Source organism: Labrenzia sp. VG12 (assembly GCF_002237595.1).
In the GTDB taxonomy this organism is placed as follows: Bacteria; Pseudomonadota; Alphaproteobacteria; order Rhizobiales; family Stappiaceae; genus Roseibium.
In genome coordinates this window covers 574,749-805,434 of the sequence record NZ_CP022529.1, presented here as the reverse complement: position 1 = coordinate 805,434, position 230,686 = coordinate 574,749, and the positions used below count along the sequence as shown (strand labels likewise).

General features: G+C 59.6%; 199 protein-coding genes, 1 tRNA gene, 4 pseudogenes and 1 riboswitch (2 of these 205 only partly in view). Of the genes and pseudogenes, 106 read left to right on the top strand and 98 right to left on the bottom strand.

The window, feature by feature from the left end; genetic code table 11:
• Positions 1–308, bottom strand: the 5' end (the start) of a protein-coding gene (locus CHH27_RS03680; RefSeq protein WP_094070378.1) for a M23 family metallopeptidase. The gene continues 712 nt to the left of window position 1, outside the view; 308 of the gene's 1,020 nt are visible here — the first part of the coding sequence; the start codon lies at positions 306–308; its stop codon lies off the left edge, out of view.
• Positions 309–461: 153 nt separating this feature from the next.
• On the opposite strand from CHH27_RS03680, the pseudogene CHH27_RS28625 reads away from it, so the two are divergent.
• The 3 genes and pseudogenes from CHH27_RS28625 to CHH27_RS03670 form a co-directional block, all read left to right on the top strand.
• Positions 462–809: pseudogene (locus CHH27_RS28625) on the top strand (FKBP-type peptidyl-prolyl cis-trans isomerase); the annotation flags it as partial.
• Positions 789–1,190 carry a rhodanese-like domain-containing protein gene (locus CHH27_RS28620; protein ID WP_371681848.1) on the top strand — a complete coding sequence of 134 codons (402 nt, stop codon included), beginning with the start codon at positions 789–791 and terminating at the stop codon, positions 1,188–1,190. The pseudogene CHH27_RS28625 and the gene CHH27_RS28620, both read left to right, overlap by 21 nt.
• A 111-nt stretch (positions 1,191–1,301) precedes the next feature.
• Complete coding sequence (locus CHH27_RS03670) at positions 1,302–2,492, top strand: cytochrome P450 (RefSeq protein ID WP_094070376.1); 1,191 nt, start codon at positions 1,302–1,304, stop codon at positions 2,490–2,492.
• An 18-nt stretch (positions 2,493–2,510) separates the two neighbouring features.
• Here the strand turns inward: CHH27_RS03670 and sthA are convergent, their stop codons facing one another.
• Positions 2,511–3,911, bottom strand: a complete 1,401-nt coding sequence (sthA, locus tag CHH27_RS03665) for a Si-specific NAD(P)(+) transhydrogenase (RefSeq protein ID WP_094074499.1) — start codon at positions 3,909–3,911, stop codon at positions 2,511–2,513.
• Between the two features lie 224 nt (positions 3,912–4,135).
• On the opposite strand from sthA, the gene CHH27_RS03660 reads away from it, so the two are divergent.
• The 4 genes from CHH27_RS03660 to CHH27_RS03645 all read left to right on the top strand — a co-directional run bounded on the left by CHH27_RS03660 (position 4,136) and on the right by CHH27_RS03645 (position 9,116).
• Entirely contained in the window at positions 4,136–4,927 is a 792-nt protein-coding gene (locus CHH27_RS03660; RefSeq protein WP_157738668.1) for a transporter substrate-binding domain-containing protein, read from the top strand.
• 259 nt (positions 4,928–5,186) lie between these two features.
• A complete protein-coding gene (locus tag CHH27_RS03655) occupies positions 5,187–7,373 on the top strand; it encodes an anthranilate synthase component I (RefSeq protein WP_094074498.1) in 2,187 nt (728 codons plus the stop codon).
• A 66-nt stretch (positions 7,374–7,439) separates the two neighbouring features.
• Complete coding sequence (locus CHH27_RS03650; RefSeq protein ID WP_094070374.1) at positions 7,440–7,964, top strand: TerB family tellurite resistance protein; 525 nt, start codon at positions 7,440–7,442, stop codon at positions 7,962–7,964.
• A gap of 210 nt (positions 7,965–8,174) precedes the next feature.
• The gene (locus tag CHH27_RS03645) at positions 8,175–9,116 is read left to right on the top strand and encodes a hypothetical protein (RefSeq protein ID WP_208988520.1); all 942 of its coding nucleotides are present in this window, start codon (positions 8,175–8,177) and stop codon (positions 9,114–9,116) included.
• Between the two features lie 32 nt (positions 9,117–9,148).
• On the opposite strand, the gene CHH27_RS03640 is transcribed toward CHH27_RS03645, so the two are convergent.
• The 3 genes from CHH27_RS03640 to CHH27_RS03630 all read right to left on the bottom strand — a co-directional run bounded on the left by CHH27_RS03640 (position 9,149) and on the right by CHH27_RS03630 (position 16,991).
• A complete protein-coding gene (locus tag CHH27_RS03640) occupies positions 9,149–10,240 on the bottom strand; it encodes a metal-dependent hydrolase (protein ID WP_094070373.1) in 1,092 nt (363 codons plus the stop codon).
• A gap of 131 nt (positions 10,241–10,371) precedes the next feature.
• Entirely contained in the window at positions 10,372–12,216 is a 1,845-nt protein-coding gene (ilvD, locus tag CHH27_RS03635) for a dihydroxy-acid dehydratase (RefSeq protein ID WP_094070372.1), read from the bottom strand.
• A 434-nt stretch (positions 12,217–12,650) separates the two neighbouring features.
• Positions 12,651–16,991, bottom strand: a complete 4,341-nt coding sequence (locus CHH27_RS03630) for a PA14 domain-containing protein (RefSeq protein WP_094070371.1) — start codon at positions 16,989–16,991, stop codon at positions 12,651–12,653.
• A 209-nt stretch (positions 16,992–17,200) separates the two neighbouring features.
• On the opposite strand from CHH27_RS03630, the gene CHH27_RS03625 reads away from it, so the two are divergent.
• Positions 17,201–18,895, top strand: a complete 1,695-nt coding sequence (locus CHH27_RS03625) for a type I secretion system permease/ATPase (protein ID WP_157738667.1) — start codon at positions 17,201–17,203, stop codon at positions 18,893–18,895.
• Complete coding sequence (locus CHH27_RS03620) at positions 18,895–20,301, top strand: HlyD family type I secretion periplasmic adaptor subunit (RefSeq protein ID WP_094070369.1); 1,407 nt, start codon at positions 18,895–18,897, stop codon at positions 20,299–20,301. Before CHH27_RS03625 ends, CHH27_RS03620 begins: the two co-directional genes overlap by 1 nt.
• Before the next feature lie 137 nt (positions 20,302–20,438).
• Here CHH27_RS03620 and CHH27_RS27525 read toward each other — a convergent pair whose 3' ends face one another.
• Positions 20,439–21,353 (bottom strand): hypothetical protein, encoded by a 915-nt coding sequence (locus CHH27_RS27525; protein WP_157738666.1) that lies wholly within the window; start codon positions 21,351–21,353, stop codon positions 20,439–20,441.
• Between the two features lie 544 nt (positions 21,354–21,897).
• Here CHH27_RS27525 and CHH27_RS03615 point away from each other — a divergent pair.
• The gene (locus tag CHH27_RS03615) at positions 21,898–23,247 is read left to right on the top strand and encodes a sugar porter family MFS transporter (protein ID WP_157738665.1); all 1,350 of its coding nucleotides are present in this window, start codon (positions 21,898–21,900) and stop codon (positions 23,245–23,247) included.
• Between the two features lie 9 nt (positions 23,248–23,256).
• Here CHH27_RS03615 and CHH27_RS03610 read toward each other — a convergent pair whose 3' ends face one another.
• A complete protein-coding gene (locus CHH27_RS03610) occupies positions 23,257–24,201 on the bottom strand; it encodes an AraC family transcriptional regulator (protein WP_198338343.1) in 945 nt (314 codons plus the stop codon).
• Positions 24,202–24,346: 145 nt separating this feature from the next.
• Here CHH27_RS03610 and CHH27_RS03605 point away from each other — a divergent pair, with 145 nt between their 5' ends.
• A complete protein-coding gene (locus CHH27_RS03605) occupies positions 24,347–24,751 on the top strand; it encodes a DUF4345 domain-containing protein (protein ID WP_094070366.1) in 405 nt (134 codons plus the stop codon).
• A 92-nt stretch (positions 24,752–24,843) separates the two neighbouring features.
• On the opposite strand, the pseudogene CHH27_RS03600 reads toward CHH27_RS03605, so the two are convergent.
• The 3 genes and pseudogenes from CHH27_RS03600 to CHH27_RS03590 form a co-directional block, all read right to left on the bottom strand.
• Positions 24,844–25,949, bottom strand: a pseudogene (locus CHH27_RS03600) (alkene reductase).
• Between the two features lie 111 nt (positions 25,950–26,060).
• A complete protein-coding gene (locus CHH27_RS03595) occupies positions 26,061–26,660 on the bottom strand; it encodes a TetR/AcrR family transcriptional regulator (protein WP_094070365.1) in 600 nt (199 codons plus the stop codon).
• Positions 26,661–26,763: 103 nt separating this feature from the next.
• Positions 26,764–27,951, bottom strand: coding sequence for an ABC transporter substrate-binding protein (locus CHH27_RS03590; protein ID WP_094070364.1), 1,188 nt, complete (start codon positions 27,949–27,951; stop codon positions 26,764–26,766).
• Between the two features lie 398 nt (positions 27,952–28,349).
• Here CHH27_RS03590 and CHH27_RS03585 point away from each other — a divergent pair, with 398 nt between their 5' ends.
• The 4 genes from CHH27_RS03585 (at position 28,350) to CHH27_RS03570 (ending at position 32,100) form a co-directional block, all read left to right on the top strand.
• Positions 28,350–29,405 carry an SH3 domain-containing protein gene (locus tag CHH27_RS03585; RefSeq protein ID WP_157738664.1) on the top strand — a complete coding sequence of 352 codons (1,056 nt, stop codon included), beginning with the start codon at positions 28,350–28,352 and terminating at the stop codon, positions 29,403–29,405.
• Positions 29,406–29,543: 138 nt separating this feature from the next.
• The gene (locus tag CHH27_RS03580; protein WP_094070362.1) at positions 29,544–30,023 is read left to right on the top strand and encodes a hypothetical protein; all 480 of its coding nucleotides are present in this window, start codon (positions 29,544–29,546) and stop codon (positions 30,021–30,023) included.
• A 174-nt stretch (positions 30,024–30,197) separates the two neighbouring features.
• The gene (locus CHH27_RS03575; RefSeq protein ID WP_094074496.1) at positions 30,198–31,391 is read left to right on the top strand and encodes a lytic murein transglycosylase; all 1,194 of its coding nucleotides are present in this window, start codon (positions 30,198–30,200) and stop codon (positions 31,389–31,391) included.
• Positions 31,392–31,407: 16 nt separating this feature from the next.
• Complete coding sequence (locus CHH27_RS03570; RefSeq protein WP_094070361.1) at positions 31,408–32,100, top strand: CPBP family intramembrane glutamic endopeptidase; 693 nt, start codon at positions 31,408–31,410, stop codon at positions 32,098–32,100.
• Positions 32,101–32,117: 17 nt separating this feature from the next.
• Here CHH27_RS03570 and CHH27_RS03565 read toward each other — a convergent pair whose 3' ends face one another.
• From CHH27_RS03565 to CHH27_RS03555, 3 genes are all read right to left on the bottom strand, one after another.
• Positions 32,118–33,065: a formylglycine-generating enzyme family protein gene (locus tag CHH27_RS03565; protein WP_247646187.1), complete on the bottom strand. Its 948-nt coding sequence runs from the start codon at positions 33,063–33,065 to the stop codon at positions 32,118–32,120.
• Between the two features lie 96 nt (positions 33,066–33,161).
• Positions 33,162–33,710, bottom strand: a complete 549-nt coding sequence (locus CHH27_RS03560) for a cupin domain-containing protein (protein WP_094070359.1) — start codon at positions 33,708–33,710, stop codon at positions 33,162–33,164.
• A 43-nt stretch (positions 33,711–33,753) separates the two neighbouring features.
• The gene (locus tag CHH27_RS03555; protein ID WP_094070358.1) at positions 33,754–34,458 is read right to left on the bottom strand and encodes a metal-dependent hydrolase; all 705 of its coding nucleotides are present in this window, start codon (positions 34,456–34,458) and stop codon (positions 33,754–33,756) included.
• Positions 34,459–34,694: 236 nt separating this feature from the next.
• Between CHH27_RS03555 and CHH27_RS03550 the strand changes: the two genes are divergently transcribed.
• The 16 genes from CHH27_RS03550 (at position 34,695) to rpmG (ending at position 52,687) form a co-directional block, all read left to right on the top strand.
• Complete coding sequence (locus tag CHH27_RS03550; RefSeq protein WP_094070357.1) at positions 34,695–37,097, top strand: EAL domain-containing protein; 2,403 nt, start codon at positions 34,695–34,697, stop codon at positions 37,095–37,097.
• Positions 37,098–37,164: 67 nt separating this feature from the next.
• Positions 37,165–37,647 (top strand): Holliday junction resolvase RuvX, encoded by a 483-nt coding sequence (gene ruvX, locus CHH27_RS03545; RefSeq protein WP_094070356.1) that lies wholly within the window; start codon positions 37,165–37,167, stop codon positions 37,645–37,647.
• Between the two features lie 109 nt (positions 37,648–37,756).
• Positions 37,757–38,584, top strand: a complete 828-nt coding sequence (locus tag CHH27_RS03540; protein ID WP_094070355.1) for an NADAR family protein — start codon at positions 37,757–37,759, stop codon at positions 38,582–38,584.
• A 106-nt stretch (positions 38,585–38,690) separates the two neighbouring features.
• Positions 38,691–39,617, top strand: coding sequence for an AEC family transporter (locus tag CHH27_RS03535; RefSeq protein WP_094074495.1), 927 nt, complete (start codon positions 38,691–38,693; stop codon positions 39,615–39,617).
• Positions 39,618–39,842: 225 nt separating this feature from the next.
• Positions 39,843–40,103, top strand: a complete 261-nt coding sequence (locus CHH27_RS03530) for a hypothetical protein (protein WP_094070354.1) — start codon at positions 39,843–39,845, stop codon at positions 40,101–40,103.
• Positions 40,104–40,297: 194 nt separating this feature from the next.
• On the top strand, positions 40,298–41,254 hold the full coding sequence (locus CHH27_RS03525; RefSeq protein WP_094074494.1) for an aspartate carbamoyltransferase catalytic subunit: 957 nt from the start codon (positions 40,298–40,300) through the stop codon (positions 41,252–41,254).
• Positions 41,255–41,274: 20 nt separating this feature from the next.
• On the top strand, positions 41,275–42,576 hold the full coding sequence (locus CHH27_RS03520) for a dihydroorotase (RefSeq protein WP_094070353.1): 1,302 nt from the start codon (positions 41,275–41,277) through the stop codon (positions 42,574–42,576).
• Between the two features lie 105 nt (positions 42,577–42,681).
• Complete coding sequence (locus tag CHH27_RS03515; protein WP_157738663.1) at positions 42,682–43,461, top strand: DUF3108 domain-containing protein; 780 nt, start codon at positions 42,682–42,684, stop codon at positions 43,459–43,461.
• A 129-nt stretch (positions 43,462–43,590) separates the two neighbouring features.
• A complete protein-coding gene (gene plsY, locus CHH27_RS03510) occupies positions 43,591–44,256 on the top strand; it encodes a glycerol-3-phosphate 1-O-acyltransferase PlsY (RefSeq protein WP_094074493.1) in 666 nt (221 codons plus the stop codon).
• Positions 44,253–45,404, top strand: coding sequence for a DNA-processing protein DprA (dprA, locus tag CHH27_RS03505; protein WP_094070351.1), 1,152 nt, complete (start codon positions 44,253–44,255; stop codon positions 45,402–45,404). Before plsY ends, dprA begins: the two co-directional genes overlap by 4 nt.
• 188 nt (positions 45,405–45,592) lie before the next feature.
• Positions 45,593–48,307, top strand: a complete 2,715-nt coding sequence (gene topA / locus CHH27_RS03500) for a type I DNA topoisomerase (RefSeq protein WP_094070350.1) — start codon at positions 45,593–45,595, stop codon at positions 48,305–48,307.
• Between the two features lie 62 nt (positions 48,308–48,369).
• Positions 48,370–50,622: a ribonuclease R gene (gene rnr / locus CHH27_RS03495; protein WP_198338439.1), complete on the top strand. Its 2,253-nt coding sequence runs from the start codon at positions 48,370–48,372 to the stop codon at positions 50,620–50,622.
• A complete protein-coding gene (locus tag CHH27_RS03490) occupies positions 50,619–51,092 on the top strand; it encodes a DUF983 domain-containing protein (protein ID WP_371681817.1) in 474 nt (157 codons plus the stop codon). Before rnr ends, CHH27_RS03490 begins: the two co-directional genes overlap by 4 nt.
• Positions 51,089–51,835: an NUDIX hydrolase gene (locus tag CHH27_RS03485; RefSeq protein WP_094070348.1), complete on the top strand. Its 747-nt coding sequence runs from the start codon at positions 51,089–51,091 to the stop codon at positions 51,833–51,835. Before CHH27_RS03490 ends, CHH27_RS03485 begins: the two co-directional genes overlap by 4 nt.
• Positions 51,836–51,895: 60 nt before the next feature.
• The gene (locus CHH27_RS03480) at positions 51,896–52,297 is read left to right on the top strand and encodes a RidA family protein (RefSeq protein ID WP_094070347.1); all 402 of its coding nucleotides are present in this window, start codon (positions 51,896–51,898) and stop codon (positions 52,295–52,297) included.
• 222 nt (positions 52,298–52,519) lie between these two features.
• A complete protein-coding gene (rpmG, locus tag CHH27_RS03475) occupies positions 52,520–52,687 on the top strand; it encodes a 50S ribosomal protein L33 (RefSeq protein ID WP_094070346.1) in 168 nt (55 codons plus the stop codon).
• Between the two features lie 557 nt (positions 52,688–53,244).
• Here rpmG and CHH27_RS03470 read toward each other — a convergent pair.
• Positions 53,245–53,616 carry a response regulator gene (locus tag CHH27_RS03470; protein ID WP_094070345.1) on the bottom strand — a complete coding sequence of 124 codons (372 nt, stop codon included), beginning with the start codon at positions 53,614–53,616 and terminating at the stop codon, positions 53,245–53,247.
• Between the two features lie 135 nt (positions 53,617–53,751).
• On the opposite strand from CHH27_RS03470, the gene CHH27_RS03465 reads away from it, so the two are divergent.
• From CHH27_RS03465 to CHH27_RS03455, 3 genes are read left to right on the top strand one after another with little or no spacing between them, the layout of a single operon-like run.
• Positions 53,752–54,051 carry a DUF3572 domain-containing protein gene (locus CHH27_RS03465; RefSeq protein WP_094070344.1) on the top strand — a complete coding sequence of 100 codons (300 nt, stop codon included), beginning with the start codon at positions 53,752–53,754 and terminating at the stop codon, positions 54,049–54,051.
• Positions 54,044–54,709, top strand: coding sequence for an HAD family hydrolase (locus CHH27_RS03460; protein ID WP_094070343.1), 666 nt, complete (start codon positions 54,044–54,046; stop codon positions 54,707–54,709). The genes CHH27_RS03465 and CHH27_RS03460 overlap by 8 nt, the downstream gene beginning before the upstream one ends.
• A gap of 32 nt (positions 54,710–54,741) precedes the next feature.
• Positions 54,742–56,055 carry a DNA polymerase IV gene (locus CHH27_RS03455; protein WP_094070342.1) on the top strand — a complete coding sequence of 438 codons (1,314 nt, stop codon included), beginning with the start codon at positions 54,742–54,744 and terminating at the stop codon, positions 56,053–56,055.
• Between the two features lie 21 nt (positions 56,056–56,076).
• On the opposite strand, the gene CHH27_RS03450 is transcribed toward CHH27_RS03455, so the two are convergent.
• On the bottom strand, positions 56,077–56,892 hold the full coding sequence (locus CHH27_RS03450) for a cell envelope integrity EipB family protein (protein ID WP_208988507.1): 816 nt from the start codon (positions 56,890–56,892) through the stop codon (positions 56,077–56,079).
• Between the two features lie 337 nt (positions 56,893–57,229).
• Between CHH27_RS03450 and CHH27_RS03445 the strand changes: the two genes are divergently transcribed.
• From CHH27_RS03445 to CHH27_RS03435, 3 genes are all read left to right on the top strand, one after another.
• Positions 57,230–57,694: a RidA family protein gene (locus tag CHH27_RS03445; protein ID WP_094070341.1), complete on the top strand. Its 465-nt coding sequence runs from the start codon at positions 57,230–57,232 to the stop codon at positions 57,692–57,694.
• 57 nt (positions 57,695–57,751) lie between these two features.
• Positions 57,752–58,522: a glycerophosphodiester phosphodiesterase family protein gene (locus tag CHH27_RS03440; protein WP_094070340.1), complete on the top strand. Its 771-nt coding sequence runs from the start codon at positions 57,752–57,754 to the stop codon at positions 58,520–58,522.
• Positions 58,523–58,617: 95 nt separating this feature from the next.
• Entirely contained in the window at positions 58,618–59,934 is a 1,317-nt protein-coding gene (locus CHH27_RS03435) for a GNAT family N-acetyltransferase (protein WP_094070339.1), read from the top strand.
• 26 nt (positions 59,935–59,960) lie between these two features.
• Here the strand turns inward: CHH27_RS03435 and CHH27_RS03430 are convergent, their stop codons facing one another.
• On the bottom strand, positions 59,961–60,812 hold the full coding sequence (locus CHH27_RS03430; RefSeq protein WP_198338341.1) for a GNAT family N-acetyltransferase: 852 nt from the start codon (positions 60,810–60,812) through the stop codon (positions 59,961–59,963).
• 252 nt (positions 60,813–61,064) lie between these two features.
• Between CHH27_RS03430 and CHH27_RS03425 the strand changes: the two genes are divergently transcribed.
• Positions 61,065–61,775, top strand: coding sequence for an ABC transporter substrate-binding protein (locus CHH27_RS03425; RefSeq protein WP_094070337.1), 711 nt, complete (start codon positions 61,065–61,067; stop codon positions 61,773–61,775).
• Between the two features lie 82 nt (positions 61,776–61,857).
• Here CHH27_RS03425 and CHH27_RS03420 read toward each other — a convergent pair whose 3' ends face one another.
• Both CHH27_RS03420 and CHH27_RS03415 read right to left on the bottom strand, forming a co-directional pair.
• A complete protein-coding gene (locus CHH27_RS03420) occupies positions 61,858–62,178 on the bottom strand; it encodes an antibiotic biosynthesis monooxygenase (RefSeq protein WP_094070336.1) in 321 nt (106 codons plus the stop codon).
• Positions 62,179–62,267: 89 nt separating this feature from the next.
• Positions 62,268–63,209 (bottom strand): LysR substrate-binding domain-containing protein, encoded by a 942-nt coding sequence (locus CHH27_RS03415; protein ID WP_094070335.1) that lies wholly within the window; start codon positions 63,207–63,209, stop codon positions 62,268–62,270.
• A gap of 125 nt (positions 63,210–63,334) precedes the next feature.
• Here CHH27_RS03415 and CHH27_RS03410 point away from each other — a divergent pair, with 125 nt between their 5' ends.
• Together CHH27_RS03410 and CHH27_RS03405 are read left to right on the top strand one after the other, a co-directional pair.
• The gene (locus tag CHH27_RS03410) at positions 63,335–63,520 is read left to right on the top strand and encodes a YdcH family protein (RefSeq protein WP_094070334.1); all 186 of its coding nucleotides are present in this window, start codon (positions 63,335–63,337) and stop codon (positions 63,518–63,520) included.
• Between the two features lie 35 nt (positions 63,521–63,555).
• Complete coding sequence (locus CHH27_RS03405; RefSeq protein ID WP_198338340.1) at positions 63,556–63,753, top strand: hypothetical protein; 198 nt, start codon at positions 63,556–63,558, stop codon at positions 63,751–63,753.
• A 350-nt stretch (positions 63,754–64,103) separates the two neighbouring features.
• Here the strand turns inward: CHH27_RS03405 and CHH27_RS03400 are convergent, their stop codons facing one another.
• The 4 genes from CHH27_RS03400 to CHH27_RS03385 form a co-directional block, all read right to left on the bottom strand.
• Complete coding sequence (locus CHH27_RS03400) at positions 64,104–67,211, bottom strand: efflux RND transporter permease subunit (RefSeq protein ID WP_094070332.1); 3,108 nt, start codon at positions 67,209–67,211, stop codon at positions 64,104–64,106.
• Between the two features lie 32 nt (positions 67,212–67,243).
• Positions 67,244–68,341 (bottom strand): efflux RND transporter periplasmic adaptor subunit, encoded by a 1,098-nt coding sequence (locus CHH27_RS03395; RefSeq protein ID WP_208988497.1) that lies wholly within the window; start codon positions 68,339–68,341, stop codon positions 67,244–67,246.
• A 2-nt stretch (positions 68,342–68,343) separates the two neighbouring features.
• Positions 68,344–68,913, bottom strand: a complete 570-nt coding sequence (locus tag CHH27_RS03390) for a TetR/AcrR family transcriptional regulator (protein WP_094070331.1) — start codon at positions 68,911–68,913, stop codon at positions 68,344–68,346.
• 150 nt (positions 68,914–69,063) lie between these two features.
• Complete coding sequence (locus CHH27_RS03385; RefSeq protein ID WP_198338339.1) at positions 69,064–70,788, bottom strand: EAL domain-containing protein; 1,725 nt, start codon at positions 70,786–70,788, stop codon at positions 69,064–69,066.
• A 77-nt stretch (positions 70,789–70,865) separates the two neighbouring features.
• Between CHH27_RS03385 and CHH27_RS03380 the strand changes: the two genes are divergently transcribed.
• Together CHH27_RS03380 and CHH27_RS03375 are read left to right on the top strand one after the other, a co-directional pair.
• Entirely contained in the window at positions 70,866–71,765 is a 900-nt protein-coding gene (locus CHH27_RS03380; protein WP_094070330.1) for a sugar kinase, read from the top strand.
• A 176-nt stretch (positions 71,766–71,941) separates the two neighbouring features.
• On the top strand, positions 71,942–73,114 hold the full coding sequence (locus CHH27_RS03375) for a hypothetical protein (RefSeq protein WP_094070329.1): 1,173 nt from the start codon (positions 71,942–71,944) through the stop codon (positions 73,112–73,114).
• Positions 73,115–73,713: 599 nt separating this feature from the next.
• Here the strand turns inward: CHH27_RS03375 and CHH27_RS03370 are convergent.
• On the bottom strand, positions 73,714–75,501 hold the full coding sequence (locus CHH27_RS03370; protein WP_094070328.1) for an ABC transporter ATP-binding protein: 1,788 nt from the start codon (positions 75,499–75,501) through the stop codon (positions 73,714–73,716).
• 119 nt (positions 75,502–75,620) lie between these two features.
• Positions 75,621–77,402: an aspartate--tRNA ligase gene (gene aspS, locus CHH27_RS03365; protein ID WP_094070327.1), complete on the bottom strand. Its 1,782-nt coding sequence runs from the start codon at positions 77,400–77,402 to the stop codon at positions 75,621–75,623.
• Between the two features lie 633 nt (positions 77,403–78,035).
• On the opposite strand from aspS, the gene CHH27_RS03355 reads away from it, so the two are divergent.
• Positions 78,036–78,329, top strand: coding sequence for a hypothetical protein (locus tag CHH27_RS03355; RefSeq protein ID WP_094070325.1), 294 nt, complete (start codon positions 78,036–78,038; stop codon positions 78,327–78,329).
• Here CHH27_RS03355 and CHH27_RS03350 read toward each other — a convergent pair.
• Positions 78,326–78,952, bottom strand: coding sequence for a ParA family protein (locus tag CHH27_RS03350; protein ID WP_094074488.1), 627 nt, complete (start codon positions 78,950–78,952; stop codon positions 78,326–78,328). The two genes, CHH27_RS03355 and CHH27_RS03350, sit on opposite strands and share 4 nt — an antisense overlap.
• A gap of 143 nt (positions 78,953–79,095) precedes the next feature.
• Here CHH27_RS03350 and rnd point away from each other — a divergent pair, with 143 nt between their 5' ends.
• A complete protein-coding gene (gene rnd, locus CHH27_RS03345) occupies positions 79,096–80,280 on the top strand; it encodes a ribonuclease D (protein ID WP_094070324.1) in 1,185 nt (394 codons plus the stop codon).
• Between the two features lie 192 nt (positions 80,281–80,472).
• Here rnd and CHH27_RS03340 read toward each other — a convergent pair whose 3' ends face one another.
• The 4 genes from CHH27_RS03340 to CHH27_RS03325 form a co-directional block, all read right to left on the bottom strand.
• Complete coding sequence (locus CHH27_RS03340; RefSeq protein WP_094070323.1) at positions 80,473–81,993, bottom strand: Ppx/GppA phosphatase family protein; 1,521 nt, start codon at positions 81,991–81,993, stop codon at positions 80,473–80,475.
• Between the two features lies 1 nt (position 81,994).
• Positions 81,995–84,217, bottom strand: a complete 2,223-nt coding sequence (locus CHH27_RS03335; RefSeq protein ID WP_208988495.1) for an RNA degradosome polyphosphate kinase — start codon at positions 84,215–84,217, stop codon at positions 81,995–81,997.
• Between the two features lie 131 nt (positions 84,218–84,348).
• Positions 84,349–85,029, bottom strand: coding sequence for a DnaA ATPase domain-containing protein (locus CHH27_RS03330; protein ID WP_094070322.1), 681 nt, complete (start codon positions 85,027–85,029; stop codon positions 84,349–84,351).
• Between the two features lie 4 nt (positions 85,030–85,033).
• Complete coding sequence (locus CHH27_RS03325) at positions 85,034–86,131, bottom strand: AI-2E family transporter (RefSeq protein WP_094070321.1); 1,098 nt, start codon at positions 86,129–86,131, stop codon at positions 85,034–85,036.
• 173 nt (positions 86,132–86,304) lie between these two features.
• Between CHH27_RS03325 and purM the strand changes: the two genes are divergently transcribed.
• The 3 genes from purM to CHH27_RS03310 all read left to right on the top strand — a co-directional run bounded on the left by purM (position 86,305) and on the right by CHH27_RS03310 (position 89,742).
• Positions 86,305–87,381: a phosphoribosylformylglycinamidine cyclo-ligase gene (gene purM / locus CHH27_RS03320; protein WP_094070320.1), complete on the top strand. Its 1,077-nt coding sequence runs from the start codon at positions 86,305–86,307 to the stop codon at positions 87,379–87,381.
• On the top strand, positions 87,378–88,025 hold the full coding sequence (gene purN / locus CHH27_RS03315) for a phosphoribosylglycinamide formyltransferase (protein WP_094070319.1): 648 nt from the start codon (positions 87,378–87,380) through the stop codon (positions 88,023–88,025). The genes purM and purN overlap by 4 nt, the downstream gene beginning before the upstream one ends.
• A gap of 88 nt (positions 88,026–88,113) precedes the next feature.
• Positions 88,114–89,742, top strand: a complete 1,629-nt coding sequence (locus tag CHH27_RS03310) for a Na/Pi cotransporter family protein (protein WP_094070318.1) — start codon at positions 88,114–88,116, stop codon at positions 89,740–89,742.
• Between the two features lie 11 nt (positions 89,743–89,753).
• Here the strand turns inward: CHH27_RS03310 and CHH27_RS03305 are convergent, their stop codons facing one another.
• Positions 89,754–90,656, bottom strand: a complete 903-nt coding sequence (locus tag CHH27_RS03305; protein WP_094074486.1) for an amidohydrolase family protein — start codon at positions 90,654–90,656, stop codon at positions 89,754–89,756.
• A gap of 239 nt (positions 90,657–90,895) precedes the next feature.
• On the opposite strand from CHH27_RS03305, the gene CHH27_RS03300 reads away from it, so the two are divergent.
• Positions 90,896–91,873, top strand: coding sequence for a DUF808 domain-containing protein (locus tag CHH27_RS03300; RefSeq protein ID WP_094070317.1), 978 nt, complete (start codon positions 90,896–90,898; stop codon positions 91,871–91,873).
• Between the two features lie 16 nt (positions 91,874–91,889).
• On the opposite strand, the gene CHH27_RS03295 is transcribed toward CHH27_RS03300, so the two are convergent.
• The 5 genes and pseudogenes from CHH27_RS03295 to CHH27_RS03280 form a co-directional block, all read right to left on the bottom strand.
• Positions 91,890–92,450 (bottom strand): hypothetical protein, encoded by a 561-nt coding sequence (locus tag CHH27_RS03295; RefSeq protein ID WP_157738662.1) that lies wholly within the window; start codon positions 92,448–92,450, stop codon positions 91,890–91,892.
• A gap of 563 nt (positions 92,451–93,013) precedes the next feature.
• Positions 93,014–93,421 carry a transposase gene (locus CHH27_RS28270; RefSeq protein ID WP_247646186.1) on the bottom strand — a complete coding sequence of 136 codons (408 nt, stop codon included), beginning with the start codon at positions 93,419–93,421 and terminating at the stop codon, positions 93,014–93,016.
• 226 nt (positions 93,422–93,647) lie between these two features.
• The gene (locus CHH27_RS28265) at positions 93,648–93,761 is read right to left on the bottom strand and encodes a hypothetical protein (RefSeq protein WP_247646232.1); all 114 of its coding nucleotides are present in this window, start codon (positions 93,759–93,761) and stop codon (positions 93,648–93,650) included.
• 82 nt (positions 93,762–93,843) lie between these two features.
• A pseudogene (locus CHH27_RS03285) lies at positions 93,844–94,970 on the bottom strand (IS3 family transposase).
• Positions 94,971–95,099: 129 nt separating this feature from the next.
• Positions 95,100–95,822, bottom strand: coding sequence for a GntR family transcriptional regulator (locus CHH27_RS03280; protein WP_247646185.1), 723 nt, complete (start codon positions 95,820–95,822; stop codon positions 95,100–95,102).
• 266 nt (positions 95,823–96,088) lie between these two features.
• On the opposite strand from CHH27_RS03280, the gene CHH27_RS03275 reads away from it, so the two are divergent.
• The 5 genes from CHH27_RS03275 (at position 96,089) to CHH27_RS03255 (ending at position 101,609) form a co-directional block, all read left to right on the top strand.
• On the top strand, positions 96,089–97,081 hold the full coding sequence (locus tag CHH27_RS03275; protein WP_094070314.1) for an ABC transporter ATP-binding protein: 993 nt from the start codon (positions 96,089–96,091) through the stop codon (positions 97,079–97,081).
• A gap of 65 nt (positions 97,082–97,146) precedes the next feature.
• A complete protein-coding gene (locus CHH27_RS03270; RefSeq protein WP_094070313.1) occupies positions 97,147–98,439 on the top strand; it encodes a PotD/PotF family extracellular solute-binding protein in 1,293 nt (430 codons plus the stop codon).
• Positions 98,440–98,813: 374 nt separating this feature from the next.
• A complete protein-coding gene (locus CHH27_RS03265; RefSeq protein ID WP_208988494.1) occupies positions 98,814–99,758 on the top strand; it encodes an ABC transporter permease in 945 nt (314 codons plus the stop codon).
• 340 nt (positions 99,759–100,098) lie between these two features.
• Positions 100,099–100,938 carry an ABC transporter permease gene (locus tag CHH27_RS03260; RefSeq protein WP_094070312.1) on the top strand — a complete coding sequence of 280 codons (840 nt, stop codon included), beginning with the start codon at positions 100,099–100,101 and terminating at the stop codon, positions 100,936–100,938.
• An 8-nt stretch (positions 100,939–100,946) separates the two neighbouring features.
• Entirely contained in the window at positions 100,947–101,609 is a 663-nt protein-coding gene (locus tag CHH27_RS03255) for an aspartate/glutamate racemase family protein (protein WP_094070311.1), read from the top strand.
• A 49-nt stretch (positions 101,610–101,658) separates the two neighbouring features.
• Here CHH27_RS03255 and hdcA read toward each other — a convergent pair whose 3' ends face one another.
• Both hdcA and CHH27_RS03245 read right to left on the bottom strand, forming a co-directional pair.
• On the bottom strand, positions 101,659–102,534 hold the full coding sequence (gene hdcA, locus CHH27_RS03250; protein WP_094070310.1) for a histidine decarboxylase, pyruvoyl type: 876 nt from the start codon (positions 102,532–102,534) through the stop codon (positions 101,659–101,661).
• A gap of 164 nt (positions 102,535–102,698) precedes the next feature.
• Entirely contained in the window at positions 102,699–103,376 is a 678-nt protein-coding gene (locus CHH27_RS03245; RefSeq protein WP_094070309.1) for a GNAT family N-acetyltransferase, read from the bottom strand.
• A 301-nt stretch (positions 103,377–103,677) separates the two neighbouring features.
• Between CHH27_RS03245 and CHH27_RS03240 the strand changes: the two genes are divergently transcribed.
• Complete coding sequence (locus tag CHH27_RS03240; protein ID WP_094070308.1) at positions 103,678–105,072, top strand: PLP-dependent aminotransferase family protein; 1,395 nt, start codon at positions 103,678–103,680, stop codon at positions 105,070–105,072.
• Between the two features lie 157 nt (positions 105,073–105,229).
• Positions 105,230–105,640: a DUF983 domain-containing protein gene (locus tag CHH27_RS03235; RefSeq protein ID WP_094070307.1), complete on the top strand. Its 411-nt coding sequence runs from the start codon at positions 105,230–105,232 to the stop codon at positions 105,638–105,640.
• 205 nt (positions 105,641–105,845) lie between these two features.
• Here the strand turns inward: CHH27_RS03235 and CHH27_RS03230 are convergent, their stop codons facing one another.
• The 3 genes from CHH27_RS03230 to ndk form a co-directional block, all read right to left on the bottom strand.
• Complete coding sequence (locus CHH27_RS03230; protein WP_094070306.1) at positions 105,846–107,942, bottom strand: molybdopterin-dependent oxidoreductase; 2,097 nt, start codon at positions 107,940–107,942, stop codon at positions 105,846–105,848.
• Between the two features lie 160 nt (positions 107,943–108,102).
• Complete coding sequence (locus tag CHH27_RS03225) at positions 108,103–109,230, bottom strand: YHYH protein (RefSeq protein WP_094070305.1); 1,128 nt, start codon at positions 109,228–109,230, stop codon at positions 108,103–108,105.
• 173 nt (positions 109,231–109,403) lie between these two features.
• On the bottom strand, positions 109,404–109,826 hold the full coding sequence (ndk, locus tag CHH27_RS03220; protein WP_094070304.1) for a nucleoside-diphosphate kinase: 423 nt from the start codon (positions 109,824–109,826) through the stop codon (positions 109,404–109,406).
• A 250-nt stretch (positions 109,827–110,076) separates the two neighbouring features.
• Between ndk and CHH27_RS03215 the strand changes: the two genes are divergently transcribed.
• A complete protein-coding gene (locus CHH27_RS03215) occupies positions 110,077–110,961 on the top strand; it encodes a DUF4344 domain-containing metallopeptidase (protein ID WP_094070303.1) in 885 nt (294 codons plus the stop codon).
• Here CHH27_RS03215 and CHH27_RS03210 read toward each other — a convergent pair.
• Complete coding sequence (locus tag CHH27_RS03210; protein WP_094070302.1) at positions 110,946–111,968, bottom strand: helix-turn-helix transcriptional regulator; 1,023 nt, start codon at positions 111,966–111,968, stop codon at positions 110,946–110,948. The genes CHH27_RS03215 and CHH27_RS03210 overlap by 16 nt on opposite strands.
• Positions 111,969–112,187: 219 nt before the next feature.
• Between CHH27_RS03210 and CHH27_RS03205 the strand changes: the two genes are divergently transcribed.
• The 3 genes from CHH27_RS03205 to CHH27_RS03195 all read left to right on the top strand — a co-directional run bounded on the left by CHH27_RS03205 (position 112,188) and on the right by CHH27_RS03195 (position 115,888).
• Complete coding sequence (locus CHH27_RS03205) at positions 112,188–113,180, top strand: alpha/beta fold hydrolase (protein WP_208988492.1); 993 nt, start codon at positions 112,188–112,190, stop codon at positions 113,178–113,180.
• Positions 113,181–113,303: 123 nt separating this feature from the next.
• Positions 113,304–115,190, top strand: a complete 1,887-nt coding sequence (locus tag CHH27_RS03200; protein WP_094070300.1) for an ABC-F family ATP-binding cassette domain-containing protein — start codon at positions 113,304–113,306, stop codon at positions 115,188–115,190.
• Positions 115,190–115,888, top strand: coding sequence for an HAD family hydrolase (locus CHH27_RS03195; protein ID WP_094070299.1), 699 nt, complete (start codon positions 115,190–115,192; stop codon positions 115,886–115,888). Before CHH27_RS03200 ends, CHH27_RS03195 begins: the two co-directional genes overlap by 1 nt.
• A 72-nt stretch (positions 115,889–115,960) precedes the next feature.
• On the opposite strand, the gene CHH27_RS03190 is transcribed toward CHH27_RS03195, so the two are convergent.
• Both CHH27_RS03190 and CHH27_RS03185 read right to left on the bottom strand, forming a co-directional pair.
• Positions 115,961–117,151, bottom strand: coding sequence for a glycoside hydrolase family 5 protein (locus tag CHH27_RS03190; RefSeq protein ID WP_094070298.1), 1,191 nt, complete (start codon positions 117,149–117,151; stop codon positions 115,961–115,963).
• 126 nt (positions 117,152–117,277) lie between these two features.
• Entirely contained in the window at positions 117,278–117,622 is a 345-nt protein-coding gene (locus CHH27_RS03185) for a hypothetical protein (RefSeq protein WP_094070297.1), read from the bottom strand.
• Positions 117,623–118,023: 401 nt separating this feature from the next.
• On the opposite strand from CHH27_RS03185, the gene CHH27_RS03180 reads away from it, so the two are divergent.
• Positions 118,024–119,124, top strand: coding sequence for a hypothetical protein (locus CHH27_RS03180; protein WP_157738661.1), 1,101 nt, complete (start codon positions 118,024–118,026; stop codon positions 119,122–119,124).
• Positions 119,125–119,146: 22 nt separating this feature from the next.
• Here CHH27_RS03180 and CHH27_RS03175 read toward each other — a convergent pair whose 3' ends face one another.
• From CHH27_RS03175 to CHH27_RS03165, 3 genes and pseudogenes are all read right to left on the bottom strand, one after another.
• Positions 119,147–119,539, bottom strand: coding sequence for a rhodanese-like domain-containing protein (locus tag CHH27_RS03175; protein WP_094074484.1), 393 nt, complete (start codon positions 119,537–119,539; stop codon positions 119,147–119,149).
• 28 nt (positions 119,540–119,567) lie between these two features.
• Positions 119,568–120,020: a DNA polymerase III subunit chi gene (locus CHH27_RS03170; RefSeq protein ID WP_094070295.1), complete on the bottom strand. Its 453-nt coding sequence runs from the start codon at positions 120,018–120,020 to the stop codon at positions 119,568–119,570.
• 509 nt (positions 120,021–120,529) lie between these two features.
• A pseudogene (locus tag CHH27_RS03165) lies at positions 120,530–122,028 on the bottom strand (leucyl aminopeptidase).
• 234 nt (positions 122,029–122,262) lie between these two features.
• On the opposite strand from CHH27_RS03165, the gene lptF reads away from it, so the two are divergent.
• The 6 genes from lptF (at position 122,263) to rsmA (ending at position 129,887) form a co-directional block, all read left to right on the top strand.
• Positions 122,263–123,450 carry an LPS export ABC transporter permease LptF gene (lptF, locus tag CHH27_RS03160; protein WP_094070294.1) on the top strand — a complete coding sequence of 396 codons (1,188 nt, stop codon included), beginning with the start codon at positions 122,263–122,265 and terminating at the stop codon, positions 123,448–123,450.
• The gene (lptG, locus tag CHH27_RS03155) at positions 123,447–124,541 is read left to right on the top strand and encodes an LPS export ABC transporter permease LptG (protein WP_094070293.1); all 1,095 of its coding nucleotides are present in this window, start codon (positions 123,447–123,449) and stop codon (positions 124,539–124,541) included. The genes lptF and lptG overlap by 4 nt, the downstream gene beginning before the upstream one ends.
• A 4-nt stretch (positions 124,542–124,545) precedes the next feature.
• On the top strand, positions 124,546–126,921 hold the full coding sequence (locus tag CHH27_RS03150) for an LPS-assembly protein LptD (protein WP_094070292.1): 2,376 nt from the start codon (positions 124,546–124,548) through the stop codon (positions 126,919–126,921).
• Between the two features lie 147 nt (positions 126,922–127,068).
• The gene (locus CHH27_RS03145; RefSeq protein ID WP_094070291.1) at positions 127,069–127,989 is read left to right on the top strand and encodes a peptidylprolyl isomerase; all 921 of its coding nucleotides are present in this window, start codon (positions 127,069–127,071) and stop codon (positions 127,987–127,989) included.
• 6 nt (positions 127,990–127,995) lie between these two features.
• Complete coding sequence (gene pdxA / locus CHH27_RS03140) at positions 127,996–129,015, top strand: 4-hydroxythreonine-4-phosphate dehydrogenase PdxA (RefSeq protein WP_094070290.1); 1,020 nt, start codon at positions 127,996–127,998, stop codon at positions 129,013–129,015.
• A gap of 11 nt (positions 129,016–129,026) precedes the next feature.
• Positions 129,027–129,887 (top strand): 16S rRNA (adenine(1518)-N(6)/adenine(1519)-N(6))-dimethyltransferase RsmA, encoded by an 861-nt coding sequence (gene rsmA, locus CHH27_RS03135; protein ID WP_094070289.1) that lies wholly within the window; start codon positions 129,027–129,029, stop codon positions 129,885–129,887.
• Here rsmA and CHH27_RS03130 read toward each other — a convergent pair.
• Entirely contained in the window at positions 129,856–130,074 is a 219-nt protein-coding gene (locus CHH27_RS03130; protein WP_157738659.1) for a hypothetical protein, read from the bottom strand. The two genes, rsmA and CHH27_RS03130, sit on opposite strands and share 32 nt — an antisense overlap.
• 83 nt (positions 130,075–130,157) lie before the next feature.
• Between CHH27_RS03130 and CHH27_RS03125 the strand changes: the two genes are divergently transcribed.
• Together CHH27_RS03125 and CHH27_RS03120 are read left to right on the top strand one after the other, a co-directional pair.
• A complete protein-coding gene (locus tag CHH27_RS03125) occupies positions 130,158–131,060 on the top strand; it encodes a LysR family transcriptional regulator (RefSeq protein ID WP_094070287.1) in 903 nt (300 codons plus the stop codon).
• A 401-nt stretch (positions 131,061–131,461) separates the two neighbouring features.
• Complete coding sequence (locus CHH27_RS03120; protein ID WP_157738658.1) at positions 131,462–132,316, top strand: hypothetical protein; 855 nt, start codon at positions 131,462–131,464, stop codon at positions 132,314–132,316.
• Positions 132,317–132,539: 223 nt separating this feature from the next.
• Here the strand turns inward: CHH27_RS03120 and gmk are convergent, their stop codons facing one another.
• The 7 genes from gmk to fabD form a co-directional block, all read right to left on the bottom strand.
• Complete coding sequence (gmk, locus tag CHH27_RS03115; RefSeq protein WP_094070285.1) at positions 132,540–133,247, bottom strand: guanylate kinase; 708 nt, start codon at positions 133,245–133,247, stop codon at positions 132,540–132,542.
• Between the two features lie 5 nt (positions 133,248–133,252).
• Positions 133,253–134,146 (bottom strand): YicC/YloC family endoribonuclease, encoded by an 894-nt coding sequence (locus CHH27_RS03110; protein ID WP_094070284.1) that lies wholly within the window; start codon positions 134,144–134,146, stop codon positions 133,253–133,255.
• Positions 134,147–134,188: 42 nt separating this feature from the next.
• Entirely contained in the window at positions 134,189–135,319 is a 1,131-nt protein-coding gene (gene mltG, locus CHH27_RS03105) for an endolytic transglycosylase MltG (RefSeq protein WP_094070283.1), read from the bottom strand.
• 122 nt (positions 135,320–135,441) lie between these two features.
• Entirely contained in the window at positions 135,442–136,707 is a 1,266-nt protein-coding gene (gene fabF, locus CHH27_RS03100; protein ID WP_094070282.1) for a beta-ketoacyl-ACP synthase II, read from the bottom strand.
• Between the two features lie 89 nt (positions 136,708–136,796).
• Complete coding sequence (locus CHH27_RS03095; protein WP_008194310.1) at positions 136,797–137,030, bottom strand: acyl carrier protein; 234 nt, start codon at positions 137,028–137,030, stop codon at positions 136,797–136,799.
• A 240-nt stretch (positions 137,031–137,270) separates the two neighbouring features.
• Positions 137,271–138,008 (bottom strand): 3-oxoacyl-[acyl-carrier-protein] reductase, encoded by a 738-nt coding sequence (fabG, locus tag CHH27_RS03090; protein ID WP_094070281.1) that lies wholly within the window; start codon positions 138,006–138,008, stop codon positions 137,271–137,273.
• Positions 138,009–138,073: 65 nt separating this feature from the next.
• Positions 138,074–139,018: an ACP S-malonyltransferase gene (gene fabD / locus CHH27_RS03085; protein WP_094070280.1), complete on the bottom strand. Its 945-nt coding sequence runs from the start codon at positions 139,016–139,018 to the stop codon at positions 138,074–138,076.
• 537 nt (positions 139,019–139,555) lie between these two features.
• Between fabD and rpsF the strand changes: the two genes are divergently transcribed.
• The 11 genes from rpsF to CHH27_RS03030 all read left to right on the top strand — a co-directional run bounded on the left by rpsF (position 139,556) and on the right by CHH27_RS03030 (position 149,523).
• Entirely contained in the window at positions 139,556–139,966 is a 411-nt protein-coding gene (rpsF, locus tag CHH27_RS03080) for a 30S ribosomal protein S6 (protein WP_094070279.1), read from the top strand.
• A 6-nt stretch (positions 139,967–139,972) separates the two neighbouring features.
• Complete coding sequence (gene rpsR, locus CHH27_RS03075) at positions 139,973–140,221, top strand: 30S ribosomal protein S18 (RefSeq protein ID WP_094070278.1); 249 nt, start codon at positions 139,973–139,975, stop codon at positions 140,219–140,221.
• A gap of 110 nt (positions 140,222–140,331) precedes the next feature.
• Entirely contained in the window at positions 140,332–140,922 is a 591-nt protein-coding gene (gene rplI, locus CHH27_RS03070; RefSeq protein WP_094070277.1) for a 50S ribosomal protein L9, read from the top strand.
• 366 nt (positions 140,923–141,288) lie between these two features.
• A complete protein-coding gene (locus CHH27_RS03065) occupies positions 141,289–142,773 on the top strand; it encodes a replicative DNA helicase (protein ID WP_094070276.1) in 1,485 nt (494 codons plus the stop codon).
• Positions 142,774–142,917: 144 nt separating this feature from the next.
• On the top strand, positions 142,918–143,238 hold the full coding sequence (locus tag CHH27_RS28615; RefSeq protein WP_094070275.1) for a PilZ domain-containing protein: 321 nt from the start codon (positions 142,918–142,920) through the stop codon (positions 143,236–143,238).
• Positions 143,239–143,384: 146 nt separating this feature from the next.
• The gene (alr, locus tag CHH27_RS03055) at positions 143,385–144,527 is read left to right on the top strand and encodes an alanine racemase (protein WP_208988483.1); all 1,143 of its coding nucleotides are present in this window, start codon (positions 143,385–143,387) and stop codon (positions 144,525–144,527) included.
• Between the two features lie 25 nt (positions 144,528–144,552).
• Positions 144,553–145,947, top strand: a complete 1,395-nt coding sequence (radA, locus tag CHH27_RS03050; protein ID WP_094070273.1) for a DNA repair protein RadA — start codon at positions 144,553–144,555, stop codon at positions 145,945–145,947.
• Between the two features lie 87 nt (positions 145,948–146,034).
• Positions 146,035–146,646 carry a CvpA family protein gene (locus CHH27_RS03045; RefSeq protein WP_094070272.1) on the top strand — a complete coding sequence of 204 codons (612 nt, stop codon included), beginning with the start codon at positions 146,035–146,037 and terminating at the stop codon, positions 146,644–146,646.
• A gap of 167 nt (positions 146,647–146,813) precedes the next feature.
• On the top strand, positions 146,814–148,286 hold the full coding sequence (gene purF / locus CHH27_RS03040; RefSeq protein WP_094070271.1) for an amidophosphoribosyltransferase: 1,473 nt from the start codon (positions 146,814–146,816) through the stop codon (positions 148,284–148,286).
• Between the two features lie 69 nt (positions 148,287–148,355).
• Positions 148,356–149,087, top strand: coding sequence for an SDR family NAD(P)-dependent oxidoreductase (locus CHH27_RS03035; protein WP_094074483.1), 732 nt, complete (start codon positions 148,356–148,358; stop codon positions 149,085–149,087).
• Positions 149,088–149,151: 64 nt separating this feature from the next.
• Positions 149,152–149,523, top strand: coding sequence for a VOC family protein (locus CHH27_RS03030; protein ID WP_094070270.1), 372 nt, complete (start codon positions 149,152–149,154; stop codon positions 149,521–149,523).
• Positions 149,524–149,547: 24 nt separating this feature from the next.
• Here CHH27_RS03030 and CHH27_RS03025 read toward each other — a convergent pair whose 3' ends face one another.
• The 9 genes from CHH27_RS03025 to CHH27_RS02985 form a co-directional block, all read right to left on the bottom strand.
• On the bottom strand, positions 149,548–150,345 hold the full coding sequence (locus tag CHH27_RS03025; RefSeq protein ID WP_094070269.1) for an inositol monophosphatase family protein: 798 nt from the start codon (positions 150,343–150,345) through the stop codon (positions 149,548–149,550).
• Positions 150,346–150,435: 90 nt separating this feature from the next.
• Positions 150,436–151,863 carry a ribosome biogenesis GTPase Der gene (gene der / locus CHH27_RS03020; RefSeq protein WP_094070268.1) on the bottom strand — a complete coding sequence of 476 codons (1,428 nt, stop codon included), beginning with the start codon at positions 151,861–151,863 and terminating at the stop codon, positions 150,436–150,438.
• 46 nt (positions 151,864–151,909) lie between these two features.
• Positions 151,910–153,262 (bottom strand): PQQ-binding-like beta-propeller repeat protein, encoded by a 1,353-nt coding sequence (locus CHH27_RS03015; RefSeq protein ID WP_094070267.1) that lies wholly within the window; start codon positions 153,260–153,262, stop codon positions 151,910–151,912.
• Positions 153,259–153,954: a tetratricopeptide repeat protein gene (locus tag CHH27_RS03010; RefSeq protein ID WP_094070266.1), complete on the bottom strand. Its 696-nt coding sequence runs from the start codon at positions 153,952–153,954 to the stop codon at positions 153,259–153,261. Before CHH27_RS03010 ends, CHH27_RS03015 begins: the two co-directional genes overlap by 4 nt.
• Before the next feature lie 199 nt (positions 153,955–154,153).
• Positions 154,154–154,735, bottom strand: coding sequence for an NnrU family protein (locus CHH27_RS03005; protein WP_094070265.1), 582 nt, complete (start codon positions 154,733–154,735; stop codon positions 154,154–154,156).
• Between the two features lie 96 nt (positions 154,736–154,831).
• Positions 154,832–155,965 carry a Gfo/Idh/MocA family protein gene (locus CHH27_RS03000; RefSeq protein WP_094070264.1) on the bottom strand — a complete coding sequence of 378 codons (1,134 nt, stop codon included), beginning with the start codon at positions 155,963–155,965 and terminating at the stop codon, positions 154,832–154,834.
• A 61-nt stretch (positions 155,966–156,026) separates the two neighbouring features.
• Positions 156,027–156,434, bottom strand: coding sequence for a Fur family transcriptional regulator (locus CHH27_RS02995; protein ID WP_094070263.1), 408 nt, complete (start codon positions 156,432–156,434; stop codon positions 156,027–156,029).
• Entirely contained in the window at positions 156,431–157,258 is an 828-nt protein-coding gene (locus CHH27_RS02990) for a metal ABC transporter permease (protein ID WP_094070262.1), read from the bottom strand. Before CHH27_RS02990 ends, CHH27_RS02995 begins: the two co-directional genes overlap by 4 nt.
• A complete protein-coding gene (locus CHH27_RS02985) occupies positions 157,248–158,099 on the bottom strand; it encodes a metal ABC transporter ATP-binding protein (protein ID WP_094070261.1) in 852 nt (283 codons plus the stop codon). Before CHH27_RS02985 ends, CHH27_RS02990 begins: the two co-directional genes overlap by 11 nt.
• Positions 158,100–158,253: 154 nt before the next feature.
• Here CHH27_RS02985 and CHH27_RS02980 point away from each other — a divergent pair, with 154 nt between their 5' ends.
• Both CHH27_RS02980 and pcaF read left to right on the top strand, forming a co-directional pair.
• Complete coding sequence (locus tag CHH27_RS02980) at positions 158,254–159,657, top strand: mannose-1-phosphate guanylyltransferase/mannose-6-phosphate isomerase (protein ID WP_094070260.1); 1,404 nt, start codon at positions 158,254–158,256, stop codon at positions 159,655–159,657.
• A gap of 115 nt (positions 159,658–159,772) precedes the next feature.
• Positions 159,773–160,978: a 3-oxoadipyl-CoA thiolase gene (pcaF, locus tag CHH27_RS02975; RefSeq protein ID WP_094070259.1), complete on the top strand. Its 1,206-nt coding sequence runs from the start codon at positions 159,773–159,775 to the stop codon at positions 160,976–160,978.
• Between the two features lie 81 nt (positions 160,979–161,059).
• Here the strand turns inward: pcaF and CHH27_RS02970 are convergent, their stop codons facing one another.
• Positions 161,060–161,479, bottom strand: a complete 420-nt coding sequence (locus tag CHH27_RS02970) for a hypothetical protein (RefSeq protein WP_094070258.1) — start codon at positions 161,477–161,479, stop codon at positions 161,060–161,062.
• A 308-nt stretch (positions 161,480–161,787) separates the two neighbouring features.
• Here CHH27_RS02970 and CHH27_RS27520 point away from each other — a divergent pair, with 308 nt between their 5' ends.
• Positions 161,788–161,937: a hypothetical protein gene (locus CHH27_RS27520; protein WP_157738656.1), complete on the top strand. Its 150-nt coding sequence runs from the start codon at positions 161,788–161,790 to the stop codon at positions 161,935–161,937.
• Positions 161,938–161,977: 40 nt separating this feature from the next.
• Here CHH27_RS27520 and CHH27_RS02965 read toward each other — a convergent pair whose 3' ends face one another.
• A complete protein-coding gene (locus CHH27_RS02965) occupies positions 161,978–162,346 on the bottom strand; it encodes a hypothetical protein (RefSeq protein WP_208988481.1) in 369 nt (122 codons plus the stop codon).
• Between the two features lie 297 nt (positions 162,347–162,643).
• On the opposite strand from CHH27_RS02965, the gene CHH27_RS02960 reads away from it, so the two are divergent.
• The 4 genes from CHH27_RS02960 (at position 162,644) to CHH27_RS02945 (ending at position 169,602) form a co-directional block, all read left to right on the top strand.
• Positions 162,644–163,192 carry a helix-turn-helix transcriptional regulator gene (locus tag CHH27_RS02960; RefSeq protein ID WP_094070256.1) on the top strand — a complete coding sequence of 183 codons (549 nt, stop codon included), beginning with the start codon at positions 162,644–162,646 and terminating at the stop codon, positions 163,190–163,192.
• Positions 163,193–163,224: 32 nt separating this feature from the next.
• Complete coding sequence (locus CHH27_RS02955) at positions 163,225–164,328, top strand: efflux RND transporter periplasmic adaptor subunit (RefSeq protein ID WP_094070255.1); 1,104 nt, start codon at positions 163,225–163,227, stop codon at positions 164,326–164,328.
• Positions 164,325–168,287, top strand: a complete 3,963-nt coding sequence (locus CHH27_RS02950; RefSeq protein ID WP_094070254.1) for an efflux RND transporter permease subunit — start codon at positions 164,325–164,327, stop codon at positions 168,285–168,287. The genes CHH27_RS02955 and CHH27_RS02950 overlap by 4 nt, the downstream gene beginning before the upstream one ends.
• Before the next feature lie 364 nt (positions 168,288–168,651).
• Positions 168,652–169,602 carry a bifunctional helix-turn-helix transcriptional regulator/GNAT family N-acetyltransferase gene (locus tag CHH27_RS02945; RefSeq protein WP_094070253.1) on the top strand — a complete coding sequence of 317 codons (951 nt, stop codon included), beginning with the start codon at positions 168,652–168,654 and terminating at the stop codon, positions 169,600–169,602.
• Between the two features lie 9 nt (positions 169,603–169,611).
• Here the strand turns inward: CHH27_RS02945 and CHH27_RS02940 are convergent, their stop codons facing one another.
• The 5 genes from CHH27_RS02940 to CHH27_RS02920 form a co-directional block, all read right to left on the bottom strand.
• Positions 169,612–170,130, bottom strand: a complete 519-nt coding sequence (locus CHH27_RS02940) for a GNAT family N-acetyltransferase (RefSeq protein ID WP_094070252.1) — start codon at positions 170,128–170,130, stop codon at positions 169,612–169,614.
• A 133-nt stretch (positions 170,131–170,263) separates the two neighbouring features.
• The gene (locus CHH27_RS02935) at positions 170,264–171,013 is read right to left on the bottom strand and encodes an SDR family oxidoreductase (RefSeq protein ID WP_094070251.1); all 750 of its coding nucleotides are present in this window, start codon (positions 171,011–171,013) and stop codon (positions 170,264–170,266) included.
• A gap of 91 nt (positions 171,014–171,104) precedes the next feature.
• A complete protein-coding gene (locus CHH27_RS02930; protein WP_094074482.1) occupies positions 171,105–171,890 on the bottom strand; it encodes a phosphatidylcholine/phosphatidylserine synthase in 786 nt (261 codons plus the stop codon).
• Positions 171,891–171,984: 94 nt separating this feature from the next.
• Positions 171,985–172,707 (bottom strand): phosphatidylserine decarboxylase, encoded by a 723-nt coding sequence (locus CHH27_RS02925; protein ID WP_256386436.1) that lies wholly within the window; start codon positions 172,705–172,707, stop codon positions 171,985–171,987.
• Between the two features lie 128 nt (positions 172,708–172,835).
• Entirely contained in the window at positions 172,836–173,786 is a 951-nt protein-coding gene (locus tag CHH27_RS02920) for a LysR family transcriptional regulator (protein WP_094070249.1), read from the bottom strand.
• 97 nt (positions 173,787–173,883) lie between these two features.
• Between CHH27_RS02920 and CHH27_RS02915 the strand changes: the two genes are divergently transcribed.
• Entirely contained in the window at positions 173,884–174,075 is a 192-nt protein-coding gene (locus CHH27_RS02915; RefSeq protein ID WP_094070248.1) for a hypothetical protein, read from the top strand.
• A gap of 127 nt (positions 174,076–174,202) precedes the next feature.
• Positions 174,203–174,349: riboswitch (FMN riboswitch) on the top strand.
• Positions 174,350–174,396: 47 nt separating this feature from the next.
• Complete coding sequence (locus CHH27_RS02910) at positions 174,397–174,855, top strand: 6,7-dimethyl-8-ribityllumazine synthase (RefSeq protein WP_256386449.1); 459 nt, start codon at positions 174,397–174,399, stop codon at positions 174,853–174,855.
• A 137-nt stretch (positions 174,856–174,992) separates the two neighbouring features.
• Here the strand turns inward: CHH27_RS02910 and CHH27_RS02905 are convergent, their stop codons facing one another.
• The 3 genes from CHH27_RS02905 to CHH27_RS02895 all read right to left on the bottom strand — a co-directional run bounded on the left by CHH27_RS02905 (position 174,993) and on the right by CHH27_RS02895 (position 179,282).
• The gene (locus CHH27_RS02905; RefSeq protein ID WP_094074481.1) at positions 174,993–176,840 is read right to left on the bottom strand and encodes an ABC transporter ATP-binding protein/permease; all 1,848 of its coding nucleotides are present in this window, start codon (positions 176,838–176,840) and stop codon (positions 174,993–174,995) included.
• Positions 176,841–177,023: 183 nt separating this feature from the next.
• A complete protein-coding gene (locus CHH27_RS02900) occupies positions 177,024–177,383 on the bottom strand; it encodes a helix-turn-helix transcriptional regulator (RefSeq protein ID WP_094070246.1) in 360 nt (119 codons plus the stop codon).
• A 135-nt stretch (positions 177,384–177,518) separates the two neighbouring features.
• Positions 177,519–179,282 carry a LysM peptidoglycan-binding domain-containing protein gene (locus tag CHH27_RS02895; RefSeq protein ID WP_094070245.1) on the bottom strand — a complete coding sequence of 588 codons (1,764 nt, stop codon included), beginning with the start codon at positions 179,280–179,282 and terminating at the stop codon, positions 177,519–177,521.
• Between the two features lie 234 nt (positions 179,283–179,516).
• Between CHH27_RS02895 and CHH27_RS02890 the strand changes: the two genes are divergently transcribed.
• Complete coding sequence (locus CHH27_RS02890; protein ID WP_247646182.1) at positions 179,517–180,152, top strand: TIGR00730 family Rossman fold protein; 636 nt, start codon at positions 179,517–179,519, stop codon at positions 180,150–180,152.
• 126 nt (positions 180,153–180,278) lie between these two features.
• On the top strand, positions 180,279–181,532 hold the full coding sequence (locus CHH27_RS02885) for a diguanylate cyclase (RefSeq protein ID WP_094070243.1): 1,254 nt from the start codon (positions 180,279–180,281) through the stop codon (positions 181,530–181,532).
• Here CHH27_RS02885 and rarD read toward each other — a convergent pair.
• The 5 genes from rarD to cysS form a co-directional block, all read right to left on the bottom strand.
• Positions 181,511–182,446, bottom strand: coding sequence for an EamA family transporter RarD (rarD, locus tag CHH27_RS02880; protein ID WP_094070242.1), 936 nt, complete (start codon positions 182,444–182,446; stop codon positions 181,511–181,513). The genes CHH27_RS02885 and rarD overlap by 22 nt on opposite strands.
• A 39-nt stretch (positions 182,447–182,485) precedes the next feature.
• The gene (gene cimA, locus CHH27_RS02875; protein ID WP_094070241.1) at positions 182,486–184,081 is read right to left on the bottom strand and encodes a citramalate synthase; all 1,596 of its coding nucleotides are present in this window, start codon (positions 184,079–184,081) and stop codon (positions 182,486–182,488) included.
• Between the two features lie 35 nt (positions 184,082–184,116).
• A complete protein-coding gene (locus tag CHH27_RS02870; protein ID WP_094070240.1) occupies positions 184,117–184,623 on the bottom strand; it encodes a GFA family protein in 507 nt (168 codons plus the stop codon).
• Positions 184,623–184,991 (bottom strand): endonuclease domain-containing protein, encoded by a 369-nt coding sequence (locus CHH27_RS02865; RefSeq protein ID WP_094070239.1) that lies wholly within the window; start codon positions 184,989–184,991, stop codon positions 184,623–184,625. Before CHH27_RS02865 ends, CHH27_RS02870 begins: the two co-directional genes overlap by 1 nt.
• Before the next feature lie 295 nt (positions 184,992–185,286).
• Positions 185,287–186,702, bottom strand: coding sequence for a cysteine--tRNA ligase (cysS, locus tag CHH27_RS02860; protein ID WP_094070238.1), 1,416 nt, complete (start codon positions 186,700–186,702; stop codon positions 185,287–185,289).
• 278 nt (positions 186,703–186,980) lie between these two features.
• Between cysS and CHH27_RS02855 the strand changes: the two genes are divergently transcribed.
• The 3 genes from CHH27_RS02855 to CHH27_RS02845 all read left to right on the top strand — a co-directional run bounded on the left by CHH27_RS02855 (position 186,981) and on the right by CHH27_RS02845 (position 189,382).
• Positions 186,981–188,648, top strand: a complete 1,668-nt coding sequence (locus CHH27_RS02855; protein ID WP_094070237.1) for a murein L,D-transpeptidase — start codon at positions 186,981–186,983, stop codon at positions 188,646–188,648.
• Positions 188,649–188,785: 137 nt separating this feature from the next.
• Positions 188,786–188,974 (top strand): sugar transporter, encoded by a 189-nt coding sequence (locus CHH27_RS02850; RefSeq protein WP_094070236.1) that lies wholly within the window; start codon positions 188,786–188,788, stop codon positions 188,972–188,974.
• A 66-nt stretch (positions 188,975–189,040) separates the two neighbouring features.
• Positions 189,041–189,382, top strand: coding sequence for a metalloregulator ArsR/SmtB family transcription factor (locus CHH27_RS02845; protein ID WP_094070235.1), 342 nt, complete (start codon positions 189,041–189,043; stop codon positions 189,380–189,382).
• 24 nt (positions 189,383–189,406) lie between these two features.
• On the opposite strand, the gene CHH27_RS02840 is transcribed toward CHH27_RS02845, so the two are convergent.
• Entirely contained in the window at positions 189,407–189,922 is a 516-nt protein-coding gene (locus tag CHH27_RS02840) for a CreA family protein (RefSeq protein WP_094074480.1), read from the bottom strand.
• A gap of 126 nt (positions 189,923–190,048) precedes the next feature.
• Positions 190,049–191,290 carry an MBL fold metallo-hydrolase gene (locus CHH27_RS02835; protein ID WP_094070234.1) on the bottom strand — a complete coding sequence of 414 codons (1,242 nt, stop codon included), beginning with the start codon at positions 191,288–191,290 and terminating at the stop codon, positions 190,049–190,051.
• A gap of 379 nt (positions 191,291–191,669) precedes the next feature.
• Between CHH27_RS02835 and CHH27_RS02830 the strand changes: the two genes are divergently transcribed.
• Entirely contained in the window at positions 191,670–192,170 is a 501-nt protein-coding gene (locus tag CHH27_RS02830) for a MarR family winged helix-turn-helix transcriptional regulator (protein ID WP_094070233.1), read from the top strand.
• A 125-nt stretch (positions 192,171–192,295) separates the two neighbouring features.
• Entirely contained in the window at positions 192,296–193,645 is a 1,350-nt protein-coding gene (locus CHH27_RS02825) for a DUF2865 domain-containing protein (RefSeq protein ID WP_094070232.1), read from the top strand.
• Here the strand turns inward: CHH27_RS02825 and gltX are convergent.
• The 6 genes from gltX to CHH27_RS02795 form a co-directional block, all read right to left on the bottom strand.
• Positions 193,608–194,969 (bottom strand): glutamate--tRNA ligase, encoded by a 1,362-nt coding sequence (gene gltX / locus CHH27_RS02820; RefSeq protein WP_094070231.1) that lies wholly within the window; start codon positions 194,967–194,969, stop codon positions 193,608–193,610. The genes CHH27_RS02825 and gltX overlap by 38 nt on opposite strands.
• Positions 194,970–195,024: 55 nt before the next feature.
• A complete protein-coding gene (locus CHH27_RS02815) occupies positions 195,025–196,248 on the bottom strand; it encodes an MFS transporter (protein WP_371681814.1) in 1,224 nt (407 codons plus the stop codon).
• A 169-nt stretch (positions 196,249–196,417) separates the two neighbouring features.
• Positions 196,418–198,085 (bottom strand): NAD+ synthase, encoded by a 1,668-nt coding sequence (locus tag CHH27_RS02810; protein WP_094074478.1) that lies wholly within the window; start codon positions 198,083–198,085, stop codon positions 196,418–196,420.
• Positions 198,086–198,179: 94 nt separating this feature from the next.
• Positions 198,180–198,725, bottom strand: a complete 546-nt coding sequence (locus tag CHH27_RS02805) for a response regulator (protein ID WP_208988479.1) — start codon at positions 198,723–198,725, stop codon at positions 198,180–198,182.
• Positions 198,726–198,888: 163 nt separating this feature from the next.
• Positions 198,889–200,271, bottom strand: a complete 1,383-nt coding sequence (locus CHH27_RS02800) for a class II 3-deoxy-7-phosphoheptulonate synthase (RefSeq protein ID WP_094070230.1) — start codon at positions 200,269–200,271, stop codon at positions 198,889–198,891.
• 266 nt (positions 200,272–200,537) lie between these two features.
• Positions 200,538–201,995, bottom strand: a complete 1,458-nt coding sequence (locus CHH27_RS02795; RefSeq protein WP_247646181.1) for a M10 family metallopeptidase C-terminal domain-containing protein — start codon at positions 201,993–201,995, stop codon at positions 200,538–200,540.
• A gap of 186 nt (positions 201,996–202,181) precedes the next feature.
• On the opposite strand from CHH27_RS02795, the gene CHH27_RS02790 reads away from it, so the two are divergent.
• The gene (locus CHH27_RS02790; protein WP_094070228.1) at positions 202,182–202,913 is read left to right on the top strand and encodes a VIT1/CCC1 transporter family protein; all 732 of its coding nucleotides are present in this window, start codon (positions 202,182–202,184) and stop codon (positions 202,911–202,913) included.
• Between the two features lie 10 nt (positions 202,914–202,923).
• Here the strand turns inward: CHH27_RS02790 and CHH27_RS02785 are convergent, their stop codons facing one another.
• A complete protein-coding gene (locus CHH27_RS02785; RefSeq protein ID WP_094070227.1) occupies positions 202,924–203,520 on the bottom strand; it encodes a gamma-glutamylcyclotransferase family protein in 597 nt (198 codons plus the stop codon).
• A gap of 34 nt (positions 203,521–203,554) precedes the next feature.
• Here CHH27_RS02785 and CHH27_RS02780 point away from each other — a divergent pair, with 34 nt between their 5' ends.
• The 3 genes from CHH27_RS02780 to CHH27_RS02770 all read left to right on the top strand — a co-directional run bounded on the left by CHH27_RS02780 (position 203,555) and on the right by CHH27_RS02770 (position 208,096).
• Positions 203,555–204,748 carry an aminotransferase class V-fold PLP-dependent enzyme gene (locus CHH27_RS02780; protein WP_094070226.1) on the top strand — a complete coding sequence of 398 codons (1,194 nt, stop codon included), beginning with the start codon at positions 203,555–203,557 and terminating at the stop codon, positions 204,746–204,748.
• 92 nt (positions 204,749–204,840) lie between these two features.
• Entirely contained in the window at positions 204,841–206,382 is a 1,542-nt protein-coding gene (locus CHH27_RS02775; protein ID WP_157738655.1) for a diguanylate cyclase domain-containing protein, read from the top strand.
• A gap of 235 nt (positions 206,383–206,617) precedes the next feature.
• Complete coding sequence (locus tag CHH27_RS02770) at positions 206,618–208,096, top strand: diguanylate cyclase domain-containing protein (RefSeq protein ID WP_208988477.1); 1,479 nt, start codon at positions 206,618–206,620, stop codon at positions 208,094–208,096.
• 59 nt (positions 208,097–208,155) lie between these two features.
• Here CHH27_RS02770 and gor read toward each other — a convergent pair whose 3' ends face one another.
• The 3 genes from gor to rpiA form a co-directional block, all read right to left on the bottom strand.
• Complete coding sequence (gor, locus tag CHH27_RS02765) at positions 208,156–209,532, bottom strand: glutathione-disulfide reductase (RefSeq protein ID WP_094070224.1); 1,377 nt, start codon at positions 209,530–209,532, stop codon at positions 208,156–208,158.
• 257 nt (positions 209,533–209,789) lie between these two features.
• On the bottom strand, positions 209,790–210,305 hold the full coding sequence (locus tag CHH27_RS02760) for a DUF2059 domain-containing protein (protein ID WP_208988460.1): 516 nt from the start codon (positions 210,303–210,305) through the stop codon (positions 209,790–209,792).
• Between the two features lie 52 nt (positions 210,306–210,357).
• Positions 210,358–211,050: a ribose-5-phosphate isomerase RpiA gene (gene rpiA / locus CHH27_RS02755; protein ID WP_094070223.1), complete on the bottom strand. Its 693-nt coding sequence runs from the start codon at positions 211,048–211,050 to the stop codon at positions 210,358–210,360.
• A gap of 321 nt (positions 211,051–211,371) precedes the next feature.
• On the opposite strand from rpiA, the gene CHH27_RS02750 reads away from it, so the two are divergent.
• Both CHH27_RS02750 and gph read left to right on the top strand, forming a co-directional pair.
• On the top strand, positions 211,372–213,042 hold the full coding sequence (locus CHH27_RS02750) for a methyl-accepting chemotaxis protein (RefSeq protein WP_208988458.1): 1,671 nt from the start codon (positions 211,372–211,374) through the stop codon (positions 213,040–213,042).
• Between the two features lie 82 nt (positions 213,043–213,124).
• Positions 213,125–213,802 carry a phosphoglycolate phosphatase gene (gene gph, locus CHH27_RS02745; protein ID WP_094070221.1) on the top strand — a complete coding sequence of 226 codons (678 nt, stop codon included), beginning with the start codon at positions 213,125–213,127 and terminating at the stop codon, positions 213,800–213,802.
• Here the strand turns inward: gph and CHH27_RS02740 are convergent.
• Positions 213,789–215,750, bottom strand: a complete 1,962-nt coding sequence (locus tag CHH27_RS02740) for a DUF4139 domain-containing protein (protein ID WP_094070220.1) — start codon at positions 215,748–215,750, stop codon at positions 213,789–213,791. The genes gph and CHH27_RS02740 overlap by 14 nt on opposite strands.
• Before the next feature lie 141 nt (positions 215,751–215,891).
• On the opposite strand from CHH27_RS02740, the gene CHH27_RS02735 reads away from it, so the two are divergent.
• The 3 genes from CHH27_RS02735 (at position 215,892) to CHH27_RS02725 (ending at position 219,407) form a co-directional block, all read left to right on the top strand.
• Positions 215,892–215,966 (top strand) — tRNA-Val (locus tag CHH27_RS02735).
• 496 nt (positions 215,967–216,462) lie between these two features.
• Complete coding sequence (locus CHH27_RS02730; RefSeq protein ID WP_094070219.1) at positions 216,463–218,823, top strand: hypothetical protein; 2,361 nt, start codon at positions 216,463–216,465, stop codon at positions 218,821–218,823.
• The gene (locus CHH27_RS02725; RefSeq protein ID WP_157738654.1) at positions 218,757–219,407 is read left to right on the top strand and encodes a hypothetical protein; all 651 of its coding nucleotides are present in this window, start codon (positions 218,757–218,759) and stop codon (positions 219,405–219,407) included. Before CHH27_RS02730 ends, CHH27_RS02725 begins: the two co-directional genes overlap by 67 nt.
• A 61-nt stretch (positions 219,408–219,468) precedes the next feature.
• Here CHH27_RS02725 and CHH27_RS02720 read toward each other — a convergent pair whose 3' ends face one another.
• On the bottom strand, positions 219,469–220,254 hold the full coding sequence (locus tag CHH27_RS02720) for an ATP-grasp domain-containing protein (RefSeq protein WP_094070217.1): 786 nt from the start codon (positions 220,252–220,254) through the stop codon (positions 219,469–219,471).
• Between the two features lie 668 nt (positions 220,255–220,922).
• On the opposite strand from CHH27_RS02720, the gene CHH27_RS02715 reads away from it, so the two are divergent.
• Together CHH27_RS02715 and CHH27_RS02710 are read left to right on the top strand one after the other, a co-directional pair.
• The gene (locus CHH27_RS02715) at positions 220,923–222,776 is read left to right on the top strand and encodes a tetratricopeptide repeat protein (protein ID WP_094070216.1); all 1,854 of its coding nucleotides are present in this window, start codon (positions 220,923–220,925) and stop codon (positions 222,774–222,776) included.
• Between the two features lie 63 nt (positions 222,777–222,839).
• Positions 222,840–224,696 (top strand): tetratricopeptide repeat protein, encoded by a 1,857-nt coding sequence (locus tag CHH27_RS02710; protein ID WP_094070215.1) that lies wholly within the window; start codon positions 222,840–222,842, stop codon positions 224,694–224,696.
• Between the two features lie 28 nt (positions 224,697–224,724).
• Here the strand turns inward: CHH27_RS02710 and CHH27_RS02705 are convergent, their stop codons facing one another.
• From CHH27_RS02705 to CHH27_RS02680, 6 genes are all read right to left on the bottom strand, one after another.
• Entirely contained in the window at positions 224,725–225,606 is an 882-nt protein-coding gene (locus CHH27_RS02705) for a bifunctional 2-polyprenyl-6-hydroxyphenol methylase/3-demethylubiquinol 3-O-methyltransferase UbiG (protein WP_094070214.1), read from the bottom strand.
• A gap of 34 nt (positions 225,607–225,640) precedes the next feature.
• Positions 225,641–226,333 carry a cytidylyltransferase domain-containing protein gene (locus tag CHH27_RS02700; protein ID WP_094070213.1) on the bottom strand — a complete coding sequence of 231 codons (693 nt, stop codon included), beginning with the start codon at positions 226,331–226,333 and terminating at the stop codon, positions 225,641–225,643.
• A 71-nt stretch (positions 226,334–226,404) separates the two neighbouring features.
• Complete coding sequence (locus CHH27_RS02695; protein ID WP_094070212.1) at positions 226,405–227,436, bottom strand: GDP-mannose 4,6-dehydratase; 1,032 nt, start codon at positions 227,434–227,436, stop codon at positions 226,405–226,407.
• Positions 227,429–229,252, bottom strand: a complete 1,824-nt coding sequence (locus CHH27_RS02690; protein WP_094070211.1) for an N-acetylneuraminate synthase family protein — start codon at positions 229,250–229,252, stop codon at positions 227,429–227,431. Before CHH27_RS02690 ends, CHH27_RS02695 begins: the two co-directional genes overlap by 8 nt.
• 260 nt (positions 229,253–229,512) lie before the next feature.
• Complete coding sequence (locus CHH27_RS02685) at positions 229,513–230,325, bottom strand: ferredoxin--NADP reductase (protein ID WP_094070210.1); 813 nt, start codon at positions 230,323–230,325, stop codon at positions 229,513–229,515.
• 303 nt (positions 230,326–230,628) lie between these two features.
• Positions 230,629–230,686 carry the 3' portion of a hypothetical protein gene (locus CHH27_RS02680; RefSeq protein WP_157738653.1) on the bottom strand. 263 nt of this gene lie beyond the right edge of the window, so the window shows 58 of its 321 coding nt (coding positions 264–321); its start codon lies beyond the right edge, outside the window; its stop codon occupies positions 230,629–230,631.

Below are 230,686 nucleotides of genomic sequence, written 5' to 3'. Positions count from 1 at the left end.
CGCACCAGCCTGTCGGCCATGTCATTGCGCAGGGCGCGAACCGTGCCCGGTGCCGCCGCCAGCACGTCTGCGGCTACCCGGGTGTTCAGGACCCTGAAATCGGTGCCTTTGTGACCATTGTAACTCGCCTGGCCGCAATCTGCGGCAAGCACCGCTTGACCGGGATCGATATCGACATAGTTCTGAACGAAACAATCGACGCCGAGGCTGCACTGCAAGGGCACTGACAATTGCAGATCCTGCGCGACCACTTGTTCCGACCACAGCAGCAAAGTTGCAACCGCAAAGATCCTATTGGGCACACGCATCACAGGAAGCCTTTTCCTCAAAGTCTGGAGCCATCAAGTAGCATTGAGTTGCAATCTGTGCAGCAATCATCAACCTAGGCGCAGTTTGATCGAAACACACTCAGGTGGAGAAATATGTTGAAGTCATGGCTGGCGGGACTGGCGGTCACCGCAATGCTGGCATTGCCGGCAGCGGCACAGGAAACCCTGCAAATACGCGACATTGAAAAAGGCACCGGCGAGGAAGCCAATGTCGGCGAAACCGTCGTGGTCCACTACACCGGCTGGCTGATGGACGGGACAAAGTTCGATTCCAGTCTCGATCGCGGCACGCCGTTTTCCTTCACGCTCGGCGAACGCCGGGTAATCCCGGGTTGGGAAAAAGGTGTTGAAGGCATGCAGGTCGGCGGCAAGCGCGAGCTGATCATTCCGCCCGACATGGCCTATGGCGCAAGAGGTGCCGGAGATGTCATTCCGCCCGACGCGACACTCAAATTCGAGATCGAACTCCTCGACGTCAAGGCAAAGAAGTTCTCGGACCTCGGCAATGATGCGCTGAAAGCGAAGCTGTCCGCCGGCACGACACTGATTGATATTCGTCGACCAGAGGAATGGAAACAGACGGGCGTCATTGCCGGCAGTCACTTGCTGACGTTCTTCGACCGGAGCGGTAATCCAAATCCGCAGTTTGGGGCCGAATTGCAGAAGTTGATCTCCGGACCCAACGACGAGGTTGTCTTCATCTGCCAGACAGGACAGCGAAGCAAACTCCTGTCTGAATATCTTTCCGGGCAGGCCGGTTTCACCAATGTTTCCAATGTTCAAGGTGGCATCGCACACTGGATCCGTGAAGGCCATCAGATCGCCGCGGCAGAGATTCCCGAAGGGTGCTGGCTCTGCTGAGCCACCAGCCCATCGAACTCACCTGTTGTCAAATCGCACCAACTCCCGCAAGTTTCCCTTTACGTAATGATCGCCAAAACAAACGGCGACTGCACCTAAAGGGAGAGCCTGATGAACGCCCCGCAGATCCTGCCCCGGGAAGAGAGCTGGACCGATCACGACTATGTCCGGCACGCCTCTGCGCAGGGCGCCGTGGTCCGGGACCGGCACGGTATTTTCATCACCTTTTCCCTGAAGCACATGCAGCAGCTGGTTGCCCCGGCCCTGACGCGCCAGATGGAAACGGAAACCATGGCGATCCAGGGCATCACGAGCGGCCCGGTCTTCGAGCTCTTCCAGAACTCCATGCTGTTTTCCAATGCCCCGGCCCATGGCAGGCGCCGGGGCCCGCTTGCCAGAAGTTTCGCCGTGCCGCTTGTCCGGCAGCTCCGGCCGAAGTTGCAACAGCTTGCCAGAGCCCTGATCGAAGACCAATTGAACAACGGAGAGATCGATTTCCGCGACCGGATTGGCGGGCAACTCGCGGCGCGAACGGTCGCCATGGTGCTGGGTGTCCCTCGCGCCGACCTGCCCATGGTCACCCGACTGGTTTACTCCGCTATCCGGGCGTTGTCCGTCAGATCCCCCCAGGTACTCGCCGAAGCGGCGGACGACCTGACTGCGCTGAACAGCTATGTTGCCGACCTGCTTGAAGATCACAAATCTGCCGGTTCCCATGACTTTTTGGGCGACTACCTGAAGCGTGCCGGCCTCACCGGGCTCGACGGCATCGAAACGCGCATGCAGATCGTGACACTGGTCCTGGCCGGGTCAGACACGACACGCGGCGCCCTGACCTCGACCCTGTCGCAGCTGATGCAGAACCGGGACCAGTGGGAGCTGCTCTGCGCCGATACCGACCGACACATCCAGGGCGCCATTTCCGAAGGGCTACGCTATGACCCCGTGATCGGGGCCCTCATCCGGGTCGCCGCCAAGGACCTGGTGTTTGAGGGCGTCGCCATTCCGGAAGGCAGCCTGATCGGCCCGCTGGTGGTCGCGGCCCTGAGGGATCCGGCTGTTTATGAGGCCCCGGACAGGTTCGACATCTCCCGGACGGACCACCCGCGCTGGCATCCCGTCTTTGGTGCCGGGGAACACAGGTGTCTTGGCGAGGCTCTGGCCCGCGCGGAATTGGAAGAAGCACTGACAGCACTTTGTCAGCTTGCTCCGAAGACGGTGCTCACCGGACCGCCACCGCAACTGCGCGGACTTGGTGCAACGCGCTCCGTCAGCGAAATGCCGTGCCGGCTGGTGGCCTAGGCGGTCCCGGCAAATCTGCTAGCGCTCCAGCGGCGGCATGCGGTTCCAGGCATCGAGTGCAGCGATCTTGTAGGCTTCTGCAAGCGTCGGATAGTTGAAGGTGTTCTCGACGAAGTATTCCAGGGTTCCGCGCAGGTTGAGCACCGCCTGACCGATATGGATCAGCTCGGTCGCCCCTTCGCCGACAATATGGCAGCCGAGCAGACGCCTGGTCTTCAAAGAGAAGATCATCTTCAGCATTCCGGTGTCGAGTCCCATGATGTGTCCGCGGGACGTCTCACGGAAACGGGCCACGCCGCATTCATAAGGGATCCCCCGTTCGCGGATCTCTTCTTCGGTCATGCCGACGGTTGAGATTTCCGGGACGGCATAAATGCCATATGGGAAATATTCCGGTGGGTCATAGGCCTTTTCACCAAGTGCATGACACGCTGCAATCCTGCCCTGTTCCATGGAGGTCGAAGCCAGGCTCGGGAAACCGATGACGTCACCGGCGGCATAGATGTGCGGGACGCTTGTGGCGAACGTCATCGGATCGACCTTGAGCCGGCCGCGATGATCGGTTTCCAGGCCGCAGGCATCAAGTGCGAGCGCCGGTGTTGCGCCCATGCGTCCGGCCGCAAACAGAACCACGTTGGAGCGCACACAGCGCCCGCCTTCCAGCGTGATTTCACATTCCCCCGGGCCGTGTTTTTCGATTTTCTCCACCTTGGCACCGAAGCGCATTGCGATGCCGCGATCGCGCAGCTGATGGGTGAAATCCGCGACCAGCTCCGTATCGAGAAAATCCAGCATGGTTTGGCGCGGTTCCACCAGGGTGACATGGACATCGAGCGCAGAAAATATCGAGGCATATTCGACACCGATCACACCGGCACCGATGACCGCGATGGAACGTGGCAACTCGTTCAGCTCCAGGATTTCGTCGCTGTCAAGCACATATTCCCCGTCGAAGGGCACATAGTCGGGCCGGAAAGGTTTGGTGCCGACTGCAATCACGAAATTGTCCGACGAGAACGTGTGGATCTCGCCCGCCTCGCCTTCCACCTCGATGCGATGCGGATCGATGAACTTGGCCTCGCCGCGAATGGTATCGACCTTGTTGCGGGCAAACTGATGCTCCAGCACCTCTACTTCGTGGTCGAGCGTGATGTGCAGACGCGCTCTGAGATCCGCGGCGGTGATGTCATCCTTGACCCGGTAGGAGCGGCCGTAAAAGCCGCGTTCGCGCCAGCCCGTCAGGTTCAGCACCGTTTCCCGCAAGGTCTTGGACGGGATTGTACCGGTGTGGACGGATACGCCACCGACACGGCGGCCACGTTCGACAACCAACACCTTGCGGTCGAATTTTGCCGCCTGGATCGCCGCTCGCCGGCCTGCCGGCCCGCTGCCGATCACGATCAGTTCGTAATGTTCCATCCGCCCCTCACTGCCACCTGTCCGCAGGACCATGCCCCAACCAACCGCGCTTCAAGCTCTGAAATGCGTCCTTTGGTGTTGCTGCTGCGCAAAGACGGCATCTTGCTCAATGGGTCAAGCATTTCACCACAAAAGGCGTGGATGGACCGCCCAAAGGCGCATGGTTTTCCGCAAATGACGCGCTAGACTGGCGCGCAAAGAAACAACAAACAGAAAGTGTGCTCGTGAACCAACGCCTTGGAGCATTGTTCGCGCTCGGCATGAGCCTGATGACGGCCGGAGCTGCAACCGCCCAGACGCTGACCTTTGCCGCCGACGAATGGTGCCCGGTCAATTGCGCACCAGGATCGGAAAAGCCCGGCTACATGGTCGAAATCGCCGAAGCGATCCTGGAACCGCTCGGCTATCAGGTCGACTATCAGCAGATCACCTGGGCCCGCGCGCTGCTGATGACCCGGAAGGGCCAATATGACGGTGTTTATGCCGGCACGCCTGAGGAAGCGACTGGCTTTGTCTTCCCGAGCGAACCGCAGGGGCGCTATACAATCGGGCTTTTTGTGCGCAAGGACGATCCGTGGCGCTACGATGAGGCGAGTTCCCTCAAGGGCAAGGAAGTCGGCCTGATCATCAACTATGCCTATGGGGACGACATCGAATTGCAGATGGAGCGGTTTGCCGAACGGCGCTATGCGGGCGGTGCAAAGGCTCTTGAGCAGAACATCAGGACGCTTCTTGCCGGCCATCTGGACATGATTGTCGAAGACGTGAACTCCTTCGCTTACAAGGCAACGGAATTGGGGATAGGCGATCAGTTCCGGCTCGAAAAAACCTTTACTGAAGACAATCTCTATCTCGCCCTGTCGCCTGCAAAGGCCCATTCACACGACATCGCCAGGGCGCTTGGCGACGGTATGAAACGACTTCGCAAGTCCGGAGAACTTCAGTCAATCATGGAAAATTACGGCCTGCAGGATTGGGTACAGGTTCATGCAAGCGAAGAGACCGTGATTGACTGACGCTCACCGTCGGTATCGCAGTTGCCAAAAACAAACCCATTGCCAACCTCATCCCCTTCCGTTAAGGCTCTTGTCCATGAAGATGATCTTGAAAGCAGCATGGTGGTGGCGCGGCGCGAAATAGGCGGCCAGCGATCAGTCATGCTCTGAACGGATCAAAGATTTTACCAAAGGCCGCCGCGGGATACCGCTGGCGGCCTTGGTGCATTATAAGGCCGCCAGAAGCTCCAAGGCAGCCACCAGAACGGGACACAACACCATGCCGGCCCTGGCAGACCAGACCTTTGAAACACCGAGCGGGATCACGATCCTGCGGACCTCACGCCCCTCCGATTACGAAGCGGGCACGTCCGAATGGATCGACCGTCTCGACGCCGAGCTCGGCGCGGTGCTGTCGTCTTCCTATGAATATCCGGGCCGCTATACCCGTTGGGACATGGCGCTCGTCAACCCGCCGCTGGTGCTGGAAGCCGCTGACCGCCGGGTGGAGATCCGCGCACTCAACGACCGCGGCAAGGTCATCCTGCCCGCGGTGGCCCAGACGCTGAAATCTCATCCCGATGTGGCCAGCTTCGAGGCCGATGACAGCCGCATTGACCTGACGGTGAAAGTGCCTGACAGGCTGTTCAACGAAGAGGAGCGCTCGCGCCAGCCGTCGACTTTCTCCATCGTCCGCGCGATGAAGGAGATGTTCGCCTGCGACGACGATCAGCTCGGCCTCTATGGTGCCTTCGGCTATGACGTTGCCTTCCAGTTCGAACCGATTGACCTGAAGCTCGACCGTCCCGGCGACCAGCGTGACGTGGTGCTGTTTCTGCCCGACGAAATACTGATCGTCGATCACCACGGCAAGCGCGCCTACGTGCTGGAATACGATTTTGTCGTCGGCGGCCGCACCACGAAGGGACTGGAGCGGACCGGCGAGAAACACCAGTACACGCCGGCAAACCGTGACCCGGGGCGTGGCGATCACGAACCCGGCGAATATGCCAAGCTGGTGCACAAGGCCAAGGACTATTTCCGCCGTGGCGACCTGTTCGAAACCGTGCCTGGCCAGACCTTCTACGAGCCTTGTGCCAATCCGCCGTCTGCCGTCTCCCGGCGCCTCGCCCAGATCAACCCCTCCCCCTATTCGTTCTTTTTCAATCTCGGCAATGCCGAATATCTCGTCGGCGCCTCGCCGGAAATGTATGTCCGGGTGACCGGCGGCCGCCGGGTCGAGACCTGCCCGATCTCCGGCACGATCCGGCGCGGCAAAAACGCAATCGAAGACGAAGCCCAGATCCGCAAGCTTCTGAACTCCGCCAAGGACGAGGCGGAACTGACCATGTGTTCCGACGTCGACCGCAACGACAAGAGCCGCGTCTGCGTGCCCGGCTCGGTCAAGGTGATCGGCCGCCGTCAGATCGAGATGTATTCGCGGCTGATCCATACTGTGGACCATATCGAGGGCATCCTGCGTGAAGACATGGATGCGCTTGACGCGTTCCTGTCGCACACCTGGGCCGTGACCGTCACCGGCGCTCCGAAACGCTGGGCGATGCAATTCATCGAGGACCACGAAAAGTCGCCACGGGCCTGGTATGGCGGCGCGATCGGCGCCGTGTTGTTCAACGGCGACATGAACACCGGCCTGACGCTTCGAACTGTCCGCATCAAGGATGGCCTGGCGCAGATCCGGGCCGGCGCGACCCTGCTCTATGACAGTGTGCCGGAAGACGAGGAAGCCGAGACGGAGCTGAAGGCGGAAGCGATGCGCGCGGCCGTCCGCGAAGCCGGTCTGGCGACAAGGACAACGGAACAGGCTGAGGTCAAAAAGCCCGGTGAAGGCCTGAAGATCCTGCTGGTCGATCACGAAGACAGTTTCGTGCACACCTTGGCGAACTATTTCCGTCAGACCGGGGCCGACGTCGTCACCTACCGCACACCCGTTGCGGATCATGTCTTCCATGACGTCAATCCGGACCTTGTCGTCCTGTCGCCCGGACCGGGCAATCCGAAGGATTTCGATTGTGCGGCCACCATTGGCAGAGCCCGCTCCAGGGCGCTGCCCATCTTTGGTGTCTGCCTCGGATTGCAGGCACTCGGGGAGTATTTCGGCGCGGAACTCGGACAGCTGGATGTGCCGATGCATGGCAAGCCGTCACCGGTTTCCGTCTCCGGCAATTCGGTGTTGTTCGAAGGTCTGAACGCTCCGGTCATCGTCGGCCGTTACCACTCGCTCTACGCCAAGCGGGACAGCCTGCCTGCCGATCTCCGCGTGACCGCGGAAACGGAAGACGGGGTCGTGATGGGCTTTGAACACCAGAAGGAGCCGATCGCTGCGGTTCAGTTCCACCCCGAATCGATCATGTCGCTGGATCAGGACGCCGGTCACAAGATCATCGAGAACGTTGTTAGCCGGCTGGTCTCCGCCAAGGAACGCCAGCCTGCCGAAGCCTTGTGATTTTTGTCACGGTTAAATCTGAGAAATAGGGTATAGCTCCTCTCAGTTTTCTGAAGGAGCTTTCCCTTGCATATTTTGCTTGCCGTCATTGCCATTGCCGGCGCCGCCGCTTTCTGGATCTATCGCATTCGCGTCGCTGCCGACAGCACACGTGTCGTCCTGGAAGCCGCACAGGACGTCAAGGCCGCCGCTCGCCGTTTCGGCTTTCGAACCCGCGCCAACCAGCACCCGAGTGAAGGTGTGGACGACCCGCGCGTGACGGGAGCTGCGCTTCTCGTGCTCGTCGCCGAGACCGATGGCGGGATTTCCAAGGCCGAACAGGATGCCATCCTGGATCAGCTGACGACTGTCTTCGGAATGTCCTTCCGGGAGGCGGAAGAACTGTTTCTCTTCGCAAAGTGGCTCGCCAACCAGAGCTCCAACCCGGACGACATGATCCGCAGGCTGATCAAACGCACGGTGGCTCTTGGCGGTCGCGACACGCTGCCCGACATGATCGGCATGGTCACTGCTGTCGGCAAAGCCGATACGGGCACCCTGACGGACGACACCCAGCAGATTATCGAACGGTTGAAACAGTTGAGCGCCTGACCCTGATTTGACGTTACGGCAAGTATATGGAACTGGCTCCGTAGAGCCGGCGGGTTTCTGCCGCAGATGTGCTTGTGATTTCAATTCTTTCAAAAGAAAGTTGATTAACAGACTGCAACAGAGTTCTATGGAAATACGCAGTCGGATTTAGCCGGTTTTCACCGGCGACCAGTATTGTTGTTGAATCCTGCTGATCGAATCTGGGGAGACATGATGGCCGAATGCGCCTTCTGGAAGCTGTCACGAGCGCTTCGTTCGTGGGCGACTGCCATTGGTGTTGCCGTCAAGCTGGCAGCCACAGCACTTGTGCTCATGCCGGTTCCGGCCGCTTCTCAGGAAAGCGGCTCCATGCAGAACCATGTGCTGGCCATCGGAACCTGTCCGCCCTGGCACGTGCCGTCGGTTGAAGTTTGCATGAACAGTCTGAAAAAGGTGCTGTCCGCCCTGTCGCCGCGTCTCGACGCCGGTCCCGAGCACCAGCATCTGCTAGTCAACGAGGGAGCAAGCGCCTCCGCCCTGAAACTCAAGGCGACCGAGCTGTCCAACCAGCTCAACGAAGATGACCGGTTGATCATCTACGCAAACGTGCCGCTGGGCCTCGCCGAGACGGCAAACCCCGACGACGCAAAAGGCTACGTTCTGGAACTTTGGGCTGCCGAGGAACCTGAAGGAACATTGAAAGCCGTCAGCGACGGCACCTGGATGTCTGCCTCTGCCTTTGCGGCCCTGCTGCATACGATCCCGGCTGGTGAGGTCATCCTGATCCTGGACACAAACAACCCGCATGCGGTCGATATCGGGCTTCTGGCGACGCATAATGTCGACCACAAGGATCGCCCGGAAGCCCTGGTGATTTCATCCGGACCCGGACAGGCTGCCAACTATTCGGCGGACCGGACCATTTCACTCTTTGCCAAACACCTGTCGCATGCACTTGAAGAGACGGACGGGTCGCTGCTGGACGTCATGACGGTCGCCGCCGGCGGCACACGGCAGTCCGCCATTCCGATCTGCGCCGACCTCATGGGCACGCTTGCCCAGGAAGACACTCAGGCCCCAGATTGTGCTCAGGTCCCCGAGATTCACGATCCCGACGCGCTCATGAGCCGAACAATGCTGCTGCCGCTGTCTGAGTCAGATCTTCAGAATTGAGCTCTGCACTCCGCAGTGCCCGGGAGGCAAAATCAGCCCGAGACGCCCGCGCTGGCCCGGCATCCGTCCAGCGAGGCGAGTTTAACGTCGCTCTCCGAACGGCTTTCCGCGACACGTTCTGCCGGAAGCCCCTGAAGGCGGGTCAACAACCAGTCGAAATCTCCCTCCTCCACGCGCACTGAATCCACGAAACGCTCGGGATCGACGGGCTCAATGCCGTTTTCGCCCAACTCGCCGATCACAAAACGGAACGCGTAGCCGGGCGTCAGGCCCATGCGCAGATCGGACAGGACAAGCTTGCCGTCGATCAGGTCCGAGCGGAAATAGCCGCGGCTGAACCAGTCCAGTTTTTGATAGGCTTCGCTTCGCTCCAGACACGCGGAAAGATCCGGGTTCCGGGGATGCTCATAGATCTCGGCAGGCTGGTCTCCATCGAAGAGCGACACGTAGAGGTTCCGGTACCGGTCCTGGTCGAGACCGATCACCTTCCAGAGGGTGATATTGAATGGCGCGGCAATCGCATAGACCTGCTCCGGCTGTCCGCCATTGCCCGCAAACATGTCCCGCGCCTTCCATTCGACATACTGCTGGATCGCGATGGAGAGCAGCATGTAGCTGCTCGTGACGATCAAGGCGCCCTTTGTCCAGCGCCCCAGGCGTTCCGACCATGTGCCCCGGCAAAGCGCCCAGATGACCACCCCAAGAAGTGGCAGTGTGTAGATGGGATCGATGATGAATACGGAGCCCACGCCGACGGGATCGGGATAGATTGGCCAGAAGATGCGTGTGCCATAGACCGTCATGGCGTCGATCATGGCGTGGGTGACAAAAACAAGATAGACGGCCAGGTAGGTCAGGACACGCTCATCCCGCAACGCCTTGAAAAGGCGAACAAGTCCCTCACCGATCACGGGTGCGGCCAGGGCATGCACAAAGATCGAATGGCTCCAGCCCCGGTGATAGACGAAGCTGTCGATCGGATCGTCAAACGGCAGAAAAACATCCAGATCCGGCAAGGTGCCAAGCGCACCACCGACAAGAGCAGCCTTGCGCGGGCCGATTTTCTTGCCAAGAAGTGCGGTGGAAACAGCGGCGCCAAGAACAAATTGCGTGAGTGAGTCCATGAAGGGTCCGGTCAAAGGCCAAGAGAAAGATTAGCCGGATATGTGCGGTAGCTTCCCCGGTCTGACAATGCCTGCAACAAAAAAAGGCGGGTTGGACACCCGCCTTTCTGGCTGAAACGACCTTTCAGGCCTTAATCGACTTCGCGCACCGCTCCCTTGGCAGCACTGGTGGTCAGCTTGGCATAAGCACGCAGCGCCTTGGAGACCTTGCGCTTGCGTTGCTCAAGCGGCTTCCAGGCCACCTCGCCTTTGGCCTCCATCGCCGCACGGCGTGTCGCAAGCTCCTCGTCGGTCAGGTCGACCTTGAGCACGCGGTTCGGAATGTCGATAACGATCGTATCGCCTTCCTCGACCAGACCGATGGCGCCACCTTCGGCAGCTTCCGGGGACATGTGCCCGATGGAAAGGCCTGATGTGCCGCCGGAGAAACGTCCGTCGGTGATCAAGGCGCAATCCTTGCCGAGGCCTTTCGATTTCAGATAGCTGGTCGGATAGAGCATTTCCTGCATGCCCGGTCCGCCGCGCGGTCCTTCATAGCGGATCAGCACGACATCGCCGGCTTTCACCTTGTTGGTCAGGATCGCCGAAACGGCACTGTCCTGACTTTCAAAGATCCGCGCCGGTCCGGAGAATTTCAGGATGCTGTCGTCGACACCGGCGGTCTTTACCACGCAGCCGTCTTCCGCGATGTTGCCGTAAAGAACAGCCAGCCCGCCGTCCTTGCTGTAGGCATGGTCGAGATCGCGAATGACGCCGGACTTGCGGTCGACGTCGAGCTCGTCCCAACGGCGTTCCTGGCTGAAAGCCACCTGGGTGGGAACACCGCCGGGCGCCGCCCGGAAAAAGTCATGCACGCTTTCCGAATTCGTCTGGGTGACGTCCCAGCGCGCCAAGGCGTCCTTCATGGTCGCGGCATGAACGGTTGGCACGTCGGAATGAAGCAGACCGGCCCGGTCAAGTTCCCCCAGAATGCCCATGATGCCCCCTGCGCGGTGCACATCCTCCATGTGGATGTTTTCGACCGCGGGCGCGACCTTGCACAGGACCGGGACTTTCCGGGACAGGCGGTCGATATCGTCCATGGTGAAGCCGATTTCGCCCTCATAAGACGCGGCCAGCAGATGCAGGATGGTGTTGGTGGAGCCGCCCATGGAAATATCCAGGCTCATGGCATTTTCAAAGGCCTTGAAGCTGGCAATGTTGCGCGGCAGCACACTCTCGTCATCCTGCTCGTAATAGCGCCGAGCCAGGTCGACAATCAGATGGCCGGCCTCGACAAAGAGCCGGCGGCGGTCCGCGTGGGTCGCAAGTGTCGAACCGTTGCCCGGCAAGGACAGGCCAAGGGCTTCGGTCAGGCAGTTCATGGAATTGGCGGTGAACATGCCGGAACAGGAGCCGCAGGTCGGGCAGGCATTCTGTTCCATCGCCAGCACGTCGGCATCGGACATGCTGTCATCGGCGGCAGCGACCATGGCATCCACCAGGTCGATCGCTTTTTCGACACCGTTTTCAAGGACGACCTTGCCGGCTTCCATCGGGCCACCGGAAACGAACACGACCGGAATGTTCAGCCGCATGGCGGCGTTGAGCATGCCGGGCGTGATCTTGTCGCAATTGGAAATGCAGACGATCGCGTCGGCGCAATGGCCGTTGACCATGTATTCCACCGCATCGGAAATGACCTCGCGCGACGGCAGCGAATAGAGCATGCCGTCATGGCCCATGGCGATGCCGTCATCAACGGCGATTGTGTTGAATTCCTTGGCGACACCACCAGCTTTTTCGACTTCGCGGGCAACCAGCTGGCCAAGATCCTTCAGATGGACGTGACCCGGTACAAACTGCGTGAAGGAGTTGGCAATCGCGATGATCGGCTTGCCGAAGTCGTCATCCTTCATGCCGGTTGCGCGCCACAGGCCACGGGCACCGGCCATATTGCGGCCATGGGTGGAGGTTCTGGAACGATACGGAGGCATTGTTTCTCTCTCTGGATGCGCCCCTGCCCTCCCCGATGGTTCGCACGCGACCGAGCGGACAGGTATCAGCGCCCTGGTTACCTTGATGCGGGTTTGGCAGTTTTTTCCGGAGAGCGAAAGGCCGGATCGTGAAAAAAGAGTACGCTGCGGTACGGCTCCCCCGAGGACAGCCCACGCAGGTCCGAAGCGCCCCTCACGGCACCGAACCGTGTGCCCGCAAACCGGACTTTCTGGCCCAGAAGGCACGGTTTCCGGAAACCGGAGCATTGCGAGGATTCCGGTCGAGAACAAGGAAATCGCCCACTCCAGCAACTGAAGTGCTGACGTGCTTTCCACATGGCGTCTGGAGTGATTTCATTCGCTCAAAAGGACACGGGACGCTGCAAACCGGCGCGGCTTTGCAGCGTCCCATCTGTTGCGCGAACGAGAGGGCCTTAAGCGACCAGGTCGGCGTCCGCAGGCTGGCCGTTGAAGACAATCTCGTCATTGTCGTAGGTGACGTCGAAATTGTCGGCGCTCCAGTCAACAACGACATCATCGCCCAGTCTAGCCGCTGCAAAGCCGGCTTCCTGGGCCTGACCGGTGGCCGGCACAACCCTGTCGGTTGGCAACAAGGCTATGTTGTCCAGATAAGCGCCATCGAAATTGTTCTGGGACGCAATCTCGCGGAACGCCAGCCTGTCGTCGCCGCCGGTGCCCACGACTTCGAAATTGAAACTCTCACCGCTCGAGGGAGAAACGAGCGCGACGACCTCATCGTTCCAAAGCACCTCGAAATCGGACGTCCCGGCAACGGCCCTGACGACATCGAAATTCAGATCATAAACACGGCCTTCCGAAGTCCGGACATCCTGATAGATCATGTCGGAAACCCCACGGGCATCCAGGTCCAGCGCCTGGGTTCCATCATAGGTGACCTGTTCAAGGTAGTTTTCGCTCGCATTCTGCCATCCAGGCACTTCGCCATTGGCGTAACCTTGCCAGTAGGTGCCGGACGTCATCGGAAGCGCTTCGAGATCACCGTTGACGATCAGGTCGGTTTCGACCCCGGTGCCGGTGACCTCGAAGGTCTGACGGGCAAAGCCCGGTCCGGACCAGTCCAATTCCATCGTCGCTAGGCCACCTTTCTCGAAGTAAAGCGCCTGGAAATCATGCGTCCCGGCGTCCAGGTAAAGGTCCACGGAGACCTCTCTGGCCGCATGCAGCCCGTCATTGTCGATAACGGTCAGTCTGTCGATCGACAGGTTCGAGCCGTCATCGGAGTTGAGATAGAAGGTGTAAACACCTGCCTCGGCAACCACGAACTCACCGGTGTAGCGTGCAGCGAAATAGTCCGACCTGCCGCCTTCATAAAAGGCGCCGTCCGTGGCTTCCTCGATGCTTTTCATCGTTTCCGTGTGAACCGGAGAGGCCCCTGAGAAATCGATGTCGGAGAGCCGGTTGGCATCAGCATCGAAGTATTCTGCCCTGATCTGCCCCAGGACGGGCGGCAGCGGCGTCACCATCGCCGGCCCCGTGGCATCGAAGGTTTGACGGGAAAAGCCCGGTCCGGACCAATCCAGCTCCATCGTCGCATGGCCGGCCTTCTCGAAATAAAGCGCCTGAAGCTCATGTGTCCCGGCCTCCAGATAGAGGTCAACGGAGACCTCCCTCGCCGCATGCAAGCCGTCGTTCTTTATGACGACCATGCCGTCGATGGACAGATTGGAGCCGTCGTCGGAGTTCAGATAGAAGGTAAAAACGCCCGCCTCGGCAACCTCGAAACCACCGGTATACCGTGCGGCAAAATAGTCGGACCTGCCACCTTCATAGAAGGCGCCGTCGGTGGATTCATCGATGCTTGTCATCGTTTCCGTATGGACGGCAGCCGACGCCGAGAAATCGATGTCGAAAAGCCTGTTGGCATCAGCATCGAAGTATTCTGCCGTGATCTGCCCCAGGACGGGCGGCAGCGGCGTCACCATTGCCGGCCCCGTGGCATCGAAGGTTTGACGGGAAAAGCCCGGCCCGGACCAATCCAGCTCCATGGTTGCGTGGCCGGCCTTCTCGAAATAGAGCGCCTGAAGCTCATGTGTCCCGGCCTCCAGATAGAGGTCAACGGAGACCTCCCTCGCCGCATGCAAGCCGTCGTTCTTTATGACGACCATGCCGTCGATGGACAGATTGGAGCCGTCGTCGGAGTTCAGATAGAAGGTATAAACACCCGCCTCGGCAACCTCGAAACCACCGGAATACCGTGCGGCAAAATAGTCGGACCTGCCGCCTTCATAGAAGGCGCCATCGGTGGATTCATCGATGCTTGTCATCGTTTCCGTATGGACGGCAGCCGACGCCGAAAAATCGATGTCGAAAAGCCTGTTGGCGTCCGCATTGAAGTATTCGGCCGTGATCTGACCCGTGGTGGGTGGATTCGGGTTCGGCGTGACCGAAGTCGGTCCCGTCACATCGAAGATTTGACGGGAGAAACCGGGTCCGGACCAGTCGAGTTCCATTGTCGCAAGGCCGGCCTTTTCGAAATAGAGCGCCTGGAAATCGTGTGTGCCGGCGTCCAGATAGAGGTCCACGGAGACCTCCCTGGCTGCGTGCAGCCCGTCATTGTCGATTACGGTCAGACCGTCGATCGAGAGGTTGGAGCCGTCGTCGGAGTTGAGATAAAAAGTGTAGACCCCTGCCTCGACGACCTTGAAGCTGCCGGTATACCGCGCTGCAAAATAGTCGGACCTGCCGCCTTCATAGAAGGCGCCGTCGGTCGTTTCCTCGATGCTTGTCATCGTTTCGGTATGAATCGGCGACGCCCCTGCAAAATCGATGTCTGACAGCCTGTTGGCGTCAACATTAAAGTATTCGGCCGTAATCTGTTCCTTGACCTCACCGCCGTCCGGGTCAACGACAAGCGCAACGTTGTCGAGCAGCCCTCCAACGGTGTCGGTGTCGGCTTGTCTCGCCCGGAAGCCAACGGTGTTTTCGCCTGCAAGACCCACGACGGAAAAATCGTACTGCCTTGAAACATCATCCTGCGGCGTGATGGTCGCGATCACTTCGCCGTTCCACAACACTTCCAGTTCGGAAGATGCAACATGTCCGGGGCGACCGCTGTAGTCGAACGACAGCTGGTAGGATTTGCCAGCTTCGAGGGTCACGGACTGTGAGATCACGCCGAGCGAGTCATCGACTTCGATGAAGGTGTTTCCGTCCGTAGCGGCGACGCCATTGTGTCCGTCGCGCCAGAGTTCGACCCCTTGCTTGGTGAATTCCCAGCCATGGACATAGGTGCGCGTTTCCCAGGTCTCGACAACTCCGGCAACCTCGAAGCTTCCATTGTCGAGCAGATTGTCCGGATTGAGATTGCCACCGGTATCGAACACCGGATTGACATTGATCATCGGCGCGACCGAAGGCACGCCTTCGTTGTTCCAGGCAAACAACATCCAGGCACCAGCCAACACACCATCGGCCAGCTCGGGCATGGTGACCTGTAGCGTGTTGCCTTCTCCCATGGTGAACTCGAGTTCGACCATACGGGTCCCCATGTTGAGCGCATGAGTGGCCGCACCGTTCTGCACCAGGGTAAGACGCTGAATATCCGAAGCGGTATCAACCGTGACGGAGAATGTTTCCCCCGGGTCCACGTCTTCCGGGGCATCGGTGACCAGCGGCCTGTCCGCCAGATTGCCGTTGTCGTCATAAAGGTAGGGAGGACGGTACACCTGGCCGTCGAGATAATTGTTCTCAGCCATTCCGGCCGAGCCCCCACCGAGCGACAAAAGGGTGCCGTCGTTCAGAAGGACCGATGCGGAATGGTAGAGGCGTGGATTGTCCTCATCGACCGTATAGGTCAGTGAATTGTCGTCCGGGTTCCAGATGACAGCCGTATGATCCGCGCCCGCTTCCGTGTTGCCATTGCTGGTCCCGCCGTTGATCAGCACGGTCCCGTCCGCAAGGGTGGTCATGTTGGACCAGTTGCGTTCCTGGGACAGTGTCCCGACGCGGGTGAAACTCGGCTGATCCCCGTTGATGTCCATTGACCAGAGGCCGGTCTGGGCATCCTGGACAAGCACCTTGCCAGCTTCGTACATCACCGCTGGTGCATCCCAGGCAATGCTGAACGGCACGGAGCCGATTTGAGTCAGGGACCCGTTTCCGTCCACGTTGAGCTTCATGACCTCAACTTCGGAATCGGTCCCGCGTCCGGTGGCCATGTAAACGATGTCGCCTTCGTCATTGACGAACGCTCGCGGATACGAGGAGCTTCTTCCGATTTCGCCGTCAACGGCACCCGTCAGCGTCGTCCATCCTTCTCCATAGGTATAGATTTCCGGTGTGGAAACGCCTCTGCCGTTTATGTCCGAGCCGCCCAACATGACCATTCTGCCGTCCGGAAGGCTGACCATGGTCGGATACCAGCGTTGAAAGGCCATGTCGCCGTCAGGAGCCGGATAGAGTTCTCCGGTGTCCATGTCCAAAATATTGACATCGGCCACACCCTTGTTGACCGATCCCAGCGGTCTCGCGTCACCACCGGCAATCAGGATCTTGTTCGTGCCGGGAATGATCATCGCCGCTGAGCAGAAGATGTCCGTCGGCGTGGTGTTTTCCAGCGTCTGATGCTGCCCGGTCTTGGGATCGTAGATATCGTAGATGAATTGCCCGCCCTGCATGCCTCGGTCATCTGTCCCGAAGGTCAGCACACGACCGTCGTCCATCACGATCGCATGCAGACCGATGAGCGGCCATTGCTGCAGGTCGGTCCATTCACCATTGATATTGGCATCCATAAAACGGTCTCCCACGACGGTCCCAAATCGAAACACCTCTCTCAAGGTTCTGTGTCGTTTTGGGATGCATGTATTTTGAGTTGCTTCTGCCGAGCAGTGTTAGCAACTGGCGTGCCAGTTCTGCCCTCCGACAACTTTAGGGAAGCTCGGTGCTATACGGTTTTTTATGAAATCATCCGGATAATCCCCAATGAATGAGGGATGATTTCATGCAGCTCACCCACCTCAACAGGTCGCTGATCATTTTTTCCGTACTGTCCAATTTCCTGATGCTTGCAGCTCCGCTGCACATGATGCAGGTCTACAACCGTGTCCTGGTCTCCGGCAGCCAAAGCACGCTGTTTTACATTACCCTAATTGCAATCGCTGCCTTTGCGTTGTTCGGGGCGTGTGAAACGATCCGTTCCCGAATTGCACAACGCCAGTCCGCCAGATATGTCGTGGAACGGGCCGAGACGCTTTTTTCTGCGTGTTCCGACACGCCAGACAAGACCAGAACCAACGAAATACTCAGGCACTTCAATACGACCAAACAGTTTCTGGCGAGCAAGTCCCATATCGGACTTTACGACCTGCCGTTTGCGCCCCTGTTTCTGCTGCTGCTGTTCGCCGTTCATTATCAGATCGGGTTGCTCACCCTGGTTGGCGCCGGAATTCTCGTGGCACTGGCCCTTACCAACAAGTCCCTCAGCGAGGAGGAGCAGAGCAGATCCTCCGAAGCAAACTCGAACGCGATCAGCTTTGCCTCAACGATCTTGTCCAGAGGCGAAGACATCAAGTCCATGGGGCTGATGCCCACACTTGTCGAGCGCTGGGGCGGCATGACCCAGAAGGCACTGAACGCGCAGGAGAACGCGACACGGACGACCGCACGCATTCACGGCATCAGCCGAGCAACCCGCCAGATCCTGCAGATCCTCATTATGGCCTGGGGCGCTTTCCTCGTGCTGGGAGGCGACTTGTCCGGTGGCCTGATCTTTGCCGCCTCGATGATTTCCGGCCGCGCCTTGCAGCCCATCGAACAGGTGATTGGCGGATGGGAAAGCATTGTTCGCGCCGGCAAGGCCTCACGGGAAGTGGAAGACTTTCTCGAACACCACGGCCAGCCCGTGCTGCCGATACAGCAACCGGAGCCAACCGGGCGGCTGAGCGTTGAAAACGTCTCGGTATATGCTGGCGAGGCCAAGCTTCTCGATGACTTGTCCTTCACCCTGCAATCCGGTGAATTTCTTGGCGTGGTGGGCCCATCCGGCGCCGGCAAATCGACCCTTGCGCGTGTTCTGGCCGGAGCCATCCATCCGACCGAAGGCCGCGTCATGCTGGATGGATGCGACAGACGCAACTGGCCGGAGAACCAGTGGGGGCAATATGTGGGGTATGTGGGTCAGGATCTGCAGCTGTTCCCGGTCACCATAGCTGAAAACATCGCCAGGATGGCAATCGAACCCGATGAAACCCGCGTCGTCGAAGCCGCTCAGGCGACCGGCGTTCATGAGCTCATCAACAGTTTTCCGGACGGCTACATGAGCCAGATTTCCGGCTCCGGCATTCGACTGTCCGGCGGACAGGTTCAGCGGATCGCCCTGGCACGTGCAATCTACACGAAACCTGCCCTGCTTATCCTGGATGAAGCCAACGCCCATCTCGACCTGGCCGGAGAGGAGCGCCTGGTTTCAATTCTGCAGACCCTCAAGACCCAGGGTGTCACCATTGTCTCGATCAGCCAGCGGGGACATCTGAACCAGCTCGCCGACAAGGTCATCTCCCTGAAAGAGGGACGCTGCACCGCCATGCACCTCAATCGCCCGACCGACCTTCAGTCGCAGGCGTCACGAGGAGATAGGCGGGACGCAAAAGCAGCCACCCTGCCGGCACAATCGCTTGCCAAGGCCGCAGGTACGTAATGCAGCTCACATTCCCGGCTGAGACCCTGCTTTTCAAAGACAGAAACACCGGCCATCGCGACACGGCGGGCGGTGGCACCTGGCAAAAGCGCGTCAGGACCGACGAGACAGATATCGTAAGGTATGGATACCGTCTGGTTGGCGGTACGCTCTGCGTGTTTCTTGTCTGGAGCGTCGTTTTCCCGATCAGCTCGGCGGTTGTCGCCCCCGGGACACTTGTTTCCAATGGCCGCAACCAGGTCCTTCAACACCCTGCGGGCGGGGTCGTTGAGGAAATCACCGCCTCCAACGGCTCGTTCCTCAAGAAGGGCGATGTCATCTTGCGCATCGACACCACGCCAGCAAAGTCAGAACTCGCAAAACATGAATCCCGGCAGGCCCTGCTGGTCGCTCAAAAGCTGCGCTACACCAAGATGCGCGACGTCGACACCAGTTCGACCAAAATGGGAGGGTTGGCTCTGCGCGGCGTCAGCACGCCATTGCAAGAAGACGGGGCCCAGGTTCGTGTCGACAATGGTCCGGAAATTCTGACGGAACAGATGGCAGCGTTCGATGCCGAATACCGTCAGCTCGAAAGTGAAATTTCGGCGCTGAAAAACCGCGAAGCTGGGTTGAGGGACGAACTTCTCAGTCTGCAGAACCAGAAATCGGTCAAGTCGCAGAAAGTCAGTCTGCTCGAGGAGGAAATCGAGCGGACTGCCCCTCTTGTCAAGCAGGGATACATTTCGCGCACGCGGCACAACGACAGGAAAGCTTCCCTCTTTGAGGAAAAAAGCCGAGTTCTGGAAGTGGAAGCGCGCGTATCCACGCTGAAGGCCCAAATCGCAGAAACCAGGGATCGACTGAACACGCTCATATCCGAACGGCGTGCCGAAAACGCCGAAGAACTGTCCTCTGTCCTGGCCGAACTTGCGGCTGTCAACGAACAGATCAATGTCGCGAAGGCGGCGCTGAACCAGACAACCATTCGTTCTCCCGTCGACGGCACCCTGGTGGATCTTGCGACAAATACCGTCGGAGGCGTCATCGAACCCGGCGAGCCGATCGGCGAAGTCGTTCCTTCCGAAGGCGGGATCATTGTCGAGGCCCGGGTGAACCCGACGAATATTGGCGATATCAAACCGGGGCAGACGACGAAAATCGTCATCTCTGCGCTGCAACATGTTCACCCCGATCCGCTCGCCGGAGTGGTGACCTATGTCGCGGCGGATTCACGGACGGACGAGCTGACCGGTCAACCTTATGTCGAAGTGCATATCGAACTCGATTCCGATGAGGAAACCCCCATTCCAATTCGGCCGGGCATGTTGTCGGAAGTCTATGTCAACACGGGCAGCCGCAGTCTGTTTGCCTATCTCGTGCAGCCACTGACCGAAAGCTTTTCATCCGCCTTCCGGGAAAGATAGGCGGTCCTTTCTGTCGCTATCTTGGCAGCTTCTGGAGCGGCATGGCCACATGCCGATCCGATGATCAGCTGAAAGGCAAACAGTCAGGGGAATAAAATCTCAGGACAAACTGGACGATCGCGATCCTTGTGCAAAGACTAAGATGAAATCATCTCATTGATGAATTTCAATCTGGCTTGTGTACGAGGCATAGGCAAGTCAATGCACGTTGCATCAGAATCTGTATCGCCGCAGTCGGAGTTTGGCTTTTTTCTTTCGCTATTCTCATGCCATCGCAAATATGCGGATTGAGAAAACCAAATCAATTTATCTGATAGATTCAAGTTACCAAACTTACCTGCGTGGGCGATCCATGTGTCTTTGTATTCCCCCATCTGCGAATCCTTGATCTGCTGTTCAAAACCGACAGGTATACCTTTGATTGAATAATCTTCTCCATGCGCCCCAAGAGAAACACAGCCACGTTCAGGAAGTAAAGGTAGCCAATATACGATCACCGGCTGGATAGTGTAACCTTTTAAATATTCGCGAAGATGCGAATTTGTTGGAAGCGTTAGAACTTTAGCCAAGCTTGGATTTATGTTGTCTGCGTGATTTTTTTCCTTGGGCCGGTGTTCCCACACGTTCTTGGCCACCTTTTTAATTGAGTTTTCTTTCAAATTAAAACTACGTCCTCCCAAGCTGTGAATCGACCATGATTTGACCTCTAGAAGATAGGCAACTTTTTCGAGGGGACAGCGAACAATCCCGTCAAGAGAGTGAGATTTTTTAATACTGCTTGTGTTGTCTGAGGGATTCGATAGCGTCACTTTGGTAGGGATTGAACATGTTCCGAATTCTCCAGCGGAGTACTCCTCGGCACCAACAAAAATATACTCACCCCCCCTACAGCAGAAGTACTCTAATTCTTTATAGTAATACTTCCCCAGGAAATTGACAAACAAATCTATCCCCAACTCCTCTCCAAATAGATTTTTTATTGAATTTGAGTGTTTTTTTACTTTGTAATTTTCATCATAAAACTTCAGTAGTTCTCGAATTACAAATTTCACAATCAGTACCCGTTTTTCTATTTGATTCTATTTTAAGAATTTCCCCATTGGATGTGATAATTTCAGATCGTTTTCAAGCATTAACTGTGCCGGACGGCTTGGGACCCAATCGATCTTTCGACAATTTATATCGCGTATTTTTCATGGCGCTGACACTCGATTACTTTGGGTTATTTTTCTCTTTTGCTGACCGATCATTGTCAGAGCGGCGCTTCTTCTAGTTGAGTTTCATCCCATCGTTTCATCGACATGGTAATTGTTTTGCCGACGACCAGGTCAGATGCATCTGAAACGCTTGCATAGTTCTCGAACCACCTGAACTTATGCTCGGCTAATGAAGTCCCAACCGTGAACAAAGCTAGCTTTTGACCGCAGACCTACGGGAGAGCAGGTCACCGACGATTGTTGCCAAACGCCGCCTGCACCTGTGTCTCTGGCAATCAGACCTTGCCTTGGGGCGCTGCAGGCGCGATGGTCTTGCAACCGCCCGCTTCAACAGGACCGGTTTGCAAGACAGGGTTCAGGCGTTTCTGGGAGGATTGCCTTGCTTATTCTTTTGGCCGTTTTGGCGGCAATGTTCGGATTTCTGTTTGGTACGGATCAAGGGGTCATTTCCGGCGCCCTGCCCTTCCTGAAGAAGGATTTCGTATTTTCCGTTCAAAGCGAAGGCTTCATGACCGGGGCGGTGCCGTTCGGGGCAATCTTTGGCGCCATCGCCGCGCTGCTCTATGTCGACCGTTTCGGCCGGCGCCCGATGCTGATCTTCAGTTCGCTGCTGTTCGCAGCCGGTTCGCTGGCCGCGGCGCTTGCCTTCAGCGTCTGGTCGCTGACTGCCGCGAGGCTGATCATCGGCATGGCCATTGGCGTCTCGTCGCTGGTGGCGCCGATGTATCTGGCTGAAATCGCTCCGGCGCGGGTGCGCGGCGCCGTTGTCTCGGCGTTTCAGCTGATGATCACGGTCGGTATTCTCGCGGCCTTCCTCATCGACTGGGCGTTTTCGTTCTCCGGTGCCTGGCGCATGATGCTGGGCTTCAGCCTCGTGCCCGCCTGCCTGTGTCTTGCAGGCATCCTGAAAGCGCCGGAAAGCCCGCGCTGGCTGGTGCTGGCCGGTCGAAAAGACGAAGCAGGCAAGGTGCTGACATCCGTCCAGCCGGAGCTGGCGCAGGAGGACATCGGCAAGATCGTTCAGGAGATCGAGGACAGCCGGCCCTCGGATCCGAAAAGCGAAAGCTGGAGCAACTTCAAGGACCCGCGTCTGCGCGGTCTTCTGATCTTCTCGGTCGCTGCCTTTTTCCTGCAGCAGTTCAGCGGCATCAACGTGATCCTGTCCTATGCCCCGCAGATCCTGGAACGTGCGGGGCTCAGCGGCCTGGCCAACGAACTGATCGCGACAGCCGGTATCGGCGCGCTGAACGTGGCCGTCACCGTTCTGTCCATGATCGTTGTCGACCGGCTCGGCCGCCGCCCCCTGTTCATCTTCGGCTTCGCGGGCGCCTTTGTCAGCCTGGCGCTCATCGCCATCCTGTTCGAGGTGAACGATCCGAGCCTTGCCTTCGTCACCCTGGCCGGACTGTTCGCCTTTGTCTTTTTCTTTGCCATCAGCCTTGGCCCGCTGCCCTGGCTCTATATGGCCGAACTCTTTCCACTCGCCCTGCGCGGCAAGGGCATGGCGGTTGCGTCCCTGGCCAACTGGGTCTGCAATTTTCTGGTCGTTTTTCTGTTTCCGGCGCTTGCCGCCGGACTGGGAGAAGGCATGACCTTTGGCCTGTTTGCCCTTTGCTGCGCCTTTGGTCTCTGGTTTTCCTGGTCGTTTGCGCCCGAGACACGCGGCATTGCGCTTGAAGAAATCGATCAGACCATTGCCGATGAAGCCCCTGCCCGGACACCGGCCTGAGCTTCTCTGTCAGGCCTTTCTCGCAGCGCCCGGTGTGCAGCCCAGAACTCTCTTGAAGGCTCTTGAGAAGGCAGCTTCTGAGTCATAGCCCATGTCCGCCGCGATTTCGGCCAGACTGCGATCGCTCTCCTTCAGCGCCCGATGCGCAAGTTGCATGCGCCAGCGTGTTGCGTATTGAAGAACGGCTTCTCCGGTCATCTGCCTGAAACGCGCCGCAAAGGCGGAGCGCGACATGCCAGCCTGCTGCGCCAGCGTCTCGATCGTCCAGGATTCTTGCGGCGCCCGATGAAAGGCCTGCAAGGCCCGTCCGATCTTCCTGTCCCGCAAGGCGGCCAGCCAGCCTGTTTCGGGAACGTCGCCATTTTCCAGCCAGGAACGAATTGCCTGAACGACAAGAATGTCGGTCAAGCGGGTCAGGACCGTCTCCCCGCCCGGTTTCGGATGGCGCGCTTCCTCGGCAAGATAATTCAGCGTGCTCTGGACCCAGGATCCGGAGGCCGCTTCGAATCCATCAAGGAAAATCGCTTCCGGCAGAAGTCCGGTCAGATGACCGGCCGCGGCATGATCCACGCGCAGCACACCGCAGGTCATGCGCGTGACGTCACCGCCCCCGCCGAACACCATGGTCTCGAACTGCGGCGTGTGGCGTGTCGCAGGGATATCGAACAAGGGCGTCAGAGTACTCTCTTCGTAGCTCTTCAGGTCGACCGGTTGTCCATGTGTCAGCAGCACCATCTGTCCGGGCCGCAGGCAGAATTGCGCCCCGCTTTTCAGCTGCAAGAGGCAGGACCCTTCCGTGACAGCCACGAGCACAAGCTGGTCGCCCAGATCCGGCACCGCAATGCCCCAGGGCGCGGTGAGCTCCGGCACGCAATAAAAGGTTCCTGTCAGGCGAAGGAGATGCAGAACGTCCGCCAGCGGGTCCGGCTCCAATGACGGCTCCATTTCGGGCATTGCTGTTTGTTGGTTCGAGCGCGACACAGATTGCTCCAGCCAGCGAACTTTGGACGATCTGCAAGTATTTCCGCACTTCGCATCATGGATCATCCTGACGCCCGAGGCAATATTCCGGTCACCCCAAACTTCACGGAGAAACCAGATGTCCAGAGCTGCCCCGAAAGTTGCCCTTGCCCTGTCCGCGCTTACCTTTGTTTCGATCGGCGGGCTGATCGTTTTTGCCCCGTCCTTCCTCTTCGGCCTGAACCAGGTTCAGCTCGACCCGTCCGCAGCCCTGATGAGCGAGATCCGCGCGCCGGGCGCGCTTATTCTGCTGGCAGCCGGGATTGCCATTGCCGGCCTCCTTCGCGAGCCGCTGGAACGTCCCGCCCTGCTTGTCTCGGCCGGCCTGCTTCTCGCCTACGGGGTGGGCCGCCTGATCAGCCTGCCGCTTGACGGTTTGCCACCGGTTTCCCTGGTCATTGCCATGGCGGTGGAATTTGGCCTTGGCAGCTGGTGCGCGTTGCTGGCCGCCTCTGCAAGGCCGGTTTCCCTTCACGCCACCTGACAAAAAGAAAGCCGGTGCGGGCTTTCGCCACGCACCGGCTGTCCTTCAAGCTGCCCAGGAGGGGGGTGGATGTCAGGCAGCCTGAAACAGGATCATTCAGCGGCCACCGAGGCTTCCGACAAGGTCGGATAGTCCGTGTAGCCTTTCTCGCCGCCGCCATAGAGCGTTTCCGGATCCAGCGCATTGAGCGGTGCGTCCTGAACAAGGCGTGTGACCAGGTCCGGATTGGAAATGAACGGACGTCCGAAGGCCACCAAATCGATGGCACCGCTCTCAACGGCCTCGATGGCGGATACCCGATCGTAGCCATTGTTGCCCATGCGTGCGCCGTCGAAAAGAGCATACAAAGCCGCCAGGTCACCGCCTTTGGGGATGTCGCGCGGCCCGCCCGTCTGACCTTCAACCAGATGGAGATAGGCCAGGCCGTAGCTGTTGATCAGCTTGATGGCATGCGAGAAAGTCGCCTGCGGATTGCTGTCGGCAATGTCGTTGGCGTTGGAGAACGGGCTGAGGCGAATACCGACCCGGTCACCGCCCCACACTCCGACAACAGCGTCCAGAACCTCTTTCAGGAAACGCGCACGATTTTCCACCGGGCCGCCATAGGCGTCATCCCGCTTGTTGGAGCCGTCCCTGAGAAACTGGTCGATCAGGTAGCCGTTTGCAGCGTGGATTTCGACACCGTCAAATCCTGCGCGCCTGGCGTTTTCAGCTGCCTTTCGATAATCCTCGACGATGCCGGGAATTTCGTCGATGTCGAGTGCCCTCGGTGCCGGCGTGTCGACAAATTGCTCTCCGTCAAAGGTTTTCGACTGGGCCGCGATTGCAGATGGCGCGACCGGATCGGCATTGCCGGGCTGCAGCACCGGGTGCGAAATGCGGCCGACATGCCACAGCTGGATGACGATCTTGCCCCCTTGGCGTGAACGGCATCGGTGACCTTCTTCCAGCCTTCGACCTGAGCGTCCGAATGGATCCCCGGCGTCCAGGCATAGCCCTTGCCCTGCGGGGAAACCTGGGAGGCCTCGGTGATGATGAGCCCGGCATCCGCGCGCTGCTCGTAATAGGTCGCGGTGAGATCCACCGGAGCATCGTCCTCGGCCCGCGCCCGGTTCCGGGTCAGGGGCGCCATGACGATCCGGTTCTTGAGCTCAAGAGCACCGGCCTTGGTGGGGGAGAAGAGTTTGAGATCCGACATGGTCGTCTTCCTTCTTGTTGGGGTGTGCACGCAGCACTTTTTGGAATGATCAGTCCATAATTAGGCATGCGCCGGATTATGGAGGGGTAGAGGTCATGGCTGTTGTTCTCCCTAGTCCGGGAGAACAGATCTGGCTTGCTGGAGGGTTCTTTCAATCCGTTCTGCCGGAATGCCGGCCTTGCGAAGCGCAAGTGTTCCGATGGCCAGCGAGGAAAAGGCACTTGCCCTGTCCCTGGCAGATTCCGGATTTTCTGGGTTCAAGGCGGCTGCAAACATGTCTTCTATGGCTTCCAGGTGACGGCGACCGATATCGGCGACCTGATCATCATGGGGAGCAAGTTCGGTGATGCAGTTGATCAGCAAACAGCCTCTGGACCCGCCTTCCGGGTTGGCAAGAGCCTGCAACATGGCGTCGACAATATCGCCTTCAGCGGTCTCTGCAACCTCTTTCAGGGACCGGAGCCCGCGTCTGGAATAGTGATCGACGGCGCGCAGAAACAGCGTCTGCTTGCTGCCGAAGGCGGCGTAGAAACTGGACCGGCTGAGCCCCATGGCCTTGGTCAGGTCATCAAGGGAGGTCGCTTCAAAGCCCTTCTGCCAGAAGACCTGCATCGCGGCGTCCAGCGCGGCGGCTTCATCGAAGCTGCGCGGTCGACCCGGTCCGGCAGGGCGCTTTTCGGCGCCGGCAAATTGACTGTCTGTCTCGCTCATGTTCCCTGATATGGACTCTGTGGTCCAGAATACAAGAGCCGCGACACGGTTTTTGGACTGACCGTTTCAAAAAGCTGGAAAGCCGGTGTACCCGCAAGCAGTATTACATCCGGCAGGACCCGGAATAGGCATCGCCGACATCGTCGAAAACGCGCGCAATTGCTTCCATTTCGTAGAGGCGGCTGGTGCGGCGCACGCCTTCGACGAGATAGAAATCCTGGATCGGGAACTGGTTCGAATTGAAGCGGAAATCACCGCGCACACTTTCAAACGGCGCTGCACTGATGGCCGACAGCATTGCTTCCTGTTCCTTGATGCCACCGGTCAGCTCAAGAGCAAAGTGGATCAGCTTGGCAGCGTCGTAGCCCTGGGCGGCATAGACAGACGGTGCATATTTGAAGGTCCGGCCAAATTCGCGCACGAAACGCTTGTTGGCCGGATTGTCGAGATTGGGCGCCCAGTGAGCTGCCGAGAACAGCCCTTCGGCCATCTCCGAGGTATGGGGCAGCGTCAGTGCATTGACCGTGTTGGCCGAAAGGAAGGGAACGATGCCCTTGAGGCCGGACGTGTGGAACTGTTTGACCAGCTCAACCCCCATGCCTCCGGGCATGAAGACATAAACCGCATCGGGCTCGATCTCGTCGACCTGGGTGAATTCTTCGGAAAAGTCTGTCTGGCCGAGTTTCGGAAACAGTTCACGCGCAATCTGCCCCTTGAAATGCCGACGGAACGCAGCGACCGCATCGCGCGCCGCTTCGTAATCGGGTGCGATCGTCACGACCTGCTGATAGCCTTTCAGGCTGGCATAGCGGCCCATGGTTTCATGCACCTGGTCGTCCTGAAACGCGGTTGAAAAGAAATACCGGCTGCAGTTCCTGCCGGCGATCGGGGCCGGTCCGGAATGGGTGCCGATGAAGAGCGTCCTGGACCGCACGATCGGATCATGGACGGCAAGCATGACTTTGGAGAAATTCACGCCAACGATGATATCGACGCCATTTTGCTCGATCAGCTTTGTCGCCTGTTCCAGTGCGAGGTTGGGATCCAGCTTGTCATCGACTTCAAGAACATTGGTCGGCAGCCCGCCCAGCGCCCCATTGGACTGCTGTACCGCCAGCATGAAACCATCACGCATATGTTTGCCATAAATGGCCGCCGGACCGGAGAACGTTCCCATCAGCCCGATCTTCAGCTCCTGCACCTCCTGCGCCACGGCGGCTTGACATGTCACGGTAAGCCCTATTGCCAGTGCGGCCGCTTGAGTGACGAAATGCGAAAGCCAGCGTTTCATGATCCGTTGCCTGTTTGCTTTTGAGTTGGGCGCGCCAAGGCCAATCCCCTGCCCCCGCGCCCTTCAATAAGGAGGTGCTGCTTTTCACCAGTGTGGCCAAGACTGGTTAGGCTTTTGCAAACAGAGCGCGCTTTTGCCCTCAAAAACACACCCCTGTCACAATTGACGAAAAATACCTCAGAGACGCCGCAATCCGGCCCGTGTGGCGACGCATTAACAAAGGTTAATGCCACGCTGTCCCCAAAGGCAAACGCACCCCGCGTGCCTGACCCCGCAAAACTCAGGAGGGCCAAATGTATTTTGTATCCGTGCCAGCCGCCGCTTGCGACGACCAGCCAGGCAGTCCCCCGGACAATGCATCCAAAAACACTTCAAAAACCGATCTCCGACTTGTCGAAATGCCAGCTCCCTTCGCCGCCGGTCCGGTAGAAACCACCGAGGCCGACCCGAGCACACTGGCTGCCCGCATTTTGCAATTGCACGCCACATCCGAGACGTTTGAAAGAAGGAACCGCCGACCACCGAAACTTGTTGGCGACAGTGAAGAGACGGCCTTCGACATCCCAGGTGTCCTCAAGCGAGACGACACGTCTTCGGAAAACGTCAAGCTTGCACCGTCCTCAGTACCGCAGCCCGATACCTTTGAGGCGCGCGTTTCGGCCCGTTCCGGACCGAGCTTCAAGGCCTTGCTTGCCAGCACGGTTCTGGCGGTTGCGGCCGTTGGATCGGCGGTTTTCCTTCTGATGCCCACCTCGCCTGCCCCTGTTTCGGACAGCCGCAACGTCGAGACGCAAGTGATTACCGCCGAACCGACCATTGAAAGTCTCATCGAGGCCGACCGCTCTGCAATTGCTGCTGACAAGCCAGCCCAATCGAATGCGCCGAGCCAGGCCGAGATAACGCGCGCCAAGAACCGGATCCGGGATGCCTTTGCTGCAAGCGGCACGATCTCCGACACGACAGCAACACTTGCCAGTTCGCAACAGCGCAATCAGGTCGCGGACATTGGCAAGGAACAGTCGCGGCTCAGGACGGCCGGGCCCGACCAGCAGGGCACTGTCTCGCCTCACGTGCCAGCTTCCCTTCCCCGTCTTGCCAGTACCGATGCAAGCACCATCGTTCTTCCGGCATATGCTGTGGCTGCACAAGACGACGTTCCGGCGATCGCCGAACCGCCCGAGTTTGAAACCGGCACGCCTACTGCCGCCGAGACGGTGACAGAGCCCGCGACTTCGCCGCTGCCTGACAACCAGAACCAAGACTATCCCAATACCGGCACGATCCAGGCCGCCGTCAATCTGCGTCAGAGCGACGACAAGGACGGCACCATCCTGACCACGATCCCGGCTGGCACGGAGGTCAGATATGACAGTTGCGGCACCTGGTGGTGCGGCGTGTCCTATGAGGGCCAGACGGGATTTGTCGGGCAGAAGTTTCTGGAAAGGACGCAATAGCTCGCAACAATTTGGTGCAGCGGGGTAGCGCCTTGTTAAGCGCGCCCCGCTATCCTGTTGAAAGGAAACGTGGCTGCCGGCATTTGCCGCAGCCCGTCCCTCAGTCTTGCTGTTCAGACTTCCGGCAGGAGAGCGCTCATGATTGGCCGTCGCACCACCCGTATTCTCGCAGTCGCCCTTGCAACGCTGTGGCCCGCAGGCTCGACCGCCTGGGCGGACGGAACGGATTGCGTCATATACGCCACCGACTATGCCAACGCTCATATGGGCAGTGGAGACCCGGTCGGGGATGCTGTTTCCGGCGGCATGGCGGGGGCCGTTGTCGGCGGTGCGTGGCGCGGGCCGTCAGGTGCGGTTCGCGGCGCCCGGGCCGGAGCGGCGCTTGGCGTGCTGGACAATCTTGGCTCCATGCCCGGCGGCTGGCAGGCGCTCTATGACATGGCCTACCAGATGTGCCAGCAACAGACGTCCGGCGTTAATGCAGCCCCTTATTACGGCTCCCCCGGCCTGTCGGCTCCCGGCACCAATTGCAGATCCTCGGCCAGCGTCAATGCACCGTTCAAACGTTCACCCGATGGCGGCATCATGGCCGGCTCCGGCATGGGCAGTTGCCAATAACCTTTCAAGTCACTGTCAGGCAGTGTTCGCAGACTGCTTAACCGCCGTGGACGAGCCGTCTTTCATGCATGTCAGCGGTTGACCTTGCTGGCGAAGCACAGTCAACTATGGCCGATTTTTCGAAGGCTCAGGCTTGCCCCCCAGGCCGTGGCTCCTCAACCGCAGGACTATTTCATGATCCGCCGTGCTCGCTTCACCCGCTCCATTGCCACCGCCTTTGCCGGCATCCTGATGACCGCCGCGCCTGTGCTGGCCCAGCAATGCGGCGGGGATTTTCGTCAGTTTCTGGCGGGGGTGAAGCAGGAAGCGATTTCCAAGGGCCTGTCGGCGCAGGCGGCAGACCGGACGCTGGCCGGCGCGCAGATCGACCGCAAGGTGCTGTCGCGTGACCGGGCGCAAGGCGTCTTCAAGATGACGTTCCTGGATTTCTCCAAACGGGTGATCTCCGGCTACCGCATGAAAAACGGCGCAGCCAACATGAAGAAATACGCCAGCGTCTTTCAGCGCGAGGAAGCTGAATTCGGTGTTCCGGCTCCGGTCATCACCGCCTTCTGGGCTCTGGAGACCGATTTTGGTGCTGTCCAGGGCGACTTCAACACCGTCAACGCGCTTGCCACGCTCGCCCATGACTGCCGTCGCCCGGAACTGTTCCGGCCACAGCTGATTGCCGCCATCGAGATGGTCCAGCACGGCGATCTCGATCCGCAGCGCACCACGGGCGCCTGGGCAGGCGAAATCGGCATGGTCCAGATGCTGCCCGAGGACATCATCAAGTTCGGCAAGGATGGCAATGGCGACGGCCATGTGAAGCTCAAGGAAAGCGCGGAAGATGCGATCATGACGGCGGGCGCCTTCATTCAGCATCTTGGGTGGCAGCGTGGCCAACCCTGGCTGCAGGAAGTCACCGTGCCGCAGAACCTCAACTGGGCCGAAACGGGACTGGGCAAGACCAAGAGCGGCAGCCAGTGGGCAGCGCTCGGCGTGACGTCGCGCTGGGGGCAGATCTCCTCCAACTTGCCGGCGTCGCTGCTGCTGCCGCAAGGTCGCAAGGGTCCGGCCTTCCTCGCCTATCCGAACTACAACATCTACCTGGAATGGAACCAATCCTTCATCTACACGACAACGGCCGCCTATTTTGCGACGCGTCTGGCGGGGGCCCCGCGCTACAATGCCGGTAACCCGGATCCGGGCCTGAACGACGCCCAGATGAAGCAGCTACAGACCAGACTGCGCGATATGGGCTATGACGTCGGCAAGATCGACGGCATTCTGGGCGCTGGAACGCGTGCAGCCGTTCAGGAGGTGCAGCAGCGCCTTGGCATGCCGGCCGATGCCTGGCCGACGCCGGCCTTGCTGAACCGGCTCTGATGGCGGAACCGGACGCGTGGCGCTCCGGTTTTCCCCGCGCAGCACGGCCGACCGTTGGCTGCTCGCGGCCGAACTTTCCGTTCTGATCGTCGGGCCCGTCCTTTTGATGGGCCTGTCGATCCAGTTGCTGCGCTTTTCGACCGTCTTTCTGGTCGCGGGCTATTGTTTCTGGCGCCTCAGCGCCAACGGTGTTCGCGCGCGGTATCTCCGTTTCAACTGGCCGGGATGCCGGGCGGCCCTGCCCAGTATCCTGCTGCGCTGGCTTGTTGGGTCAGCTGTAATTGCCGCGATTGTCCTGGAGCTTAACCCGGAGCGGCTTTTTTGCATTCCCCGCGCCGCCCCGCTTCTCATGGCCACAATCGTCGCCTTCTACGGACTTGTTTCCGTGCTGCCTCAGGAAATTGCCTTTCGTGGCTATGCGGCCTGGAGGTTCGACGCCTATGGGGCAGGTTTCCTGCCTGCCCTGCTGATTTCGTCGCTGGTCTTCGGCTGGGTTCACATTCTGTTTGGCGCCTGGCTGTCGGTGGTCCTGACCGCCGTCGCCGGCCTGTCCTTTTACAGGACCTACAGAAAATACGAGTCGCTTGCTGCAGTCTGGCTGGAGCACAGCCTGCTTGGCATCTCCATCTTTGCCCTCGGGCTCGACCAGTTGTTTTATCTCGGGCCGACAACACCCGCCATCGCCGCAATCTGCGGCGCACCGGGCTGACAGCTCGTGGCCTCGACCTAGTCGATATCCTTCACGATCCGGAAGCCGATATGGTTGGAGCCGATGCTGCGCTCGGCCCGCTGCCGCGCGGACGGCCGGTAGCGCAGGCAATAGGACGGCGCACAGAGCCAGGACCCGCCCTTGACCACATTCATCGGACCAACGGCGTCATGTGCAAACTGCGCCGCGAGCTCGACCGGCGGGCCTTTTGGATCTGTCAGAGCCTTGCCGGGATGACCCGGAACCCACCAGTCGGATACATGCTCCCAGACATTGCCTGCCATATCATAAAGGCCATACCCATTGGCTGCAAAGGACCCGACCGGGGCGGTGCCATGATGACCATCCTCGGCGGTATCGACGGCAGGAAACACACCTTGCCAGGTGTTGGCTTTCCAGCCTTCGGCGGGATCGTGGTCGATGTCTCCCCACGTGTAATTCGCCTTTTCCAAGCCGCCGAGGGCCGCATATTCCCACTCGGCCTCGGTCGGCAAGCGACCACCCGCCCATTTTGCATAGGCAGCTGCGTCTTCCGGAGATACCTGCACCACCGGATGGTCTTCCAGACCGTCGATCGAACTGCCGGGCCCTTCCGGGTGACGCCAGTCGGCCCCTGGAACATAGCGCCACCAATGGCGAAAATCGTTCAGGTCCACCTGCTCCTTCGGCTGCGCGAAGACCATGGAGCCGGCTTTCAGAAGGTCATCGGAAAAACCTGGATACTTCTTCGGGTCCAGGTCCTTCTCCGCGGTGGTGACGTAGCCGGTTGCCTCGATAAAAGCGGCAAACTCGGCGTTTGTGACCTCGGTTGTCTTGATCAGGAAAGAGCTGACGGTGACCTTGTGCCGGTACCGTTCCTCCTTGTAGTGGCTCTCCGAACCCATGGTGAAAGTGCCACCTTCCACACGGGTAAAATCCCCGTTGGCGCTTGCCACAGAGACGCCCGGAAGCAAGGCGGCTGTCACCAAAACACATCTGAGCCAGTTCAAGCCATCAAACTCCCTGGACATCCAAAACAAACATCTTTGACTGCCGCGTCCGGAAACCACGGCGCCACCAGATCACTCCACCTTGGCCTTGTTCGCACCTGGAGCCTCTTCTTCTACCACGGCCGCTTCCCCGTCCCCCAGGAGAAACACGGCCAGGATCTTTGCCGGCCCGTCGCCGGTGTTTGCCCCGCGGTGGGTGACATTCATGGCTTCCAGGATGCCGTCGCCCTTGCGATAGACCTTCTTGCCGATTTCCTCGTAGGTCACGGTGATTTCACCTTCCAGAACATAGGCGAACAGCGGCGCATGGTGCTGGTGCCACGCCGTGACCTCGCCTGGCTCCATGGTGATCTCGATGGCACGGACGGACGGATTATCCTGCGGAAAGGCAACCTTCTCGCCGGCAATCGTCGTGTCGCCGGCAAACACCTCGCGGGTCTTTTGGTAAGCGGTCGCCGCCGCGGCTTCCGCCTGTTCTGCCGCTTTTGATCCCGGCTTGGCATTGGGCTGCGAAGGCGCCGGCTTGCCATCCGGCGTGATGGACTTGTCGGCCGCCAGTGCCGGGGCGCCCGCGATCACGGCGGTCAGGCAGAAAACTGCGGTCAATCTGGTCAGAGACATGCTTTGGTTCCGTCGTTCCAATTCGGTTTATTTTTATCCCGGCTCAGACCTGAAAGCTGCCACCTGGAGCAAGCCGCTCAACCTTGCCGGCGTCTTCTCCCAGAGCGTTGATAAAGGAATCAGCCGTCTGGTCTATGATCGGGAAAGAGCCATAGTGGCACGGCACGATTGTGTCGAAGTTAAAGAATTTCCGGCAGGCCAACGCCGCGACCTTGCCGCCCATAGTAAAGCGGTCGCCAACCGGCACGATCCCGATCATCGGACGATGGATCTCGTTGATCAGGGCCATGTCGGAAAAAATGTCGGTGTCGCCCATGTGATAAAGCACTTTCTGTCCCGGCACCTCGATGATCACGCCATGCGGATTGCCAAGGTAGATTGCTTCTCCCTCACCCTGCTTGGACGACGAATGCACTGCGTTGGTGAGCGCGAGTTTGAACGGACCGGTATCGACCATACCGCCGGTGTTCATGGGATTGATGTTTTCAACGCCCTGCCGCGTCGCCCACATGCAGATCTCGAAATTCGAGATCAGCTGTGCACCGGTCTTTTTCAGGATTTCGACGGAATCGCCAATGTGATCGTCATGACCATGTGTCAACACCACATGGGTCACTCCGTCGGCAACTTCTTCCGCGGACAGCTCCTCCGGAAATGATGGATTTCCCGTCAGGAACGGATCGATCAGGATCGATGCATCATCGATCTCGATTTTGAAGGCCGAGTGGCCGTACCATGTCAGTTTCATGTGATTGTATCACCCCTGTCGGTATTCACAGACCCTACCAATCGGCTCTCGGCGCGCGCCATTGCAAGCTTTACCGATGTTAAGTTACAGCCGTTTTTGCTACGGTTGCATTCAGAAAATACTGAACCAAAAAGATAATCGATCAAGTTTTTTTGAAACAACGAACAGAAGACCAATCGATCCTATGGGCAGGTCGACACTTCTGTATCCGAGTTGGCTGGGCATGGGATACCAAAATGAAGATCCGCAGTTATCTGGTCTTCTGTTTTCTCGTTGCGGCTCTATTGCCGACATTGATCTTCAGCGTCTGGTCGTACCGGGACGCCGTCTCGCGTGAAATCGCGGAAGTCGAAGACAGGCACCTGTTGCTGGCCCGCAAGGCCGCCGCCACACTTCACCGATATCATCAGGATCTCGTGTCCGCCTTTGAAACCGCAAGCACGAAGCTCCAACGCGGTCAAAGTCCGCAAGACATTTCCGGCCAGCTCTACCGGCTGAACATGTGCTGCATTCATCTGACGGACAAGACCACGGGACGCATCAAACACAGTCTTGACCCATCCGACATCGGCAAAGCCATTCCCGCGGTTTCCTTTGCCAAGATCAAATCGATTGCCCAACCAGACGAAGCGGCATTTTCAGGCATCTCGGTTCTTCCCGATGGCAACAACGGGTTCTTCATCGTGCAGGAACTTGAACGGTATTATGCCTTCGGTCTGGTGTCGCCCGAGTTCTTCATTGATCTCGGCAAGAGCATCGTCTTTGGCGAAAAGGGACATGCCGCAATCGTCGACCGTTTCGGAACAGTCATTGCGCATCCTCGCCCCGACTGGATTGCGGACCGCAAGATCATCGCCAAAGTCTCCCCGGTTGCGCGCATGATGCGAGGTGAAACCGGTATAGAGACCTTTTATTCGCCGGCCGCGGAGGAAGACATGATAGCCGGCTTTACAACGGTGGCAGGCCCCGGCTGGGGCGTCATGGTTCCACAGCCGGTCGCTGAGATCTACGACAAGGTTGCCCAGAACCAGTCTTCGTTGTTTCTGATCGTCGCCTCGGCGCTGTTGGCCACCGTCCTGCTTGGCCTGCTCCTGGCGCGGTCACTGTCGCACCCGCTTGAAGAACTGGCCCGGTCCATGCGCGCCAGTGCCAGGAACCGCAAGTTGTCGAGGGTGGACCCGGAAAACGGGATGATCCGCTTCAAGGAAATCGTCGACTTCTGCAACAGTTACAACCGGATGGTCACACGCATGACCCAGGCCGGCGAACAGATCGAAAAACTTGCCTTCAGCGACCATGTAACGGGGCTGCCCAACCGCGATCATCTGCAGGCGGTGGCAGAACCGATCCTGGCGGCTGTAACCTCTCCCGAGGATGGCGGGATCGTGGTGCTGGTTGACCTGGACAATTTCAAGGAAATCAACGATCTGCACGGTCATCATGCCGGTGATCTTCATTTGATGGCCTGCGCCAGGGTATTGTGCGAAGTCGCGGAGAAGCTCTACAAAAGCCCGAGTTTCACACGCACAGCCGGCTTTGCCCCGCCCCTGGTCGCGCGGATTGGTGGCGACGAATTCATCATGCTTGTTCAAGGACTGGTTTCGGAAGCTGACATTCAATCTTTCCTTGCCGATGTCCAACTGGCCGTCTCCGAACCGAGCCCGGAACTCAGCATCACGCCCAGTGCCAGTATCGGCTGTGCCCGCTTTCCCCTCGATGGCAATGACCTGGAAGACCTGACCAAGCGCGCGGACATTGCCATGTATCATGCCAAACGGGCCGGCAAGAACCGGGTTCAGCTCTATACGCCAGACATCGGAACACAATCGGCTGCCGAAACCCGACGTGATCTCAACGAAGCCATCAAGAAAGGCCAGCTCTTTCTGGAGTATCAGCCAAAGATCTGCACAAGGCGGCGCGTTGTTATCAGCGTGGAAGCACTGGTGCGCTGGAACCATCCCGAGCTCGGCTGTCTTTTGCCGGACCACTGGATTCCGCTCCTGAACGGGTCTCATGCGATGACCCGGCTTGGCGAATGGGTCATTCGACAGGCCATGACCGATCATGCAATCCTGGCCAATGGTGGGCACGATCTCTGGGTTGCAGTCAATGTCGGCTCAAACCACTTCATGTCCTCCGGATTCGTGGAATCGCTCGAGACCATTCGTGCCGAGAAACAGTTCGACAGCACCCAGCTGGAAATCGAAGTCACCGAGGATGCGCTGTTCACATCCGAACACCGCGCCTTCTCGACCTTTGCGAGCCTGAAGGACCTTGGCTACAAGGTCTCGATTGACGACTTTGGGTCCGGCTACTCCAACATCACCCGGCTCGCGAGTCTGCCCGTGGATTTCCTCAAGATTGACCATTCCCTGATCGCAGGTGCCAGCAGGGAACCAAGGATCCGCACGATCCTGGCTTCCACGATCGACATGGCCGGGAAACTCGACTGTTTCACGGTTGCTGAAGGCATCGAAACCCAGAACCAGGCAGATTTTGCAACTCATCTGGGGGCCGATTGTCTTCAAGGCGAGTTCTTCACCAAAAGCCTGCCTGTCGATGAGCTGATCGACTGGTTGGACTTGCAAAAGGGTCCGGCTGGACATCTCTATCTGCGACCGGAATCAAGAGCGGTCTAGAGAACACGCGAACGGTCGGAGACGGTTCGCGCTGGATCATCCGCATCGAGCCTGATAAAGGCAGCGCATGGCAAACGATCCCGGACTCCTCATCGAAGATTTCATGGCCACTGTGCCGCAAAACACCCGTCTGATCGGTCTAGACCTGGGTACAAAGACCATCGGTCTGGCCCTGTCTGATCTCGGACGCGGCATTGCTTCGCCCATGGAGACCATCCGACGCAAGAAATTCACGCTGGATGCGGAGCGGCTTCTGCAGATCTGCGCCGAACAGGGCGTGGGCGGAATCGTTCTCGGCCTGCCACTCAACATGGACGGCAGTGAAGGTCCACGCGCGCAGGCAACCCGCGCCTTTGCCCGCAATCTTTCCCAGAAGACCGACCTGCCAATCACCTATTGGGACGAACGCCTGTCGACCGCTGCCGTAACGCGCACCCTGCTGGAAGCCGATTCCAGCCGCGCCAAGCGGGCCGAAGCCGTCGACAAGATGGCCGCCGCCTTCATTTTGCAAGGTTTTCTGGACAGGCTCGGCTTCATGGACCGTGACTGAGACGGCAATCCGCAGGCCGTCTTAACAACGACAATTGCAAGCGGTATAGGTCAGGCTTTCCCTTGCGCGAGACATTGAAGCGCGAGCCCCTTTTTCAATGAGACGAGACATGCCTGATTTCATCCAGCTGCATTATGACAAGAAGAACCAGACCTTTCCGCTTTTCCTGAAGACAGAGACCATTGCGGTCATCAAGGGAACAGCCCAGGGCGCCGAGATCCTGCTTGATCTGGAAGACGACACCGTCAGCTATTCGGTTCTGGAGAGCGCCGACGAAATTGCCCGCAAGTTGGGTCTGACGGACGGCGAAGCGAACATTGAGAGCAAGCAAGATGTAGCTGCCACTGCGGATCTGCCGCTTGATCTGGCGTCCCTGCAGGAAAGATGCCGCGCTGGTGAAACATTCTCCTTTCACCCCTTTTTCGGTCACACGGTAACCGCCGGGAAAAAGCCCGGGAAGCAGGTGTTCAGCCAGTTCTACGAAGCCGAGTTCACCGTCAACGGCACCACATACCGCTGGGCCGAGCAGTTCATGATGGCCGGAAAGGCGCGGCTCTTTGATGACACGGACATTCTTGAGCAAATCCTGAAAGCCGAGACGCCGAAGGACTGCAAGGCCCTGGGGCGCAAGGTCAGTCCGTTTTCAGAAGAAGAATGGGCCAAACTTAGATTTGACCTTGTCACCTGCGGCAACGTCGCAAAATTCGGTCAGACTGAGGAGTTGCGCGCAATCCTCGAAGCAACAGGGGATGACGTGCTTGTTGAAGCCGCGCCGAGGGACAGGGTCTGGGGAATTGGCATGGGCGCCTCCAATCCTGACGTGAACGACCCGACCAAGTGGCGGGGCGCGAACCTCCTCGGCTTTGCGCTGATGCGCACGCGTGCCATATTGCGTGGGGACCTGTCAGCGCCGGATATCGGGGCTCTTGGGGGGTAATCCCCCCTTTCCGTCCACCGGTTTCCGTCGTAAAAGGCGGCATTCCTTCCCGGACGCCTGAGCTGCCTGCAGACGTTTGGTTTCCATCAAACGCGAAAGCCCGTTCATGCTGACGACCTTGTCCGCCCTCGTACCGGTGATCCTCGTCATCGCCTCCGGTTATCTGATCGCCCGCACCGGCCTGATCACCGGTGAACAATGGCGGGGTGTGGAACAGCTGGCCTTTTACGCATTGTTCCCGGCCGTTCTGTTTCGCACGATCGCCTTGGCGGATTTCTCCAGTTTTCCGACACTCAACATGGGGGGCGGTCTGCTGGCTTCCATTTCGGTGATGGCGCTCGTCCTTTTGGCGGCCAGAACCTCAATCGAGAAGATTTGGGGCATCGGCCCGACCCGTTACACCTCGATCTTTCAAGGCACCTTGCGCTGGAACGCCATGATCGCTCTGGCGATCGCCGACAATGTTGCCGGCGACACGGGACTGGCAATGCTAGCCGTTGCCATGGTGTTCCTGATCCCGGTTCTGAACATCGCCAGTATCCTCGTGCTGTCGCGCTATGCCAGCGGCACCGCGCCGAGCAGCGCCAAGATCGCGCGGGATCTCTACACCAACCCCTTCATCCTTTCGATCGCCGCGGGTGTTGTCTGGAATGTTAGCGGTCTCGCCCTGCCCTCGATGATCGACGATACGCTGGAGATCTTTTCCAGGGCAGCTCTGCCCATCGGCATCATCTGCGTCGGAGCGGGACTGGATCTGAGTTCACTGCGCCGCCCGGGCCCGGCCCTGACCATGGGGACCTTCCTGCGGCCAGTCTTCATGCCGCTGCTGGCCTTCGGCTTCGGCAGCCTTTTTGGTGTCACCGGCACTGCCCTCGCGGTGATGATCATCGCAAGCGCAGTGCCCTGTGCCAGCAATTCCTATCTGCTGGCCCGGCAGATGGGCGGCGACGCCAAACTGATGGCCGAAATCATCACCCTGCAGACCCTGGCGGCCACGGTAACGATTCCACTCGCGCTCTTGATTTTCACCTGAGATCGTACGTTCACCTGCCTTTGGCAGGAGCTGGTTACCCGGCTTAGCAGCCCAAGCCCCGTGCCGAGACCCGCACGAAGGCGCCGAACGCCTGTCCTGCTTCCCGTTCTTGGCAGATAGTGTCAGCAATTTCAGAGGCATAGGCGATTGTCAGTTGTCGAAGGACCGTTCTCGGCGAAACAATGACGCCGTTTTCAGTCACTGAATTTCTGACAAGGACCAAATATGAAAAAGACACTGCTTGCCTTTGCACTGATGCTCGGTTTCACCGTTCCAGCGCTGGCCGATGCCTGCACCATCGAGAGCGTCCAGCAGAAGGCACTCGACGTTGCGACGGAACTGCAGACCTTCGCCCAGAAGGACCCGACCCGTTTCCAGGAGATCACCCAGGAGATGCAGACGGAGGCTGCCAAGCTGCAGACCACCGGCAATGTCCAGGACCTTTGCGACTATTACGACAAGGTGCTGGCGGAGATTCGCACCTGATCTTCTCCGGGAAGGGTTGCGGGACCTTCCTGTGCGGCGCCTCTCGGGGCGCCGCTTTCGTTTGACAGAGCGTTGAAGCACCTCCGTCATTTTTTGTCCAGTTGCTCAAATATTTAGCCGAGATGTGGACTGCGGGCATGACGCCATTTCGCGTCTTGTGAAACGATCCGATTCCCCCTATAGGAATGGTCTCGATGACCGCGACAGACCCCCATCGAGACAGCCCCTATCCCCATCGTCATTTGCTGGGCATTGAGGGCCTTCACCCCCACGAAATTCTGGGCCTTTTGGACCGGGCCGAAGAGGCCGTCGAAGTTTCGCGCCAGGTGCACAAGCGCAAGCATGTGCTGGCCGGCCGGACCCAGATCAATCTCTTTTTCGAAAATTCCACCCGCACCCAAAGCTCCTTCGAGCTGGCCGGAAAGCGGCTCGGGGCGGATGTCATGAACATGGCCGTGTCCCAGTCCTCCGTCAAAAAGGGCGAGACCCTGATCGACACGGCGGCTACACTGAATGCGATGCACCCCGACCTCCTCGTGGTGCGCCATCACGCTGCCGGCGCCGTGCATCTTCTGGCGCGGAAAGTTAGCTGTTCGGTGGTCAATGCCGGCGACGGACCGCATGAACACCCGACCCAGGCCCTGCTCGATGCGCTGACCATCCGGCGCCACAAGGGCAAGATCGCCCGCCTGACAGTCGCGATCTGCGGCGACATTGCACATTCTCGCGTTGCCCGCTCGAACATCATCCTGCTCAATGCGCTTGGTGCACGTGTCCGGGTCATTGCGCCGTCAACGCTGCTGCCCTCGGGCATTGGCCAGATGGGGGCCGAGGTCTTCAACAACATGCGCGAGGGGCTGAAGGGCGCCGACATTGTCATGATGCTCCGGCTTCAACGCGAACGCATGAACGGAGCCTTCGTCCCCTCGGTGCGCGAGTATTACCGCTATTTCGGCCTTGACGCGGAGAAGCTGTCCTACGCCAAGGACGACGCCCTGGTCATGCACCCGGGTCCCATGAACCGCGGTGTCGAGATCGACGCATCGATTGCGGATGGCGCTCAGAGCCTGATCCGCGAACAGGTGGAAATGGGCGTTGCCGTCCGCATGGCGGTTCTCGAAGCGCTTGCTGCAAACCTGCCGAACAACTGACCGACCAGAGGATAGAAAACGTGGCACTCGACACACCCAAACCTCTGGTCCTTTCCAACGCCAGAGTGATCGATCCGGCACGTGGCCTGGATGCGCCCGGATCGGTGATCATTGCCGATGGCACCATCCTTGCGGCGGGACCTGAAGCGGCCAATCAGGGCGCCCCCTACGGCGCGGAAATCGTCGACTGCAAGGGGGCTATCGCCTGCCCTGGCCTGATCGATTTCTGTGTCTCCGTCGGTGAACCCGGCGCCGAGCATCGCGAGACGCTTGCCAGCGCATCCGATGCTGCGGCCTCCGGCGGCATCACCACGATCTGCACCATGCCGGACACCGATCCGGTGATCGACGATCCTGCCCTTGTGGATTTCATCCTTCGGCGCGCCCGCGACACGGCAAGCGTCAACGTCCTGCCGCTTGCGGCCCTGACCAAGGGGCTGCAGGGCAACGAGATGAGCGAGATCGGCCTTCTGAAGGAAGCCGGTGCCGTTGCCTTCACCAATGGCCACAGGTCGGTCAAGAACGCCCAGGTGATGCGGCGCATGATGACCTATGCGCGGGATTTCGATGCGCTGATCATCCACCACACGGAAGACCCGGATCTTGCCGGCGGCGTCATGAATGCCGGCCTGAACGCCAGCTGGAAGGGCCTGTCGGGCGTGCCGCGGGAAGCTGAAATCATCATGCTGGAGCGGGATCTCCGCCTGGTCGCCATGTCGAAAGGCAAATACCACGCGAACCTGATCTCGACGTCAGACAGCGCTGATGTGGTGCGCGCCGGCAAGGCAAAAGGTCTCGACATCACCGCCGGGGTCTCGATCAACCACCTGACCCACAACGAGAACGACATCGGGGCCTATCGCACCTTCTTCAAGATGTCGCCGCCGCTGCGCGATGAGGACGACCGTCAGGCGATGATCGCCGCTGTCGCCGACGGCACGATCGACATCATCTGTTCCAACCATGACCCGCAGGACGTGGAAACCAAGCGTCATCCCTGGGCGGAGGCCGAGGACGGTGCGATCGGACTGGAAACACTGCTGGCGGCCGCGCTTCGGCTGTATCATTCCGAGCAGGTCGACCTTGTCACGCTCCTGGCCACGATGACCTGCCGTCCGGCGGACCGGCTGGGGCTTGAAACCGGCCGGCTTGCCAAGGGGGCTCCGGCGGATGTCACCGTTTTTGACCCTGACCGGCCCTGGGTCCTGGAAAAGAGCGCCATCCGTTCCCGGTCGAAGAATTCACCCTTTGAAGATGCACGGTTCTCCGGCCGGGTGCTGCGCACCGTTGTGGCCGGCAGGTCCGTTTATTCGCATAGTTGAAGCCGGGTCCCGCCGGATCATTCGCAAGGTTTTTTGAACCCCGACCTGCTTGGCGCCACAATTGTCGCCAAGCTGTCGGGTGTTTGAACAATGCGGATGAACCAGATGCGTTCGATTTTCATTTTGCCCTTGATGGTGTCCCTGCTGGGGAACCCGGCGGCGGCCGCCGACCTTTACATGAAATACAAACTCTATGCGCTGAGCCTGCCGATCGGCTCCGGTGTCCTTAATCTGGATGCTGACGAAGATGGTTATTCTCTCAGCGCCAACGGACAGACGGCGGCTTTCGGCAAGCTGGTGTCAGATGGCAAGGGAGCTGTCAAATCCAGCGGCAAGGTCAAGAACCTGTCGCTGGCCCCCGCCCGTTATGCGCTTGACCTCAAGAGCGAGGACGAGACCGGCACGGTTGCCCTGAACATGAAAGCCGGCAAGGTGGACAAGGTTGCGGTCAACCCGCCCCAGGACCGGATGAAGGAGCGGATCAAGGTCACCTCCGCGCATCTCAAGGACGTCCTCGACCCCTTGAGCGCCGCTCTGCTGCCGGCCCCCAAGGGGCTTGCAAAGGAAAGCTGCAACAGGACGCTGCGCATCTATGACGGCAAGGAGCGTTACGACGTCCATATGCGATACAAGTCCCGCCGCTCCGCACGGACCGCTGACGGCCGGTTCAAGGGAGACGTGCTGGTGTGCGGTGTTCGCTATGAGCCTGTCGCGGGACATCGGCCCAACCGAAAAACCATTCAGCAGCTGGCCGCCAACAAGTCGATGGAAGTCTGGCTGGCGCCCGTCGGCGACAAACCCTTTCTCGTGCCCCTGAGAGCCAGCATCTCCCTGCCCTTCGGATCGCTTGTCGTCGAGGCGGAGAAATACAAGCTGTCCAGGTGAAGCTGACGGGTCTTTCGCCTGCCGGCATTTTTAAAGAGATGGAAAACACCTGTTGCCTCTCTTGATCCATGCGCCCATGCCGGTACATTGCCATGACAATTCTTACAAATGTCACCGGAGTGCCTGAGGTTGCCTGATCCGATCAGCTGGGAATTCGCCTGGCCCTACTATCTTGCGGCCATAGTCTTCGGCTACCTGCTGGGCTCTATCCCGTTTGGCCTGATCTTTACCCGCATGGCCGGGCTCGGAGATATTCGCAAGATCGGATCCGGCAATATCGGCACCACCAATGTGTTGCGGACAGGCAAAAAGTCCGTTGCGCTGGCGACCTTGCTGGGAGATGGCCTCAAGGGCACGGTCGCAGTCCTGATCGTCGGCTACGCCTATGGTCAGGACATGGCAATCGTTGCAGGTCTCGGCGCCTTTCTCGGGCACCTCTTCCCTATCTGGCTGAAGTTCAAGGGTGGCAAGGGAGTCGCCACCTATCTCGGTATTCTGCTCGGGCTTTATTGGCCGGTGTTCCTGATCGCCGCCGCGATCTGGATCGTGATGGCTGCCGTCTTCCGCTATTCCTCCCTCTCCGCACTGACGATGACCCTGCTGACACCTATTCTGCTCTGGTTCGCGTTCCACCAGTTCCAGATGGCTGAAATGTTTGCGCTCCTCACGCTGCTGGCCTGGGTCAAGCATCACGAGAACATCGGCCGGTTGTTGCGGGGCCAGGAAAGCAAGATCGGCGCGAAGTCCAAACCGGCTCCGGAGGCAGCAAGCCCTCCGGGTGACGGGAGCGCTTGAGCGGCCCGGCCAACGATAAAACAAGCTGCCTCTCGGAGGCAGAACGGATCGATTGGCTTCGGCTAATACGGTCGGAAAACATTGGCCCCAGAACCTTCGTCGACCTTTTGTCCCATTGCGGAAGCGCACGGGAAGCGCTGGACCGCTTGCCGGAACTCTCCCGGCGTGGCGGCCGGAAAAGCTACCGGATCTGCCCTCCAGAAGCCGCCAAAGCTGAACTGGAAGCACACAGGCGCTTCGGTGCCCGACTTGTTGCCTTGGATGAGCCGGATTATCCGCAACACCTCAGACACATCGATGCGCCTCCACCGCTTTTGTCGGTGCTGGGTGGCGCGGCGCTTTCCAGAGAGCGCATGATAGGCATCGTCGGAGCGCGCAATGCTTCTCTTTCAGGACGCAAACTGGCCTCCCTTTTCGCAAGAGGACTGGGCGGGGAAGGATTTGCCGTTGCTTCGGGACTGGCACGCGGGATCGATGCAGCCGCCCATGAGGCTGCGATCCAGACCGGCACAATTGCCGTTTTTGCCGGCGGCATTGATGTCCTTTATCCGCCTGAGCACGACCGCTTGCTGAAAAACCTTGTTGATGCGGGCGGCGCGGCCATCAGTGAAATGCCTTTCGGCCTGAAACCCCGTGGCCGAGACTTCCCGCGGCGCAACCGCCTGATCTCCGGTGTTTCTCTCGGCGTGGTCGTGATCGAAGCTGCCAAGGCCTCCGGCTCCCTGCACACGGCCCGTTACGCCCTGGAGCAGAACAGGGAGATCTTCGCCGTCCCCGGATCTCCGCTCGATCCGCGCTCGGAAGGCGCCAATGGCCTGATCCGGCAAGGCGCCCTGCTGGTCACCTCGGCAGCAGATGTGCTGGAGGCCCTGTCGGACCGTCTTGAACCGGAGTTGCCAATATTCCGGCAGGATCCGTCCAGATTGATCAGAAAAGAGGCTTCAACGAACGCGAAAACCTTGTCGGATCCGGATCAGGAATGCCGCGACCAGATCCTGCAAGCCCTCGGACCAACCCCCGTCGATCTTGACGAACTGATCCGCTTCAGCGATGGCGATGCGCGCTCCGTCCACATCGTTTTGCTGGAACTGGAGCTTGCCGGACGGATTGAGCGGCATGCCGGCAACAAAATCTCCGCTCTTTATTGAAGGACAGTTTTAACTTGTTTCTCAGTGGATAACCGGTATCTGGAGCGGACCGCTTGACCCGGATGCCGCAAAGGTCCATTTGACAGGCGGCGCCTGATCCGTGATCGTCTGCGCCATCTGATCATCGCCAAGATCACCTTCTCCACCGGGCGGGGGCTCCGTTTCCGGCAAAAATTATTTGGGTAAGAATGAACGTCGTCATTGTGGAATCGCCGGCAAAAGCCAAGACGATCAACAAATATCTCGGCTCCGACTATACGGTCCTGGCCTCTTACGGGCACGTGCGCGATCTGCCGCCCAAGGACGGATCGGTCAAACCCGACGACGATTTCGCGATGAGCTGGCAGGTGGACAGCAAGTCCCAGAAGCGGCTGACAGAAATCGCCAATGCGGTGAAGGAAGCCGACCGTCTCATTCTCGCGACTGACCCCGACCGCGAAGGGGAAGCCATTTCCTGGCACGTATTGGAAGTCCTGCAGAAAAAACGCGTCCTGAAGGACAAGCAGGTTGAGCGGGTCGTGTTCAACGCGATCACCAAGAAGGCGATCCTGGAGGCGATGGACAATCCCCGTCAGCTGGATGCGCCCTTGGTTGATGCCTATCTGGCGCGCCGCGCCCTGGATTACCTCGTGGGCTTCACGCTCTCGCCCGTGCTCTGGCGCAAACTGCCGGGTGCCCGGTCCGCAGGCCGCGTGCAATCCGTGGCGCTGCGTCTGATCTGCGACCGGGAAATGGAGATCGAGACCTTCACGCCTCAGGAATACTGGTCGATCTTTGCCAACATGAAAACGCCGGCCGGGGACATGTTCCAGGCCGGCCTGACCGGTTTCGACGGCCAGAAGATCGGCCGCCTCGACATCAAGGACGAAGCCCAGGCCACAACCATCAAGACCATGCTGGAAAGCGCCAGCTTCAAGGTCGACAGTGTTGCTTCCAAGCCTGCCAGGCGCAATCCGGCGGCGCCGTTCACCACATCGACCTTGCAGCAGGAAGCCTCCCGCAAGCTCGGCTTTGCCGCGTCGCGCACCATGCAGGTCGCGCAGAAGCTCTATGAGGGCATCGCCATCGGCGGAGAAACCTCCGGCCTCATCACCTATATGCGTACCGATGGTGTCCAGATCGCAGGTGAAGCCGTTGCGGCCGCGCGTTCCGTCATTGCACAGGACTTCGGTGACAACTACGTTCCGGAAAAGCCGCGCGCCTATTCGTCAAAGGCGAAAAACGCCCAGGAGGCGCACGAAGCCATCCGGCCGACCGATCTGTCCCGTCGCCCGAAGGACGTTGCCCGCTTCCTTGATCCCGACCAGGCGAAACTCTATGAGCTGATCTGGAAGCGGACCATGGCCTCGCAGATGGAATCTGCGGTTCTGGAACGCACGACGATCGAAATCCTCGCTGACGGGTCCGGCAAACGCGCCAATCTGCGTGCGACCGGCTCGGTCGTTCGGTTCGACGGTTTCCTGGCGCTCTACCAGGAAGGCCGCGACGACGAGGAAGATGAAAGTTCCAAGCGCTTGCCTGCGGTGGATCAGGGCGCGGCTTTGACCGCGGCATCCGTTGACGGCAAGTCGGACCCGATCGAATCCAGCCAGCATTTCACCACGCCGCCGCCGCGCTACACCGAGGCCAGCCTGGTGAAGAAAATGGAAGAGCTCGGCATCGGCCGGCCCTCCACCTATGCCTCCACGCTGCAGACCCTGCGCGACCGCGACTATGTCGAACTCGACAAGAAACAGCTCGTTCCGCTGGACAAGGGCCGCATCGTCATCGCCTTCCTGGAAAGTTTCTTCCAGCGCTATGTCGAATTCGACTTTACCGCCAGTCTGGAAGAACAGCTCGACAAGATTTCCGCCGGCGAATTGTCCTGGCTGGACGTGCTGCGCGATTTCTGGACCGGCTTTTCCGGCGCGGTCGACGAAATCAAGGACCTGCGGGTCGCGGAAGTCATCGACGCACTCAACGAGCTGCTGGGTCCGCATATTTTCCCACCGAAGGAAGATGGCTCCGACGCCCGCAAATGCCCGTCCTGCGACAGCGGCCAGCTGTCCCTGAAAGTCAGCCGCTGGGGCGCCTTCATCGGCTGTTCCAACTATCCGGAATGCGGATATACCCGCCAACTCGGCAAGCCGAGCGGCGAAGATGGCGGTGTGGACGACGGCCCGAAGGTGCTCGGTCAGGATCCGGAAACCGGTCTGGATGTCTCATTGCGCACGGGCCGGTTCGGCCCCTATGTGCAGCTCGGCGAAGAAGCCAAGCCGAAACGGTCTTCTCTTCCCAAGGGCTGGTCGGCTGCCGACATGGATCTGGACAAGGCCCTGCAGCTTCTTTCGCTGCCGCGCGAAGTCGGACCGCACCCGGAAGACGGCAAGATGATCACGGCCGGCATCGGCCGCTACGGACCGTTTGTCCTGCATGAAGGCACCTATGCCAACCTGTCCTCCCCGGACGAGGTTTTCTCCGTCGGCATCAACCGCGCGGTTGATGCGTTGGCCGAAAAGCGGGCCAAGGGGGGCGGTCGGCGCGGCGCGGCCGCAACACCGCTGAAGGAGCTCGGCGAACATCCGGATGAAGGCGGGCCAGTCAATGTCTATGACGGCCGCTACGGTCCTTATGTCAAACACGGCAAGATCAATGCGACCTTGCCAAAGGACAGCGACCCGAAGGCGGTCACGCTGGAACAAGCGCTGGAGCTGATCGCTGCCAAGGCGGCCAAGGGTGGCACCAAGAAGAAAGCCGCGGCCAAGAAACCTGCAGCAAAGAAGACAGCAGCCAAGAAATCGGCCAACGGTGAAGACAAGCCGGCCACAAAAAAGACGGCAGCCAAGAAGACGACCGCCAAGAAGACCGCCAAGGCCAAGGTGGATACGTCGTCCGAAGAGGTGCCCTGGGATGATGCCACTTGAGCGCAAAACGGATAAAGCCGCGCAAACACAGCAATCGTAAACACGCCAAGGTTCCAGGTGAGATGCCCTCGCGAGAGGATATTCTCGCCTTTGTCGCCGACAATCCGGGCCGCGCCGGCAAGCGCGAGATTGCCCGTCATTTCGGGATAATCGGCGGCGCGCGCATTCACCTGAAGAAGATGCTCAAGGACCTTGCCGATGACGGCCTGATCGAAAAGCGCAACAAGCGCATGATCCGGCCCGGCGACCTGCCACCGGTTTTTGTCGCTCATCTGGCGGCCCGTGACCGCGATGGCGAATTGCTGGGCACGCCCGTTGACTGGGACGACGAGGCCGGCGACCCGCCCAAGATCCTTGTTCTGACCGGCAAGACCAAGGCCACCCAGCCCGGTCTCGGCGACCGGGCGCTGATCCGGCTGACGGAGGCTGAAACCGGGCCGGAGGCTGACCATGTGGCCCGCGTCATTCGAGTCCTGGAAAAGCGTCAGGGCGCCATTCTCGGCATCTTGAGAAAACGGGACGGCAACCGCCCGCCCTATCTCGAGCCGATCGACAGGAAGCAGCGCGAACTGGATGTCGACCCGGCCGAGATGAAGGAAGCGGACGACGGGGACCTGGTAAGTGTCCAGGTCAGCCGTTCCGGCCGGTATGGCCATCCGCGCGCGTCGATTGTCGAGCGTTTCGGCTCGATGAACTCCGAGAAGGCCGTTTCCGAAATCGCGCTTCAGTCGCATGGCATCCCGCATGTTTTCCCGGCAGCCGTCGAGGCACAGGCCGAAGCGGCAAAACCGGTGGAGAAGCTCGGCAAGCGTGAGGACTGGCGCCAGGTACCGCTGATCACCATCGACCCGCCGGACGCCAAGGACCATGACGACGCCGTCTATGCGGAACCGGATGAAGACCCGCAGAACGAAGGCGGGCACATTGTCTATGTCGCCATTGCCGACGTCGCACATTACGTGACACCGGGCTCACCGATGGACCGCGAGGCCAACCTGCGCGGCAATTCGGTCTATTTCCCGGACCGGGTGATCCCGATGCTGCCGGAGCGGATCTCCAACCAGCTGTGTTCGCTCAGGGAAAAGGAAGACAAGCCCGCGCTTGCTGTGCGCATGATCTTCGACAAGACCGGCCGCAAGACCGGTCACACGTTTCATCGCGTGCTGATGCGCTCGGCCGCAAAACTCTCCTACCTGCAGGCACAAAAGGCAATCGACGGCGTCACCGACGAGAAGACCGAAACGATCCTCGACGGCATCCTGAAGCCGCTCTGGGCTGCCTATGCGGTGCTCCAGAAAGGGCGTGATGCCCGCGAACCGCTGGAACTCGACCTGCCGGAGCGCAAGATCAAGCTGAAGGCAGACGGTACTGTCGATCACGTCTATGTGCCGGAGCGGCTGGACGCGCACAAGCTGATCGAAGAATTCATGATCCAGGCGAATGTTGCGGCAGCGCAAACGCTGGAGCAGAAGAAAACACCCCTGCTCTACCGGATCCATGACGCCTCCACGCCGGAAAAACTGGAAAGCCTGAAAGACTTCCTGTCGACGCTGAACATGAAACTGCCCTCCTCGGGCGGTCTCAGACCGTCCGCCTTTAACGGCATTCTGGCCAAGGTCAAGGACAGCCCACAGGCCCATCTCGTCAATGAAGTCGTGCTGCGGAGCCAGGCGCAGGCGGAATATGCCCCGCAGAATATCGGCCATTTCGGCCTCAACCTGCGGCGCTATGCCCATTTCACCTCTCCGATCCGCCGTTATGCAGACCTGATCGTGCACCGGGGTCTGATCTCGGCGCTCGGATTGGGCAATGACGGCCTGCCGGATGGCATCGAAAGCAAGCTGGAAGCCATCGGCGCGGAAATCTCGGGTGCTGAGCGCCGCGCGATGCTGGCCGAACGCGATACGATCGACCGGCTGATTGCGCTGTGGATGAGCGACCAGATCGGCGCAACCTTCCAGGGGCGCATCGCCGGCGTGGTCAAGTCCGGTCTGTTCGTGCGCCTGGAAGAGACCGGGGCAGACGGCTTCGTGCCGGCGTCCACCATCGGCCTCGACTACTATCGCTATGACGAAGGGTCGCATGCCCTGATAGGTGACAAATCCGGCGAGACCCACCAACTTGGCGATCAAGTGGAGGTCCGGCTTGTGGAAGCGGCCCCCTTTGCAGGCGCGTTGACCTTTGAACTGCTCAGCCACGGGCGGATTGCCGGCAAACGCATTCGCAAGGGCGCCCCGAAGGCCCGTCGCGGTCCGCCGAAAGGCAAACGCAACACCTCCTCCTCGAAGAACAAGGGTCGAAGGAGGACTTCGTGACGGTCCGTTACGATATGCACGAAACGATGCAGGCTCCCGAACCGCCTGCGGAAAAGCCGAAGCGCAAGATCATTCCCGCCATGCTGCGCGGTGCCCGGAACCGCTGCATGAACTGCGGCGAGGGCCAGGTCTTCGACGGCTTCCTGACAACCCGCCATGCCTGTGCAAAATGCGGTGAAGAGTTTCACCATCACCGCGCCGATGACGCGCCGCCCTATTTCACCATCACCATTGTCGGCCATATCGTGATCCCCGGCCTTTTGATCGTCGAGGTCCTGTGGCGCCCGGAACTCTGGATCCACATGTCGATCTGGATACCGCTGACCTTGATCCTGTCGTTGGGTCTGATGCGGCCGATCAAGGGAGCCCTGGTGGGTTTGCAATGGGCGCTCTACATGCACGGCTTCGATCCGGATGCGGAAGACGACCTGCCGCCACCGGCTCCGACACCGTCTGAAAGGACCACATGACCGGCACCTTTGAGAAGCAACTGGCGAAAGACGAGAAAGCGGGAGACTATCCCTATATTCGCCCGAAGGATGCAGCGACGCTGCTCATTCTCGACCGGGATGACAAGGGAACGGTCCGCCTCTTGATGGGCCGGCGCCATATGCGCCACACATTCATGCCCGGCAAATTCGTGTTTCCAGGTGGCCGGGTGGACCCGGGCGACTCCCGTATCGCCAATGTGCTGCCTTATCATCCGGATGTGGAATCCAGGCTGTTCAAGGATCTGAAAAACGCCAAGTCGGCGGCGCGGGTCCGCGCGCTCGCCCTGGCAGCCATTCGTGAAACCTATGAGGAGGCGGGCCTCTTCATCGGGCGCAAGACCGAGGCCGCTCCCCTTCGTCTTGGAGCCGGGTTTGAAGCCTTTGCCGAGCGGCACGTCCAGCCCGACCTAGGCGGCCTGCGCATGATCGCCAGAGCGATCACCCCGCCGCAGCGCCCGAGGCGGTTCGATACCCGTTTTCTCGCCGTCTGGGCGGATGCAATTGCAGACAGGTTGCCCGAAGGCCATGGCCCCTCCGGCGAACTGGAAGACTGTGCCTGGCTCACATTTGAAGAGGCGCGGGCAAAGGAACTGCCCATGATCACCACAAAGATCCTGGGAGACCTGGAAGAGCGTCTGGCGGCCGATCCGGAGCTGACACCGGCACCGTCTGTTCCCTATTACTTCTTCCGTAAGGGCGGCTTTGTCAGAGAAACGCTCTGATACCTCCACGAACGCCGGCCCCAGGCGCCCTGCCCGCTGTTTTCCTGAAAAGGGTCACACATGGAAAAGACTGCCATCGTCCCGGACGAGCTAGAGAGCTTCTACAGCGACTGGAAGATGTCGCCGGGACTGGCCTGCGGCGACTTTCTGTTCCTGACCGGTTTCACAGGTGCGGATGCCGACGGCACCCTGTCCACCGATCCGGAAAAACAGATGCGCAACGCCTTCCGCAAGATCGGTCTGGTTCTGGAAGAAGCGGGACTGGATTACAGTGCGCTTGTTGAAATGACCACCTACCACGTCGGGCTACGGGATCATCTTGCCCTGTTCAAGTCCGTCCGTGCTGACTATGTGCGCGAGCCCTACCCGGCCTGGACAGCCATTGAAGTCGCCGGATTCGTCCGCGAAGGCACCGTCATCGAAATCAAGGCGGTTGCCTGCCGCAGGCCCAGTTCCAGCTGAACTTGTGAGCCGGTGTTTCGCATAGCCTGGTGTTGCAGATCACCCAGGAGCGCAGCCGCTGAACGTGCAGGACTTTTTAACTGGCGAGTACCAGCAATCGCTTGACTTTCGCGCCACGATGAGTAGTTTGCGCGCTGATTTCAGACATTGGGGCAGATTCCTCGCCAGCCCATCTGGCCACAAGAACTCTTTGCCCGACAACAAAGAACAGGAACCACGGCCATGGCCAAGGCGACAACAATCAAAATCAAGCTGCTCTCCACGGCGGATACCGGTTTCTTCTATGTCACCAAGAAGAACTCCCGCACGATGACCGAAAAAATGGTCAAAAAGAAATACGACCCGATTGCCAAGAAGCACGTCGAGTTCAAGGAAGCCAAGATCAAGTAATCTTGCTTGCTGAAAGTTGCATCAAAAACCCGCCGGCGACGGCGGGTTTTTTGTTGACCGAACGGCAACGCTCATTACCCGGCAAACACAATCCCGCACGCTTTCCAGCGCCGGACATGCCGTCTCGAGCGGTTGATTTCTAAGCACAATTACGGCGGAGGAATTAGTGGTCGGCGGGAACACGGCATTCGAGGAGGCCACTCATCGGCCGGTTCCCAGCCGACCTGCCCCACGGACCCAGGAGATGCGGCGGACCTGAGCACTCCGAGGGGAAACTACTTTGCCAACTTAACGTTAGGTCAATTATGACCTCGTCAATGAGGCGATCAGGAAAATTCCTAACCTGTGATCACACTACCCTATTGTAACCCGAATGCAATAATTTCCATAAAATATACACAGAAACAATGCGATTTTAGTAAATCCGTAACCTTAATGTGAAGCTCGCACCAAGGTCCGCCAAGTGATTCTGCGCAACACAAGCGACTTCAGCCCTGCTTAGAGCTCGAAAACTTGTACAAATCTTGGTCTGAAAACTGAGCTGAGCGGTGCGACGCTCACGCCTCGCCGAGATAGGACCGAACCGTCTCGAGAAACTTCGCCACCGAAATAGGTTTGGAAATATAGGCTTCGCAGCCACCCTGGCGAATGCGTTCCTCATCGCCCTTCATGGCAAAGGCGGTGACCGCGATAACCGGAATGGACGAGATATCCTCGTCTTCCTTGATCCACTTAGTCACTTCCAGCCCGGACACTTCAGGCAATTGAATGTCCATCAGGATCAGGTCGGGATGGTGTTCACGCGCAAGACGCAGGGCCTCGATACCGGTCCGGGTTTGCAAGGTGTTGTAGCCGTGCGCTTCGAGCAGATCATGAAACAGTTTCATGTTCAGCTCGTTGTCTTCTACGATCAACACCGATTTTGCCATAAGTCCGGCCCTTCACCCGGCGGCTTGCCGGTCCCATTTATCTTTTTGCAGAGCTGAGCCTGCAGTAGAACCCTTCCCCGGTCCACATTAGGTTTCTTCTAACCCGGAATCGTTTCAGAAAGGCAAAAAAACACAATGAAAAATATGCAAGGCAAGTCATTGTCCGTTGAAGAAGCTCAGGGAATTGCCACAGAAGCGCTGCTTCAACTCAGCCGGGAACCCGAGCAAATCGGCCGATTTCTTGCCTTTTCAGGAATTGGACCGGAGATGATTCGCGATGCGGCCGGAGAACCCGGATTTCTTGCAGGAGTTCTTGAGTTCTACATGGCCGACGAAGCGCTTCTGCTTACTTTCTGCGAAAATGCCGGAATTCGACCGACAATGATTGCCGCTGCACGTTTTGCCCTGGCCGGAGGAGAGCCCGATTATGCCTGAACCGACCCCGGTGCTGCCGGAGGTCCTGGCACAGATTCACGCTCTGCCCACCTCCTCCCGCCCCCTCATCATTTGCGATGTCGATGAAGTCATTCTTCACATGATTGCGCATCTGGAGGACTATCTGAACGCGCGCAACCTGCGATTTCTCAATCACCAGTACCGTCTTACGGGGAATATCGGCCCTCACGACACCGATACCCCTTTGCCCGCAGACGATGTAAAACGTCACCTGCACACATTCTTCGACGAAGTCAGCCATCAACAGGAGATTGTTCCGGGAGCTGAAACGGCGCTGAAGGAACTCTCCACCGACTGGGACATTGTGCTCCTGACCAATCTGCCGGGAGGGCACAACAAACCGGCTCGGGAAAAACTGCTGTCCGGTCTCGGCGTGCCATTTCCGGTGGTGACCAACTCCGGCCCAAAGGGCGGTGCGGTTGCAGCACTGTCCGCGCAGCGTGCTCAGCCGGTCGTCTTCATTGACGACAGCCCGACCAATCACAGCTCCGTCAACGCATCCCTGCCCTCGTCGGTGCAGGTCCAGTTCATCGCCGATGCAAGGTTCCGGGCCAACATGCGCCAGGAAGATCACATCGACCTGCTCACCGGAGATTGGCAGGAGACGGCGAACTTCATTGGCGATATCCTGCGCTGACGAACAGCGCTGGACCAAGAAGAGCCGGACCGGTGACACAGCTCCCTATATCCAATCTCAGCCTTTGCCGGGATTGCGGCGCCCGATCGCAAGATAAGGGCGCCCGTTGCCTGACCTGTGGCAGCCCCCGGCTTGTTCGCCATGCCGAGCTGGACCAGCTGTCCATCGCCCACATCGATTGCGACGCCTTTTATGCAGCCGTCGAGAAACGCGACAATCCGGAGCTGCAGGATCTGCCCGTCATTATCGGCGGCGGCCAGAGGGGTGTCGTCTCCACCTGCTGCTATATCGCCCGGATCTACGGAGTGCGGTCCGCCATGCCGATGTTCAAGGCCATGGAAGCCTGCCCGCAGGCCGTGGTCATCAAGCCGAACATGGAAAAATACGCCAGGATCGGAAAAGACATTCGCGAGCGTATGCGGGCTCTCACACCACTGGTGGAACCGATCTCGATCGACGAGGCTTTCCTGGACCTCACCGGCACCGAGCGGCTGCACAAGGCGGTGCCGGCTGAGATCCTGGCAAGGTTTATCCGCGACCTTGAAACCGAGATCGGCATTTCTGCATCTGTCGGCCTCGCCCCCAACAAGTTTCTGGCAAAACTCGCGTCCGATCTTGAAAAACCACGCGGTTTCTCCGTCATCGGAGCAACCGAAGCCGAAACGGTGCTGGCGGGCATGCCGGTCGGTCGGATCTGGGGTGTTGGCAAGGTCTTCCAGAAGAAGCTTGAAAGGGACGGCATCCGAACCATCGGCCAGTTGCAGGAGATGGACGCCGCCGATCTGGCCCGCCGCTATGGATCGATCGGTCTGCGACTGGCTCGGCTTTCTCATGGCGACGACAGCCGGGACGTCACACCGCAGCGCGGCGCCAAGAGCGTGTCTTCCGAAACCACCTTCCGGACGGATATCTCGAGCTTCGAGACGCTGCGCCCGATCCTGAGAAACCTGTCGGAGAAAGTTTCTGCGCGATTGAAAAAGTCGGAGCTCTCGGGACGCGGTGTCACGCTGAAGCTGAAAACGGCTGACTTCAAGACCATCACGCGTGCGCGCCACCTGCAGGATCCGACCCAGCTTGCCGACCGCATATTCGCAGCGGGCGAGGATCTGCTCGCAGCAGAAACGGATGGCAGGCGGTTCAGGCTGATAGGCATCGGCGTCAGCGATCTGGAAACGGCCGAGCAGGCAGACCCGCAGGATCTTGTCGATCGCGATGCCGAACGGCGCAAGAATGCGGAGCTGGCGGTAGACCGGCTCCGCGACAAGTTCGGAAAGTCGGCTGTGGAACTCGGCCTGACTCACGCCGCCCGTTCCGAAGGACAAGCCAAAAAGACCGGCGGAAACTGACCACCACCAGTCTTTCGGCGATCAGTCTTGCGGGCAGTCGCCTTCTTCGTAGAGTTCAAGCGACGCCATCTTTCCGTGAATGGTGAAGTCGCCATAGTCGAGTTTCAGATGGCTGCTGATACCGTTTTCATAGAGGCGGAAAGCCAATTGGTAGACAGGCATCAACTCGCCTGACGCGTCATCCTTGCTCGGGTCGAAATAGGCGACGGTGACAGGCCAGTAGGTTTCGCCATCCAGCGACGCGGCCACTGCGTCCGCATTTCCCTGCAGGTCGTTGACGGCTCTGGTGCCAATGACCGTGGTTGTGGCATAGACTTTTTCGCCAGTCTCCGCGCCGTCATAGATGTCAGCCGCCAGGAAGTGCACATTCTCGTCTGCCGCTTTCAATATGGCGAGAAGATGCTCGGTCGGAAACAACACGTCGCCGCCGATTTCCAGCGACTTTTCCGCCGGCTGTTTCAACTCAACCGTCCTGGCATCTGCGCCTGCATGCGCCGTCCCGCGGGTTTCCTCAACCAGCTTCTGATCAACAAAGGTCTTGGACAGGAACTGATAACTTGCGGCCGCCGGCTCCTCGAACGACGTCGTCTGCAGATCCGTGATCTGGGAGCCGCCGTTGGTGTCCTGGAACTCCGTCACGAAGCGGAAATTGACGCTGTATCCCTCGCAGGCATTGCCGGAGAAATCATAGACCATGCGCCCGCTCAGCCCTGCGATTCCGGCCTGTTCTTCGGTGTCGCCGAGCTTCATGTCATAGACGGCCCTGTGCGGCGCCAGCTTCTGCCCTGCAGACGCCCCTGCGCCTGCTGCCAGGACCGGCGTCCCCTGTCCAATCACCAAAGCTGCGGCACAGAACAAAGCACCTACAGAGAGCGGCAGTGATTTCGGAGCGACTTGCATCAAATTTCCTCTTAACTCGTCCTGAGACGGCCTGTTTGACCAGTCCTCGAGGCCCATTATGCGGCAAAAGACGTGTTTCGCCACATGGAATAGTACCGCCACCGTTTCTTTCCCCCCGTTCATCTGCGCGCCTGGGTTCAACTGCAGCGCTTTCCGCCCTCAAACACAACAGGACCGCCAGCCAGGACGCGCTCCAAAATGTCGTTTTTGGCCTTGTCACCTCTGCCGAATTGGGCCAAGACACGCCAGGATTTTTGGAACCAGGAGACGGCCGATGAGCACGATTGAAGCCCGCTTGAACGATCTGGGGGTCACCCTGCCGGAAGCTGCCGCACCGGCGGCAAACTATGTGCCCTTCGTGAAGACCGGCAATCAGCTCTTCATTTCCGGACAGCTGCCGATGGCAGACGGCAAGATCCAGGTCACCGGCAAGCTCGGCGATACGCTCAGCATCGAAGATGGCAAAACAGCCGCACGGCTGTGTGCCATCAATCTGCTTGCCCAGGCAAAGGCCGCAACCGGCGACCTGGAAAAAGTCGTTCGTCTGGTGAAGATCGTCGGGTTCGTGAATTCCACTGCCGACTTCGGTGACCAGCCGCAGGTCATCAACGGCGCGTCCGACTTCCTTGTTGAAGCCATGGGCGACAAGGGACGTCACGCTCGCTCTGCCGTCAGCGCAGCCTCCCTGCCATTCGGCGTTGCGGTCGAGATCGAAGCCATCTTCGAGATCGAAGCCTGATATTTTGCCCGGTGCCCCGGACGGGGCGCCTCCTGCCCGTTCCTGCAGACCGTTGTCATGACCCCGGATCTAGAAGCCATTTTCGCACGTCCGATTGCTCATCGTGGCTATCACAATGCCGATGATGGCATTATCGAAAACACCCCCTCCGCCATCCAGAAATCTGTCGAGCATGATTTCGCCATCGAGGTCGATGTTCAGGAAACAGCCGATGGCCAGGCACTGGTGTTTCACGACTATACGCTGGATCGCCTGGCAGAAGGCAGTGGACGCGTGATCGAACAGCAGTCGGCTGATCTTCTGAAAATCCACATGAAAACCGGGACGGATCGGTTGTGGCTGCTTCAGGACCTGTTCGAACTGGTTGACGGCAAGGTTCCGCTGGTCATCGAAATCAAGTCCCTGCTGCGCCGCGATGCCCAGGGCGACTTTGTCCGGCACATTGCCGATCAGGTCGCCGCCTATAAGGGATCGGCCTGCATCAAGTCCTTTGACCCGGACATGTTGTCGATTGCCAGGGGTCATCAGCCCAATGTGTTGCGCGGCATCGTTGCCGACGGCGCCGAGCCGGGTCCGGATTATGTCCGCTATGGCCGGGTCGACCGGTTCATTCTACGCCATATCCTGCATGCTCCGCGTACACGTCCGCATTTCGTTTCCTATGGTGTCAAGGACCTGCCCAAGGCCGGGCCGAGCCTGTTGCGGTCGATGTTCAAGCTGCCCCTGATGTGCTGGACCGTTCGGACAAGAGATCAGCGCGAGCGCGCGGCCCGCTATGCGGACCAGATCGTGTTCGAAGGGTTCGATCCGGACAAATCCGCCACATGACGGCAGACATCCGGGCGATGTCCCGGCGCCCTTGCGCCGCAACATGAATGCGCTACATCTAGGGCATGAGTTTACTGGTCGGTTTCTTCTAAGGCATGACAACCCACGGGCCCGAACACGGCACGTCGACGGACGCATCGCGCGCTCAGGATGCCGTCACGCTGCGCATCCTGTCGTCTCTGAAAGACATTTCCGCCGCCGATTGGGATCGCGTGGCGAACCCGGGCTGGAAACTGTCCGGCGCAGGCATCCTGGAAAAACAGGCGCCCGGTCTGTCCGAAGACGATCTCTCCAGCTTAATCCCCTCCGACGATGAAGCCGTTTCTGAAGAAACCGACTTCAACCCTTTCTTGTCACACGCTTTTCTTGAGGCATTGGAGACGTCTGGCTGCGCCACCAGCGAGACCGGCTGGTTGCCGCGACACATGGTTCTGCAGGAATCGTCCGGCGCGATCATTGGTGCTGTTCCCGCCTATCTGAAGAGCCACTCCCAGGGTGAATATGTGTTCGACCACGGTTGGGCGGATGCATTCTACCGGGCGGGCGGCGACTACTATCCGAAACTGCAGATCTCGGTTCCTTTCACGCCAGCCACCGGGCGTCGGTTTCTGACGGCAGCCGGCATCAACCGGGAGGCCGGGCTGCAGGCGCTTGCCGCCGGGCTTGTCCAGGTCTGCCAGCGGTCCGGCGCCTCCTCTGTTCATGCGACTTTTCTCACCAGGCCGGAATGGAACAGCCTCGGTGAACTGGGCTATCTCCGGCGAACAGATCAGCAGTTTCACTGGGAAAATCAGGGATATGACAGTTTCGAGGACTTTCTGGCGGACCTTGCATCTCGCAAGCGCAAGGCCATCCGGAAAGAACGCCGCGAAGCGCTGAAGGCGGAAGGACTAGAGGTCGAGTGGGTCACCGGAAAAGACCTGACCGAGGCACACTGGGATGCGTTCTACAGTTTCTACATGGACACCGGCTCCCGCAAATGGGGCCGTCCTTATCTGAACCGGACCTTCTTTTCACTGATCAATGAGCGTCTGGCGAAGCGCACCTTGCTGGTCCTGGCCAAGCGGGACGGACGCTATATCGCCGGTGCGCTCAACTTTATCGGCTCAGAAACCCTGTTCGGACGCCATTGGGGCTGCACGGAACACCACCCTTTCCTGCATTTTGAACTTTGTTACTACCAGGCCATCGATTTCGCGATTGCCCGCGGTCTCAAGCGTGTTGAAGCAGGCGCCCAGGGCGCCCACAAGCTGGCCCGAGGCTACCTTCCAACGACGACCTATTCGGCGCACTGGATCGCCCATGAAGGCCTGCATGATGCCGTCGCCGACTTCCTGGAGCACGAGCGCCGCGCCGTTGAGCGGGAGAACGAAGCTCTTGCCGAACATGCGCCCTTCCGCAAGGCGGAATAGCTGCACCGACGGAAAGTACGATTCAGTCAGGAGAAACGAAGCTGCATCTCGTATTGCTGCAAAAGTTCCTGAGCGCCGACATGTTCCAGAAATCCGTTCTGCGTCGCCGCACTTTCATCGACGTTGACGAATGTCAGAGCGTCTTCACCTGCTGCCTGCCATAGCGCCCGCAGGATTGCCCTGCCCAGCCCCTTTCTGCGGACGGAGTGATGGACAGCAATCTGAGCCACCGCACCGTCCGGATAGACCGCCCCCCAACCGAGCAGTTCGCCCTCCACCTCGATACCGAGCAGATGATGATCGGGACTGAGCGCCTGAAGGGCACACCGGCCATTTTGCGGCGTCGGCTCGGTGTCGAAAAACCCGTCGGTCTCAGTTGGAATTCGGGACAGATCCAGTGGATGCGGCACATAATCAAGGCTTTGCGAAGCCGGTTCCGACGACAGCTTCAAGACCCGCAAAGTCCGGTGACGATAGAACCCCATGGCCTCATAGGAGCTGATTGCGGCCTCGTTGGTGGTGATAACCTCCAGCTGCAGACCTTTTGAGCCGGAAAGCCGCTGCTGCGCGGTCACAGCATCCAGAAGCTGTCGCGACAGTCCCTTGCGCCGGTGATCCGGCAGCGTGCCAACGGAAAGCGTATAGGCCAGCGACCCGTATTCCGCCCGGGGCTTTCCGGAAAACCAGAATGCGGCAATGTCGTCCCCCTGACGAGCCACAAAAGAGTGCTCAGCTGAAAAACCACGCTGGCGCTGGAACGTCCTGAACGCTGTTTCAGACAATTTGAGCGGGATCACATAATCTGAAAACGCGGCATTCATTGCAGCGCATAACTGCGCCGGCGCAAGGTCGCAGCAATCGGAAATACGATAATTCATGGCAATTTTCCCGAGCATTCCCTGTTTCATCTTAAAAAATGTACCGTAATTATCGCAATATTCAACAAGCTCCACCGAGGCACGAGAAAGAAAAACATTCAACCTACCGTACTCTTTGTTAAATACTCACTAATCGATTTAACTTCTTTTCTTTTTCATTACTTCCTCAAAGTAACCTTTTCGTCACTTCCCGGCGTTACCAACAAGATCATAACAATCAGATTTGCCTCCACCTTTCAGGAAGGAACCCCCATGAAACATGTTCTTGGCATCGCAGCCCTGTCTGCCTTCGTACTGGCTGCACCGGTCCAGGCCGCCGACGTCAACCTGACCACAGAAGAGTACAAGCCTTTCAACTACATGGATGGCGACAAGATTGTCGGCTTCGGCGCTGAACAGGTGTTCGAAATCATGAACCGGGCCGGCCTTTCCTATGAAGTGGAAATGGCACAATGGTCCCGCGCGATCGGCCTGGCTGAGAAAGAAGCTGACTACTGCGTTTTCACCGCGTCGCACACGGAAGAACGCGATCCGAAATTTGTCTGGGTCGAGCCGCTGAACGTCGACCGGACGCTCCTGATCAAGAAGGCCGGCTCTGATGTCAATCCGGGCAGCATCGACGACGCCAAGGCCTTCACCGTCGGCACCCAGTCTCAGGACTATACGGAGTCCCTCCTGAAACAGCAGGGTTTCCCGAAAATCGACGCCGCCAAGAACATGGAAACAACCCTGAAGAAACTCGACGCCGGCCGTGTCGACATGGTTGCCGTTTCCGAGGCCTTCTACAACAGCCTGAAGAAGGACGGAAAAGACGTCGACCTCGCAGTGGTTCTTTCCGAAACGGTCCTGTCGATGGCCTGTAACCCGGGCACCAATGCAGACAACGTCAAGAAGATGCAGGATGCGCTGAAGTCCATGATCGACGACGGCACCCAGGCAAAGATCCTGGCGAAATACGAATAAGTCGCCAAACGCGACAAGATGAAACGGCCGCCCCTCGGGCGGCCGTTTTTGTATTCACTTCGTGATCCTGCCGCGAGAGCGGCTAGTTGAAGCTCTCCGCCACATCATACATGACAGGTTCGAAGCTCTTGCAAAGCGCACTGATACGCCGGTTGCGCTCGCGCATCTCCGGTGTCCTGAGCATTGCGAGGAAGTCTTCTCGCCGCCGCCACTGCGAATAATTGGCGATCCGTGTCTGGGCGTCATTGACATGAAGCCCCGCGCCGATGAAACCGGGCTGGTGCTGAATGAAACTTTCATAGGCGTCCTTCAGCTCATCCAGCAGATCAAAGCAGGTCCCCGGTGTCATTTCAAAGGTCGTGATAACGGTCTGACAATCGCGGTCACTTGAAATCTCAGGCATGACTCTCCTCCTCGGTCGGTCAGAAGAGGCTGGCACGTTTTGGAATTGCCGACAACATGGGGAGGATTACGTGGGGCGAAGGATTTGTGTCAGTAGACCTCGCCTTCCAGCGAAACCCCCTCAACGGCCATCTCGCCAACGGCCTGCTGCGCCAATGACAGCAGTTTTTCATAGTGCCCCGTCCTCGAGCTGCCGCTACGCCAGACAAAATACATCAGCCGGCGCATCGGCAGGCCGTCGACCTTCTTGAGCAACAGATCCGGTTCCTTACCGAATTCAGAAGCAATATAGGCCGCCGGGAACAGGGCCAGACCCATGCCGATCGACGCCATCTGGCGCATGGCATCGAGGCTCGTGCCCTCGTAATCCTGCCGGAATTCCGCCCCTGCAGCGCGGGCAAGCGCCTGAACGTCGTCATGCAGGCGAAAGCCCTGGCTGAGGGCAAGCAGCTTTTCCCCTTTCAGCATGTCGATCGGAATGACGTCGAGGCCCGCCAGCGGGTGGGATTTCGGTACCGCCAGGGCAACACTCTCATGGCAGAGAATTTTTGCACTCCACACCTCCGACGGCGTGATATCCGGCGTCAGGATGCAATCCAGGCTGCCGGACGCGAGCGCCTCCTCCAGAAGATTGGGCCTGTCCTCGCGGATATAGAGCTCCAGATCCGGGAAGGTTTGTTTCAGAATCGGCAGTAGGAACGGCATGAAATATGGCCCGAATGTGGGCGACACACCGAGGCGGATCAAGCCGCCCAGATTGTCCTGGCCCGCCTGGGCCGCCGTCACGATTTCGTCGAGGTTTTCAAGGGCCTGACGCGCCAGGGGCAGCAGCCGCTCACCCGCTGCGGTGAGGGAGATGCCCCCGGCCCCGCGTTCCAGCAGCGCGACCCCGAGATGATCCTCCAACAGCTTGAATTGAGAAGACAAAGTCGGTTGCGACACGTGGCATGAAGCGGCCGCGCGGCCAAAGTGGAGCGTCTCGGCAAGTGCCACGAAATAATCCAGTTGTCGTGGCGACGGACGGAACCGCATGCCGACCTCCCTTGCGATAGATTTTCTCTATCACAATAATACAAACAATGTATTTCCTCTATGCCGGTTTTGTTCCCATATCCAGTGTGTCCACAGAGTGAGCCAACCGGAAGAGGAGGAAAGCCATGTACAACCGACTGAAATCCTTGCGCAGCCAGCACAACACCCTGGATTCGCTGATCCGCCGAGAAGAGGGGCACCCCTATCCGGACGCTCAGCACATCCGCTCCTTGAAGAAATTCAAATTGCGCCTGCGTGACGAGATCACTCGCATCGAGACAAGTCTGAACGCCAACCGTCTGGCCTACTGACGGCGCCCCCTTACGAAACGGAGCTTGAAATGCCGATGTTCTGGCCCTTTTTTTCTGTCATGTCCGCCGTACCGCCCCAGCTTCAAAGACGCACCCGGTTGCAGGACCTGGATGCCCGCATGACGTCGTTCCTGTCTGAAAAGCAGGTCTCGAGCACCGCTTGCCCCAAGGTGCTCGACAACGTCAAGGCCGCCAGGTCCAAAGTCCAGCGCGAGATGGCCACAGCACGCTAGGTCTGCAAGTCAATCGCATGATTGACCAGGCAAATGACCAGTGCCCATTGCCCCATCCCGGACAACCGCCGTCCGGATCCTGATGGCCGTCCATAGCTGGACTGCCCGCCCGCACAGGCCTCGCGGGCGGGCTTTTCTTTTTGAATTGCGCCCAGGCCTCAAAGAGGCCGGCAAGGGACCCTTACGCTACGCGAGGACGTTGAAAAACTGAATCCAAAAGGTTTGCCAAGGCCTTGAGAAACGATTCCTTTCCCTGTCTGGCCAACTGTTGAAGCCGTCGCCCGGCTCCTGATCGGCAATCTAAAAAAGGCGGCTCATGGCCGCCTTTTCCGGAAGTCGTGATTTACCTCTTATTCGGCAGGAGCCGTGCTTCCCACTTGCAACCCAGGCTCGGTGCCCGCCTTCTGTCTTTTCGGCGGCCTCACCCGGAAGAACAGGGCATAGAGGACCGGTGCCGCGATCAGGGTGAGCACCGTTGCAAAGGCCAGGCCGCCCATGATGGTCACCGCCATGCCGCGGAAGAAGGCATCCGACAGGAGCGGCGCCATGCCAAGGATGGTGGTGATCGCTGCAAGCATCACCGGGCGCATACGCGAGACACTGGCCTCGACAATCGCGGCATATTTCTCCCTGCCCTCGCGGATCAGAAGGTCGATTTCCTCCAGGAGAACTATCGCGTTCTTGATCAGCATGCCGGACAGCGACAGAAAACCGAGCAGCGACATGAAACCGAAGGGCGTGTCGGTGGCAAGCAGGGCAATGGCAACACCATTGATCGACATCGGCACCATCAGCCAGATGATCAGGGGCTGACGGACCGATCCGAACAGCAAGATCGAGATGATCAGCATCACCAGGAAGCCGAGCGGCAGCTGGGCCCCAAGCGACGCCTGCGCGTCATTTGTGCTCTCGTATTCCCCACCCCACTCCAGCGCGTAACCCGGAGGCAGACGGATGGCTTCGATCTGGGGTCGGACCCTTGCAAGCGCCGCGGAGGCGGTTTCGCCCGCCGTGGTTTCAGCCTTCACGGTCAGCGTGCGCACGCGGTCGCGACGATGGATCAGCGTATCCTGCGGTTCCATCACGAATTCGCGCACCACCTGGTCGATGGGCACGTAGCGGCGCTGATTGCTGCTCCACAAGAGCGAGTCGGAAACGCTTTCATTGACCGACAGGCCTTCAAGCCCTGCCCTGCGGGCGACGATCGGGATGCCTTCATCGACGTCCCGATAGGAACCCACCCGAACGCCTTCTGTTGCAAACTGCAGGGCAACAGAAAGTTCCTCGCGGGTTACGCCGGAGATGCGGGCACGGTCCTCATCGAAGATCGGGCGCACCACAAGCTCGCGCTGGCGCCAGTTGGTGTTGACGTCGGCCAGCCGGTTCTCCGGCAGGGCGAAGATCGCCTGGGCCTCGTTGCCCAGCCGTTTCAGGACATCCTCATCGGGACCCGAGAATCGCGCTTCGATCTTGGCGCCGCCACCCGGCCCGAAGACCAGGCGCTTCGTGATCACCTGGGCAGATGGAAAGCGGTCGGCAAACGCCCGGCGCAAATCCAGCGCAAGCATATCGATGTCGTCCCGGCTACTTGTGCGAACGATCATGTGGCCGTAGGCCGGGTTGGCGTCTTCCGGCGAATAGGTCAGCATGAAGCGGGTGGCGCCGCCACCGGCAAAACTGGTGACCGTCTCGACCCGCTCATCTTCGAGAATGAGCGCTTCCATCTCCTTCAGGTCGGCTTCCGTGGCCCGGATATCCGTGCCCTGGGGTGACCAGTAGTGGATGTAGAAAATCGGCGTGTTGCTGTCCGGAAAAAAGGCCTGCTTGACGTTGCCGAAGGCCATCACGCAGGCAACGGTGATGCCGATCAGCGCGGCAACGGTCAGAAGACGGACATGCAGCGTGCCGACCAGGAAGCCTCTGTAGATCTTGTAGAGAATCCCCTTGTAGGGATCGTGATCCTCCAGGTTGCCGGTCGCCGTCTTGAAGAAATACTTGCCGAACAGCGGCGTCACCGTGATGGCAAACACCCAGGACAGAAGCAGCGAAATCCCGATCACGGCAAACAGCGAAAACAGGAACTCGCCGGTCGCGTCCGGCGACAGCCCGATGCCTGAAAACGCCATGATGCCGATGACGGTCGCACCGAGCAGCGGCCACATGGTCTGCTTGACCACCTTGCTGGCCGCCTCGATCGCCCGCATGCCGCGCTGCATGTTGATCATCATGCCTTCGGCCACGACGATCGCGTTGTCGACGAGCATGCCCATGGCAATGATCAGCGCCCCGAGCGAAATCCGCTCCATCTCGATGGCGAAGATGCGCATGAACAGAACCGTCGCCATGACCGTCAGAAGAAGCACCGTTCCGACGACCAGCGCGGCCCGCCAACCCATGAACAGCGCCAGCACGCCGATGACGATCACCACGGAGGCCGCCAGGTTGAAAATGAAGCCGTTGACGCTTTCATCGACGACAATGTTCTGCTCGTAGATCGGGTGGATCTGCATGCCGACCGGCAGCTGCGCTTCGATCTCGGCCAGCTTTTCGATCACTCTGGCGCCAACCTCGACGATGTTCGTACCGTCCACCTGCGACACACCGATGGTGACAGCCTCGTGGCCGTCATGCCGGATGAGCCGGTTGGGCCGCTGAGGCTCGCCCAGTTCCACTGTTGCCACATCCGACAAGCGGATCATCGCGGTCGACCCCGGACGGCCGATCACCAGGTCCTGGATGCCGCGGTAGTCATCAAAGGCGGAAGCGGTCATCAGGCGGATACGCTGCTGACCGGACACCGCCGAGCCGTTGGTCTGAATGCGGTTCTCCGCATCCAGAACCCCGATGATGTCGGTAAAGGAAATGCCGAGACCCGCCATCTTGTCCTGATCGACATTCAGGTAGATGACATCCTCCGGTTCGCCGGCAACCTCGACCTTGCCGACACCGGGAACTGTCAGCAATTCCCGTCGAATGCGCTTGACCGTGTCGCGGATGTCGCGGTTTGTGTACCCATCGGCCGTTAAGGCATAGAAAAGCCCGTAGACATCGCCGAAATCGTCATAGACCAGCGGGGTGCCCGCCCCGGCCGGCAGATTCCGGACCTCATCATTGACCTTCCGGCGCAGCTCATCCCACACTTGCGGCAGTTCGGTGCCGTCATAGGTCGGCTTGATCTCGACGCTGATACGCGACAGGCCCGGCTCGGACACGGACGTGATCAGATCCAGCTGGGGCATCTGCTGGATGGCCGTCTCCAGGTTTTCCGTGACCTCGTTTTCCACCTCCGCGGCTGTCGCGCCGGGATAGCTGGTGATCACCTGTGCCTGTTTGATGGTAAAGGCCGGGTCTTCCAGCCTGCCAACGGTGGTCAGGCCCCACAGGCCACCCAGAAGCGCCATGAGGACGATCATCCAGGTGTTGACCGGCTTTTCGATGGAGTAGCGTGCAATATCCACGATATCTGATCCCTGTTTTGTCCGGACCCGGATCAGTTCAAACGGCGCACGACCTGGCCGTCGCTCAAGTAAGCGACGCCGGCAGAGACGATCTCGTCACCCGGTTTCAGACCTGCGCGCACGGGGATGTAGTCGCCCATGATGGTCCCGATTTCCACGACCTGTTTCGAAACGGCACCCGTATCCTCTGAGAATTTCCAGACATAGGCAGCACCGTCACCATCCACGCCGACGGCGCCGGTGGGCACCAGGAACTGCTCGCCAAGTTCCAGGCCTTCCGGCAGGAACTTGACGATCACGGAGGACGTCATGCCCGGAAACAGCTGCCCGGCGTCTTCGCGCGGCATGGCCAGCGTTACCCGATAGGTCTGGGTGATCTCATCGACCTGGCTTGAATGCTCGCGATAGGTCAGCGGAAACAGCTTTTCGCCATAGGCCGGAAACTTGGCCTCGATCGACGCGACTTCCGATTCCGTGACCCGCCCGAACAGGGCTTCGGCGACATTGATGTCGACCTGCACCTCGGACACATCATGCAATCTGACAACCGGTGTGCCGACGCTGACAGTTGTGAAATTGTCGATCAGGCGGTTGGAAACGATGCCGTCAAAGGGCGCCTTCAAAGAGGTGTATTCCAGGTTCTGCTTGGCTTCCTTCTGGTCCTCAAGGGCAAGATCATAGGTGTTGCGCTGCTCGTCATAGGCGGACTGCGAAATCACCGAGCGGTCTCGCAGGGTCTCAAGCCGGTCCAGCTCGCGCTTGGCCTGTTCGACGCGGAACGTTGCCTCGCGCAGGGCGCGGTCATAATCCGTTGTATCGAGCCTGGCGATCAGATCGCCCTCCTTCACCTGCTGGCTTTCCAGAACCGGCAGCTGAACCAGCCGGCCGGGAACCTGGAAAGACAGGTTCACGGTCTGCACGGCTGCGATCCGGCCGGCAAAGCGCCGCTCCAGGAGGCCGATCTGATCCGTCACGGTGAAGATTTTTGCCGGTCGGGGCGCTGCATGCAGCGCCGCTTCGGCTTCTGCGACCGGGTCGACGGCGTTGTCCTGGCACGCTGCCAGAAGAACGGCTGCCATCAGAAAACCGGTGAAGCGTCCGGCCGAGGCCAGGTTCATTGCCAACATCATTCTCAGTCCCGATGTTCGAATTCGGACAGGCGGCTGCGGAGTTCTTCGAACACGGCAGCCTGCTCATTCTCATTGAAAATTGCGACACAATGGGCTTCTGCGAAATGCAGGCCCTCAAGGCTCGCCCAGATCGCCCAGGCTCTACCCACTTCCGGTGTCTCGCCCTGGATTGCCGCTTTCAGCCGCGCCTTCACGTCCATGAAAGGCTCGCTCAGGTCCGGCTTGGCGGCCGTGGTGGCCAGCATGGCGCGCGCCAGGTCCCGGTTCTGCTTCAGCCAGCCCTCGGTGACATCGATCATCGCACTCAGGGTCGGACAGGGCGAAGACAGGTTCTGCGCACGTGCCGCGATGACTTCCGCTTCGAACTGGCGGCCAAGGTGTTCCACCATGCCGGTGATCAACGCATCCTTGGTCGGAAAATTGTAGAGCACACCGCCCTTTGAAAACCCCGCCGCCTCCGCGACCGCATCGATTGTCAGCGCTGGCGCACCGGCCCGCCGGATGAGATCCAGCGCAGCGTCAAGAATGCTTGATTTGGAATCTTGCGCCTTGCGCGCAGGTCTGGAACTCATGCGGCTTTACCGTCTGGTCAGTACAGTTGCCGCGCCTTCTAAACCGTCCAGCCGGTACAGACAAGCTGTAAAAAGAGGCAATCGTCGTTTTCCGCAGACGCTCAGTCTGCGGAAAACGGGCCAAATCAGTCGAGAGATAGCAAGGCTGGATCAGGCGGCTGCGTTGGCCATCGCCGCTTCGTTTGCCGCCTGTTCGGCGGCGGCGGCTTCGGCTGCCAGACGTGCGCGCTCGCGCGCGTCTTCCTCAGCACGTTCCGCGAATTCGATGAACTCGTTGGCAGGCATTGGCGCAGCGAAGAAATACCCCTGGGCCGCGGTCACACCGAGCTCCAGGAGCCGGTCGATCTGTTCTTCCATCTCGACGCCCTCGGCAATGATGCCCATACCGAGATTGTCGGCCAGCTCAACCATGGAGTCGACGATCGTCGTGGAATTGTCGTCCGACCCGATCGTGTCGATGAACATCTTGTCGATCTTGATGATGTCGACACCAAGCTTCTGCAGATAGGCCATGCCACCATGACCGGTACCGACGTCGTCGAGTGCGACCCGAACACCAAGCGCCTGCAGTTCGGCGATGATCTTGCGGGCCAGTTCCATGTCTTCCAGCGGATGGCGTTCGGTCACCTCGACCACGATCTGCTGGAAGGAGATTGCGGATTTTTCGAAGATCGACTTGATATCCGAAATGATTTCCCGATCCAGGAAATGGCCGGCAAACAGGTTGACCGACAGCTTCAGATCCGGGTTTTCGCCGTAGAGTTCGCCGATTTCCTCCGAGGACACGCGCATCATGTGCCGGGTCATGTCGAAGATATGACCATTGTTCTCCGCATAGGCCATGAACTGTCCGGGAGACACGATCATGCCGTTCGGACGCCGCCAGCGCATCAGGATCTCGCAGCCACGCAGGCGGCCGCTTTCGATGTCCATGACAGGCTGATAGTAGGGAATGAACTCGCCGTTGCGGATCGCGGCAACAAACTCGTCGTCCGCTTCCCGTTCCGGCCGCCAGGACAACCAGACGCCGATGGCGACAAAAAGAACCGCTATGCCCGCGCAGGCAGCAACCGCAATCACCTTCAGGTCCTGGACCAGCTGTCCGGCGGCAGAGGCCGGTGCCGTCACAGAGGCAACAAGCGGGTAAAGCTCCGACCTGACATCGACGGTCAGGATTTCCGACGGGTCGCTGGCTTCGGAGTTATAGCCACCGACTGTGTACCAGAGCAGATTGTCTCCAAGACGCAATTCGGTCCTGCGATAGGAGCGCAGGTAGTCGGGGCCCGGATCCATGGCGATCACCGCGGGGGTGACCTCTGCAAACAGGCGGCTCTTGTTTTTCAGGTCCCAGCTGATGACTGCGGCCCGCACGCCCAGATAGGATCTTTCCAGCATGCCGATCCCGACCAGCGGACCGTCTTCGCGGATCGGCGGCAGGATCACCTCACCGGCCAGTTCCCGGTCGGGAAACACGCACATGCGCTGGCCGGCAGCATCCGCCAGCCCGATGGCATCGATCATGCCGTGTTCCAGGATCTGCTTTTCATAGATCACGCGGTCTGCGGCATTGCAGGTCTGGACATCGTCCCGATCCAGACGTTGCAGCAGGGAAACGGTGGTGCTGATCGCTTCCTCGGCGCGATGTACTGTTGCCTGGCCCATGCCCTCCATTTCGGTAATCGCACGGCGTTCAGCATATTGGTTCAAAATGATATTGATCGCGAACAGCGGCGTTGTCGCCAGCACAAGGGCGATCAGAACTGTTTTCGCAAAACCTAAATACCGGAAGGACAAGACGCGGGCCTGTTCGTGAATAAACTCTTTCTGAAGATGGCTGAACTGGGTAAACAAGGACTGAAGATTCAGCTGTTTCATTCAGATCAAAGCGGCGGCGTGCACGCGCGTGGTCAGATGCCGCAAAACCAAGGAAATCAGCTGCCGGGGAGGATTTCATGCAGGCATTGTTCATCGGTCAGGCCTATATCGACGTCACCTTCTTGACCGACCGCCTGCCGACCGGCGACGAAAAGGCGATCGCCAATGATTACGCGATCAGCTTTGGCGGCAACGCCGTCACCGCAGCCTTCTGTTGCGCCAAACTGGGCGGCAAGCCGGATCTGCTATGTTCCCAGGCCGATGACTGGCTGTCGCGCATGTTCCTCGACATGGCGGCGGCCTATGGCATTTCGATCCATGGCAGAAAAGTACGCGAGAGTTCGCTGTCCTTCATCATGCCCAAGGGCGGCAAGCGCGCCATTGTGCGCTGCCGGGACAATGAATTCCTGCATCCCTTCCCACCATTGACCCTTACCGGCCTGAAAGCGCTGCATCTCGACGGACACATGCCGGATGCCGCCCTCCACTACGCCGCCACCTGCAAGAACAATGGAATTCTGACCTCGCTTGACGGCGGCGCGGTGCGCGAAAACACGGACGAGTTGCTGGAACATATCGACATCGCCGTCGTGTCCGAGCGCTTCTGCGAGCAGCTCGGCAAATCGGCCGGCGAGACCCTGGCGTATCTGCGCTCGAAAAACTGTCCTGTGGGCGCGGTCACGCTCGGCGAACAAGGTGTGCTCTGGTATGAAGCAGGCGGCCCCGACAAGGTCCTGCCCGCCCTTTCCGTTCCCCTTGACAAGGTCGTGGATTCCAACGGGGCCGGCGATGTTTTCCACGGCGCTTACATCGCCTCTTATCTTCACTGGCCCGAACACAGCTGGGACCAGCACTTCCGCTTCGCCCGTGGCGCGTCGACCCATGCCATCCAGCATCTTGGCAACGAAGCCAGCCTGCCGACAATTGAAGACATCGAACGCGCAAGCAGTGCTTACCCGGAAAAGAGCGCGGCCTGACCTGACTGCCGTGCCCGCTCTATCGCAATCGGATCTGCCAACAGGCTGTTCTGACAATGTGTGATGCAGGACACATCTTGTTCGTACGGAGCGTCTAAACCTTGCTTCGGCTTTCACCTTGCCTCCCTCTGGATCTTCAAGCAGAGTGGAGGCGCCTCTATTCATGGAGATTTTCAATGAAATTTGTCCGTTCGCCCCGGATTGCCGCCGGCCTGACGGCCGCCGTCAGCCTGATCGCTCTGCAGGCCACCCCTGCCCTTGCGTTCGACCCAACGGGAAATGACGTCGCCGACGCCTTTCTGACCCTGCTCGATGCCCAGGAAGGCACCGTTGAAAGCTATGGCGGTGTCGACGTTTCCGGCGACACCGTCACCATCAACGACGTTGTTGTGACCCAGGACGGCGACGACGGCCGCGTGACCATTGCGGCGACGACCCTGACGAACGGCGCCGTCCAGGACAACGGACGGCTCAAGCTGGGCGGCCTTGACCTTGAGAACCTGGAACTGAATGCAGATGACGGCGGTCTGAGCCTTGCCAGCCTGTCGGTGACCGATCTGCTGCTGCCGTCTCCGGCCGAGATGGAAGCTGACACGCCGCCAGTGGGCCCCGGTTACAAGACCCTTGAAGCGACATCGATCGAGATCCGCGACGAAGACGGCAAGGTTGCCGACATCACCAAGATCTCGTCCTCCATCGATGGCATGGACGGCGATCTGCCGACCGGCGGCCAGTTTGCCGTTACCGGCGCGACCGTGGATGTCACGCAGCTGGAAGCTGATGAAAGCAAGACGCTGACCGACCTCGGCTATCAGACGCTGACCGTCGATCTCGCCGGATCTGCCAAGTGGGATCCGGAAGCTGCGACCCTGGTCGTACCGGAGATCAAGGTCGATGCCAAGGATGCCGCCAAGCTGTCCCTGTCGTTCTCTTTGGGCGGCGTCACCCGTGATGTGATCACCCAGCTCAACGAAAAGTCGGACAAGCCGGAAGAAGCCATGGCGCTGCTCCAGAACGTCACCGTCGACAATGCCAAGATCCGGCTGGACGATGCGTCTCTGACGGGCCGCATCCTTGATCAGGAAGCAAAAAAGGCGGGTGTCGAGACACCGCAATATGTCGCCGGCATCACCGGCAGCCTGCCGATGATGCTTGGCATGCTGCAGAACAAGGAACTTGAAGGACAGGTGGCCCAGGCTGTGACTGAGTACCTGAACACGCCTGGTTCGCTTCAGGTTGTTGCCGCTCCGTCGGCGCCGGTCCCGGTCTCCCAGATCATGGGTACGGCCATGCTGGCACCGCAGATGATCCCGCAGATCCTGGCCGTCGGCATCACCGCCAACCAGTGATCTGACGTCAATACGACTAGGAAAGCCCGGACAATGTCCGGGCTTTTTTCGTTTGCAGAGACCGCTGGCCAGGACATGTTCCAGCCAATTGGCGCGTTCTGCCGGAGCCGTTTTGATCCAAGACCAAGGGAGCTGACGTAGAGCGTGCCGGCGGCACGGTCGAGACAGCTTCTGCAGGCATGGGCCGAACGGGCCCGCCCCATCGGGTTTGTGTCTGACAGACGTCTGTTTTGCCGGGCCGCTTGTCCACAGCTCCGCAATGTGCGCCCTCCCCTCATGCGGCCTACCTCGCAAGACCTCAATCAGGATGCGCCAAATTGGCCGGAAAATGCTCTAGGGTCAGGACTCATAAATTTGATCGAAATGGCGCAACAAACGACAACGAGCTGCAAGGAAAACCGCGACAAGCGGGCTCCCTGCCCGGTTGAGTGGTTTGACGCAGCAGATCAAAGCCGTTTTTGCGTCCTTCCGGGATAGGGTGAATTTGCCCGGCAACGTCGTTGCAAATCTTGGGAAACCCGACGGTTTCCTGCAGCTTTGCGCCTCGTATCCGAACAAATTCATCCCTACCATTTCACTCAAATTAATGGGTCCTGACCCTAGGCCGCGGCTTCCTTGCGGTTCTGGAACTGAAGTTCGCACAGGCGGCGATAGACACCGTCATGTTCGAAGAGATCGTCATGCGACCCGCTTTCGATCAGGTGCCCCTTGTCCAGGACATGGATCTTGTGTGCATGACGAACGGTGCTCAGCCTGTGGGCGATCACGATGGTTGTGCGGCCTGCCATCAGCGTCTCGAGCGCCGCCTGGATCTTTGCTTCCGATTCCGCATCAAGCGCCGAAGTTGCCTCGTCCAGGAGCAGGATAGGGGCATCGCGCAGCATGGCCCTTGCGATCGCAATGCGCTGCCGCTGTCCACCGGACAGCCGCCCGCCGCCCTCGCCTGCCAGGGTCGCGTAGCCGTCCGGCAGCTCCTGGATGAAGTCGTGTGCGTTTGCTGCCCGAGCGGCCGCCTCGATCTCGGCCTGCGTGGCGTCGGGTTTCCCGACCGCGATGTTGTCGCGAACGGAAATGTTGAACAGATAGGACTCCTGCCCGACATAGGCGATGTTCCGGCGCAGCGTTTCCATCGATACGGATCTGATCGCTTGTCCGTCGATCGCGATCTCGCCCGACTGCGGGTCATAGAACCGCTCAATCAGGGCAAAGACCGTCGATTTACCGGCCCCGGAGGCACCAACCAGGGCGGTTGTCTTGCCGCCTTCGGCCGTGAGTGACAGACCTGTGAGCGCGGCACCCTCGCCATAGGAGAACCGGACGTCCTTCAGGACAACGTCGCCGCTCTTGACCGTCAGGGCGGGTGCGTTTTCGATCTTGACCAGGTCCGGTTGCTCGTCGATCAGTTCGTACATCAACCTTGCGCCGACAATCGCCTTGCTCAGATTGACATTGAGCCTGGCAAGGCGCCGTGCCGGGTCATAGGCCAGCAACAGAGCCGTGATGAACGCGAAAAACGCGCCCGGATCCTTGCCCAGTTCCACCACCGAATAGCCGCCGTAAAAGATCACCAGCGCGATGGCAAAGCCGCCAAGCGTCTCCATCAGGGGAGACGTCCGCGCCGTCAAAGAGGCAATCTTGTTTGACTGGCTCTGCACCTCGGCAACAGCGCCCGCCATGCGCTTGTGCATGGCCGGTTCCATGCCGAAGGCCTTGACGATCCGGATACCGAGCACCGTTTCCTGAAGCGTCGCGCCGATCTTGGCGTTCGAGACAACCTGCCGCTTGGCATAGGTCTTGACCCGTTTCACCAGGAACCCCACGCCGATCACGATGGGCGGCATGATCACGAGAGCCAGAAGGCTCATGATCGGGTCCATGGAAATCAGAACAACCACGAGACCGATCAGGGTCAGGATGTCCCGGCCGAGGCTCAGCACCAGCATGTCGATGACATTGCGGGCGCTGGCGGATCCCGTGTTGACGCGAATGGCCAGTTCCGGCAGCGACATACGGTCGAAATAGGCCTGGTCCTGTTCGGTCAGGCGCCTGAACAGTTTTTTCTGCAGATCGGCGACGATGGCATTGCCCACCCGCGACAACACCACCATCTGGCCGTAGGTCGATGCGCCTTTCAGCGTGAAGATCGCGATCACCGCACCTGCGATGACGTAGATCATCGCCTTGTCGCGGTTGATGAAGACCTCGTTGATGATGTCCTTCATGATCCAGGCGCTGGCAGCGGTTGTTGCCGCGACCAGGCCCATGAACACAAAGGCCAGCGCATAGCGCGGGATATAGGTCCGGATGTTTTCGCTCAGCAATCGCTTGACGGTCTGGACGGTGCCGTCCTGATCTTCAAAGACCTGCCATTTTGCAGGGTTTAGCACGAAGCATTGCCTTTCATCAGAGTTCTGTTCCCGGCATGAAAGAGGCCAGCAAAGCCGGCCTCCCTGCCCCTTTCAGGAAGGGGTATCCGTTTCTGGTCCGCAGCCGCAAGGGCCCCAGTTTACGCTTCCGGCAGGTTCAGCCGCAAATGCAAATCGCGAAGCTGAGCCGCCGTCGCCTCGTTGGGCGCCCCCATCATCAGGTCTTCGGCCTTCTGGTTCATCGGGAACAGCATGACCTCACGAATGTTGGCCTCGTCTGCGAGCAGCATCACCATGCGGTCGATACCGGCCGCGCAGCCACCATGCGGCGGGGCGCCATACTGGAACGCGTTGACCATGCCGCCGAAACGCTTGTCGACTTCCTCGTTCGGGTAGCCGGCGATTTCGAAGGCCTTGTACATGATTTCCGGCTTGTGGTTCCGGATCGCTCCGGACACCAGCTCGTGACCGTTACAGGACAGGTCGTACTGAAAGCCAAGAACGTCAAGCGGATCGCCTTCCAGCGCTTCCATGCCACCCTGGGGCATGGAGAACGGGTTGTGCTCGAAGTCGATCTCGCCGGTTTCCTCATCCCGTTCGTAGATCGGGAAGTCGACGATCCAGGCAAATTCGAACCGGTCCTTGTCGGTGTGGCCGAGTTCTTCGCCGATGATGACCCGCGCCTTGGCGGCCACGGCCGTGAACTGCTTCGGCTTGCCACCGAGGAAGAACGCCGCGTCGCCCTCTTCCAGGCCGAGCTGCTGGCGGATGGCTTCGGTGCGTTCCGGACCGATGTTCTTGGCGAGCGGGCCCGCGGCTTCCGTCGAGCCGTCCTCGGCCTTGCGCCAGAAGATATAGCCCATGCCCGGAAGGCCTTCGCCCTGCGCGAACTTGTTCATGCGGTCGCAGAACTTGCGGCTGCCGCCCTTCGGCGCCGGAATGGCGCGGATCTCGGTACCCGGCTGTTCCAGGAGGTTGGCGAAGATGGCAAAGCCGGAGCCGGCAAAATGCTCGGACACGATCTGCATCTTGATCGGGTTGCGCAAGTCCGGCTTGTCGGTGCCGTACCAGAGAGCACTGTCCTTGTAGGAGATCTGCGGCCAGTTGCGGTTGACCGGGCGGCCGTTGCCGAACCGCTCGAAGCAACCGGCGATCACCGGCTCGATCGTGTCGAAGACCTCCTGCTGCGTGACAAAGGACATTTCCATGTCGAGCTGGTAGAAATCGGTCGGCGAACGGTCGGCACGCGGGTCCTCGTCGCGGAAACACGGCGCGATCTGGAAATACTTGTCGAAGCCGGAGACCATGAGCAGCTGCTTGAACTGCTGCGGCGCCTGGGGCAGCGCATAAAACTTGCCCGGATGCAGACGGGACGGCACCAGGAAGTCACGCGCGCCTTCCGGCGAGGACGCCGTGATGATCGGCGTCTGGAACTCGTTGAAACCGATCTCCCACATGCGGTCGCGCAGATCGCGCACGACGTTGGAGCGCAGGATCATGTTGTTGTGCAGCTTTTCGCGGCGCAGATCCAGGAAGCGGTACTTCAGGCGCACCTCTTCCGGGTAGTCCAGCTCGCCGAACACCGGCAGCGGCAATTCCTTGGCCGATCCAAGCACTTCCATGTCGCGGATGAAGACTTCGATTTCACCGGTCGGCAGGTCCTTGTTGACCGTTTCCGGCGTGCGCTGTTTCACGTTGCCGTCAATGCGGATACACCACTCGGAACGAACGGTTTCAGCCAGACCAAAAGCGGCCGAATCCGGATCAACCACACACTGGGTGACGCCATAATGGTCGCGCAGATCAATGAACAGCACCCCGCCATGATCTCGAACCCGGTGAACCCAGCCGGAAAGACGGATGGTCTGGCCTTCGTCGGACAGACGGAGATCACCGCACGTGTGACTACGGTAGGGGTGCATTCTAAATCCTCGGTATTCTTCTTGGCATAGAAAATCATTACGGCCCGCCGGAGGCAGGCCGTGTCGGGCTGCACAAGCCATGTTGCGAAGCGAAAGTCAAGGGAGAGGCTTGCGGGAGGCTTGATCGGGCGCCGATTGTTTCCGGCTGTTGCCGTGTCGCCAGTCAGATTTCGGGTTTCGATTGCGCCAACTTCACAAAAGGCTCACCTCGGAAACCTTAACGGTACCCGGCCGGCACCGTCTCACACGTTGCTATGATGTTCAGAGCAATCGCTTCCCCAACGGTCCAAGGCTGACCAAAAAAGAAAGATCTTACAATCACGGCGAACGAAAAACAGGTCGGGATCTTTTCCTACCACGACATCTTCGTCCCCGTGAACGATAACACTGATGTTTTCGTCAGAGTCAGCGTCAGTGATCATGGCGGTACGGTCTACTCGTTTGAGAAAGTGCGCCAAACGATCATGAAGCCTGACCGGCCGGATTACGTCTATGATCCGAATGGCTTGTCATTTCGATTCTAGCACCTGAAACAATCAGCAATGCTTTCAGGGAAATGATCGAAGGAGACGACCTTGAGCATATATTTTGCAAACAAATTGCCACACCCGGCGCTTCCGGAGCAGGAACAGAATGACGAGAGAAGCCGTTTCCGCGAAACTTCGCGACACGCTGCTGGCACTGGAAAACGAGACCGAGATCGTGCTGGCGACCACGAATGTGAATCGCGTTGCCGATAGACTTTGCAATGCCGTTTCGGAAGAAACACCGGTGCCGGCGATCAGCGCCAGCGAGTGGCAGGCTCTGCGCGCCTTGATTTTTCACGCGCTTGAGGACGACAAGTTTTTCGATCGGGAAATGCCAACCCTGACCGGGCTCACCGCGAAAGAGTTCAGGCAGTTGGCCGACAGGTTGTCTGCCGGCTAACTGTCTACCGCCTGCAGCAACGGATGCCATTGCCCGCGGATCTCGTGCGACTTGGAATCCGAATAGTCGAAAACGCCGGAGCCGGCGGCCGCATGTCGGGCGTAGAGCACTCTGTCGGATATGCGTGCGAGCAGCGGAAAGCCCTTTTTGGCGAAGGTCTGTTCGAGGTCCCCCACCTGGGTCGAACGCTTGTTGATGCGGTTGGCGACGACGAAGATGTCCGCCTTGCCCTTGCGCACCCGTTTGATGTCGGAAATGCCGTCGAGAAATTTCAGCGTCGCATCCCAGTCAAACGCAGAGGCCAGCACCGGTACGATGATGTCGGAGGCTTCGGCGATCAGGTTCTTGGCGAGCTCGGAGCGCAGACCGCCGGGACCATCGATGACAATCGCGTCGAGCTTCTTGTCCTTGTCGCCGATACTGTCTTCCTTGGTCCAGTTCAGACCCTCGATCGGTGTCAGCGATTTCGGGCGGCGCTTGACCCAGGAGAGCGACGATTTCTGGCGGTCGGCATCAGCCAGCGCAACATCTTCTCCGCGCGCGGCCAGGGCAACGGCGAGATTCGTGGCAAGTGTTGTCTTGCCGCAACCGCCCTTGGAATTCACCACCAGTATCTTGCGCATTACCGCTCCCTTCGTCGACCACGTCTTTCCCTGCCACCGCCCAACATAGGCGCACATTTTGCGCCTTTTCAAGAGTCGCTGCGCCGAAAATTACCATTTCGTGGCGACAAAGGGGCAGAACTCGGGTATAGCTTTGCGTCACCATGCATGTGATTACAAAAACAAAAGATCTCGCCGCTGCGTGCCAGCGCCTTGCCGCCCATGACTATGTAACCGTGGACACGGAATTCCTCCGTGAAACCACCTTCTGGCCCAAGCTCTGTGTCATTCAGATGGCAGGGCCGGACATGGCATTCATTGTCGATGCGCTGGCCGAAGGGCTTGACCTTCAACCCTTTTTCGACCTGATGCGCGACGCCAGTGTGACAAAAGTGTTCCACGCGGCGCGCCAGGACATCGAAATCATCTATCACCTGGGCGAGCTTATCCCGGCGCCACTGTTCGACACCCAGGTTGCGGCCATGGTCTGCGGCTTTGGCGACAGCATTTCCTATGACCAGCTGGTCTACAAGGTGACCGGTGCGCGCATCGACAAGTCGTCTCGCTTCACCGACTGGGCGCGTCGCCCGCTGACAGCGAAACAGCTCGACTATGCGCTCGCGGATGTGACCCATCTGCGCGACGCCTACCAGTTCCTGAAAGCCAATCTGGCGGAACAGAATCGCAGCCACTGGGTTGAAGATGAAATGCAGGTGCTCACGTCCGTGACCACCTACCGCACCGATCCCGAGCAGGCCTGGAAACGCCTGAAGCTGCGCGTGCGCAAGCCGGTCGAGCTGGCGGTCATGATGGAAGTCGCCGCCTGGCGCGAACACGAGGCCCAGTCCCGGGATGTGCCCCGCAGCCGCGTGATCAAGGACGATGCCATCTACGAACTGGCCGCCCAGCAGCCGCAGGATACGGAATCGCTTGGCCGGCTGCGGACGATCCCGCGCGGATTCGAGCGGTCGAAGGCTGCCGACGAAATTCTGAAAGCCGTCAAACGTGCACTTGCCGTGCCGAAGAAGGACCTGCCGAAACTGCCCAAGGGGCGGCAGGCGCCTGATGGCTCTGCAGCCGCCGTCGACCTTCTCAAGGTGCTTCTGAAACTCGTCAGCGAAGCCAACGGTGTTGCCGCCAAGGTGATCGCCACGGTCGACGACCTGGAAAAGATTGCAGCGGATGACAATGCCGATGTCGCGGCCCTCAAGGGGTGGCGCCGGGAACTCTTCGGCGAAACGGCCCTGAAGCTGAAACGCGGCGAAGTCGCCCTCGCCTTCCAGAACCGGCAGATCGTTGCTCTGGACCAACCGGTGCAGGGGGAAATGAAGACGCAGGCGGCCGAATAGAACTTCCGGGCTTTCGCCAGCGCTGCACCATCTTCCAAGACGTCATCATGAGGAGCGCGCAGAGCGTGCGCTCCACGGATCAGTTGCCTGCGCTGGCGCAAGCGGCAGATCCTTTGATACAGACCTGAGGGTTCTCCTCAGGATGATGTTGAGTGGTTTGTCTTTTGCCCTGGTTGCAGCAAGGTGCCGCCCCTACCCCGCCGTCACCGCAACATCGACCTCAATGACCCGGGCCAACTGGCTGACCCGCTTGCGCAGGCGGTCGCCATCCAGGCTTGCCAGGCCCTTGCCGAGTTCAAGTCTCAGGCCATCACCGGTGTTCGAAATACCGACTTGCGGCAGCATGCCGGCGATCGAGGCGCTCAACAGCGACGCAACACGCATGGTCGCGCCAAGCACCTTGGCCCGGATCCGCAGGCGATCGGTGAACAGTTCCCGGATCACGGGCGACAGGGCTCCTTCGCGCAGGCCCTGGTGCCGGTAGAACACCGCTGCCGCCAGATAGGCGCGGCTGGCATGATCCAGCCCGACAAAGGAGGCGTTGGAAATGATGTTCAGGCTCTGCTCGCCGCGATAGTCCGGATGCGCCCGCCAGCCGATGTCTGACAGCAGGCAGGCAGCGTGGCGCAGACGGGTTTCATTGGCCGTTTCCTCGATGCCGAGTTCACCGAACAGCTTGTCTGTCCAGACGATCAGCTCCTCGGCGTGGTCCGGCGATCGTGCCCGCAGGGTGCAGAGTTCGCGCGCGGCTTCGATGACCGGGTCATGATCCTGCATGTCCTCAGGCAGCTTTTCGTGCAGCAGCCCCTCGCGCACACCGGTCGCCGAGAAAACGAGGCGCTCGGCCTTCATCGAGGTCAGCACCTGCTCCAGAACCACCGCACCGATCGGCACAAGAGGACGGCGCTGTTTCGAGACAACTTCCGCCATCTCGATGCCTTCGAGATTGGGGACGGCGATCTTGCGACAGAACGCGATCGCCTCGTCTGCGCTCATCTCGTAATTGTGCATCACGTGCAGCGGGTAATCGTTCTGCATCAGGTGAAGCCGGCCGAGAGATCGCCAGGTGCCTCCGACCGCATAGAAGGTCCGCTCACCCGGCACCAGGTCCGGCCACTCGTATCCCTGCAGTGCCTGTTCGGTAATCTTCTGCGCCTTGGCGATCTTGCCGTCCGCTTCTTCGGACAGCCGCAAGCCACCAAGCGGAAACGTTGCGCCCGTTCCGGGTTTCTTGTCGGCGATTTCGACAAGTTCCAGACTGCCGCCCCCCATGTCGCCAACGATACCGCGCGGCTGCCAGAAACCGGCAATCACACCCAGGGCGGAGTAATAGGCTTCTTCGCCACCGTCCAGGATGCGCACGGGCGCATTCAGCTGGCGCTCGACCTCCCGGACGAATTCCGGTCCGTTTTCCGCGTCACGCGCAGCCGCGGTCGCGACGATATAGAGTTCCTGGCAACCGGTGTGTTCGATCAGGGCCTTGAACCGGCTCAGCTCTCCCAGAGCCAGAGACACGGATTCATCGGCCAGACGGCCGGTGGCGGCAATACCACGACCGAGACCGGCCAGAAGCTTCTCGTTGAACAGCATGGTCGGTGTGCGCGCCTTGCGTTCGTAAATCACCAGACGCACGGAGTTAGAACCGATATCCACGACGGCAACCGGCCCTGTCCCATTGAGACGGCCACGCGCGGGCTTGAAATTCCCAGCCATTTTAGCCTCGTTTTTGCCGTTCCAGGAACGGCTTCGGGCGATCACTCTTCAACGACTTGCCCCGGCCCGACAATGAGGGGTTCGTCATGAAATACTGGTGCGCATTGAACGGTTCTTCATTTGCGCCCGGCACAATCCGTTCATGGCTGCCATCGGCAAGGATGCGCCAGCTTTGTTGATTGTCTTTTAAATTCGCGACCATGATCTGGTCGAGCACCTGTTCGTGCACGGTTGCCGTCAGGAGCGGTGTCAGCACTTCCACCCGGCGGTCGATGTTGCGCGGCATCAGGTCGGCGGAGCCGATATAGACATGGGCCTCCGGTGACGGCAGTCCCTGCCCGTTGCCGAAGCAGAAGATGCGGGAGTGTTCCAGGAACCGGCCGACAATCGACTTCACCCGGATGTTCTCTGACAGGCCGGGAATGCCCGGGCGAAGACAACAGATCCCGCGAATGACAAGATCGATCTGCACGCCAGCCTGGCTCGCCTTGTAGAGCGCGTCGATGATCTCCGGATCGACCAGGGAGTTCATCTTCATCCAGATCTGCGCCGGACGCCCTGCCCTTGCGTGTTCGATCTCCGCTTCGGTCATTTCCAGCATGCGCTGGCGCAGATTGACCGGAGACACCATCAGATGGTTGAGCTCAGCAGGCTGGGCATAGCCGGTGATGAAGTTGAACACCCGGGCCGCGTCCTCGGCAATGCCCGGATCATCGGTGAAAAAGGACAGATCCTCATAGATCCGCGCCGTGATCGGATGGTAGTTGCCGGTGCCGATATGGCAGTAGGTCTTCAGCTGGCCGTGTTCACGCTTGATCACCATGGAGAGCTTGGAGTGCGTCTTCAGTTCGATGAAGCCGAACACCACCTGCACACCGGCCCGCTCCAGATCGCGCGCCCACTTGATGTTCGCGGCTTCGTCGAAGCGGGCTTTCAGCTCCACCAGGGCCGTCACGGACTTGCCCGCTTCGGCAGCTTCCGCCAGTGCCTTCACGATCGGCGAATTGTTGGAAGTGCGGTAGAGCGTCTGCTTGATGGCAACCACATCTGGGTCGCGGGCCGCCTGACGCAGATACTGCACCACCACATCAAAGGATTCATACGGATGGTGAACGATGATGTCCTTCTGGTGGATCGCCGCCAGACAGTCGCCCCCATGTTCTCGGATCCGCTCCGGGAACCGTGCCGAATAGGGTTCGAATTTCAGATCGGAGCGCTCAAGGTCGACGATCTGCGACAGGTTGTTCAGCGCCAGCAGGCCGTTGGCCAGAAAGATCTCGCTCTCGCCCACATCCAGGGCATCGGCTACAAATTCCAGCAATGCGGGTGGTGTCGTGTCCTGGATTTCCAGCCGGATCACGGATCCCCGCCGGCGTCGTTTCAAGGCACTTTCGAACAGACGAACGAGATCTTCCGCTTCTTCCTCGATTTCCAGATCGCTGTCGCGGATCACACGGAAGGCGCCCTTGCCGCGGATCTCGTACCCCGGAAACAGACGCCCAATGAACAGGCTGACGACTTTTTCGATTGAAATGAAACGCGCCGCGCCGTCCGCGCCATTTGGCAATTGCACGAACCGGTCGACCTGGTTGGGAATGCGCAGAAGCGCGATCATGCCGCGGCCGCCGGAACTCGGCACCAGTTCGAAGACGATCGAAAAGCCCAGATTGGGGATGAACGGGAACGGGTGTGCCGGATCAAGCGCCAGCGGCGTCAGAACCGGGAAGACGTAGTTGAGGAAATAGTCCTGCAGCCAGTCCTTCTCGTCCGCGCCGAGCGTGTCTCCATGCAGGATCTCCACACCTTTTTCGGCAATCTCGCGGCGCAGGTCTACCCAGATCTTCTGCTGGGAGGCCTGCAGGTCACGCACGGCCTCGCTGATTTTCTGCAGCTGTTCGGTGGGTGTCAGGCCGTCATCGGAGAGATTGGTCACGTCCGCGCGCTGCTGACCGCGCAGACCGGCGACACGGACCATGAAAAATTCGTCCAGATTGTTCGCCGAAATAGATAGAAACCGAACCCGTTCCAGAAGCGGATGATTGGCATTCATCGCCTCTTCCAGAACACGCAGGTTGAACTGCAACCAGGACAGTTCCCGGTTCATGAACCGCGCCGGCGACTGCGCAAGCCCGCCGTCGACGGTCAGGTCAGCCTGTTGCCCGTTCTGGTCTGGCGGCATCGTGGAAGCGGGCAGAATGGCAGAAAGATCAGGAGTTTCATTCATGGTGTCTTCCCTTCTTCCGACCGCTGACAGTCAGCACCGCATGGCCGCCCGGACCTGCCACAGCCTCGTCTAGCCGTCACTATCATGGACTCACAGCAGGTCAAATGACAGTTCTATGGCTGACCTGCCGATTACTGGCCTTTATGCACATTTTCCAGAACCCGGCCAGCCAGAGGTTTTGTGATCTTGACACGACCCGCAAGTGCCTCCTGATCAATGGCTTCTACGGCACGCAGGGCAACTTCCAGCGACCGCTCCATGCGCACGACCAGATAGTCAACCACATTCAGATCGACGGAGATCTGACGGTCTGCAAAAAGTTTCACCAGGACCCGGCGCAGAAGATCATCGTCCGGCTCCAGAATTTCCACCGGTGTTGCGGCTCTCAGCCGCGACATCAGATCCGGCAGAGTGATTTTCCAGCTTGCCGGCCAGGTGCGGCTGGTGATCAGGACGGTCTTGCCGGCCTGTCTGGCTGCATTCAAAAGATGAAACAGGGCCGTGTTGTCGAGCCCCAGATGCGCATTTTCAACAACGGCGGCCGGGGCAGCGGCCAGCCGCTCGACATCCGTTTCACGCAGCTCGGGTGCCGCAAGAACCGCAGCACCTGTTTCGTCCTGAAAGGCCCTGACCAGGTGTGTCTTGCCGGAGCCCACAGGCCCGGCCAGAACGACCACCGGCGACGGCCAGTCCGGCCAGCGTTCCAGAAGCTCGAAGGCGGCCCGGTTGGATCCCCCAACCAGAAAGTCGTCCCGGCTCAGTGCCGCTTCATGTGGCAGGTCTAACGGCAGCTGGCGCGGAGGTTCCGCCATGGTCTTACTCTGATACCTGTTCGTCGGTGCCCGCAGCAGCAGGACGTGTTCCCCTGTAGACGGGGCTTGCGAGATACTGCCTCAGGGCAAAACGTGCAAGCACGCCAATCATCGCGGCCGCCGGAACCGCCACCAGCATCCCCACAAATCCAAAGAGATATCCAAAGGCAAACAGGGCAAACATCAAGGTGACCGGATGAAGCCCCGTGCTGTCGCCGACAAGTTTCGGCTGCAGGATGTTGCCTTCCAGGAACTGTCCGACGCCGAACACGGCGGCAACCGCGATGATCCAGGGCCATTCCGGCCAGAACTGCACCAGTGCCACCCCGACGGAAAGGATCAGGCCGAGCCCCGCGCCGACAAAGGGAATGAAGCTGACCAGCCCGGCCGCCATGCCGATCAGCAATCCGAAATTGAGGCCAACCAGCGCCAGGGCAATGGCATAAAACGAGCCCAGGATCACGCAGACCGACACCTGCCCCCGCACGAAACCGGCAACGGCTTCGTCCATTTCACGAGCCAGTCCCCGGATTTCTTCCAGATGATCGCGCGGCAGCCAGCTGTCGATGCGCGCCACCATGCGGTCCCAGTCGAGCAGCAGGTAGAAGGCGACGACGGGCGTGATCACGAAGAGCGACAGGATCGACAGAAGGGCCTGTCCGCCGCTCCACAAGGATTGCGCCAGCTTGCCGACAAAGGAAGCTCCCTGACCGATCAGGTCGGACATGGAAGACTGCAGATCCTCTGGCTTGATACCGGCAACGGAGGCCAGGTCGGCAGGGAAATACTGAGACAGCAGGTCCTGAAGCTTGCGCACCAGATCCGGAAACCGTTCCAGAAAAAGGGCCAGCTGATTGCCGAGAAGTGGCAATAGCAGAATGAAGAACAGCACCAGGATCAGGATGAAGCCGAAAAGAATGGTCAGCGTTGCCCACATCCGCGCCATGCCCAGCTTTTCCAGCCTGTCACAGACCGGATCAAGCAGATACGCCACGGCCATGCCGGCCACAAAGGGCAACAACACGCCTGAGAACACGTAGAGGAACAAGCACAGGACAACGAGGGAAACCAGCCAGAACTGGACCTGACGGCGAAGGGTCATCGATGGTGCTCCTGGGCAAATTGAGGCGAAGCAAAACAGCTTCTCAGGACATGGGATTACCGTCCGGTTCGTTTCAAGTCCAGAGAAAGCGTTGGGTTTTGGGTCTTGTGTTCCGCCGCGCCAGACTGTAATCCGCGTTGGCACAGCCAACCGCACGCAGCTTGGAGTGCCTTATGAGCGAATCCTCTGGATCCAACGGTCTGACCTATGCCGATGCCGGGGTCGATATCGACGCCGGAAACGAATTGGTGAACCGCATCAAGCCGCTGGTCAAGGCAACCTCCCGTCCGGGTGCGGACAGCGATATTGGCGGCTTCGGCGGTCTGTTCGACCTGAAGGGAGCAGGCTTCAAGGATCCGGTGCTGGTCGCGGCCAATGACGGCGTCGGGACGAAACTCAAGATCGCCATTGAAACCGGCCAACATCGCACGGTCGGTATCGATCTCGTCGCCATGTGCGTCAACGATCTGGTGGTTCAGGGTGCCGAACCGCTGTTCTTCCTCGATTATTTCGCCACTGGCGCTCTGGATGTCGAAACGGCGACCGATGTCGTAGCGGGTATCGCCGACGGCTGCAAACTGGCGGGCGCCGCGCTGATCGGCGGCGAGACCGCCGAAATGCCGGGCATGTATGTTGAAGGCGACTATGACCTGGCCGGGTTTTCCGTCGGGGCCGTCGAACGGGACGAGATCCTGCCGCGCAAGGATGTTGCCGCCGGCGACGTGCTTCTGGGCCTGTCTTCTTCCGGCGTTCACTCCAACGGCTACAGCATGGTGCGCAAGATCATCGAGCTGGCTGGCCTGACATGGTCCGACGAAGCTCCGTTCGCCCCCGGCAAAAGCCTGGGCGAATGCCTGATGGAGCCGACCCGTATTTATGTAAAACCCTTGCTGGCTGCGCTGAAGGCAACGTCCGGCATCAAGGCACTTGCCCATATTACCGGCGGCGGCCTGCCGGAGAACCTGCCTCGCGTACTGCCGGACAACTGCTCGGCAAGGATTGACCTCTCCCGCATTAGCGCACCGGATGTTTTCGGCTGGCTGGCCAGGACGGGCGGCGTCGCAGAACAGGAAATGCTGCGCACATTCAATTGCGGCATTGGCATGGTGATTGTTGTTGCCGAAGATGAAGCGGAAGCCGTCATGCGTGTTCTTGAAGAGCAGGGCGAAACTGTCACCGGCATCGGCCGCATCGTGCCGGGTGCCGACGCGCCGGTCGTCTTTGACGGCAGCCTGGGCCTTGGCGCATGAGCCGCAAAAAGACCGCCGTCCTGATTTCCGGTCGGGGCACCAATATGGGCGCCCTGATCTCTGCTGCCCTGGCCCCGGACTACCCGGCTGAAATCGCGCTGGTTCTGTCCAATCGCCCCGACGCCAAGGGGCTGGAACGGGCGGCAGAGTTCGGCATTCAGACCGCGGTTGTCGATCACACCGGTTTTTCCGGCGACCGGGAAGCCTTCGAACGCGAAGTCGACGCGGTCTTGAAGGCGCACAAGATCGAGCTGGTGGCGCTCGCCGGCTTCATGCGCATCCTGACGCCTTACCTGGTCAATGCCTGGACGAACCGGATGATCAACATCCATCCGGCCCTCCTGCCCTCCTTCAAGGGTCTGGCAACCCACGAGCGGGCGCTTGAGGAAGGTGTCAAGCTGCATGGCGCCACCGTGCATTTTGTCTCCGCGGAAATGGATGACGGACCGATCATCATCCAGGGGGCCGTTCCCGTGCTCGACCAGGACACGCCGGAAACGCTTGGCGCCCGTGTTCTGGACGTGGAACACAAGATCTATCCCAAGGCACTTGCGCTGGTCGCCGGTGGCAGGGTCAGGGTTTCCGGCGCACGCGTGACCAGCGGCGATGCCGCCGAAAACACGGGCGATCTGGTCTGGCCGTAACGGCGCAGGTTTCGGAAACCAACTGGATAAAAGGTCTGTTTTGACACGGTGCCTTTGACCGCCGAGCCAAATCGCCTAAGCTCAATTCATGGTTTTGGACGTGCTGTCTGCGCTCGGCGGAGTCGGGCTTTTTCTGGTCGGTATGCTGCTTCTCACCGACGGCCTCAAGGCGCTGGCTGGCCAGCGCATGCGAGAGGTGCTTGCGCGTTTCACCTCGACCCCGCTTTCCGGTGCAGCGACCGGCACGGTGACCACCGCCATCGTGCAATCTTCGAGCGCAACAACTGTGGCCGCCGTCGGCTTCGTTGCCTCCGGCTTGCTGACCTTCCCGCAGGCACTCGGCATCATCTTTGGTGCCAATGTGGGCACCACACTCACGGGCTGGCTTGTTGCCATTCTCGGGTTCAAGCTGGATCTCGGCCAGATTGCACTGCCCTTCGTCTTTCTGGGAGCCGTTCTGCGCATCGCCTTCAAGGGCAAGACGGCGCTGGCCGGACAGGCTCTTGCCGGCTTCTGCCTGATTTTCATCGGCATCGAGCATCTGAAGACCGGGCTTGACGCGTTTGGCGGCCTGGTGACACCAACGGATTTTCCGCCCGATACTCTGTTTGGCCGGCTGCAACTGGTGGCAATCGGCATCCTGATCACGCTGGTGACCCAATCGTCCAGTGCCGGAGTGGCGACCGCCCTGGCAGCCCTCGGCGCCGGTGCGATCAGTTTTCCGCAAGCTGCCGCCCTGGTGATCGGCATGGATGTCGGCACGACCTTCACCGCCGTCCTGGCGACGCTCGGCGGCGGAACAATGGCCAAGCGAACCGGCTTCGCACACGTGATCTACAACCTCATGACCGGCCTGATGGCGCTCGCCCTGCTGACCCCGTTCAGCGTGGTTGCCAGGCCCCTGATCGATGGTGGGGATCCGCAGATCGCCCTCGTCGCCTTTCACAGCGTCTTCAACCTGACCGGTGTGGTGCTGATCCTTCCCTTCGCGCGTCCCTTCGCCCGCCTGCTTGAATGGATCGTCCCGGCGAAGGGAGCTCCGCTGACACGCGCGCTGGATCCTCTTCTTCTTGAAGACCCACGCACCGCCACAGACCTTGTCCGACAAACCGTTGACGGCCTCAGGGACGCAACCATCGGCCTCCTGCGCACAAGACTGAACTCTGCAGCAGAACCGCGGGAAGAAACAGAACCCGGCGCGCTCGCAAAGGCAATTGCCGACACGCGTGCCTATCTGGACAGAATACCGGTTTTTCAGAAGGACGCGGCGCATGAACGCCAGGTCAGAGCGCTCTATCACAGCCTCGACCATCTCGGCCGGCTTCTCTATCGCTGCAGCCAGCAGGACCGTATTCTGGAGCTCTCAAGGGACCACCGCCTTCTTCGTCTGTCCGGTTTGTTGCGCAGGACGATCGAACAATCAAACGCACACGATGCCCCTCCGCCAGACCCCGTCGCCTGCGAAGAGCTCCTGGACAGGCTGCGGGTGTTGATGCGGCGCCAGAGACGACGCCAGCGCGATCTGCTGATTGCCCGCGCGGCGGCGAAGACGCTTGCGGCGGAAACGATCTGGCTCAAGCTGTACGCACTTCGCTGGTTGCACCGGGTCTCGTATCACCTGTGGCGGCTGCAGGTGTACAGCAATGTGCTTCACTCCGAGACGCAAGCAGTCATTACAGTCGAAGAGGAAACCCGAATTGACGAAGACCAGGAGTGACCGCCGCCCTGCTATCGGGTTCCGATCTGCTTCGTTGAAACGGTCCGCCCGAAGGCCCGTTCGGCGTTCTTGTATGCAATCTTTTCCGCAACAGACCGGGGCAGCAGGGCCAGCCAGGCCCGGTTTGAGGCCATGATCTCGTCGTAGCGATCCCATTGGGCATTGACCCAGGTGTCGCTGCCGATCATCAACCGGTCCTGGAAATCGAAAATGATCTCCGCCCAGGCCGGATCCAGCGACCGGCCGTCTCCGGCGATGTCCCATTCCCTTAAGGAGGTGTCCGCCAGAAGGCCTGGATAGGCGGCCATCAGCTCATGGACCTGTGGCGCCGGTGTGCTCAGCCCCGCATGAGCCCAGATGATCTTGACGTCCGGGTCCAATGAATAGAGCCACCGCACCGGCTCGGGGCCGGAGTGAACATGAAGATAGATGCCCCGGTCCCTGGCCAGCCCGATGATCTTGCGAAACAGGGCTTCGTCTGACGTGTCCAGCCGGTGAATATGAAATTCGCCGATCCCTTCATGGGGATATTGCGCAAGGCGCCCCTCCAGATAGGCATCCATGCCGTCCATCTTGGTCCAGTTGCCCGAGCCGAAACCGCCATGATAGGGGCGCAGTTCCGGCACGATGCGGTTCGGCGCGTGTTCCCAGAGGCGGATCGTTCCCTCATCGGGCGTCGACGACACCAGCGCCATGGCCACCCCGTTCCGGTCCATCAACTCGATCACACTTTTGACGGGATATGGCGCCCAGGCCGGTTCCTTGTAATGCATGTGCGCGTCAAAAAGCGGCAGATCCTTTACGGCATCACCAATGGGCTCGTCATGGGCCGCCACAGGACTTGCCAGGCAGGTCACAACGATCCCCGTCAGAAGGGCTCTGACCGGCCCGCGCCGGTTCGGATCTGTCGTCATTTCGCATTCTCCCACTTGAGCCGTTGCGCTCGACCTATGGCAGGCCGGGTAAAAGTCCAGCCACTCCCTCTTTCTGGAAACAGGCAGAAACAGCTCCTTTAAGACGCGCTTGGCCCGCCAATCCCGCCGCGCACAAGTCGTAACTATGCCCCTGTGTTGTGGAAAATTCACACTCAGGCGGCAAAAGAGAGAAAACAGGTTATGGTCTGCCGACAAGGTTGACCCGATTTGGAGCTGACATGAGCGGATTGCTTGCCCTTCTCGATGATGTTGCCGGTATCGCCAAGGTTGCCGCGGCGTCCGTGGACGATGTTGTCGGACAGGCCGCCAAGGCCGGCGCCAAGGCCGCCGGTGCGGTGATCGATGATGCCGCCGTGACCCCGAAATATGTCGCCGGGTTCTCTCCGGCCCGCGAATTGCCGATCGTCTGGAAGATCGCCAAGGGATCTCTCAAGAACAAGCTGCTGTTCCTGTTGCCGGTCGGCCTTCTCCTGAATTCCTTCCTGCCCTGGATCATCACGCCGCTTTTGATGATCGGCGGGGCCTATTTGTGTTTTGAAGGCGCGGAGAAGGTCTATCATATCTTCGTGCCGCATCATCACGATGCCGACGAACCAGAAGGTTTTGTGCCCGATCCGACCCACCTGGAAAAGGAGAAGGTTGCCGGCGCGATCAAGACCGACTTTATCTTGTCAGCGGAAATCATGACGATTGCGCTGGCCGAAATCCCGGACGGTTCGATCTGGATGGAAGCGGCGACACTGGCCGTTGTCGCCATCGGCATCACGGTCATGGTCTATGGCTCCGTCGCCCTGATCGTGAAGGCCGACGACTTCGGCCTGCATCTGTCCAAGGAAGGCCACTTCTCTGCCACTCGTGCCATCGGGCTTGGCATCGTCAAGGCAATGCCCGGCTTCATGAAGATCCTGATGATTGTCGGAACGGCGGCAATGCTTTGGGTCGGTGGCTCAATCGTCTTGCATGGTGCCGATATTCTCGGTTTCGGGCTGCTCTACAACATCATTCACGACATCGCCCATGGCGCAGCCCATGCCCTGCAGGTGGCTGAAGGTTTCGTCACCTGGGCCGTAACAGCCGCATTGGACGGCGTTTTCGGGCTTGTACTTGGCCTGGCACTGATCCCGGTAACCGCCAAGATCATTCTGCCCGTCGCCTCGATGTTCAAGAAAGACAAGGCTGGTGCCGGCGGGCACTGAATCTATAGATCACTCCTCAGTTTGTCAGACGCCATTTGGGATGGATATTTCCCAGATGGCCGATGGCGGTTGCCAGGAACAGGGCAATGCCCGTCATCTCCATGCCTTCTTCGATGATCACGAAGGCCATATAGAGCGGGGAGCCCTCCTCCCCCCTGGCGGCCAGGTTGCCCTCGAACAGTTCGAGGCCCACCGCCCCGCCGACAAAGATTGCCCCTGCTGCCACGAAGCGCACGGCCACCGGACGCGGCAGCGACAACAGGAAGGGGATGAAGGCAATGGCAACCGACAGGGCGAAAATGGCCCCCGGAATGACCCAGGCATAATAGAGAAAACCGCCCGTCCCGAGCTTGTCGCGAAGTGGCTGGCCGAGGATCTCGTGAAAACTCGCGGATTCGTCGATGGACATGCCGACAAAAATCACGGCAAGCGCATACCAGGGCAAGGATTTCCGCAGTCCACCCGTATCGCTTTCGGCACGGCCGGTCAGAAACAGCACGAACGCAGCGGCAATCATCAGGCAGGACGTATACCAGGCTCCAACGTTTTGTTCCCCGTCCAGTGCGATCTGGGGCATCCCGCGCAGGAGTGTCTCCTCCCCGAAGTGGCGCGTGTAAACTTCCTGGAAGACACCAAGCGCAATCACAACTGTTGTCGACGCAAAAAGCAACTTTCCAACTAGGTGCAAAGACAGCCTAGTTTCACTGTTCATGGCCTGATCTTCGTTCATTTTTTGACAGCCGTCTCTTAAATGCCTGTGTCGCCTTGAGCAGAATTACTCGTAGGCTCTCCATCATTATTGAACACCCATTATCAATCAATTGATTGCCGAGACATAAGTCGCCCGCAATGCGTGATTAGCCGGAAAATCAATAGATACGGCGCATATCGACTATTACGCCGTTACCGGCGTGTCTCCGAATCAGCCCTAACACGCCATGCTTTGGCTTCGTCCCGGCGCAATTCATTGGTCGATAATAACCTTGGGATGTTTGGCCATATGTAAATGGTACTTTTCTGCAAGGTAATCTGGCTTTACGAACGTCGTTTACACGCGCAAATCGCTGGACCATGTATGTCAGGATCTTTGGATGGCATAACAGCAAGGCAAAACGCGGCAACGGTTTGTTTTTAGAAAGCTTAGCGGGGTGCTTCTTCTAGGTTCTGTTGACAAAGTCTCGTAACCAGATGCGTGCTGCTGCGAGATTGAGGAACGCGGCGAAGGACGCTTTGTTTTTTCGTATCGGGTGGCGATCCTACGGAACTGTTTGACCTTGTTGAACATTCGCTCAATCCGGCTCCTGTCTTTATAGGCCCGGAAGTCGCAAGCAATTTGCACCTTCGGTTTGCCTTCGGCAGAATGATCGGACAGATCCCTGCGAGCAGCAGACGTTGACGCACTGCATCGCCATCGTATCCCTTGTCAGCCAGGAACAGTCTTGGCTTTCGGCAAGGCATGTCCAAGAGGGCTGGAACGGTGCTGTAGTCGGATGCTTCGCCGCCTGTCAGGACAGCCAAGAGGACCTCCTTGACCGTCCGATCTGGCATGGGTTTTCGTCGTAATGCCGCCGCGTGATCGACCAAAAGCCTCCTTATGTGTCCCCCCTTTTGCGCCTGCTGCCTGACTGTGGCCGCGAACCGTCGTGCTGTCGATCATATGCTGCCAGTCATCGGTAAGCCCGAGATCTACCAGCGTTTCCAGAAGACCATCGCAGACCCCTTGCTCCGCCCACCGGCGAAAACGCACATAGACCGAGTTCCATTTGCCATAGCGCTAGTGCATGTCGCGCCAGGGGCAGCCAACGCGCAGTTCATGCAACATGCCATTCAAATAGCGGCGGTTATCCAGTGCCGGGCGGGATTTCCGAACCCGCTCTGAGGGAAGCAATGCTTCAATCAATTCCCATTCTGCGTCTGTCAGATCGACACGTGCCAATGATCTGCCCCATCTGAGTGGTCCGCTTTGATTGTTAGTGCATGACTGGGCTTTGGTCCATCCGGACGGTGGTTTCTGGTGCCGGTGGTCGGTAGCCCAAGGCGCTGTGTGGGCGTTTGGTATTGTAATGTTTCCTCCATTGTTCGATCAGGGTTTGTGCTTCCTTGAAGCTGCATAAGATTTCCCCATTGAGTAGCTCATCTCGGAGGCGGGCGTTGAAGCTCTCGCAGTATCCGTTCTCCCATGGCGAACCTGGTTCGATGTATGCGGTCTTTGCACCCACAGCGTTGATCCAGTCCCTCACGGCTTGAGCAATGAACTCCGGCTCGTTGTCTGATCTGATGTAGGCTGGAACACCTTGAAGGATGAAGAGATCCGTCAGCACGTCAATCACGTCGGTGGAGTTCAGCTTTCGCTTCACCCGGATTGCCAGGCACTCTCGGGAATACTCGTCCAGGATGTTCAGCGTCCGGAATGCCTTTCCTTCATTGGTTCGACAGTGCACGAAGTCATAGCTCCAGACATGATTGGGATACTCTGGTCGCAACCGGGCAAATGATCCGTCGTTCAGCCAGAGCCGTCCTCTTTTCGGTTGTTTCATTGACACTTTCAGCCCCTCTCGTCGCCAAAGTCGTTCAACACGCTTGTCATTCACATGCCAACCAGCATCTCTGAGCAATGCAGCGATACGCCTGTAACCGTAACGGCCATACTCACGGGCGAGTGCGATCATATCCGCCACAAGACGTTCTTCGTCAGCAGGCCTTGCTGGACGTTTCCTCTGCGTGGACCGGTGCTGACCCAGAACAAGACAGGTTCGGCGCTCTGACAGGCCGAGATGCTGACGAATATGATTGATGCAGGCTCGACGACGGGCGGGGCTCAGAAGTTTCCCTTTGCGGCCTCTGACAAGATCAACTTGTCCAGGGTCAGGTCAGACACTGCCTTGCGCAGCCGCTCGTTCTCTTTCTGAAGGTGTTTGAGTCCTTTCAGTTGGTCGGTTCCCATCCCACCATACTGCTTTCGCTACCGGTAATACGTCTGTTCGGTGATACGAACCTGCCGAATGGCATCAATATGCGGCATACCTTGGCCAACAAGGATTTCAACCTGCCGCAACTTCGAGACAACTTCTTCTGGCTTGTGACGCTTCGTAGCCATTTTGATCCTCCGTTTTCCTAAACATAACGATGGACCACTTCAAAGGGGGATGATCACCAAGGCTGCCTCCCAAAAGACAGTTTTGAATCACAGCTCAGCCGATTTGGGATTCAACTTTGTCAACAGAACCTAACCTTTCAAGGCCTCGCTCAGCGATGCGCCTGCAGGCTGTTTCTCGCGGAGGTCAAGGCCCGAATGAAGATCGATGATATGGCTCTTCTGAATGTTTTCGGCAGCCAGGCCGTCCCGCTTTTCGAAAGCATCGATCAAGGCATGATGCGAATGACTTTCGCAGGCCGTGTCAGAGCGTTTCCAGTAAAGCGCAATGATCAGCGAGGAACGTGAAATCAGCGACCGGACCATGCCCGAATAGATGCGATGGTCGGCGATGTTCGCGATTTCTGTATGAAAACTTCCGGACAGAAACAGGGCTTTGCCCATGTCCCCGGCCTGCAAGGCGGCATGCTCGGCATCCAGGTGCTGCTTGAGGATTTCCAACTGCGCTTCCGTGATCGCTTCTGCCGCCAGCCGCGCAACGGCCGGCTCGATCAGGGCACGCGCCTGAAAGACTTCATGTGCTTCGCGGATGCTCGGTTTTGCAATGAAGGCACCCCGGTTCTTCCGGATCGCAACCAGGCCGGAATGCGCAAGGGCCTGCAGCGCCGCCCTGACAACGGTGCGGCTGACACCGTAGATTTCGCCGACTTCATCCTCCGACAACTTCAGCCCGGGCGCCAGCCTGTGCTCCAGGATCGCGGCCTGAAGCTTGAGGCAGATGTCGAGTGCCCGGCCGTCGGGCAAGGCGAAAACCTCATGCAACCGGCTGCGATGATCGAGCTCTGCTTTTGTCACGCTTCTTGTCATTTTCCTGGCATGCCCAATTGGGACGACGTTGTCCGGATTCTAGCCGTTGGTCGTGAACGCCACAATTGAAATCGTATACAATAATTAATCAAAGCGTATTTTATTTGCTGCTTTATTGTGCACTCTCACCGATACAATTGCTCATCTCCCCCCTCCGATTCCCAAGGTTCCGCGGAATTCAGCCACTTTTGCTCCTTGGCACGCTGCTTGCTGATCTTCATGCAAACCCAGTTTGTTGAAGGAGATCTCCGGAGATGGTCAAGTCCATGGACCTGGAACTTGTTGCGGCCACCAAGACATATGGTGACACGATCGCCGTCGACGCGATCGATCACAAGTTTGTCGCCGGGACCTATTCCTGCCTCCTGGGCCCGTCCGGCTGCGGAAAGTCCTCGACCCTGCGGATGATTGCCGGGCACGAGAGCGTGTCCTCCGGCGACATCCTGATGGGAAGGGCCAACATCACCGACCTGCCGCCGGCGCGGCGGGGAACGGCAATGATGTTTCAGAACTACGCGCTCTTCCCGCATCTCAACGTGCTCGACAACGTGGCCTTCTCCCAGAAGATGAAGGGAGTGGCAAAGTCTGTCCGCCTGAAAAAGGCACATCAGCTCCTTCAGCTAGTCGACATGGACAGTTTCGGCGAACGCCTGCCGGGTCAGTTGTCGGGCGGTCAGCAGCAACGTGTCGCCCTGGCCCGTGCCCTCATAACGGAACCTTCCGTCCTTCTGCTGGATGAACCGCTGTCGGCCCTTGACCCGTTCTTGCGCATCAAGATGCGACTTGAACTGAAAAAACTGCAGCGGGAACTCGGCATTTCCTTTGTTCACGTCACCCATAGCCAGGAAGAGGCGTTGGCCCTGGCGGACGACATCATCGTGATGAACGATGGACGGATCGAGCAATCCGGCAGCCCGCGCGACATCTTCAATGCACCGGCAACGGAATTCGTCGCCCGCTTTATCGGCGGTCACAACGTCTTGCAGCAACAGGGAACCGCTGTTGCGCTGCGCGCCGACCGGCTGACGGTGAAAAAGGCGGACGCCGACACCAAGGCTTTGCTGACCGCAAGTGTTCGGGACGTCGAATATCTGGGAGCCACCGTCAACCTTGCCCTGGATGCAGGCGGCGCCGGAGATCTGACGGCAGCGCTGTCGGACCAGACTTTCTTCGAAGATCCAATCGAAATCGGAGCGACCGTTTTCCTCAGCTGGAAACCGGAAGACGCGCACGAGCTGGCAGCCTGACAGCTGCCCTAAACGGCTGCACCCGCAGCCAGTCATACCTCCAGAGGGGAACAGGAGCAGGACAGATGACAAACACGCAGACCAAGAGCGGCCTCAGCCGTCGGACTCTACTCAAGGGCGGCGCTGCCGTCACCGGCGCAGCCATGGGCTCCGGCGCAATCACCGGTTTTCCGACCATCTGGGCACAGAACATCAAGGATGTGACCCTGCGCCAGTTCGGCACCGGTGTCTCGAACCTCAATGAAGTCGCTCAGAAGGTGAAGGAAGACCTTGGCTTCACGCTCGAGATGACCGCACTCGACAGTGATGCCGTCACCCAACGCGCCGCCACCCAGCCTGACAGTTTCGACATTGCCGACATCGAATACTGGATCTGCAAAAAGGTCTGGCCGACGGGCAATCTTCAGGCGATGGATACCAGCAAGATCAAGAATTACGACAAGATCGTCGGCATCTTCAAAAGCGGCAAACTGACGCCGGAGTCGAATATCGCGCAAGGCACCGCTCCGCATACGGTCGGATTTGTGGACGGACCGGATGGCAAGACATTCGCCGGCGAAGAGACCGGCTGGATGACCCTGATCCCGACCATCTACAATGCCGACACACTCGGCATCCGTCCGGACCTGATCGGACGCCCGATCTCAAGCTGGACCGAATTGCTGAACCCAGAATTCAAGGGCAAGGCGTCCATTCTCGACATCTCTTCCATCGGCATCATGGACGCGGCCATGGTCTGCGAGGCCATGGGCGAGATCCAGTATGGCGACAAGGGCAACATGACCCGCGAAGAGATCGACAAGACCATGGCGATCTTTACCGAGGCGAAAAAGAACGGCCAGTTCCGCGCTTTCTGGAAAACCTTCGACGAGAGCGTCAACCTGATGGCTTCAGGCGAAGTCGTGATCCAGTCGATGTGGTCGCCCGCCATCACCGCCGTCAAATCGCGCGGTATTCCCTGCGTCTACCAGCCGCTCAAGGAAGGTTATCGCTCCTGGGGCGGCGGCATCGGCCTGTCCAAGAGCCTGTCCGGCCTCGAGCTCGAAGCCGCGTATGAGTACATCAACTGGTACCTCGACGGCTGGGTCGGCGGCTTCCTGATGCGCCAGGGCTATTACTCAGCCGTGCCGGAGACCTCCAAGAATTACATGGACGAGAACGAGTGGGGCTACTGGTTCGAAGGCAAGCAGGCCACCGGCGACATCACAAGTCCGTTCGGCGACGTCCTGGCCAAGGCCGGTGACACCCGTGACGGCGGCTCGTTCCTGGAACGCATGGGCGCGGTTGCCTGCTGGAACGCGGTCATGGACGAGAACCAGTACATGGTTCGCAAGTGGAACGAGTTCATCGCCGCCTGAGGGTGAACCTAGGCCAGGCTCCGGGGAGGCACTCCCCGGAGCTTTCAGTCAAAGACGAAGGATATTTCCGTGTTCGTGGACGGCAACTCTCCCTGTTTCGGCGCTTCGCTTGCCGCGATAACGCACCTGCAAATGCCAGTGTCACCCCGGGCGAGCGGAGCGAGACCCGGGGCCCACTCGTTTCCAAAGAGCAGGCGGTTTGCATGTCACGCGTCGGGAATATCTCCCCGGCTTCAGCAAGCAGGCCTGCGAACAGGCCCCGGATCTGCGCTGCGCTTGTCCGTGGTGACACCAGCGAGGCGCAAGCGCTGCAGCCAGCCCAAACCCGCCCTTGGTGTTGTCTCCACCCTGCCCCTCATTCAGGCCAGAAACACATGACGGACCAGACGCATCTCTTCCTGCACAAGGACAGCACGGCTGTTGAGCCGGTCCGGCCAACAAAGGAGAACCCCTCTTTTGGCCTGCACCGTCTGTCCGATGCGCTGTCCGGCTGGCTGCTGTCGCTGCCGCTCACTCTGGTGCTGTTTTTCTTTCTGGTCCTGCCTATTGCAATGATCGTGGTGGTCAGTTTCTGGGGCGCAACGGAATTTTCCATCTATCCGGCATTCCAGTTCGACAATTATGAATTCCTGCTGACGTCACCGGTCACCTACCAGGTGTTTTTCAACACCATCAAATATGCGCTGATCACCTGGGCGCTTACGCTGGCGATCGGATTCACGGTTGCCTATTTCCTGGCGTTTCATGTCAGGACGCTGACCTGGCAGATCGTTCTTTTTCTTCTGTGCACGATCCCGTTCTGGACTTCCAACATTATCCGGATGATCTCCTGGATCCCGTTTCTGGGCCGCAACGGCATTGCCAATTCGACGCTGATTTCCATGGGTGTGATCGACGAGCCGCTGGATTGGCTGCTCTTTTCCGATTTCTCGGTGATCCTGGCCTTCGTCCACCTCTACACGTTGTTCATGGTGGTTCCGATCTTCAACACGATGATGCGCATCGACAAATCGTTGATCGAGGCCGCCTATGACAATGGCGCGTCCGGACTGCAGACGCTCACCAATGTGATCATCCCGCTCACCAAGCCAGGCATCATGATCGGATCGATCTTCGTGGTGACACTTGTGATGGGCGATTTCATCACCGTGCGTTTCATGTCCGGCAGCCAATCGGCCAATGTGGGCCGCCTGATCTCCAATGACATCGCGCTTCTGCAATATCCATCCGCGGCTGCAACCGCCGTCATCCTCCTCATCACCGTGCTTCTGGTGATCTCGATCCTGCTGCGCTTTGTCGACATCCGGAAGGAGCTTTGAGGTATGAGGAGCCAGTATCACAAGCTGAAAGGCCTTTCTTGTCATCAAGACCGAGCGCCGTGGGTCTCTCTCAACCAGTCCATGCGCGCAAGATCTCAGTGTCACCCCGGGCGACCAAAGGGAGACCCGGGGCCCACTCGCTTCCAGATCGCACTTTTGGTGCTGCAGCGATGGAGCAAAATCTCGAAAGCCTTGCCAGGCAAACTTGAAAGTAGGCCCCGGCTGTGCGCTTCGCTTGTCCGGGGTGACACCGGAAGGCCCGCAAGTGCCTGGTTTCTTCGTAATTCCTGTCTGCCTCAAATCGGCGCTCCTCTGCTGCTCACAGATAAGGCCATGAACCATGGATAAACGCAGCCGCTCCTTCTATGTGCTTACCGCCTTCTTTTCCCTGTTTCTGGTGTTCCTGTACGGCCCGACCATCACGATCGCGATCCTCAGTTTCCAGGGACCTCAGGGCGGGCTGACCTTTCCGATGCGCGGCGTGTCCCTGCACTGGTTTCAGGACCTCTTCCGGCAACAGGCGGTCGGCGACATCTGGGGCAGTTTTGCCCGCTCGCTGACACTTGGCCTGATGGTGATGACGACCACCGTTGTCGTCTCCGTCATGGGGGGCCTCGCCTTTCGCAAGCGCTTTCCGGGATCGAGCTTGGTTTTCTACCTGATCATCACCTCGCTGGTGATCCCTTCCATTCTGATCTCCCTCGGCGTCGGCCTGATCTTTTCCCAGTCGGGACTTGCCGTGCACTGGTCGACCTCGGGTTTTGGCGCGCAGCTCACCTGGACCCTGCCCTTCGGGCTCCTGATCATGTTTGCGGTGTTCAACCGCTTCGACAAATCCTACGAGGAAGCTGCGCGCGACCAGGGGGCAACGGCCTGGCAGACCATCCGTCATGTCGTGTTGCCGATAATCGCGCCCATGCTGATCGGGGTCGCGCTGTTCGGTTTCACTCTTTCCTATGACGAATTCGCCCGAACCCTTTTGACCGCAGGCAGCTACAACACGCTGCCTCTGGAGATCTACGGCATGACCACCAACGTGACGACACCGGTGATCTTCGCTCTCGGCACGCTGACGACCGCATTTTCCTTCGTCATCATCGGCGTGTTCCTGGCAGTCGTCGTCACACTGAACCGCCGCCGGTCCAGGCTCGGCACCGATGCGGGCAAAGGGCTCGTCTGAGGCTGGCCATGAAGGAGACCCACATTCTCGTCATCAACCCGAACACAACGGCGTCGATGACGAACAAGATTGCGGCCGCTGCTCGTGCCGCAGCCGGTCCTGGCACCCGGATTACGGCCATCAATCCGCTGCAGGGACCGGCAGCCATTCAGGGCGCGGCCGACGGCGCCGCCGCCCTGCCCGGGCTCAACGTCTTGTTCGACCGAACACTGGAGACGGATCAAAGCATCAGCGCCGTCATCATCGCCTGTTTCGACGACACGGGCCTGTTCGATCTGAAGGCCAGGTCACCTGTTCCCGTGGTCGGCATTGGCGAGGCGGCCTATCACGTTGCGTCCGTCGCTGCGCCGAGATTTTCGGTCGTCACCACGTTGCCTGTCTCCGTGCCCGTTCTGGAAGGCAATCTGCAACGCGTCGGTCTTGCCCCCCGCTGCGCCCGTGTGCGTGCTTCGGATGTGCCGGTTCTGGAGCTGGAAGACCCGAACAGCGATGCACGCCAACGCATTGAAGCCGAGATTGCAACGGCCCTTCGGATGGACGGCGTTGGCGCTATCGCCCTGGGTTGCGCCGGTATGGCAGATCTTGCCGCCGACCTGACAACCAGGTTCCAGGTTCCGGTGATCGACGGTGTCGCGTCGGCCGTGAGGTTCGCGGAGATGGTGGCCAAGTGACATGCGTCGATAACAAGTAACACCCTGCGGCAGCCAGCCGTCTCATACGTCAGGCAAATCCGACCGCCTGCTCCCAGTCGGCCAGTGTCATGTCGTAAAGCGTGTTGAAGCCGGAGGGTGGAACTGCCCGTTGGGCCAGCGTGACATAGGGGGCAACGGTCAGGGCCGTGCCGACAAAGCCGGGCCGCATGATCACATAGGCATAGGACAAGAACGTCCGGTCGTAGAGCACCGACTGGTCCTTGCCACAGGCCACAATACTCCAGGCAACGGACCGCTGATGGTCTTCCAGATAAGCTTCCAGGGCGGCCGGATCGTCATTTTCGGTCCAGGTTCCGGCATCCTCGATGAAAAGATCCGCCGAGTTGTAACGGTCCCGGGTGATCGACAGAGCGATGTAGCACCAGACACCGTAGGCTTCGTTCCTGGCCGGGTCCGGCGCGCCGGTGAGCGGCCTTGAATTGGTTGTGCTCTTGTTGGCACAGATGACATGTGCACCCGGCGCCGGCGGAAACCGGCGATGCGGCTCCGTTCCGAACAGGGACATGCCGGCATCGATCAGGGGACCGGCATTGAACACCGGCAGATCGGTGCCGTCATACTGTTTGACGGTGAACATCGGCTGCAGCGTGTTGAGCGCGCTGTTATAGGCAAGATCGTAACCCCAGACATTGCCGGCTATGCCGCAAAAGGAAGACGCCGTCTCCATGTTGATCTGGCCGATATAGGCATCATTGGCCTCCGCCCGATCATAGGCGACGATGCCATCAAGAAGAAAATCATCCGTCTTTTCAACGGTCCCCGTCGCAACCTTCACTACCGAGACATAGCCGTTGCCGGTATTCCCCGGACGGGCGTAACCGTCACAGAAATTCGGATAGCCGCTGATGGCCGTGCGATCGATGGTGGAAATGGTCTTGCGCATGTGCCCCTCCCCTGAAACAACGCGCCTTGCGATGACAGCGCGAAACTCTCGGTTTCAAACCATTAAACACCTGACGGAGAGGATCTGCAATTTATCGTTTCATAATTTTAGACACACCACCTTTAATTTAATCGATCTCAATCAGGGCTCCAAGGCGACACCGCTTAAAGGTCGATACAGTCGGCAAGACGGCGTATCTGACCACCCTCGGCGTCAAAATTATCCGGTGCGAGCCAGGCTTCATAACCCGCCTTGAGCCCCGGCCATTCCTTGTCGATCACGGAAAACCAGGCCGTATCGCGGTTCTGCCCCTTTACCACCAGGTGCTGGCGAAAGACGCCTTCTTCCTGAAAGCCGAACCGCTGCGCGGCTTTTCTGGAGGGGGCATTGTCGTTGTTGCACTTCCACTCAAAGCGGCGGTACTCCAGATCGTCGAAAGCGTATTTCATGAACAGGTACAACGCTTCGGTCGCCGCCCGGGTGCGGGCAATCAACGGCCCCCAGTAGATATTGCCGATCTCGATCGCGCCATTGGCCTCGTCGATCCGCATCAGGGTCTGCCGGCCAGCCACTTTGCCCGTGGCCTTGTCGATCACGGCAAAAAACAGCGGGTCTTCGCTGGTTGCCTTTTCCTCTAGCCAGGACTGAAACTCGGCCTTGGACGCGGGAGGATACTCGGGCAGCCATTTAAAACGCTGATCCGCATCGGCAACGCTGGAGGCCTCGAAAAGCTGTGCACCATGACGTGCAGGGTCCAGCGGTTCGAGGATTACATAGCGGCCGTCAAAGCGCCGGCGTTCCGGCCGGTTGCGGGCTGTCCATTGGCTGAGATCGTCGTGCACCTTGCCCTCCGGGCTAAGCGGTTCAAACCCTGTCTACTAGGACACCGGCACCCCGAAAAGAACCAGTTTGCCAAGACCTTGTGGACCAGCCCACCATATGAGGCGCACGTCTACTCGCGAAATCTCCCAAGGGGCAACTTCAAAGGCATCCCCTCCAGGTCAAATGGGAGACAGGGCAAAGACCGAGAAGGAAAAACCACCTTTCAACCGCGAACGGGCTGTTTACCCAGACCATTGACGACAATCATCTGTTTCAGATATACAGTCAATTATCCATTCAATTTTGAAATTGAGACACGGTATGACACTCTGGTCCCCGGACCTTGCCGCAAGCGACGCTCCTCGCTACATCGCCATTGCAGATGCCATCGAGGCGGATCTGAAATCGGGACGCCTGTCCCCGGGAGACAAGTTGCCGGCGCAGCGTCAGCTCGCCGGACGGCTGGGCCTCGACTTCACCACCGTTGCGCGCGGATATACCGAAGCCCGGCGGCGCGGTCTGATTGCCTCACGGGTTGGTAGCGGCTCCTTTGTCACGGGCCCTGATGCGGCGCCGGCAAAAACAGCCAAAACGGACAACCGTCTGACCGAGCGGGCAGCCGACTTCTCCATGAACCTGCCGCCGGAGCCGGACACTGCCGAGCTACGCGAGCGGATGCAGGAGAGTTACGTTTCCCTGGCAACCGATCTTGCACCTCTGTTGCGTTACCAGACGTTTTCCGCGTCAGACCCGGACCGTCAGATGGCGCAACGCTGGCTCAAGACCGTTGGCCTCATACCGCAACCGGAAGACATACAGTTCGCCCCGGGCGCACAGGCCGCGCTGACCGCCGCCCTGACGACGCTGACCCGACCGGGAGACCGAATAGCCTGCGAAGCGATCACCTATCCGGGGATCCGCTCCCTTTGCGCCCAGCTTGGACTTGAGCTTGTCGGCCTGCCCACCGATGCGGACGGGCCGGACCCGGATGCACTGGAGACAGCCTGCACCAAGGGCGGACTGAAGGCGCTTTATCTCAATCCGACGCTCAACAATCCAACCACGCGCACCGTGCCTTATGAGCGGCGGCTAGAGCTTGTGTCCGTCACCCGCCGTCAGGGCCTGCCAATTCTGGAGGACGATGCCTACGGCCAGCTCGGCCGCGCAAAACCTTCGCCCATCGCAAGCCTTGCTCCGGACCTGACCTGGTATATCGGGTCCCTTTCCAAGAGCCTGGGCGCCGGCCTGCGCCTCGCCCATGTGATCGCGCCTGACCAGAATGCCGCGTGGCAGTTCAACCGGGCCCTGCGCACCGCCAGCATCATGGTTTCCCCCCTGACTTCGGCTCTTGCCACCCGCTGGATCGAGGACGGCACCGCCCAATCCCTGCTGCAACACATCCGGCAGGAAAGTGCGGCACGGCAGGCACTCGCCAGACGGCATCTGAAGGCCCATCGCTTCGACGCCGATCCGGACGGGTTCCACCTCTGGCTACATCTCGATAATGGCTGGACCCCGTCAGCGCTTGTCAGCCAGGTCCGTGCGCAATCCTTCGGACTGGTCGAAGGCGATGCCTTTGCAGCCGGTGGACCGGCCCCGAATGCCGTGCGCCTGTGCTTTGGAGGACCGGTCAGCCGCGGTCAGGTCGACACGGCCCTCAATGCAATCGCCGCGACGCTGGCAACACCGCCTCAGTCGGCGGCCACCTATTTCTGAAGCGGCTAACATGACGACGGCAATCTGCCGCAGTCAATCCGCTTGCGCTTGAGAAATTTTTGCCTATCTTTGACTGCAATCACTTCCAGTCATTTACTCTTTGACTGGACACCAAAACGGCGTTGCAGGTGTGACGCCGAGCAGGAAAGAGCGTTTCATGAGCACATCTGAAAGCTGGCCCGAATTGCCGCCGATCCAGACCGGCATCAGGGGCCGCTGCCCGCGCTGCGGCGAAGGCAGCATTTTCGACGGATTTTTGAAGCTCAAGAAAGGCTGCAGCCATTGCGGCCTCGACTACAGCTTCGCCGACCCGGCCGACGGGCCGGCCTTTTTCGTGATCTGTTTCGGCTGCGTGCCGGCGGTCGCCTTCGCCATCTGGCTGGAAATCGCCTTCACCGCCCCCTATTGGGTGCATCTGGTCACGACCCTGCCTCTCATCCTCCTGACCTGCATTCCGATCCTGCGCCCCTTGAAGGGCTGGCTGGTTGCCAGCCAGTATTTCTACAAGGCCGAGGAAGGTCGTCTGGTCACGCCGGAGGATACGCCAAGCTCAGAAAGCCAGACCTGATATCCGGGAGCCCCAAACCAGATTAAGGCCAGGCTTGACCTGAGAGGGCGGTTAGCACCGGACGGGCGGTGCGCCGCCCTTATTGGTGTTTCATGTTTGCGGGCCCAAGAATTCCCACACACAACCGACGCCATACCATCACTGTCCCTCCGAAGAGGGCGCCGGGGGGTGTGGCGCGCTATCAGATGTTCTGCCGAAAAGCAGCTTAAGCCGCCCTCACCCAGACCGCGCTGTCATGAAACGCCGCACCGCCGTAAGGCGCGACCGGGTCGGCGCCGGTCAGTGTGTTGATGCCCTTGCCGTCCTCGAAAGCGTCGTTCGGCCAGATGCCTTCCGAGATCACGGTCCCCGGGGCGACGGTGTCTACCAGCCTTGCGTGAAGTGTCACGACACCGCGCTTGTTGCCCATCTGCACCCTGGCACCGTCTTCGATGCCGAAGCGGGCAGCTTCTTCCGGCCTGAGCCAGACTTCCGGGCGCCCTTCCTTCTTCTTCGAGCTCTCGGTCTCGTTGAAGGAGGAATTGAGGAAGGACCGTGCCGGTGCCGTCACCAGCCGGAACGGATGCGCGTCGTCGGCCTGTTCGATGCTGTCCCATTGATCGGGCAGTTCAGGCATGGACGCCCAGGGACCGAACGGTTCGCCCTCCGGCTTGTTCGGCGCGGCCGATCGGCCCCAGTCAGGTTTGAAGTGGAACTTGCGGTCCGCATGGCCGAAACCGCTGAGGTAATGAGCTGTTTCAAAATCGGGCTGCAGGTCGATCCATTTGTTCGTCTCGAGCTCAACCAGCGTGCCGTAGCCGGACTTCTGGAGCATCCAGTCGATATGGTCGCGCGCGCTCATGTCGAATCCGGGATGAGGTTTTGAGTCAACGCGCCGTGCGATCTCGTTGATCACAAAGATGTTTTCCCTTGGTCCTTCCGGCGCTTCCACCGCTTTGGGCCCCAGCATCAGATATTGGTGACCGCCGCCCTTGTAGATGTCGTCATGCTCCAGGAACTGGGTCGCCGGCAGGACAATGTCGGCCATCTGCGCCGTCTCGGTGAGGAACTGTTCATGGACGACCGTGAACAGGTCCTCTCTGGCAAAGCCCTGCCTGACCAGGTCCTGTTCCGGCGCAACCGACATCGGGTTGGTGTTCTGGATCAGCATCGCCTTGACCGGCGGACCACCTAAAAGCGCGGCGTCATCCCCTGTCAGAATACGGCCGACAAGGCTCTGGTCGAGCGCCCGCACGGACGGGTCCTTCAGGGACCCGGCCTCGATCATTTCCTTGTTGAGCGCGTAGATGGCACCGTTGTTGTGAAACGTACCACCGCCTTCATATTTATAGCTGCCGGTAATCGCCGCAATGGAACAGGCTGCATGCATGCCGACCGCGCCGTTGCGGGACCGGGTGAAGCCGTAGCCGAGACGGAAGAAGGTCTTCCTGGTTTCGCCGATGAGCCTGGCCACGTCTTCGATCTGCGCGACGCTCACCCCCGTGATGGCCGCGGCCCAATCCGGCGTTTTGGACTGAAGATGCGCTTCCAGCTCCTTCGGACAGTCGGTGAATTCTTCCAGATAGTCCCAGTCGGCGTAGCCGTCCCGGAAGAGCACATGCATGATGGCGCAAGCCAGCGCCGCGTCGGTTCCAGGCTTCAGGACGAGACCGATATCGGCCTGCTTCATCGTCTCGGTTTCATAGACATCCACGACGATGATCCGGGCGCCGCGTTTCTTGCGCGCGGCAATGGCGTGGGTCATGACATTGACCTGGGTCGCCACCGGGTTGGTGCCCCAGATGACGATCTGGTCAGAGACAGCCATTTCGCGCGGGTCCGGTCCGGCAAGGCGTCCCGTTCCAGCAACATATCCCGTCCAGGCCATGTTGGTGCAGAAACTGTCGAACTGGAGCGAATAGCCCTTGGCATGGCGCAGCCGGTGGATGCTGTCCCGCTGAACAAGGCCCATCGTTCCGGCATAGTGATAGGGCCAGACACTCTCTGCGCCGAACTCAGCTTCCGCGGCCAGGAACTTTTCAGCGATCAGATCAAGCGCGGCCTCCCAGGAAATTTCCTCGAACCGCCCTTCCCCCTTCCTGCCGACCCGGCGCAAGGGTGTCATCAGGCGTTCCGGGTGATAGAGGCGTTCGGCATACCGCGCGACCTTGGCGCAGATCACGCCCGCCGTATACTCATTGTCCTTGGCGCCATTGAGCCGGCGCACATCGCCATGCGGATAGAAATGCACTTCCAGGGCGCAGGTTGACGGACAATCATGCGGACACGCGGAAAAAGTGCTCTTGGGCGGCTCAAGCGTCATGGCTATCCAAATCCTGGCTGGGCTCGACGGCAGTTTACGAGCCTGCCTTATGGAAAACAAAAAGAGGCGCCGTCAAGCGCCTCCTCGTCACCGTCACAATGTCACCTGGCAGGCATCACGTCAGCCTGGCAGGCGTCCGCGCTGCAGCTGAAGACGGTTCCTAACTTCCGCTGCAGGGAGAGCGCCCCCCGGCACGGCCACCCCCTGGTGGCATGCCGCCCTGGCGGGGGCCGCGTCCGGGCCGTCCGGCTCCCGGTGGTGGCGGGCGCCCCCCGGGCAGTAAGCGCGGTGGACGTCCGCCCTGGTGCTGGATCAGTGTCACGGCCGCGCCGCTGTTGTCGGTCAATGCCGCAAAGTCGATGGTCGCGCCCTCACCTTCTTCCTCCAGCGCGCCGCGCCGCCCTGGCCCCTTCAAACGCTTGAAGCTGGCATCGGCGGTGCCCATCCAGCACCGGGGGATGAAGGGAAACGTGTCCGTCAGGACATAATGGTAAGTGCCGTCCGGATATTCCGGTGTCACGGCAAAGCGGCCGTTGCACTGATCCAGGTCGCCGGCGCCGGCAACATAGGCCCAATCCTGCGTGAACTTGCCGTTGTAACGGCCACCTGGACCGTCAGGACGGGTTCCCTGTTTCACACGATAGCTGCTTTTCAACTTCTTCATCGCCGACTTCTGTTTCGTGTCGGCATAGCCATAAGGGCCGTAAATCGGGAAACCGTCCGCTGCAAAACCGATCAGCGCCGGAACGGACTTGCCACCTTCGGACGCGAGAACGCCTGTCGGGATGCCGTGATAGTGATAGGTGCCGTCCGGCTGCACATGGGCGTTGTACTTGTCGAGCCCCAGCTTGCAGGCACCGCCCAGCGCCTCGTAATTCCAGCCGGACCGGCGGTTGTTCTGCCAGAATTCCGCCGTACCCGGATCCATCACCACGCCATTGACCGCGATGCCGAAAACGGCGCCTTGCGCGCTGGTGGCCCGAGCGTTCTTGCGTGGAGACACCGGCACTTTCAGATTGTAGTTTTTCTTGGAAATGGCGTGCGGGTTGTTGCGGTTCGGAAATTGCCCCGGTGGTTTGATCGGATAGCCATTGGCTCTGATCCGGCGCGAATTGCCGTCAATCGCAATATCTGCAGAGGCGTCAGCCTCCGGCAGGAGGAAGTTCAGGATGCCTTCGCCGATATGGCTGTGTTCGGCGGGCTCCTCGCCATGCAAGGGTGTCGTGCTGTCATGGGCCATTGCCGGCGATGCGGTCAGCGCACCGGCAAGCACGAGGCAAAAACGCATTTCATCTCTCCAGTTCCTTGTCGCCCAACTCTGACAGTATGGCTGAATTGACACCGGATGCTGTCGCACAATCACACGAATATGTAACAGCGTGTGTCTGGAGAGCTCTTCAGAAACAAAAAGAAAAGCCGGCCCCAGGGACCGGCTTTTCAGAATTCTTCTTGATGGCTGATTTAGCCGACAAGCTCGGTTCCGGAGAACCAGAACGCGATTTCCTGAGCAGCGGTTTCCGGGGCATCGGAGCCGTGTACGGAGTTTTCGCCGATGGACAGCGCAAATTCCTTGCGGATGGTGCCTTCCGCAGCTTCAGCCGGGTTGGTCGCACCCATGACTTCACGGTTCTTGGCGATGGCGTTTTCGCCTTCCAGGACCTGAACAACGGTCGGGCCGGAGGACATGAATTCGGTCAGTTCGCCGAAGAACGGACGTTCCTTGTGAACCGCATAGAAGGCTTCAGCTTCGCGCAGGGACATCCAAACGCGGCGGGAAGCAACCACGCGCAGGCCGGCTTCTTCCAGCTTGGCGGTGATGGCGCCGGTCAGGTTGCGCTTGGTGGCGTCCGGCTTGATCATGGAAAACGTGCGTTCAATCGCCATGGTTTCGTCTTTCTCGTTACAGGGTCGGACCGGCTGGTTGCCGGACCATAAATGTCGCAAATTTCGCGGCCTTAATAACGGGGCGCCGCCAACCCCGCAAGGGGGCGCAGACATGACAATTTCATGTCAACAGCGTTCTTTGCGGCATACAATGTTCTGGCGTTGCCCTGCAGCAGCGCCTATTTTGAACAAAACACAGCAGAATGACCCGGGTTTCTTCTGCCGATAAGCTCCTGTCAGGGACAAGACAATGCTCGAACTTTTCGCTCTTCTGCCGTCGTTTGTTTACGCTGCGTTCGTAACTGTCTTTGTCGCGACATCGTCGCCCACGGCATTGGCCAGCACCGCCGCCCCGGAAGATCAGCAATCCCACCTGTCCCTGGACGAAGAAATCGCGGCCCTGAGCGATGAAGAACGCGAAGAACTTTTTGTCTTTGTGGCCGGTAATGCGCTGTTCACGCTTTACCACGAAGGCGGACACATGCTCGTGTCGGAGCTTGAACTGCCCGTTCTCGCCCAGGAAGAAGACGCCGTCGACAACCTGGCGACCGTCTCGATGCTGTCCGCCGATACGGACGACATGGACCTCTTTCTCAAACAGGCCATGATCGGCTGGTTTCTGATTGCCGAAGAAGCCTATGAAGACCTGATCTTCTACGACGAACACGACCTCGATCAACAGCGTGGCTACCGGATGCTCTGCCTGATGGTCGGCGCTGACGAAGAGGATTTTCTGGAGCTCGCACTGGAACTCGACCTGCCGGAGGAAAGGATCGAAACCTGCGGTTTCGATTATGATCAGGCCGCCGATTCCTGGGAAGTCGTCACGGATCCTTATGTGCGTGAGGAAGACGGCCGCGGCGGCAAGATCAAGGTGAAATACGAACCGGCACCGGACGGTCTGAAATCGATGGAAGTGTTCATCAGGGAAAGCGGTCTTCTGGAACTCGTCGCCGAGGAACTGGACACGTTTTACGAGCTGCCGGAAGAAGTGACCTTCCTTGCCGCCACCTGCGACGAGGAAAACGCCTTCTGGGATCCACAGACCCGTGAAGTCATCTTGTGCCACGAATTGCTCGGCGGATTTGCGTCGATCTATCTGAGCCTGCCGAGCGAGGATCAGGCCGCCGACTGAGCCTTTTTCCGGTAGGTGCCCGGCGCGTCGCCATACGCCTTCTGGAACTCCCTGTAGAAGTTCGAGCGGGTCAGAAAACCAACCTGATCCTGGATGCGCGCAACCGGTTCATCCGTTGAGACAAGAAGTCTTGCCGCTTCTTCGAGCCGCATCTGATTGACGAACTGGCTGACATTGCCACCGGTGACGGAATTGATCGCGTGGGAGAGGTCCCGGTCCGGCACGCCAACCCGCCGGGCCAGCCGGGTCAAGGTCAGGCTCGGATCGCGAAAAAGGTCCTGGTCAGTCAGAACCTTCCTGGCGGTTTCAACCAGGGCGCTGTCTGCCTCATCCTCCCTTTCGATGCCATCTGCTTTTCGCTTTTTCGGACGCTTGCGCAGCGACACAAGCACGAGCGCAAGGGCTATGGCGAGAAAAAGAAGGCTTGCCAGCGACACCGCTCGAGCTGCGGTATCCTGCTGCGCCTGTGCGAACAGAAGCGCGATCCAGACATCGACAAATAGAGTTGCTGCCATGGCAAAGACGGCAACAAGAAGCAGTTTTCTGAGCGGTGTGCCAAGCGCTGTCGGCGCTTGCGAAAAACAGTCGCCCCCCTCCAGCCACAGCCGGATCAGCGCCAGCGTATAGACCATGTAGCTCGCCGCGATCAGGCCATCGACATACCCGCTGACAGGAACCGGGATCATCATGGCGATCGTCACCACGCAGGCCACGATCACGTGAAAAACGGCTCTGCGCCGGAAACGGCCGACAGCCTCGGTCAAGGACCGGAAAGCGAGATAGAGACCTGGTGCCACCCAGACCGGAAGTGTTCTTTGCACGGCCAGCAATTCGAAAAAGCCATAGGCAAAGCGCATGCCGACGAGAGACGCTTCCAGCGCCATGAGCAGGAACAGACCGGCAAACAAGCCACGCGAAAGCCCCGGCAAGGACCGCCAGGCCAGCGCTGCAAAGGCAAGTCCCGCAAACAGGCCAGCAAGCAGAAAAGACACCGGAATGCTGATCACGTCAGCCCCACTTCGGAAATCGCATTGAAGACACTGTCCTTTATCACGTTTCAGGACAGGACATCGCCTCTGCCATGATTGTCAACAGGCCTTCTTCCACGCATCTGATGAAGACAGCTTGCACCCCAAAACGGAGATCTCATGTTGCCGTCTTCAAACCACCCTTTCCGGTTTTCGCGCCTGTTTTGTCTGACTGTATCCCTTGTCGGAGCGATGATAATGTCACCCGGCGTTCAGGCCGGCGAAGCCCTGCCCTACGGACCTGGCGTTTCGAAAATCACCATAGAAGACAACCGTCAGGACCGGCCGCTCGCGGGCGACATCTGGTATCCGACCAGCACACCGGACATTCATCCGATCGCGAACAAGAGCAAAGTCTGGCAAATGGCACCTGCCGATCCGGACGGGCCGCCGGCGGAGGGAACGTTTCCGCTGGTCGTTGTATCCCACGGCATGTACGGCAACACCTTCAACCAGTCCTGGCTCGGATCCGAGCTTGCCAGGCGCGGCTATGTCGTCGCCATGGTCAACCACCCGGGCACAAGCTCCTGGCTCCGCGACCCGGACCACACCCGCAAGCTTTGGGATCGCCCGGTCGACCTCAGCCGCCTGATCAGCTTTCTCATTGAAGAAAGTCCTTACAGGGACCGAATTGATATCAACCGCATTCATGCCGTCGGCCATTCTCTTGGCGGGTTCACGGTCATGCTGCTGGCCGGCGCAACATTTGACCAGACCCGATACGAGACCACATGTGCCGGCGAAGACCAACCCGTTGCCTGCAAGGTCCTGACCGGATGGTCCATTGCCAGGACAGAGGCCGACCAGGCGGCCATGTCGGTCTCGCGCAAGGACAGCCGCGTCAAGAAAATTGTCAGCCTCGACCTTGGCGGCACCCCGGTGCTGTCGCGGCCAAGCCTTGCCGCCCTCGATATTCCCGTCCTCGTTCTGGGCGCCGAAAGGGCAGACATGCTCGACCAGGACCGGGAATCCCGCGCACTTGCCGCGTCCCTCCCCCAGGACAGGGTTCATCATGTTGAGCTGGAGGGCGCCGGGCATTTCGATTTCATGGGACAATGCAAACCGGCAGGATATGCCATTTTGAAAGAACATGAGCCCGGCGATGAAATCGTCTGTGTCAAAGGTTCCGTTGAACGCGCAAGCCAGCACCGCCGTATCCTGTCTGAGGTATTGGATTTTTTGACACCCTGACAGGCGGTTCTTTGACGAAGGCGGCGGGCAGGAGTGCAGTGATGCCACAGCCCGCCGTTTCCACGCGGTTTCAAGCAGGATTCCGCTTGCATCCGGTGAGAGCCTTCGCCAAACATCCCGCCCATGTTGCAAATCAATGACCTCACTTACCGGATCGGGGACCGGCTCCTGATCGACAAGGCCAGCGTGACCCTGCCCGGCAAGGCCAAGACCGGGCTGGTCGGCCGCAATGGTGCCGGCAAATCGACGCTCTTCAAGATCATCACCGGCGAGCTCGGCACCGAAACTGGCGGCGTGCAGATCCCCAAGAGAGCCCGGATCGGCCAGGTGGCCCAGGAGGCGCCGGGCACGGAAGACACCTTGATGGAAGTGGTGCTGGCGGCCGATACCGAGCGCAGCCGGCTGCTCATGGAAGCAGAAACGGAAACCGACCCGGACCGGATTGCCGAAATCCACACCCGCCTTGCAGATATTGGAGCCCACACGGCTGAAGCACGCGCGGGGTCCATTCTCTCCGGTCTCGGGTTTGATGCCGACGCTCAGCAGCGCCCCTGCTCATCCTTTTCGGGCGGTTGGCGCATGCGTGTTGCCCTGGCTGCGGTGCTCTTTTCCGAGCCCGATCTGCTGCTGCTGGACGAGCCGACCAACTATCTCGATCTGGAAGGCACGCTCTGGCTGGAGAATTATGTCTCCCGCTATCCGCACCAAGTTCTGTTGATCTCCCACGACCGGGACCTTCTCAACAAGGCCGTGGACAGCATTGTTCACCTGGAACGCGGCAAGCTGACCTACTATTCCGGCGGCTATGACAGTTTCGACCGTCAGCGGCGCGAAGCGATGATCCTGGCCGAAAAGGCCAAGGAGAAGCAGGATGCCCAGCGCAAGCACATGCAGGCCTTCGTCGACCGCTTTCGTTACAAGGCCAGCAAGGCCCGCCAGGCGCAATCCCGGCTGAAGATGCTGGAAAAAATGCAGCCGATCGCCGCATTGACGGATGAAAGCAGCAAACCCATCCATTTCCCCGATCCGGAAGCCCAACTGGCACCACCGATCCTGAAGCTGGAAGGCGTTGCCACGGGCTATGGCGACACCAGAATTCTGTCGCGGCTGACGCTCAACATCGATACCGATGACCGGATCGCGCTTCTGGGGGCAAACGGCAACGGCAAATCGACGTTCGCAAAGCTCATTTCCGGTCGTCTCGGCGCCATGGACGGCGAGATTACCAAGGCGTCAAAGCTGAAGATCGCGTTTTTTGCCCAGCACCAGCTGGATGAACTGAAACCGGCCGAAAACTCGGTGGCTCATGTCCGCGCCCTGATGCCGGAAGCGCCCGAGGCCAAGGTCCGTGCGCGTGTCGCCCGAATGGGGCTGCCGACCGACCGCATGGATACACCGGCCAAGGATCTTTCGGGCGGGGAAAAGGCGCGTCTGCTTCTGGGGCTCGCCACCTTCGACGGTCCGCACCTGCTGATCCTCGACGAACCGACCAACCACCTGGATATCGACAGCCGCGAAGCGCTGGTCATGGCGCTGAACGAGTTCCAGGGCGCCGTGGTGCTGATCAGTCACGACCGCCACCTTGTGGAAGCCTGTGCCGATCGCCTGTGGCTCGTCGCGGATGGCAAGGTCGCGCCATATGATGGCGACATGGAGGATTACCGCCGCCTGATCCTGCAGGGACCGGAGGCTGCGCAAAGGGCCCGCGACAAGGCGGATGCCGAAGACGCCGAAAAAGCCTCGGCCCAGGAAAAACGCCGGGAAGCTGCCCAGAAGCGCAGCCAGTTGAAACCGCTGAAACAGAAGATCGACGCGGCGGAAAAGGAATTGGCCCGGCTTCAGGACAAGATCGGCCGACTCGACGAGGCTCTCGCCGACCCGGAGTTCTTTGCAAAAGAACCGGAACGGGCAACCAAGTTTGCCAAGGAACGGGCCTTCTGCGAGAAAAAACTGGTCAAGACCGAAGAGGAATGGCTGGAACTCTCCGCCGAATTCGAAGAGGTGTCCTGATGGCCGAAATTACCACGCTGGGTTTCGATGCGGATGACACGCTCTGGCACAACGAGCGTGTCTTTCGCCTGACCGAAGACCGCTTTGCCGATCTGCTTGCGGATTATACGGAAAAAAGCCAGCTCTCCGAGCGGTTGCTGGCAGCCGAGCGCCGGAATGTCCTGCATTACGGATACGGCGTGAAAGGCTTCACGCTGTCGATGATCGAGACGGCGATCGAGGTAACGGACCGCCGCGTGCCGGCCGACGTGATTGCCGAGATCCTCGAAGCCGGCCGCGAAATGATGAAGCATCCGGTGGAACCCCTCCCTCACGTGGAAGACACGCTGAAGGCGGTGAAGGGCGATTACAAGCTTGTTCTGATCACCAAGGGCGACCTCTTCGACCAGGAACGAAAGGTCACGGCGTCCGGACTGGATGTCCATTTTGATGCCATCGAGATCGTCTCGGAAAAGACCGACGCCACCTATGCGACCCTGTTTTCAAGGCACGGCAGCGGACCAGCACAGGCACTGATGATCGGCAACTCCCTGAAGTCGGATATTGTGCCTGCCCTTAATGCCGGCGCTTATGGCGCACACGTTCCCTATGACATGACCTGGGCCCTTGAAGAGGCCGACGAGCCGATCGGCCACGAGCGGTTCTTCAGACTGGACAATATCGGCAAGGTTCCGCAGTTGCTGGCCCGGTTGAGTTAAACACCGCCTGCTTCGTGCCGTCCCCTTCCCTGGAGACGGCACTTTGACGTTGTGCCGGTCATCCGACCGGTCTTACCCGTTCAGCTCTTCTTTCAGCAGCTCCATCAGTTTGCCGTCCCTCGGAATGTCGCCGCTCTTTCCTTCTTCCATCATCCAGTAGAACCGGCCGGGCTTCAAAGACAGCGGGAGTTCGTAATCCATGCCCTCCCATTCCTCGCGGAAGGCATAGAACGCCCAGTGGCCACCGCGGGCGTCGACGGCATCGATCACGTCCTTCAGATAGGTGCCACAATCCTGCCAGCGGCGCATACAGCCGAATTCACCTGCAACAACCCGGGTCGGCGCCAGCCCCTGCTCTTCGGCCCAGTCAAAGGCCTTGTCGATATGCGCGACGACATCCGCCTTGCGCCAGCTGAGCGCCTCGCCGCCATATTGGGTTGTCACGCCTGGATAGCGATAGGGTTCTTCGCGTTTCATGTTGCCCGAGCTGGTCGCCTCGTAAGGCTCATACATATGAAAGGCATAAAGGACACGCTCATCGTTGAGCCTGTCCGGCCAGGCGGCAAGAGAACGAGGATTGGCATAATAGCCGGCATCCACCATCACCGGTGTTGCTGTGTCCTCTTTCCTGATGGCCGCGATGACCCGGTTGTAGAACAACACCAGATCCCTGGGACCGTCAACCTGCTCTTCTTGCCAGGCAACCAGATCGCTCATGGCACCATTCTCCGCCAAACCCGTTGTCTTTTCAGGGGCGGGCTCATTGACGATGTTGTATGCTGCAATCGCGGGATGATCCTTGAACTCGGCAGCCACATCCGACCAGAACCGGACGGCCTGGTCCGCATAGGCCGGGTCGGACCAGAGCCGGTCATCGAACGTGCCGTCATTCTGCTGCGACCAGCGTGCCCCCGGCAGGCTGAGTGGCACAATGACAACCTTCAGGCCCGCCGAATGCGCGGCATCAAGCGCCTTGCGCAGTTTGGCGACATCTTCCTGCGGCAGGCCCTGATAATTGTCGGCATTGCCAAGAAGAAAGTCCCGCCCCTCGCCTTTCCATTTGCTGAAGGTCAGTCGCACCCAGGTCGCGCCTGTTCCGGCCAACGCCTCGAAATAGGCCTTGTCGGGTGTCAGCTCGTTAAAACTGTTGCCTCCCTTTTGCTGTGTGTCCCAGAAGCCGATGAGATCTGCGGCCTGACCGGCACTTGTCAGCGGTAGACTCAGGATCGCGCTCAGGAAAGCTGCTTGGCGCAGTTTGGCCATGTGGTGTTGGTCCTGTTTTGGCGGAATTGAAAATCTGTACTTGCGGAGACAGACCGGCAGGCCAGCCGAAGACGACAGCCTGCCGGGTTTGCTCATCACGTTTTGGCACCCGATGCTGGAGCCCGCTTACTGGTCCAGGACCGTGAGATCGGCGTTTTCAGAGGTGATCAATTGTCCGCCATCTGTCTCGCGAATGAGGTTGATTTGATCCGCTTCCAACCGCATGGACTTGAAGGCGATACGGACATTGCCCGAATAGCGCGTAGCACCGTCTTCCTCGGTGATCTCATCCGCTGAGATTTCAAATGCCTCCTCGGGGGCAAATCGGATTTCCACGTTTTCGCGATAAAGATAACGCTGCCCGTCCTCTGAACGAATGTGACCCGCCTGAATTTCGAATGCGGATGCTGCCGGAATGGAATTCGCGAACAGAAGAACCGGCAGGCTGGCTGCCAGAAGTTTGTGTCTCATGATTGACTTCGTGCGACAGTGCCTGACGGCACCTTGCACGCTCCTTTGGGTGAGGGAAACCACCGGATTCCCGCCAACGCGGACAATTCAAAAGTGGCTTTTACGTCAGTTATTTAGATGTGACTTTGAGGCGTATTTTGGGCAAGGTCGGCTCTTGATTGGGGAAATGTGCGGCCCAAAGATTGGCAGTGCAATCTGGTGCCGGACACAGCTGACTGGTCGCCGCCGCGATGCGCCCCAAGGACGTTTCCAAGATTTGTTGGAATTGCCTCAAATTCTAGGTGTTGTCGTTAGAGAACATTCTGATTTCCGCGCCACTCTGTCCTGTCGACCGCCGGCAGTCCGATAAGGTGCGGCCTGACCAAACAACCCTGTCTTCATTAGGTGTTGAAGGAAACATGATGCCCCTTGCGAAAACCATCACAGTCCTGATCGGCGCCGCCGCCCTGATATCCGTCCCTGCACTGACGCCTGATCTGCCCTGGCAGTTTCTGCAAGTCGACGATGCATTCGCAAAAAACAGCAACGGAAACGGCAATGGCAATGGCGGCGGGAACGGAAATGGAAACAGCAATGGTAATGGCAATGGCAATGCCAGTTCCAGCAGGTCGGCAAACAACGGTGGAGGAAGTGGCAATCGCGGCAACGCCAAAGCCGTATCCGGAAACGGCCTTGGCGGTTTTCTGAATTCCGTCTTTGGCAAACGCCAGGACAGCAAACGTCAAAGCGTTTCCAGAGGTGGTGGAACCAAGTCCAGGAGCCACCGGCTCCCGAAAGCCGAACGGGCTAAGCTGGCCAGTGTCGCCGTCACCCCTCAAGCTCACCCAGGTGGCAAACCCAAGAATTTCAATGCCAAGCTCGCCCGCCTCAATTCACTCAATCGAAACTACCGGGCGCTGATCAACTCCAACAGCCCCCACCTGGCGGCGATTCAGGCCTATATCGACAGTTCGCTGTCCTATGAGAAGCAGTCGAGCGCCCTGGAGGAACTCAAGGACCAGTTGACCAGCGCGCGAGACGATCTTAAGGATCTGCTGACGGAAATCGCCGCCTATGACGATTTCGCCTACGCCGACCTGACCAGCGAAGAACTGGAGGCCCGGCTCGCAGCACTGGATGCGGTGGACACAACTGACCTGACTGACGACGAACGCGCGGCGCTGGACGCAGAGCGCCAAGCATTGACAGAGACGCTGGAAAGCGACGCCTATAGCAATTTCAAGGATGCCGAGACGGCCTTTCAGACAGAAAAGGACACTCTCGATGCCCTGGCAACAGATGTTTCGGATGACGCCCTGACAGAGGCCCTTCTGTCGATGGCCAATGAAAACCGGGTCAGGGAATACGGCGACGACTATGTGGACGATGAACTGCTGGACTGGGCCAAGTCAGTGCTCGGCGTTGGCGACGAATACGGAAAAATCGACGAGATCCGGGAAGCCTCAGAAAGCACTTCGGATCCGACCGACACTGATTTGCGTCTGACAAGCACCGAGAACTAGAGCGCTTCCCGATTGGATCGGCTCAGTCTGTTTTCTCCACCGGACCGTCCGCTTTCAGCCAGTCCGCAAAGCCTTCCTTCAGATGGGCGGCGTCAAAGCCCATGTCCTGGAGTGTCGCGACAGTGAGGGCGGACCGCCAGCCGGCGGCACAGTGGAAAATGAAACGCCTGTCTTCGGCAAAGACCTCCTTGAAATAGGGGCTTTCCGGATCCACCCAGAATTCGATCATGCCGCGCGGACAATGCACGCTGCCGGGAATGAACCCGAGTTTCTGTCGCTCGCGAATGTCGCGCAGATCGACGAACACCACGTTCGGGTCTCCGACCAGTGCGATCGCGTCTGCCGTCTCGACCTCTTCGATCCGCTGCCTTGCCCTTTCGACCATTTCGGCCGATGAGAGTTTCAGTTTTTTCATCGTCACCACCCTGCCCTTCGTCGTTTGATTACGCTTTCCGTTCCCAGCCGCCTGCCTGCGTCTGTTGCCAATAGGCAATCTCGAACCCTTCCGCCTTGGCTTCCTTCCAGCGCTGGCGGGCTTCCTGGACCGCGCCCTCATCATTGCCGTCGAACATGTAGATGGCGCGCTTGTAGCCGCCAAGGGCCGGCGGCTCGGCCCGGTCGACCAGAAAACGCACGTCTGCCTCGTTCGGATTGTCCTGCTCCGGGGTCAGGTAGATCGGCTGATGCTCGGCATAGCCGTCTGCCCTGGTGCCGTGTGGCAGGAAACTGTCATCGGCAAAGGTCCACAAATGTGCATCCAGCGCGTTGCAGCGCTCCTGCGACCCTGTCTGCACCACGACTTTCCAGTCCCGCTCCAGGCATTTTTGCAACAGCTGCGGCAGGGCCGCCTCCAAAGGTTTATGCAACAGATGGTAAAAAACAACTTCAACGCTCATTTTGTTCCATCACCACGCTTCATGTGCATTTTCTGCCCTTCCTGAGCCGCTTATCCAGAGGCCAGCCGGAATGTGATGCAGCTGCGCAACACCAGCGTCACCAAATTCCCGCAACGGCAAACCGGCCATGGACACGCCAGAAGACTCGTATCATTAACCCTTCGAAAATGTCGATTGACTAGGGTTCGTTCCCGGGGACGATCCAAGGATCATTTTAGCGGCTGGTGACCGGTTTTCCCGAACCAGCTCAAAAGGGGATTTGCTGTATGCTTGCACGAGTTGTTGTGTTTTTTGCGTTGGTGGCCGTTGTTGCAGGGGCCACGCTCGGAATGGGGCTCCTGGTCGAACCGGCAACTGCTTGCCAAGCTTACAAGACCTGCTGATCCAGCAAACAGATACTCACGAAAAACCCGCCAACCGGCGGGTTTTTTGTTGGCAGATTTCCGATTTCCGGTGACCGGACGTCCCGCCGCTTTCTGAAACGGCGGGAGCACCAAACGGACCTGGTGTCAGCCTTCGTAGTGATCCGCGACCAGCTGGTTGAGCAACCGGACGCCATATCCTGACGCCCAGCTCTGGCAGATGTCGTCCTTCGGCGCACCGAACGCCGTGCCGGCAATGTCCAGATGCGCCCACGGCACATCATTGGCAAAGCGCTGCAGGAACTGCGCTGCCGTGATGGACCCGGCCCAGCGGCCGCCGGTGTTTTTCACATCGGCATTGGGTGTGTCGATGATCTTGTCATAATCCTTGGACAGCGGCAGGCGCCAGAGCGGCTCGCCGCTGGCCTTGCCCGCCGCGAGCAGATTGTCGGCCAGTTCGTCATTGTTGGAGAAGAGGCCGGCATTGAGATTGCCAAGTGCCACCAGGACGGCGCCTGTCAGCGTTGCCAGATCGATCATGATGGCAGGCTTGTATTTCTGCTGGGTGTACCACAGCGCGTCGGCCAGAACGAGACGACCCTCCGCGTCGGTGTTGAGGATCTCGATGGTTGTTCCCGACATCGCCTTGACGATGTCTCCCGGGCGCTGCGCGTTGCCGTCTGGCATGTTTTCCACCAGGCCAATCACGCCAACGACATTCGCCTTGGCCTTGCGCCCCGCAATTGCATGCATGGCCCCGACCACGGCCGCAGCACCACCCATGTCGCCCTTCATCTCCTCCATGCCGCCGGCCGGCTTGATCGAGATGCCACCGGTATCGAACACCACGCCCTTTCCGACCAGGGCGACAGGCGCAACGCCCTTCTTGCCGCCGTTCCAGCGCATGACGGCCAGCTGCGGCGGGCGCACGGATCCTTGCGCGACACCGAGGAGAGCGGCCATTTTCAGCTTCTTCATTTCCTTCTCGCCGAGGATCTCGACTTCAACACCAAGCGCTTCCAGGTCCTTGGCCTTCTGGGCGAACTCGACCGGGCCGAGCACGTTGGCAGGTTCGTTCACGAGATCTCGGGCCAGGACAACGCCATCGGCAATCGGCTCGGCGACAACCCAGGCCTTCTTGGCGGCCTTTGTATCTTCCACACCCAGCGCGAGCTTCAGCCCCTTCGGTGCGTCGTCATCCTTCTTGCGGGTCTTGTAGGCGTCAAAGGCGTAGGAACGCAGCTTTGCCCCCATCGCGAATTCAGCGGCCAAATCAGCAGACAGACCGACCTCGCCTGCCACTTCCAGCAAAACTGTTGCCGCGTCCGCCTTCACCTTTTGCAATTCCGCAAAGACAGCGCCCCCGAGGGCCCGCCAATCGTCCCGGCAGAGTTCCTCGGTTTTGCCCAGCCCGACAACGATCAGCCGGTCGAGCGCGAGTCCGGCCGGACCAACCAGATCAAGCGTGGTCTTTTTCTTGCCTGAAAAACCAGCGATATCGGCGACGCGTTTCAGCCCCCCTCGAGACTGGAGACGATCTCTTCGCCAACAGAACCCAGGGCAAGCCCATCGCCTGCCAGGATCACTGCAACACCGCCCTTCGGAGCGGCCGTTTTGGAAAAGGAAATCTTTGAAAGTTTGGTCATTCGTCGGTCTCGTGATTTCAGTGAGGCGTCTATGGACGGTAGAAGGATTGGATGCCGTCTCCCATGGATTGCGACATCTGCCACAAATCATGGGGTTTCAACAGCTTTTCGGCAAGAGCCGCAAAAATTAATGTATATTTACCATTCTTATTCATGGGCCATTCACCACATTCCGTGTTATTCGGTGCCAGGCCGTTTATCGTCATTTTTGCAAGGATCTAGTCCGGCGCGCTCATGAAAACGCTCGAACGTTACATCATCCGGCGGACGGCCTATGCATTCACGCTCACGATCGCGGCCATGACAGGTGTGGTCTGGGCGACCCAGGCGCTGCGCCAGCTCGATCTGGTAACGTCAAAAGGCCAGACCATTGTTCAGTTTATCGGCATCACGATGCTGGCCCTGCCCTTCCTGATCGTCATTGTCGCACCCTTCGCGCTGATGATTGCCCTGATCCTGGTTTTGAATTCGCTTTCCGGCGACAGCGAACTGATCGTGATCGATGCCAGCGGCGGGTCGCGCTTCCTGGTACTGAAGCCGGTCATGCTGTTTTCGCTGGTGGTCATGATGCTGACGGCGAGCATGTCACTCTATTTCGCGCCCATGGGGCTTGCCCAGCTTAGAACGGAAATCACGCGGGTGCGTGCAGACCTGGTCGCCAACATCGTCAAGCCCGGCCGGTTCATCACGGTTGAGAGCGGTCTTACCTTTCACATCCGCAACCGGACCGGCAAGGGCACGCTTGACGGGCTTCTTTTGCATGACACGCGGGACGAGGAAACGGCCTTCACCTACCAGGCCGATTCCGGTCAGATCGTCGAAGCCGCCGACAGGACGCTTCTGGTGATGCAAAACGGCACAATCCAGCGGCGCCCGAAGCAGGAAGGCGACATTTCAATCGTCCGCTTTCAGTCCTACGCCTTCGATCTCAGCAATCTCATCCCGGAGGCCGGCGAACCAGTCTTCAAGGCCAGCGAGCGCACCACAACGAACCTGATGTCTCCCGGCCGCAACGACGCCTATGCGCTGAAGAACCCGGAAAAGCTGATCCAGGAACTTCACGAGCGCTTCAGCCAGCCGCTTTACTGTCTTGCCTTCGGCCTGATTGTCTTTGCCTTCCTCGGCAAGGCCCGGACGACACGGCAGGGCCGCGGGGTTGCCGTTCTCGGAGCGATCTGCGCCTGTGTCCTGTTGAGAACCACCGGCTTCGGCGTCACGGCGGTTTCAGGCGATTCAACGGCTCTTCTGAGCCTGCTTTATATCGTGCCGGTGCTTGGCTGCCTGCTCGCCCTCGCCTCGATCTTCCGCGAACAACGCGGCGCGGAACCGAAATGGCTGAGCGACCTTCAGTTGCGCATCCAGGATCTGCTTGATGCGATCGGTGACCGGTTGAACGGCCGCCGCAGCGGAGGCGCTGCATGATCCTCGGCCGTACCCTCTCCGTCTATTTCTCCGGCCGGTTCCTGAAAGCGATCCTCGGCCTGTTTCTGTTCGCCGCCGTTCTGATTTTCCTGTTCGACGTTCTGGAACTGGTGCGCCGCGGCGGTGACCGCGAAGGCTTCTCGGTGCTGCGCGTGGCGCTGATTTCTGCCTTGCGTGTTCCACTGCTCCTGGAGCAGGTCATTCCCTTCACGGTCCTGTTTGGGGCGATTGCCGCCTTTGTGACGCTGAGCCGCGCGCTGGAACTTGTGGTGGCCCGTGCCTCCGGCATATCCGTCTGGCAGTTTTCCATGCCTGCCATCGTTGTCGGGATCGTACTCGGGGTCCTGTCGATCACGCTTTACAATCCTGCCGCGGTCTGGTTCCAGCACAAGTCGGACGAAGTTGCCTCGGGCCTGTTCGGGTCGGAACAAAGCTTCCTGCTGCAGTCCTCCAATGACGTGTGGGTGCGGCAGGACGGCGTTGACGGCGAATCCGTGCTTCTGGCCCAGCAGCTGCTTGAAGGCGGTACGAAACTGCGCGGTGTCACGATCTTCACCTTCGACAAGGACGGCACCTTCCGCGAGCGGATCGAGGCAGCCGAAGCCCGGCTCGGCGACGAAATCTGGTTCCTGGACGATGCCATCGTCTACACGACCGAACGGGATCCGCAGCCCTATGGCCGTTATCAGGTCAGCACGTTCCTGACGGCAACCGAAGTTCGTGAGAGCATCGGCTCGCCCGAATCAATTTCGTTCTGGAACCTGCCGCGCTTCATCGAACTCGCGAGAAACGCAGGGTTACCTGCCTATCGCTATAATTTGCAGTATCAGACACTGCTGGCGCGACCGCTTCTTTTGGTCGCGATGATTTTGATCGCAGCCGCGGTTTCCCTTAAAGTTTCGAGGTTTGGCGGGTTAGGAAGTATGATTCTGGGTGGAATCCTGTCCGGGTTCGTGCTTTACGTTCTAACCGAGCTTGCCAAGGACTTCGGGGGCGCGGGTATCGTCCCGCCCCTGGTGGCTGCGTGGGCGCCTGGAATATTTGGAGTACTTATGGGTTTGACAATTCTCTTGCATCAGGAAGATGGCTAAGGCGATGGCTTTTCCAACTTTCCTGACCACAGAGATTTGGGCCAACAAAGGCAGGCTGCTTGCGGCAGCCAGCGCGTGCGCGATTGCGGCGGTGCTCAGCTTTGCCGACTCCGTGCCAGCCACCGCTCAGGACATCGCTGCAGGACTGCAGGACCAACTGGATCCGAATGCCGAGCTGCTCCTGGAATCGAGCGAACTCACCTACGATTTCGACCGCGACCTGATCATCGCGACAGGGAACGTCCAGGTCTATTACGACGGCAACACCGTCCAGGCGCATCAGATCATTTTCGACCGGAAGAGCCAGCAGCTCAAAGCCGCCGGCAACGTGATCTTCATCGAGAAGAACGGCAACGTCGTGCGCACAGAGGAAATGGTCCTGTCCGAGGACTTTTCCGAAGGCTTTGCGCGCGCGCTTCAGATCGACACGACCAAGCGGACCCGGTTCCTGGCCGAACAGGCCCGTCGTGAAGGCAACAACATCACGTCGATCGAAAACGGCGTCTACACGGTTTATACCAAGCCGACCAACCCGCCGAACAAGCCGCCGCTCTGGCGTGTCCGGGCCGAGAAGATCATCCACAATCAGCAGGAAAAGATCATCCGGTTCGAGAATGCGGCGTTCGAGGTCTATGGCCAGCCCATCGCCTACCTGCCTTATCTGACGATGCCGGATCCGTCCATCAAGCGGAAGTCGGGTTTCCTGATGCCCAGCGGCATCGTCAATGAGAAGCTCGGCTACGGTGTGACGGTGCCCTATTACTGGGCGCTCAGCCCCTATTACGACGTCACCACGATCTTGACCCCGCTGACCAAGCAGGGCGTGTTTGGAGATGTTGAATACCGGCACCGGTTCGCTGCCGGCCAGGTCAGCGTGTCCGCTGCCGGCCTTTATCAGGCGCAGCCAAGCCAGTTCAGCACGTCGCGCGCTGACGAACGTTGGCGCGGTGCTGTCAACTCAAAGGCAAATCTCTCGCTTTCCCGCGACTGGACGCTGGGCTGGGACCTGACCTACAAAAGCGACCGCCAGTTCTTCAAGGACTACTCGTTCACCAGCTTTGGCGACAATGGTGAGACGTCCGAGATCTTTCTGGAAGGCAAGACCGACAGGAATGCCCTGACCGTCAGGGCCTATGCTTTCCAGATCTCGCAAGAGGACTACACGGACAGCCAGTTCAACGCCAACGGCTTCTCGCCGGTCGGCAGCTCGTTGCAGGACAAGCAACCGCTCGTTCTGCCCGTGATCGACTACGACTACGTTTTTGCCGATCCGATTCTTGCCGGTGAGCTGGCCCTGACGGCCAATTTCACCTCGCTGACGCGAGACGAGACCGACGCCTTCTCGATTGACGGCGGCACGACCGCGAAATTCAGGGGTGTCGACGGCACGTTCTCGCGCCTGTCCCTGAAAGGAAACTGGCGCCGGACGTTCATCGACCCGCTCGGACAATCCTTCACGCCCTTTGCCTATATGCGCGGCGACCTGTTCTTCCTGGCGTCGCCTGATAGCGATGTCACGGCCCTGACCGGTGAGAGCTTCGTCGGTCGCGCCATGCCGGCCATCGGCATGGAATATCGCTATCCCTTTATTGCGACCTTCGAGGGCGGCAACCAGATCCTGGAACCGGTCGCGCAGATCGTGGCGCGTCCGAATGAGCAACGCATCGGCGAATTGCCCAATGACGACGCGCAGAGCATCGTCTTCGACACGACCACCCTGTTCGATGCGGACAAGTTTTCCGGCTTTGACCGTGCCGAGGGTGGCACCCGGCTGAATGTCGGCCTGAACTACAAGCTTCAGCTGGACAGCGGCTACTATGTCAGCGGCCTGTTCGGACGCTCCTATCACCTTGCTGGTGACAACTCCTATGCGACACCGGACATTCTCGGTGCCACGCAGGATTCCGGCCTGGAAACGGATCTGTCCGACTATGTTGGCAGCCTGTACCTGGACACGCAATACGGCGTGAAGGTCGGTGCGCAGGCCCGGCTCGACAAGGAAGACTTCACCTTCAACCGTGTGCAGGCCCAGGCCAGCGCGATCTACGGCCCGGTGGTCTCGTCCCTTGCCTATGCCTTCCTGAACGCCCAGCCGGATGTCGGCATCGATTCGCCCCGCGAGGAATTGCTGGGCTCCGCCAGCCTGCGCCTGGAAGAGAACTGGCGCATCTTCGGATCGATGCGCTACGATCTGGAAAACAGCAACATCGTCCAGGACGGCTTCGGCATCGGCTATGACGACGAAGGTTTCTCGCTGTCGGTAACCTATGCGGAAGACCGCAGCCGCAATGACGGCGAAGAGGTGGATCGCACGCTGTATTTCCGGATCGGTCTCCGGACGATCGGCAATACCCAGGTGTCCAGCGGCGCGCTTAACTAGGTATCGTCTTTCAGCGATAGGTCATGATGCCGCCATGAATTCAGGCATCATGCGGGCAAACTTTGAAATTGTTGGCATGATGTGCGAAATATCATGCCCAAAACACGAACTTCGGTTTGGCCTCACGCCAGCACGGATGGTTTATCAATGCGACTTCGCCTCGTCCCTGTCCTCTTTTGCCTCGCGCTCATTCTGCCGGCGCCCTTTTCTGCACCGGCGCATGCGGCCATCAGGGTCATCGTCAATGACGTGCCCATCACCGACTATGACATCAGTCAACGGGCTCGCCTCATCACGCTGACCCAGCGCAAGTCCGCGTCTGCCGCCAAGAAACAGGCCAAGGAAGAACTGATCGATGACCAGGTCAAGCTTGGTGAAGCCGAACGGATGGGCGTCGACATCAGCCAGTCGGAAGTTGACAACGCCTATGCCAACATTGCGCGCAACGTGAAAATGTCGCCGGGGCAGCTGAACAAGGCCCTGCGCAGCGGCGGCGTAAAACCGGAAACACTCAAGGCCCGGCTGAAAGCACAATTGGCCTGGAGCCGGATTGTCCGCTCCCGCTTCAGCGGCAACATCGACGTCAACGAGTCCGACATCATCGCGGCTTTGAAAAAGACCGACGAAGAAGACCGCAAAAAGTCCGTCGAATATGACCTGAAACGCATCATTGTGGTCGTGCCGAAAAGCTCGTCCGGCGGCTTCAAGTCGAAACGCAAGCGCGAGAGCAACCAGATCAGGTCCGCCTTCAACGACTGTGAAAACCCCGGCGCGGTTCTCGGAAAGTACAGCGAAGTGGTGGTGCAGCCGATCGGGCGCCGCCTGGAAACCGAACTGCCCGCCAACATGCGTGACGAGATCAGCGCCCTGCAGCCGGGCAAGCTGACGAAACCGTCGACCACGCCCGTCGGGTTCGAGATGATTGCGGTTTGCGGCAAACGGGAGATTGCCTCCGACATTGCCGTTCGCACGGAGCTGGAAAACGAATTGCGGGCCAAGGAAGGCGAAAACCGGTCTCGCCGCTATCTCATGGAAATTCGCCGCCGCGCGACCATCATCTATCGCTGATCGCAGATGGCAAGATCACAAGAGACGCTTGCCGTCAGCATGGGCGAACCGGCCGGGATCGGGCCGGACCTGGCGCTGCTTGCCTGGGCCAACCGGAAAAACCTGAAGCTGCCTGTCTTTTACGTGCGCGGCGATGTCGAGCTGTTCCGGCAAAGATCGGCCAGGCTGGGCATGGACGTTCCGGTTGAGGCGGCAACGCCCGAAGAGGCCGCCGGCCTCTTTTCCCGGGCCCTCCCCCTTGTGCAGACCGGACCGGCGCTGGAAGACCGGCCCGGAGAAGAACAGGCGGCGAGCGCACAATCTGTCGTGTCAGCCATTGAAGGCTGTGTCGACGATGTCCGGAAAGGTCTCGCCAGCAGTCTTGTCACCTGCCCGATCAACAAGTCGGCACTCTACAAGACCGGATTTTCCTTTCCCGGACACACGGAATATCTCGGCGCCCTGGCAGAAAAGAACTGGCCAGGCGCTCCAGCCAGGCCTGTCATGATGATCGCCGGGCCGGATCTGATGGTCGTTCCGGTGACCATCCATATTCCGCTGAAGGACGTGCCGGAGACGCTGACCACCGAACTGATCGTGGAGACGGCCGAAATCACGGCCGCCGACCTCAAAACCAGGTTCGGCTTTACGGCACCAAGGCTCGCGATCTGCGGCCTGAACCCGCATGCGGGCGAAAACGGCTCCATGGGAACCGAGGACAGGGATGTCATCGCCCCCGCCATCGAACAGCTGCGCGCCAAGGGCATTGACGCGAGCGGCCCGCACCCGGCCGACACCCTGTTCCACCCGCCGGCCCGCACAAGATATGACTGCGCGCTCGGCATGTATCACGATCAGGTCCTGGTGCCGGCCAAGACCATCGGCTTCGATGACAGCGTCAATGTCACCTTGGGCCTGCCCTTTGTGCGCACATCGCCCGACCACGGCACGGCCTACAGCCTGGCAGGCACCGGACGGGTGCGCATCGACAGTTTTGCGGCCTCCTTGCGCATGGCCGATGCGCTGGCCCATCCCGAACGGTTCTAGGACGAGACCCCATGGCCCAGATCGACGATCTTCCGCCGCTGCGTGACGTGATCGCGGCCCATGGCCTCAATGCCAAGAAATCGCTCGGCCAGAATTTTCTGCTCGATCTCAACCTGACCTCGCGCATTGCCCGCTCCGCCGGTTCCCTGGAGGATTGCACGGTGCTGGAAATCGGCCCGGGCCCGGGTGGCCTGACCCGCGCGCTCCTTGCCGCAGGCGCCAGGAAGGTTGTTGCGATCGAAAAGGACAGCCGCTGCCTGCCCGCGCTTGGCGAGATCGCCGCGCATTATCCCGGCCGACTGGAGGTGATCGAGGGCGATGCGCTGAAGATCGACCCGGTCGCCGTCACCGGCGGCGACAAGGTCCGGATCGCCGCCAACCTGCCCTATAATGTCGGCACCCAGCTTTTGATCAACTGGATCACAACGGAGGCCTGGCCGCCATTCTGGTCGTCTCTGACCCTGATGTTCCAGAAGGAAGTCGGCGAGCGCATCAGCGCGGAACCGGGCTCCAAGGCCTATGGCCGGCTTGGCGTTCTGGCCGGCTGGCGCTGCAAGGGCGGCATCCTGTTCGATATCAGCCCCAAGGCCTTCACGCCGCCGCCCAAGGTCACGTCGGCGGTGGTGCACCTGACGCCAAATCCCGCCCCTCTGCCCTGCGACCTGAAGGCGCTGGAACGGATCACGGCGGCGGCCTTCGGCCAGCGGCGCAAGATGCTGCGGGCCTCGCTCAAGGCGCTGTCGCCGGATGCGGAACAGCTGATCGAGGCGGCCGGCCTGAAACCGACCGCGCGCGCGGAGGAGATCGATATTGCCGGCTTCGTTGCGCTGGCGAACAGTTTCACGACGGCCGGGGCTGCCGCGAAGAACTAGTCCCGGTCGAAAACGCCTTGTTGCGGCAACCGCCCCTGGCAACGGCCTTGCGGTTGTCCGGGTCATCCAGAGCGAGGTCTCGCGCCATCCAGTCGGGTGCGTCGGAGGCTCCGGTTGCCGCGTTGTTTTGAATTTGAAGGGTCGTCCGCTTGTTGCGCAGGCGGGACACCAGCCAGGTCACGATCATGTCAAACCTCATTTGTGATGGCCGGACCATGACAGACCCGTTTTCCTATGTAACTGAATAATGCCGCATGCTATCATTCATTTATGAATAATAGCGATTTCGACTGGGATGCGGTCCGGGTGTTTCTTGCGGTCGCCGAACACCAGAGCCTCAGTCAGGCTGCCGACACGCTCTCGCTGTCACAGCCGACCGTCGGCCGGCATGTGGCCCGGCTGGAAGACCAGCTGGACGTGCAGCTGTTCGACCGGCGCCAGACCGGTTATGAGCTGACAGGGGCCGGCCGGCGCCTCGTCAAGGTGGCACGAACGATGGCCCGCAGCGCGGCGGATTTCGGCCGCGCGGTTGACCTGGAAAAGGTCGATGCGCCCGAACAGGTCTGCCGGATCACGCTGGGCGAATGGGGCCAGCAGTTTCTGACCCTCCGGGTGGACGAGATCACGAAGGGCCTCGACAGGGTCCGGCTCGAATTCTATGCAGATGATGCCTTCTGGGATCTCAGCCGCAACGCCGCCGACATTGCGATCGGCAACCGTCCGCCCAAACACCCGCACCTGATTGCCCAGAAGCTGGGCGACATCGCCTTTCATGTCTATGCAGCGGAGAGCTATCTGGAGGCGCATCCGGACGCCGCTGATCCCCTCACCTGGCCCGACCAGATCTGGGCCGGCTATTGCGGCAGCCGCGCCCGCCTCAAATCATCCCAACTGCAGAACGAAATCCTGAAGGGCCGGCCCTGCCGTTATGCGGTCAACAACTCCATTGCCCTCTACAACGTCCTGAAAGGCGGCTATGCCATGGGCGTACTGCCCGACTGGATCGGCCGGTCCGAGGGCCTGCAACGCCTCACCGACGCTCCCCTTGCCGTCAACGACGCCTGGATGAGCTTCCACGAACGCCTGCGCCTCCATCCGACCCTGGTGGCAGTCAAGGACCGGATCGTGGGTCTCTACCGGCAGCGGTTTGCGGAAGCTGCGGGGTGTGGTTGAGGTGGGATGGCGTCTCTCGATTTATGAGGCCTATCTAATTTATAAGATTGGTCTCCGAAGGGCCTCTAAGATCGTGTTTTAAGTATATGTCGTCTTACAACTCAGGCTAATTAGAATCTATTTTCAAACGCCGCGTTTAGCACTGCTGCATCAATCGCGAACAACTCTAAATGGTTTATTTCATCTGCCCCAGACAGCTCCGCAGCTCTATTAAATATCGTTCAAGTGGAACCTCAAAGCGTCCGCTTCTGCTCAAGCAAAATTCTCATGCAATCGATGGCACTAACAAACCTCGGGGAAAGCTAGTCTGACAATCGACTTTCATGTAGGCTGTCTGGAATTACCTTTTTTGCTTTTCACACCCTACCAACGGACATACTTGCAAATTGATTGGAAAGAAAATGTCAGAATCAAATTCTAATGAAAATCGCAGTATAAGTAGTGAAAATTTTAAGAATTACACAGGAGGAATCGCCAGCATCTTCACTGTACTTGCTGTTTTGACAGGTGGAATATTTGCATATTTCAAATTTGTGGCCGTTGAGCAACCAAGTGCAAAATATAAGAACCTGGTGGAGACCGGTCAATTACGATCCCAGGTGGGTATCTCATCTGAAGTCAGTTTGAGCCAACTCTATGTGAATGAGCAGGACATGTTCAATCATATCAAGATGAATGAGCTTGCGGGTGATTGTAGCGGAGATGCTAACGATAGTCCTGAATATTGCGATGACTGGCCCAAAGAACTAGTTAAACCTATAGTGTGGAAACAAGCTAGTAGGCAGTGTAAAAATGGCAATCAAGCCATTATCAAGGCTTGGAACCTCACGATTTCCTTAGACATTGAAAACAAATCGACCGTTCCAGTAAAATTTTCATTCCAAAAGGCTGTATTCGACGTGCGAAACGATCCGCTAATAATCGCTTCTAGCATTGCAAATCACCAGGAAATAGAGACCGACGATTTCATCAAACCTTTTGGCGGAAGAAGTACATACCGAGTAGTTAAGGATGCTAGCTCTTTGCAAGAATACTTTGTTGGGAGTAAAGAAACTGAGATTGGATCAGGGTATAAAAACTCTCTCGGTTTCAAGTCGCAAATTTACATCCCCTTCGAATGCGATGAACATGAAAAAATTCTGACGGTGATATTAAACGCCAAAGTGGGGCACATTAACGTACCCAAAGATTTACCAGAAAACTTTAGCACTACAGAAAAAGAGATTGTAATTTCTTGCCGCCTCGGGCGAATTTAAGATGTTGATTACAGCAGTCTTCATTGCGGTGACTATGCATTAAAACTATACTCTCAGTAAATTAAACTCCTGGCGTTTTTTTCTGCAGTTAAAAATAAAATGGCGGACGTTTTTACTTTTATTATTATTCCGAAGAATTCGAAACGATTTAGGTCGTTTTATTGTAAACGAAGGAAGAGACCTCGAACATGGTCCGCCCAGTTTCTGCTGCGCCAAGCCACCCTCAGCCCGCGCCGCCGAGCTCCGCTTCCAGGTCATCCACCATGCCCTGAATGAGCGGGCCGATCTTTGGCGAGCGGTATTGCTTCAGGCGTTCGGCGCGCAGGATGGCGCGGACGTTTTCATAGGCCCGTTCCAGGTCGTCATTGACGACCACATAATCGTATTTTTCCCAGTGCCGCATTTCGCCGACGGCGGTCTTCATGCGCTTGGCGATGACATCGTCGGTGTCTTCCGCGCGCCGCTTCAGGCGGGATTTCATCTCCGCGATCGACGGCGGCAGGATGAAGATGGAGACGACGTCCGAGCGCATCTTCTCGTAGAGCTGGAACGTGCCCTGGATGTCGATGTCGAACAGGATGTCGCGCCCGTTCTCGATCGCGTTCTCGACCGGCCCGCGCGGCGTTGCATAGTAGTTGCCGTGCACTTCCGCCCATTCCAGCAGCTCGTCATGCTCACGCATCTGTTCAAAGCGGCCTGGATCGAGGAAGTGGTAATGGACACCGTCGACCTCGCTGGACCGGCGCGGCCGGGTCGTGACGGAAATCGACAGGGCGAGATTGTCTTCCTTGTCCAGAAGCAGCCGCGCAATGGTCGACTTGCCCGCGCCCGAAGGCGACGACAGAACCAGCATCAGCCCGCGGCGCTGCTGTTCGGCCTCTTCCGCGCTGACGGTGGTTCCGGACGGCGTTCCGGCGGGGGCGTCGGTCATGGGGCTTACTCCAGATTCTGTATCTGCTCACGCATTTGATCGATAACGGCTTTCAAGTCCAGCCCGATGGCCGTCAGATCCACGTCATTCGACTTGGAGCACAGTGTATTGGCTTCCCGGTTAAATTCCTGTGCCAGGAAATCGAGACGCCGGCCGATTGCGCCGCCGCTGTCCATCAGATCGCGGACGGCGGCGACATGGGCCTGCAGCCGGTCGAGCTCTTCGCGGATATCGGCCTTGGTCGCCAGCAGAACCGCTTCCTGGTGGAGGCGCTGCGGGTCCAGCTGGCCGTCGGAGGCATCCATCAGCTCGGCGACCTGTTTCTTCAGCCGGGCCTTGATCGCCTCGGGCTTGCGGGCCGGCAGGGTTTCGGCAGCTTGCGTCAGTTCCGCGATCCGGTCGATCTGACCGCGCACAACCGTGCTGATCGCGTGGCCTTCCGTGTGGCGCATGTCGACCAGATCGATCAGGGCGCCATCGAGCGAGGTCAGCAGCGCCTTGTGAAGCGCAGCCTGGGCAGCCTCGTCGTCCTCGGGTTCCTTCAGGTCAAAGACACCCTTCTGGGACAGAATGCCATCGAGGGACGGCGGCGCCAGGTCCGGCACACGTTGTTTCAGAAGATCGATGGTCGACAGCACGGCCTCAAGCGCCGCTTCGTTGACCTGCAGCTGCTGCGCCGACTGGTCGCGCTGCATGGCAAGGCCAATGGACACGTTGCCGCGGCGCAGCACCTTGCTGCAGCGCTCGCGGATTTTCGGTTCCAGGGTTTCCAGCCCGGCCGGAATGCGAATGCGCAGGTCCAGCGACTTGCCGTTGACGGATCTGAGTTCCCAGGTCCAGCGCACGGGACCCGCTTCCCCGATCGCCCGCGCGAACCCTGTCATGCTGGCAAGTGCCATCTGCCCCTCCGGTTTTCCGTCCGGCGCCTGCCGCGGACGCGGTCAGTTCGATGTTGCCGGCTGCGTTTCCTGGTTTTGCTGTTGCTGCCGGCGTTCCCGTTCGATCTTGCGCCACTTACGCACATTCGCCTGGTGCTGCTCGTAGGTCTCGGCAAAAATGTGCCCGCCGGTGCCGTCCGCCACAAAGAAGAGATCCAGTGTGCGCGACGGGTTGGCGACCGCTTCCATGGCCGCCCGGCCCGGATTGCCGATCGGTCCCGGCGGCAGGCCGTCGATCTGATAGGTGTTGTACTTGTTTTCCGCCTTCAGCTCGGACTGCTTGATGGCCGACCTGTCCTTGAGCCAGGCCTCGCCGCCGTAAAGGCCGTAGAGGATCGTGGGATCCGACTGCAGGCGCATGTTCTTGTTGAGACGGTTGACGAAGACGCCGGCAACGCGCGGGCGCTCATCGGCCAGTGCGGTTTCCTTCTCGACGATCGACGCCAGGATCACCAGCTCCTCGGGCGAATTGACCGGCAGATCGCTGGTCCGCCGCTCCCAGACCTCGGCGAGCAGCTTGTCCTGCGCCGCCTTCATCTGGTCGAGCACGCCCTGACGGGTCATGCCGCGTGCAAAGGTGTAGGTCTCGGGCAGCAGGGCGCCCTCGCCCGGCACGTCCGTGATCTCGCCGACCAGAACCGGGTGTTTGCGCACACGATCGATGATCTGGGCGGTGGTCCAGCCTTCCGGAATGGTGACGGAATGCGTGACCGCGTTGCCTTCCACCAGATCGGTCATGACCTGGTGCATGGAGACACCCGGTGCAAAGGCGTATTCGCCGGCTTTCAGATTGGTGGCGTTCTTGTAGAAGCGGATGCCGAGATTGAAGATCCACTCGTCAATCATGCTGTCGTCGATGACGCCCTGGCCGGCGAGACGGTCGGTGATGCCCGACAGGCCTGATCCGGAAGAGATCACAACCGTGGCGTCCGTCGCAAGCGGGCCGGCTTCCTCGAACTTCTTCTTGCCAAAGTAGAGAGCGCCGCCCACGGTCGCCAGACCGAAGACGGCCAGCGTGATCACCAGGTTGATCAGGATGACCAGCGGGTTGCGCACATGGCGGGAGCGCTGCGGCGGTGCCGGTGCCTGCTCCGGCTGCAAGGCTTCGCGCGGGCTTTTCGGCTTAATGCGCATATCGGTTCGCACCTCCAGGTTCGAGCCGCTTCTTGGCCGATATCGGCTCGAACACACCAGTTGTCACAAAAGAAATCGCACCGGACCGACAGAATCGGTCCGGTGCGGCAAATGTGAAGGGGTTATGCGGCAACTTTACGGAAGACAAGCGAGGCATTGGTGCCGCCGAACCCGAAGGAATTGGAAAGGGCGACATTGATGTCCAGCTTCTTCGGCTTGTGCGCCACCAGATCGATTTCCGTTTCCACTGAGGGATTGTCGAGATTGATCGTCGGCGGTGCCATGCTGTCGCGAATTGCGAGCACGGAGAAGATGGCCTCGACGGCGCCGGCGGCGCCCAGAAGGTGACCGATCGACGACTTGGTCGATGACATGGTCAGGCTCGAAGCGTGTTCCCCGGACAGGCGGGTCACGGCACCCAGTTCAATCTCGTCGCCGAGCGGCGTCGATGTGCCGTGGGCATTGACGTAGTCCACATCGGCCGGCGTCACCTCTGCGCGCTTCAGCGCTGCTTCCATGCACCGGTAGGCACCATCGCCATCGGAGGACGGCGCGGTGATGTGATAGGCGTCGCCGGACAGGCCATAGCCGATCACTTCGGCATAGATCTTGGCGCCGCGGCGGACGGCATGTTCATATTCTTCCAGAACCACAACGCCGGCGCCCTCGCCCATCACGAAGCCGTCGCGGGCAACGTCATACGGGCGGGAACCGCGTTCCGGTTCGTCGTTGAAGGCGGTGGACAGGGCGCGGCAAGCCGCAAATCCGGCCAGCGCCAGCCGGCAAACCGGCGATTCCGTACCACCGGCAACCATGACATCCGCGTCGCCGAAGGCGATCAGGCGGGACGCATCCCCGATGGCATGCGCGCCTGTGGAACAGGCGGTCACAACGGCGTGGTTGGGGCCCTTCAGGCCGTGCCGGATCGACACGTAGCCGCCGGCAAGGTTGATCAGGCGACCGGGAATGAAGAACGGCGAGACGCGGCGCGGACCCTTTTCAGCGAGCAGATGCGCGCCCTGTTCGATGCCCTGCAGACCACCGATGCCCGACCCTATCAGAACGCCGGAGCGTGCCTGCTGGTCGTAGGTTTCCGCCTTGTAGCCTGAATCGGCCATGGCCTGATCGGCAGCTGCCATCGCATAGACGATGAAGTCGTCGACCTTGCGCTGTTCCTTGACGTCCATCCAGTCATCCGGATTGAACGCTCCCTCGACGGACGGATCGCGGGGGATCTGGCAGGCGATTTGGCAGGCCAAATCGTCGACCTTGAAATTGGTGACCTTGTTGGCCCCGCTTTGTCCCTCAAGGATCTTTTTCCAAGTGACATCGACACCACAGCCAAGCGGCGTGACCATGCCCAACCCAGTTACGACAACTCGCCTCATACACCTGCACTTACGTTGGAAGGGCCGGGCGGGGATTCGACCCCGCCGGCCCGATCTTCAAATAGTTCTCAAGAAGGGCGAAAGGGCCCTTACTTGTTGGCTTCGAGAAACTTCACAGCGTCGCCAACAGTCAGAATGGTTTCTGCTGCGGTGTCCGGGATTTCCACGCCGAATTCTTCTTCGAATGCCATGACCAGCTCAACGGTGTCGAGGCTGTCTGCGCCCAGGTCGTCGATGAAGCTGGCGCCCTCGACAACTTTCTCAGCGTCTACACCGAGGTGCTCAACAACGATCTTCTTTACCCGATCCGCGATATCGCTCATTTTTCACTTCCTTAGTTTTCTCTAATCATCTCACGCGAAACTGCCCCTGACCGTCCATTAGCAAGCGGCGGTGCGAAATCGCGGCCTAAACTTCCTCGCACCGTCTAGCCGGAATCCCGGAGATCGGCGCAATTCGTAGCGATCGGCGGGTTGGTAACACACTTTGTTGACCTTTACCAGCCGGTCCAGACCGCTCTTGAGCGGCCCGGATTTTTTTTGCCTGCTTGGCGAAACTTCCTTTTAAATCATAGCCATGCCGCCATTGACGTGGAGTGTCTGCCCGGTCACGTAGGCAGCCTCGTCACTGGCAAGATATAGAGCGGCCGAAGCGATCTCGGCGGAAGTGCCCAAACGTCCTGCAGGGACACTTGTCAAAATCGATTCTTTTTGCTTGTCGTTCAGCGCGTCGGTCATGGCCGTTTCGATGAAACCCGGCGCAATCGTGTTGACGGTGATGTTGCGGCTGGCCACTTCCCGGGCAAGCGACTTGTACATGCCGATCATGCCCGCCTTGGCGGCGGCATAGTTCACCTGCCCCGGGTTGCCGGTCACGCCGACGACGGAGGTGATGCCGACAATCCGGCCGGAGCGGCGCTTCATCATGCCCTTGATGGCGGCGCGGCACAGACGGAAACCGGAGCTCAGGTTGACTTCGATCACCTGGTCCCATTCCTCGTCCTTCATGCGCATGAAGATGTTGTCGCGGGTGATACCGGCATTGTTGACCAGGATGTCAACGGAGCCCATTTTTTCTTCCGCAGCCGGAAGCAGCCCATCCACGGCGTCGCGATCGGACAGGTTGGCCGGTGTGACGAAGGCGCGCTCGCCGAGATCGGCGGCAAGCGCTTCCAGTTTCTCAGCCCGCGTTCCGGACAAGGAAACAGTCGCGCCCTGCGCATGAAGCGCACGCGCGATGGCCTCACCGATCCCGCCCGTGGCGCCGGTGACAAGCGCGTTTTTCCCTTGCAAGCTGAACATATGGAATCCTTCCGTTGTTGAGGTCGGCCCGGTCGGGCCACGTCGGGTCCTGGGAGATATAAGCCTTAACCGGAGATCTTTTCCAGAAGCGCGTCGATATCTTCCGGTGTATTCACGGCGATGCCGGTGGCTTCTTTGGCAATCCGCTTGATCATGCCGGTCAGAACCTTGCCGGTTCCAACTTCCACGAACGTGTCGACGCCGTTTTCGGCAAGCCAGGTCACGCTTTCGCGCCAGCGCACGGTGCCGGTGACCTGTTCAACGAGACGGGCCCGGATTTCGTCCGGATCGCTGATCGGCTGCGCCAGGACGTTGGCAACGAGCGGAACCTTCGGTGCGTTGATCTGGGCATTCGCCAGCGCTTCGGACATCTTGTCGGCAGCCGGCGCCATCAGGGCGCAATGGAACGGTGCACTGACCGGCAGCATGACTGCGCGGCGCGCGCCCTTGGCCTTGGCGATTTCAATGGCACGTTCGACAGCCGCCAGATGACCGGACACCACGACCTGACCCGGCGCATTGTCGTTTGCCGCCTGGCAGACTTCGCCCTGGGCGGCAGCTTCCGCGACTTCAACGGCCGCCTCGAACTCGAGCCCGAGCAGCGCAGCCATGGCGCCCTGCCCGACCGGCACTGCATTTTGCATGGCATCGCCGCGCACCCGCAGCAAACGTGCAGCCGTTCCGACATCCAGGCTGCCGGCAGCAGCCAGGGCCGAGTATTCACCAAGCGAATGCCCGGCGACGAAGGACACGCTGGCCGCAAGATCAAGACCGCGCGCCTCAAGCACGCGCATTGTCGCCAGGCTTACCGCCATCAGTGCAGGCTGAGCATTGGCGGTCAGCGTCAGGGCGTCTTCCGGTCCGGTCCACATGACATCGGACAGTTTCTGCCCGAGAGCCTCGTCGACTTCGTCGAAGACCGCCCTGGCCTCCGGAAACGCATCGGCGAGCCCCTTGCCCATGCCGACGCTCTGGCTGCCCTGTCCGGGGAATGTGAATGCGATGGTCATCTGGAAACGCCTCCGTAGACTCGTGCGCGGGCCCGATCAGTGACTGGCGTCAGGCCCATGGCTTTTTGAAAGCGGATAAGACAGCCCGTTCCGGACTGAAATCGAATGTTGGCGCGAGCCTATGATACGTCCGGGACCTTACTGTCAAGGCCCTGCACACTCTCAATTCCGAGAATCGGGCGCTTTTCCGTGAATTCGGCCTGCATATCTGCCTTGCAGGATTGATTTGGCCAGGCTGAATGTGAAAAACGCCTGACGCAGGCGGGCCATTTCGGCTGAGAATTCCGCGTTCAGGCCAATTTTGCCGATTTCGCCGCGAAATGACAGCTCGGCACTTGCATTTTGCGCCCAACAGAGTATAGAGCGCGCTTCATCCGGGATTTGGCCGGGGGCTGAACGGAAGGGCGCAAGCCAGGATCTGTCAAACGATCCGACTTCCCGTGTCTCCGCTCTCGTTAGAATTCTCGTGCCTTTCAGAGGGCTACGAGGAGGCTCTGCGCCAGTCCCGCGTTGTCAACATGAGAAAGGCTTGTTTCCATGCCTCTTTACGAGCACGTATTCCTGGCTCGCCAGGACGTTTCGGCCCAGCAGGTCGAACAACTCGTCGAACAGTACAAGGGCCTCATCGAAGGCGCTGGCGGCACTGTCGGCAAGGTGGAAAACTGGGGTCTGCGCACCCTGGCTTACCGCATCAAGAAGAACCGCAAGGCTCACTACACCCTGATGAACATCGAAGCCCCGCATGCAGCGGTTGCCGAGATGGAGCGTCAGATGGGCCTCAGCGAAGACGTTCTGCGTTACATGACCTTCCGCGTCGATGAGCTCGAAGAAGAGCCGTCTGCAATGATGCAGAAGCGTGACCGCGACGACCGCCGTGGCGGTGGCCGTGGCGACCGCGGCGACCGTCCGGGTGGCAGCCGTCCTCCGCGCCGGGCTGAAGGGGAGTAAGAGATAATGGTTGATATCGCACAAATGCCGAGCCGCCGTCCGTTCTTCCGTCGCCGGAAGACCTGCCCGTTCTCCGGCTCCAACGCTCCGAAGATCGACTACAAGGACATCCGTCTGCTGCAGCGCTACATTTCCGAGCGCGGCAAGATCGTCCCGAGCCGCATCACCGCGGTCTCCGCGAAGAAGCAGCGTGAACTGGCCCGCGCCATCAAGCGCGCCCGCCTGCTCGGCCTGCTGCCTTTCGTGATCAGCTAAGCCCTCCTCTTTCGAGGGCCTTTTCTCCCGGGCCAGCCCGGGAGACCCGGATTGGGACCGCGGGCAAACGGTCTCTAACCACCGAAAAGGTGGGACAGTAGGAGAAAGACATGCAAATCATCCTTCTTGAGCGTATCGCAAAGCTCGGCCAGATGGGCGACACCGTCAAAGTACGTGACGGCTATGCCCGTAACTACCTGCTGCCGCAGGGCAAGGCGCTGCGCGCCAACAAGGCCAACCTCGAGCGTTTCGAACGTGAGCGCGCTCAGCTCGAAGCCCGGAACCTGGAGCGCAAGAGCGAGGCGGAAGCCGTTGCTGCAAAGCTCGACGGCGAATCCCTCGTCATGATCCGTTCCGCTGGCGAAACCGGCCAGCTCTACGGTTCCGTTTCCACGCGCGACATCGCCGAAGGCCTGACGGCAGCCGGCTTCACCGTTGCCCGCAGCCAGGTTGAACTGCGCAGCCCGATCAAGACCATCGGCCTGCACAACGTTCTGATCCAGCTGCACCCGGAAGTCGAAGTCGCCATCAGCGTCAACGTCGCCCGCTCCGAAGACGAAGCCGTTCGCCAGGCTGCCGGTGAAGACCTCACCACGCCGGAACAGGATGTCTTCGAATTCGAAGAAGAAGAAGAAGAAGCTGAAGGCACCGAGGAAGGCGACGACGTCTCCGAGGAAACTCCGGCTGAAGAGGAAGCCTAATCGGCTTACCCAGCTTCTTGAGCTTGAGAGAAACGGCGCTGCTTGCAGCGCCGTTTTTTGTTTAGCCGGCCAGACAGTCTCAAGCCCGGCAGGATGCCTCAAAGACTGGCTTCAGAGTCCGCTCCAAGGTGTTGAATCCGCACGCAAATTTATTAACCGTCTATTAACTTTCGGAAAAAATTCTGTTTTTTCAATAACTAACAGCTAGCCCCTTGAGTCTTCAAACAGCTTTCGAGTCAAGCGCGATTCGACTCTTTCCCCGTTGATCTGTGAATGTCAGTGGGAATCGAAAACTGCCGTTTTTGATCCTTGAGCCCGACCCGGTCAAAGAGTATTCCGGATGAACTTGGGTCATCGGGGGACGATATGAAGGGCACATTGCAGAAGGTCGAAACGGAAGAAGACGTACAGCGTCTGGCACCGCATAACGCGGAAGCCGAGCGGCAGCTTCTTGGCGCCATTCTGGTCAACAACGAGACCTTCTATCGCGTGTCGGACTTTCTCGAGCCGCATCATTTCTTCGTGCCGTCCCACCAGGACATCTACGAGAAGGCCAGCCACCTGATCCGGGCCGGCAAGACCGCCTCCCCCGTCACCCTGAAGACCTTCTACCCTGCAGACGCAAAGATCGCGGACCTGTCCGCGACCCAGTTCCTCGTCCGCCTTGCCGGCGACGCCGCCTCGATCATCAATGCCGAAGATTATGGCCGCACCATCTATGACCTTGCCATTCGGCGGAACCTGATCCGCATCGGTGAGGACATGGTCAACATCGCATTTGATGCCCCCATCGACGTGCCGCCGGAGCAGCAGATCGACGACGCCGAGCGCCGGCTGTTCGAGCTCGCCGAAACCGGCCGCAGCGAAGGCGGTTTCGTGTCTTTCGGCGATGCGCTTTCCGAAACCATCGAGATGGCGCATGCCGCCTATAACCGTGAAGGCGCCTTGTCGGGTATTTCCACGGGACTGCGTGAACTCGACCGCCTGATGGGTGGGTTGCAGCACTCGGATTTGATCGTGCTTGCCGGACGTCCTGCCATGGGCAAGACCTCTCTTGCCACCAACATCGCCTACAACATTGCGCAAGGCTACAAGGCCGAGGAACAGCCTGACGGATCGCTGAAAACCGTCAATGGCGGCGTCGTCGGTTTCTTCTCGCTGGAAATGTCAGCCGAACAGCTCGCAACACGTATCATTTCCGAACAGGCGGAAATCTCGTCCTCGAAAATCCGCCGCGGTGACATCACAGAGGCCGAATTCGAAAAACTCGCCGCCTGTGCCCAGACCATGCAGACCGTTCCGCTGCATGTGGACCAGACCGGTGGTATCTCCATCGCCTCCCTGGTGGCCAAGGCAAGGCGCTTGAAGCGTCAGCGCGGCCTGGATCTTCTGGTGGTCGACTATATCCAGCTCTTGTCGGGCTCCGCCAAGAATTCCGGCAACCGTGTTCAGGAAATCACGGAAATCACCACGGGCCTGAAGGCCCTTGCCAAGGAACTTCAGGTGCCGATCATCGCGCTCTCGCAGCTGTCGCGTCAGGTGGAAGCCCGCGACGACAAGCGCCCAATGATGTCGGATCTGCGTGAATCCGGTTCGATCGAGCAGGACGCTGACGTGATCCTGTTCGTGTTCCGCGAAGAATATTACCTCTCCAAGACCGAACCGGAGCCGGACACGGTCGAATACGAGAACTGGCAGCGGGACATGGAACGCCTGAAGGGCAAGGCGGAAGTGATCATCGCCAAGCAGCGTCACGGCCCGACCGGTACGGCAAACCTGCACTTCGAGGGCCAGTATACCCGCTTCTCCGACCTTGCAGAAGAAGACCATCTGCCGGAGCGCTACGAGTAGGTTGCAGGAGAGCAATCTGCGCCAGGCTTCGCGATACGCTCGGTTCCCTTTCGAGAGACCGGGCGATCAAGCGATTTAAGCGAAACAGACAGTCTTATGTTTCGAAAGCCCGCTTAAACCCCTGTTAAAACTCTCCCCCTTACTGTGCGTCGCAGTCAATTGAGCCCAAAGTCCTTTCAGCGAGTTCACTTGTTTTCAGCGACTCAGAAATTGCGCGAGGAAGCGCGCGTTTTTCCCAGAAGACGGTGTAAATGGCCCGGCCTGCTCAAGCAGGACGACATCCACCGTCCCTGTGTCGTGGAAGACATCAGTGTCGGCGGCTGCCGCCTTGCGACCAATACCAAGGACCTGGAACCCGGACAGCGCGTTACCATCGAGATCGAAAGTCGCAAACTTCGATTCTATGCCGAGATCCGCTGGGTTCGAAACGGGGAAACCGGGGTCGAATTTCTCTATATGGACTGAGCTGCAACCAGCGTCGAACGTGTTACCGTCACGCTGCGACACTATTGCGCTCTGCTTCGGTTTCTCCAATGGCCCAAGCCTGCCAGGATTTGCTACGCTTCAGCCGCTGAGAGTTTTTTGATTCCGACCGGAGAAACAGCCGCATCGTGTCGACTTCCGAGCATACGTCCTATTCGCCTTCTCTTTATGGCGGCCGCCTGACCATCGACCTGAACGCAATCGCTTGCAACTGGCGGTTTCTCAATGGTCAGACCGGAGCCAAAACCGAATGCGCCGCGGCAATCAAGGCAGACGCATACGGGACGGGTCAGGACAAGGCGGCACCTGCGCTTTACGAAGCTGGTTGCCGGACGTTCTTCGTTGCCGTGCCGACCGAGGCAATCGCCTTGCGGCAGGTGTTGCCGGACGCCGTGGTCTTTGCGCTCGACGGTTTGTTTCCTGACACCTATGCGCATTATCTCGACAACAGGATCCGCCCGGTTCTCGGCAGCCTGGAAGAGCTGCAGGAATGGGCCGGTATCTGCAAGGCGGCGGGGCAGTCCTTCGATGCCGCAGTCCATGTCGATACAGGCATTCACCGGTTGGGACTGTCGCCGGCAGAATTTGGCGCAGCCATGACCGACAGGAGCCTGCTCGGCCCGTTCCGGCCATCGCTGATCATGAGCCACCTCGCCTGCGGTTCAACACCGGACCATCCGATGAACCGGCGACAGCTCGAGCTTTTCAGGACGGTGACCGATCCGTTCAAGAGTATTCCGCGCTCGCTTGCCAACTCGGCTGGCGTGCTGATGGGACCGGACTTTCACTTTGACATGGTCCGTCCGGGGATCGCGCTTTATGGCGGACAGGCAATCGAGACCACGCCGAACCAGATGAAACCGGTTGCCAAGGTTGAAGCCCGCATCATGATCATCCGGGATGTTCCGGAGGGCGACACCATCGGCTATGGCGCCACGCAGACGGCCAAGCGCCCGCTCAGGAATGCCGTTGTTGCGGCCGGATATGCCGACGGTCTTTTGCGCAGGGCCAGCAGCACGGACGACCGGCCGGGGGGCTTCGGTATGATCGGCGGCCACAAGGCGCCAATTCTCGGCCGGATTTCCATGGACATGATCACGCTGGACGTAACCGATGTGCCGGAGCAGCTTCTGAAACGCGGCGCGTTTGTGGAAATGCTTGGTCCAACTGTTGCGGCAACGGACCTGGCCGCTTATGCGGAGACCATCGACTACGAATATCTGACAAGCCTCGGGCGGCGCTTTGAGCGTGTCTATGGCCTCCTGACCTGATCAGGTTAAGTCCGAAGGAAAGCATATGGCGCGGCGTTCCACCTCATTTGTCTGCCAGTCCTGCGGCGCCGTTACGGCCAAATGGGTCGGCCGCTGCGAGAGCTGCGGCGAATGGAACACGATCGTCGAAGAACAGACCGGTGGCGGTGTTGGTGGCGGGCCCGGCAGAGCTTCCCGCAGCAAGGGGCGCGTCGTTCCCCTGGTCGGCCTCTCGGGCGACACCAAGGAAGCGCCGCGGATCAGCACGAAGGTCGCCGAACTCGATCGGGTCACCGGTGGCGGTTTCGTGCGCGGGTCGGCCTTGCTGGTTGGCGGCGATCCGGGCATCGGCAAATCCACGCTTCTTATCCAGGCGGCCGCCCAGCTCGCCGGACTTGGCCACAAGACAGTCTATATCTCCGGCGAGGAAGCGATCGGGCAGGTGCGCCTGCGGGCCGAACGACTGGGCCTTGCAGGCGCGCCCGTCGCGCTTGCTGCTGAAACCAGCGTGGAAGACATCCTGGCAACGCTGGAAGCCGACACGGCCCCTGCCCTCCTGATCCTCGATTCCGTGCAGACGCTCTGGACCGACCAGGTCGACTCGCCTCCAGGCACGGTGACGCAGGTCCGCGCCTCGGCCCAGGCCATGGTCCGCTATGCCAAGAAAAACGGCACCACACTGGTGCTGGTCGGTCATGTCACCAAGGACGGCCAGATTGCAGGCCCACGCGTGGTCGAGCACATGGTCGATGCGGTGCTCTATTTCGAAGGCGATGGCGCGCATCAGTACCGGATCCTGAGGTCGGTCAAGAACCGCTTCGGCGCCACGGATGAGATTGGCGTCTTTGAGATGACCGGAAAGGGACTTGTTGAAGTGCCCAATCCGTCTGCGCTGTTCCTGGGGGATCGCAACACCTCCGCACCGGGCGCTGCCGTCTTTGCCGGTCTGGAAGGCTCCCGGCCGTTGCTTATCGAGATACAGGCGCTTGTGGCGCAATCCACACTCGGTACGCCGAGGCGTGCGGTGATCGGCTGGGACAGCGCGCGCCTGTCGATGATCCTGGCCGTTCTGGAAGCCCGCTGCGGGGTGCGGTTTTCCCAGCATGATGTCTACTTGAACGTGGCCGGCGGGCTGAAGATCAACGAGCCCGGCGCCGATCTCGCCGTTGCGGCCGCCCTGATCTCTTCGCTCAGCGGGCTTGCCCTTCCGGCCAATTGCGTCTATTTCGGCGAAGTCAGCCTGTCGGGCGCCGTCCGGCCAGTGGCTCAGGCCCAGTCCAGGCTGAAGGAAGCGGAGAAACTCGGCTTTGACCAGGCCTATTGTCCTGAGGGAAATCTCAAGGACAGCGCCGCGTCGGCCTTCAAGGCGACCGGCGTGCCGGAACTTGGGGACTTTGTCGCCAAACTCTCGGTGGAGGCTAGTGCTGCGGGGGAGACCTGACGCATGATGGTGACGGGGTTTATCTGAAGGTTTAGGCTCTCCGGCGACGGACCGGCAAGAGCATCAGACAGAGGAATTTTCAGGAACATGCCGATAACGCTGTTGGACGGACTGCTCTTGGCCATCATGTTCATTTCGGCGGTCCTTGCGATGATCCGCGGATTTGTCCGGGAGGTGCTGTCGATCGTGTCCTGGGTTGCGGCGGCCGCTGCGGCGTTCCTCCTCTATGAACGGGTGCTGCCTTACACACAGCAGTATATCTCGCAGGAAATCGTCGCGATGGCCGTGTCGGCTGCTGCCGTCTTCCTGGTCACGCTGCTCGTGGTAAGCTATATCACCATGCGCATTTCCGATTTTGTGCTGGACAGCCGTATCGGTGCGCTCGACCGCACGCTCGGTTTCGTGTTCGGCGCCGTCCGGGGCCTGCTGCTGGTTGTCGTCGCCATGATGTTCTTCAACTGGTTTGTGCAGCCGGAACAGCAACCGCAATGGGTCAAGGATGCCAAGTCCCGGCCGATCCTGCTGTCGATTGGTGAGCGGCTGGTGGCGATCCTTCCTGAAGATCCCGAAAAGGCGATCCTGGACAAGATCCGCCAGAACAACCTGACCGGTGACAGCGCAAGCGCCCCGGCAGAAGAACCGGCCTATAGCGACAGCGAACGCCAGGGACTGGAACAGCTGACAACGGACAACAACTGACGCCGGACAAAGGCGCCGATCCGACGAAATACCGTCCCGCGCTCCGAGGATCGCGGGACGCATGAGTATCTGAAAATAGATCAACTCCCCTTTCTTCACGCAAGGAAGCCGTTGGTCTGATGCCCCAGGCGGGATGAAAATCCGGCCCGACTGAAGGAGTGTTCGCCATGACTGGCGGGACCGAGGTGCATGAACCCTTTGACATCAATGCCGACACGTTGCGCGAAGAATGCGGTGTCTTCGGCATTCTGGGACACGAGGATGCCAGCGCCCTGACGGCGCTCGGGCTCCACGCCCTGCAGCACCGCGGCCAGGAGGCCGCCGGCATCGTCACCTTCGACAATGAGCAGTTCCGGGCGGAACGCCATCTGGGGCTTGTCGGCGATCATTTCTCCGACGCGGAGACAATCGGCCGCCTGACCGGCCGGGCCGCCGTTGGCCATGTGCGCTACTCCACCACCGGCGAGACCATCCTGCGCAACGTGCAGCCGCTTTTCGCCGAACTGGACGGCGGCGGCATCGCGGTCTGCCACAACGGCAATTTCACGAACGCGCTGACGCTTCGCCACCAGCTGATCCGCGATGGCGCCATCTGCCAGTCGACATCCGATTCAGAAGTCGTGCTGCAGCTGGTCGCCCGCTCGCGCAAGGGCAAGATCGTCGACCGCTTCATCGAGGCAATCACCCAGATGGAAGGCGCCTATTCGCTTGTGGCCCTGACGTCTAAGAAGCTGATCGGCGCCCGTGACCCGCTCGGCATCCGGCCGCTGGTTCTGGGCGATCTCAACGGTGCTCCGATCCTGGCCTCCGAAACCTGCGCGCTCGACATTATCGGCGCCAAGTTCATCCGTGAAGTCGAGAACGGTGAGGTTATCGTCTGCACGTCCACCGGGATCCAGTCCTTCTTCCCGTTCGGCAAGCAGAAGGCCCGCCCCTGCATTTTCGAATACATCTATTTCTCGCGCCCCGATTCCATCGTCGGCGGCCGCAGCGTCTATGACGTGCGCCGGGAAATGGGCAAGCAGCTGGCCAAGGAAACCCATGTCGAGGCCGACGTGATCGTGCCGGTGCCGGACAGCGGCGTGCCGGCTGCCATCGGCTACAGCCAGGAAAGCGGTGTGCCGTTCGAGCTTGGCATCATCCGCAACCACTATGTCGGCCGGACTTTTATTGAACCGACCCAGCAGATCCGTGCCCTTGGCGTGAAGATGAAACACTCCGCCAACCGCGCCCAGATCGAGGGCAAACGTGTTGTGCTGGTGGATGACAGTCTTGTTCGCGGCACCACGTCGGTCAAGATCGTGCAGATGATCCGGGAAGCCGGTGCCAAGGAGGTCCATTTCCGCCTCGCCAGCCCGCCGATCAAGTATTCCGACTATTACGGCATCGACACGCCGGTCCGGGAGAAGCTGCTGGCGGCGAAATACGGCCTTGAGGAAATGCGGGCGTATATCGGTGCCGACAGCCTCGCCTTCCTGTCCGTTGACGGCATTTACCGGTCCATGGGCTTTGATGGCCGCGACAACGACAACCCGCAATTCACCGATCATTGTTTTACCGGCGACTACCCGACGCCGCTGACCGACCTGTCCGAAGATCAGGACTTTGTCAGCGCACCGCGTCTGGTAGAAGTCGGCTAACAGTAAAATCCTTCAGTACCGGCTGGCCGGCCGCTCCGACACGTGGCCGGCCGGTCAAAGAGTTCGACAATGGAAAAAGATTTCGAAGGCCGGATCGCCCTGGTGACCGGCGCCTCCCGCGGCATTGGCTATCAGATCGCCAGGCAACTCGGTAAACGCGGCGCGCATGTGATTGCGGTTGCAAGAACCGTCGGCGCGCTGGAAGACCTCGATGACGACATCAAGGCGGCCGGCGGGGAAGCCACGCTCGTTCCCGTGGATCTCACGGACTTCGATGCGCTCGACCGCCTGGGTGCGGCCATTTTCGAACGCTGGAAAAAACTCGACATCTTTGTCGGCAACGCCGGCATGCTCGGTGTGCTGTCGCCGATCGGCCACATCAAGCCGAAAGACTTCGAAAAGGTCATGGCGGTCAATGTCACGGCCAACTGGCGGCTGATCCGCTCCCTTGACCCCTTGTTGCGCCAATCCGATGCCGGACGGGCCCTGCTGTTGACGGCCGTGCAGGCACAAACCCGCACCGCGTTCTGGGGTCTCCAGTCGATCAGCAAGTCGGCGGTTGAGGCCATGGCCCAGACCTGGGCACATGAAAGCCTGAAGACCGCGATGAAGATCAACCTTGCGGACCCCGGCCCCACCCGCACCGGCCTGCGCGCCAAGGCCATGCCCGGCGAACCGCCGGAAAACCTGCCTGACCCGGCCGAGGTTGCCACGGATCTTCTGGAACTCGTCAAGGCCGAGGTTCTGGAGACCGGCATGCTTTATGACCGTGTCAGCAAAGAATGGGTCTCGCCGAGCTGACGCTGGCGTTGTCGCTCGTTTTGCGCTTCACTGGTCTCCGTTGTTTTACGGAGGATCAGATCCCATGCATCTCGGCGCATTTTCCATCAGTCTGACCGTCAAGGACATCAAGAAGTCGAAGGCCTTTTATGAAGGGCTCGGTTTTTCAGACCTGGGTGGGTCTGGAGATGACGGCTGGGTCATTCTGAAAAACGGCGACACGGTGATCGGATTGTTTCAAGGCATGTTCGACAAGAACATGCTGACCTTCAACCCGGGCTGGAACCAGAGCGCGGAGAAACTGGATGACTATCAGGACATCCGGGAGATCCAGAAAGAGCTGAAAGCGAAGGGCTACCAGTTCGCGAGCGAGGCGGCCGAGGACGGCAGTGGTCCTGCCAGCTTTGTTCTGGTCGACCCGGACGGCAATCCGGTGCTCGTCGACCAGCACGTGTAACCGGCATTGCCGCCTTGATCGGTGTCAGGCCGCTTCGAGCGGGGCGAAGGAGCTTTCGGCGATGTCCCGCAAATCGTCGTAGACACCGGGTGCGGCGACGACCACGCGGGCGCCATGATAAAGCGCGTGATTGACATCCTGCTCCATGACGATGCCTCCGGCCTCAACGGTCAGCAGCATGCCGGCGAGACAGTCCCAGGCGTTCATGTGCGATTCCACATAGCCGATCAGACGGCCGGAAGCCGCATAGGCCAGCATCAGGCCGCCGGACGCATTGCGGAAGAAAACTCCCCCCTTTGAGACCACGGCTCCAACCACGTTGACAGCATCGGTGATGGCCGTGCGGCCATTGAAGCCGACACCGACGGAACCGTTGGACAGGCTCTGACTGTCGGAGATCCTGATCGGCTTGTCATTGAGAAAGGCGCCGTGACCTGCGGACGCCTTGAAGGTTTCCCCTGCCACCGGGTCATGAATGACACCGATGATCACCTGCCCCTGATGCACACAGGCGATGATCACGCACCATTGCGGAATGCCGGCGACAAAATTGGCCGTTCCGTCGATCGGATCTGTCACCCAGGTATATCCGGAAGAGCCTTCTTCCATGCCATGTTCTTCACCCAGAATACCGTCGTCCGGATAGGCCTTGGCGAGTTCTTCGCGGATCAGGGTTTCGACGTTGCGATCAGCTTCGGAAACCAGGTCCTGGTGGCCCTTCTGGGTGACCGTCAGGGTGTCCAGCTTGCGAAAATAGTCCAGTCCGAGCTCACCCGCCTTTTTGGCAAGAGAGACGGCGAAATCAAGCCGATCGATCATCATCAACAGGTCTCCTTCAATGCATTGTCACCGCGCCTGCCAGGCTTTCCACCGGCAGGCACGCTGGAAAAACCGGAACACGAATGGTTCCGGCTACTGGATCTTTCGTTTTTTCCGGGGGGCGTAAGGATTGTCGCCCTTGCGGTAGGACAGCCGGATCGGCGTGCCCTGAATGTTGAATTTTTCCCGCAACGAGTTGACGAGATACCGCGTGTAACTCTCCGGCAGCTGTTCCGGCCGTGAACAGAAGGCCACGAAATGCGGCGGCCGTGTTTTCGGCTGCGTCATGTAGCGCAACCTAACGCGCCGACCGGCAACAGCGGGCGGCGGGTGGTTGACCGTGACGCGGTCGAGCCAACGATTGAGCTTGGCTGTGGAGACGCGGGCGTTCCACGCTTCATAAGCGTCGAAAACGCTCTCAACCAGCCGGTCGATGCCCTGCCCCTGAAGGCCCGACAAGGTGGCGATACGGACACCACGGATCTGGTTGAAATAGCGCTCGTTGGCATCCCGGATCTTCTTCCAGGCCGCTTCACGGTCCTCGATCAGGTCCCACTTGTTGATGGCAATGACCAATGCACGGCCTTCGCGGGCCACAAGGTCGATGATCTGGAGATCCTGCTTTTCGAAGGACATGGTCGCATCGAGCGTGATGACCACCACTTCAGCAAACTTGATGGCACGCAAGGCGTCGGCGACGGAGAGCTTTTCCAGCTTCTCCTGCACGCGTGCCTTCTTGCGGATGCCGGCGGTGTCAAACAGCTTGATGTGACGGTCCCGCCAGGACCAGTCGACGGAAATGGAATCGCGCGTGATACCCGCTTCCGGACCGGTCAGCATGCGGTCCTCGCCCAGCATGCGATTGATCAGCGTGGATTTGCCCGCATTCGGCCGGCCGACAATGGCAACCCTCAATGGCCGGTCGGACGTTCCCACCGGATCCTCGTCCTCGACGATCTCGCCATCCTCGTCGACATCGACATTGGTGACGGCTTCTTCGCGTCTGGCATCTTCCTCTTCAGAAACGCGATCCACATGCGGCTTCAACGCGTCATAAAGATCGGCAAGGCCTTCGCCATGTTCTGCAGAGATCGCGATCGGCTCGCCAAGGCCGAGGGAATAGGATTCATAGAGACCGCTTTCCCCTGCCCGGCCCTCTGCCTTGTTGGCAAGAAGGATGACCGGCCGCGTCGTCTTGCGCGCCACCTCGGCAAAATGAGCGTCGAGCGGCGTGATGCCGGCGCGCGCGTCAATCACAAAAAGAACGGCGTCCGCGGTTTCAATCGCCTCTTCCGTCTGGCGCCGCATCCGGCCTTCCAGGGAGGCCTTGTCCGCGTCTTCCAGACCGGCCGTGTCGATGATGGTGAAACGCAGGTCCCCCAGACGGGCATCGCCCGGCCGCCGATCGCGCGTCACACCAGGTGTGTCGTCGACCAGGGCCAGGCGTTTGCCGACCAGACGATTAAACAGCGTGGACTTGCCGACATTCGGCCGTCCGATAATGGCGACAGTTGCGCCCACAGCGATACTCCTGACAGGGGGGCCGACAGCGGCCCATCCTCAAATTCTAGTTGAAGGCGGCGACGCCGTCATTGCCGGTCAACACGACGACCCGCCCGCCAGCCACGATCGGCGTGACATAGACATCGGTGTTGGTCCGCTGCGTCAGCATGGTGTTACCGGACGCGGCATCCACCATGGCGATCTGACCGTCGCTTGAAAAAGCCACCAGCGAGCCATTGGCCAGGATCGGCCCGGCCCAGTTGCGGCGTTTTTTCTTTTTCTCCGGACGCGGCAGTGCCGTCGCCCAGAGCGTCTCGCCATTCTTCAGGTCAAGTGCCACCATGCGGTCGTCGAGATCCACCATGAAAAGGGCGCTGCCGGATACGACAGGCGTATGCACGCTGCCCAGGTTCTGTTCCCAGCGACGCTGGCCTGTGCGTGCGTCGACGGCCACGGTGCGGCCGGAGACGCCGGTCGCGTAAACCGTGTTGCCGGCAACAACCGGGCTGGCCGACACATCCGCAAGACCGGACAGGGCAAGTGTGCGGAAGCCGCGGGACACACCATCGATCCAGGCCGGTTCCCCGTCCTTGATGTTGATCGCCATGATCTCACCGGAAGAGAACGGAACAATCACGCGATTGCCCGAAATCGCCGGATTGGCTGCAGATAGCAGTCCAGCGGTTTCCTCAATCCCAGCATAGGTCCAGGCAATGGAACCGTCGGATTGATTGAGGGCATAGACTTCGTTGGACTGGGTTACGACAAAAACATGACCGTTCCCGGCAACGGGCGCGCCGCGTGCGGGCGTGTCGATGTCGACCTTCCAGATTTCCCGGCCGGAGCCGGCTTCGAGCGCGGCCACCTGGCGATAGCTTGTCGCGGCATAGACCGTGCCGCCGGCGACCGTCACACCGCCGCCCGGGCCAACATCGCGCTCACCTTCAGGGCGGAGGTTCTGCGTCCACTGGCGGCCACCGCCGGTGGATAGTGCCACCACTTCCCCATTCGGCTTGTAGACATAAATCCGGCTGCCGTCGCTGACCGGACGAGAAGACAGGCGCAATGCCGCCGACGTCAATCCACGGCCGGAAGAACCGACCTGTGCGCGCCAGGCGCGGTTGCCGGATACGGAGACAGCCACATTACCAGGATCGTTGGTCAGGCCGCCGCCGGCAGTGGTCCAGGTCTGTCCGCCCGTTGCGTTGCCGATCCTGGCACTCTGGCCGGCAGCGACTGCTGCGGGATCGGCCCCGTCGAACACCGGCTGGCGTTCGCCCGGCAGGATCTTTTCGCGGCTGAACGGATTGACGCTTCCGGCGAAATCACTCACGGAACCACATCCGGTGAGCGCGATCGACAGGGCGAGGACGCCGAACACACCGCGGCTGCGGTGGGAGAAACTCACAAAACTCACTGATCGGTTCCTTCACGTTCCGCCTGGCCTGCGGGCGCGGCGTCACCGTTGCTGGCACGGATGAGACCCGCGAGCACGGCAACACGCCGGCTGACATCCACCGGTGTCTCGGCATCTTCTTCCAGGGCGCTCAGCCACTCACGCGCGGCTTCAATATTGCCGTTTTTCCAAGCGCTTAGAGCCAGAATTTCACGTGACGCTGCACGAAAGGGACTGTTGTCGGCAGACAAACGCTCAACCCGGTCGGCGACCGCATCATACGCGTCCAGATCAACGGCGAGGTATGCAGCTCTCAATGCAGCGACGTCGCGCACGGCCACGTCAAGGCTGGTGTCCCGGGACAGGCTGTCAAACTCGGCCAGCGCTTCTTCAATTTGACCCGCATTGGCCAGATCGGTTGCCTGACGCAGCTTCGCCAGAGCCGGATAGCCGCCAATTGACGATTCCAGTTCGCCGTAAAGCGCCGCAGCTTCCTGGTACTGTTCCTGTTCCGACAGCTGCACAGCATCAAAAAACGTGTCGCCGGCCGCCTGAGATTGCTGCTCCTGCCAATAGAGCCAGCCGCGATACCCTCCGGTACCGACCACAATCAGGACTGCGACGGCAATAACCCAAGGACCAAAACGGTCCCAAAGCCGACGGTATTTTTCCTGGCGGATATCTTCATCGACTTCACGAAAAATGTCAGACATGCGTCTTCAGTTCCTGCATTCACTTAACCGGCGCGGCGCGAACGGCCTTGCCTCGCCCCATTTCGAGTGGCGCACATTATCCATTTGATCCGGCTCGGGCAATTCCCTGATCGGGCTTAAAACGGCCCTTCATGGCGCAAGTGGGGCAATTCTCGGCAAATTGCCGATTTCCGCCACATATTTCGTCCGATCAGCCGGTTTAGCCGACCGGCACGCCGATCAGCCAGGCGTGCAGTTTCCAGACGAAGGCCCCATACAGCGCCAGCCCGATCAGAATCACGACCATGTCGGAATATTTGCCAGGATCTCCTGCCGTAGCGGCAATCTGCCCGGCCCCTTCGCCGCGACGCTTCACGGAGATCCGATCGACGACCGCCCAGAGAAGAAACCCGCCGAACAGCAGCACCGAAGCCAGGTCTCCATTGGCAAGAAGATGCGAGAACGCCCAGAGTTTCACCGCCACCAGCATGGGATGTTTCAAGGTCTTCTGGATCCGGCAGGGAACGTAGGCAGCGGCCAGAAAGATAAACACCGGCACCATCAGAAGCATGGTGACGTGACGCAACCAGAACGGCGGATCGTAAACGATCGGCGGGCCGTCGAACCGCGCAACGCCATAGCCATAGATCGTCAGGCCGAGGCCGGCAGCGGCAACGAGCGTGAACCCCCCCTTGTAGCCGTTTTCGCCCAGTGTGGAGATCAAGCCTGACCGCACCGAGCGGAACATCGGCAGAAAATGAATTCCCAAAAAAAGCACCAAGCCGGCAATCAACAGCGCCATACCCACTCTCCCTCAATGCCTGCAGGCGGTGTCTTCATTGCCCGCCGCACCCTGCTGGCGGAAGATAGGAGGCAGTGCGCGCCGGTGCAACTGCGTTCAGCGCAGCAGCAAAGCCGCTTCCGCGGCTCCCAGTGCTTCCGGCCGCGTCGTCGGATGTTCTATGTCGACGAAACTCCCGGTTTCACCAGATTTGAGAATGGATACCATGACGTCCACAGCATGGAGCGCGCGATCGAGCGAGCAGCGGAAGCCACCTCCGCTCAGCACCGATTGCGCCATGTCGGCCAGCCCGGCGGCGCGATAGTTGGCACGCTGCACTCCGTTGTCCTCGATATTGGCGGCGCTGAACGGATGATCCGCGCCGTTCAGGGTCCGGATGGCACCCGCCCGGTCCGCCAGCCGCACCTCACCGCCGAAAAAATTGGGATCCGGCACAAACATCGATCCCTTGGTGCCGTAGAGCTCCATCGGCGCGTGGCCATGTGCCCACACGTCCCAGCTGGCAGTCAATGTGACGGTTGCTCCGTTTTGAAATTCGAGAATGGCATGGATCGTGGTCGGGGTTTCCACGTCAATCCGTTCGCCCTTGCGCGAACCGTGGCCAATCGTGCGGGATCTGAAAGGTGTGGAGGTCATCGCCGTGACCCGCTTCACCGGCCCGATCAGGTTGAGCAGACACGCAATGTAGTAGGGTCCAAGATCGAGAATGGGCCCACCACCCGGTTTGTAAAAGAAGTCGGGATTTGGATGCCAGGCTTCCATGCCATGGCTCATCACATGACAGGTACCACCGAGGATGTCGCCGATCAGCCCATCATCGACAACCTGTCTGGCGGTCTGGTGCGCGCCGCCCAGAAAGGTGTCTGGTGCGCATCCCACCAGCTTCTTTTTCTTCTTGGCATAATCACTCAGGGCTTGCCCCTCGCGCAGGGACAGGGCCAGGGGCTTTTCCGAATAGACATGTTTGCCGTGAGCCAGAATTTCGTGGGACACCATGTAGTGGGCATCTGGCACGGTTAGATTGACGATCAGCTCGATATCGTCCGCCAGGAGCAGGTCATGCACGGTTTCAGCGCGAAGACCGAATTCGGACGCGCGCTCCTCCGCAGCTTTCCTGTTCAGGTCCGCACAGGCTCGAATGTCGAGGCCGGAAAATCTGGGCGCCAGTTCCAAATAGGTCCGGGAGATCGTACCGCATCCGATAATGCCAATACCCAGCGCATCCGCCATGGACGTCCCCTCCTGCTCAACGCGCCTATCCCAATCCGGTTACCGCCTTGCAGCGCCCCACTCAGGCATTGGCTCCGCACCGACTGCACCTGCCCCGCAGTTCTATCGTGGTCCTGGTCAGTTGAAAGCCCTGTTCTTTCGTCCAGTCTTTCAGCAATCCAATGGCCTTTTCAGGCGTGAATTCGGTCACCAGTCCGCAGGTCTCACAAATCGCGAAAGCCGCCGCACCGTGCCCTCCGCAGCCCTTGTGGCTGCAGGCGACAAAGGCATTGAGGCTCTCCAGACGGTGAACGAGCCCGTAATCAACCAGCTTGTCCAGCGCACGGTAGACTTGCAAAGGTGCACGAAACCCGCTGTCGCGCAAGAGATCGAGAATCGCGTAGGCGGTCAGCGGACCGTCAGCCTCCGACAGCGACCCGAAGACCAAGGCCTGGTTTTTTGTCAGTTCGGGGTGAGCCTGAGCGTTCACGAACGGTCTCCTTTTGACGTCTCTCCCATCCTTCTCACAAGTTGCACCCCGGGAACAAGACTGAGAATGAACAGCACCATGGCAGCCACCACAATCGAAGGTCCGGACGGCGTTCCGTAGTGAAGCGAGGCGTAAAGACCGCCAACGACCGACAAGGCACCGGCAAGCGCTGCAACGATCGCCATCTGCTCCGGCGATCCGGAAACGCGCCTGGCCGCAGCAGCTGGTATGATCAGGAGCGCCGTGATCAGCAACGCGCCGATAATCTTGAGTGAAATGGCAATCACGACAGATGTCAGCAGGATGAAAACCAGCTCCGAACGCTCCGGTCGGAGCCCTTCGCTGGCCGCAAGCTCTGGGCTGACCGTTGCTGCAAACAGCTGACGCCAGATCAGGATGAGGAGAGCCAACACCAGCGCACCGCCTCCGTAGATGACCGCGATATCAAGCCGCGTCACAGCCAGGATATCTCCGAAGAGCAACCCCAGAAGATCGATGCGAACCCAGGTCATGAAGGCGAGGCTGACAAGGCCAAGCGCGAGAGCCGAATGGGAGAGCAGGCCCAGAATTGCGTCGGAGGACAGCGTGTCCCTTCGCCTGAGCAGGATCAACAAGGCCGCCAGAATGACCGAAACCCCGCCGACCGCAACCATGGTGTTGATGTTCAGCAACAGTGCCAGGGCAACACCTAGCAAGGCGGCGTGAGACAGGGTATCGCCGAAATAGGCCATACGCCGCCAGACGATGAAGCAACCGAGGGGTCCGGCCACCAGCGCCACGCCGATCCCGGCAAGCAGCGCCCTGGTGAAAAAGTCATCCAGCATCGCGCAACCCGCCTTTCACGGTCTGTGCTTCTGGTTCCGCAGCAGAGTGATGGTCATGATGCTCACCTGAACAGGACCCGCAGATGGATCCGTCCGCGTGACGGACATTTCCATCCGGTAGGTGGACGTGGTCGTGATGGTGTTCGTAAACCGCGAGCGCCGCATTGCCGCGAGCACCGAACAAGGCATGGTAGCTGTCATCCTGGCTCACATCGGACGGCGTTCCGCGGCAGCAGACATGCCCGTTCAGGCAGATCACCTGATCGGCGGCTGCCATCACCACGTGGAGATCGTGGGAAATCATCAGGATGCCGCAGCCGAGCGTTGTGCGGATCTCGCTGATCAGGTCATAGATCGCGATCTCGCCGGAATAGTCGACCCCCTGCACCGGCTCATCCAGGACCAGCAGGTCCGGATGGCGGGCAATCGCCCGCGCGAGCATCACCCGTTGCATTTCTCCGCCGGACAAGGTGCGCATTTCCGACCCCAGATGATGCACCGCACCGGTCTGGGCCAGCGCAGCCCGGCAGGCGGCATCGCTCAGCGGATTTGTAAGGCGCATGAACCTGGCGACCGTCAAGGGCAAGGTCCAGTCGATGGCAAGTTTCTGCGGCACATAGCCGATCTTGAGACCCGGTCGCCTTTCAGCCCGTCCCTCGCTGGGCTTGAGTATCCCCAGGGCCATTTTCGCCGTCGTCGACTTGCCCGACCCGTTCGGTCCGATGAGCGTGACAATCTCACCGGCTGAAACAGTCAGGTCGACGCCCCGCACCAGCCATTTTCCGTTTTTCCGAATACCGGCGCGGTCAAGCCGAACCAGTCCAGAATGCTTTTTGGTCATTCCCGTTGATGCCAGTTCTGAAAGTGTGCACTTTGAACAAGTGCGTTACATTATTACACATTTATCCCTCACGCACCCAGCTTGCAACTGTCGTCTCGGTGATTCACACTGACCAGGCTGCAACAAGGCGGATTCGGCGGAGCTTTTACCGAAGATGATTTTTCCATGTATTCTGTCCGGTGGTGTCGGCTCGCGTCTGTGGCCACTGTCTCGCACTGATCGACCCAAGCAGTTTCTTCCTCTCTTCGGCGGGGAAAGCCTGTTTCAAAAGACCTGCCGCCGGATCGACCGGCCGGAATTTGCCGCTCCGATCGTGATCGGCAGCAACGGCCACAGGTTCCTGATCGGCGAGCAGCTTGCCGAGCTCGGCAAAGAGGCGCAGCTGATTCTGCTCGAACCGGTCGGCCGCAACACCGCCCCGCCGGCCCTCATGGCCGCGATGATTGCGGCGGAAGAGGACCCGGAGGCGCTTGTCCTTCTGCTGCCTTCGGATCATCTGGTCGGAAAGGAAGACGTGTTCCTGGCGGCGGTCAACGAGGCGGTGCCGTCGGCGCAGCGCGGCCAGATCGTGACCTTTGGCATTCAACCAACCGAACCCAACACCGGCTACGGCTATATCCGGGTCGCCCCCGGCAGCGATCCGGTGCGCCCGGTCGAGGCCTTCGTCGAGAAACCGGATGCGGAACGGGCCGAAGCGTTTCTGAAAGACGGCAGCTATGTCTGGAACGCCGGTATCTTTCTATTCTCGGCAAAGACCATGATCGAGGCGTTCAAGGAACTCCAGCCGGCGCTCTACAGCGATATTGTTGACGTGATGGCGACGCGTCACGGCGATCTGGATTTTACAAGGCTCAATGAAGAAGCTTTTGCAGGCCTCGACAACATTTCCATCGACTATGCGATCATGGAAAAGGCGGACAACGTTTCCTGTGCTCCCGTGTCGCCGGACTGGGACGATCTCGGCTCCTGGTCAGCCATCTGGACCGTTCTCGACAAGGACCCGGAAGGCAACAGCGCCCTGGGCGACGCCCGGTTTCTGAACAGCTCCGATTGCCTTGCCTATGTGGACCGGGGTCTGGTGTCGGTGATCGGCCTGAAGGATGTCATGGTGATCGCAACCACGGACAGCGTTCTGGTTGCCCACAAGGACAGTGCCCAGGACGTCAAGACGGTGGTCGAGCAACTGAAGGCAGAAGGCCGTGACGAGGTTGACCACCATCCGCGTGTCTACAAGCCCTGGGGGTACACCGAACGGATCAACTCCGGCGACCGGTTCGCCGTGCAATCCATGATGATCAAGCCCGGCAAGCGACTCAGCCTGCAAAGCCATCTGCATCGCGCGGAACACTGGGTCGTTGTGTCCGGCACGGTCGAGATCACGATCAATGGCAAGACGTCGCTCCTGACGGAAAACCAGTCGGCCTACGTGCCGCTTGGCGCCCAACACACATTGCACAATCCGGGCAAGATCCCGGTGCGCATGATCGAGATCCAGTCAGGCACGTATCTTGCCGAGGACGACATTCTCCGTCACACGGACTCATCACAAAAAACATAGAAAAACGCATCTTTCTGTGACGCATCCTTGCCTTGCCTCGTGAAATCCGGCAAGACTTGCCGGCGAACCGGCACGTGCTCAAGGACCGGTCGAACCCAGGGGTGAGGAAAAAGCCATGCATCACGTCTACATCTGCGATTTTGTCCGCACCCCGATCGGACGCTATGGCGGCAAACTCTCCTCCGTCCGGACAGACGATCTTGGCGCCATTCCCGTGGCCGCACTGATGGAACGCAACCCGGACACCGACTGGGCGCTGGTCGACGACGTCTTTTTCGGCTGCGCGAACCAGGCGGGTGAAGACAATCGAAACGTGGCCCGCATGTCCTCGCTGCTCGCCGGGCTGCCTGAAACGGTGCCGGGGCTGACCCTGAACCGGTTGTGCGGATCGGGCATGGATGCCGTCATGACCGCGGCCCGGGCCATCAAGAGCGGCGAGATCGACCTGGCGATCGCAGGCGGTGTGGAGAGCATGTCCCGCGCGCCGTTTGTCATGCCGAAGGCGGAGACCGGCTTCTCCCGCAACGCGGAGATTTACGACACGACCATTGGCTGGCGCTTTGTAAACCCGCTCCTGAAAAATCAATACGGCATCGATTCCATGCCGGAAACGGCGGAAAACGTCGCGGAAGACTTCTCCATTTCGCGCGCCGACCAGGACGCCTTTGCTCTGCGCAGCCAGCAACGTGCGGTCAGGGCCCAGGAAAACGGCCGGTTGGCCGAAGAAATCGTGCCGGTGATGATCCCGCAGCGCAAGGGCGACCCGATCCTGGTCGACAAGGACGAGCACCCGCGGGCCGGCACCACGCTGGAACAGCTTGCCGGTCTGAAAACGCCATTCAGGGAGAACGGCTCCGTCACGGCAGGCAACGCATCTGGCGTCAATGATGGCGCCGCCGCCTTGCTGATCGCCTCCGAAGCCGCCGTTCAAAAACACAATCTGACACCGGTCGCCCGCATTGTCGGCGGCGCAACGGCCGGCGTCCCGCCGCGGATCATGGGCATCGGCCCTGCCCCGGCCACCCGGAAGCTCTGCGCGCAGTATGGCCTGTCACCGTCGGAATTCGACGTCATCGAGCTCAACGAGGCATTCGCGGCCCAGGCCGTCGCCGTCATGCGCGATCTCGGCCTTCCCGAAGACGCAGATTTCGTCAATCCCAATGGCGGAGCCATTGCGCTCGGCCACCCGCTTGGCATGTCGGGTGCAAGGATTACGGGATCGGCTGCGCTGGAGCTGAAAAAACGCGGCGGCAAACTGGCGCTCGCGTCCATGTGCATTGGTGTCGGCCAGGGCATCGCAATCGCGCTGGCGTCCGTCTAGAGCATTATCCGGCAAAATTGGCCGGCGCGTCTTCGCCGAACGCCGGTCTGGCTGCCCCTGTGACGTCAGGTTTGCGGGACCTCAGATCTCCGGCCGTTCATTCAGCGGACGGTTTTCCCGGAGGGCCTCATAATGTCCAGATGTCAGGGTGGCCTTCCTGGCCACTCCAAGCGATCCGCCGCCAGCCGCATCGGCGTGCCGGCGACGATCGAGGTCCCTGTTCACTTCGTCCAGTTTGTCCGCCAGCCGCTCAAACAGCATGGTCGGCATGCGCATGGTCGCCACAAACAGCGAGACGGCTTCGTCGGACGCCTCCTGCCAGTTCAGCTGGCTGACTTCGCGGTATGCACCGTCCGCGAGTTCCTGCAGTTCAACCGCATCTTCAACCAACGGACGCATCAGCTCCACCGTTCGGTCCGGATTGCTGGCGACCCAGCTGCCCGCGAAAACGGAAAGCAGCGCAAAAACATAGACATGAAAGTTTCTAATGAAAAATCGCATTACAACCCCAAGCATTGGTTAACAAATACTTAACCTATCTTTGGTCGTACAGGACACGAGCGGCACCCGCAACAGGAATGACGGAAATCAAACGTAGTTTTCGGGAAGTTGGTTAACGGCTGAAACCCGCAGAATCCTGCCGTTAGGGAAAGTATTTCCCGACGGCTACAGAACGTTTTGTCCTGCCTATTCAGCCTTCCAATTGTCAGAAATGCCGGTCCGTAAAATTTTACAGGACGTATTACCGGGCCCTTAGAGCCTATGAGTGTATAAGCGCCTCAGTTTGAATGAACCTGGATTTGGCCGATATGATCAAAAGGACTGAAGAGATGAAGCTCTCGTCCGTCGGATTGCTGCTGCTGCTCACAGCGGCGGCCATGATCCTTTTTGCGGATCTTGGCCCCATGGCGGACAAGCACGCCAAGGCTGGCCTGCCCTCCGTACACAATGTGAAATGAATTTGGCGGCCCCGGCGCAACAACTGCTCCGGGCCGGCCCTTACCTGGCTGGGTTTCGCTTTGCCCGTGCTGTCACGGGAACCGGCGTCAGATCTCCAATCAGAGGGACCATTTTGCCTCCGCCCGGCCCGTTACCGCTGCGGCCCTTGTCCCCCAGAAGCATGATCGCGGAGCCGATGACAACGGATCCAAGCGTGATGACCAGCCCGAACGCCAGCATCAGCACTGGCAGGACGGGGTCTTCCGCAGTCAGGACCAGGACCCTGAGATTGCCGATGTTGGCGGCAAATATGCCTGCCAGCACCAGCGCGGCGATCGCTGTCCCGGCCAGACCATTGATCAGCAGCAAACGGAACAACGGGTCGCGCGGCAGCGCGACACGGATAAAGGTCTTGTTACGGTCTCTCACGCAGACCTCCTGATTGTTCATCCGGCTCTGAAGCTCAAGCGTATGCGTAACTGGAGCTGATGAGCAACTTGTCAAATCAACGAGGGGGGCCAACGAGCCTTCAGACTCAGAATTTGTTCATCATTTGAAAAAATTTGTGCAGCGCACTCTTGATCATATCGGACTGTATATATATTTATTCGATATATCGATCCATCATATGTCACTTCTGACAATGCCTCAAAGGGCAACTGCGCGCACTGCAGACCTCGACAGAAGTGACCGCCGGGGAGACGTTCCCGGCACCGGAGACACCAGATGAGTGTGAGAAGCCTCTGCCTTGCCATCCTGTCTTTCGGGGATGCCACCGGATATGAAATCCGGAAGGAATCCACCGAGGGCCGTTTCAGCTATTTCGACGACGCCAGCTTCGGCTCGATCTATCCGGCGCTTGCGCGCCTGGAGGCTGAAGGCATGGTGACCGTGCGCGAGGAGCCTCAGGCCGGCAAACCGGCCCGCAAGGTCTATTCGATCACCGAGGCCGGCCGTACGGAGTTCATCCACTCCCTGTGCGAACCGCAGGCCCCTGACACGTTCAAATCCCCGTTTCTTCTGATCGCACTCAATGCGGCGCAGCTGCCCCCGGAGGTCATTCGCCGGGCTCTGGAGCGGCGCAAGGCTCAGGTTCTGGACGAGCTGCGTCTGCTGACCGAGACCGAAGAAGAATGCAGCCACCCGGGATCGGCCTGGACCCGGGAATACGGCATCACCTGCATGAACTGCACCCTCGCCTATCTGGAAGAGCATGGCGAAGCCCTGATCAAGATTGCCGAAGATGCGGCCCGCCCTGCGGCGGCCGCTGAGTAAGCCAGACATTTGTTTTTTGGAGTAACGACACAATGCGCGTGAATTTTTCCTACATCCTGGCGGCCTGCGTGACCGTGGGCATCGGGCTCTGGATGGCCAACGGCAAGACGGTGATCGGTGGCGTCGGCGACGGCGAGAACGCCGTGCCGGCCGTTGCCGACCGGGTCGCGGAGGAAGACAAGGGCGCATTTCGCGTCAAGGTGAAACGTCTTGTCGCCGAGGACCGCCAGGCCATGCTCGAAGTGCGCGGCCGGACGGAAGCCGAAGCCAAGGTCGCCGTGCGCTCCGAAACCACGGACGATGTGGTCAAACGCCCGGCGCGCGAAGGGGCAAGGGTCTCTGCGGGCGATATCCTGTGTGAGCTCGACAAGGGCACACGCGAAGCCCGTGTACTCGAAGCCAAGGCCGGTCTTGCCCAGGCCGAACTCGATCATTCCGCCGCCACGCAGTTGGCCAACAAGGGCTTTACGGCCCAGACCCGTGCGGCTGCCACCCAGGCCCAGCTCGACGCGGCCACGGCCCGCGTGAAGGAAGCAGAGCTTGAACTGGCCCGGACCATCATCCGGTCTCCGATTGACGGCGTCATTGAGAGCCCGATGGCCGAGGTTGGCGCCCAGCTCAACAGCGGCGGCATCTGTGCCACCGTGGTCAATTCCGATCCGATGATCGCCATCGGTCAGGTGTCGGAACTCAATGTTGGTCAGATTTCCCGGGACATGCCGGCGGAAGTCGATCTGGTGACCGGTGAGACGCTCAAGGGCACGGTGCGCTACATCTCCCCGTCGGCTGACCCGGACACCCGGACCTTCCGCGTCGAGGTCGAGCTGCCCAATCCGGATGGCAAGGCCCGCGACGGTGTGACCGCCGTGACCCGTCTGCCGCTGCCGGTCGAAAAGGCCCACAAGATCACACCCGCCATCCTGACCCTGAATGATGAAGGCCAGGTCGGTGTGCGTGCCGTCGATGCCGACAGCAAAAGCGTTTTTTACCCCGTGAAGGTTCTCGGCGGCGAGAATGACGGCCTGTGGGTCGGAGGTCTGCCGGAAACCGTCTCCGTGATTGTCGTCGGACAGGAATATGTCGGCGACGGTGAAATTGTCGAACCTGTTTTTGAGACCGCAGAGGTCACCCAATGATTGACATGCTCGAAGGCGTCCTCAGACGTCCCAAGACGGTTTTCGTGCTGATGCTGGCCCTGCTTGTGGCCGGTGTGTTCAGCTATATCAGCATTCCCAAGGAAGACAGCCCGGACATTGATGTCCCGGTCTTCTACGTCTCCATCGCGCAGCAGGGCATTTCGCCCGAGGACGCCGAGCGTCTGCTGATCCGACCGATGGAAACCGAACTCCGCGGCCTGGACGGTCTGAAGGAGATCACGGCGATCGCCTCCGAAGGCCACGCGGGTATCGTGCTGGAGTTCGACATCTCCTTCGACAAGGACGAGGCGATGGCGGATGTGCGCGACAAGGTCGACACCGCCAAGGGCGAACTGCCGGCCGATGCCGAGGAACCGACCATCTCGGAAACCAACTTCGCGCTGGTTCCGACCATCACGATCGCGCTCTCTGGCAATGTGCCGGAGCGTACGCTCTATCAGCATGCGCGCCGCCTGAAGGACCAGGTCGAGGCGATCGATACGGTGCGTTCTGCTGACCTCAAGGGGCACCGGGAGGAAATTCTCGAGGTCCTGATCGACTCGCAGAAGCTGGAATCCTACGAGATCACCCAGCAGGAACTGCTGTCGTCGCTGTCCAACAACAACCAGCTCGTGCCCGCCGGCTTCATCGACGGCGGCCAGGGCCGGTTCAACGTCAAGGTGCCGGGTCTCATCGAGACGGCGCTTGATGTCTACTCCCTGCCGATCAAGCAGTCGGGCGAAGGCGTTGTCACCCTGAGCGATGTTGCCGAGATCCGGCGCACCTTCAAGGATGCCAACTCCTATACGCGCGTCAACGGCCAGCCGGCGATTGCCCTGGACGTGACCAAGCGCATCGGCACCAACATCATCGAGAACAACCTGGCGATCCGCGCCGTGGTCGACGAGGCCACCAAGGACTGGCCGGAGACGATCAAGGTCGACTACATGATCGACATGTCGTCGAACATTTTCGAGGTTCTGGGCTCGCTCCAGTCCTCGATCATGACGGCGATCTTCCTGGTGATGATCCTGGTCCTGGCCGCGCTCGGACTGCGCTCAGCGCTGCTTGTGGGTCTGGCGATCCCGACCTCCTTCATGGTCGGCTTCCTGATCCTGTCGGGCCTTGGCTATACCGTGAACATCATGGTGATGTTCGGTCTGGTGCTGACCGTCGGCATGCTCGTCGACGGCGCCATCGTCATGGTCGAATATGCAGACCGCAAGGTGTCGGAAGGCATGGAGGACCGCGAAGCCTATATTCGCGCGGCACGGCTGATGTTCTGGCCGATCGTTTCCTCCACGGCGACGACGCTGGTGGCCTTCCTGCCGATGCTGTTGTGGCCGGGCGTTGCCGGCGAGTTCATGAGCTACCTGCCGATCATGGTGATCATCGTCCTGACGGCCGCGCTCCTGACCGCGATGGTCTTCCTGCCGGTGACCGGCGGCATCTTTGCCATGGTGACGCATTTCGTTGCTCGGAATGCAGCCGGCGTGATTGCGGTTGTGTTCGGCCTTCTTGCCGCCGTGGCGAACGTGTTCTTCTGGCTCTCCGGGATCGATCCGGAAGCCACCTTCTTTGAGAGCATCGGCACCTATTTGCTGGCCGCGCTGTCCGCGCTGGTCGTTTTCGCTGCTGTCGCCATTGCCGCGTATTTTGCAGTGCGCCCGTTTGTGCGGTGGGCCCGGAAACGCGCTGCCAACAGGGTCGAGAAAGAAAGTCAGAAGCCTCAAAAAGTCTATCGGCCCGTGACGTTCACCTCTCTGGCATTTGAGATGGTCGCAGTCGGGTTTGCGCTCTATTTCGCCTATTTCCTGGCGACCAGCCGGCCTGCTGTCCTCACAGAAAGCGTCGAGGCAGTCCTGACTTCGCTGTCAGGGCTGGCACAGCCGTTGGCCGTGCTTGCCAATCCGATTGCTGTCGACTCTGTCTTCTACGTGGTCGTGGTGCTGCTGGCTTTGGCTGCGATCTGGGCCGCATACAAGGTCCTGTCGCCGCTGGTTCGCCTGTTTGAAACAGGTTTCGACCGGATCCGTACCTTCCTTGGCTTCGGATCCCGGACAATTGACGCACAAAACAGCGACTCGGACAGGCCTCAGTTCGACGCAAGCACCGTCAGGGGCTTCACCGGGCTTTACGTGCGCCACCTGAAACTGCTTGCAGGCAATCCGGTCGGCAACATCCTGACGCTTGTGCTCGTTCTTGGAACCTGCTTCGCGATCCTCGGCTCCTTCGCCTCTAACCCGACCGGGGTCGAGTTCTTCGTCGACGAGGAACCCGATCAGGCTGTGGTGCTGATCTCCGCGCGCGGCAACATGTCCGCCTCTGAATCGCTGGAACTGGTGAAGAAGGTCGAGGTCGAAGTGCTGCAGACCGCCGGTATCCAGAACGTCATCACCTCCGCCTTCCCGCCAGGTGGCGGCAGTGGTCCCGATTTCATTGGCGGTGTCCAGGACAAGCCGGATGACGTTGTCGGCGAGATGACGCTTGAGCTGGCAAAATACTGCTGCCGCCGTCAGGCCAAGGAGATCTTCGCCGAGATCCACGAACGCACGGCGATGATCCCGGGCATCAAGGTGGAAACCCGCAAGATCGAGGGTGGTCCGCCAACCGGCAAGGACATCCAGCTGGAAGTCAAGTCGACCGACTATGACACGATGGTGGAACAGGTTGCCCGCATCCGCGCGCATCTGGACCAGATGGAGCACCTCCAGAACCAGGAAGATGGCCGTCCCCTGCCCGGTATCGAGTGGCAGATCACCATCGACCGCGAACAGGCCGGTCGGTATCAGGCGGGCATCGGTTCCGTCGGCAACATGGTCCAGCTGGTCACCAACGGGGTCCTGATCGGCAAATACCGTCCGACCGACAGTGAGGACGAAGTCGATATTCGCGTTCGCCTCCCGGCCGACGAGCGCACGCTCGACCGGTTCGACCAGCTGCGCCTGCAGACGGATCTCGGTCTGGTGCCGATTGCCAACTTCATTGACCGGGCACCGGAGCAGAAGGTTTCCTCGATCGTGCGCCGTGATGGCCTCTATTCGATGATGCTGAAAGCCGGCGTCGACAAGGAAGCGGTCGATGAGAAGGGCAATCCGGTCACTGTCGATGCGAAGGTCAACGAGCTCAGCGCGTGGCTGGACACACAGACCTTCCCGGACAACGTGTTCCTGCAGTTCCGTGGAGCGGATGAGGATCAGAAGGAATCGGGAGAATTCCTGATGCGTGCGATGATGGCATCGCTGTTCCTGATGTTCCTGATCCTGCTGACCCAGTTCAACTCGTTCTACCAGACCTTCCTGACCCTTTCGACGGTGGTCCTGTCGGTGATGGGTGTTCTGCTGGGCATGATGCTGACGGGACAGAAGTTCTCGATCATCATGACAGGCACGGGCGTGGTGGCGCTGGCGGGGATCGTGGTGAACAACGCGATTGTTCTCATCGACACCTATAACCGGTTCCGGCATGACGGCTTCGAACCTCTGGATGCGATCCTGAAGACCTCGGGTCAGCGTATCCGGCCGATCCTGCTCACCACGGTGACCACGATCGTTGGTCTGATTCCAATGGCAACCGCGATGAACCTGGACTTCTTTACCCAGACCATCGCTGTCGGCGGCATCACCGCGATCTGGTGGATCCAGCTGTCCACCGCCGTGATTTCGGGTCTCGCCTTCTCCACGATCCTGACCCTGGTGATGATCCCGGTGATGATCGCTCTGCCCAGCACCTGGATGGGACTGTTCAGGGCAATCTGGCGGTCGGCGACCACACGCAAAGAGCCTGTCGGTCCGGCGCTTCCGGGCGTGGAAGACGAGAAGCCGGCGCTGGAACAGGAAGTGGAATGGACGGATCCGGAACAGGAAAAGCTGCGCCCGGCCGCCAAGGTCGTGTCGATGCCGAAACCGGCACAGCCCAAACTTCCCCCGCAGGAGGACTTGCCGCACGCTGCGGAATGAGTTTCCAGTCCTCCAACAAGAGGCCGCCGTTTTCGGCGGCCTTTTTGTTTGTGCGGGGCGTTTGAAACCTTGCCGTTTTGACAAGGGCGTCCATCCGCCACGGCGTCGGCCCTGCCTCAAACCGGGACCCGTTCCACATCGCTATTTGGGGCAAGAAAGCAGTTTGGCGTGATGACGCGCCGCCTCGTCCTGCCCCTTGCCACCGGTTGAGCAACAACAGATCCCCGATCTGCGCCTCGCTTGTCGGGGATGATTGCCAAACTTGGCTGCAGCTTTGCCATTCAAACATTTTTATCTGTGGCGCCCTTGCCTCTCTCGACCCAAAACCATATAGTTGCTTTATACAACTAAATGGACTTCACACATGACCACTCCCTCCCCCGCCCTTGTTCACGACATCCGTGCCGCGTCCCGGCAAATGGTTCGCGAATTCGGTTTTCTCGACAAGGGCGTTGCCGGCACGGACCTTTCCGGGTCCGGTGTCCACGCCGTGCTTGAAATCGGACTCCATCCAGGCATCACCGCCAAGGAGCTCAGCGCCAGGCTGAAGCTGGAAAAATCAACCGTCAGCCGCTTGCTCAAGTCCCTCGAGGCGCGGGGCGACATCGTTCAGACCCGCTCGGAAAGTGACGGCCGGAGTTTTGAACTGCACCTGACAGATGATGGCCGGGAGACCTTTGCCCGTATCGACCGGTTCGGCAACGACCAGGCCCTTCAGGCCCTGTCGCGGATCGAAGGCACCAGGGCCGACGTGATTGCACAGTCCATGACGGCTTATGCGGATGCGCTGGCCGGCGAGGCTGTCTCCGGTCAGGACACTTTGCCGGAGTTTGAGATTGTCGAGGGTTACCAGACCGGCATGATTGGCGACATCGCCGCCATGCATGGCCGCACCCATGGCCCCATCGTCGGTATGGGGCCAACCTTTGAAAGTGTGGTTGCGAAGGCCATGGCCGAGTTCATGCCGCGGATCGACGCCCCGGTGAACAACAGCTGGAGTGTCGTCGACAGGGACGAAGTGATCGGTTCGATCAGCATCGACGGCGAAGACCTTGAGGGCAATATCGCCCATCTGCGCTGGTTCATCCTATCCGAACGCCTGCGCGGCAAGGGGCTCGGCAAGGTGCTGTTGTCAAAGGCGCTGGAGCATTGCGACCGGCACGGCTTCGTCGAGATCCACTTGTGGACCCTCAAGGGGCTGGAGGCCGCCCGGGCACTCTATGAGAAAAACGGCTTTGAATTGGCCGACGAATATGTCGGCGATCAATGGGGCAAGGCGGTGACAGAGCAGATGTTCATCCGCAAGCGCCCTTAGGGTCAGGCCCTATTCGGACCAGAGTGACCTGTTCCGCCACGGCGCCGGCACCATGAGCGTGCCGGTGTTGGGCGCAGTGCCTGCGCCCAGGTCCAGCGACTGCCAGGCTTCGGCCCATTCCGTTGGAAGTGCGTAAGGTGGTGCGATGCGGCTGCCCGGTTGAAATCCGAAACGGCCATAGTAATTCGGATCGCCGAGCACCAGGACCTTGCCAACCTGCCAGTCCGACAGCCGCGTCAATCCTTCCCGGACAAGACGGCCGCCAATGCCCTGTTTCTGCAAGTCCGGCGCTGCGCAAAGCGGGCCCAGGAGTGCTGCGACATGCCCGTCCGGTTCAACCGAACAGCGCGTGTAGAGCACATGCCCGACCAGCCGGTCGCCCTGCAAGGCCACCAGTGACAGCACACCGTCTCCTTCCTGCAGAAGGCTCCGTACCAGCGGCAGAAGGTCTTCTTCAGGAAAGGCAGCCCTGTAGAGGTTTTCCAGACCCGGAAGATCCTGCAACGTGCCAAGGCGCAATTCTGTCATGTCGCTCACCGGTCTACCTCTTCTGAGTCCTGCCACTCATCACCACACCTACTTCTATTGCCGGTTCAAGCCGGTCTGGCAAACAGTTTCCTGCAAAGGCCGGGGCACTGCGACCAGCGCAGTGCCCGCGCTCTCAGGCCTTGGTGATCGAGTTGCCGCCGTCACACAGCATCGCCGAACCGGTCACGAAAGAGCCGGCATCGGAAAGAAGGAACTGCGCCGCGCGGGCGACCTCCTCCGGTTCCGCCATGCGTTTCAGCGCGTGAAGGCCGGCAACATAGTCATGGAAAGCCGGATCCTCTCCCGCCATCTCCGTCTTGGTGCCCCCTGGAAGCAGCGCATTCACCCGGATCCCTTCGGCTCCATGCTCGACGGCGAGAACCTGGGTCAAGCCGATCAATCCGGCCTTGGCCGCCGCGTAGGCCGCCATGCCCGGCAGACCGATCGTGTGCCCGACAAAGGACGACGTGAAAACGATGGCCCCGCCACCCCGCGCCCGCAAGGCCGGTATCTGGTGCTTGGCAGCCAGGAAGGCGGCGTTGAGATTGGTGGCCATCACCTGGTTCCAGGTGTCCAGGCTCATCTCCGGCACCGGCCCCATGTCGCCAAGCGTGCCGGCATTGTTGAAGGCTCCATCAAGGCCGCCGAAGGCCTCCAGCGCCGTCTTGACCGACGCTTCGGAAAACTGCGGATCGGCGACATCCCCCACATGAATTGCGATCCGGTCGGCAGCCTCGGGAAGCGAGGCTTTGACCTCCTCCAGCCGGTCTGCACGACGGGCTGCGAGCACAAGATTGGCGCCAGCCTCGGCAAGAAGACGGGCGGTGGCGGCACCGATACCGCTGCTCGCGCCCGTGATCAAAATGGTTTTTCCGTGAAACATGACTAAAGCTCCTCTGAACAACGAGGCGCTCTAAGTGTCCCACATTTGCAAAGCTTGAAACCCGGTTTGCGAGCGCAGGCCGGAAACAGTCTCAGCCGCCGTGATCCTTGTCCCGGTCGGCCAGATCATCGAGATCAGTGTCGCATTCGTCGCCATCATCATCGAGCGCCATATCCGCCTCTGCCTGAACCAGCTTGCGATGGGCCCGCCAGGAGACGGGAATCGTCAACAGATAGAGGACGGCACCACCGGCCAGCATCCGGAACGGATAACTGACGGTGAGCGCGACAATGAGGACGGCAAAGACGAAGAGCGGCAGCACATAGTCGCGCCGGACACGCGTCCCCAGCGTCTTGCCCGAATAGGTCGGCAGACGGCTGATCAACAGAAAGGCGATGCCGATCGTATAGGCGGCCACAAAGGCGTCATCGGCAAACCAGTGCGGAAACAGGCCGAGGAAATCGAGATAGAGCGGCAGCAACACCGTCAGGGCGCCCGCCGGTGCCGGAACGCCGGTGAAGAACCGGGACGCCCATGCCGGCTTGTTGGGATCATCCAGCGCCACGTTGAAACGTGCCAGCCTCAGGGCCGCGGAAATGGCGAAGATCAGGGCTGCGATCCAGCCGAGATTACCCGCCTCTTTCAGGATCCAGAGATAGAGCATCAGCGCCGGCGTGACACCGAAATTGACAAAGTCCGACAGGGAGTCGAGCTCCGCACCAAAGCGGGACGTGCCTTTCATCATGCGTGCGACCCGGCCATCCAGGCCGTCCAGCACCGCCGCAACAAGAACCGCCCCGACCGCGAACTCCCACCGCCCCTCAAACGCCATGCGAACGGCGGTGAGGCCGGAACACAGCGCCAGCAGCGTCACCATGTTCGGAATGATCAGGCGCAGTGGAACCCGGCGAAAACGCGGGGTCTGGCCCGGGCGGTCTGTGCTCTTGTCGGATGTATCGTCCACTGTGCCCTCAGCTCACACGGGTCAATTGCTGTGCCGGAGCCTGTGGCTGCGACAGGTCGGCAAGCACGGTTTCGCCCGCAATCATCGTCTGGCCAAGGGCCACCTTGGGCTGGGTATCGGCTGGAAAATAGACATCAAGCCGTGAGCCGAAACGGATCAGGCCAAAGCGTTCGCCGGCAGCAAGCTCTTCGCCCTCGCGTGAGAAACACACGATCCGGCGCGCCACGAGACCTGCGATCTGGACCACACCAATCCGGGTGTCTCCCGCTTCGATCACCAGGCCATTGCGCTCGTTCTGTTCGCTGGCCTTGTCCAGTTCGGCATTCAGGAACGCCCCTGCCCGATAGGCCACACGAAGGACCTTGCCGCCGATCGGGGCCCGGTTCACGTGGCAGTTGAACACGTTCATGAAAACCGACACGCGCATCAACGGCTCGGTGCCGAGCTCCAGTTCCGCCGGAGGCCGAGCCAGGCCGACAAGGCTGACCACACCGTCCGCCGGAGATACGACGAGGCCGTCCGCGACAGGTGTCACCCGTTTGGGGTCACGAAAGAAATAACAGACCCAGCCGGTCAGGATGAGCCCGATCCAGAACAGCGGACTGATGAAATATCCGATCACCAGGGTTGCCACCAAAGCAATCGCCACGAAGGGCCAGCCTTCACGATGGATCGGCACCACGGCCTTGGTGATGGAATCGACTATCGACATCTTTGTTTCCGTTGTCAGAACGGGTGCGTTACGGATCCCGCTTCGCGAGACCAGCAGGGCGGTTGCCCGACATGCACCAGTTGCACTTGTTGTTGCTCCGCTTCTAGAGGCTTTTTGGCCGAAAGAGAACCGATTTTCGCGGAAAATCAGCCAGACTTTTTGGGCCTTTCCCCCAATTTCACCGCTTCTGGTGCCCGGTAGTCGGTGTCCCAGTAGGGTGGCCGTCCGTATTTGGAAATCAGAAAGTCAACGAAGGCGGTCACTTTGGGAGGAACGAACTGGCTGGGTGGATAGACCGCCCAGATCGCCCCGGTCCTGGCAACCTTGTAATCTTCCATCACGGCGACCAGCCGGCCGTCGCGCAGGTCCTCCCAGACATGGGCCAGCGACTTCAGGCTCAGACCCAGTCCGTGGAGCGCCGCATCATAGGTCAGATCGCCGCTGTCGCCCTTGATGACCGGTTTTTGAACCTCGAACCCGACCTCGCCTTCCGGACCGTTGAAGTACCAGACAGGAACCGACGGCAGGCTGATGCAATCATGATTGACCAGATCCTCCGGGTTCGTCGGGATGCCCCTGCGGGCCAGATAGTCTGGCGAGGCGCACAGCGCCCTCGGGTTGCCGCCGAGCCGACGTGCCAGAAGCGAGGAATCGGCGAGCGGAGCGCCCCTGATGGCAATGTCATAACCTTCCTCGATCAGGTCGACCATGCGGTCGGAGATGTCCATTTCCAGCTGAATATCGGGATAGAGCGTGCGGAATTCGACCAGATAGGGAAGGATGTGCTTTCGGCCGAAAAACGTGTTGCAGGAGATTCTCAACGACCCGCGGGGTGCTTCCGTAGTCGCCTCCAGAACAGATCGCGCCTGATCGATTTCATCTACCGCCGCACGCCCGTGCTGGAGCAAGATCCGCCCGGCTTCGGTCAGCGTCGTTCGCCGTGTGGTCCTGGCAAACAGCTGCGCACCGAAAACCTTTTCCAGCGTCGTTAGTCGGGCGCTGGCCGCGGAGGGGGACAACCCGATTTCGCGGCCGGCACCCGACAGGCTGCCGAGTTCGGCAATGCGGATGAAGAATTGCAGGTCCTCAATTCTCATTATTCCATACTTTCGAAGAATGATTTCGATTTTAGCCCGATTATTCGAAGTGACGCAACATGCCATATAGAGGTCACCAAACGCGAAGGAGACCATCATGCTGCACTCAGGCGATATCTACGAAACCCGCGCCCGCGCTGCCCGCAACCGGGAACTGCGCGCTTTGAGCCGTGCTCTGTCGGGCTTGATCCAGACTGCTTTTTCCGGTCGTCAGTCCGTTCGCAAGGCCCGTTTTTCGGTTCTCGAGCCGGTCAACGATTGCGGCGAGGTCCAGAACAGGGCCGCCTAGGCCAACCCGATGCCAACACCGGTCGCCTTGATGCGGCCGGTCCGGGGCGATGCCCCGTCCTGACCAAATTGTCATATCCTGTGGCGTCTTTAAGCCTTGCCTTGTCGTTCGGCGCCTGCCACATACGCTCCGTTCTCAGGGCGGGGTGAAACTCCCCACCGGCGGTAAGCGGCTTGAGCTGCAAGCCCGCGAGCGCGCTCCTTTTTGAGCGGTCATGCAGATCAGGTGAGATTCCTGGGCCGACGGTCATAGTCCGGATGAAAGAGAAACTGCGGTCGGACCACACCTGTGGCACGAGTGCATGTGATCGCCTTGGGTGACGTGTCAAGAAAACGGAGATCACACATGACACACACCCGCTACGCCTTCATCAAAGCCGGCTGGCACGCAGACATTGTCGACCAGGCCCTTGTGGGCTTCCAGCAGATCATTCCAGCTGAAGACATTGATGTATTTGACGTTCCCGGTGCCTTTGAAATGCCGCTTGCGGCAAAGGACCTTGCCGTCACCGGCAAATATGCGGCCATTGCGGCTGCGGCCCTTGTCGTCGATGGCGGCATCTACCGGCACGATTTCGTGGCCCAGGCAGTTGTCAGCGGCTTGATGCAGGCCGGTCTCGAAACAGGTGTTCCCGTTCTCTCTGTCTCCCTGACCCCACACCACTTCCAGGAGACGGATCACCACATGACGATCTATCGCGAACATTTCGTGCTGAAGGGCCGTGAGGCTGCGGAAGCCGCGTTGAAGATCGGCAAGTTCAAGGCACAGCTCAAGGGCTGATCTGCCGCATCACTTCAACTGATGTCCGCTGCGCACAAGCGGAGACCCAGGAAGCTTTATCGGTGAGCGCGTGAGCGCGAATGGAAAGCCGGATCAGTCCGATCCGGCTTTCCTTTTACCAACAACCGCGGCCTGCCCTACTTTGCCGGAACGTAGTCTGCTGTCTGGCCACGCGTAATGATGCCAAGGTCGTCATTTTCGCGAGCGGCCCGCAGCCGTTCCTCTGCCTCATCCGCCTCGCGCTGCCGCGCCCACATGGAGGCATAGAGGCCGTCCTTGTCGAGCAGCTCGAGATGGGTGCCGCGCTCGGCAATTTCGCCGGCTTCCAGCACGATGATCTGATCGGCATTGACCACGGTGGACAAGCGGTGCGCAATCACCAGCGTGGTACGGTTCTGGGACACTTCGTCCAGCGCCGACTGAATTTCCCGCTCCGTATGCGTGTCGAGCGCGGAAGTCGCTTCGTCCAGGATCAGGATCGGCGGTGATTTCAGGATCGTGCGGGCAATCGCCACGCGCTGTTTTTCACCACCGGACAGTTTCAGGCCACGTTCGCCAACCTCCGACTGATAGCCCTGTGGCAGCTTCTCGATAAAGTCGTGGATCTGCGCCATGCGCGCCGCCTCGCGCACTTCCTCATCTGTCGCGTCCGGACGACCGTAGCGAATGTTGTAGGCGATGGTGTCGTTGAAGAGCACCGTATCCTGCGGCACCATTCCGATGGCGTGGCGCACGCTCTCCTGGGTGACGTCACGCACGTCCTGGCCGTCAATGTCCACGGCGCCGTCCGTCACGTCGTAAAACCGGAACAGCAACCTGGAGATCGTCGACTTGCCGGCGCCGGAAGGCCCGACGATCGCGACCGTCTTGCCGGCCGGGACCTCAAAGTCGACGCCCTTCAGGATCGGCCTGTCTTCATCATAATGAAAGCGCACATTCCTGAAGGCGATGTTGCCTTCGACGGCCTGAAGCGGGCCGGCATCAGGCTTGTCCTTGATCTCGGCCGGCACGAGCAGCAGATCGAACATGGATTCGATGTCGGCCAGGCCCTGACGGATTTCCCGGTACAGAAAGCCGATGAAGTTGAGGGGAATGGAAATCTGCATCAGGAGCGCGTTGATAAGGACAAAGTCGCCGATGTTCTGCTCGCCTGCCAGCACCGCTCTGGCGGACAGGGCCATGCAAACCGCCATGCCGATGCCAAGGATGACGGACTGACCAAGGTTCAGCCAGGCAAGAGACGTCCAGGTCTTGGTGGCCGCCTTTTCATACTTCGCCATCGACACGTCGAACCGTTCGGCTTCCATCTTCTCGTTGCCGAAATACTTCACCGTTTCAAAATTCAGGAGGCTGTCGATGGCCTTTGAATTGGCATCCGTGTCGCTGTCGTTCATCTCGCGCCGGATTTCGATGCGCCAGTTGGAACATTTGACAGTGAACCAGACATAGGCCGCAATCATGACTGCCACGACGACGACGTAGAAGAAGCCAAACTGGTACCAGATGACCGCCGCCATGATGGCGAATTCCAGAACTGTCGGGAACCCGTTGAGGATCGTGAACCGCACGATCGACTCAATGCCCTTTACGCCACGCTCGATCACACGGCTGAGGCCGCCGGTGCGGCGCGCCAGATGGAAGCGTAACGAGAGCTGGTGCAGATGCTGGAATGTGAGGATCGCCAATTGACGAACGGCATGCTGGCCCACGCGGGCAAAAAGCGCGTCCCGTAACTGGTTGAAGGCAACGGCAAGGACGCGTGCGGCATTGTAAGCCAGAACCAGCATGATCGGTGCCACCAGGAACGGCGGCAGGTCCGCCACCTCACCGGTCAGGGCGTCGGTCGCCCAGGCGAAAAAATAGGGCGACAACACCGTTACGAATTTGGCGATCACCAGCGCAAAGACGGCCAGCAGAACACGCTTCTTCAGATCGGGTCGGTCCGAAGGCCAGATATAGGGCCAGAGATTGGCCAGCGTCGTCAGCGTGCTGCCTTCGTCGGCGCTGACGGCCTTCTGTTTGTTTTGCTTGTCGGACGGGCTGCCGGATGCCGCGGTCGTGTCTTTTTGCGGCGCGGTGGCTGATCGATCTGTCACGCAATGTCTCCAGGCCGCCGATGCGCGGCCGTTTCGCTATTGATTGTGCGGCTTTTCGGCGGTCCGCCCGCTTCAGGCCATTTCTGAGTTCTCCGGCCGCAATGCTTGCCAGAACCCCTGAGACAGGGTTTCCGCCTGGTCGAGTTTTTCCCGGTTAAGCAGATAGTGGCAATTCCGGCCGCGCGTGTCGCACATCAACAGGCCTGCCTCCTTGAGGACCTGCAAATGCTGGGAAACAGTTGATTGCGCCAACGGCAGGTGATTGACGATCTCACCGCAGCACGCCTCCTTGCGCGTTGCCAGTTGCTTGACGATGGCAAGCCGCGCCGGGTGGCCCAAGGCCCGAAAGACAGCAGCCAGCTCTTCACATGCTGCAACGCATTCGGATGTCCCCTGACAACCCGTCTTCCCAGATGCCTCGCTCCCGCTCATGCGGTGGCCTTTCTCTTCACAGCGATTTGTTTCATCGTAAATATGCGATGAGTACTTCGAAAAACAAGGGCCAAAGAGAAAAGGCAGAGACCCCGGGGGTCACTGCCTTTGTTTTTTGTCATCCGCCTGGCTGGTTTAGCCGTTGTTTTCGACCGGCTGCTTCCAGTTCAGATCGCCTTCCGGTGTCAGGAACACCTGACCTGGATAGATCAGGTCAGGATTACGAATCTGGTCCTGGTTCGCCTGATAGATGGTCGTGTAGCGAACCCCTTCCCCATAGAGACGGCGTGAAATGCGCCAGAGGTTGTCGCCCTTGCGGATGATCACCACCGGCAGGGTCTTCTTGACTTCCGCACCCTGCCCCGCGGCATCGCCGCTGGCGCCGCTGGCGACGACCTTCGTCAGAACGATCTGCTTGTCCTGTTCCTTCTCGAAGGTGACGGCGGCCCGCGCATCCACGGCATTGCCGTCTTCCGCAATCAGGTCGGCACGCACTTCAACATTGCCCTCGGCAATGTTCTTGGTGCCCTGAACCAGCCACTTGCCGCTGGCATTGACTTCGGCCTCGCCCTGGAACTCGTCGCCGACATAGACGCGAACAGAGGAGCCCGGCTCACCCGTTCCGGCCACAAAGACCTTGTCGGTCTCCGACTCGACGGCCTCAACCGTAACAGTCGGTTCTGCCGGCGCCGCCTCAGGCTGAGGCGCTAACGTAGCAGGCGCCGTAGCCTCCACCGGCTGATTGTCGGCCGGAGCCTGTTCCACTTGAGACGCCGGTTGTTCACTCGCCGCAGCAGCCGGTTGGTCTTCGGACTGTGCCGGCTCGGATGGCTGGACAGACCGGCTCGCCACTTGCGTTTCTTCGCCAGCGTCTGTCTCCGGCGTCTGCGCGGCGGCCGCCGTCTGTTCCGCGGCTGCAGGTGCTGATCCATTATCCGAAGACGTTGTGGCAGCCGTTTCGGTTGCCTCTGGCTGGGAGGTGTTGCCGGTGCCTTCTGCTGCCGCAACCTGAGCTGCGTCACCCGACGCCGTTTCCGCTTCGCCTGCCTCTGCCTGGGCAGCCGGTGCGATCTGGTCGCTCGATGCCGGCTGGCTTTCCTGCGAGGCTGCTGCGACCTGCTCTGCCGCCGGAGCGGCCGGTTCAGCCTTTGCCTGTTGCGAGGCAGATGTTTCAGGCTGCTGGCTGTCATCCGCTTGCGGGGCAGAAGCTGCTTGCGTGTTCTGAGGTGCTGCGTCTCCGGTCGGCGCTGTCGGTTCAGCAGCGGCCTGCTGTTGCGGCTCCTGCTCAGGCTGGACCGCGGCGACCTGCTGTTCCGTTTCCGGTTTCTGCAGAACGTCGGACGGACCATCCGGCGAATTCAAGACGACCAGCGGCTGTTCCTTGCCGCCTTCCGGTAGCGATACGGCCAGGCGTTCTTCGGACGTTGCCACCGGATCGCCCGCCTCGTCATGAACTTCCAGACCGACGTCATAGTCGCCCGGTTTGAGCGGCTCATCGAGGATGATGGTCCACTCCCCGGCCTCGTTGGCAATGCTCTTGCCGACCACCTTGCCATTTGCAGTCAGGGCAACAATGGCACCGGCATCCGACCGGCCTGCGACCACCGTCTCACCAGTGGGCTCCACGCCGACGACGTCAAAGCTCGGTCCCTTGATGCTCTGATCCTGATCGGGCGCGGTTTCAGACTGCGCAGTTTCTTCAGGAGTGCTCGCGTCCTGCGGGGATACGGCGGTTTCGACCTGGCCGGTTTCGGTTGGTCCTGCGGGTGCTGTTGTCGTTTCGGCCGCCTGCTGGAAGGGCAGCTTGCCGGTGTCCCGGTAGATAAAGGCGGTGGCCAGCGCAGCAAGCCCAACCGGCACAGCCACGATCAAAGTCCAGACGAGTGTTTTCTTGTTCATTGATTTTCCTGCCGGAGAGCGCCCCTGCCGCGCTCGTTTTTCCTGTTCCCCTGTGCCGCTTCGCATTGGACGACGACCGCGGTTCCGATCAAACGGTCGCTGGTGCTGCCTGAAATGCCGCTGACACAAATTCCGATCTTGCCCATGCATAGCTTTCTTTTCAGGGCGCGGCAAGAAAACCCGCTTAAGGGCCAATGGCATTCAAACAGAATGCTTGACCTTCAGGCGATCTCAATGCCACACCTTTGCGTCATGAATACGGTTTCTCAAAAACAACTCACAAGCGTCTGTGTCTATTGCGGCTCCAGCTTTGGCTCGGACCAGTCTCACGAGGCTGCCGCCACCAGGCTTGGCCAGCTCATCGCCGAGGCGGGGCTTCGCCTTGTCTATGGCGGCGGCTCCGTCGGCCTCATGGGCACCGTTGCCAATGCCGCCCTGGAAGCAGGCGGCAAGGTCACGGGAATCATTCCGCGTTTCCTGGAAAAACGGGAAGTCATGCTGGAGACGCTCGAGGACCTCGTCATCACCGACGACATGCATGAGCGCAAGCACCTGATGTTTCAGCGCGCCGACGCCTTTATTGCCCTGCCGGGGGGCATCGGCACGCTGGAAGAAGCGGTGGAAATGATGACCTGGGCCCAGCTCGGCCAGCACCGAAAACCCGTTGTCCTCGCCAATATCAACGGCTTCTGGTCGCCGCTTCTGGAACTGCTCGACCACATGCGTGCGCAGGGTTACATCCGCCCGGACACCGAAGTTCCCTATCTGGTCGCCCGCAATGTGGACGAGATCCTGCCAATGCTGCGCAAGGCAACGTCCGGCGCACCGACTACTTCCGCAGGGGAACTGGCCTCGGTAGACAAACTCTAAGCAGCTGCAAGAAAAATGAGTTTCGGATTCCGGCCCGAAGCTGTGAATTATTATCTTTAACCAAATTGAAGTTGTCAGAATTGGATAGTACGGTCAGGACAAATACCGCAAGAACAGGCATGCTCCATGCAAACTACCCTTTTGGTTGAAGACGCGTCGTTTTTTGAAAAGGCGATCGTCAAAAAACTGCATGAAGTCGGCCGACATCAGATCATGGTTGCACGCAACTATGAGGAAGCGGAAAACTGCCTGAACCTGCCGATCGGGGAGCCGGACCTTGCCTTGGTCGACCTGACCCTGCCGGATGCACCTGACGGCGAGATTGTCGATCTGTGCGACCAGTTCAAGATTCCCACCATCGTCTTCACCAGCCGGTTCGATGCCAAGACCCGCAGCAAGATGCTGGAAAAGGGCGTCATCGACTACGTTCTGAAAGACAGCCCGGGCAGCCTGAACTATGTGGCGGAGCTGATCCGCAAACTGGCGCAGAACCCCAAGATCGGCATTCTGGTCCTCGACGATTCAGGCGTCGAACGCGATGCCATCTCGCGGATCGTTTCGAAGCACCTCTACAAGGTCTACCAGGCCGGTTCCACGGACGAAGCGCTTCAAACGCTGAAGGATCACAAGGACATCAAGCTGGTTCTGGCGGATTACTTCATGCCGGACAAGGACGGCTTTGCCTTCCTGAAAGCCGTTCGGCGGGTGCATGACCCGGAGAAGGTCGGTGTCATCGGCATGTCCTCCTTCGCCAATTCCGACAACCGGGTGCGGTTCCTGAAATACGGTGCCGCCGACTTTGTCGACAAGAACTGTTCACCGGAAGAGCTGCTGCTGCGGGTCTCACAGAACCTCGATTACATTTACCGCATCGAGGAACTGAACAATATGGCGATGCAGGACGCTCTGACCGGGCTCTACAATCGCCGCTTTCTTCTCGACGAGGTCACCAAGGGCATCAAGAAGTGGCAGGCGAGCGAGAACAACAAGCACTGGCTTGCCCTGATGGATCTCGATTCCTTCAAGGGCATCAACGATACGCTCGGCCATGACTTCGGCGATGCCGTGCTGACGAGCTTTGCGCAGCACCTGAAAAAGCTCTCCAGGGGCAACGATGTGGTTGCCCGTCTTGGCGGCGACGAGTTTTGTGTCGTTTTCTGCGACCGCAGCGAAGAGGAAGTCGTCGAGGCACTGCAGGGACTGCTGGATTCAATTCAGACTTCGCCGGTGCGCCATGACGGTGAAGAACACCTCATGCGGACCAGTATCGGCGTTGCCGAGCTTGAACCGGGACAGTTTGGAGAAGCCCTCAAAGTGGCCGATCACAGGCTCTATACTGCCAAGCGCACCGGGCGCGGTCAGCTGGTCGCAACCGGCTGAGCACGCGCCTGGCGGCGATAGCGTCGCCAGCTGTCATAGGTGAAGACCACCAGGGCACCCCAGATCATCAGGAAGGTCATCAACTTGGTCTGATCGAGCGGCTCTCCCCAGACATAGACCGCCATCAGGAAGTGGATGGATGGCGCGATATACTGCATCAGTCCGATCATGAAGAGCGGCAGACGGCGGGCTGCCGAGGAAAAGCAGATCAATGGCAGAGCCGTCACGATCCCGGTCCCGGCAAGAGCCACCAATACGGGCAGGTCGTTCAGAACCAGGGCATCCTCACCCCAGCTCAGGCTCAACAGCACATAGCCCACCGCAAGCGGAAACAGCAGCAGGGTTTCGACAAAGAGACCCGGCGTCGCCTTGACCGGCGTCACCTTGCGCACATAGCCGTATCCGGCGAAGGAAAAGGCCAGAACCAGCGACACCCAGGGCAGACCGCCAGCCAGCACCGCCTGCAGAACCACGGCAAGGGCAGCAATGGCAACGGCGGCCCCCTGCCCGATCGACAACCGTTCATGCAGCACCACGAGACCAACCACGATGCTGACCAGCGGGTTGATGAAATAGCCGAGCGAAACGTCAAGCACCTGGTCATTGGCAATGGCCCAGACGAACACCAGCCAGTTGACGGCAATGAACGAGGCAGACGCCGCAAGACCCTTGAGCACTTTCGGCTGTCGGAAAACCTCCCGGACTTCCGGCCAGCGGCCGCGCAGATACAAAAACAGGCCGACAAACAGGACGGACCACAAGATACGGTGCGACACCACGAGATCAGCTGAAATCGTGTCGGTGAGTTTGTAATAGGCCGGGAAGAAGCCCCACATGCCATAGGCGGCAAGCCCGAACATCAACCCCTGACGGAACTCGGCCTGCGCCTCGGTCTCGGTGCCCGTCTGCGACATGAAAAAGCCTTTCTGGCGCGAAGTGTTGCCGCAGTCCGTTCAGACCGCGTCAGCCTTCAAAAGCGCGAATGTGATGGAATCGACGAGGGCCTGGAATGAGGCGTCGACGATGTTTGAGGAGACCCCGATCGTGAACCAGCGACGATGGTTCTTGGTGTCGTGGCTTTCGATCAGGACGCGCGTGACAGCGCCCGTGCCACCGTTCAGGATTCGCACCTTGTAGTCAATCAGTTCGAGCCCCTCGATCGCCGACTGGTACTTGCCGAGGTCCTTCCTGAGAGCCATGTCGAGCGCGTTGACCGGGCCGTTGCCCTCTGCGACCGACATGCGCGTTTCACCATCAATGTCGACCTTGACCACGGCTTCCGACACGGTGATCAGATCGCCGATGGCATTGAAACGACGCTCCACCATCACCCTGAAGGAATTGACATCGAAATAGCGCGGCACTTCGCCCAGCTCGCGGCGCGCCAGCAACTCGAAAGACGCATCAGCCGCCTCATAGGCATAGCCATCCGCTTCCCGCTCCTTGACCTTGGCGAGCAAGCGGTCAAGCCTCGGGTCGCTTTTGTCGACTTCGATACCGACCCGGCTGAGTTCTCCCAGGAGGTTGCTCTTGCCGGCCTGATCCGAGACCAGAACGCGGCGCGCATTGCCGACGCTTTCCGGTGTCACGTGTTCATAGGTCTGCGGATCCTTCAGGATCGCCGAAGCATGAATGCCGGCCTTGGTGGCAAAGGCGGTTTCGCCGACATAGGGCGCCTGCCGGTCCGGGGACCGGTTCAGGATCTCGTCAAAGGCATGCGAAATTGACGTGATCGCCTTCAGCTGGTCATCACTGACGCCGATCTCCAAACGGTCGGAAAAGGCAGGTTTCAGTTTCAGGGTCGGGATCAGGGTGATCAGGTTGGCGTTGCCACACCGCTCTCCAAGCCCGTTCAAAGTGCCCTGGACCTGGCGTACACCGGCATCGACCGCAGCCAGGGAATTGGCAACCGCGTGGCCGGTGTCGTCATGGGTGTGAATGCCCAGGTGAGAGCCCGGCACCACGTCCTGGACCTTGGTCACGATATCGAAGATCTCGTCCGGCAAGGTGCCGCCATTGGTGTCGCACAGGACAATCCAGCGGGCGCCGGCATGATAGGCGGTTCGGGCACAATCGAGGGCGTAATCCGGATTGGCCTTGAAACCGTCGAAGAAATGCTCGCAGTCGATCATGGCTTCCTTGCCGGCATTGACCGCAGCGATCACGGTTTCATAGATCGAATCGAGATTTTCCTCGTTGCTGCAGCCCAGCGCGACGCGGACATGATAGTCCCAGGCCTTGGCAACGAAACAGCAGGCATCCGCGCTGGAAGACAGGATCTGCTGCAACCCCGGATCATTGGCCGCCGACCGGCCGGCCCGTTTGGTCATGCCAAATGCGGTAAAGGTCGCCGTCTCGGTGCGCTTTTCGCCGAAAAACTCCGTATCGGTCGGATTGGCGCCGGGGTAACCGCCCTCGATGTAATCGACGCCCAGACGTTCCAGCAGCTCGGCAATGACGGTCTTTTCGTTCACCGAAAAGTCGACACCGCTTGTCTGCGCACCGTCGCGCAGGGTTGTGTCGAAGAGATAGAGGCGTTCCTTGGTCATGGGCGTTTCCTGGGGTCGCGCGTTGTCTTTTTTGTTTAGCCGTTCTGGTTTTCGTCGGGCTTGACCGGCGACCAGGTGTCTGTGTCGTGGTCGGGATGCTGGTTCGAGACGATGCTCGCGAGGAAGGCTGCGGTCTCGACATCCTCTTCCGTCAGACGGGCGGGGATATCGGCCATGTGGTCGGTGTAGGGCAGTTTGCCTTCCACGCCATACTGGATCACCGGCGCGATACCGGCCGGATTGTCAAAAGCGCCGATGGCAATGGCGACACCATCAGGGGCTTCATAGGTGAGCGGTGTGCCACAGGCCTCGCAAAACCCGCGGGCAACCACGTTGGAGCTCCGGAAACGTTTCGGTTCACCGCGTGTCCAGGTGAGTTCGGCCTCGTCACGAATGCTGACCAGGGGTGCATAGAACCCGCCAAAGGCCTTCTGGCACATGCGGCAATGGCAGATGGAAGCCTTACCCAAGGCCCCGGTGACCTTGAACCGCACCGCGCCGCACTGGCAACCGCCCGCGTGATGTTCAGCACCTTCAGCCATCAGCAATGCTCCTTGCCACAAGTTTCAAGAATTTTCCGGCAGACGCCGTCGAGATTTGTCAGGACGTCCGAATTCCAGAAACGGAGGACCGTCCAGCCTTGTGAGCTAAGAACAAGATCTCTTTCCTGATCACGCTTCACGTCCGGGGTTTCAGCATGCTGTGAACCGTCCAGGTCAACGATCAATCGATAGGACGGCGCAGCAAAGTCAACGATGTAGCCTTCAATTGGCATCTGACGCCGAAACGGAATGCCCTCAAGCCGATGCGCGCGCAAAACGTGCCAAAGTTTTTTCTCGGCATCGGTCATGTTCGAACGAAGCGTTCTCGCGTTTGCCCTGAGGCCTCTTGAGATTTGACGATGAGGCATTGAGTAAATCCGCCAGGAAGGCTCGAGGTCTGTATGCTCTACAAAGGTTGCATCCCCCCTTCTGTCCGCAACGGCGGACATCTCCCCCGCAAGGGGGAGAAGGGAGCAAGCGGCATTTCTCTCGCATCAAGTTGCTCGCTTTCGACGAAGCAAACCTCCAGATCCGCTAAGGCGCGAACACTGCTAGACAGGTCATTGGCAAGACAGCACGGCAACCACCCCTCTCCCCCCTTGCGGGGGAGATGTCCCTGAAAGGGACAGAGGGGGGTACCTTGGGCGTCCGCCGGCACAATCCTCACCGCTTGACCTCCCAGGTGGTCACGCGCTCGCCGGTTGCCGAGTCTTTTGAATCCTTTAGCAGGATTCCCTGAGAGGTCAGTTCATTGCGGATCTCGTCGGCCTCAGACCAGTTCTTGGCCTTGAGCGCCTCCAGCCGGCGGCCGATGGCGGCCTGGATGGCGGCTTCATCGATGCCGCTGAGGTCCGCCTGAACCGGTCCCAACCCCAGCAGTGCGGCGGAGGCGGAATAGTCCTCCAGTCTGGACGGGTCCTTGGCCGCCTCGACCGCAAGCGCGTGCAGGGCCTGAATGGCCGCAGACGTGTTCAGGTCATCCAGCATCGGCTCCAGAACTTCCGGTGCAGGGGCTGCATCGGTTGGCACCGGATCCGGCCAGCGCGCAAGCAGGTTCTCCGCCTCCTCCAGCTTGCGCTGGGAGAAGTCGATCGGCTCGCGGTAATTGGTCATCAGCATGGCCATGCGAAGGACTTCGCCCGGCCATTTGCGCCCACCGAAACTCTCCGTTTCCAGAAGCTCCTGAATGGTGAAGAAATTGCCCTCGGACTTGGACATCTTCCGGCCTTCCACCTGCAGGAAGCCGTTGTGCATCCAGTAATTGGCCATGGTGGACGTGTCGTTTGCGCAGCACGACTGGGCGATCTCGTTTTCATGGTGAGGGAAGATCAGATCCAGACCGCCACCGTGAATGTCGAACACCTTGCCGAGATGATGAGCGCTCATGACCGAGCACTCGATATGCCAGCCAGGGCGTCCACGCCCCCAGGGGCTCTCCCAGCCCGGCTCTTCGGCTGAGGAGAGTTTCCAGAGCACGAAATCGCCAGGGTTTTTCTTGTGTTCATCGACGGCGATACGGGCGCCGGCCAGCTGCTCATCGAGCTTGCGCTTGGACAGTCCGCCATAGTCCGGCATGGAGGCCGTGTCGAACAGCACCTCGCCGCCCGCTTCATAGGCGTGGCCCTTGTCGATCAGCGTTGCGATCATCTCCACCATGCCGTCGATATGCTGGGTCGCCCGTGGCTCGAATGTCGGTTCTTGCACCGCAAGAGCCTTGATGTCCTTGTGGTACTGATCGGCCGTCTTCTTGGTGACCAGCGCGATGGCCTCGTTCAGCGGCAGGGCCGGATGATCGCGCAAAGCCCGCGCGTTGATCTTGTCATCGACGTCGGTGATGTTGCGCGCATAGGTGACATGATCCGCACCATAGAGCTGGCGAAGCAGGCGGAACAGCACATCGAAGACGATGGCCGGCCGGGCATTGCCGATATGGGCGTAGTCGTAAACCGTCGGTCCGCAGACATAGAGACGCACGTTCTCGTCATCGATCGCGCGGAATTCCTCCTTGGCGCGCGTCAATGTATTGGTGAGCTTCAAGCCCTTGAAAGTGCCGGATTTTTCTGTCTCAGCGGCGCTCATGTCAAACGGTCTCCTGGCCGGCTGGCCGGGCGATCCGTCTCAGAGGAATTTTTGCCAAGAGGGAACGGCCACAGCCAGCGGTGTCGCTAGCTGCAAATAATGGTGATCGAAATGATGTTCCGTGTGGCCGTCATCATGGCGGGCTTTATGGACCGGAAATTGGAAGCCGGTCAAGGCTGCAAATGGCAGGAAAGGCCAAATCCCGCCCCCTGTGGCGTTGGCGCCTCACCAGAACTGCCCTAAAGTTTGACGATTGGGAATCAGAGGGGGAATTTCCGATGGGTAACTTTTGGTCCGGCCGAAATAACCGAGCGTCAATCGCTCTGGCGCTGTGCATCGCCTTGTCCGGAGGGTTGACTGGCAGTCCGTCATGGGCGCAATCGGAGACAGCGCCCTCCGAAACCCAGGTCGTCCCCCCGCCGCAGTTTCTGGATCCGGAAACTCCGATTGCCAGGGCCATCCAGTCGGAAATGTCTCCGGACCTAGATCAAGGTCTTGTCCTCCACTATGGCGAACGCGCCTTCGCACCGGTCTGGTTCACCGAAGACGGGTTGACCGAAAACGCCCATCTGACGATCGCCGCCATGGCGGCGGCCAATGAACACGCGCTCAATCCGAACAATTACGACCCGCTCGGCTTCATCAAGCGGTCCGAAACGGCCACCAGCGAACAGGACTGGGCGCGCTTCGACATTGACCTCTCGGTCCAGTTCCTGCGCTACGCAACCCACCTCTCCTCTGGTCGCGTCCAGCCAAACGCCGTCAACAAGGCACTGAACCTGTTTCCGGACAGGCCGGACCCGAAGAACCTGTTCAAAGCCGTCGCCCGGTCGGAAGACTTCAGCGCCTTTCTCGACAGTCTCGCACCGCAATCCGACAACTACGCCCGGCTGAAGAGACGGCTCGGCCAATTCCGGGAAAAGGCGGCCGAGGGTGGATTTACACCGATACCGGACGGCGAGGTGCTGAAACCCGGCATGGACGATCCGCGGATTGCCGTCCTGCGTCAGCGGTTGATCGAGGAAGATATTCCGGGCGCAGCGGACCATAATGGCGAAGCCTATGACGGCGCCCTGGTCGAGGCCGTGAAGACGTTTCAGGAATACCACGGCCTCGCGACCGACGGGGTGATCGGCAAGAACACGCTCGCCAAACTGAACATTCCCTTGCAGGAAAAGCTGATCCAGATGGAGCTCAACATGGAGCGCCGTCGATGGATGCGTGACGATCTGGGCGAATTCTACATCTTTTCCAATCTGGCCGATCAGAACCTGAAGGTGGTGCGCAACGGCAAGACCATCCACACGGCACGGGTTGTCGTCGGCAAGCCTTATCACGCCACGCCGGTCTTCTCCGATCAGCTTGAATATGTGGAGATCAATCCCTTCTGGAACGTCCCCTATTCCATCGCCACCAAGGAATACCTGCCGAAACTGAAGCAGAATGCCTCCGCGCTCAGTGGCAAACAGATCCGCGTCTTCCAGGATGGCACGGAAATCGCCCCGACCCAGGTGGCCTGGAACAGCTACTCCGGCGGCAATTTTCCGTTCCGCCTGCGCCAGGACCCGGGCGACGGCAACGCCCTTGGGCGGATCAAGTTCATGTTCCCCAACCGGTTCAACATCTACATTCACGACACGCCGTCAAAATCGCTGTTCTCGCGCGCCGAACGCGCCTTCAGTCACGGCTGTATCCGGGTGTCCAATCCGTTCAAGCTCGCAGACGTGCTGCTTGCCGATGTCAACGCCAATCCTGGCCACTGGGAAACGATCCGCGACAGCGAAAAACGGACGGTTATCAAGCCGGCCGCTCCGATCGAAGTCCACCTGACTTACCTGACCGCCTGGATGAACAAGGACGGTTCGACCCATTTCAGAAAAGACATTTATGGCCGCGACAAGGTGCTGCTGGAAGCATTGAGAACAGCCATGACTCAGAACCTCTGACAATAAACCACTGTAAACAAAGAATTTCTCATTTTTTAGAAAGCTGAACGGCAGCTGAATGCACCGCTCAGCATGGGTTCAAGGGCGCGCGCCTATTCTCCAGTCAATCGATAACGGATTGCCATCTGGAGAGCCCCATGTTGAACCGCATCTTTGTTCTGATCTTTCTCGCCCTGGTCTTCGGCGGCCCCTTCGTCGCCATCCTTGCCATCACTGACGGCACCGAGGCGTTTGGCCAGGAAGCCCAGCAGAAGGGCATGTGCCTGACCACCGGCACCGGATGCGGCAATGGCAATATCATTGTCACCGTCGCCGGTCGCATCTAAAAGACAGCAGTAGCAACACAAATGTGTTAGCTTGAAGTTCGGTCGGTTGTTTGGCAAGATTCGAAGATGGACTACAAAGCACTTGAAGACAAAGCGGAATCCGCGGCGGAATTCTTGAAGATGATGGCATCCGCGCCGCGATTGCTGCTGATGTGCCTGGTGCTTGAGGAAGAGCGCTCCGTTGGCGAACTCGCCGAGAAGACCGGCATGCGGATGCCGACCGTCTCGCAGCAGCTGGCCCTTCTGCGGGCTCAAGGGCTTGTATCAACCCGCCGCGAGGGCACCACGATCTATTATCGGCTGGCAAGCGAACCGGTCAAAGACATCATGGCCATGCTCTACAAGCATTTCTGTTCCGGTGAAGACCTTCCCGTCGCCAAGCACCTGGAAAGTCTGGACGCAGAATAGCCGGCAGATCCCGGGCTCTGGCGATCACCCTTTGACGAAATCCCCGCATTTGGGCGGCTCCTGATCCCCCCAGGGCATCAGCGGCACGGTCGAGGTCGAGTTCTTCGGGCTGCCTTCGATCAGCTTGTCCGAATAGACCAGATAAACAAGCACATTGCGCTTTGCATCGCAGCCGCGCACGATCTGCATCTTCTTGAACATGAAGGAGCGGCGCTGCCGGAACATCTCCTCGCCTTGCTCGAAATTCTCCTTGATCGTCACCGGGCCGACCTGGCGGCAGGCCAGCGAAACGTCGGAAACCTCTTCGGCCACACCAAGCCAGCCAGAGACACCGCCCTTTTCCGGCACCGTGAAATGGCAAGCCACGCCGTCCACGATCGGATCGTCGATGGCATAGGTGGCCAGCTTGTGATCCGGGGTCAGAAACTTCCAGACGGTTGATTTCTTGAAGATGAGATCGGGTTCATCCGCAGCCAGGGCAGCCCCGGCACCTTGAAACATCAGGGCAATACCCAAAGTTGCGGCGATGAATAAACGCATAAAATCCTCCTGATCGGGAACGCCCCTCATGTGGGGATCACGACGGCATGGTCAACCATAAAGCCAAAAACAAACACGCGCCCGAGGGCGCGTGCAAGCTTGCCGGTCATCTGTTTCGGAAAGACGTCAGCGCGCCTCTTCAAGAACCTTTTCGTCCGGTTCGACCGTTTCCTCCCGGGCCTCACCGGTTTCCTCGGAAGTTTCGACCATGTCTTCCGGTGTCAGATCCAGAGCATCTTCCGCGTCTGTGTCCTCTTCGGCTGCATCCATGGCAAGAGAGGCAGCGAAGTCGCTATCGGAGACGAGATCCGGGGCCGCCTCGCCCGAATTGTCGACAGCACCAGCGCTTTCGGCCGCTTCAACTGCAGCGTCTTCGACAGGCTCTTCGGCAGCGGGCTCGGTGACAGCCTCAGCCGCAGCTGGAACGGAACCGTCTAGCGCGTCTTTCAAGTCGGCGATGCGTTCACGTGTCCAGACCTGCGGCTGGTCGAGGCCGAGCGCTTCGTCATAGGCCCGCGCCACGTTCAAAGGCAGATGGAAATCAAAATCATCCCTGGATGCAAACTGCGATGACAGGGCATCCTTGACTGCAAAGAACGTGTCCTTGAGACCAAGGCTCTGTTCCACACAGGCCGCAGCCGCGTCCCGCAAGGTGGTCACGTAGTCGCGCGTGGTCTCGATCGCGGTCGCAACGGCCTGGGGACCGTTCGCGACCCTGCCGCGACCCGGCACCAGCGCACTGGGCCGGAAAGCAGTGATCCTGTCGAGCGCGCGCGGCCAATCGGCAAGGTGGGCGTCGCCGCAATAGGGGCTGGCAGATTTCTGGACCAGGTCGCCGGCAAAAATCACGCCGCTCGCCGGCACCCAGACAACCAGATCGCCCATCGTATGACCGCGGCCGAGATGCATCAGGCGGACGTCCAGACCGCCGAGATCGATGGACATGGATGAGGCAATCGTCATGGTCGGCATGACGCAGCCCGCACCTGCGGGCAGACCCGAGAAGAGATCGGGATCCCGTTCGCGGGAGACAAGCAGGTCCTCCGCGCCGCGCATCTCGATCATGCGCCGGCTGAGATCGGACGCGATCACCTCACCGGCCTCAAAGGCGGGAGCGCCAATCGCGCTGTCGGCATGGAAATGGGTCAGCACCACCGATTTGACGGGCTTGTCGGTCAGCTCCCGGATCTTGTCGAGGACCTTTGCGGCCTGGGCCTCCGTCGCCTGGCCATCGACGACAAGCACGCCGCGGTCTCCGATCACCACGCCGGTATTGGAGCATCCGTCCGCGCTATAGGCATAACAACCGCGTCCGAGTTCGACGAACTCTTCGTTCGCGCCCGGTGCCGTCTCGGCCCTTTTTGTCATCCCTACCATCGCGGTCTCGCTTTCCTGCCAGCTGCCTGACTGCCTGCATCATTCCGCACGGCCTTTGCCATGCCTTTTTCCGTTGACTGTAGCGTCTCAGCTTCCGTGCCTGATTCGCAATTTTCCACCTGTGAAATCCTTAACTATTCCTTTTTTATCAACAGATAGGTCCGGTAAAATGCCGTCTTTCGACTTCCCCAACCGAAGCTCTCTGCCGTTCTTGCTTGCCGACCTCACACTTTTTCGTAGCAGGCCGGGTTGTCATTGCCGCGATTTTCAAGTGGTTATACTTGCTAGTGCTAGAAAATGGCCGGAACGCGGCAGGGTTCTTCTGCACGTTCGAACAGGCTTAACGAAAACCAGAGGTGGCAATCAGCTCATGTCCGCACACAAGGGTTCCAAGACTGACCCCTCACACCGGTCCGTTCCAGACCAGCCGGTTCTCCAGCTGCGCCATTTTCTGCCCTACCGGCTCAATCATCTGGCGGAAACGGTCAGCCGGTCCTTTTCAAAGATCTATGCCGACACCTATGGCATTGGCATTCCCGAATGGCGCGTGCTTGCCATGCTTGGGGAGCACCGGGAAATGACCGCCCGAGATGTCAGTCAGGCGACGTCGATGCACAAGACCAAGGTCAGCCGCGCCGTCGCAGCCCTTGAAAAAAGCAATCTGATCCAGAGGGTGAAAAACCCGGAGGACCAGCGCGAACAGACCCTGCGGCTCAGCAAGGAAGGCATCGCGGTTTATGAAGACATCGTGCCACGCGCGCTGGCCTATTCCAGGCAACTGGAAGAAGCGCTGACAGATGACCAGAAAGCGCTTCTTGACGACCTGTTTGAAAGGCTGCATCAGGCAGCCCTCGACCATGACACCCCCTGATCCCGAACCGCGCCCCATTAACCTAACGTGAGAGCTTTGGTTGCTATTGATTGGTGCAGCAGTGATGATGTGCAACACGGCGAAAGCCGATACGGCGTGGGGAAAGGCGCTGTAGGGGACAGGTTATGGGACGTCGCGGGACCTTCAGGTCGAACAGCTTGGCGCGCGCTATTGCGGCTGGCGCAGTCCTTGTGCTGTGCGCACAGGCGGCCGAAGCTGCGAGCTGCGCCAGCCTGAAATCCGAATTGCGACAGCTGGAATCAGGCTCCTCATCACAGTCGCCCGCAGCCAAGAAGTGGAGCACTGCCAAACGCCAGCAGCAAAAAGCCCTGAGCGCGGCCGAGCGCGATGCGGCTCACTTCGGCTGTTCCACGGTTTCGTCAGCGAAATGCAAGGGTCTCAACAAGAAGATCAAGAGCATGCGCCGGAACCTGAAGGCCATTGAACGGCAACTTGCAAAGTCCAGTGGCGGTGTCGGAAATCCCAAGCGCATTCGCCAGGTGCGCGCTGCAATCAAGAAGCAGAACTGCAATGCGCCGGCCAGAACGCAATCGGCAGACAACCGACCCCGGTCAGAGGGCGACAAACCTCGGTCGCTGCTTTCAAGACTGTTCAACCCCCAATCCCGCGCCGAGCCGGTGGCAGCAACATCCGGTGACCGCGAGATCTCGGCAGTTCGCAAGAAGTCGAGAACCACGAGCAGCAGCAGCAGGCGCCGGCTGCCCTCCGGAGGTCTGTTCCGAACCCTGTGCGTTCGGACTTGCGACGGGTACTTTTTCCCGGTCAGCTACTCCACGGGCAAGCGCCAGTTTGCCAATGACGAAGCACGCTGCTCCGAAATCTGCCCCGCTGCCCAGACAGAACTTTATGTCTATCGCAATCCGGGCGGCGATCCGACCCAGATGATGTCGCTTGCCGGAGAGCTCTATTCCGAACAGCCCTTCGCCAACCGCTACAAGAGCGAATATGTCGAGGGATGCAGCTGCCGCCAGACCCGATCAAGCCAGTCCCGCTCTGCCTGGTCAGAACTGGGCACAGGCTCAGGCAGCCGGGTATTTTTCTCGGATATCAGCTCCGGCTTGCCACGACGCAGCCTGCAGCCGAGCCGCGGCAGCACCTTCGAAGATGAAGGCCGCGCCGCTTCGCCGATGGCGCGCACGCCTCTGCAACGCGCCCAGCTGCCGCGTTATGAAGATCCGGATACGCAGTTCAATCTGGAAAAGGGCTTCGATGTAACCGCCAGCCTCAGCCTTGCGGCTGCAAGACTGGGCAAGACCGGCGAAGATGCTATCTCCGGCCTGGACCTTCGAGACGGTTTGCCTGTGCTGTCGACACGTTCGTCAAAAAGTGAGGACGACGCGGAAATCGCCGCCTTTGCACCCGTATTCCAGAGCAATGACGACGGTTTCCGGGATGCATCGGACCGCGAGAATTCGGTCAGGGTAGTCGGTCCAGAATTTTTTGTTTCCCAATAAGCGGCAACATTGCCTTCATGTCCGGGCCATGATCCATTCCGGTCAGGACACGTCTCAGCGGCATGAACAGCCCCCTGCCCTTGCGGCCGGTCTCCGCTTTCAGGGCAGATGTCCAGGCACCCCAGCTTTCCTCGGTGATGTCCCCTTCCGGCAGGAAGGCGCGTGCCTGCGCGACAAAATCCCGGTCTTCATCCTCAATCCGGCTTTCAACCGGACCGGTGATGATCTGCCAGTAGGTCAGCGCGTCATCAACTGTCTCGCAATTGCCGCGGACTGCCATCCAGAAGGCTTCGCTCGGCTCAATGCCAAGAGCTGCCAACCTCTCTGACACCGCATCAAGCGGAAGGTCATGGACCAGGCGGGCATTCAGCCCTTTCAGTTCGTCAGGGTCGAACTTTGCCGCGGACCGGGAAACGCTCGTCAGGTCGAATTTTTCAACAAGAGCATCCATTGTCGGCACCGGTTCCACGGCCTGGCTTGTGCCCGTCAGGACGGCCAGAGACGCGACCGCCATGGGTTCCAGTCCGGCTTCGCGCAGCGAGCCGATCGACAGCGCGCCCTTGCGCTTCGACAGCCCCTCGCCGTCTCTCGTTGTCAGCAGGTTATGATGACCGAAGACCGGCGGCTTTGCATCCATCGCCTCGAAGATCGCGATCTGAACACCCGTGTTGGAGATGTGGTCCTCGCCGCGAATGATGTGCGTGATGCCCATCTCGATGTCATCGACAATCGAGGTGAAGGTGTAGAGATAGGACCCGTCGGCCCGGATCAGCACCGGATCGGACATGGATGCCAGATCGACCGCCTGGTCTCCGCGGCAGAGATCCGACCAGGCAACATCGGTGCGCCGGGTCTCAAACGGGTCTCCATCGTGGTTCGGCAGAAGAAAGCGCCAATGCGGCTTGCGGCCCTCGGCCTCAAACGCGGCCCGCTCTTCTTCGCTCTGCTGCAGGCCGGCGCGATCATAAACCGGCGGCCGGCCGAGTGCCCGCTGGCGTGAGCGGCGGCGCTCCAGCTCTTCCGGTGTCTCGTAACACGGATAAAGGAGGCCGGCGTCCTTCAGCTTCTGGGCAGCGACATCATAGGTCGGCAACCGGTCGGACTGGCGCTCGGTCCGATCCGGGTCGATCCCCAGCCAGCGCAGGTCCTTTTCGATCGAGTCGGCATATTCCTGCTTCGAGCGCACGGTATCCGTGTCATCGAACCGCAAGATGAATTGTCCGCCCATCTTCCTGGCAAAAAGCCAGTTGTAGAGCGCAGGACGGCTATTGCCGATGTGGATATGGCCGGTCGGCGACGGCGCGAAGCGAACAGTAACAGTCATGGCGGTTGAGTTAGCCCGTGAGACGCCAGTCATCAACCGAAAATCGGGACCTGTTTCAAGTTTGTTGTGCCCGCCGGTAAAGGCGCGTCATCCAGGTCAAAACGCCGGAATAGATCAGGCAATACCCTCCCATGACCGCGATCTGGAGGTCAAAGGAAACGCCAAGATCAATCAGCCAACCGACCAGCCCGGGCCCGGCCGCAGAGGCAAACACCATGACGGCAAAGGCAACGGAACGGATCGCCCCCATGTGCCGGGTGCCATAGGCTTCTGGCCAGAAGGCCCCGACCAGCGTGCCGTTGAAGCCGTTCGAGATGCCCACAAGGGCCATGAACACGAAGGCTGCGTATTGGGCATGGACCGTCGTGAGCACCAGACAGGCGAGCGCCAGCGGGATAAGTGTGAAAGGCAACAGCTGCCGGGCGGAAAACCGGTCGATCAGGGGACCGATGACAAGGCTGGCACAGACAACACCGCTGGCCATGATGACGAAGGCACTGGCGAAGACTTCCATCGACCAGCCCCGCAGCTCCACGAGATAGACCTGGTGAAAGAAGATCGACGTGCCCACGAAGGCCGGTGTGTTCACACCGAGATTGACCAGCCAGAAGCGGTAGTCAGCCAGGGCTTCCTTCCGTGTCCATTGACGGCCCTCCGCCTTGGTGGCAGCGACTTCCGTCGCAGTCGGCGTTCTTTCGCGCTTCAGCAACAGCATCAGAACGGGAAAGGCGATCAGGACGAGACTGAGTGCGGAGACGGACCAGGCCCCGCGCCAACCGTAACTTGCTGCCAGGACGACAAACAGGATCGGAAACAGGGCCTCCGCCGTCGGAAAACCGATCATGGCAATGGAAACGGCCCGGCCGCGTTGCGCGGAGAACCAGCGCCCTGCGGCAGTAATCGACGTGTGGGTCATCATGCCCTGGCCGCAGAGGCGCAGGCCGTAGAAGGCGACGGCAATCATCCAGATCGCCGAGGTGCTCGCCATGAGAAGGCATGACAGGGCAAGACCGGCCAGCACCACGGCGGCGATCCACCTGACGCGAAAATGGTCAAGGCTCTTGCCGACATAAGGAAGCGTGAACGCGCTTGCGAGCGTCGCCACCATGTAGAGCAGGCCCAGATCACCATGACTGAGGCCGAATTCGGCGCGCAGATCACCTGCGGACAGGGCGATGAAGAAGGTTTGGCCGAACCCGGAGAAGGCCGCAAGCAGGTAGCAAGCAGACAGCCAGCGCGCATTGTCGCGCAAGAAGGAGAAATAGGACATCAAGGCCATGCCTTCTCAAACGCGGGAACGAATTTGCCACACAAATTGACCTCGTCCTGAGGAGCTGTGCAGCAGTGTCTCGCAGGATCGGCCGCTCGTTCCGGAGCGAGTTGCCCATCCCTCGAGACGGGCCAGAAAGCCGTCCTCAGAATGAGGTTGAGAGATTTTGTAATCCCGCTCAGGACCGGTCCCGGAACCGGTTGGTGATCGGATACCGACGGTCCTTGCCGAAATTGCGCTCGGTGATCTTGACGCCGGGAGGCGCCTGCCGGCGCTTGTATTCTGCAATATAGAGAAGATGCTCGATGCGGTGGATCAGATCTCGGTCATGGCCTCGTGCCTCTATGTCGCTGACCGACATCTCGTCTTCGACCAGACATTCCAGGATATCGTCCAGAACGTCATAGGGCGGCAGGGAATCCTGGTCGGTCTGGTTTTCGCGCAACTCCGCCGTCGGCACCTTGGTGATGATGTTGGCCGGGATCACCTCGCCGGCCGGCCCGAGCAGCCCGGCCGGCTGGTTCTGGTTGCGCCAGGCAGACAGATGGTAGACCTGCGTCTTGTAAAGGTCCTTGATCGGATTGTAGCCGCCGTTCATGTCGCCATAGAGCGTTGCATAGCCGACCGACATCTCCGACTTGTTGCCGGTTGTCATGACCATCTTGCCGAACTTGTTGGAGACCGCCATCAGGATCACACCGCGCGCACGGGACTGGAGGTTCTCCTCCGTCGTGTCCGACTTAGTCCCGGCAAAGAGACCGCTCAAGGCACTTGTGAACCCCTCCACAGGCTCGGCAATCGGAACAGTGTCATAGCGGATGCCGAGAGCCCTGGCACAATCGGCGGCATCCTTGATGCTTTCTTCGGACGTGTAGCGATAAGGCAGCATGATGGCGTGCACCTTGTCTGCCCCCAGTGCATCGACGGCCATGGCCGCGCAGATGGCCGAGTCGATCCCGCCAGACAATCCCAGGACTACGCCGGGAAATCCGTTCTTGGTGACATAGTCACCCAGTCCCATCACGCAGGCCCGCCAATTGGCCTCATCCAGATCGGGCAGTTTGGCGACCTCGCCGTTTTCGCAGACCCAGGTGTCTCCGTCGCGGCGCCAATCGCTGAACCCGAGTGCGGTTTCGAACTGCGGCAACTGGAAGGCCAACGACCTGTCAGCGTGAAGCGCAAAGGACCCACCGTCGAAGACCAGTTCATCCTGTCCGCCGAGCTGGTTGCAATAGATCAGTGGCAGCCCGGTCTGCACCACCCGGGACACCACGACCTGCAGCCGTTCCTCCGCCCGGTTTTCCCAATAGGGCGAGCCATTCGGCACCAGAAGAAGTTCGGCCCCCGTCTCCTCCAGGCATTCGCAGACTTCGTCGTTCCAGATGTCTTCACATATTGGCAAGCCGATGCGCACGCCCCGGAAATCGACCGGCCCCGGCAGCGGACCGGCCGCAAACACACGCTTTTCATCAAAGACGCTGTAATTCGGCAGGTCGTATTTGGTGCGCACGGCGCGAATTTCGCCCTGATCGAGCAGGAGTGCAGCGTTGTAGACCTTTCCATCGTCGGCACGCCAGGGCGAGCCGACAATCAGGCCGGGACCGCCGTCGGCGGTTTCCTTCGCCAGCGCTTCCGCCGCTTCCATGCATCGGCGAACGAAAGCGGGTTTCAGAACCAGGTCTTCCGGCAGATATCCCGCCAGCACCAGTTCCGAGGTCAGCACCAGATCGGCCCCCTTCCCGGCTGCTTCGCTACGCGCCTTGCGCACAAGCTCGGCATTGCCGGCGACATCGCCAACGGTTGGGTTGAGCTGCGCAACAGCCAGACGGAAACGATCAGAAATCATCGGAAGAACACCAGGACGTGACATGACTGTCTGGTGTAGCGACAAGCCTGAGCGCTTGCAATCGTCCAGGCGTCACACCTGCGCAGAAAGCCGTTTAAAGAAGGGCGAGCCCGGCCATTTCCTGTTCGGGCTGAACGTCGGCTTCCGGCGCGGCCATGCCGGACAGGTCCGTCACTTCGAGCTTGCGCAAGGGCTTTTGGTGCCCAGGGCCGAGAATGCCTTTCGATCGTCCCTGCAGCTCCTGCCGCTCGAGAATCTCACCAATATGGCGATAGAGAATGGCCGGAGCGATCGGCTTGGCCACAAAGCCATGAATGCCAATCTCGATGGCTTCCAAGATCGTCGCCCGCTTGGCATGGGCCGTAACGATGAGAACAGGCGTCGTGCTTGCAAGCAGGTCCCGGTCGGCACGCAGGATCCGCAGAAACTCGTTGCCGCCAAAGGGGCTCATCACCCAGTCGCACAGAACGATGTCCGGTTTCCGGTCGACCACCAGTTCCAGCGCCTCCGCACCGTCGCTGGCCTCAAATACCGAGCGAATGCCGAAGCCGGACAGCACCGACCGCAGAATCGTGCGCATGTGCGGATTGTCCTCCGCAACCAGACAGGAAATCTTCGACAGATCCCATTTGTCCCGCACTCACCCTCTCCTCGTCCCTTGGCATCCCGATAACCAGATATGCCGCGTCTGCGTTAAGCGAGGCTTACTTCAAGGTGTGCCGAGTGCAGAAAAATGATCATTACAAACAAAAAGGGCGGCCTGGGCCGCCCTTTAACTTACGCTGCGTAAGAATTTTTACGGATTATGCGCTCGCGGCCAGCGGTTCCGCCCGGCGATCGTCCCGTTCCTTTTTCAGGTTTTCAGCGATCAGGAAAGCCAGTTCCAGCGCCTGGTCGGCATTGAGCCGCGGGTCGCAATGGGTATGGTAACGATCGCCCAGCTGTTCGGCGGTCAGCGCGTGTGCACCGCCGGTGCACTCGGTCACGTTCCGACCGGTCATTTCGACATGAACGCCGCCGGCATGCGTACCCTCGGCCCGATGGACCGCGAAGAAGGCTTCCACCTCCTTCAGGATGCGGTCGAACGGACGGGTCTTGTAACCGCCAGCCGTGATCGTGTTGCCATGCATCGGATCGCAGGACCAGACCACGGACTTGCCCTCGCGCTCGACGGCGCGCACGAGCTGCGGCAGATGGTCAAAGACCTTGTCGGCACCGAATCGGGCAATCAGGGTCAGGCGACCCGGCTCATTGTCCGGATTGAGAATGTCGATCAGTTCCAGGAGGCCGTCCGGCGTCAGCGACGGGCCGCATTTCAGGCCGATCGGATTCTCGATGCCACGGAAGAATTCCACATGCGCATGGTCCGGCTGGCGGGTCCGGTCACCGATCCAGATCATGTGGCCGGAAGTCGCATACCAGTCGCCGGATGTGCTGTCGACGCGCGTCAGAGCTTCTTCATAACCAAGCAGCAGGGCTTCGTGGCTGGTGAAGAAATCGGTGGAGCGCAGCTGCGGCACGCTGTCGGCATTGACGCCGCAGGCGCGCATGAAGCTCAGCGCTTCGGTGATCCGGTCGGCCAGTTCCTTGTAACGGTGGCCTTGCGGGCTGTCGGTGATGAAACCGAGCATCCACTGATGCACCTGGTCGAGATTTGCAAACCCGCCTTGAGCGAACGCGCGCAGGAGGTTCAGGGTCGCGGCGGACTGGCGATAGGCCATGGCCATGCGGCTCGGGTCCGGGATACGGCTGTCCGAGTTGAAATTGATGTCGTTGATGATGTCGCCGCGATAGCTCGGCAGCTCCACCTCGCCCTTCTTCTCGATGTTCGAAGACCGCGGCTTGGCGAACTGGCCGGCAATACGCCCGACCTTGACCACCGGCTGGCTGGCCGCATAGGTCAAGACAACCGACATCTGCAGGAAGACGCGGAAAAAGTCGCGAATATGATCCGGGTGATGCTCGGCAAAGCTTTCGGCGCAGTCACCGCCCTGAAGCAGAAAACCCTTGCCGTTGGCGACATCGGCCAGCTGCGCTTTCAGCGCGCGCGCTTCACCTGCAAAAACCAGCGGCGGATAAGTCGACAGGCGCTGTTCCACATCCGCCAAAGCCTCTTGATCCGGGTATTCCGGCACCTGCAGGATCGGTTTCGATCTCCAGCTGTCCGGGCTCCACTTGTCCGCCATGTTCGTATCTCCTTGTGGGATCGGGCTTTCCCAATTTTTCAACTCTGCTAACGCCCGCGACTTTTTCCTGCGCATATTGCCCCGCTTTTGGAGCAAACGTGCGGCGTTATACACGGCCCTTCCGTCAAAAGCCACTTAAGAACCGCCGTGGCAGCACAGGAATTCTTGATCTTTTTTCATGTCCTTCGTCGACATTTTACAGGCATCTGCCGGTTTCGTCTCTGTTTGCGGCGCCGGACCAGATGCAGGACCCGGCACCAGTTACATCAGGCGAACAGAAAGTCGCTTGCGCCAAGATCGTCCAGGACCGGCCAGAACCCCGTGTCGAGCTTGATCAGATCCGTGCCGTAACCGATCTCGACATCCTGCCACCAGCCCTTGGCCGTAATCACCAGCTGGTCGAAATCCGTGATGCCGGCAAGGCTGAGGTCGATCTTGTCGCGGCCGACTTCAAAGTCCTCGATCCGGTCGCACGCCCCGTCAGCAAGAAACACAAAAATATCGGCGCCTTCCCCGCCAATCAGGACATCGCTGCCGGCACCGTCCACCAGAAGGTCCGCGCCGTCGCCCCCTTCCAGCCGGTCGTTGCCGTCGCCGCCAAGCAGGCGATCATCGCCATCGCGGCCCTTCAGGTGGTCGTCCCCGGCAAATCCTTCAAGCGCATCGTCGCCGGCCCGTCCGGCCAGAAGATCGTTCTTCTCCGATCCCAGGATGTAGCCGTCGTCGCCATAGTGCCCCGTCGGATCCAGCGGCAGCCGGATATCCTCCACCCAGACCGAGCCGCGTTTTGCATCTGAGAGGGACGAGACGATCACCAGACTGTCCCGCGACATCTCCTCATAGAATGACGAGACAGAGATCGTGTCGATGGCCGCGGCGTACCCTGAAGAGAAATGCGCAGACCAGGCCAACGGATTGATGATGTTGCCGCCTTCCCAGAAGGCCGGCGTGGCATACAGATCATTGAAGAGAACCAGATTGCTGGTCTCGTAGTCATAGTCCGTGTCGTTGCCCAGAAGGTGCAGCCAGTCTTCGGCAATTACCGAAGGCACCGGATCGTTCTCGAAGTCGATGCTCAGGATTTCCGCGCCGCTGTCCAGGACCGATGCTCCATCTTCCGGCGTGTAGTGAGACGCAAAGCCGATGAAATTGGCATCGGCAAAGAACCCGTCCGCAAAGCTGTCGCTTTGCTCTGCCATGTTGGTCACTGCACCGCCGCCCAGTGAGTGGCCGGTCACCAGCAGGTCTTCCGCTCCCAGGCCATTTGCCTCCAGAAACGCTTTCAACGCCTCAAAAAGATTGCCGAAAGCCCCGACGGCATAGTCGGGTTCGCCCTTGAAGAACTCCAGGTAGTCGATCACGTCCCCGATCGTGTCGGACACGATATTGTCGATGGTTCCGGACGTTCCCCGAATGACAAGCCCCACCTCGGTGACCTTGCCATTGGCATCATACTTCGCAAGCACATCTGCCTGGGCGTCCTTGAAGCGAAAGCTCTCCCCCTGAAAGGAGCCATTCCTGTCAACCCTGGCGTCCGGAATGCCAAGGACTTCGGGTGACAGGACGGTCCATCCTTTTGCCTCAATGATTTCACGGGCTCGTTCCTCGGCCTCCATGCCATCGCGCAGAATGTCCTCCAGGCCGTGATAGCTGTAGACCATGAGGTCACGCGCATCCTGCACGAGCCCCAATGCGTCCTCTCCCTTGTACGTAAAAAGCGGCAATTCATCCTCCATAAGTTGCAAATTTTTCAATTGCACCCAATTGATAGATTCAAAATTACGTTTACGTAAAGGGAAATTTATATAACACCCCGATCTCCAGCGATGGGTTTGTTCCAGATTTGAGGCGGATCATGGCGACCGTTGTCGAACGGCTGCATCCTGTTGCCATCAACAAGGATCGCCGCCATGCCAACTCCGGACCTGGAGCACAGCCACCGGCCAGGAGACATTGCCGACCGGCTTGCAGCCGGCCCTGATGCCAGCTATCTGCGCGACTGGGTTTATGGCGGCATTGACGGCGCCGTCACGACCTTTGCCATCGTTGCAGGCTCCGTCGGCGCCAGCCTGTCGACCAAGGTCATTCTCATTCTGGGCATTGCCAATCTGCTCGCCGACGGATTTTCCATGGCCGCGGCCAATTACAGCGGCTCGAAATCGGAAAACGAGGATTACGCGCGCCTGCGCGCCATCGAAGAAAAGCACATTGCCCTGGAGCCGGAAGGCGAACGGGAGGAAATCCGGCAGATCTTTCTGCAGAAGGGCTTTGAAGGCGACGACCTGGAGAGACTGGTCGCGCTGGTCACCTCCAACAAGACCACCTGGATCGAGACCATGATGCAGGCCGAGTACGGCCTGTCGGATACCGTTCGCAATCCGCTCAAGGCTGCGCTTTACACCTTCGTTGCCTTCGCGCTGTTTGGTGCGATCCCGCTCCTGCCCTTCCTGCTGCCGATAAAGGCCAGCGCCGGCACAGCCACCGGCCTGACGATGCTGGCCTTCTTCCTGATCGGCTCGCTCCGCGCGCGCTGGTCACAGCGTCACTGGTTTTCCTGTGGGTTGGAGACAACGGCCATCGGCACAGTGGCCGCCGGAATTGCGTATCTGGCGGGCCATGGCTTGCAGACCGTGTTTGGATGACGAAACGGCGTCACTCCGCGTTGTTGAGATAGCTGATCCCGTGGTCACTGAGCTTGTCGTCGATCAACTCGGCAAGCTCGGCATCGAGCGTGATGGGCCTCGGATAATGTGGCCGGGTGCGGTCTCTTAAGACCGGCACATGCCAGCCATCGGTCGTTTCCAGGAAATGATCGATGCCGCGCTCACCCCAGGTCCGGAAGAAGCCGGCCAGAACACAGTCCAGATAGCTCTGCAGGATCGGGTGCTTGTCGCAGCCCCAGCGCAGATGTTCCGGCGCCGCCTTGAACAGGAACAGGTCCTCCGGTCCAGGCGCCTGCTGCGCCTCGCAGCGGAAAGAAACGCCAACTGCGTCCACTTTGACGTAACGCTTTTCCCGTGTTTCGAGTTCCGGCAGTCTTTCGCGTGGTTCACGGGCCATCACGCCCCAGATTTCAGCGCCCGGCTCGGGCCGGACCGTCAGCGCGCAGCGCCCCTGCCCGTCGTCTCCCTGACCGCAGACGCGCCATTCCCGCAGCCAGCCCGAGAGCCGGCCGGGCGTCACTTCAGCGGTGGCCGGAATGGTGTCAATATTGACGAGAGATCCGTATCCGAAATATGTGATCGTCATCTTGTTCTAGTTTCTTCAAGCGCCGGGAGTTGTCATGATTGTTCCTTCCCTGTCCCAGCAGGACGTCGAACTCTTGCGGGAAGATACCCCCGGTGTACGGCAGGTCCTCCACTTTAACAATGCCGGCACCGGTCTTGCCCCGACCCCTGTCCTGGATGCGGTGAAGAAACATCTGGACCTGGAGGCCATGGCTGGCGGCTATGAAGCCGAGGCCGCCGCCAAGCCGGCCATGGACACGTTCTACACGGCGCTCGCAGCACTGATCGGCAGCAAACCGCATGAGATCGCCTATATCGAAAATGCCACACGTGCCTGGGACATGGCCTTCTACGGCATCGACTTTCGCGAAGGCGACCGGATTGTCACCGGACGCGCAGAATACGTCTCCAACTACGTCGCGCTGTTGCAGATGAAGAAACACAGGGGCATCGAGATCGACCTTGTCGAGGATGACGCCTCGGGCCAGATCGACCTGACCGCCCTGAAAGCGGCGATCACGCCGAAAACCCGCCTCGTTGCCCTCACCCATATCCCGACCTTCTCCGGCCTCATCAACCCGGCTGAAGAGGTTGGTGAGATCGCGCGCAAGGCAGGAGTTCTCTACCTTCTGGATGCCTGCCAATCCGCAGGCCAGATTCCGCTGAATGTCCACGAAATCGGTTGTCATATGCTGTCGGGTACGGGCCGGAAGTATCTGCGGGGCCCGCGCGGTACAGGTTTTCTCTATGTCAGCGACGGTGTACTCGATCAGGTCGAACCGCCTTTCATCGATCTGCAATCGGCCAACTGGCTGGACGACAATTCTTATGAGCTTGTGCCGCATGCCCGCCGGTTCGAAACCTGGGAACGCTATGTGGCCGGCCAGATCGGACTGGGCGTTGCTGTTACTTATGCGATCGGCTTCGGCATGGAACGCCTTGGAAACCGGACGTGTGCGCTCGGCGCTCAATTGCGTTCCGAACTTGCAGGGGTCGACGGCGTCACGCTCCATGACAAGGGCAAGCGCAAAGGCGGAATCGTTACGTTCACCCTTGCCGGCGAAACGCCTGTGCAGACGAAGCTGAGGCTCGCGGAACAGGGCATCAATGTCTCCGTCAGCACCGCCAGTTCCGCGCGCATCGACCTGCCCCATCGCGGGCTCGACGCCGTTGTCCGTGCGTCACTTCACGCCTTCAACTCCGAGGAGGAAATCGAACGCTTTGTTAAGGCTCTTGGCAGATTTGGCTAGATGCCTGTCGGGAACTACCTGTTGCGCACCCGCTGTTAAAAATGTTTCGCTAAAATTCGTCGACGCCATGCTTCAGGAGGGGTAGCGGACACGTGACAGGCCGGACAGACACTTCGGGCGGGAGACAGCCGCCAAGTGTACCGCGTGCACGAGGCGGACGCAGCATCACATTCTGGGTCTACCACCTTGCTGCCCTGCTCATTTTCCTGTCGACGGCATCGCTCACCTTTGTCGCCTACATGGCCTGGCTCGAGGCAGACAAGCGCGCCCTTGAAAGCGAGCAGTTCCGTCTCAGCTACACACTGGAAAACATCTTTCGCGAAATCGCGCGCGACCAGATCGTGGTGGCGCAGTGGGACACCTCCTTCAACGCCCTGCAGGCACCTCTCGACAAGGACTTCATCGAAGAGGAATTCATTGAGGAACTTGCCCAGGACTTTGGCTTCCAGAGGACCTTTCTCGTCGGTGTCGACGGAAATCTGCTCGCCCAGGCGATTGAAGACAACACACGCTTTGACGACATCGTGCTGGCGCCCGACAACCAGGTGCGCCAGCTTGCCGAGACGACGCGCCAGGCCTTTGAAGACCGAAAGAAGGCCTCCAGTTCCGTCTTTGCCGAATGGTACGTCCCCCAATCTGCTCTGATCGGTATCGCCGCGACTTCGTTTACGGTTCTTGACGGGTCCCCGGCTCTTCTGAGCGCGATCCCTGTCCTTCCCGACGACGGAAATGTTCGTTTCACGTCCCATTATCCGGTCATCCTGGTCAATGCCGTTTATCTCGACAAAGACTGGCTGGCTGATCTGAATGAACGTCTCGCCTATCGGGATCTCAAATTTTTCACCGGAACACCGGAGCGCATGCATCCGACAAATCACCTGATACATGCCGCGGACGGATCCGTTTTTGGCTATTTCAAGTGGGATCACGCCAAGCCCGGCCGCGACATCTGGATGATGGCCGTGCCCATGATCGTGGTCCTGGCGCTGATCACCGCGGTGGTTGCCTTCACCGCCGCCAACCGGATCAGTCGGCTGTCCGCCTCGCTTGAGGAAAGTGAACGCCGGAACCGGCACTTTGCCCTGCACGACCCCCTGACCGGCCTGCCAAACCGACATCATTTTTCCGATTGTCTGTCCTATTCGCTCGACGGTCTTCCGGAGAGCGGTTTCGCGGTCCTGGCTTGTGATCTCGACCGGTTCAAACCCGTGAATGACAGCTACGGACACGAGGCAGGCGACAAGGCCTTGTGCGTGATCGCGGAACGACTGAGCAAGCTGGTGTCGGAGGACGGTGTCGTGAGCCGCATCGGTGGCGACGAGTTCATTATTTTGCTGACACAGTCGACGGACCGGCAAGCCTTGTCGAGCCTGGCGCAGCAGATCCTGTCGGACATTGCACGGCCGATCGATCTCGGCGACGGCCGCTCGGTAGAAATCGGTATCAGCCTTGGCATTGCCGCTGCGCCGGAGTGTGGCACAAACGAAAAGGATCTGATCCGAATGGCGGACATGGCGCTCTACCGTGCCAAGGAAAATGGCCGCAACGGTTTTGAGTTTGCCGGCCCGCACAGTGTCGAAACCGCTCAGTCTCGTGGCCGGATGGATCTAAAGACACAACCGACACATCGCTAGAAGTTGCAGGCCTGCACCCCGGCCATGACTAGTGAAATTTATCAATAATGCTGAAGCGCCCCTGCCAAACATTTATTCGCACAATTCAGCAACTTTGGTAATAGTCCCATCACTTGTTAATGTATTCACGGGTACAATCACTATACGCCCTGATTGTTAAAGCCATCGTTCCCGAGAAAGCCATTAACGAGTTCGCAATTTGACCGAGTTCCGGCGTAGATATAGCGACCAGGCCGTGAAGGTCCCACGGCAGCACATCTCGCGACTGGCCTTCCTTCTGGCTGGCCTGCTGATTGCCGTGACCTCCATCTCGTTGCTCTTTGTCGGTTTTGTGGCCTCCCATGCCTCTCGCCAACAGGCCATTGCCAACGAGGAGCGCCTGTTCCGCAGCGCCGTTGCCGACCACCTGAGGGCAATCGTTCGTGAACAGATCACCGTCGCGTCGTCCGATGAATCCGTTCTGAAACTGGTCAAGGGCTTCGATCCAAGCTACGCGCGACAGAGCTTTGACGCGCTCTGGTCCACTTACCGGCACTCCAAGGTGATGCTGATTTCAGGCCGCGGAGAGGTCATCGCGGAATCCTTCGAGGACTACACCCACATCATCACCCGCCCGATTGCCGAAATCCCGGAGCTGCAGCTGATCCAGGAAGATGTGAAACAGCTCTTCCTCAAGAACCGTGTCCGTGTTCCGGGCGGTTTCGGCCACCGGTCCCTGCAAGGTGTCGACCCTGGCGAATATGCTGTCATGGGGTTTGTCAGAATTGACGGCAAACCTGCGCTCTTTGGCGCGATGCCGGTCATGCCGGACGAGTTCCAGGTTACCTTGCCCGACGGCCCGCCGACCGTGCTGCTATCTGCTCACTACATTGACGAATTTCTTCTGCGGCAGCTCAACGGACAGCTCAACTTCGCCGATTTCCGATTTGTTGACGGCAGCAAAACCCAGGACGGTGGCCCGGGTCACGTGGTCGAGGACGCCAGCGGAGCGCCGATCGGACTGTTTACCTGGAAGAGCCAGACTGTGGGCGAATCCATCTGGCCAACCATCATTCCGGTCATCGCCCTGCTCAGCGTCGCACTCGCCGCCCTGGCATTCGGCATCGCCTGGCGCATCGGTCAGTTGACCTCTTCATTGCAGGCCAGTGAGCGGCAGAACCGCTACCTGGCCTTGCATGACACGCTTTCAGGCCTTGCCAACCGGCTCCAGTTCAATCGGGTTCTGGAGAACGCGGTCAAGGAACTCCCGGACAAGCATTTCGCCGTCATTCATTGTGACCTCGACAAGTTCAAGGCCGTCAACGACACTCACGGCCACGCCGCCGGCGACGCGGTCATCAAGACGGTCGCCGAACGGTTGAGCAAGGTTGTCGGGCGTCCAGGCCTCGTCTGCCGCATCGGCGGCGACGAATTCATGGTGATCTACAGGGGCGGGACGGACAGAAACAATCTGGAGGCACTGAGCAGGGCGATGATTGCAGCCGGCAGCACGCCTATTCCTCTTCCGGAAGGTATGGACGCCCACATCGGCCTCAGCGTCGGGATCGCGATCGCTCCACAAGACGGCAACACCGCCGAACTACTGGTCACCCGATCCGATGCCGCTCTCTATCATTCGAAAAAAATGGGTCGCAACCGCTTTACCTGTTACGGCGACATGCCCGACGAGAATGACGACCCGGACGATCTTCAACCACGTCAGGCAACCGCTTAGCACCGTATCCGGCCCTGCTTCCAGCCGCCTGGCGGAAACGGGTCAGAATGCGCCCTGCCCTACCCGCGAAGACGTTCCGTGGGCTCGCGCATGGTGACAAGCTCTTCGGCTGCCGTCGGATGCACGGCGATGGTCCTGTCGAAGTCGGCCTTGGTCGCTCCCATCTGAAGCGTAATGCCAAGGATCTGCGCCAGTTCGCCGGCGTCGGGTCCGACAACATGCACTCCAAGCACCTTCTGACTGTCGGCATCGACAATCATCTTCATCAGCATCTTCTCGTCGCGACCGGACAGGGTGTGCTTCATCGGGCGGAAGCTGGACTTGTAGATGTCCAGGTTCGGCGTGCGCTCCAGCGCTTCGTCCTGGGTCAGGCCAACCGTCCCCATTTCAGGCTGCGAGAAAACGGCTGTTGCGATCAGGCTGTGATCGACGGTCCAGGGTTTGTTTCCGAAAACCGTGTCCGCAAAGGCATGGCCTTCCCGGATTGCGACCGGGGTCAGGTTGGCCCGGTTGGTCACATCGCCGACGGCATAGACCGAAGGCACGTTGGTTCTGGAATCCGCACTGACCTTGATCGCGCCGATGCCATCCATCTCGACACCGGCCTTTTCAAGACCGAGATCGGTGGTGTGCGGTTTGCGCCCGATGGCAAACATGATCTGGTCCGCTTCCAGCGCCAGGCCTGCCTTGGTGTGACCGACCAGAGAACCGTCCGCTTTTTTCTCGATCCTTGTGAACGTGTCCTGACGGATGACCCGGATGCCCTTTTTCTCCATTTCCTGGCGAACGGTGGTTCTCAGATCCCAGTCAAAGCCACGGAGAATTTCCTCACCCCGATAGATCAGAGTGGTATCGACGCCCAGCCCGTTGAAAATGCCGGCAAACTCAACGGCAATATAGCCACCGCCAGCGACAACGACCTTGTTGGGCAATTCGGCAAGGTGGAAGGCCTCGTTGGACGTAATGACATGTTCAACACCCGGCAAGGCCGTGTCGACATTCGGAGACGCGCCGACGGCAACCAGGATGTATTTGGCAGTGATTGTCTGCCCGGTCGACAGAAGGCGCACCGTGTGGGCATCTTCCAGAACCGCGCGGCTGTCATGAGCCTCAACCTTGGTGTTCTCCAGGTTGCGCCGGTATATGCCTTCCAGGCGGGTAATCTCCTGGTCCTTGGCGGCAATCAGCCTGTTCCAGTCAAAACTGCGCTCGCCGACAGACCAGCCGAACCCTTCCGCGTCCTCGAATTCCTCGGAAAACTTGGAAGCGTAGACGAACAGCTTCTTGGGCACGCAGCCACGAATGACGCAGGTGCCGCCATATCGATATTCTTCGGCAATCCCGACCCGGGCTCCATGTGTCGCCGCGATCCGTGCGGCGCGGACACCGCCGGAGCCGCCACCAATGACAAAAAGATCATAATCAAAGTCGGTCATGGCCGCCCCATTCGTCGTTTGTGCAAATAACCTGCAGCGAAATCTCGCCTTCCGTTCGACCGAGATAAGATGCTGGCGTCGACTTGCAAGCCCCTGGAAAGATTTGGACCGCTTGTGGACCTTAAAGCAGTCCTGTCGTCCAAATGATTTGGGCCGCTTTCGCGGCCCCTGAAGCCGACAATGCGGCCGGCTTCACATGTTCGTGTGCAACTCGTGTTTCCAGAAGCTGGCCTGCAGCTGCCGGAAACGGGTATTCATTACTGAGCCTGGCTCCGCTTGGCGAGCTCTTCCTGGACCATCGTCACCATCTCGGTCGAGATCTTGTCCTGCCATTCACGCGCCGCGCCAACGGAATACTGCGTTACGGCCGGAATGGTGTTGGTCAGCTTCTTGCCAAGATCAGTGTTGTAGAACTCTGCAAGCTGAATGAGCTCTTCCTCGGTGAAGGCCTGTGCCCAGGCATTGTAGACCAGGTTGTTCAGTTCGGACCGCTTTGCAGCCAGTTTCAGGGCAACGTCCTGCGTCACCTCGACGATCTCTTCTGCGCGTGTCGGATCCGACTGGATGAAGGCCGTCCGGGTCTGCTCCGCCAGGATCGGCAGGATATCATCGAACGGCTCCAGCACCTTTGTGGCGACGGCAACCTTCTTGGCCGCGTCAAGATGGCTTTCGGAAACCGCATCCTGAGCGACGGCGGTTGTGGTCAGGAAACCGGCGGTCATCATGATGGCGCCCATGACTGCAGCCCGCGGGAATGATTTGATACGCTTCATGTTATTACTCCTAGGCGGCTTTCCTCGTCGTTGGGAAAGCCAAATACATCGCTTAGATGGGCAGAACGGTCTTTACCCCATCCGTGCCGGCTACGTAAGCTTTTGTTGCAAGTTCCAGAAAGAGACCGTGCTCGACAACACCTGGAATCGCGACCAGCCGGTCTGCCAGGGTTCCGGGGTCCGCAATCTGCTGAAGATGAGCGTCCAGAATGTAATGGCCACCATCAGTCAGGTAGGGCTGCTCGGTACCGCCTCTCAAGGCAAGCTCCAGAGGCAGCTCCATGTCCTCCAGAACCTGAAGGATGGCACGCCGTGTTGTTTCCAGGCCGAAGGGAACGACCTCGATCGGCAGCGGAAACTTGCCAAGCGTCGCAACTTCCTTGCTGCCATCGGCAATGACAATCATCTGCGCGGACGCTCCTGCGACGATCTTCTCGCGCAACAGGGCCCCGCCACCGCCCTTGATCAGCGACAACTGAGGGTCCAGCTCGTCTGCACCGTCCACTGTCAGGTCCAGTTCGGGCAGCTCATCCAGCGTGGTCAGGCGAATTCCAAGGCTTTCCGCCAGCTCCCGCGTGCGCTCCGACGTGGGCACACCGATGACATCAAGACCGTCCGCCACCCGCTTCGCCAGGGCATGAACGAAGAACTCTGCCGTTGAACCGGTGCCGATGCCCAGCTTCATGCCGGACGTTACATCGTCCGCCGCGCGTTCGGCGGCTAATTTCTTGAACTGATCGCTCATCCCATGTCCCTTCGCTCGCATATGCGGGTCGCGCGAGCCAGTGATCTTTTCAGGCCGCCGGGTGCTTAACATGGCCGGTAACTGCCGGTCCAGTGACATTCCCCACTTCATCGGGGAAACCGGGCAACTCCGCGGCAATTGGGACCTTATTAACCATCATTTTAGATAGCGTCCCGATAATGAATCAAATTGTCTGCGGCTGAGAAAGCACCTCTTCACATGAATATCCTGCGACTTGGAGCCCGGCGAGAAGATAAAAAAAACAACACCGCCAACACTTTACCTACCACTGAAGTAATTGACAGTGACCGAACTGACGAGGTGAGCAGCGGCACGGATGCCGAGCAGCTGAGTTTTGTTCTGGACAGTCTTGAAGATGATCTTCAGGTCGCGGCCAAAACGATCAACTCCGCTGCGGAAAAGGTCCAGGACCGGCTCGTCAACCAGACGGAAACGCTGGAGGCAATTCGGAGCGACAGCCAGTCGCTCGCCGATCAGTCGGCCGTTGCGGAGGAAAACGCATCCGGCCTGGCAACCTCGATCCAGGAACTGACCGCCTCAAGTTCTGAAATCGGGACCCAGGTCAGCGTTTCCAACAAGCTCGCCCAGGATGCCCGCGACGTTGCCGAACAGGTTAACCAGGGGGTCCTGGAGTTGAAGCACGCCATTGACGACATCGCCAATGTGGTCAGCCTGATCTCCGACATTGCCAAACAGACCAACCTGCTTGCGCTGAACGCGACAATCGAGGCAGCCCGCGCGGGCGAAGCCGGCCGCGGCTTTTCCGTTGTGGCCAGCGAGGTCAAGGCACTCTCGGTCGAGACCCAGTCGGCCACGGAACAGATTGTCGCCAATATCGACCGCCTGAACGCCTCCGCCGAAATGAATATCGGGTCGGTCGCCCAGATCATCGAAGTGATCGGCAAGATCCGCCCGAGTTTCGCCGCCGTGGAGGATGCCGTCCAGACCCAGGTGGACACGACCAACGAAATCGGCGAGCGCGCCCAGCAGACGGCCGAATTCGTTCAGGAAGTGGTGCGCACGGCCAGGACCATCACCAGATCCGCTGAAACCGCCGAGGAAGGCGGCCGCCTGGCCCGTGAGACCGGGGCGGAGATGAGTGCAGCGTCCGGTGCCTTGCAGTCGCGTTTCACCATGATGATCCGCCAGACGGAGTTCGGTGATCGCCGTCAGCATGACCGCCTCCCCGTCAAGCTGTCCGGCACCGTCACCGCCGGGTCACTCAGTGCGCGGCTGGAGACACATGACATCTCGGAAGGCGGTACGCTGTTCCGGTCGGACATCGATGGACAGTTGAGGCCCGGCAGTTCGGTTGCGCTTGAGCTAAACGGCATCGGCCAGGTCGACCTGAAGGTGGTTGCCGTCACCGAGCATGGCTGTCACGGCAGTTTCGTCAATCCGGACCAGAGGTTCCAGGAAGCCCTCCACCGCAAGATCGCTGCCATTCACGCCAGCCACGCAAAGGAAGTGGAGCGCGCGCAACAGGGCGCTGCCCGTGTTTCCGCAGTAATGGAAGACCTGATCGCCCGGCGCCAGCTCAGCCTGGACGACCTGTTCGACACGGATTACCGGCCCATTGCCGGAACCAACCCGCTTCAGGTTGCCACCAAGGCACTGCCTCATCTGGAAAAGGTTCTGCCGGAGATACAGGAAGACATTCTCGGCAATTGTCAGGGCATGGCCTTTTGTGCCTCCGTCGACCGCAACGGCTATCTGCCGGTCCACAATCTGATCTATTCGAAACCGCAAAAGCCCGACGATCCGACCTTCAACGCCGCCAACAGCCGTAACAAGCGGATCTTCGACGACCGGGCAGGCCTCAGCGCCGCCCGCAACACCCGGCCCTTCCTGATCCAGTCCTACGCCCGCGACATGGGCGGCGGCAACATCGTCTGGATGAAGGAAGTCGACGCACCAATCATCGTGCAGGGCCGGCACTGGGGCGGGTTCCGGACGGCGTACAAGCTGTAATCCGGTAGAGACCTCTTGGACTTGAACACCACCTCCCTTCCCGCTAGGCAGTGTAGCGTCACATACCGAAGTTGAGGGTCTCATGTCTGTCCTGGTTTTTGATCTGGATGGCACGCTGGTGTCGTCCATGGAGGATCTTGTCGCCACGTTGAATGTGGTCATGACCCATGCGGGTCATGATGCGATCCCCGAGGACAAGGTGGCTCATATGGTTGGTATGGGCGCCAAGGTGCTGATCCAGCGCGGCCTTGACTACAACAACGTCTCCTGGACCGACGACACCATTGCGCCGCTGTTTCAGCATTTCCTGGAACATTACGCAGACAACAGCACGGTGCACACGCGCCCCTTCGACGGGGTTGTGAACGCACTGCAGCGTTTCCGCGCTGACGGCTGGAAGCTGGCGGTCTGTACCAACAAGGCCGAGCGACTGACCCTGCCGCTGCTTGAAAAACTCGACCTTGACCGGCATTTCGATGCCGTTGTCGGCGGCGACACCTATCCGACCGCAAAGCCGCATGCGGAGCCGCTCCTCGGGGCGATCGAACGCGCCGGCGGCAGTGTCAAAGGGTCCCTTATGGTTGGCGACAGCGGTCCCGACATCAACGCCGCCCGCAACGCCGGCATTCCGGTCATTGCGGTCGATTTCGGCTATACGCCGGTCCCTATCCGGGAGCTTGGCCCGGACAGGGTGATTTCGCATTTTGACGAGCTGGCCGGTGCCGTTGCCGACCTGACCGCCCCGGTCAGAACGTCCTGATCTTGTCGCCGAGCGTTGCGCGGATTTCCGCGCGCCGTTCCATCAAGGCGCTGATGTCCGTTTCGATGCCCTCGATCCGGGTCTCGGACTCTTCCAGCTTGCGCACCGCGCGCTTGTAGAGGTCTGCCCCTGGCTGCGTGGCGGCCAGATTGGCCCTGTGACGGTCCTGGTCCTGGCTCTCCTGCTCCTTGTCATAGCGCAGTTGCTGGACCTGCTGCTCGATCTGCGCGATTTCGGTCTGCAGGTCCGAGAGCTCCTTCAGTTTGGCCGCAATATTCTTGTCCGGCGACCGGCGGGAGAGATAAAGCAGGCGATTGGCGTCGGTCGAGATCAGGGCGTAGGTTTCCGACAAGGTGCGCTCCTGCAGCGCGACCACCGATTCCGTCACGCCTTCGGCAACGTCAACGCGGAGCCGATGATGGCTGACGGTGCTGTCCATCTCGTTATCTGAGGAGAAATTCCAGCCCGGGCGCTTGGCGTGCTCGATGATCACGGTGCGGTCGCCATCCGGCGCGCCCTTGATGGCATAGCGTGTCACAGACGTCTCGCGCACGATGGCCGTCAGCACCCCGTCGGCCACCTTGATCGAGGTGATCTGGTTGTCACCGGTCGCACTCTGGGCGATCCGGACCTTCTTGTCGGTTGCAAAACTCGCCATCCGGCTTTCACCTGACGGCATGCCGTTGATCTGCGCATCACCGACATAACCTTCACTCTCGTCATAGACGGTCAGAATGCCCCTGGGCAGGCTGGTCTCGGTCTCATTGTTGATCAGGATGGCGGCGATGGGGTGGGACAGACCGCTTTCCGGCTGGAAGACGGAGACGGTTTCGGCAGAGACCACCTTGTCGACAATCGGTGCGGACAACGTCTCACCGCTGCCCAGCGACACTTTCCAGGGCAAGGTGAAGGAAGCCGTCACAGCGCCCTCGACCGCCTCGCCGACATTGGCGTCGGCCATCTTCCGGGTAACCGGGCGCGGTGCGGCCGCGGGGGCGGCAAAGGCGGCGATCTGGGACCTGCTTTCCAGAACCGCTTCGCTCTCCGCCACATCGAAGACCGGTTCCGCCCCGGTATCGGCCGGCGGCACATAGCCTTCGGACACATCGATGGGCACTTCCCGGCGCTGTTTCCAGTAAAGGTCGTGCAGGCGCTGTTTCAGAGTCACCGGCGCACCGGAGGAGAGCGTCACCTCGACATTGTCCCAGTCCTCGCCGCTGGCGTTTTCCAGAACCGCCCAGGCCTGCAGCCGGGCCTTGTCATCGGCGAGCGTCACCACGCGATAGGCCGTTTTCCAGATGGGTGCCGGCACCACATAGGAAACGGCAACTTCCCGCGCGCCCTCACCGGCGACCTTGAGCGCGACATTGCGAGCGCCGTCCGCCTTGCCCGAGCCGACGGCGTTCAGCGCGCGGGCCACTTTCTGGCTGATGTCCTCGTCGAGAAACGACACTTCGGTATCGGCGCCGAGCTCCACCCCGGTGATGCGCCCGTCACTGAGGACCGAAACCACAAAAGCCTGCCCCTTGTCGCCCTGATCACGCGCGGAAACGCCGAGTACGAGGCCTTCGACCGAGGAGCCGGCCCTGTCCAGCCGCACCCGGGTGCCCTGCAGCGCTGACAGAAGACGTGCCGGCGATTGAAGATCCTCGACAGAAAAGGGAAGATTCTTGAACGTTTCGGCAAGCGGGTTGGGTCCCGGCAAGGTAATGCCCTCAACCACGCCTGCCTCATCGAAGACAACTATGCTTTTCAGAACATCGTTCACCTGATCGAGCGGCACCGTCATGTTGATCAGACCCGCACTGTCGATATCTGCCTTGCGCACGATTTCGGCAAGCCCGCCGGAGGACAGCGTGATCGAGGTGATCGGGCCGTTGTCGGCCGCAAGACCTACGGAAGGGGCGATCATGCACAGGAAAAGGGCTGTGGACGTGCGAAATTGCATTCAAATGTCTCCTGAAAAACGTGTTGGCGGATCGTCTGCCCAAATTAAGGCCTTTTCGGGAAGGTCTCATTTGTTCCTGACAAAAAGGACTTGCCAAGTCGCACCCCATCCCTTAGACAGCCGCACACCACGCGATTGCGAGGGCGATTAGCTCAGCGGGAGAGCACTCCCTTCACACGGGAGGGGTCACTGGTTCAATCCCAGTATCGCCCACCATCATCTCATTGAACTCTATGTCAGTTTTCAAGGCCGAAATTGCGCGCGCCTGAAACAACGTGCCGAACAAGGCACGATTGTGGACCTATTCTGGCACGTTTCTGACACGCCGGCTTCCCACTCGTCAGGAAGCTGTTTCCGGTCCTTCTTCTGACCGGTGGTACCTCTCGACCCTGCCTTGCCCAAACTGGCAACGCTGGCGGTTGCCGACTGGTTCCTGCGCCGTTCGGGGCCGGAATGCCCGGCCAATTCGCACCAACTCCAAAAGATCTTCAAGTCGAAGCCATCGGTGGGCCAAACACGAACTGGATCAACCAGTTTACCGCCACCCACAGCTTTGCAGACGCGGTTAACCTCCGATCAATGGTATTCAACTGCAAGCAGGCCACGAACTTGCCAGGCACAACCCATACATGCAACCATCCTCACATGTCTGCCGCCGGAGGTGTCGTCGATGTTTCGCTCCCTTGCCGTCGCAATACTAGGTCTTCTTTGCATGAGCGCTGCCGTGGCGCAGCCGGTATCGGAACGCTTGCCGCTCCCGTCGGAGTTGCCGCTTCTGGACTATGAAGCCAAGCTCTACCCGTTTGTTGCCAACCGAACATTCGCCAAGGAAGGCTGGAAACACGACAAGCGCTGGCGCGACACCGGCCCCTTTCTGCTCGACACCAATTACGGCACCCACCCGGCCGTCCGCATCTACTATTCGCCGGGCCTGATCGACTGGCTCGAGGGAGGCCGCAAAGGCACCGTTCCCGACGGCGCCATCATCGTCAAGGAAATGGTCTCTGCGCCGGCCGCCCGGTATGTGGAGTACCGGAAACTGCTTGAGGTGCTTCATCCGGACGATCCGGCAAAGGTGGACAGCGAAATGCTTTCCTTCCTTCTGAAGACCGGTGGTCTGAACTGGACAGTCCTGGTCAAGGACAGTTCGGTTTCGCATGGCGGTTGGTTTTTTGCTTCGGTCGAGCCGTCTGCCGAGATTGACTCGTTTGATCCGCCTTTTTCCCCGGCGTCGGGACAGGCAGGTGACGGCACCTGCATGCGCTGCCACGCCTCTGCAGCGGAAGAGCTGACCTTCTCGGCTCTCGCCAACATCGAGGGCTATGACGGCGAACCGCTTATCTTTCGGGTCGACGAGAGCTGGCGCAACATGGAGGGCTTCCCGCCTGGCCCGTTCAGGCTGCCGGAAGTGCAACGACCGGCGAACGGCAAAAGCGAAGCTGCGCTGATCCAGGACCTCTTTCATAATGACGACACGCTGGAGCTGTCCAACGCGACAGCCGCCGCCTCCCCTTCCACGATAAATCCGGAATTTGCAAAAACCTTTCCACCTGCCGGTGGTATCGACGTTGCGAGAGACCGGCTTCAAACGCTGCCCAGCCAGTGGCTGGACCACGTGCCGAGCCGACCGGGCGGCGCTCAGCATTTCCTGACATCCGACAATTGCGTCGGTTGTCACGGAGGGTTGGGTGGACCGCCTTATGGCACGACCATGTTTCTCCAGACCGGCCCGAACTATGGCGACGGCTACAACATTTCCGAATATGGCGAGTGGCGCTGGTCGCCGATGGGGCTCGCCGGCCGCGACCCTATCTTCTTTGCTCAACTCGAAAGCGAATTCGCGCTGCTGGACGCTGCGGGGGCAGATGACCTCAAGAGCAATCTCGGCACCACCTGTCTCTCCTGTCACGGGGCAATGGGACAACGGCAGCTTCTTATCGACGCCCACGCCGATCCGGGTGCGGGGCTGGAGCCCAACGACTTCAAGGTGGACTATACCCTTTTGCACGCGCCGCTGACCGAAGCCGAGAAAGAACAGCAGAAGAAAGACGGCACGCTGCCTTACCATGTGTATGGCAATCTTGCGCGTGAAGGCATTTCCTGCGCGGTCTGCCATCACATCGCCCCGCCGCAACGCGCAGAAGGACAGCCGGATTACAACAAACTCGACACATTTCTGATGAACGGAACAACGGGCGTGTTTCGCCTGAACGAGGCCGACCGGCTGGTCGGGCCCTACGAAAACGTGCGCCGCAATCCGATGCAGAATGCCATGGGGATCACGCCGGTCTACGACGCCTACATCAAGGATAGTGAGGTCTGCGGCACCTGTCACACGATCAACCTTCCGAATGTGGATGCGAACACAAGCGTGCCTCTTGAAGGCTACACCGCCGCAGACCAGGACGTTTTCAACAAGGCGGGGCGCAATGGCGCTGCCTTCCTGAACGCCGAATATGGCGCAACGTTCCAGGAACCCTTGACCAAGTTCCAGCACTCGGTCGAACAGGCTACCTATCTTGAATGGCAAAACAGCCGCTTCAGTGAAAAGGCCACCGAACGGACGTGCCAGAGCTGCCACATGAAAACGGATTTCAAGAGTGTCGATGGCAGTCTGAGCGTACCGTCAATCACCACACAGATTGCGGCAATCCAGGACGACACGCTGCCGGACGTCGCCAACCGGCTGCCCCAGGACGAACTCGATGTGCCTTTCCGTGAAGGTTACCGTCGTCACAATTATGTCGGCCTGAACGTTTTTCTGGTCGAGATGTTGCGGCAGTTCAGTGCCGAGATGGGCATGAGCCTGACAGACCCCATGACCTACGCCACCAATGGCGCCCAACTGACAATCGACACCATGGCGCTGCAGGCAGCAGAGGAGACAGCCGATATCTCGCTAGAGCTGAACGAGGGCTATGGGGGCTCGTCGCGCGCGTACAAGTGTCCAACAAGACAGGTCACCGACTACCTTCGGGGGTTGGTTTCCGGCGCGCCTTCCTTGAAGTGCGCGCGACCAGTGCAGACGGCAAAACGCTCTGGTGCTCCGGCTGCACCAATGGTGCAGGCGTGATTGTCGACGGGACGGGTACCCCGCTGGAAACCGAGTTTCTGGATGTTGTACCGAAGGGCGCAGATACGGCTTTGTATCAACCGCACCACAACGTCATAACCGACCAGAAACAGGTTCAGATCTATGAAGAACTGACCCAGAACGCAAAGCGGGAATTCACGACAAGTTTCGTGCACCGCGTCTATCACCCGAAAGACAACCGGCTGACACCACAAGGTGCGCTGACGCCGGGAACGTCGGCATTCAAGGCCAAGTTTGGCGAAAGCAAGGTGACGGAAGCTTTCATGAAAGCCACGGTTCCGGAGGGCCGAGCTTCCGAGGATCCGGACTTCGTTGCAGGGTCCGACCGTTTGGAATACCGGATTGCCCTTCCGGAGGGCACGGACCCGACCCAGGTCACCGTCACAGCCACTCTCTATTCGCAGTCAATCCCGCCTTACTACCTGAAGCAACGCTTCGAACTGGCCCCGAACGGACCTGCAACTCAGCGACTTTACTTCCTCGCAAGCAGGCTCAGCACCAAGGGGACATTGATCGAGGACTGGAAGCTCAAAACCGTCTCCGCCTCAGCGGCTCTGCAATAGTCACCCCAGGCAAAGCGCATGAATAACGCCAGGCGGCGGGACAGGCCTTCACGCACCATGATCAGGGAGCGGGCAAGGCCTCGATCGCGCCCACAAGCTTCTGCAGGTCGGCGGCATAGAACCCTGCTGCATTGAGGCAATTGGTTTCCAGGAGTTTCAGTCCCTCTTCCGTCAGGCACACGTCCAGCACGTAGGCCTGCGCATAGCCTGGATGGAGCGCGACCATCCGACTGGCGAATTCGTATGCTTCGGGATCGATCTCTGGGCGATAGACGACCCGGCTGCCTTCCTTGTAGAGCGAATAGGTCACGATCCGGCCATCGACCACCCAGAGCCGCCATTCCTTCAGAATGCGCACCGGACGGGTAAGCATCAGTTCCGTGTCGTGCCGCAAGGAGCCCATCGGGATCTCGTCTTCGTCAAGCGCGAGCACCCGGTCGGCGAGAGCGATGATTTCCGATGCGGATTTGACATTTCCCGGCTCCTGCTTGGCATCGTCCACCGGACGCAGAAACCAGTCGCGCGTCTCACCGGCCAGACGTTTCGGGATGTCCTTCAACTGCAGGAGCAAGGCATCCGGACCGTTCAGAAGGTAAGGGTGCCAACAGGCCTGGTGCAAAAACGGCGACAGCCTGAAGACCCCCGGCCGGTAGGCCATGCGCTCCGCGTATCGCCAGAGCGAATAAGTACCGAACAGCACGACTTTGTTGCGATCGGCAACAACCGGCTCCGGATCAAGATCACCGACGAATGGCACGACCTTGTGCCAGCTGTAGCCAATGCCCAGTCGTTCGAGGGCTGTCGCGAGTTTTACGGTGTCTTCAAACTTCTGCAGGATCCACTGCATCGCTTATTCCCCAGGCACCTGGCCTTCCCCCGGTTCATATGCAGGGCTTGCCGCGCTGCAAGGCACCACAAAATGCGGATGCTTCAACCGCCTGCCTGCATGCATTGCTTTTCGGGCAAGCAAATCCTGCGCATGCGGGTTATTCGTTCCATCGACCCTGAAGCCGATCGTGTTTGGTCACAATCCAATCTCAGATCTTCAATGCGAGGGAACAACCTTCCTGGGTTCCACCCCTGGACCTTTGACCTGCAACTACTGATAAGATATTTCGCGCCCTTATACTATGAAGCGACCAGACATCAACCGGGCTTCCGGAGCGTGAGACGCCTGTTACGGCCGTCTGTCATGCCGGTCTCCACCGACGTGATTCCGGATTCCAAAAGTTTGTTGCGACGTTGCCAGGCAAATTGATCCTTTCCCGGATGGATGCAAAAACGGCGTTGATCTGTTTCATCCAGCCGCTCAACCGGGAAGAAGCCCGCTGTTCGCGCCTTTCTCGCAACGCCTTGCCGTCCATTGCGCCACCTCGATCAGTTCAATGAGCCCTGCCCCCTGAAGCGCGAATGTCTGCAAATCCCCAGGCGAATTTCCCATTTCCCTTGCCCCGCCTGCGTTTGCAAAGCTGGCCTGCTATGGTTCCTGCATGATTCTCCAGTGGCAGAGACGAGATGTCGAATAGATCCGCACAAAACCCCCTTCGAGAAAAACTGTTTCAGGGGCTGAAGTACCAGCAATCCGGCGACATCTCGAAAGCCCAGGACTGTTACAAAAAGGTTCTGAAAAAACTGCCGAACAATGCGGACGCGCTGCATCTTCTCGGTGTCAGCTACCGACAGCTCGGCCAACCGGAGCTTGCCATCGACCTTATCCAGAAGGCCATCAAATCCGACCCCAGGCAGTCGGTCTTCTATGCCAATCTCGCCCGGGCCATGATGGATCTCGGCACGGATCCCGAAAGCCTTCTGCTGGTCTGTTCCAAGGCCCTTGAGCTCAATCCCAAGGAGCGCGAAGCCCGCAATATCGTCGCCGTCGCGTTGACCAGGCAGAAAAAATACGAGGATGCAGAGTACATCCTGCAGGAGCTGATTGTCGAAGACCCCAACTACAAGGATGCCTACCAGAATTACGGCATGCTGCTGATTGACGCGGACAAAGCCGAGCATGCCATCACCTTCTTTACCAAGGCGATCATGCTCGACCCGGACAACGTCAACAACTACGTCCAGAGGGCGCGCTGCCGGCTGAAGCTGAAACAATTGGAACCGTCGCAATATGAACTCACGGAAGCCCTGGAACGGTTTCCCGACAACAGCGACGTTCAGCACGAAGCAGCCCGATTGCTGTTCACAATGAACGAGAATTTCAAAGGTATCGGATACGCCCGCAAAGCCGTGGCGTCGGACCCGACGAACTTTCACAAGAACGTGACACTCGGAGTCAGCCTGCTCATGCATGGGGAATTCGACGAAGCCCTCAACTATTTGCAACTCGCCAAGCAATACGCACCCGAAAATCAAAAGTCGGTCGACTGGAATTTGTCGCTTGCCTATCTTGCGAATGGAGACCTGGAAAACGGTTGGGCATTGCACAGCGCCCGCTTCGAAGACCCCTCCTCACAGGTTTTGCGGCGCACCTTCGAGGTTCCCGCCTGGCAGGGTGAGGATATCTCGGACAAAACGATCCTCGTTTGGGCGGATCAGGGACTTGGAGATGCTCTCAAATCCGGAACCATGCTGCCACAACTGATTGAAAAGGCGGGCAAGGTGATCGTCGAGGTGTCGGTCAAGGCCGCCGCCCTCATGCAGCAGTCCTTCCCGGAGGCCACCTGCCGCAAGGCACAGATGGACACGGACCTGGCTGCCACTGCGTCGGACTATGATGTAACGGTCAACATTACCGACATGGCCAAGTATTTGCGCCCCCGCCTTGAAGACTTCGACAACGCGCCGAGCCCAGTCTACAAAATTGAGCAGGAGCGCGCCCGTGGATATCTTGAGCGCTTGAAAGACTACGACAACAAACCCATCATCGGCTTTTCCTGGCGTTCCAAAAACCTGGCACCTCACAGAGCCCGCTATTACCTCTCCGCGCCCGGGTTTTCCCCCATTCTGGAGTCGACAGACGCCATTTACGTCAATCTTCAGTATCAAGCCATCGAAAAGGAACTGGAGTTTTTCAGGAACAGGTTTTCCGACAAGTTCAACTACTTCGAGGACGTCGACCTGTTCAACGATCTACTCGGCGCCGCGGCGCTGACGGGGATCTGCGATTTTGTCGTCTCTGCCAACACCAGCGTTGCTGATATGGCTGGCATTCTCGGTGTCCCAAGCATCCGGTTCGGACAACAGGAACCGCCTTTGTTGCTCGGCCAGAACAATCCGCCCTGGTATCCGACAATGATCTACATGCACCCCTATACCGATCGTCCCTGCGCCGAATTCGTGCCCGAGATCATCAAGGAGCTGCGCAGGCAACTGGCAAACTGGACCCCTGAGGCGCGGAATGCGCGCCTTGGCCTCTGACCCCATTTTTGAACGTCGTGCCAACCAGCTCCAGCAGAGCCAACGCCAGCGAGCAACGTAACCATGCCCAATCCCGCGGCGAGCCAACAGAAAGTCCTCGAAAAACTGCTGAAAGGCGTGAAGCACCAGAAGGCGGGTGAACTGGAAAAAGCCCAGAGATGCTACCAGCAGGCATTGAAAAAAGACCCCAAACATCCAGAGGCGCTCAACCTCCTGGGGGTCACCTATCGCCAGTTAGGATTTCCCAGGCGCGCTGTTGACTATATTGAACGCGCCATCCGTTCGAACCCTCAGGAATCCTCTTTCTATACCAACCTGGCCCACGCCCATCTGGATCTGGGCTCGGAGCCGGATGTTCTCCTGGCGGCTTGCGACGGTGCACTCGCTCTTGACCGGAAAGAGCGCGAAGCCTGGAACATCAAGGGAATCGCCCTGACAAGGCTCGGCAAATTCGAAGAAGCCGACAAGCTTTTCAAGGCTCTGATCATTTCCTATCAGGACTACATTGATGCCTATTTGAACTACGGGCTTCTCCTGTCCCAGTCCGGTAAGGTCGAACAGGCCATCGACCTGTTCAACAAGGCGATCGCCGTCGCGCCCGACAATGCGGCGCTTCATGTTCAGCGTGCCCGGACAAGGCTCAGCGCTGCACAATTCGAGCAGTCGATCCCCGAACTCAGCGAAGCGCTCAAGAAGTTTCCCGGGAACAGCGATGTAACCCACGAGGCCGCCCGGCTGATGTTCAGCATGAATGAATCCCACAAGGGCGTGCAGCTGGCCGAGGCAGCCCTTGGTGCCGATCCCGGCAATGCGCAGAAAGCACTGACCCTCGGCGCAAACTACCTGATGAACCGGCAGCTGCCAGCTGCGCTGGAGGCGATGCTGCTGGCCCGGAAGCTGGAACCGTCAGACAACAGCACGATCGACTGGAACCTGTCGCTGGCCTATTTGGCCAACGGCCATCTGAAGGACGGCTGGGCGCTTCACAAGGCGCGCTTCGACAGCGATACCACCCGGGCCCAACGGCGTGTCTTCGACGTGCCGGCTTGGTCCGGTCAGGATCTAGCCGGCAAGACGGTGCTTGTCTGGTCAGATCAGGGACTTGGCGACGTTTTGCGCGCGGGCACAATGCTGCCGGAACTGATTGCTCAGGCCGGCAAAGTGATCATCGAAACACACGACAAGGCTTTGCAAGTGCTGCAGCAGTCCTTCCCAGAGGCAATTTGCCGGACACCGATGGTGGACCATGCGTTGAAGGCGACGTTGTCGGACTTCGATTTTCACGCGAACATCACCGACCTTGTCGACCAGTTGAGACCGGATCTTGCAGCTTTCGCAAAGACTGGCCACCCTGTCTACACATTCGACAGGGACCGGGCGCGCAGTTTCCTGTCTTCGTTGACTGGAAGCGACGACAAGCCGGTGATCGGCATCTCGTGGCGGTCTCGCAACCTGGCGGCAAGCCGGGCGCGATACTATCTCACCGCCGAAGCAGTTGCCCCTCTCCTCACTTCCAGAGACGCGGTTTTCGTGAATCTTCAATATCAGGTGCAGGATGAGGAAATCGCTGCTCTTCTGAGCGCGGCACCGGACAGGTTTCGTGTCCTTGATGATCTCGACCTCTTTTCGGACTTGCCGGGGGCCGCGGCCCTGACCGCCTGTTGTGATTTCGTGGTCAGCGCCAATACCAGCGTTGCCGACATTGCGGGTATTCTCGATGTGCCCACAATTCGCTTCGGCCAGCAGGAAGCAACCCTGCTTCTGGGGGAGGAAACCCCACCCTGGTATCCGTCCACGATCTACATGCACCCACACACCGATCGATCCTGCGCGGAGTACGTTCCTGAGATAATCGGGGAACTGGACAGGCAGCTGGCAGACTGGACACCGCTGAGGCGCAACACGAGGCTCCACCTCTAGGGCACGTCCCGGTTATGTGCCCTTGGAATCAGGCGGGTTTCTTCGCGATAGCGACCAGCGTGTCGTTGGCATCAATGCGATTGAGGGCAGCCTCGTAGGCCTCGACAAGCATGGGTGTGTCAATTGCGGCCATCGGGGACTTGTGTCCACCCGGCCGGTTCTCCGACAACCAGGTCAAGTGGTTGGACAGGGGATACCGTTGCACCCCTTCAATCACCACCTGGTCCAGTCCGCCAACCTGCAACAGGCGCATCAGGCTCTCCCGCGTGTGCAGCACCAGGTGCTGGCTCCAGAGCGTGAAGGACTTGAAGGCCTGGTTCTTGAGATAGGTCAGCAGAAAGTCGTTTGCATGGGGCACTTCAAAAACCGCGGTGCCACCCGGCCTGAGCACGCGCATCATGTCCTGCAGCACCGGCAGGGGCTGCGGCAGATGCTCGAGCACGTGAAAGCAGACAACGGTGTCTATGCTTTCCTCCGGCACGGCATCAAGCGAGGTAAAGCAGGGTATCCCCTCCTCATTCAGTGCCTCGAGATAATCCTGCTGCAATTCAACACCGCAGCAATAGGTGGCAGACCCTTGAAAGGCCTTCAGGAAACCGCCGTCGCCGCATCCAAAATCCAGAACGCGCTTTCCCGCAACATAAGCGCGGTAATCCGCAATGCGGCGTTCCGCATCCAGTGTCAGTTCGTAACTGCGTGCTTCGGTCTTGCTTGGTCCGTCAGACTTCCGGTACTGCGCATCCTTGTAGATCTCCTCGCCACCGAAATGCTCGTCAATGTAGATGACACCGGAGATACGATCCCGATAAACCTTGAGATCCTTCAGGTCGCGCGTTCCCTCTGAAAAAAGTTCTCTGTTTTCGATGGAAGCCACACCAATTTGGGACAATGTCTCAAATATGTTGTTCATTCTTTCTTCCTGATCAAAGATTTACCAAGTTCGGTTAAGGTTCCTGACCGGCCACGGCGGAGGCATACGCTTCCAGAGCGAGCCAGTCGCGCGGCGTGTCCAGGTCGATTTCGGTAGCATTGGGCAATATGACCGGAACGCTCTTGCCGAAGAAACGCTGCCCAGCCGCGCCGAAGCCTTCCCTGTGAAAGGCATAGATCGCACCGGTTTCCCGAAATTGCCGTGGCCGGTCCTGGCGGCGCTGTCGAGGCTTCGTTGCGTCGTGATTGATGCCGAGCCCGGTGCCATCTGCCGCGATTTCCCAGAGAAACGCGTGTACCTCCACCACGGAAAAGGCCGTGTCGGCCTCAAGTCGGATCCGTTCGCGCACCACCAGATCGATCTCCTCCGCCGTGGTAAGCGGCGAGGTACATTGCAACATCACGATCGTGTCCGCAGAAGCACAGATCTCCTGGGCCGCTAGGGCATGCAGAATTGCCGATTCCGAGGAGGCCTCATCGCCTGAAAGTTCCGCGGGTCGAAGCAAGCCGATTGCCCCATGAGACCGGGCAGTCGCCAGGATTGCCTCGTCATCGCTGGAGACAATCACATGCGAGACGGTTTCCGCAGCCTGCGCGGCTTTCACGGAATGCGCGACGAGGGGCAAACCGAGAAACGGCTTAATATTCTTGCCGGGGATCCCCTTGGAGCCGCCCCGGGCGGGAATGATCGCGATAGCGTTACCCATACCAGATATCCGTGCCCGTTAAGTCAGCTTGCTCGATGCCGTCCTATTTGTCTCGCCCTTCGTAAAGACCACTAGAGCCCCGGCATGCCGATTGCGGCCTTCTTCAAGTCGTAGATCGCCATGCGTCTGGCAATATCGGGTGCCAGAACCTCCGGCTTCCAGCCAAGGATCTCCTGCGCCTTGCTGTTGTCGCCGCGCAGATAGACAACGTCGGACGCCCGGAAATACCGCGGATCCACATAGGCGATCTGCCTGCCGGTCTTCCGGTCGAGGCACTTTTCCTCCAACCCCTCACCTTCCTGCACCGGGTCAAAGCCGACTTCCTGCGCAGCCATGTAGAGAAAGTCGCGAACCGTGTATTCGGTGTTGGTCGAAATGACAAAATCGTCCGGTTTGTCATGGTCCAGCATCTTGACCATCATGTCGGTGTATTCCGGGGCGTAGCCCCAGTCACGCACGCTGCTCAGGTTGCCAAGCGGCATTGCCTCCGCATCCTGCAACTTGATGCGTGCAAGCCAGCTGGTGATCTTGCGGGTCACGAATTCGTACCCGCGCAACTCGGACTCGTGATTGAACAGGATGCCGGACGTGGCAAACATATTGTAAGCCTGACGGTAGTTCACGACGATAGAGTGTGCCGCAAGCTTTGACACCGCATAGGGGCTGAGCGGGTTGAACGGTGTCTTTTCCGTTTGCGGCTTTTCCAGAACGTCGCCATACATCTCCGAAGTCGAGGCCTGATAGAGCTTCGCGTCCAGCTTCAAAAGGCGCATGGCCTCCAGAATGTTCAGGACACCCATGTAGTTCACATCCGACGTGTAGTGCGGGAACTGAAAGCTGTCGGCAACGAAACTCTGGGCGGCCAGATTGAATATGAAGTCCGGTCGAATCTCGTTCAGAACGCTTTGAACATTGGCAAACTCGGTCACCTCAAGCGTGCAGAACTTGATCTTCTCCCGAATTCCAAGTTCCTTGAGGCGTCCGGTCTTGGAGGTCGACCCCCGCCGCATTGCGCCCCAAACCTCGTCGCCACGTTCAATCAATGACCGCGCCAGGAACGCACCATCCTGCCCGGAGATCCCGGTGATCAGCACCTTAGCCATGTTTTCCTCCTAGTTGCCGGATGGCGTTGTCAAAACCGTCGCCCTCTGACAGGTGACCCTGCCAGACTTCCAGGACCTTGCGCTGGGGGCCGACCAGATAGGCAGCCGGGTCCCCAAGATCTCCCTGGCCGAATTCTATCCCCTCACCGTCAATTCCCACAGCATCGGCAATATGAACATGACGGGCAAACGGCAAGAGCCGGTCGCACCAGACATGCCAGTCCGCCTTTGCGTAATTGGCGGACAGGATCAGGTGAGACAGATCGAGGCACACTTCCATGCCGATCTCGACGATGATGTCGATATCGTCCTCGCCGCAAAACATGTCGAGCACATCTGCGCCGCCAAAATACCAGGCAATGCGTGGCAGCCATTGCGGATAGATCGGCGCCCCCCGCCGCTGACCGGCTTCCTCAAGATAAGTCTTCAGTTCCCGGTAGGTCTGCCTTTTGCCTTCCGGTCTCAGGCGCGAGAAACTGCCGACGATCGGAACCGGTGCACCGGTCCTGGTCTCGAGTTCAAGAGCCAGGTCCACGCAGGTCGAGATAACCTTGCGGCTTCCATTGCGAATGCGATCATCGTCCGCCAGCGGATCAATCAGCGTCTTGCTGTCGATATAGTCCGGTATGTGAATGGAATAGTGCCGGCGCAGATCGAGCCGGGCAAGTTCACCTGACATGTCGCGGCCGAAGGCGGCCACCTCCTCATAGGACAGATGCAGCTCGTTGTTCTGGATCGGGAACCTTGATTGCAGCACCCTGGCATCATGCAGACGCAACGGGATCGACAGCTGATGCTCGTCGCAAAACGCAATCAGAGCCGGGTCCAGAGGCGCCTTGGCCTCCGTGAAGTGCAACTCGGACAGGGCCGCTCCGGCGGCAACAGGACGTTTGACGACTTTGTCGCTGCGCTGCTTCAATTCCGTCCAGGTCAAGCCCTTGCGCGGCGCCTTGACCACGGTGTTGTCCGAAGAAATCACCTCGCCGGGAGCAATGTCCCGGCTGGCATAGAGCGACGAGCCGAGATTCTGCATGTTGATGCGTTCGCCCTGATTGATCTCACGGCGCCCTGATCCCTGAACGCTGTTAAACGCATTCAGAAGTTTGCACAAACGACGGAATTCCTCTGGGTCGGAACTCGAGCTGTCGTCTATGCCCCGCCCGTTCTTGTCCATGGACAGGTGACGCTCGAACACGCTTGCGCCATTGGCCGCAGCCACGAGACACACCTCCCAGTCCTGGTCATGGCTCGAATAGCCGACCGGCGCCTGGGTGTGCGATTTCAGTGTCTCGATAAACCGCATCTGCTGATTGCCGAGCAGGACCGGGTAGTTCGAGATGCAGTGGAGGTAGCTGATGTCGGGGATCGACCGGGTTGCCTCAATCGATCGCAATATCTCGTCTTCGCCATGACCTCCCGTGCTCAGGATGATCGGTTTTCCAAGCCCGGCAATGGCGAAAATGAGCTCTTGATTGAGAAGTTCAGCTGACGGAACCTTGAAGAAATCGAATTCGTGAATGCGGTCCCCGAAGTCAGCCGCATCCTCGAACTTGAAAAAGCTGATCCCGGCTGCCATTCCGCGCGCCCGGATGAGCTCCGCGAGTTGCAACATGGTTTCAGGCGCCATGTAGCATTCGTCTATCTCGCGGCTCAGAATTTCGTCGCCGATCTCATGGGTGGCCTGGTAAAATCCCTGCTGGGCGCGGTACTGAAACTTTGCGCCCCAGGCACCGGCCTCCGCAGCGATATCGATCAACTGTTCGGCAACCTTCGAAGAACCGCGATGGTTGATGCCTAGCTCAGCAATTATCTTCATGTCGGGTTACCCAAACCGAAATGGCAATACTGTCGAAACGCACCTGCTTCCAACAGTCATTTTGCCGAGACTATTGCAAGCCCTAAGCGGTTGATATTGATACCGCGGGTGAACGTGTCATGGTCCACAGATAAGCGCTGCCAAGTGTTGATTTAATCGGAAAAAATGCAACTGAACCCGCCGGGAAACCTGCTCCTCGGTCAAAATGCAAAAAGGGCCGGATTTCTCCGGCCCTTGTGATTCTCAATGAACGTCGAGGTTTAACCGACGAAAGCGCGCTCCACGACGAACTCCGCCGGCTTGTTGTTGGCGCCTTCGTTCAGGCCAGCTTCTTCCAGCAGAGCCTTGGTGTCGCGCAGCATGTCCATGGAGCCGCAGATCATGCCCCGGTCGACTGCGGGATCAAGCGGTGGAACGCCCAGATCCTCAAACAGCTTTCCGGACTTGATCAGATCGGTGATCCGGCCCTTGCGCGGAAAGTCCTCACGGGTGACGGAGGTGTAGTGGATCAGCTTGTCCTTGGCGAATTCGCCGATGAGCGGGTCGTTGATCGTTTCCTGCACCAGGTCTTCGCCATATTTCAGTTCGGCCACTTCGCGGCATGTATGGGTCAGGATCACCTGGTCGAATTTCTCGTAGGTATCGGGATCCCGGATCAGGCTGGCAAACGGTGCAATACCTGTGCCGGTAGAGAACATGTAAACCCGCTTGCCCGGGACAAGCGCGTCGTTCACCAGGGTGCCGGTCGGCTTTTTCTTCATCAGCACCGCATCGCCGGGCTGGATCTTTTGAAGATGCGACGTCAGCGGTCCGTCCGGAACCTTGATGGAGAAGAATTCGAGCTCTTCATCCCAGGCCGGGCTGGCAATCGAATAGGCACGATAAAGCGGCTTGCCGTCGATCATCAGGCCGATCATGACAAATTCGCCCGAACGGAAACGAAAGCTCGCCGGGCGTGTCATGCGGAAGCGGAACAGCCGGTCGGTGTAATGCTGGACGGTTTTCACTTCTTCCACGAAAACGCCGGCCGGAGCGGCTGCTTCGAGGTCAGCAGGTTTGGCAAGTACATTCATTTCAGTCGGGGTCCGTAAATCGTCGCACACGTTGAATTGTGCCCCATGTAGCATCACTCTTGCATTGACTTGAAGCAACGCGGATCCACTAAATCGCCAAAGGGCAAAAAAATCATTCTAATTTTGGTCAGGTTTTGGGTCATCGCCGCTGACCGGTGCTCCTGATCTGCGATGCATACGCCGTCCGGACCACTTCAGCAAGCAGAACAAATCCCCGTTCAGAGAGTGAGGAACCAGAAGTTTGCTGGTTCAAGACAGACCGTCATCACCGAGCCAACAAGGATCAAGCAGAGAAAAGCTGTTCTAAAACGGAGAGCAAAATACGCCATCCTTGCAAGCATGGATATCTTCCTTGCCGAGC

Excerpts from the sequence above, each read along its gene's own strand:
- CHH27_RS03550 (WP_094070357.1), top strand. The coding sequence starts at position 34,695 with ATGAAGATCCGCAGTTATCTGGTCTTCTGTTTTCTCGTTGCGGCTCTA.
- CHH27_RS03010 (WP_094070266.1), bottom strand. The coding sequence starts at position 153,954 with ATGTCTGACATTTTTCGTGAAGTCGATGAAGATATCCGCCAGGAAAAA.
- topA (WP_094070350.1), top strand. The coding sequence starts at position 45,593 with ATGAACGTCGTCATTGTGGAATCGCCGGCAAAAGCCAAGACGATCAAC.
- CHH27_RS02955 (WP_094070255.1), top strand. The coding sequence starts at position 163,225 with ATGCGCGTGAATTTTTCCTACATCCTGGCGGCCTGCGTGACCGTGGGC.
- CHH27_RS02705 (WP_094070214.1), bottom strand. The coding sequence starts at position 225,606 with ATGAACAACATATTTGAGACATTGTCCCAAATTGGTGTGGCTTCCATC.
- CHH27_RS02885 (WP_094070243.1), top strand. The coding sequence starts at position 180,279 with ATGCAAACTACCCTTTTGGTTGAAGACGCGTCGTTTTTTGAAAAGGCG.
- CHH27_RS02845 (WP_094070235.1), top strand. The coding sequence starts at position 189,041 with ATGGACTACAAAGCACTTGAAGACAAAGCGGAATCCGCGGCGGAATTC.
- CHH27_RS02695 (WP_094070212.1), bottom strand. The coding sequence starts at position 227,436 with ATGGCTAAGGTGCTGATCACCGGGATCTCCGGGCAGGATGGTGCGTTC.
- CHH27_RS03620 (WP_094070369.1), top strand. The coding sequence starts at position 18,895 with ATGCAGCTCACATTCCCGGCTGAGACCCTGCTTTTCAAAGACAGAAAC.
- CHH27_RS03390 (WP_094070331.1), bottom strand. The coding sequence starts at position 68,913 with ATGAGTTCCAGACCTGCGCGCAAGGCGCAAGATTCCAAATCAAGCATT.
- hdcA (WP_094070310.1), bottom strand. The coding sequence starts at position 102,534 with ATGCGCAAGACCATTTCCACCATCGATCGCACGGCCATCAGCGGCTAT.
- gmk (WP_094070285.1), bottom strand. The coding sequence starts at position 133,247 with ATGACCGACGCCCCCGCCGGAACGCCGTCCGGAACCACCGTCAGCGCG.
- CHH27_RS02740 (WP_094070220.1), bottom strand. The coding sequence starts at position 215,750 with ATGCAATTTCGCACGTCCACAGCCCTTTTCCTGTGCATGATCGCCCCT.
- CHH27_RS02940 (WP_094070252.1), bottom strand. The coding sequence starts at position 170,130 with ATGACAGAATTGCGCCTTGGCACGTTGCAGGATCTTCCGGGTCTGGAA.
- cysS (WP_094070238.1), bottom strand. The coding sequence starts at position 186,702 with ATGAGCGCCGCTGAGACAGAAAAATCCGGCACTTTCAAGGGCTTGAAG.
- CHH27_RS03255 (WP_094070311.1), top strand. The coding sequence starts at position 100,947 with ATGAAGGAGACCCACATTCTCGTCATCAACCCGAACACAACGGCGTCG.
- CHH27_RS02970 (WP_094070258.1), bottom strand. The coding sequence starts at position 161,479 with ATGCGATTTTTCATTAGAAACTTTCATGTCTATGTTTTTGCGCTGCTT.
- CHH27_RS03525 (WP_094074494.1), top strand. The coding sequence starts at position 40,298 with ATGACCGCGACAGACCCCCATCGAGACAGCCCCTATCCCCATCGTCAT.
- CHH27_RS03130 (WP_157738659.1), bottom strand. The coding sequence starts at position 130,074 with ATGATCGTGACCTGGCTGGTGTCCCGCCTGCGCAACAAGCGGACGACC.
- CHH27_RS03385 (WP_198338339.1), bottom strand. The coding sequence starts at position 70,788 with ATGAAACAGCTGAATCTTCAGTCCTTGTTTACCCAGTTCAGCCATCTT.
- CHH27_RS03325 (WP_094070321.1), bottom strand. The coding sequence starts at position 86,131 with ATGACCCTTCGCCGTCAGGTCCAGTTCTGGCTGGTTTCCCTCGTTGTC.
- CHH27_RS02865 (WP_094070239.1), bottom strand. The coding sequence starts at position 184,991 with ATGCCTCATCGTCAAATCTCAAGAGGCCTCAGGGCAAACGCGAGAACG.
- CHH27_RS03425 (WP_094070337.1), top strand. The coding sequence starts at position 61,065 with ATGAAACATGTTCTTGGCATCGCAGCCCTGTCTGCCTTCGTACTGGCT.
- ruvX (WP_094070356.1), top strand. The coding sequence starts at position 37,165 with ATGGCAAACGATCCCGGACTCCTCATCGAAGATTTCATGGCCACTGTG.
- CHH27_RS03355 (WP_094070325.1), top strand. The coding sequence starts at position 78,036 with ATGACGAGAGAAGCCGTTTCCGCGAAACTTCGCGACACGCTGCTGGCA.
- CHH27_RS03530 (WP_094070354.1), top strand. The coding sequence starts at position 39,843 with ATGAAAAAGACACTGCTTGCCTTTGCACTGATGCTCGGTTTCACCGTT.
- CHH27_RS02870 (WP_094070240.1), bottom strand. The coding sequence starts at position 184,623 with ATGGCTGAAGGTGCTGAACATCACGCGGGCGGTTGCCAGTGCGGCGCG.
- CHH27_RS03470 (WP_094070345.1), bottom strand. The coding sequence starts at position 53,616 with ATGGCAAAATCGGTGTTGATCGTAGAAGACAACGAGCTGAACATGAAA.
- CHH27_RS03440 (WP_094070340.1), top strand. The coding sequence starts at position 57,752 with ATGACCCCGGATCTAGAAGCCATTTTCGCACGTCCGATTGCTCATCGT.
- radA (WP_094070273.1), top strand. The coding sequence starts at position 144,553 with ATGGCGCGGCGTTCCACCTCATTTGTCTGCCAGTCCTGCGGCGCCGTT.
- rplI (WP_094070277.1), top strand. The coding sequence starts at position 140,332 with ATGCAAATCATCCTTCTTGAGCGTATCGCAAAGCTCGGCCAGATGGGC.
- CHH27_RS03585 (WP_157738664.1), top strand. The coding sequence starts at position 28,350 with ATGCCAGCTCCCTTCGCCGCCGGTCCGGTAGAAACCACCGAGGCCGAC.
- CHH27_RS03420 (WP_094070336.1), bottom strand. The coding sequence starts at position 62,178 with ATGCCTGAGATTTCAAGTGACCGCGATTGTCAGACCGTTATCACGACC.
- CHH27_RS03190 (WP_094070298.1), bottom strand. The coding sequence starts at position 117,151 with ATGGCCAAACTGCGCCAAGCAGCTTTCCTGAGCGCGATCCTGAGTCTA.
- CHH27_RS02950 (WP_094070254.1), top strand. The coding sequence starts at position 164,325 with ATGATTGACATGCTCGAAGGCGTCCTCAGACGTCCCAAGACGGTTTTC.
- CHH27_RS02685 (WP_094070210.1), bottom strand. The coding sequence starts at position 230,325 with ATGAATGTACTTGCCAAACCTGCTGACCTCGAAGCAGCCGCTCCGGCC.
- CHH27_RS02700 (WP_094070213.1), bottom strand. The coding sequence starts at position 226,333 with ATGGGTAACGCTATCGCGATCATTCCCGCCCGGGGCGGCTCCAAGGGG.
- CHH27_RS03235 (WP_094070307.1), top strand. The coding sequence starts at position 105,230 with ATGAGCACATCTGAAAGCTGGCCCGAATTGCCGCCGATCCAGACCGGC.
- rnd (WP_094070324.1), top strand. The coding sequence starts at position 79,096 with ATGCATGTGATTACAAAAACAAAAGATCTCGCCGCTGCGTGCCAGCGC.
- CHH27_RS02980 (WP_094070260.1), top strand. The coding sequence starts at position 158,254 with ATGATTTTTCCATGTATTCTGTCCGGTGGTGTCGGCTCGCGTCTGTGG.
- CHH27_RS03120 (WP_157738658.1), top strand. The coding sequence starts at position 131,462 with ATGTCAGAATCAAATTCTAATGAAAATCGCAGTATAAGTAGTGAAAAT.
- CHH27_RS03000 (WP_094070264.1), bottom strand. The coding sequence starts at position 155,965 with ATGGCGGATGCGCTGGGTATTGGCATTATCGGATGCGGTACGATCTCC.
- CHH27_RS03590 (WP_094070364.1), bottom strand. The coding sequence starts at position 27,951 with ATGAAACGCTGGCTTTCGCATTTCGTCACTCAAGCGGCCGCACTGGCA.
- CHH27_RS02825 (WP_094070232.1), top strand. The coding sequence starts at position 192,296 with ATGGGACGTCGCGGGACCTTCAGGTCGAACAGCTTGGCGCGCGCTATT.
- CHH27_RS02760 (WP_208988460.1), bottom strand. The coding sequence starts at position 210,305 with ATGAAGCGTATCAAATCATTCCCGCGGGCTGCAGTCATGGGCGCCATC.
- rsmA (WP_094070289.1), top strand. The coding sequence starts at position 129,027 with ATGGCCCAGATCGACGATCTTCCGCCGCTGCGTGACGTGATCGCGGCC.
- CHH27_RS03630 (WP_094070371.1), bottom strand. The coding sequence starts at position 16,991 with ATGGATGCCAATATCAATGGTGAATGGACCGACCTGCAGCAATGGCCG.
- CHH27_RS02985 (WP_094070261.1), bottom strand. The coding sequence starts at position 158,099 with ATGACCAAAAAGCATTCTGGACTGGTTCGGCTTGACCGCGCCGGTATT.
- CHH27_RS03215 (WP_094070303.1), top strand. The coding sequence starts at position 110,077 with ATGCTCGAACTTTTCGCTCTTCTGCCGTCGTTTGTTTACGCTGCGTTC.
- sthA (WP_094074499.1), bottom strand. The coding sequence starts at position 3,911 with ATGGAACATTACGAACTGATCGTGATCGGCAGCGGGCCGGCAGGCCGG.
- CHH27_RS02730 (WP_094070219.1), top strand. The coding sequence starts at position 216,463 with ATGAGCGCTGCCGTGGCGCAGCCGGTATCGGAACGCTTGCCGCTCCCG.
- CHH27_RS03580 (WP_094070362.1), top strand. The coding sequence starts at position 29,544 with ATGATTGGCCGTCGCACCACCCGTATTCTCGCAGTCGCCCTTGCAACG.
- CHH27_RS03560 (WP_094070359.1), bottom strand. The coding sequence starts at position 33,710 with ATGTCTCTGACCAGATTGACCGCAGTTTTCTGCCTGACCGCCGTGATC.
- CHH27_RS02930 (WP_094074482.1), bottom strand. The coding sequence starts at position 171,890 with ATGGTGACGCTGCTGGCGCTGTGTTCCGGCCTCACCGCCGTTCGCATG.
- CHH27_RS03145 (WP_094070291.1), top strand. The coding sequence starts at position 127,069 with ATGCGACTTCGCCTCGTCCCTGTCCTCTTTTGCCTCGCGCTCATTCTG.
- gor (WP_094070224.1), bottom strand. The coding sequence starts at position 209,532 with ATGACCGACTTTGATTATGATCTTTTTGTCATTGGTGGCGGCTCCGGC.
- rpsR (WP_094070278.1), top strand. The coding sequence starts at position 139,973 with ATGGTTGATATCGCACAAATGCCGAGCCGCCGTCCGTTCTTCCGTCGC.
- fabF (WP_094070282.1), bottom strand. The coding sequence starts at position 136,707 with ATGAGGCGAGTTGTCGTAACTGGGTTGGGCATGGTCACGCCGCTTGGC.
- CHH27_RS03005 (WP_094070265.1), bottom strand. The coding sequence starts at position 154,735 with ATGGCGCTGTTGATTGCCGGCTTGGTGCTTTTTTTGGGAATTCATTTT.
- CHH27_RS02790 (WP_094070228.1), top strand. The coding sequence starts at position 202,182 with ATGCCAACTCCGGACCTGGAGCACAGCCACCGGCCAGGAGACATTGCC.
- CHH27_RS03610 (WP_198338343.1), bottom strand. The coding sequence starts at position 24,201 with ATGCCCGAAATGGAGCCGTCATTGGAGCCGGACCCGCTGGCGGACGTT.
- CHH27_RS02850 (WP_094070236.1), top strand. The coding sequence starts at position 188,786 with ATGTTGAACCGCATCTTTGTTCTGATCTTTCTCGCCCTGGTCTTCGGC.
- CHH27_RS02785 (WP_094070227.1), bottom strand. The coding sequence starts at position 203,520 with ATGACGATCACATATTTCGGATACGGATCTCTCGTCAATATTGACACC.
- CHH27_RS03185 (WP_094070297.1), bottom strand. The coding sequence starts at position 117,622 with ATGAGACACAAACTTCTGGCAGCCAGCCTGCCGGTTCTTCTGTTCGCG.
- CHH27_RS03410 (WP_094070334.1), top strand. The coding sequence starts at position 63,335 with ATGTACAACCGACTGAAATCCTTGCGCAGCCAGCACAACACCCTGGAT.
- CHH27_RS02835 (WP_094070234.1), bottom strand. The coding sequence starts at position 191,290 with ATGACAAAAAGGGCCGAGACGGCACCGGGCGCGAACGAAGAGTTCGTC.
- lptF (WP_094070294.1), top strand. The coding sequence starts at position 122,263 with ATGAAAACGCTCGAACGTTACATCATCCGGCGGACGGCCTATGCATTC.
- CHH27_RS03375 (WP_094070329.1), top strand. The coding sequence starts at position 71,942 with ATGAAATTTGTCCGTTCGCCCCGGATTGCCGCCGGCCTGACGGCCGCC.
- CHH27_RS03295 (WP_157738662.1), bottom strand. The coding sequence starts at position 92,450 with ATGCCCCAGATCGCACTGGACGGGGAACAAAACGTTGGAGCCTGGTAT.
- CHH27_RS03195 (WP_094070299.1), top strand. The coding sequence starts at position 115,190 with ATGGCCGAAATTACCACGCTGGGTTTCGATGCGGATGACACGCTCTGG.
- CHH27_RS03515 (WP_157738663.1), top strand. The coding sequence starts at position 42,682 with ATGCGTTCGATTTTCATTTTGCCCTTGATGGTGTCCCTGCTGGGGAAC.
- CHH27_RS03260 (WP_094070312.1), top strand. The coding sequence starts at position 100,099 with ATGGATAAACGCAGCCGCTCCTTCTATGTGCTTACCGCCTTCTTTTCC.
- CHH27_RS03655 (WP_094074498.1), top strand. The coding sequence starts at position 5,187 with ATGCCGGCCCTGGCAGACCAGACCTTTGAAACACCGAGCGGGATCACG.
- rnr (WP_198338439.1), top strand. The coding sequence starts at position 48,370 with ATGCCCTCGCGAGAGGATATTCTCGCCTTTGTCGCCGACAATCCGGGC.
- purM (WP_094070320.1), top strand. The coding sequence starts at position 86,305 with ATGAGCGAATCCTCTGGATCCAACGGTCTGACCTATGCCGATGCCGGG.
- CHH27_RS02830 (WP_094070233.1), top strand. The coding sequence starts at position 191,670 with ATGTCCGCACACAAGGGTTCCAAGACTGACCCCTCACACCGGTCCGTT.
- CHH27_RS03670 (WP_094070376.1), top strand. The coding sequence starts at position 1,302 with ATGAACGCCCCGCAGATCCTGCCCCGGGAAGAGAGCTGGACCGATCAC.
- CHH27_RS03110 (WP_094070284.1), bottom strand. The coding sequence starts at position 134,146 with ATGGCACTTGCCAGCATGACAGGGTTCGCGCGGGCGATCGGGGAAGCG.
- CHH27_RS03205 (WP_208988492.1), top strand. The coding sequence starts at position 112,188 with ATGTCACCCGGCGTTCAGGCCGGCGAAGCCCTGCCCTACGGACCTGGC.
- CHH27_RS03445 (WP_094070341.1), top strand. The coding sequence starts at position 57,230 with ATGAGCACGATTGAAGCCCGCTTGAACGATCTGGGGGTCACCCTGCCG.
- CHH27_RS03640 (WP_094070373.1), bottom strand. The coding sequence starts at position 10,240 with ATGGACTCACTCACGCAATTTGTTCTTGGCGCCGCTGTTTCCACCGCA.
- CHH27_RS03430 (WP_198338341.1), bottom strand. The coding sequence starts at position 60,812 with ATGAATTATCGTATTTCCGATTGCTGCGACCTTGCGCCGGCGCAGTTA.
- CHH27_RS02810 (WP_094074478.1), bottom strand. The coding sequence starts at position 198,085 with ATGATTTCTGATCGTTTCCGTCTGGCTGTTGCGCAGCTCAACCCAACC.
- pdxA (WP_094070290.1), top strand. The coding sequence starts at position 127,996 with ATGGCAAGATCACAAGAGACGCTTGCCGTCAGCATGGGCGAACCGGCC.
- cimA (WP_094070241.1), bottom strand. The coding sequence starts at position 184,081 with ATGACCAAGGAACGCCTCTATCTCTTCGACACAACCCTGCGCGACGGT.
- CHH27_RS03645 (WP_208988520.1), top strand. The coding sequence starts at position 8,175 with ATGATGGCCGAATGCGCCTTCTGGAAGCTGTCACGAGCGCTTCGTTCG.
- rpsF (WP_094070279.1), top strand. The coding sequence starts at position 139,556 with ATGCCTCTTTACGAGCACGTATTCCTGGCTCGCCAGGACGTTTCGGCC.
- CHH27_RS03150 (WP_094070292.1), top strand. The coding sequence starts at position 124,546 with ATGGCTTTTCCAACTTTCCTGACCACAGAGATTTGGGCCAACAAAGGC.
- CHH27_RS03480 (WP_094070347.1), top strand. The coding sequence starts at position 51,896 with ATGGAAAAGACTGCCATCGTCCCGGACGAGCTAGAGAGCTTCTACAGC.
- CHH27_RS02895 (WP_094070245.1), bottom strand. The coding sequence starts at position 179,282 with ATGAACAAGAAAACACTCGTCTGGACTTTGATCGTGGCTGTGCCGGTT.
- CHH27_RS02780 (WP_094070226.1), top strand. The coding sequence starts at position 203,555 with ATGATTGTTCCTTCCCTGTCCCAGCAGGACGTCGAACTCTTGCGGGAA.
- CHH27_RS03435 (WP_094070339.1), top strand. The coding sequence starts at position 58,618 with ATGACAACCCACGGGCCCGAACACGGCACGTCGACGGACGCATCGCGC.
- gph (WP_094070221.1), top strand. The coding sequence starts at position 213,125 with ATGTCTGTCCTGGTTTTTGATCTGGATGGCACGCTGGTGTCGTCCATG.
- CHH27_RS03230 (WP_094070306.1), bottom strand. The coding sequence starts at position 107,942 with ATGACGCTTGAGCCGCCCAAGAGCACTTTTTCCGCGTGTCCGCATGAT.
- rpmG (WP_094070346.1), top strand. The coding sequence starts at position 52,520 with ATGGCCAAGGCGACAACAATCAAAATCAAGCTGCTCTCCACGGCGGAT.
- CHH27_RS02710 (WP_094070215.1), top strand. The coding sequence starts at position 222,840 with ATGCCCAATCCCGCGGCGAGCCAACAGAAAGTCCTCGAAAAACTGCTG.
- CHH27_RS02720 (WP_094070217.1), bottom strand. The coding sequence starts at position 220,254 with ATGCAGTGGATCCTGCAGAAGTTTGAAGACACCGTAAAACTCGCGACA.
- rarD (WP_094070242.1), bottom strand. The coding sequence starts at position 182,446 with ATGTCGCAGACGGGCACCGAGACCGAGGCGCAGGCCGAGTTCCGTCAG.
- CHH27_RS03405 (WP_198338340.1), top strand. The coding sequence starts at position 63,556 with ATGTTCTGGCCCTTTTTTTCTGTCATGTCCGCCGTACCGCCCCAGCTT.
- CHH27_RS03305 (WP_094074486.1), bottom strand. The coding sequence starts at position 90,656 with ATGACGACAGATCCGAACCGGCGCGGGCCGGTCAGAGCCCTTCTGACG.
- CHH27_RS02690 (WP_094070211.1), bottom strand. The coding sequence starts at position 229,252 with ATGAAGATAATTGCTGAGCTAGGCATCAACCATCGCGGTTCTTCGAAG.
- CHH27_RS03575 (WP_094074496.1), top strand. The coding sequence starts at position 30,198 with ATGATCCGCCGTGCTCGCTTCACCCGCTCCATTGCCACCGCCTTTGCC.
- purF (WP_094070271.1), top strand. The coding sequence starts at position 146,814 with ATGACTGGCGGGACCGAGGTGCATGAACCCTTTGACATCAATGCCGAC.
- lptG (WP_094070293.1), top strand. The coding sequence starts at position 123,447 with ATGATCCTCGGCCGTACCCTCTCCGTCTATTTCTCCGGCCGGTTCCTG.
- CHH27_RS03415 (WP_094070335.1), bottom strand. The coding sequence starts at position 63,209 with ATGCGGTTCCGTCCGTCGCCACGACAACTGGATTATTTCGTGGCACTT.
- CHH27_RS03395 (WP_208988497.1), bottom strand. The coding sequence starts at position 68,341 with ATGATGTTGGCAATGAACCTGGCCTCGGCCGGACGCTTCACCGGTTTT.
- CHH27_RS03200 (WP_094070300.1), top strand. The coding sequence starts at position 113,304 with ATGTTGCAAATCAATGACCTCACTTACCGGATCGGGGACCGGCTCCTG.
- ilvD (WP_094070372.1), bottom strand. The coding sequence starts at position 12,216 with ATGCCTCCGTATCGTTCCAGAACCTCCACCCATGGCCGCAATATGGCC.
- CHH27_RS03035 (WP_094074483.1), top strand. The coding sequence starts at position 148,356 with ATGGAAAAAGATTTCGAAGGCCGGATCGCCCTGGTGACCGGCGCCTCC.
- CHH27_RS03460 (WP_094070343.1), top strand. The coding sequence starts at position 54,044 with ATGCCTGAACCGACCCCGGTGCTGCCGGAGGTCCTGGCACAGATTCAC.
- CHH27_RS03310 (WP_094070318.1), top strand. The coding sequence starts at position 88,114 with ATGGTTTTGGACGTGCTGTCTGCGCTCGGCGGAGTCGGGCTTTTTCTG.
- CHH27_RS03625 (WP_157738667.1), top strand. The coding sequence starts at position 17,201 with ATGCAGCTCACCCACCTCAACAGGTCGCTGATCATTTTTTCCGTACTG.
- CHH27_RS03270 (WP_094070313.1), top strand. The coding sequence starts at position 97,147 with ATGACAAACACGCAGACCAAGAGCGGCCTCAGCCGTCGGACTCTACTC.
- CHH27_RS03065 (WP_094070276.1), top strand. The coding sequence starts at position 141,289 with ATGAAGGGCACATTGCAGAAGGTCGAAACGGAAGAAGACGTACAGCGT.
- CHH27_RS03535 (WP_094074495.1), top strand. The coding sequence starts at position 38,691 with ATGCTGACGACCTTGTCCGCCCTCGTACCGGTGATCCTCGTCATCGCC.
- CHH27_RS03095 (WP_008194310.1), bottom strand. The coding sequence starts at position 137,030 with ATGAGCGATATCGCGGATCGGGTAAAGAAGATCGTTGTTGAGCACCTC.
- CHH27_RS03265 (WP_208988494.1), top strand. The coding sequence starts at position 98,814 with ATGACGGACCAGACGCATCTCTTCCTGCACAAGGACAGCACGGCTGTT.
- mltG (WP_094070283.1), bottom strand. The coding sequence starts at position 135,319 with ATGCGCATTAAGCCGAAAAGCCCGCGCGAAGCCTTGCAGCCGGAGCAG.
- CHH27_RS03335 (WP_208988495.1), bottom strand. The coding sequence starts at position 84,217 with ATGAATGAAACTCCTGATCTTTCTGCCATTCTGCCCGCTTCCACGATG.
- CHH27_RS28270 (WP_247646186.1), bottom strand. The coding sequence starts at position 93,421 with ATGCCAGATCGGACGGTCAAGGAGGTCCTCTTGGCTGTCCTGACAGGC.
- CHH27_RS03300 (WP_094070317.1), top strand. The coding sequence starts at position 90,896 with ATGAGCGGATTGCTTGCCCTTCTCGATGATGTTGCCGGTATCGCCAAG.
- CHH27_RS02900 (WP_094070246.1), bottom strand. The coding sequence starts at position 177,383 with ATGAGCGGGAGCGAGGCATCTGGGAAGACGGGTTGTCAGGGGACATCC.
- CHH27_RS03555 (WP_094070358.1), bottom strand. The coding sequence starts at position 34,458 with ATGAAACTGACATGGTACGGCCACTCGGCCTTCAAAATCGAGATCGAT.
- fabD (WP_094070280.1), bottom strand. The coding sequence starts at position 139,018 with ATGACCATCGCATTCACATTCCCCGGACAGGGCAGCCAGAGCGTCGGC.
- CHH27_RS02855 (WP_094070237.1), top strand. The coding sequence starts at position 186,981 with ATGGGTAACTTTTGGTCCGGCCGAAATAACCGAGCGTCAATCGCTCTG.
- purN (WP_094070319.1), top strand. The coding sequence starts at position 87,378 with ATGAGCCGCAAAAAGACCGCCGTCCTGATTTCCGGTCGGGGCACCAAT.
- CHH27_RS03225 (WP_094070305.1), bottom strand. The coding sequence starts at position 109,230 with ATGCGTTTTTGCCTCGTGCTTGCCGGTGCGCTGACCGCATCGCCGGCA.
- CHH27_RS03595 (WP_094070365.1), bottom strand. The coding sequence starts at position 26,660 with ATGAGCGAGACAGACAGTCAATTTGCCGGCGCCGAAAAGCGCCCTGCC.
- CHH27_RS27520 (WP_157738656.1), top strand. The coding sequence starts at position 161,788 with ATGATCAAAAGGACTGAAGAGATGAAGCTCTCGTCCGTCGGATTGCTG.
- CHH27_RS03170 (WP_094070295.1), bottom strand. The coding sequence starts at position 120,020 with ATGAGCGTTGAAGTTGTTTTTTACCATCTGTTGCATAAACCTTTGGAG.
- CHH27_RS03330 (WP_094070322.1), bottom strand. The coding sequence starts at position 85,029 with ATGGCGGAACCTCCGCGCCAGCTGCCGTTAGACCTGCCACATGAAGCG.
- fabG (WP_094070281.1), bottom strand. The coding sequence starts at position 138,008 with ATGTTCAGCTTGCAAGGGAAAAACGCGCTTGTCACCGGCGCCACGGGC.
- CHH27_RS03030 (WP_094070270.1), top strand. The coding sequence starts at position 149,152 with ATGCATCTCGGCGCATTTTCCATCAGTCTGACCGTCAAGGACATCAAG.
- CHH27_RS03175 (WP_094074484.1), bottom strand. The coding sequence starts at position 119,539 with ATGAAAAAACTGAAACTCTCATCGGCCGAAATGGTCGAAAGGGCAAGG.
- CHH27_RS02715 (WP_094070216.1), top strand. The coding sequence starts at position 220,923 with ATGTCGAATAGATCCGCACAAAACCCCCTTCGAGAAAAACTGTTTCAG.
- CHH27_RS03025 (WP_094070269.1), bottom strand. The coding sequence starts at position 150,345 with ATGATGATCGATCGGCTTGATTTCGCCGTCTCTCTTGCCAAAAAGGCG.
- CHH27_RS02815 (WP_371681814.1), bottom strand. The coding sequence starts at position 196,248 with ATGGCCTTGATGTCCTATTTCTCCTTCTTGCGCGACAATGCGCGCTGG.
- CHH27_RS03380 (WP_094070330.1), top strand. The coding sequence starts at position 70,866 with ATGCAGGCATTGTTCATCGGTCAGGCCTATATCGACGTCACCTTCTTG.
- CHH27_RS03540 (WP_094070355.1), top strand. The coding sequence starts at position 37,757 with ATGCCTGATTTCATCCAGCTGCATTATGACAAGAAGAACCAGACCTTT.
- rpiA (WP_094070223.1), bottom strand. The coding sequence starts at position 211,050 with ATGAGCGATCAGTTCAAGAAATTAGCCGCCGAACGCGCGGCGGACGAT.
- CHH27_RS03350 (WP_094074488.1), bottom strand. The coding sequence starts at position 78,952 with ATGCGCAAGATACTGGTGGTGAATTCCAAGGGCGGTTGCGGCAAGACA.
- CHH27_RS03340 (WP_094070323.1), bottom strand. The coding sequence starts at position 81,993 with ATGGCTGGGAATTTCAAGCCCGCGCGTGGCCGTCTCAATGGGACAGGG.
- CHH27_RS03275 (WP_094070314.1), top strand. The coding sequence starts at position 96,089 with ATGGTCAAGTCCATGGACCTGGAACTTGTTGCGGCCACCAAGACATAT.
- CHH27_RS02915 (WP_094070248.1), top strand. The coding sequence starts at position 173,884 with ATGCTGCACTCAGGCGATATCTACGAAACCCGCGCCCGCGCTGCCCGC.
- CHH27_RS03045 (WP_094070272.1), top strand. The coding sequence starts at position 146,035 with ATGCCGATAACGCTGTTGGACGGACTGCTCTTGGCCATCATGTTCATT.
- CHH27_RS02990 (WP_094070262.1), bottom strand. The coding sequence starts at position 157,258 with ATGCTGGATGACTTTTTCACCAGGGCGCTGCTTGCCGGGATCGGCGTG.
- CHH27_RS02890 (WP_247646182.1), top strand. The coding sequence starts at position 179,517 with ATGCCACACCTTTGCGTCATGAATACGGTTTCTCAAAAACAACTCACA.
- CHH27_RS03605 (WP_094070366.1), top strand. The coding sequence starts at position 24,347 with ATGTCCAGAGCTGCCCCGAAAGTTGCCCTTGCCCTGTCCGCGCTTACC.
- ndk (WP_094070304.1), bottom strand. The coding sequence starts at position 109,826 with ATGGCGATTGAACGCACGTTTTCCATGATCAAGCCGGACGCCACCAAG.
- CHH27_RS03180 (WP_157738661.1), top strand. The coding sequence starts at position 118,024 with ATGCCCCTTGCGAAAACCATCACAGTCCTGATCGGCGCCGCCGCCCTG.
- aspS (WP_094070327.1), bottom strand. The coding sequence starts at position 77,402 with ATGCACCCCTACCGTAGTCACACGTGCGGTGATCTCCGTCTGTCCGAC.
- CHH27_RS03465 (WP_094070344.1), top strand. The coding sequence starts at position 53,752 with ATGAAAAATATGCAAGGCAAGTCATTGTCCGTTGAAGAAGCTCAGGGA.
- CHH27_RS03485 (WP_094070348.1), top strand. The coding sequence starts at position 51,089 with ATGACCGGCACCTTTGAGAAGCAACTGGCGAAAGACGAGAAAGCGGGA.
- CHH27_RS02935 (WP_094070251.1), bottom strand. The coding sequence starts at position 171,013 with ATGTTTCACGGAAAAACCATTTTGATCACGGGCGCGAGCAGCGGTATC.
- CHH27_RS02800 (WP_094070230.1), bottom strand. The coding sequence starts at position 200,271 with ATGGCGGACAAGTGGAGCCCGGACAGCTGGAGATCGAAACCGATCCTG.
- CHH27_RS03240 (WP_094070308.1), top strand. The coding sequence starts at position 103,678 with ATGACACTCTGGTCCCCGGACCTTGCCGCAAGCGACGCTCCTCGCTAC.
- CHH27_RS02920 (WP_094070249.1), bottom strand. The coding sequence starts at position 173,786 with ATGAGAATTGAGGACCTGCAATTCTTCATCCGCATTGCCGAACTCGGC.
- CHH27_RS02945 (WP_094070253.1), top strand. The coding sequence starts at position 168,652 with ATGACCACTCCCTCCCCCGCCCTTGTTCACGACATCCGTGCCGCGTCC.
- CHH27_RS02960 (WP_094070256.1), top strand. The coding sequence starts at position 162,644 with ATGAGTGTGAGAAGCCTCTGCCTTGCCATCCTGTCTTTCGGGGATGCC.
- CHH27_RS02840 (WP_094074480.1), bottom strand. The coding sequence starts at position 189,922 with ATGCGTTTATTCATCGCCGCAACTTTGGGTATTGCCCTGATGTTTCAA.
- pcaF (WP_094070259.1), top strand. The coding sequence starts at position 159,773 with ATGCATCACGTCTACATCTGCGATTTTGTCCGCACCCCGATCGGACGC.
- gltX (WP_094070231.1), bottom strand. The coding sequence starts at position 194,969 with ATGACTGTTACTGTTCGCTTCGCGCCGTCGCCGACCGGCCATATCCAC.
- CHH27_RS03125 (WP_094070287.1), top strand. The coding sequence starts at position 130,158 with ATGAATAATAGCGATTTCGACTGGGATGCGGTCCGGGTGTTTCTTGCG.